Origin of the sequence: Streptomyces natalensis ATCC 27448, from assembly GCF_000935125.1 — a bacterium.
Classification (GTDB): Bacteria; Actinomycetota; Actinomycetes; order Streptomycetales; family Streptomycetaceae; genus Streptomyces; species Streptomyces natalensis.
Genome location: NZ_JRKI01000008.1, coordinates 1 through 230686 on the forward strand (window position 1 = coordinate 1; position 230686 = coordinate 230686).

Sequence of the window (230686 nt, forward strand, 5' to 3'; positions counted from 1 at the left end):
CCGCACCGTATGGTGCGGGGCCTTTCTGCATTATGGGGTTATGCGGGCGGGGGGAATTTAATGAGTCAGGTCTGTGGGGTGTCCAGACCTTTGCTGTGTACGGCTGCTGTGTGAGCCGTCGGCGGCCGAGAGCCAGCCTCTCAGAGGCGGCCCGCGGACTTGAGGGCGAGGTAGGCGTCCGCCAGGTCGGGGGCCAGGTGGGTGGGCGTGGAATCAATGACGGTGATGCCGTGGTGGCGGAGGCGGTCTGCGATGTGGCGCCGGGCGGCGCGGGTTTGTTCCGCGGCTGCGGACTCGTAGACGGCCTGAGGGGTGTGGCGGCCGGCGGCCATTTCTTCGATACGGGGGTCGGCGACGGCCGCGACGATGATTTCGTTGCGTTGGGTGAGGCTGGGGAGGACGGGCAGAAGGGCTTCCTCCACGGGGGCCGTGTCGAGGCCGGTGAAGAGCACGATGAGGGACCGGCGCGGGGTGCGGCGGTGGATGGTGGCGGCCAGGCCGCGCGCGTCCGCCTCGACGAGTTCGGACTCCAGGGGAGCCAGGGCGTCGGTCAGGGCGGGGAGCAGGTCGGCGGCGCTGTGGCCCTGCACGGAGGCTCGTATGCGGCGGTCGTAGGCGAGGAGGTCGACGCGGTCGCCGGCGCGTGTCGCCAGGGCGGCGAGCAGCAGGGCGGCGTCCATGGAGGCGTCGAGGCGGGGGATGTCGCCGACGCGGCCGGCGGAGGTGCGGCCGGTGTCCAGGACGAGGAGGATGCGGCGGTCGCGTTCGGGGCGCCAGGTGCGTACGGCGAGGGTTTGTTGGCGGGCGGTGGCGCGCCAGTCGATGGAGCGGGTGTCGTCTCCGGGGGCGTAGTCGCGGAGGCTGTCGAATTCGGTGCCTTCGCCGCGGGTCAGGATGCTGGTGCGGCCGTCGAGTTCGCGGAGCCGGGCCAGTTTGGCGGGGAGGTGCTTGCGGCTGGTGAAGGGCGGCAGCACGCGCAGGGTCCACGGCACGTGGTGGTGAGCTTGCCGGGCGGCCAGGCCGAGCGGGCCGTAGGAGCGGACGGTGACGCGGACCGCGTGGTGGTCACCTCGGCGGGTGGGGTGGAGCGGCGTGGTGAGGCGCCTGCGTTCGGCGGCGGGGATGTGGACGGTGTGACGGCTGGCCGCGATGTCGGTGCCGGGGTGGAAGGAGCTCGGGGGCCAGGCGTCGCGGACCTCGGCGCGCAGAGTGCGGCGGGTCGGGTTGGTGAGGGTGAGGTGTGTGTGGGCTTCGCCTGTTAGTCGAACTGTTGTGTCACCGGTTCGGGTGAAATGGAGCTTTCGCGCTGGCGCGGCGAGCGCGAGATCGCACAAAATTGCTATCAGCAAGGTGAGTTGGACGGTGAGGACACCGAGCCAGCTGGGGAGCACGAATCCGACGAAGAGAGCTCCGACGGCGGCGATGAGGGCGGTGCGTCCGGTGAGGGCCACGGCGTCGCCTCAGCGGGGAACGGGGAGGTGGGCGAGCACGGCGTTGATGACGGAGTCGGCGGTGACTCCCTCCATCTCCGCTTCGGGGCGGAGATGGATGCGGTGACGGAGTGTGGGGAGCGCAAGGGCCTTGACGTCGTCGGGGGTGACGTAGTCGCGGCCGGTGAGCCAGGCCCAGGCTCGGGAAGTGGCGAGCAAGGCGGTGGCTCCTCGGGGGGAAACACCGAGGGACAGTGAGGGGGATTCGCGGGTGGCACGGCAGATATCGACGATGTAGCCGGTGACTTCGGGGGCGACGGTGGTCTTGGCGACGGCGGCCCGGGCCGCCTCGAGGTCGGTGGCGGAGGCTACGGGGCGCAGGCCCGCGGCACGGAGGTCGCGGGGGCTGAAGCCGTCCACGTGGCGCGTGAGGATGTCTATTTCGTCCTGGCGGGCCGGGAGCGGGATGGTCAGTTTCAGCAGGAAGCGGTCGAGCTGCGCCTCGGGGAGAGGGTAAGTGCCCTCGTATTCCACGGGGTTCTGGGTGGCCGCTACGAGGAAGGGCTCCGGCAGGGGCCGGGGGGTGCCGTCGACGGTCACCTGACGCTCCTCCATTGCTTCGAGGAGGGAGGCCTGGGTTTTGGGAGGCGTGCGGTTGATCTCGTCGGCGAGAAGGAGGTTGGTGAATACGGGACCGGGCTGGAAGGAGAATTCGGCGCTGCGGGCGTCGTAGACCAGGGAGCCGGTGACATCACTCGGCATCAGGTCGGGGGTGAACTGGACGCGTTTGGTGTCGAGTTCGAGGGTGGCCGACAGGGCTCGTACGAGCAGGGTCTTGGCGACGCCGGGGACGCCTTCGAGGAGCACATGGCCGCGGCAGAGCAGCGCGACGACCAGACCGGTGACGGCGGGGTCCTGGCCGACGACGGCCTTGGCTATCTCGGTGCGGAGCGCTTCGAGGGAGGCTCGGGCGCTGTCAGCGGTCGGGGTGCTCACGGGGGGCGTGCCTCTCTTGGGAAACGATCGAGGTTTTGAGTGCGTCGAGTTGGTCGGCCAGCTGCACCAGCGCCTTGTCGTCCGCGGGAGTAGGGCCGAAGAGCAGGGAGTGCAGGTCGGATTCGGCTGCGGGCGGGCTGGTCAGGTGGGCGTGCACGGCGGGGAGAAGGATGTCGGGGGTGTGGGCGTGCGTGGGGGGCACGCCGATGAGCGGGGCGAGCCGGGTGCGGGTGGCGGCGCGCAGGACGGCGGAGGCGCGGTCGCGGGCGTGGGCCTGTTCGTACAGCCGGGCGTGGCCTTCGGTGGTCTCGGCGGCCGGCACGGTGACCGGCAGCCGTTCGGGCACCAGGGGACCGAGTCGGCGGGTGCGCCACAGGGCCGCGAAGGCGGCGGCGAAGGCGAGTTGGAGCAGCCCCCAGCTCCAGCCGGAGGGGAGGAGATCGAGGAAGCCGCGCTGGTCCGAATCCTGTGGGGTCGAGGGGTCGCTTGCGGAATCGCTCAGGGAGGGGAGGTACCAGACCAGATGTTCGTGGTCACCGAGGAGTTGAAGGGCCAGCGAGGCGTTGCCGCGCTCGGCGAGGTGGCGGTTGTAGAGGAAGTCGGGGGAGCCGAGAAGGACGGTGTCGCGGCCGGCGTGGGGGGCCGGCAGTCGCAGCAGAGTGGGCAGGCCGCGGCTGGGGTAGCAGCGGTCGGCGGTGCGGTCGGGGGACAGGAAACCGAGGCCGCCCAGGAGGGCTGTGCCCGCGCGGCGGGCGGCGGGCAGCGAACACGCCGGCCGAAGTACCGAGGAGCGTGCCGCGGACTCGGCCGTGACTCCAGGGGCGAAGGTGTCGAGGGCGGCGGTGCCGGGAGCGACCAGGACGACGCGGCCGGGGGTGTGGGCGGTCGCCATGTGCAGGCCGGTCAGCTGGGGTGCGGTCAGCAGGTCGGGCTCGGCGATCAGGAGCGTGGTGTTCGGCCCGGACGCGGCCGCGGCCTCCTCGGAGGTGGTCACGACCTGGGTGTCAACGCCGCGGGCGGCCAGGAGTTGGGCGAGGGCCCGGCTCCCGGTGCGGTCCGCCGAGCGGGGGTCGAGCCGGCCGTGCTGCTCGTTGGACTGGAGGGCGGCGAGCAGCACACCGGTCACGACGAGCAGAAGGAGCGCGAGCAGCAGCCCGCGGGACCGATGCCACACGCGGCGGGCGGTGACGGACGGGGCGACGGGGTCTGTGGTGGCCGTGCTCATCCGCGGCTCCTGGCCGGGGCGGTGGTGAGAGCGGGCTTGGCGTGTTGCAGGTCGCTGTCGAGGGCGGCCATGAGGGCGTACTCCCGCTCGGTTCCGGGGCGCCCGCCGTATGTGACGTCGTCAAAGGTACGGGCCGCGGCGCGCAGCCGGTCGGCATGCGAGGGGAGCAACCGGCCGACGATGGCCACGGCTTCGTCGGCGGTGCGGCCGGGGCCAGGCGTGAGCAGTGCCCGCTCTTCCAGGGCCAGGACCAGGGCGCGCATGCGTTCCTGGATCGCCCGGCTCCACAGGTTGTCGGCGGCGAGCAGGTCGGCGGCCGCACGGTGTTCGGCGGCGGTGCGCGGGGTGTCCGTGAAGAGGGTGCCGCCGGTGGTCGGGGTGCGGCGTATCGCGCCGAGCCGCAGTCGTAGCGCGACGATCAGCAGCACCACCGCCGCGGCGACGGTGACGAGCCCGAGCCAGCCGCCCGGTGTGGCGCCGGCGGCCGTGTGGAACAGCTCGTCGACGCGGTCCCAGAACCAGTTCAGCGCCTGTTGGAGGGGATTGGGGTCGTGCTGGTGGTACCGGGGATCGGACAGTTCGCGTTCCGCCGCCTCGCGGGCGGGCACGCGCGGTGTCCGCACCGGTATGTCGTCGTCGGAGCGCGCCATGAGCCGGCCGAGTGCGGCCGTATTCCCCCCTGTTGTCACCGCATCAGCTTCCCGGAGTGGTGTCGGTGGGTGTGTCGGATCCGGCCGGTCCCGTCGGTGCGTTGCCGTAGCCGGACAGGCCGGCGGCGCGGGCGAGTTCGAGGTCGAGGGCTTCGCGGCGGATGCGCTGGTCCATGTAGAGGAGTGCGGTCACGCCCGCGCTGATCGGGAAGGTGAGGGCGGAGCTGATGACGGCTCCGATGCCGATCACGATCAGGAAGGTCCAGCCGGTGGTGTCGCTGGTGCCGTTGGCCCAGTCCATCAGGCTCTCGCCGTCGACGATGAAGGCGATGAGGGTGGCCGGGATCTGGATGATCGACTCGATCAGGGCGACGATCAGGAAGGCGAGGAGCTGGATCCCCAGGACCCGCCACCAGGAGCCGCGTACCAGCTTGGCGGAGCGGCGCATGGAGGCGATGACCCCCTGCTTCTCCAGCATCAGCGCCGGGGAGGCGAGGCTGTAGCGGACCGCCAGCCAGATGCTGACGACGAAGCCGGCCAGGCCGCCGAGCACGATGAGGAGCAGGCCCGGTGCGAGGCTGCCGGAGGACGTCAGGATGATGCCGGGAGTCAGGCCGACCGCCACGATGGCGAAGAGCATCAGGGGGAACAGGAGCAGCAGGCCGAGCAGACGCGGGAGTTGGCCGCGGGCGTCCTGCCAGGCATCGGCGGTGGTGACCGGGCGGCCGAGGACGGCGCGGCTGGTGACCATGGTCAGCAGGCCCGTGGCGATGAGGGTGGCGAGCAGTCCGATCAGCGAGGTGACGGCGCTTCCGGCGAGGGCCTGGCCGGTATCGCGCAGGGCCTGGCGCAATGCCGGGCCGGAGCCGGTGTCCGGGGCGGGCCGGCGGCCGGGGAGCCACAGTCCGCTGACGACCGTGATGAGGGTCTGCGAAACGGCCGCGACGATCAGCGATATGCCGAGCACCGTGCGCCAGTGGGCGCGCATGGTGGAGGCCGCGCCGTCGAGGATTTCGCCGACGCCGAGCGGACGCAGCGGGATGACGCCGGGCTTGGCGGCCGGCGGGGCAGGGGACCAGCCGCCGCCCCATGCGGGGCCGCCGCTCCCCTGCGGGCCGTGCCAGCCGCCCTGTTGGGGGATGGCTCCGGCGCGGGAGCGGGCGCCGCCCTGTGCGGGGATTCCGGCGGGCGAGGACCACTGGCCGGCGGGCGGCTGCTGCTTGGACCAGTTCGGCGGGGTCGGCTGCTCGGCGGCGGGCTCGTCCGGGGCGGTCTGCGGGTCGGGCTGCTCCTGGGGGCCGCGGTCCGGCTCGTCGGAGGGGGCGGATCCGGGCGAGGCCCAGCCCGGAGAGTTGTTCATCTTCGCTCCTTCGTGCTGCCGGTCCGCCGCGGCGGCCGGGGTCCGGGATCCGCGGTGTCAGTCATCGTGTCATGGCGGACGGTTTTGTGTACCCGGGCCCTGAGCAGTGCGGGACCTTCTGTTCGGGGCGGTATCGACGGCAGACTGAACCAGTGGCCGATCACTACGAGGTGTCTGAGGCGGGCGCGCAAGCGCTCGGAATCCCGTCGTTGCGCTGGGCGGAGCCACCCGAGGGGCCGGTGGTGGTGCTCCTCGACCAGACCCGGCTGCCGGCGGAGGAGGCCGAGCTGGTCTGTACGGACGTACCGGCGCTGGTGCAGGCGATCCGGACGCTGGCGGTGCGCGGTGCGCCGCTGCTGGGCATCGCGGGTGCCTATGGGGTCGCTTTGGCGGCGGCGCGTGGGTTCGATGTGGACGAAGCGGTGGAGATACTGGCGCATGCCCGGCCGACCGCGGTCAATCTCGGGTACGGCGTGCGGCGGGCGGCCGCCGCTTACCGTGAGGCGGCTGGTCGCGGGGGCGGTCCGGAGGCCGCGGCGGCTGCGGCGCTGGCCGAGGCGCGGGCCGTCCATGCGGAGGACATCGAGGCCAGTGCGCGGATGGCGGATCACGGGCTGGCGCTCTTGGGAGAGCTGCTGCCGGGCGGTGGTCACCGGTTGCTTACGCACTGCAATACGGGGCACCTGGTGTCCGGGGGCGAGGGGACCGCCCTGGCCGTGGCGCGGGCCGCGCACCGGGCCGGTGAGCTGCGACGGCTGTGGGTGGACGAGACGCGGCCGCTGTTGCAGGGGGCGCGGCTGACGGCGTACGAGGCGGCGCGGGCGGGCATGGCGTACAGCGTGCTCGCGGACGGGGCGGCGGGATCGCTGTTCGCCGCGGGCGAGGTGGACGCGGTGCTGATCGGCGCGGACCGCATCGCGGCGGACGGGTCGGTAGCCAACAAGGTCGGCAGCTATCCGCTGGCGGTGCTGGCGCGCTATCACCACGTGCCGTTCGTGGTGGTGGCGCCGACCACCACGGTGGATTTCGAGACGGAAGAGGGTGCGGACATAGAGGTGGAGCAGCGGCCGGGCAGCGAGGTGACGGAGTTCTCGTTGCCGTACGGACAGGGGCCCGGGGAGGGTTCCGGGGTAGGCGTCGCGGTGGCGCCGGTGGGCGCGCAGGCCTACAACCCGGCGTTTGATGTGACTCCTCCCGAGCTGGTGACGGCGATCGTGACGGAGGCCGGAGTGGTCTCGCCGGTCACGCGGGAAGGGCTTGTGCGAGTGTGTTCCACATCACGATGGAGTAAGTCACGATCAGGTAATGGGATGATGGCCGAATGAAGGGACGCGTCCTGGTCGTCGACGACGACACCGCACTGGCAGAGATGCTCGGCATCGTGCTGCGTGGCGAAGGCTTTGAACCGTCGTTCGTGTCGGACGGTGACAAGGCCCTGGCCGCCTTCCGCGAGACCAAGCCCGATCTTGTGCTGCTCGACCTGATGCTGCCCGGACGGGACGGTATCGAGGTCTGCCGGCTGATCCGGGCCGAGTCCGGGGTACCGATCGTGATGCTGACCGCCAAGAGCGACACCGTGGATGTGGTGGTCGGGCTCGAGTCGGGCGCGGACGACTACATCGTCAAGCCGTTCAAGCCCAAGGAGCTGGTGGCCCGGATCCGGGCGCGGCTGCGGCGCTCGGAGGAGCCGGCGCCCGAGCAGCTGGCGATCGGTGACCTGGTCATCGATGTGGCGGGGCACTCCGTGAAGCGGGGCGGGCAGTCGATCGCGCTGACCCCGCTGGAGTTCGATCTGCTGGTGGCGCTGGCGCGCAAGCCGTGGCAGGTGTTCACCCGCGAGGTGCTGCTCGAGCAGGTCTGGGGCTATCGGCACGCCGCCGACACCCGGCTGGTCAATGTCCACGTGCAGCGGCTGCGTTCCAAGGTCGAGCGGGATCCGGAGCGTCCGGAGATCGTGGTGACCGTGCGCGGTGTCGGCTACAAGGCCGGGCCGAGCTGAGATGATCCGGGACGGTGCGGCCCCGGAGGCACAGCGGGGGCGTTCCGTCGGCCCGGTGGGCGAAATGTCCTTTTCGGGTAAGTTGGTCGCTCGGCTGTTGCGCGGCGGCCAACTGCTGCCCGACGGGGCCGTGAGCGGTCCGGTCCACCCCCTGCTGCGGCTCTTCAGCCGCTGGGTGCGACGGCCGCTGCTGCCCGCCCTGCGGCTGTGGCGGCGCAACATCCAGCTGCGGGTCGTGGCCACCACCCTGCTGATGTCGCTCGCCGTGGTCCTGCTGCTCGGTGTGGTGGTCGTCGGCCAGGTCCGTAACGGTCTGCTCACCGCCAAGGCGCAGGCCGCGCAGAGCCAGGCGGTCGGCGGCTTCAGCGTCGCCCAGAAGATGGCCGACGGTGCCGACGACACCCGGCCCGACGATGCCGCCCGCACCGGAAACCGCGGCTCCCAGGACTCCGCGACCTGGCTGACCGGCCTGGTCGAGCAGCTTGCCAGTGGCGGCCAGGGCGTCTTCTCCGTGGTGGCGCTCAGCTCCGATTCCGACGAGCCGTTCGGCGATTCCAGCCCCGGCACCCGCGGCCCCCGCGCCTCCGGGGACGTCGACCCCGAGCGCAGCGTGCCCGCCGAGCTGCGGCGCAAGCTGGACGCCAAGTCCGGGACGTTCCGCCAGTACACCCAGATCAAGCGCATCGGCTCGGACGACGGTGTGGCGGCGCTGATCATCGGCAAGCGCCTCAACGACATCAACGGCAACCAGTACCAGCTCTACTACCTCTTCCCGTTCAGCCAGGAAGAGGAGTCCCTGAAGCTGGTGACGGGCACGCTGGCGACCGCCGGGGTGTTCGTCGTGATCCTGCTCGGCGCCATTGCCTGGCTGGTCGTGCGGCAGGTCGTCACGCCCGTACGGATGGCCGCGGGGATCTCCGAGCGGCTGGCCGCCGGGCTCCTCCAGGAGCGGATGAAGGTCACCGGCGAGGACGACATCGCCCGCCTCGGCGAGTCCTTCAACAAAATGGCGCAGAACCTCCAGATCAAGATCCAGCAGCTGGAGGAGCTGTCCCGGATGCAGCGCCGGTTCGTCTCGGACGTCTCGCACGAGCTGCGGACACCGCTGACGACCGTACGGATGGCCGCCGATGTCATCCATGACGCCCGCGACGAGTTCGACCCCGCCACCGCGCGCTCCGCGGAGCTGCTGCGAGGTCAGCTCGACCGGTTCGAGTCGCTGCTCGCTGAGCTGCTGGAGATCAGCCGGTTCGATGCGGGCGCGGCCGCGCTGGAGGCCGAGCCGATAGACCTGCGCGATGTCGTCAGTCGCGTCATCGAGGGCGCCGAGCCGCTCGCCGAGGCCAAGGGCACCCGCCTCGTGGTGCGCGGCGCCGAGCGGCCGGTGATCGCCGAGGCGGACCCCCGCCGGGTGGAGCGGGTGCTGCGCAACCTCGTGGTCAACGCCGTCGAGCACGGTGAGGGCCGGGACGTCGTGGTGCGGCTGGCCTCCGGGGGAGGCCCGTCGGGTGGCGCCGTGGCCGTCGCGGTGCGCGATTACGGCGTCGGCCTCAAGCCCGGTGAGGCGACCCGGGTCTTCAACCGCTTCTGGCGCGCGGACCCGGCGCGGGCCCGTACGACCGGCGGCACGGGCCTGGGCCTGTCCATCGCCGTCGAGGACGCCCGGCTGCACGGCGGCTGGCTCCAGGCGTGGGGCGAGCCGGGCGGCGGCTCGCAGTTCCGGCTGACGCTGCCGCGTACGGCCGGTGAGACGCTGCGCGGCTCCCCGATACCGCTCGAACCGGAGGACTCGCGGCGCAACCGCGGCCTGGCCGGGGCAGGAAAGGCGCGGACCGGCGCGGGCCGGGCGGCGTCCGCGATCCCGGCGCAGCCGCGTGCCGCGGTCCGTCCCGCGGCCGATCCGGCGGCGCTCCCCGGCGCCGGCGGCGCCCGCGTGGTACCGGCGTCCGGGGGCGTACGGAACGACGGAACGGCGCACGGCAAGGGTGCGCACACGGAGGGGCCGCACCGTGGCGGTGCGGCGGTCGACGACAGGGCCGCCGATGAGGCGGCCCAGCGGGAAGCCGGGCGGGGCGCGGAGCAGGAAGGCGGGCTGCGTGGACACTGAGCGCGAAGGCGAGGGCCAGGCCGGGCACACCTCCCGCACGCGCCTCCGCAGGGGGGTGCGGCGGGCGCGCACGGCCGGGCTGCTGGGCTGCGCCGGCGTACTGCTCGCCGGGTGTGCGTCCATGCCGGACAGCGGCGATGTCAAGGCGGTCGACCAGTCGCCGCGGGCCGAGGGCGACTCGCAGGTACGGGTCTACGGCGTCCCGCCGCAGGACGGCGCGCAGCCGACGAACATCGTCCGCAGCTTCCTCGACGCCACGACCAGCGACGAGGTGGATTTCCGCACCGCCAGCCAGTATCTGGCCAAATCGGCCCGGCAGACCTGGCAGCCGTTCCGGGTCACCAATGTGCTCCAGGAGCGACCCAAGCCCGAGCCGGAGATCCAGCGCAACCGCGAGGACGCGAACGGCTACACCGTCACGCTGTCCGGCAGCCAGGTGGCCAAGGTGGATGCCAATCACGCCTACACCCCCGAGGAGCGCACCTACCGCCGGACGATTCACCTGATCAAGGAGAACGGGCAGTGGCGTATCGACCGCCTGCCCAACGGACTGGTGCTCGGGCAGTCCGACTTCCAGCGGATCTACCGTTCCGTCAACAAGTACTACTTCGCGTCCTACCAGTCGGAGTCGTCGGAGCCGAAGGCGAGCCGTAACGTCCTGGTCGCCGACCCGGTCTATCTGCGCCAGCGGATAGAGCCGATCGCCGCCAGTGTGGAGGCGCTGCTGAACGGGCCCACCGACTGGCTCGGCCAGGTGACCGCCTCGGAGTTCCCGCACGGCACCCGGCTCGCCTCGCGCGATCTGTCGCTGGACGATTCCAATGCGCTGCGGGTCAAGCTGACCAAGCAGGCGGTCAACACCGACGCCGCCCAGTGCAAGCGGATGGCGGCCCAACTCTTCTTCACCGTCCAGGACATGACCCGGGCCTCGAAGATCAGCGAGGTGGACCTGGAGGACGCCAAGGGCAACTCCCTGTGCTCGCTGACCCAGGAGCAGGCCGAACGCGACTTCTCGCCGGTGCGACAGGCCGGGCACTCCGCCCAGGAATACTTCCTCGACGCCGACCACAAGGTCGTCTCCATGTCCGACGACGCCACCGAACCGTCCCCGGTGCGCGGCCCGTTCGGCACCGGCAAGACGGCGCTGCGCTCGGTCGCCGTCTCGCGCGATGAGACGACCGCGGCCGGGGTGTCGAGCGACGGCCGGTCGCTGTACGTGGCCGGCCTGGAGGACGGCGTGCAGCGCGGCGGCCCGCTGCTGACCTCCGCGGGCTCCGCCAAGGCCCCGGACGAGGGGCTGACCGCGCCGAGCTGGGACGGCCTGGGCGATCTGTGGATCGCCGACCGCAGCGCGCACAGCTCGCGGCTGCTGCGGCTGCGCGAGGGGAAGGGCGCCCCCGAAGAGGTCGCGGTGCCCGGTCTGGGCAAGCGGCGGATCAAGGCGATCCGGGTGGCCGCGGACGGGATCCGGATCGCGATGCTGGTGGAGGACAACGGACGTACGACGCTCCAGCTGGGCCGGGTCGAGCGCGGCGGTTCCTCGACGCATCCGACGCTCTCGGTGGAGGAACTGCGGCCGATCGCTCCGCAGTTGGAGGATGTCGTGGCAGCTTCCTGGGCGGGCGGCAGCCGGCTGGTGGTCGTCGGGCGGGAGTCCGGCGGGGTGCAGCAGATGCAGTTCATGGAGACCGACGGTTCGGCGTCCAATGCGGAGACGCTGCCCGGGGTCAACGGCGTCAAGGCGGTGGCGGCCTCGGAGGACGAGACCCGGCCGCTGATCGCCGACGCCACCGAGGGCATTGTGCGGCTGCCTCCGGATGCGAACTGGAAAACGGTGGCGAAGGACGGGACGGCGCCGGTCTATCCGGGGTGACGGCGGCCCCGGCCCGACGGTGGGCGGCCCGCCGAGGTTGTCCACACGCGGGTTGTCCACAGGAGTGGTGGCCGGGCTCCGGCGGCGGGACCCTGGAGTCATGCAAGGGGTGTGGCGGGAGCTTGCCGGTCTGGTGCTGCCGGTCGACTGCGCGGGGTGTGGCCGGCCGCGTACGGAGCTGTGCGCGCAGTGTCGCCGGGCGCTGGTGCGCGAGGGGCGCGGCGCGCTGCGGGTGACGCCGCGGCCCGGGCCGGAGGGGCTGCCGCCGGTGTGGGCGGGTGCGCCGTACGCCGACGAGGTGCGGGCCGTTCTGCTGGCGCACAAGGAGCGCGGTGCGCTGCGGCTGGCGCGGCCGCTGGGGGCGGCGCTGGCCGGGGCGGTGCGGCGGGTGCGGGGCGGTGGGGCGCCGGTGCTGGTGCCGGTGCCGTCGGCCCGAAGAGCGGTGGCCGGCCGGGGCCATGATCCGGTCCGCAGAATTGCGCGGGCGGCCGCCGCCGACCTGCGGCGCGGCGGTGCGGGGGCGCGGGTGCTCACGGTGTTGCGGCAGTGTCGTCCGGTGGCCGACCAGGCGGGGCTGAGCGCCCCGCAGCGGCTGGCGAACATGGCAGGTGCACTGGAGGTGCGGGGCGGCGCCGGGAGGCTGCTGGCGGGGGCGCCAGTGGTGCTGGTGGACGATCTGGTGACGACGGGGGCCACGCTCGCCGAGGCCTCGCGGGCCGTCGCCGCGGCGGGTGGCCGGGTGGCCGGGGCGGCGGTGGTCGCGGCGCCCCGCAGCGCGTTCGAAATCAAGTGGAACTGAGCGAGGAAGTTCATCGTTGCAGGTAATGAGGGGCAACAATCACCCGAATGGAGCTGGTGGTCGCAAAGGGGTGCCGACAGCCGTCCAGGAGAGCTATGTTCGGTTGTGAGGACTTGGCAGACGCTTTGCCTCGGATGTCGTGATGGGTGCGTCTAGGGGCATTTGCGGCCACCCTGAAAACGTTGGAGTGGAGATCGTGTCCTTTGGGGAGGAGGAGGTGAAAGTCGCCAAGTCCGAGGCTTCGGCATCCACCGGAGCCTGGTGCAAGAAGGAGACGCTCCGCCTGCGTAGCGGAGCGATCCGGGAACGGAGTTCTGCGTGGACATCGTCGTCAAGGGCCGCAAGACCGAGGTGCCCGAGCGGTTCCGCAAGCACGTGGCCGAGAAGCTGAAGCTGGACAAACTCCAGAAGCTCGACGCCAAGGTGATCAGCCTGGACGTCGAGGTGTCCAAGGAGCCCAACCCGCGGCAGGCCGACCGTTCCGACCGGGTGGAGATCACCCTCCGCTCCCGTGGCCCGGTGGTCCGGGCCGAGGCGGCCGCAGCGGATGCGTATGCGGCGCTGGACCTGGCCACCGCCAAGCTGGAGGCCCGACTGCGCAAGCAGCACGACAAGCGCTTCTCCCGCCGCGGTAACGGGCGCATCCCGGCGAGTGATGTCGCTGCCATCGTCCCTGACGCCGCGCGTCTGAACACCAATGGCGAGCTCGCCACCGAGCGCGAGCCGCTGGTGCCGACCACGAAGATGGGGTCGGTCGACGTCCAGGGCGAAGGCCCTCTGGTCGTCCGCGAGAAGACTCACTCGGCAGCACCGATGACGCTCACCCAGGCGCTCTACGAGATGGAGTTGGTCGGACACGACTTCTATCTCTTCGTCGACGCCGAGACCAAGCAGCCGAGTGTCGTCTACCGGCGCCATGCATACGACTACGGCGTCATCCACTTGAACCCCGATTCGTTCGGGGAGGAAGAGCCGGGCGGCGCAGGGGGCGCGCTCGGCGGCTGATACCCATCCACTGTGTGCCCCCGGCGTGCGCCGGGGGCACCATCGTGCCTGAAGAAAGCAGGAGTTGAAGCCGTATAGTGTTTGTGCCAGCCAGGGAGCATGTGGACACGAAACGGCTACGTGCCGGGGAGACGTCGTATGGCATTGATCGGGCTGGCCGCACGGGGCTGTTGTCAACCAGCCTTATTTCCAAGCTCTGGCCCTTCGGCCGAGTAGTTGACGGGGAGGAACGATGGGGGACAGTTTCGGGCCCGTGAGTGACGGCGCGGAGGGCGAGGGAAGCGGCAGCGGAAACGGTGCCGCCCCGGGGACTGCCGCGAGCGCGCCGCGCAAGGAGCCGATCCGGGTCCTGGTGGTGGACGACCACGCGCTTTTCCGTCGCGGCCTGGAGATCGTGCTGGCCCAGGAGGAGGACATCCAGGTCGTCGGCGAGGCCGGGGACGGTGCGGAGGCGGTCGACAAGGCCGCGGATCTGCTGCCGGACATCGTGCTGATGGACGTCCGGATGCCCAAACGGGGCGGTATCGAGGCCTGCACCGCCATCAAGGAGGTCGCCCCCAGCGCGAAGATCATCATGCTGACGATCAGCGACGAAGAGGCCGATCTCTACGACGCGATCAAGGCCGGCGCCACCGGCTACCTCCTCAAGGAAATCTCCACCGACGAGGTGGCCACCGCAATCCGCGCGGTCGCGGACGGCCAGTCCCAGATCAGCCCGTCGATGGCGTCCAAGCTCCTGACGGAGTTCAAGTCGATGATCCAGCGCACCGACGAGCGCCGACTGGTGCCCGCGCCCCGGCTCACCGACCGCGAGCTGGAGGTCCTCAAACTGGTCGCCACCGGCATGAACAATCGCGATATCGCCAAAGAACTCTTCATTTCCGAAAACACCGTGAAAAACCACGTACGCAACATCCTGGAGAAGCTCCAGTTGCACTCCCGGATGGAAGCCGTGGTCTATGCGATGCGGGAGAAGATTCTCGAGATCCGCTGAGCCGCATCGGCCGGTCGGCCGTACGGATCAGTCGGACTTCTCACTCATGTGAGTGAGTTCTGCGCGGAGCGCGGCGGCCAGTTCGGCGTCGTCGCAGCGTTCCAGGCGCACGGCGTCGCAGCCCGCCCAGGTGGCGGCCTCACGGAGCGCCTGTGCCATGGGGCGGACGGCCTTGGGGCCCTGCATCGAGACCTGGCGGGCGATGAGGGTGGTGCCCTCGCGGGCCGGGTCGGCGCGGCCCAGCAGGCGGCCCCCGGACAGCAGCGGCATCGCGAAATAGCCGTGTACCCGCCGGGGGCGGGGGACGTAGGCCTCCAGGCGATGGGTGAAGCCGAAGATCCGCTCCGTACGGGCGCGGTCCCAGATCAGGGAGTCGAACGGCGAGAGCAGGGTCGTGCGGTGCCGGCCGCGGGGCGGGGCGGCCAGGGCGGCGGGATCGGCCCAGGCCGGTCTGCCCCAGCCCTCGACCTCGACGGGGACCAGCCCCGAGCCCTCGATGACGGCATCGACCTGGTCGCCCTTGAGGCGGTGGTAGTCGGCGAGATCCGCGCGGGTGGCCACTCCCAGCGCGGCCCCGGCCTGGGCCACCAGGCGGCGCAGGCACTCGGCGTCGTCCAGATCGTCGTGCAGCAGGGCGTCGGGGACGGCGCGCTCGGCCAGGTCGTACACCCGCTTCCAGCCGCGGCGCTCGGTACAGACCACCCGGCCGGTGTCCAGCAGCCACTCCACCGCGATCTTGGTCTCGGACCAGTCCCACCACTCCCCGCCCTTGCGGCCGCCGCCCAGCTCGGAGGTGGTCAGCGGGCCGTCGGCCGTCAGCCGCGCCAGGACGGCGGCGCAGGAGCGGTCGGAGTCCTCCATGGTGTGCCAGCGGTAGCCCTTGGCGCGGTAGGCCCGGCGGCGGAAGGCGAAGTGCGGCCACTCCTCGATGGGCAGGATGCAGGCGGCGTGCGACCAGTACTCGAAGCTGTGGGTGCCGCTCCAGTAGGCGCTCTCGACGGCTTCGCGGCCGACCGGGCCGAGGCGGGCGTACGGCACCAGCTCGTGCGAGCGGGCCAGCACCGAGATCGTGTCCAGCTGCACCGCGCCCAGCTGCCGCAGCACCCCGCGCACCCCCGCTCGTCGGTCAGGGGCGCCCACCAGCCCCTGGGCCCGCAGCGCCAGGCGCCGGGCCTCGTCCCGGGAGAGGGTCGTCACGGGCGGGGGCAGCGGCCGGGTGCGCGGGCTGGTGGTCATGCGGGAAAGCGTAGGGGCGGCCACTGACAATGCCCGGGCCGCCGGCCGCACCCGGCAGAGGGCCTCAGTCCGTCCGCCCGCCACCGTACGGAAGGTACGGCGTGGCCTCCGCGGCCGGGTCCGCCGGCTCGGGAGCCCGCGGCAGGTCGGAGGGGAGGAGGGAGCCGATCCACACGTCGCGTCGGGTGCCCTCGTGGATCAGCTTGGCGCGCAGGGTGCCCTCCATCTGGAAGCCGACCTTGCGGGCCACCGCCCGGGAGCCTTCGTTGCCCGCCTCTGCCAGCCACTCCAGCCGCTCCACCCCCAGGTCGGCGAACGCCCAGCGCACCACCTCGCGGGCCGCCTCGGCGGTGTATCCCCGGCCCCGGTGCTCCTTGGCCGTCCAGTAGCCGAGCTCCGCCTGGCGCTCGGGGGCGTGCAGCAGGGAGATCCGCACCAGCCCCATGGAACCGACCAGGGAGCCGTCGGTCCGGGAGACCACGGCGAAGGCATAGGCGGCATCGGTGCGCCAGCCCTCGGGGGCGGTGGTGGCGACGTACTGTTCGGCGTCTCCGAGGCCGTAGGGTGAGGGGACGCTCGTCCAGCGTGGTATGTCCGGTTCCTGGCAGGCCGCGAAGACTGCGGGGGCGTCGGACGGTTCGAAGGGACGCAGGACGAGGCGTTCGGTGGTGAGGACGACGGGCTCCATGAGGCGAGTCTGCGGTGCGGAGAATACGGGCGCGAACGGATTTCGCGTGATTCCCGGCACCTTCTCGTCCGCTCATGCGTTCACCGGAAGAGGGCATATCTGCCGTCGCTGCGGCTAACCTCCCGGCCTGACAGAGTCCTCCCTTACGATGGCCGTTGCGGCGGGGCCTGCCCCATTGGAAACATGCCGCGCCCGCGCACCCGACCGTGCCAGGCCCGACCGGCAAGGAGACCAGCCCAAGTGTCCGTCTTCAACAAGCTCATGCGTGCAGGCGAAGGAAAGATCCTGCGCAAACTGCACCGCATCGCGGGCCAGGTCAACTCCATCGAAGAGGACTTCGCGGCCCTGTCCGACGCCGAGCTGCGGGCGCTCACGGACGAGTACAAGGAGCGCTACGCGGACGGCGAGAGCCTGGACGATCTGCTGCCCGAGGCGTTCGCCACGGTCCGCGAGGCCGCCAAGCGCGTGCTCGGCCAGCGCCACTACGACGTCCAGCTGATGGGTGGCGCAGCCCTTCACCTCGGATTCGTCGCCGAGATGAAGACCGGTGAGGGCAAGACCCTCGTCGGTACGCTCCCGACGTATCTCAACGCGCTGTCCGGCAAGGGCGTCCACCTGATCACGGTGAACGACTATCTGGCCGAGCGCGACTCCGAGATGATGGGCCGGGTCCATAAGTTCCTGGGACTGACGGTCGGTTGCATCCTCGCCGACATGACGCCCGCCCAGCGCCGCGAGCAGTACAACTGCGACATCACGTACGGCACGAACAACGAGTTCGGCTTCGACTACCTGCGCGACAACATGGCCTGGTCGCAGGACGAACTCGTACAGCGCGGCCACAACTTCGCGGTCGTCGACGAGGTCGACTCGATCCTCGTCGACGAGGCCCGTACGCCGCTGATCATCTCCGGCCCGGCGGATTCGGCCACCAAGTGGTACGGCGACTTCGCCAAGTTGGTCACGCGCCTGAAGAAGGGCGAGGCCGCCAATCCGCAGCGCGGCATCGAGGAGACCGGCGACTACGACGTCGACGAGAAGAAGCGCACCGTCGGCATCCATGAGTCCGGTGTCAGCAAGGTCGAGGACTGGCTGGGCATCGACAACCTCTACGAGTCGGTGAACACCCCGCTCGTCGGGTACCTCAACAACGCGATCAAGGCCAAGGAGCTGTTCAAGAACGACAAGGACTACGTCGTCATCGACGGCGAAGTCATGATCGTCGACGAGCACACCGGCCGTATCCTCGCCGGTCGCCGCTACAACGAGGGCATGCACCAGGCCATCGAGGCGAAGGAGGGGGTGGAGATCAAGGACGAGAACCAGACGCTCGCCACGATCACCCTCCAGAACTTCTTCCGCCTCTACGACAAGCTCTCCGGCATGACCGGTACGGCCATGACCGAGGCCGCCGAGTTCCACCAGATCTACAAGCTCGGCGTCGTCCCGATCCCGACGAACCGCCCGATGGTCCGGCTGGACCAGGCCGACCTGATCTACCGCACCGAGCCCGCCAAGTTCGACGCGGTGGTCGAGGACATCGTCGAGAAGCACGGCAAGGGCCAGCCGATCCTGGTCGGCACGACCTCGGTGGAGAAGTCCGAGTACCTCTCCCAGCAGCTCAACAAGCGCGGGGTGCCGCACGAGGTCCTCAACGCCAAGCAGCACGACCGGGAGGCCTCGATCGTCGCCCAGGCCGGCCGCAAGGGCTCGGTCACGGTCGCCACGAACATGGCCGGCCGCGGTACGGACATCAAGCTGGGCGGCAACCCCGACGATCTCGCCGAGGCGGAGCTGCGGCAGATGGGCCTGGACCCGGTCGAGCACGTCGAGGAGTGGGCGGCCGCGCTGCCCGCCGCCCTGGAGCGGGCCGAGGCCGCGGTCAAGGCGGAGTTCGAGGAGGTCAAGGAGCTCGGCGGGCTCTACGTCCTGGGCACCGAGCGGCACGAGTCGCGCCGTATCGACAACCAGCTGCGCGGCCGCTCCGGCCGTCAGGGCGACCCGGGCGAGTCCCGTTTCTACCTCTCCCTGGGCGACGACCTGATGCGGCTGTTCAAGGCCCAGATGGTCGAGCGGGTCATGGCGATGGCCAACGTCCCCGACGACGTCCCGATCGAGAACAAGATGGTGACCCGGGCGATCGCCTCCGCCCAGTCGCAGGTCGAGCAGCAGAACTTCGAGACGCGCAAGAACGTCCTGAAGTACGACGAGGTGCTCAACCGCCAGCGCGAGGTCATCTACGGCGAGCGGCGCCGCGTCCTGGAGGGCGAGGATCTCCAGGACCAGATCAAGCACTTCATGGACGACACCATCGACGCCTACATCCAGGCGGAGACGGTCGAGGGCTTCGCCGAGGAATGGGACCTGGACCGGCTGTGGGGCGCGTTCAAGCAGCTCTACCCGGTCAAGGTGACCATCGAGGAGCTGGAGGAGGAGGCCGGCGACCGCGCCGGCATCACCGCCGAGTTCATCGCCGACGCCGTCAAGGACGACGTCCACGAGCAGTACGCCGCCCGTGAGGAGCAGCTCGGCTCGGAGATCATGCGCGAGCTGGAGCGCCGGGTCGTGCTGTCCGTGCTGGACCGCAAGTGGCGTGAGCACCTCTACGAGATGGACTACCTCCAGGAGGGCATCGGCCTGCGGGCGATGGCCCAGAAGGACCCGCTGGTCGAGTACCAGCGCGAGGGCTTCGACATGTTCACCGCGATGATGGAGGGCATCAAGGAGGAGTCCGTCGGCTATCTGTTCAACCTGGAGGTCCAGGTGGAGCAGCAGGTCGAGGAGGTCCCGGTGCAGGAGACCTCCGAGCAGCCCAGCCTGGAGAAGGCGCAGGACGTCGTCCCGGCCGGTGCGGGCCGTCCCGAGATCCACGCCAAGGGCCTGGAGGCCCCGCAGCGTCCGGACCGGCTGCACTTCACCGCGCCCAAGGTGGACGGCGACGGCAGCGTCATCGAGGGCGACTTCGTCAGCGACGACGAGGGCCCGGCCCGCTCGGAGGCCGACGGGCTGACGCGGGCGGAGCGCCGGAAGGCGCAGAAGGGCGGCGGGCGACGCCGCAAGAAGTAGGCACGTCGAACGGGGCGCCCCGGCCATGAGGCCGGGGCGCTTTCGTGTGCCCGGCCGACGACACGGCCTAGGGGTGCGGTGCGGGGACCCATGGCCGGGGCATCGGGCCGATGTCGAGGGTGGCGCAGCGCCAGCGGGTGTCGGCGCCGCGTTCGAGGCGGAAGGCGAGGGCGCGCAGGCGGTCGCCGGAGGAGATACGGGCGAAGGCCTCGATGACGCCGTCGCGGGGGCGGCACAGACCGCATTCGCGGAGGGTGGGGACGGCGGCGGTGCGGCCCGGTGCGGGGCGGGGACGCAGGGGCGCCTGCGGGGCGAGCTCGACCAGCTGGTCGTAGGCCGTGGGCAGGGCGTGCCCCAGCAGGGCATGCACGGGGATCTGGCCGCTGAGCGCGAGCAGCAGCTGTCGGGCGAACCAGAGGTGCGGCCGCCGCTCGTGCGCCTGGCGCCGGGCCCCGGCGGTCGGCAGCCGCTCGGCGGCGGCCGCGGCTGCCGCCGAGCGGGCGCCCGGACCACCGGCGGCATCCGCCGTGCGGCCGGCGGACGGCCCGGCCGGGGCCGTACGGCCCGGAGTGGTGCGGGTGGCCGTCGACGGTCCGGCGGGCCGTGTGCGCCCCCGGCCGGGCCCCGCGCCGGGACCGCGGCCGGCGCCCCTGGGGCGGCGGGGGGAGGGGGTGCGGCTTGCGGGGGCCGGGGTGATGGGGGCGGATTCGGCGGCGGGGCCGGTGGCGGCGGCCGGGGTGGTGGGGGCGGCTTCGGGGCTGGTGCGGGGGCGTGGGGTGCGGGCGGCAGCGGTGTCGTCGCGGACCTCATCGGGCGCGCCGGCAGACGTCTTGCCGGACATCCCCAGGGACGTCTCCCCGGGCGTCCCTTCAAGAGCCCCCTCGGGAGTCGCGTAGTGCTCGGCCGCTGTGGCCGCGTCGGAGGGTCGGGTCGGATGGCTGTCCGTCATGAGCATGTCCCCCTTGTGCCGGGTTGGTCGATTACCGGGCGGTAGCTTCGGTGGATCTTCTCGGCGGGGCCGGGCGGGCGGCAAGGCGGGCCGGGGCCGCGCGGCGGGGCGTGCAGAGTTCACCCTTCCGTGGTGGGGGCGTGCGAAATCGCGGGTGGGAGGGGGCGGGACGAGGTTCCGCGGCCAGGGTGGGGAGGGCGTGCGGGAGCCCTGATGGGGGACTCTCGCCCGTATGCTGGCTGAGCATTCTTCAGAGTCGAGCGAAATGAGCGGAAGCGGCTGCCATGCGCGTCTATGTCCCCCTGACACTTTCCGGTCTCGCCGAGGCGCACAAAAGCGGTGAGCTGGGCGCGGGGCCCGTCGACGCGTACGCCGTCACGCCCGCGCTGCGCGAGTGGTACGTCTCGGACGACATCGAGGAGCTGGAGTATGCGGCGCTGAACCGCGCGGCCCAGGCCTCGCTGCGGCAGCTCGCGGGCAATCCGCAGGTGGCGCGGCGGCGGGTCGTGGTGGCGGTGGATGTGCCCGAAGGGGTGGCGGTGGCGGATCCGGACCGGGCGCTGGACGAGTCGGCGCTGGGTCAGGTGCGGCTGGCCGGGCCGGTGCCGCTCACGACGGCGGCCGCGGTGCATGTGGATGCGGACGATGCGGAGCCGGATGTCGCGGCGGCCGCGGCGGCGCTGGGTGCAGCGGACCAGGGCGACGACGATGCGCAGTTCACGGTGGACGGTGCGCAGGACCACGATCTGATGTGGTTCGGGGTGCAGGAGATTCCGCACCTGCTGGCGTAGCGCGGCCGGGGCCCCGCCGGTCCGCCCCGCGGCGTTGTCAGTGGGTGCGGGTACGTTTTCTGCATGGGGAAGGACGCGGGGACGTACACGACGGGGACGCATATGGCCATGGACGGGACGCGGCGCGCGGCGCACATCGTGTGGGACTGGAACGGCACGTTGTTCCACGACACCGATGCGGTGATAGGGGCCACCAATTCCGCATTCGCGGAGCTCGGGCTGGCGCCCATCACGCTGGAGCAGTACCGCGAGCTGTACTGCGTGCCGGTTCCGAAGTTCTACGAGCGGCTGATGGGGCGGATGCCGACGGAGGCCGAGTGGCTGGTGATGGATGCGACCTTTCACCGGCATTACACCGAGCACCGGGTGCGGTGCGGGCTGGCCGAAGGGGCGGATCTGCTGCTGGCGGAGTGGCAGGCGGCCGGGCACAGCCAGTCGATCCTCAGCATGTTCGGGCACGACGAGCTGATACCCCTGGTGCGCGGCTTCGGGATCGAGGCGCGTTTCGTACGGGTGGACGGCAGGACCGGGCCGTCCGGCGGCGGCAAGAGCGAGCACATGGTGCGGCATCTTGCGGCGCTGCGGGATGTGGAGCCGGGGCGTACGGTCGTGATCGGTGACGCGCTCGATGATGCGGTGGCCGCGCGGGAATCCGGGGCGCATGCGGTGCTCTACACCGGCGGCTCGCACAGCCGGGCCAGCCTGGAGGGCGCCGGAGCGCCGGTGGTGGACACCCTCGCCGAGGCGGTGGCGGCCGCGTCGGAGCTGGCGCGGGGCGGCGCGGCCGGGTGACCGGCGGCACGGACCAGGCGGCACCGACCGGGAGCGCCGGCCGGGAGTGTGGAAGGACCCGTCGGAGCGTGGAATGACCCGTCGGCGTGCAGCCGGACCGCCTCGTACCATCGCACATCCGGGCGGGCCGGACGTTGTCCGGATGGGCTAAGTTCATAGTGGGGTTTTGTACGGAGAAGGCCCATGACGGCACCCCTGCCGAGAGCGATAGCCTTGCAGCGTGATCAGCGCGATAACCCGCGGGGGCATCGAGGCCCCCGCCGTGCGCCCGGGACACCACCGTGACCGGGCGGTCGCTGGTCTTTGCGGCTACATCCCCGTGTCGACTGTGTCACCACTCGTCGAACACGGCACGGCCCTCCCTCACCGCGGCATAGCGTCGACGTCGACAGGACACCCCGTGTCGTGGCGGCGTTGTGCGGCATCCACCACGTTCTTCCACAACGTCACGCAACGGCGCGCGACAGGAGCCAGAGGACATGCAGACCAAGCTGGACGAAGCCAAGACCGAGCTGCTCGCCAGGGCCGCCCGGGTCGCTGAAAACAGTCCGGCCGGGGGACGCCTCCCGGTACGCGGACTCGACCCGGAGACCCTCACGGGATATCTCCAGCGCTACTACCTGCACACCGCCCCCGAGGACCTCACCGACCGCGACCCGGTCGACGTCTTCGGCGCCGCGCTCTCCCACTACCGTCTCGCCGAGACGCGCCCCCAGGGCACCGCGAACGTCCGGGTGCACACCCCGACCGTCGAGGAGAACGGCTGGACGTGCAGCCACTCCGTCGTCGAGGTGGTCACCGACGACATGCCCTTCCTGGTCGACTCGGTCACCAATGAGCTCTCGCGCCAGGGCCGCGGCATCCATGTCGTCATCCACCCCCAGGTCACCGTCCGCCGCGACGTCGCGGGCAAGCTGATCGAGGTCCTCGACTGCAACGGCGAGCCGCACCCCAACGGCAACGGCAAGGCCGCCGCGCTGCCGCACGATGCGGTGACCGAGTCCTGGATCCACGTCGAGATCGACCGCGAGACCGACCGCGACGACCTCAAGCAGATCACCGCCGATCTGCTGCGGGTGCTGTCCGATGTCCGCGAGGCCGTCGAGGACTGGGACAAGATGCGTGCCGGCGCGCTGCGCATGGCCGAGGAGCTGCCCGGCGAGCCGCTCGCCGACGATCTGCGCGACGAGGAGATCGCCGAGGCCCGCGAGCTGCTGCGCTGGCTGTCCGACGACCACTTCACCTTCATCGGCTACCGCGAGTACGAGCTGGCCTCCGCGCCCGGTGAGGGCGGCGTCGAGGAGGATGTGCTGACCGCCGTGCCCGGTACGGGCCTGGGCGTTCTGCGCTCCGACCCGCCGCACCGCGAGAGCGACGCCGGCCACCCCGTCTCGCCGTCCTTCAACCGGCTGCCCGCCGACGCCCGCGCCAAGGCCCGCGAGCACAAGCTGCTGATCCTGACCAAGGCCAACAGCCGCGCCACCGTGCACCGCCCCTCGTACCTGGACTACGTCGGCGTCAAGAAGTTCGACAAGGACGGGAACGTCGTCGGTGAGCGGCGCTTCCTGGGCCTGTTCTCGTCGGCTGCCTACACCGAGTCCGTCCGCCGGGTCCCGGTCATCCGCCGCAAGGTCACCGAGGTCCTGGAGGGCGCCGGCTTCACCCCGGACAGCCACGACGGCCGCGACCTGCTCCAGATCCTGGAGACCTACCCGCGCGACGAGCTGTTCCAGACCCCGGTCGACCAGCTCCGGGCCATCGCCACCAGCGTCCTCTACCTGCAAGAGCGCCGCCGGCTGCGCCTGTACCTGCGCCAGGACGAGTACGGCCGCTACTACTCCGCGCTGGTCTACCTCTCGCGCGACCGCTACACCACCGGCGTCCGGCTGCGGCTGATCGACATCCTCAAGGAGGAGCTCGGCGGCACCAGCGTCGACTTCACGGCCTGGAACACCGAATCGGTGCTCTCCCGGCTGCACTTCGTGATCCGGGTGGAGCCGGGCGCCTCCCTGCCCGACCTCACCGACGCGGATGTGGACCGTATCGAAGGCCGCCTGGTGGAGGCCGCCCGCTCCTGGGCCGACGGCTTCGCCGAGGCGCTGACCGCCGAATGCGGTGAGGAGCGCGCCGCCGAGCTGCTGCGCCGCTACAGCCAGGCCTTCCCGGAGGGCTACAAGGCCGACAACTCCCCGCGCAGCGCGGTCGCCGACCTCCAGCACCTGGAGAAGCTCACCGGCGAGGTGGGCAACGACTTCTCCGTCAGCCTCTACGAGCCGGTCGGTGCGGGCCCCGGTGAGCGACGCTTCAAGATCTACCGCACCGGCGAGCCGGTCTCGCTGTCGCGGGTGCTGCCGGGCCTGAACCGCCTGGGCGTCGAGGTCATCGACGAGCGCCCGCACGAGCTGCGCCGCGCCGACGGCACCGTCGCGTGGATCTACGACTTCGGTCTGCGGCTGCCCGAGCACGTCTCCGGCGACGACGCCCGTGAGCGCTTCCAGGAAGCCTTCACCGCGGTGTGGACGGGCGCCGCCGAGAGCGACAACTTCAACAAGCTGGTGCTCCAGGCCGGCCTCAACTGGCGCCAGGCGATGGTGCTGCGCGCCTACGCCAAGTACCTGCGGCAGGCCGGCGCCACCTTCAGCCAGACGTACATGGAGGACACCCTCTCCAACAACGTCCACACCACCCGGCTGCTGGTCTCGCTCTTCGAGGCGCGGATGGCCCCGGAGCGCCAGCGGGCCGGCACGGAGCTGACCGATGCGCTGCTGGAGGAGCTGGAGGCCGCGCTCGACCTGGTCGCCTCCCTGGACGAGGACCGCATCCTGCGCTCCTTCCTCACCGTCATCAAGGCGACCCTGCGCACCAACCACTACCAGCGCGACAGCCACGGCAATGCGCACGCCTACCTGTCCATGAAGCTCGACCCGCAGGCGATCCCCGATCTGCCGGCGCCCCGCCCGGCGTACGAGATCTGGGTGTACTCGCCCCGCGTGGAGGGCGTCCACCTGCGCTTCGGCAAGGTCGCCCGCGGTGGTCTGCGCTGGTCGGACCGCCGGGAGGACTTCCGTACGGAGATCCTCGGCCTGGTCAAGGCGCAGATGGTCAAGAACACCGTCATCGTGCCGGTCGGTGCCAAGGGCGGCTTCGTCGGCAAGCAGCTGCCGGACCCGTCGGCGGACCGCGACGCCTGGCTGGTCGAGGGCATCGCCTGCTACAAGACCTTCATCTCCGGTCTGCTCGACATCACCGACAACCTGGTCGGCGGCGAGGTCGTGCCGCCGAAGAACGTCGTGCGCCACGACGAGGACGACACCTACCTGGTGGTCGCGGCCGACAAGGGCACCGCGACGTTCTCGGACATCGCCAACGAGGTCGCCGAGTCGTACGGCTTCTGGCTGGGTGACGCCTTCGCCTCCGGCGGCAGCGCCGGCTACGACCACAAGGGCATGGGCATCACCGCCCGCGGCGCCTGGGAGTCGGTCAAGCGCCACTTCCGCGAGCTGGGCCACGACACCCAGACCCAGGACTTCACCGCGGTCGGCGTCGGCGACATGTCCGGTGACGTCTTCGGCAACGGCATGCTGCTCAGCGAGCACATCCGGCTGGTGGCCGCGTTCGACCACCGGCACATCTTCCTCGACCCCAACCCGGACGCGGCGACCTCGTACGCCGAGCGCCGCCGCCTCTTCGAGCTGCCGCGCTCCTCCTGGGCGGACTACAACACCGAGCTGCTCTCCCCGGGCGGCGGCATCCACCCCCGGTCGGCCAAGTCCATCCCGGTCAACGCGCAGGTGCGGGCCGCGCTCGGCATCGAGTCCGGCGTGAAGAAGATGACGCCGGCCGATCTGATGCAGGCCATCCTCAAGGCCCCGGTCGATCTGCTGTGGAACGGCGGCATCGGCACCTATGTGAAGTCCTCGGTGGAGACCCACACCGATGTCGGCGACAAGTCCAACGACGCCATCCGCGTCAACGGCGAGGACCTGCGGGTCAAGGTCGTCGGCGAGGGCGGCAACCTGGGCCTGACCCAGCTGGGCCGGATCGAGTTCGCCATGGCCGGCGGCAAGATCAACACCGATGCGATCGACAACAGCGCCGGTGTGGACACCTCCGACCACGAGGTGAACATCAAGATCCTGCTGAACGCCGTGGTCGCCAACGGCGATATGACGGTCAAGCAGCGCAACAAGCTGCTCGCCGAGATGACCGACGAGGTCGGCGCGCTGGTGCTGCGCAACAACTACGCGCAGAACACCGCCCTCGCACTGGCCCAGGCCCAGTCCTCCAGCATGCTGCACGCCCAGCAGCGCTTCATGCGCCGCCTGGTGCGCGACGGCGATCTCGACCGGGCGCTGGAGTTCCTGCCCACCGACCGGCAGATCCGCGAGCGGCTCACCGCCGGGCGCGGTCTGACGCAGCCCGAGACCGCGGTGCTGCTGGCGTACACCAAGATCACGGTGGCCGATGCCCTGATCCAGACGCCGCTGCCGGACGACCCCTACCTCCAGCGGCTGCTGCACGCCTACTTCCCCTCGGCGCTCTACGACCGCTTCGCCGAGCAGGTCGACGGGCATGCGCTGCGCCGGGAGATCGTGACGACGGTGATGGTCAACGACACCGTCAACACCGGCGGTACGAGCTTCCTGCACCGTATGCGCGAGGAGACCGGCGCCTCGCTCGAAGAGGTCGTACGGGCGCACACCGCGGCCCGCGCGATCTTCCGGCTGGGCCATGTCTGGGACGACGTCGAGGCGCTCGACACCGTCGTCGCGGCCGATGTGCAGACCCGCATCCGGCTGCACTCGCGGCGGCTGGTCGAGCGCGGCACCCGCTGGCTGCTCAACAACCGGCCGCAGCCGCTGGAGCTGTCGGGCACCATCGACTTCTTCGGCGACCGGGTCGCCCAGGTCTGGGCGGAGCTGCCCAAGCTGCTCCAGGGCAGCGACGCCGAATGGCACCAGAGGATCCTGGAGGAGCTGACCGGCAGCGGGGTGCCCGAGGCGCTCGCCGTCCAGGTGGCCGGCTTCTCCTCGGTCTTCCCGGCGCTGGACATCGTCGCCATCGCGGACCGCAGCGGCAAGGAGCCGCTGGAGGTCGCGGAGGTCTACTACGACCTGGGCGACCGGCTGCGGATCAACCAGCTCCTGGACCGCATCCTGGAGCTGCCGCGGGCCGACCGCTGGCAGTCGATGGCCCGCGCCTCCATCCGCGAGGACCTGTTCGCCGCGCATGCGGCGCTGACCAGCGACGTCCTGGCGGCCGGCAACGGCTCCGGCACGCCCGAGCAGCGCTTCAAGGCATGGGAGGAAGCCAACGGCGCCATCCTGGGCCGCGCCCGCGCCACGCTGGAGGAGATCCACGGGTCGGAGGGCTTCGACCTGGCCAACCTGTCGGTCGCCATGCGGACGATGCGCACGCTGCTGCGCACGCACAGCTGAGGCCCGGCAACGGGAACGGGGACGGCCCCGGAGCGCACTGCTCCGGGGCCGTCCCCGTTCCCGTACGGCGCCGCCCGCCCGGGGTGCCTAGCGGTGTTCCTCGTACGCGGTGACGACCTCCTCGGTGGGGCCGTCCATGATCAGCTCGCCCCGCTCCAGCCACAGCACGCGATCGCAGGTGTCGCGGATGGACTTGTTGTTGTGGCTGACCAGGAAGACCGTGCCGGCCTCCTTGCGCAGCTCGCGGATGCGTTCCTCGGAGCGCTTCTGGAAGGCGCGGTCGCCGGTGGCCAGCGCCTCGTCGATCATCAGCACGTCGTGGTCCTTGGCCGCCGCGATGGAGAAGCGCAGGCGGGCGGCCATACCGGAGGAGTACGTCCGCATCGGCAGGGAGATGAAGTCGCCCTTCTCGTTGATGCCGGAGAAGTCGACGATGCCGTCGCGGCGTTCGCGGACCTCCTCCCGGCTCATGCCCATCGCCAGGCCGCCGAGCAGGACGTTCTTCTCACCGGTCAGGTCGTTCATCAGCGCGGCATTGACGCCCAGAAGCGAGGGCTGGCCCTGGGTGTAGACATGGCCGCGCTCGGCGGGCAGCAGGCCGGCGACCGCCTTGAGCAGCGTCGACTTGCCCGAACCGTTGGACCCGATCAGGCCGATCGACTCGCCGCGGTAGGCGGTGAAGGAGACGCCCTTGACGGCGTGCACCTCGCGTACGCCCGTCGACGGCTTGCGGCGGACGATGCGGTTGAGGGCCGCGGTGGCGCTGCCCTTGCCCGCGCCCGTGCCGTACACCCGGTAGACGATGTGCAGATCGTCCGCGATCACGGTCGGGATACGGTCCTCGGCGGCCCGGGTCTGCCGCAGGTCATCGGTCTGCTCAGCCACGTCCGTACCGCTCCTCTGCCTTCCAGAAGTACACGAAGCCCGCGACGCCGGCCACCAGCGCCCACCCGGCTGCGAACGCCCAGACGTGCGGCGGCAGTTGCTTGTGGGTGAAGCTGTCGATCAGCGCGAAGCGCATCAGGTCGATGTAGACCGCGGCCGGGTTGCCGTTGAGCAGGACCACCACGATCTGCGGGAGGTGCTTGCCCACCAGGATCCGGCTGATGCTGAACATCACGCCGGAGGCGTACATCCAGGTGCGCATGATGAACGGCATCAGCTGCGCCAGGTCCGGGGTGCGGGAGCCGAGGCGCGCCATGACCAACGACATGCCCATGTTGAAGAGGAACTGCAACGCCAGTGCCGGGAAGGCCAGCAGCCACGACCAGGTCGGCGTCTGCCCGAAGCACAGCAGGATGACCACCAGCGCGCCCATGGAGTACAGCAGTTGCTGGAGCTGCGCCAGGCAGATCGAGATGGGCAGGCAGGCGCGCGGGAAGTGCAGCGCGCGCACCAGGCCGAGGTTGCCGGAGATCGCCCGGGTGCCGGTCAGGACCGAGTTCTGGGTGAAGGTGAAGATGAAGACACCGGTCACCAGGAACGGGATGTAGTCGGGGATGCTCTTCTTCGTGTCGAGCAGCACACCGAAGATCAAGTAGTAGACGGCCGCGTTGAGCAGCGGGGTCAGTACCTGCCAGATCTGGCCGAGTTTGGCGGTGGTGTACTGCGCGACAACCCGGGCCGTGGCGAACGACGTGATGAAGTGCCGACGCTGCCACAGCCGGCCGATGTACGCGGGCAGCGAGGGCCGGGCGCCGCTCACCTTGAGGCCATGGGTCTCGGCCAGGGCGCGCAGCGTGGGATCGGGCGCGAGGCGCCCGGCACTCACCGGGGCCGGGGCCGGGTCCGTGGTCGGGGGAGCGAGAGTCTGGGGCATGGGGGCCGCTTTCGTTGCGTCCAGGGCGGCGGAACGGGAGCCGGACGACGGAACGGGTCCGTATCGTCGCGACGCTGCCGAGACTAAAGGGAGCTCACGTCGAAACGCAACCGTAGCGTCGTGACGCTATGCTCAAGCCATGGCAAAGAACGGGGCACGCGAGGGCGGTACGACGGGGTCGGGTGCGGCGCGCCGCACCCCGGCGGGAGCCGCCGTACTGCGGGAGGACAAGACGGCGGCGATCCGCGCCGCGGTCTTCGAGGAACTGGCGGCGGTCGGGTTCGCCCGAATGAGTATCGAGGGCATCGCGCGGCGCGCGGGCGTGGGCAAAACCGCGGTCTACCGGCGGTGGCGTTCCAAGCTGCATCTCGTGCTGGACGTGGTCTCGGCGGTGGCCGTCGCCGGACTGCCGTCGCCGGACACCGGGTCGCTGCGCGGCGACGTACGGCTGCTGCTGGAGGTCGCGGCCCGTGCGCTGCGGCATCCGATGGCCTCGCAGATCATCCCGGACCTGCTGGCCGAGGCCGCCCGCAGCCCGGAGCTGGCCGAGGCGCTCAGGACAGCACTGCACGAAAGCCAGCAGAGCATGGCCGCCGCGATGGTGGAGCGGGCCGTCGAACGCGGGGAGATCCCGGCGGGCGTCGACGGCAAACTGGCGCTGGACCTGCTGACCGGGCCGCTGTACTGGCGGCTGGTGGTGGTCCGCGACGATCTGCCCGCGGGTTATCTGGACGCACTGGCGCAGTCGGTCGCGGCGGCGCTCGGCGCGGAGTGAGGGACCGGCACCCACGGATACGGGCCCGCCCCCGGTCGCATTCCGACCGGGGGCGGGCCCGTAAGGCGTTCAGCTGCCGCCGTCAGCCCGCCAGTTCGACACCGGAGGCATCGTCGGCGTCCGTGCCCGGCACCCGGTCGTCCCCGGCCTTGCGCGGTGCGGGCAGCTTGACCAGGCCCGCCGCGGCGGCCGCGGCACGCGGGCGGGGGGCCACGGTCCGCTCCTCCAGCGGCTGCGGCGCGGGCGCGGCCTCCTGACCGAGGAAGACCTGGCGCACCACGCGCTCGGCGGCGTGCCCGTCGTCCCACTGGCAGAAGCGGGCACGGAACGCGGCGCGCAGCCCGGTGGCCTTCTCGTCGTCCCAGCGCCCGCTGCGGAACGCCTCGATCAGCTCGTCCTCGGTGGTGGCGATCACGCCCGGGGTGTCGCCCGGCTTGCCCGAGAGCAGGTCGAAGGTGACGCCGCGGGAGCGGACGTAGGTGTCCCAGTCGTCGGCGTAGTTGATGATCGGCCGGTCGAGGTTGGCGAAGTCGAACATGATCGACGAGTAGTCCGTGACCAGTGCGTCGGCGGCCAGGCACAGCTCCTCGACGACCGGGTGCCCGGAGACGTCGATCAGCGCGCCGCGCTCCTGGAGCTTCTGGAGGCCCGGGTCCTGGTCGTAGAAGTAGTGGGTGCGCACCAGCAGCACGACGTTCTCGCCCAGCTCGCGGGAGATCTTCTCCAGGTCGAGGCGGGGGACGTAGCCGACCTGGTAGTCGCGCATGGTCGGCGCGTAGAGGACGGCGGTCTTGTCGGGGGCGATGCCCAGCCGCTCGCGGATCTCCAGTACGTCGTCGGCGGTGGCCCGGTAGTAGATGTCGTTACGGGGGTAACCGGCGTCCAGCGAGGTGAAGTTGCAGGGGTAGACGCGCTCCCACTGCTCGGTGGTGTGCTGGTTGGAGGAGAGCGAGAAGTCCCAGCGGTCGGCGCGGGCGAGCAGCTTGCGGAAGCTCATGCCCTTGGCGGCGGCGGGGTAGCGCTTCTGGTCGGTGCCCATCGACTTCAGCGGAGTGCCGTGGTGGGTCTGGACGTGGATCTGACCCTCCCGCTTGACCACGCCGTCGGCGAAGTTGACGTTGTTGACCAGGTACTTGGCGCGCGCCACGACCTCCCAGTAGCGCGGCGAGTTCAGCACCACATGGTCGATACCGGCCGGGACCTGGTCGGCCATGTTCTCCTTGACCACCCATACGCCGTGCACCTGCGGCGCCAGCTCCTTGGCCTTCTCGTAGATCGCGAGGGGGTTGCAGGCGGGCGTGCGGTTCCAGTACGCGGAGTAGACCGCGAGGTTCTCGTCCAGCGGCTGCCGCAGCAGCGCCTGGTAACGCAGGTCCATGGCCTTCTTCTTGGCCTGCTTGACCCGCTTGCCCGCGTGCTTGCGGACCGTGCGCTGCACCTTGCCGGCGACCTTGAGGCCGGCCAGCGCCGGGTAGGCGTCCTTGGCGAGCAGCGCGTACTTGCCGCCGGTGACGCCCGCGGGACGCACGAAACCGGACGGTACGCGCATGCGGTAGTCGCGGGCGGCGCGGTGGAAGAACTCCGCGGTGGCGTTCTGCGGCAGCCGGCCCGGCTTGTCCAGGATGGTCAGATAGTGGTCGATCATCTTGCGGAACATCTGCGGGCGCCAGCGCGAGAGCTCCGGGTGCGCGTCGAGATAGGCGAAGACCCGGCCGTACTGGTCGAAGACATCGAAGTGCTTACGGCTGGTGGTGCGCAGGATGTTGCCGCCCTGACGGCGCTGGCGGTAGTGCAGGCAGACCCGGTCGAGAACGGCGATCCGCTGCGCGGTGATCAGCGTGCAGAACGTCCAGGGCGCGTCCTCGTAATAGCCCACCGGGAATTCGAAGCCGTGTTCCTCGATGAAGTCGCGGCGGTACGCCTTGTTCCAGACGATCTGGAGGAGATCAAGGATTTGCGGGCGCTCGGCGAGGGAGAACGCGGGGGCGCCGGATTCGTCGAGGAGTTCGGCGAGCGCATTGCGCCGGGCCGAGCCGTCCCAGTAGGTCCGCGCGTAATCGAAGATCAGGATCTCGGGGTCCTCGGTGGCGGCCAGCCGCTCGGCCAGCGCGCTGAGCGCGCCCGGCACGAGGGTGTCGTCGCTGTCCAGGAAGAGCACGTAGTCGCCGGTGACCTTCTCCAGACCGGCGTTACGGGCCAGGCCCAGACCGACGTTCTCCGGCAGGTGCAGGACCTGTACGCGGTCGTCGTCGGCGGCGTACTCGTCCAGGATCGCGCCACTGGCATCGGGGGAGCAGTCATCGACCGCGATCACTTCGAAGTCCGTGAAATCCTGCGCCAGCACCGAGTCCAGGCATTCGCGCAGAAACCCCTGGACTCTGAAGCAGGGGACGATGACGCTGAAGCGGGGTGCGGCGTCGCGGACCATCTCCGACATGCGGTACTACTCCTCGTGACGATCTGTGCACAGAACGCAAAAAAGCCCGAAAGGGCGGCTCCCATTGTCCGTCATCCGACTCGCGTTCACCCAAAAAGGTTGGTCTTCGTAACCTGAAAGTTCTGTGGAGCGCGTCACGGCCGGGTAAAAGCGGAGACTTTTCGGACGGGCGGGACCCGGGAGGCAACCAAATACTGGATTTGGCCCTCTACCTTCAAATGGGCCGCAGAGGAGATTCCGATTGGCCGAGCGTCGCACCTCACTCGTGACCCGCCGCCGGCTGCTCCGTGCGACCGGCGGTGGCGCGCTGGCGGCCCTGGCCGGCGCCGGGTTCTGGGCACGGCTCGCCCCCGGGGAGCCGTTCACCCGTACGGAAGAGCTCGCCGGGTCCGGGCCGCCCCTGGCGGACGCCCGGAACCAGTCGTTTCTGCACGTCGTGGCGCATGCGGACGATGCCCTCTACTTCATGAACCCGAACCTGGAACAGGGCATCCGCAGCGGCGCCCGCTCGGTGACCGTCTGCCTGACCGGCGGCGAGTCCGACGGGCGCAACGCCGCCCCGGGCACCCCCGACCCCGTCCCGCGCAACCGGGCCGACTTCGCCCGCGCCCGCACCAACGGCCTGCGCGCCGCGCACGCCCTGATGGCCACCGGGGACGCGCGCAGCCCCTGGGACCTGGAGGCGCTGTCCCTCCTGCCCGGCTTCCAGGCGGAGCTGCACACGCTGCGCGCGGCCCCGCACAACCAGCTGGTCTTCCTGGAACTGGTCGAGGCCCGTACGGTCTCGGCGCCCCGCGCCACCAGCCTGCGCGGCCTGTGGCTCGGCGTCGCGGACACCCTCCCCACCCTGCGCCCCGCCCGCACCCCCGTACCGGCCGTCCACCGCTACACCCGCGACCAGCTCATCGCCACCCTGGTGGCGCTCCTCGAACGGGTGCGGCCCACCGTGGTGCGCACCCTGGACCCCGATGCCGCGCACTGCTCCCCGGACCGGCAGTCCGCCGCGGACCCCCGGCTCGCCGGAGCGCGCTACTACGACCACCAGGACCACACCGCCTCCGCCTACTTCGCCCTGGCGGCGCTGGCCGCCTACAGGGGGAGCGAGCGCGGCCGCCCGCCGGTCCTGGAGAGCTACCTGGGTTACGAACTCGGTGTACTGCCCAACAACCTCGACAACCGCACGGCCCGCCGCAAGGGCCGGGTGCTGGCCGTCTACGGCTGGGCCGACGGCCGCCGCTGCGGCGATCCGGCGGGCTGCGGCGACCGCAAGGTGGGCGGCAGGGCCTACAGCGGCGGCTCCCGGAACTGGACCCGCAGCACCCGGCTGCGCGCGCCCGGCTCCAACGCCTGGATCCGGCCGACGGCCGACGGCCGGCTCGCCGCCTTCGCGGTCCTGGGCGGCCGCGCCTACTGCTGGACCGAGACCCGCCCGGGCGGCGGCCGCTTCACCGGCCCCCAGCCGCTCGGCGGCGACCTGCGCGACCTGCTGGACAGCCAGATCCATGCTGTACGGCTCCCCCGCGGCGGCCTCCGGCTGTTCGCCGTCCGCACGGTCCTGCCGGACGCTGGCCGGGCCCACCGCCGCGAGCTGATGACGGCCGTCCAGACCGGCACCGCCCCCACCGGCGAGCCCCTCTTCGCCCGGTGGCAGCCGCTGGGCTCCCCGGACCACGACCCCGTCCGCTCGCTGGAGACCGGCTTCCCGGCGGCGGTGGCCACCCCGGACGGCGCGGTCCATGTCTTCGTACGGACCTGGGACGGGGGCCTCGCCCACCGCAGCGCCCCGCACGGGGGGCGGTGGACGGCGTGGCGGCGGCTGGAGGGCCAGGCGGGGCGGCTGAAGTCGGCGCCGGACCTGGTCGACGGCATCGATGCCTGTGTGGACTCCGAGGGCCGGATCCATGTGGTCGCGCCGAGCGGCCGGACCGTACACCACTGGGTGTCCCGCGAGCCCGGACGGCCGCCGCGCCCGGCCGCGGCCACCGGGCTGCCGGAGGCGGCCGGGCCGGTGAGCCTGGTGCCCCTGGAGGACGGCGCGGTGCGCGCGCTCTTCCGCCGGGCGGGCACCGCCCAGGTGCTGATCGCCGAGCGGCAGGGGCGGATCGGCAGCTGGCGGGTGGCGGCGCAGTGCGCGCCGGTGGGCGGCTACGGACGGGTGGCCGCGGCGCCGGCCGGTTCCGGCGACGGGATGGTGCTGGCGGTACGGGACGATGCGGGGCACGTCCGGGTGGCCGGCGTGCAGGGCGCCCCGGGGCCCTGGTGGACGGGACGGGTGCCGCATTCGGCGGCGGCCGGGGCCGCGCCGGACGCGGCGGGCCGGGCGGTGGTGGTGGCGCTGGGCAACGACGGCCGGCTGTATACGGTCCGGCAGCGGGCGGCGGGTGCGGACGCGCCGTTCGGGGCCTGGCGGCCGGCGGGGCCACCGCCGCCGGCTCAGGCCGGTTCGCGGGGGCGGGACCGTGCGCTCTGACGGGCGCGGCGGCCCGGGAGCAGAATCCGCCGGGAAACCAGGAAGGTGAACGGGATCCCCACCACGGCGGCCGCCAGCGGCGCCACCTTGCTGTTGACCCCGCACCAGCTCACCAGCACCACCAGCCCCACGCTCTGGACCACATAGGCGGTGACCTGGGTCAGCGGGAAGAGCAGGAACTTCTTCCAGGTCGGCCGGGTGCGGTAGGTGACGTAGGTGTTCAGGAAGAACGAGCAGGTCATCGCGGTCAGGAAGCCGAGGGTGAAGGCCGCGAAGTACGGCAGGACGCGGTGCAGCGGCAGATAACAGGCGTAGAAGGTCGCGGTGTTGACCCCGCCGACGACGGTGAAGCGGAGGAGCTGGCCCCGGTCGGGGAGCGACGGCAGCAGGCGCCTGGCGCGTGGTGGCATCAGCCGGCCCGGGAAGGGGCGGCGGGGATGGTGGCCTCCGTGGCCGGCCCGTTGGCCTCTTTGGCCGCTCCGCCGCCCTCCTTGGCCGTCCGGACGGCGTCCCTGACGGGCCGGACGGCTTCCTTGACCAGGAAGTGCGGCCGCCGCTTGGCCTCGTAGTAGATCCGCCCGATGTACTCGCCGATCAGCCCGAGCATCACCATCTGGAGTCCGCCCAGGCCCACGATGATGGCCACCAGCGTCACATAGCCCGGCGCCGTGATGCCTCCTACGGCGGCGGAGCCGATCACCCACAGGGTGTAGAGCGCGGCGAGCGAGGCCAGGCTCAGCCCGGCGTAGATGGCCGCGCGCAGCGGGCGGCAGTTGAACGAGATCATGCCGTCGATGCCGTAGTTGACCAGGGTGCGCAGCCGCCATTTGGTCTGCCCGGCCTCCCGGGCGGCGTTGCGGTAGTCGAAGGTGACGGTGTCGAAGCCGATCCACGAGAACAGGCCCTTGGAGAAGCGGTTGTACTCCGGCAGCGAGACCAGCGCGTCGACGGCGGTGCGCGACAGCAGCCGGAAGTCGCCCACACCGTCGGTGAGTTCGACGTCTACCCAGGTGTTGACGGCCCGGTAGTAGAGGCGGCTGAGCGCGGTCCGCAGCCGCCCGTCGCCGTCCCGGCTGCGGCGGGCGATGACCTGGTCGTGGCCGAGGTGGTAGAGGTCGAGCATCTTCTCGATCAGCTCGGGCGGATGCTGGAGGTCCGCGTCCATGATGATCACCGCGTCGCCGGTGGCCTCCCGGAGGCCGGCCAGTATGGCGGGCTCCTTGCCGAAGTTCCGGCTGAAGGAGAGATACCGGGTGGTGGCGGGGTGCCGCTGGGCGAGGCCGCGCAGCCGGGGCAGGGTGCCGTCGGCGCTGCCGTCGTCCACGTAGCACAGCTCGTAGTCGACGGCGAGCCCGTCGAGAACCGAGCGGACCCGGGCATCGAAGCGGCTTATGACGTCCTCTTCGTTGTAGCAGGGGACGACGAGGGAGAGCTTCATGGTCGTGCCTTTTCGCCGGTGTCCGCCGAGGGTCAGGGGACGGCGCGGTCGCCGTCCCCTGCGGGGTAATTCTGGCAAATCTGGTTGATTGTCATGGTTTGGGAGGGTGTGGCGAACGAGCGGTTCCGGCGTCCGCGGAGGCGGGCGGCCGTCGCCACGGCGACCAGGGCCAGCGCACCGGCGCCGCTCGCGGCCAGCCCCGGCAGCAGGCCCGGAGGGGTATAGGCGCAGGACAGCCGGGAGGCGCCGGGGTGCAGCGGGACGGCCAGCAGACCGGCGTACGAGCCTGCGGCGCGCGAGGGCCCCCCGTCCACCGAACAGCCCCATCCGGGCACCGCCGGAAGGGCGATCAGCGCACTGCCGGAGCTGTGGGGCGGCAGCGCGGCAACCAGTTCATGGCCGCCGGTGTTCCATTTGACGAGGCCGTTCGCGCGCAGGGCGGCCACCGCGTCGGACAGCGAGTGAGGGGGGAGACAGCCGATGGGGTGCTCGGGGATATGTTGCGGACCGTCCGGGGTGAACCGGACCGGCACGGCGCCGTCGGCGGGCACGGTGCCCAGGATGCGCACGGGGTTCTCGGTGATGCCGTCGCGCCGCCCGATCGCCCGGGTCCACCGGCCCAGGGCACTGACATGCCCGGCGAACTGCGGGGCGTACCAGACGGCGGTGCCGCCCGGGGTGCAGCGGGCGGTGAAGGTGGTGCCGGGGGCCTCGCCGTCGGCCGCTTCGCCGGGGGGCTTGCGGGCGGGCAGCGTCCAGCCGGTGGCGTCGCGCAGCGGGGCGGTGCCCGTGGCGGGGGACAGGGCGGGGACCTCGTAGACCCGGGCGCCCAGCGCCCGCTCCTGGCGGGCGAAGACGGTCCCGTCCGGGGGCGTCCGGGGCCCGTCGGGGGCGGCGGTGCGGTGCGCGCCGCGTCCGCCGCGGCGCAGATCGCGGCGTACGGACACCAGCGGGCCCGGCCGGGCGTTCTGTGCCGTGAAGCCGCCGTCGTGGTGCGGCGCAAGGTAGCTGCCGACGCCCATGAGGGCGCGCCCCACCGGGTCCTCCAGGCTGAGGGTGTGCCGCCCCTTGATGTACCAGCCGGCGCCCAGGCGGTGCAGCGCACGGGCGGTCGCGGCCGGCACATAGCTGCTGTAGTACGAGCCGCCCTGACCGCCGATCAACAGCGGGTCGTTGTTGGCGAATTCATGCGGCCCCGGGTCGGTGCGCAAGCGCGGCCAGTCGTCGCGGGCCGCGAGCCCGTCCCGGGTGGCCAGCGCCCGCTGGCTGAGGGTGGCCTTCGGACGGAACCACGCGATCGTGTCCCGCAGTGCGATGAGGGAGTACGCCGAGTACGCCGAGCCGAGCAGCACGGCGCAGGTCAGCGCGGCGGTGGCGGCCGACCGTACGGCCGCCCTGGCGGCGCGGCGGCGGGCCGCAGTCAGCACGATCAGCGCGGCCAGGACGATCCCGCCGCCCGCCAGCAGAATCCAGGTGGCGCCGCCCACCGCGGGCCGGTCCCGGCACAGCCAGGCCAGCAGCGCCACCAGCCCGGCGCCCGCGGCCAGTTCACGGGACCGTGGCCGGTGCGCCAGCGCCAGCCAGGCCATCATCACCACCACCCCGCTCAGGACGAACGCCGCACGGAACGGACTCCCGTTGGGCAGCGCGAACCCGTGCCACAGCAGAATCGTCGGCTCCCAGACGAACGACGCGGCCACCGCCACCGCCAGGACGTACCACCCCACCCGCACCCGCACCGGCAGAGCGCGTACGAACGGGAAGGCGGCCACGAGCAGCAGCCCCGGCATCCCGGCGAAGATGTGCGGCAGCTCCTCCGCGTCCCGCCCGCCCGGCAGCAGCTGCGCCAACTGGTCGAGCAGCGGCGGCGGTCCGGGGTAGGTCCAGGCGGGCGCGGTCTGCGCGGCCCGGCTCGCCTCGAAGGTGACGGTCAGCACGGGCGCCGCCAGCGCGAGCGCGGTGACCGTCATCGAGGCGGCCCGCCCCAGCACCCGCAGCCGCTCCCCGGTCGGCATCCCCTCGGCCGTCACCACCCGCACCAGCAGCACCAATGCCGTGGCCAGGCTCGCCATCGCCGCCGTATAGAAATTCCCCGCCCAGGCGAGCGCGAAGAGTGCCGTGCCCGCCACCCACCGGCGACGGTGCAGACACCAGTCCGCGGCGATACCGGTCATCGGCAGCGAAACCAGGCCCCACATCCACATCGGATCGGCGAACCCGTCGTGCAGCACCCAGGCGCACAGTCCGTAGCCCACGGAGAGCAGCGCCCGCAGCCTCCCGGGGCCCGGCGCGAGCCGCCCCAGGAAGACGGTCATCAGCGCCGCGCCGAGCCCGATGCTCAGCAGGGTCACCAAGAAGACCGGGAACTCCACCAGAGGGCGCGGGAAAAGCCCCACCAGCCACGAGAAGGGGTTCATCAGATAGGTGAGGAAGTCGGCCAGGAAGGGGACGCCGTAGCCGCTGCTCCAGTTGAAGAACAGATCGCCGCTGGTGGTGCCGTGCAGCAGATCCCACAGCCGGGCGTGGAACGGGATGAACTGGTTGCCCAGGTCATTGACGGCACGCGAGCGCGTCCCGAAGGGATAGCTGCCGTGGGCCGCCAGCGCCAGGCAGTACGCCCCCATGGACAGCAGCGCCGCGAGCGCGGGTGCGGCGCTGCGTTTGATGATCGCTCTCACCGTGCCGCGATCCCCCAGCTCCAAGAACAAGATCAAGACAGGCGAACTCACCCTAAAGGATCGATAACGGATGATGAAGGTATATCTCTCGCCCATACGGTGCGCTGCGCCGGAGCGCGGGGTAGCTTCCCCTGATTCCCCCGGGATCCCAGAGGCCCCGGGGGCCCGGGACGACGAACGGAGGGCGGATGGCCGTACCGACCGTCACCGTGGTCGTCCCCGTCCACAACACCCGGCGCTACCTCGGCCGCAGCCTGGGCTCCGTATTCGCCCAGACCCTGGCCCAGGACCGCATCGAGGTGATCGCGGTCGACGACGGCTCCACCGACGGCAGCGGCGCCTGGCTGGCCGAGGCGGCCCGCGGCCACCCCAATCTGACCGTCGTGAGCGGGCTCCCGTCGGGCGGCGCCGGGCGGCCCCGCAACATCGGCCTGGCCCGCGCCACCGGCGACTATGTCTTCTTCCTCGACTCCGACGACCGCCTCGGCCCCGAAGCGCTCGCCCGCCTCACCCATATGGCCCACACCTGCCGCTCCGACATCGTCTACGGCCGCATCGTCGGCGCCGACGGCCGCGCGGCCCCCGTCGACCTGCGCCTCACCAGCCCCCGCGTCTCCCTCTTCGACTCACCGGTCTACTGGAGCCTGGCCGCCTACAAACTCTTCCGCCGCTCCTTCCTCGACCGCCACCGCCTCCGCTTCGTCGAAGGCCGCCTCCTGGCCGAGGACCTCCCCTTCGGCATCGCCGCCCTGCTGCACGCCGAGGTCGTCTCCGTCCTGGCCGACTACGACTGTTACTACCTCCACGGCCGCGACGACGACAGCAACGCCACCCGCCAGGACATCGACTGGCCCGAATACCTCGCCTATATCGCCACCGTGCTCGCCGAGGTCGCCGCCGCCGTCCCGCCCGGCCCCGACCGCGACAAGCTGATGACCCGTCACTTCCACGGCGAGATACTCATGCCGTTCGCCGCCCCCTACCTCGCCCGCGACCGGGCCGGCCGCCGCGCCATGGCCGACGCCGCCCGCCCCCTCGTCGCCCGCTACCTGACCGACCGCATCATGGCCGCGCTGCCGCCCGGCCTCCGACTGCGCGCCCACTGCCTGCGCGCCGGACTCGACGACGAACTGACCGCCGTCGTCCGCGCCGATACGCAGCACAGCCCCGGCCCGCCCCATGTGGACCCCGACGGCCGCGTCTACGCCGCCTACCCCCACTTCCGCGACCCCGACCACCCCCTCCCCGACGCCTGCTACGACCTGAGCACCCGCCTCGCCCTGCGCCAGCGCCTGACCGGCCACCACTGGCGCGAAGGCCTCCTCCATCTCCACGGCACCGCCGAACTGCCGGGCCTGGCCGCCCACCGCGTCGACCTCGTCCTGCGCGGCCGCGGCGGCGAACACCGCCTCCCCGCCCGGCACCACGGCGGCATCTGGCACGCCACCCTCGACCCCGCGACCGCCCTCGACGGCGCCCCGCTGACCGACGGCATCTGGGGCCTGAAGATCGCGCTCACCGCCTACGGCGCGGCCGGCGCGTCCGGATCGGCACTGCGCCGTGCCGCCTGGCTGTGCCCGGAGACCGAGGACCCCGCGGCCCTCGCCCCCCGCCTGCTCGCCCGCGGCCCCGCGGAGCCCGCCGTCGGCGCCCTCTTCCTGTCCCACCCCCACGGCCATCTCCACCTCGACCTCGACACCCGCGGCGCCCGCCGGCCCCTCGGTGCCGACGTCCACGGCAAGGCCACCCGCACCACCCTCACCGCCCACCTCACCCTCCCCGGCTGCCCCGTGGACGCCGAGCTCCAGCTGATCCTCTGCGACGAGCGCGGCGTGATCGCCCTGCCCACGAAGGTGCAGCGCCGGTCCCACGACCGCTTCACCCTGCGCGCCCGCCTGCGCGGCGGACCGCCCGGCCACCGCCGCGCGGCCGTCCGGCTCACCGTGGGGACGCTGCGGCTCCGGCTGCCGGTGGCGGAGGGCGAAGCAGGCGGGGCGCTCACGGTGACGATCCCGCGGAGCCTGCTCCCGTACAGAGGCCCTCTATGACCAGGCCCTCTATGACCAGGCCGCCTATGACCAGGCCCCTATGACCAGGGCTCCCCATGGCCAGGCCCCCATCACTGAGGCCCCAACGGCCGGCCAAGGCCCCTCATGGCAAAGGACGGACGGATCTCCGCGATCCGTCCGTCCTTGCCGGTGGCTCGGGACAGGGCCCGAGCGGGCGCCTCAGCGCTGCCCGCGCAGCCCCCACCCCGCCCACGCCGACGCGATCATCTCGCGGACGTCATGGCGGGCCTTCCAGCCCAGTTCCTGGGTGATGCGGTCCGCCGCGGCGACGACCCGGGCCGGATCGCCGGGGCGGCGCGGGGTGACCTCGGCCGTCACGCCCTCGTGCCCGGTGACCGTGCAGATCAGATCGATCATCTCGCGGACCGAAACGCCCTCGCCCCGGCCGATGTTGAGGGTGAGATCGCGCACCGGTCCGGGCTCGGCGAGCCGGCGGGCGGCGGCCACATGGGCATCGGCGAGATCGGCGACATGGATGTAGTCGCGGATGCAGGTGCCGTCGGGGGTGTCGTAGTCATCGCCGAAGATCCGCGGAGCGGCGCCCTCGGTGAGCTTTTCGAAGACCATGGGGACGATGTTGAAGACCCCGGTGTCGGCCAGTTCCGGCGTGGCCGCGCCCGCGACATTGAAGTACCGCAGACAGGCGGTGCTGATGCCGTGCGCCTTGCCGACCGAACGGGCCATCCACTCACCGACCAGCTTGGTCTCGCCGTACGGGTTGATCGGCGCGCAGGGGGTGTCCTCGGTGACCAGGTCGACGTCCGGCATGCCGTAGACGGCGGCCGAGGAGGAGAAGACGAACCGGCCGACCCCGGCGGAGGCCATCGCCTCCAGGAGGATCTGGAGACCGTGGACGTTCTCGCGGTAGTAGTGCAGCGGCATCTCCACCGACTCGCCGACCTGCTTCTTGGCGGCCAGGTGGACCACATCGGTGATCTCGTGCGCCGCGAAGGTGCGGTCCAGCAGCGCCCGGTCGAGGGTGGAGCCGACGACCAGGGGGACGTCCTCGGGGATCCGGTCGGCGATGCCCGTCGTCAGATTGTCGAGCACCACGACCGGCTCGCCCGCCTGGCGCAGGGCCCGTACGACATGGGAGCCGATGTAACCGGCACCACCCGTGATCAAATAAGACATACGCCAATCCTAGGTCGGGGGACACAACGGGAGGGGAAGCGGCCGGACCGGCGCGGCTCAGCGGCCGAATCTGCGCGCCGCGATCCGCCATACGCTGCGCAGACCGGCCGCGACCCGCAGCGAGAGCGCGCCCCCGGTGGTCGCATACGGCTGGGCCAGCAGCAGGCCGTGGCGGCGGCTGGGCAGGACGCGTCGGCGCAGTCCGGGGCCCATCGCGCGCAGGGAGGCGCGGAAGCCGTCGCCGTCCTCGCAGCGGACCTCGGCCATCAGGTCCCAGGGCTCGGGGTCGGCCGAGCGGGCCGAGCCCCGTTCGATCAGGGTCGCCAGGTCCAGGACCACCTCGGCGGTCCAGCAGGTCTCGGATCCGGCGGTGGGCGGGGCCGGGGTGAGCGCCGCGGTGTGGACGGGGCCGCGCCGGTCGTCCCGGCGGCGGCGCAGCTCTATGTCGATGCTGACCGGGCCCGCCGCGGACAGCCGCCCGTACATGTCGTGCACCCGCAGCCGCAGGGTGCTGCGCGGCCCGATGGCCGGTTCGGCGTCGATGGTCACCGGCAGGCGGTGCATCGGCTTGGTGCCCAGCGCGTCCAGCCCGACCTGGGGCAGGTCGGGCGCCCAGACGGCCTGCCCGTCGGCCTCGGCGTACGGGGGCAGCAGCCGCCCCGGACGGGCCGCGAGCTGGGTGAGACGCTCCAGGTCGCGGGGGGAGGGGGAGGCCAGGACGACCCGGGCCAGCCAGCGGGCCGGGGCGCGGGCGGCGCGCAGACCGGCCTCGTCGAAACCGGCCAGATAGTCACGGGTCAGCCGCCACCATTCGGTGCGGTAGTCGCCGCCGCGGGTGTGCAGCTCGCGGACGTACATCCGCAGGTCGTGATCGAGGAACTTGGTCTCCGCGGCATGCGCGAGGGCCTTGTGCCCGGCGTCCTGGAAGATCTGCACGCTGGCGCGGTGCGCATCGATACGCGCCTGCCAGTTGGCCACGTCATCGCGCGCCAGGGAGATCGACTGCCGGGCCGCGGAACGGCGGACGTGCCAGACGTAGACGGGGTCCGGGATGGTGGCGATCCGCGGGGCGGCGGCCAGGACGCGGGCGGTGAAGACGAAGTCCTCGTAGGTGTAGCGGCCCTCGGGGAAGGCGATGCCGTGCGCGGTGAGGAACGCCGTGGCATAGAGCTTGTTGACGCACAGGGTGTCGCGGACCAGCTGGGGGCTGTCCTCGGCCGGGTGGTGCAGCGCCGCCTCGCGGTAGAGGCCGGGCTGCCAGGGGACGTCCCGCCCGGCGGGCAGCTCGCGGCGGACACAGGCGCCCGCCACCACCGGGGCGTCATGGTGCAGTGCGGCGGTCAGCAGGGACCGCGCGGCGTCCGGCGGCAGGACGTCGTCGCTGTCCAGGAACATCACGAAGCGGCCGGTGGCGGCGCGCAGCCCGTCGTTGCGCGGGCTGCCGCAGCCTCCGCTGTTCTCGGTGCGGTGGATCACCCGCAGCCGGTCGTCGCCATGTGCGAGGGCGTCCAGCGCCTCGCCCGTCCCGTCGGTGGAGGCGTCGTCCACCGCGATCACCTCGAGGACGGCGTCGCCCTGGGCGAGCGCGGAGCGCACCGCGTCGCGGACGTGCGCGGCATCGTTGAAGGCGATGACGACGATGCTGACCTGTTCGTTTGGCGTGATGGTGGGCCCAGGCCGTGGCTCACGGGCTTCTTTCACAGTCACTCAATCTACATTTCGTGTCGACAGCATCTCTGGGGGCACGAGCGGGATCTGGTCCGTTTGTCTGATGGAACAGAGGCGGTTTCCCGTCGCAGGGTTGCACCCTTCGCCGCGGTTTTCCGCGTTCTTGCCGTCTTCTTACTGGCCGGTTACGGGTCGGAAAGGCCGGGCTCGGGCGTGCAGGGCCGTAAGGGCGCCTGCACAACCTGTAACGACGCGAAGGCCGTGCGATGCCGATCCGAACGCCACCACCTTGCCGCCGCCGTCTTTGCCCTTCCGGCCGTCCCCGGCGGCTCACGCCATGAGCAGATCGGCCACCCGGCCCGCCGCGCCGCCGTCGTCCCGGTGGCAGAGGGCCTCGCGGAAGGCCGTATACGACTCCGCGCCGGCCCGGGCGATGGCCGTCAGATCGCCGAGCGCATCGATCAGCTCCCCGGTGGTGCCGAGCAGCGGGCCGGGGACCCGGGCCTCGAAATCGAGGGTGAAACCCCGCAGCGTGTCGCGGTAGTGCGGCAGGTCGGGGGTCAGAAAGAGCATCGGACGGCCGGTGCTGGCGAAGTCCACGGCCAGCGAGGAGTAGTCGGTGACCAGCACATCGGCGGCCAGCAGGAGCTCGGTGGCGTCGGGGTGGTCCGAGACGTCGAGGGCGAAGGGGGCGGTGGGGGCGGTGGGGCTCCCTTGGGGGAAGGCCGGCAGCCGGTCGGCCACCAGCGGGTGGCTGCGGACCAGGAGGACATGGTCGTCGGACAGGGCGGCGTGGGCCATCCTCAGGTCGAGCGGCAGATGCAGACGGTGGTGGGCCGCGTCATAGGCCAGATGGTCGCGCGGGGTCGGCGCATAGAGCACCACTTTCTTACCGTCCGGGACGCCCAGCCGGGTGCGTACCGCGGCGGCCCTGCTCTCCCGGTCGGCGGCCAGCAGCGCATCGATGCGCGGCAGCCCGGTCTCGACGGGTTCACCGGCGAAGCCGAGCGACGCGGGCAGGACGGCGCTGCTGTGGGCATTGGGCGACAGCAGCACGCTCCACTGGCGGCCCAGCCGCGGCCGGGGCGCCAGATGGGACAGCCCCGCACAGAGCGTGCCCGCCAGTCCCGCCCCGATCTGCTTGAGCGGGGTGCCGTGCCAGGTCTGGACGACCGTCTGGCCCTCGCGCCGCAGAAACCACGACGGCAGATGGGTGTTGGTGACGATCCAGCGGCTGTGGGCCAGGGCACCGTGCCAGGCGGCGCTGCCGACGACCACGGCGCGGGCGGTGTCCGGCACCGTGGCCTGGCCGTCGCGGACCGCCCACAGATGTGTCACCTCCACGCCCCGGCGCACCAGCTCCTCGTGCACCGCACGCGGCGAGTCCCCGTACGCCCGGCCGCCGAAGCTGCTGTAGAGCACCGCGTCGCGCAGCGGACGGCCCCGGTGGAGGGGATAGTGCAGTTCGCGCAGCACCCGGCGGCGGTAGGGGCCGCGGTCGGGGGCGGGCAGCGCCGGGCCCGCCGTCACCAGCGCCTCGTCATGGCGGTGCCGGTCGAGGGTGAGCGGTTTGCCGCCGGCCGTACGGGAGGTGGGCAGGCCCTCGAAGACGGCGGGCGCGAAGCGGACCGGGGCGTCCAGCGGTGATCCGGGCGCGCCCCGCTCCCGCAGATGCAGCGTCCAGCGGCCCTCGCGCAGCGGCCGCGCCCCCGCCAGGGACGGCAGCGCGCCCAGCGGCAGCGCACAGTGGAAACGGCCGCCGTCGTGGGTGGCGGGGAACGCCGCCTCGGCCGCGTGCGCGGTGTGCCGCAGGACGACCTCGGTGGCGCGCGGCGCGGCATCCGGCAGCCGCCCCGCCACCAGCAAGGTCCCGTCGCCCCGCCAGATGACCCGGTCCGCATACGGCTGCGGGGTGCGGTCGTGCAGCACCAGCTCCCCGGCGGCGGTGGCCGCGACGACCAGCTCCCGGCCGTGCGCCAGGGGATGACCCACCGGGGGCAGCTCCGGCGGGCAGCCGACCGGGACCGTGGCGCCGTCCGGCAGCACCAGCTCCGGCGTCCAGGTCTCGGTGTGCCGGGGCGCAATCGCCCGCGGCGCCGCCGCATCCGGCTCGGGGCGCGCGGCGGCCAGCTTGTCGAGCCGGATACGGACGGTGAGCGGCGCCCCGGACGGCGGGGCATCCGCGCGCTCCCCGGACGCCGGCCCGTCGGCCGGTTGGTCCGGTTTCACGTGAAACATCGTGACCGCGCCCGTCCGCCGATGGGTCAGCCGCAGCGCGGCCGGTCGCGGGCCGGGCGCCATGACCGTCAGATCAAGCGCATCGGCCGCCGCCAGGCGCTGCCCCGCCAGCCGGTACGCCCGGCGTTCGACCGCCAGCCGCAGCCGCCCCTGCACATACCGCGGCACGATCCACACGCCCTCGTCGCCCGTCTCATACGCCAGCGGCGACGCCCCCGAGCCGGTGTCCCCCGCCTCCAGCGCCGCGGCCCGCACCACCCCAGCCGACGCGACGATCACCCCGACCGTCCACTCCCCCTCCTCCCAGCGCCCGCCCCTGCGCAGCCGCGCCGGATCGAGCGTGACCTCGAAACCCGCCCAGTCGTAACAGTGCCGCTCCTGACCGGACGCGGCGGTCGCCTGCGGCATCGCCACCGGCCGCATGGGCAGCGCGATCCGCCGGCGCCCCTGCGCCAGCACCGCGGTGCGCAGATAACCGCGGCGGGTCGCCGCGTCCAGATTGCGGAGATAGGCCCAGCCCCGCAGCACCAGTGCCCCGTCCCGCCACACCGCCTCCAGCACCCGCGTCCGTACGGGGAGATCCGTACGGTCCAGCCGCGACACGCCCGGCGGCAGCTCCAGCGGGGGAGTGAACGGCAGCACCGCACGCTTGCGCAGCGGCGGCCCGGTCACCTCGAACCCGGCCGGATTGCGCTCCTCATACGCCAGCAGCGCCAGCAGGTCCGCCGGCCGCCCGGCGCGCACGAGATACCAGCGCATCCGCAGCTCGACCGGGAGCGCGGGAAACAGCAGGGGGTCGACCCCGGCGAGGAAGTCGCGGGCGCACTCCAGGAATGCGCTGCGGGACTCGGGCGCGGCCGAGGGCAGCGCCGCCACCAGGTCGAGCAGCCCGTCGGCCAGCGCCCACCGGTCGTACTCCTGCCGGAAGGCATGACGCTCCGGATGCGCCGGATCGGCCAGGAAGCGGCGGATGCCGGCCACCGCCGCGAACCGCTCCCGTACGGCCGCCGCACCGGGCCGCCGGTAGCGCGCGGCGCCCTCCGGCAGACGCCGGTGGACGACGTGGGTGTGCAGCGCGTCCACCGCCTCCGCCAGGAAATGCGCGGGCAGGGTCACCGCCGCGTCCTCGCACCACTCCCCTTCGGGGAAGGCGAAGCCGTGCCGGTCCCAGAAGGAACGGCGGAAGACCTTGTTGCGGGCGAAATGGTCGGACAGCAGGGTGCGGTCCTCGGTGACGTGCGTACGCAGCGCGGTCCCGCGGACGGCCGGGGGGCACGGGGACCACAGGTGGCCGCCCGCGCCGGGCCGGTGGACGTCGCCGGTCGCCATATCGGCGCAGGACCGGTCCAGCAGGCCGGTCAGGTCCTGGTACGCACGCGGCAGCAGCACATCGTCCGCGTCGAGGAACGCCAGATACCCGGTGTGCGGCAGGGCGAGCCGGGCACCGGCGTTGCGCGCCGCCCCGACGCCGGCGCCCCCGTGGGCGGCCGGTGGGCGGACGATACGGAACCGCGGGTCCCGCTCGGCGTATCCCCGCACCACCTCGGCGGCCGCACCGGCCTCGCCGTCGTCCCCGGCCCCCTCCACCAGCACCACGTCCAGTGCGGTCAGCGTCTGCGCCGCCACCGACGCCAGGCACTCCTCCACATTCCGCGCCGGTACCTCGCCGCATGGGACCGGGACGACCACGGTGAGCCGGGGCTTCATACGCGCGGACCTGCCTTTCCGAACACATTCCGATCAGGCGCATCACGGGATTGCGGCGTTCAACTCGCCCGTCGGCGGCGCGGTCACCGGATCTGCGCTGAAAGGGTGAGACAGCCCGGCGCCGCACCGGGGCGGCGTGCCGCACCGCCCGGCTCCCTCTCGATGCCGTAGACCTGGGCAGCGCCAGGGCGCCCACGCGCCGTGTCCCCAGGGAAAGGTGACCGCGACCCGATGCCCGGCCGAACCGACAGCTCCGCCCCCGCCAGCCGGCCCGAGGCCCCCGCCCCGCGGCCGCGCGGTGCCCGCCCCGCCCGCAGCACCGGCACCGCCCCGCACGCCTCCACCGCCCTCGTCCCGGACGGCGAACGCGCCGACGCGGAACGGCCCGCGCCCTCCCGGCCCCGCTACCGGCGGCAGCTGCGGCGGATCGGCCCCGGCCGGGTGCTGGAGATCGGCTGCGGCGACGGCGTCACCCTCGCCGACTGCGCGCCCGGCAGCGTCGGCATCGACCACGACCCGCGCTCCGTCCAGAGGTGCCGGGACCGCGGCCTGACCGCCTACACCGCCGACGCCTTCCTCGCCGGCCCGCATGCCCGGCCCGGCGGCTTCGATGCGCTGCTGTGCGCCCATGTCCTCGAACATCTCGACGACGAGCAGGTCGAGGGCCTGCTGCGGGCCTATCTGCCGTACGTCCGGCCGGGCGGCGGCGTGGTGCTGATCACCCCGCAGGAGGCCGGCCACCGCGCCGAGGCGGCCCCGCTCCGTTTCACCGACTTCCCGCTGCTGCGCGCCTTCGCCGAGTCGGCGGGCCTGGCGGTGCGGCGGACCTACTCCGCCCCGCTGCCCCGGGCGGCCGGCAAGCTGCTGCGGCGCAATGTGTTCGTGCTGGTGGCGCAGGTGCCGCGGTAGGCGGAGCGGGTGGGAGGCAGAGGGGACAAAGGCGTACGGGCCGGGTGTGCGCTCCGGACCGTACGCCTTACGCGGGTGGGGTCAGCGCCCCGCGCGGGCCTTGCGGCGGGCGGAGACGATCGCCCGGGTGACGATCGGCGGCAGCACGTCCAGCGCCACCTTGCGCAGCACGCTGCGCCCCGCGCGCGGCACCGGCCGGCCCGCCGGGCGGCTCGCGGGCGCTTTCGGCCCCGCTGCGGGCCGCTGTGCCGGGCGCGCCGGCTTGGGCACGGTGGCCTTCGCCTTGTGCCGGGACACCGGCTGCGCCGGCTCCTTCGCGCTCTTGGCGCTCAGCCGGATCAGCGGGGCGTCATTGATGTACTGCACCTCGTGCCACACGTCCTTGCGTGACTGCAACCACTCCAGCAGCGCCTTCTGCAGCGGCTCGGGATCGCCCCAGGTCCCGTAGAACTTGGTGCCGGTGATGCAGATGGGGCGCAGTCCTTCGCCGGTCACGGCCTGCCAGGTGGCGGCGGCCACCCCCGGGCAGTGCTCGGCACGGTAGTCGTCCAGGACCACCACGCCGTCCTCGGTGAGCAGCTCGCGCACCGACAGGATGTCGCCGTGCACATGCTCGTACAGATGCGAGGCGTCGATATGGGCGAACCGCACCGAATCGTCCGCGACATGATCGCGCACGACGGAGCTGAGGCCCTGCACGATGCTGGGCAGCTCGTCGTGGAACGAGAGGTAGTTGGCCTCGAAGGCGCGACGCGTCAAGGTCGCGTAAGACTTGTTCATCTCCTGGGAGTTGGAGGCGTCCTCGGCGGGGGAATCGAAGAGATCGCAGACCGTGAAGCGCTCGTCGGAGCGCATCCGGGCGCCCATGAAGATGGCGCTCTTGCCCATGTACGCACCCAGCTCGAGCAGGTCGCCCGCGACCGACCGGTCCTGCTGGTGAGCCAGGAACCAGTCGAACATCAGCTGGTCGGCGGTGAAGAACCAGCCCTTCACGTCGGACAGCCGGGTGGGGCAGGGGAGTTGTTCGGCACTCTGGTCTGCGATGGGGGCAGTCATGTGCGGTCCGTCTCCAGACGGTCGGGAATCGATGGCGATATGCCGACACGTATGCGGATGGGCACGTGGGGGGACGTGTCAGCAGTTGTGCGTCTGCGGTGATGCCTCTGCTGTCGATCGATGTGTGTGCTGTTGTAGATGCGGCCGGAGCCGGGGCCGGTTCCGCGGGGGCCCGCCCGCGCAGGGGCCGGGGTAAACGGCCCGGCGGCCGAACCGCCGGAACGCGTCTACGCAGTGTCCACGACAAGACCTTGCCGCACCATGCGTTTCGCGGCACTGGCGTCATCTGCCGCCGTCGACCGTCATCGTAGGGGGAGAGAGGTGAACGGAAGGTGGCGTGGGTCACGTCCCTGAAACCCGCCCCCCGCGGCCCGCGCCGGCCGCGCCCGTGGCCCTGCGCCGCCCTACTTCACCGCCCCGGCCATGACCCCGGAGACGAACTGCCGCTGGAAGGCGAAGAAGACGATCAGCGGCACCACCATCGACACGAACGCGCCCGGCGCCAGCACATCGATGTTGTTGCCGAACTGCCGGACCTCCTGCTGGAGCGCGACGGTGATCGGCGGATGGCCGCTGTCCGCGAAGATCAGCGCGATCAGCATGTCGTTCCACACCCACAGGAACTGGAAGATCCCCAGCGAGGCGATCGCCGGTCCGCCCAGCGGCATCACCACCCGGGTGAAAAGCCGCAGCTCACCGGCCCCGTCCAGGCGCGCCGCCTCCAGCAGCTCACGCGGAATCTCCGCGAAGAAGTTCCGCAGCAGGAACACCGCGAACGGCAGCCCGAAGGTCGTATGGAAGAGGATCACCCCGGCCGTGGTCTCGAACAGCCCCACCGCACCGAAGAGTTGGGCCACCGGGATCAGCGCCACCTGGACGGGCACGACCAGCAGGCCGACGACGACCATGAACCAGCCGTCCCGCCCGGGAAAATCCATCCACGCGAAGGCGTAACCGGCCAGCGACCCGATCACCACCACCAGCACCGTCGCCGGCACCGTGATCGCCGCGGTTGTCAGCAGCGACCCCATCACCTTCTCGTTCTCCAGCAGCCTGCTGTAGTTGTCGAAGGTGATCTGTGCCGGTTTGGTGAAGACCTGCCACCAGCCCGACTCCGCGATCTGCTGTGGACTGCGGAGCGAGGACAACAGGAGCCCCACCGTCGGCATCAGCCAGAACAGTCCCACCAGCACCAGAAAGATCCGCAGCGCCCCGCCGCCGGTCCGGGCGGCGATACGGGCGGTGAGGGCGGGGGCATGACGGGGCGCACCGTCCACGGTCGTCATCGGCGACGCTCCTTTTGGATGCGCCGGAGATTCACGTACATCACCGGCAGCACGAGCAGCAGCAGGAATACGGCGATCGCACTGCCCAGGCCCTCGTTGACATCCGTACCGAACGAGGACTGGAAGAGCTGAAGGGCGAGCACATTGGCGGACCGGAGGCTGGAGCCCGGCGCGATGATGTAGACCAGATCGAAGATCTTCAGCACGTTGATCATCAGCGTGACCAGCACCACCACCAGCACGGGCGCCAGCAGCGGCACCGTGATCCGGCGGAAGACCTGCCATTCGCCGGCGCCGTCCACCCGCGCCGCCTCCAGCAGCTCGCGCGGCACCGCCGCCAGCCCCGCGGCGATCAGCACCATCGCGAAACCGGCCCACATCCATACGTACGAGCCGATGATGGCCGGGGTGACCAGGGCCGGGCCCAGCCAGTCCACGCCGTTGTAGGGCGCGGCGAAGTTCGCCGCGGGCAGCCGCAACCGGGCGCCGTCGGCCTGGTCCGCGGGCAGCGCATAGGTCCCGTCGGCCGCTGTCGTCGCCGAGGCGACCACCTGGCCGCCCTTGACCGCCTGGACCGTCAGACCCGCCAGAGCCTTCTCGTTGCCGTCGATGACATTCGGCCGGCCCCCGCCGCCACGGGTGAAATCCAGCCAGACGGTACCGGTGATCTTGCCCGGCCGCGGCCTCGCCACCGCCGCCCGTTCGGCATCCCGCACATCGTCCTGCCGTACGGCGACCAGCGGCAGATTCGCCGCCGACGCCCCGCCCCGCGCCCGTACGGCCGACCTGGTGGTGAACGAGCCGCCCCCGGAGGGCCGCAGATCGGCGTTCGGCCGCGGTGTGGCACCCGGGAACGGCGCGGGCTCGGCGAAGGTGTCATGCACACCGACCCACACCGCATCGGCCACCCCGCGCTGCGGATCCTGGTCGTAGACCAGCCGGAAGATGATCCCCGCCGCCAGCATGGAGATCGCCATCGGCATGAAGACGACCAGCTTGAACGCGGTACCCCAGCGCACCCGCTCCGTCAGCACCGCGAAGATCAGCCCGAGCGCCGTCGACACGGCCGGTGCGACCACGACCCAGATGACGTTGTTCTTCAGCGCGGTACGGATCGCGTCGTCCGAGAACATCGCCCCGTAATTGCCCAGCCCCACAAAGCCGTTGCCGGACGCATCGAACAGACTGCGGTAGACGGAGAACGCGATGGGATAGACGACCAGCGCCCCGAGCAGCACCAGGGCCGGCAGCAGAAAGACGGCCGCGACCCAGCGGCGGGTGCCCATGACGCTCCTGCGCTTGCGGACGCCGCCGGCGGCGGTGGCGGTGGCGGGTAAGGCGCTCATGGTGACGGTCCCCCCTCGGCCGTGCCCGGTCAGTTACCGCCGTGGCGCCGGAACGATTTCGCGGCGTCCTTCTCCAGCTGCGCCTGCGTCCCCGCGATGTCCTTGGGGTTCTTCAGGAAGTCCTGGAGGTCCTTCCACTCGCCCTGGCCCGGCTTGCCGCCGAAGGAGGCCGGCGCCTGGTCGGACATGTCGAAGCGGAAGTCGTCACCGGCCGCGATCAGCGCCTTGGCGATCTTGCGCATCACGCCGTCCGCGTACGCCGCCTGGTCCAGCTCCTTGTTGGGCGAGACGAACCCGCCCGCCTGCGCCCAGATCTTGGCCGCATCCGTCGAGGCCAGGAACGTCAGCAACGCCTGAGCGGCCTTGTTGCCCTTGAGCGCCACCGCCACATCCCCGCCGGTCACCACCGGGGACCGGGCGCCCACCGCCGGGAACGGGAAGACCTTGGCGTCGGTGCCGATCTTGGCCTTGGTCTGCGCGATATTCGCCGCGGCGAAGTCGGCCGAGGAGACCATCGCGGCCTTCGGGGCATCGCCGCCGCCGAAGGTCTGCGTCACCGACGTCGGGAAATCGGTCTGGAGGGCACCCGAGGTGCCGCCCGCCAGCAGATCCTTACGGCCGAAGAGCTGCCCCAGCGTCGTCAGCGCCTGCTTGACCGAGGGATCGGTCCACTTGATCTGATGCCGCGCCAACTGGTCGTACTTCTCGGGACCGGCCTGCGAGAGATAGACGTTCTCGAACCAGTCGGTCAGCGTCCAGCCGTCCGAACCGCCCACCGACACCGGCTGCACACCCGATTCGGCCACCGTCTGCGCGGCCTTGAGGAAGCCCTTCCAGTCCTTGGGCTCGCCGACCCCGGCATTCCCGAACGCCTTGGCGTTGTACCAGACCAGCGATTTGTTGCTGGCCTTGAAATAGACGCCGTACGGCGTCCCGTTGTGGGCGCCCAGATCCCGCCAGCCCTTGGTGTAGTTCTTCGCGAGCTGCGCCCTGGCGTCGGCGCCCAGCGGCTTGAGCCAGCCCTTCTCGGCGAACTCGTTGAGCACGCCGACCTGTTGGAGCATCGCCACATCCGGCGGACCGCCGCCCGCGACCTTGGAACCGATGAAACCGGCCATGTCATCGCCGCTCGGCACGAAGTCGACCGTGGCCCCGGTGCGCCGTTCGAACTCGTCCAGCACTTTGCCGAAGTTCTCCCGCTCGGGCCCCGTCCAGACCGCGGTGACCTGGAGTTTCTGTCCCTTGAGCCGGGGGAGGTGCACGGTCGGTGCAGTGCTGGTGCCCTTGCCCTCGCCGCCGTTCCCGTCCTTGCCCCCGCCGCCGCAGCCCGCCAGTGCCAGCGCCAGCGCGGCCGTCGCCACCACGGTGCCCCGGACCCGGCCGGCCCGCCCGGCCGTACGGTCGAATCGTCTACGCATCCCCGTAGCCCCTTATCCCCTGCGCCCTGTCCCTGCGCCCGCCGTGCCTGCGGTGCGTGGCCTGCGGTGCGTGCGGTGGTGCCGGCCGTGCGATGTGCGACAGGTCTACGCCGAGATCCCCGGTGCCGCAATACCGCATTCGGCCTCAACTGCCCTTTTGTGATGGGGCTGTTACGGGGGGTGCGGGGGAGAAGGCGGCGGGTCCGGGCCCCGGCGGGCCGACGCCCGCCGGAGCTCACACCACGCGCCTCATACGACGCACATCACGCGCCTCACACCAGCGGCGGCGGGGCGGCCGCCCCCAGGGACTGCGCCGCCCGGTCCAGGGCGCTGGCCAGCAGGGCCAGGTCCGTCGGACCGTTGCCCAGCTCGCGCAGGGGGCGGCGGGCCGGCGGATCGCCCATCCGCTGCCACTCCAGCGGGACGACCGTCGGCCGCAGGGTGGACGTCCGGGGTATCCGGCCGGTCACCCGGCCCGCCTGGAACGGCGTCGAGGAGCCGTCCTGCGCCCGGTCCAGCCGCCCGCGGCCCGGCGGCACCGGCGCGGACGGATCGGCGGCGGCGCCCAGCCGGATACGCAGCCGGGCGCGCTCGGCGGTCGCGGTCCCGGCCGTACGGTCCGGATGCCCGGAGGCCGCGACGAGATGGACACCCAGCGCCGCGCCGTCGCGGGCGACCGCCTCCAGCGCCCGCACCACCGAGCCCGCGGCCGGCCGGCCGGGGCTGCCCAGCGCGGGGGCCACCAGCGCATCGAAGTCGTCGACCAGGACGAACAGCCGCGGCATCGGCGCCGCCTGCTCCTCCGCCGCGGGCCCCTCGCCGCGCGCCCGCAGCCGCAGGGTGCCGGTGCCCGTCAGGTCCGCCGCCCCGCCGCTTTCCGTGTCCCGGCCGCGGTGACGGAGGGCGTAAAGGTCCTGCGGTGTGTCACCGTCCTCGGCCGGGCGGCGCGGGGAGATGATCCGCGGCGCCGGCAGATGCCTGGCGCGCCATTCGGCGAACGGCGTCCCGTCCAGTATTTCCGCGCGCCGCTTGAGCTCCGAGGACAACGCCTGGGCGAACTCCCGCATCCGGACCGGGTCCGAGGCCGCCAGATAGGTCGTGACATGCGGCAGGTCCGTGCACATCCGCAGCCCCTCGCCGCGCTCGCTGCCGCCGCCGTCCACCAGGACCAGCGACAGCAGATCGGGGCGGTCCGCGGCGGCGAGGGCGGCGGCCAGGGAACGCATCAGCTCGGTCTTGCCGCTGGCCGCCGCGCCCTCCAGGAGGAGGTGGGTGGCATCGGCGGCGAGGTCCGCGGCCAGCGGGCCGTGCGGGCCGGCGCCGAGCACCGCGGGGGCGCTGGGCCGGTCGGTGTCCAGCGCGGCGGCCCAGCGCGCCATCAGGGAGGCGGGCGTGGCGCGGGCCAAACCCAGCTCGTCGAGCAGCCGCGCGGCCTCGGGCAGCGGGACGGCCGCGCGGTGGACCTGCCCGCGGGCGGCGGTGGCCAAGTCGTCCTCGCGCAGCGGGGCCAGGGCGCGGGCGACTCGCTCGGCCCAGGCGGCGGAGACGGCGTCCACCGCGCAGACGGCGCCGTTCGGCCCGGAGCCGGGCTGGACGACGCGCAGCGCCGTGGCCACATCGCCGCTGAGCACCGCCACCGCGCCGCACTCGCCGAAGGCGGGCGAGGCCCGGCGGGCGGCCTCGTACGTCGCGGCCAGCGGGAAGGCGGGACAGGCGGCGGGCGTCTCGGCCAGGCACAGCAGATGGATCCCGGCCGCCGGGCCGCCCGCCGCGAGCCGCGCCGCGCTCTCCCGCAGCTCGGACGAGCCGAGGTCGCCGTCCACGATCACCAGGGTGAACGGGCCCTCGTGGCGGGCCGCGGCGGCGGCCACCTCGGCGCGCTCGGCGCTGGCCCAGTTGGGGCCCAGCGGGCCGTCGTCCAGGCGGCGCAGCAGCTCGGCCGTACGGGCGGCGGCCTGTTCCCTGTCGTAGGCGAGCAGCAGCCGGCAGTCCTGGCCATGGGCCGGGCGGACGTGCGGCAGCCAGCCGAGCCAGGACCAGTCCGCGACCCGTTCTTCGGTGTTGCGCCCCCGGTCCGTGGAGATCAGCACGATGTCGAGGGCGGAGGGGGCGTGCAGGGCGGCCAGCTGGGCGACGGCGGCGCGGGCCAGCCCGACCAGTCGCTCGCGCGGTCCGGCCAGCCCCAGGGAGCCGGCCCGGCGCAGGTCGACGGTGACCGGTACGGCGATCCTGCCGTCCCGGCCGGCCGTCCCCAGCCGTACGGTCAGCGCATCGGGGTGGTCCTGGCCGCGCTCCCAGAGGCGGGGGCCGGGGCCGAGCGCCGTCAAGAGGACCGCGGCGGCATCCGGCCAGCGCTCCTGCGCTCCGGCCGCCGCCGCGGCGTCCGGTCCGTACGTCTCGTCCGCCCCGCCGCCGGCCGTCTCCACCTGCCCCGCCCCTGCCTCCTCCGGCGGCTCCGCGGCATACCGCCCCCCGGCCAGCCGCCGGGCCCAGGCGCCGAGGCCGATCTTGCGGGCCGTCCTGGCGGCGTCGGCGGGCGCGAGGCGGTACTGGCCGGCGTGGGTGCCGCCCTGAGAAGGCGCGAGGTCGCGGCTGTCGTGGACGGCGGCCGACGGCGGGGGCTCGGGAGCCGTACCGCGCAGCGGGGTGTCCCGGCGGACCGGCCCGCTGTGCGGTGCGCGGGCGGGAGGCACCGACGCGGGGGAGGGGACGGCGGACCGGGCGCCGGGAATGGACGCCTCCCGGGGCGCGGCATCGCCGGCGAACCGGGCGCCCGCCGCCGCGTCCCGGTCCCACTCCCGGCTTCTCCCCCACTCCCGGCTTCGCTCTAGCGGGGGGACCCCCACGGCCGGGGGGACTCCCGTCGCCGAGCCCGGGGTGACCCGCAGATGCCCCTCGCCGTCGGGGGCGGCGGGCAGCGCCGGGTCCGGGGCGTCGCCCGGGGGCTGGAGGCACAGGGCGGATTCGCCGATCCGCAGGAGGGCGCCGGGGCGCAGCGCGGCGGGCGCCTCGCCCAGGTCCGTGCCGTCGACCGCGGTGCCGTTGGTGGAGCGCAGATCGGCGACGTACACCGCGCCGTCCGGCTCGACGGTCACCGCGCAGTGCAGCCGGGAGACGTCCGGGTCGTCCAGGGGGACGTCGGCGTCGGCGGAGCGGCCGATGCGGATCTGGCCGCCGTGCAGCAGATGGACGCCGCCGGCATCGGGGCCCGAGACGATGCGCAGCCGGGCGGGGCCGTGCGGCAGGCCGTGGGCGGGGGCGGGCCCGGGGCCCTGGAGGGTGAGCACCGCACCGTCGATCAGCGGGGGCTCGCCGATCGCGGCGCGCTGCGGGTCGAGCCGGTCGCTGCCGGCGTAGAGGACCACGGGGCCGCTGCCGGCCTCCGCGCCGGGACCGGCCACGGAGGCCGCGAGGGAACCCGCCACGGCCGCCAGGGCCGTCCCGGCGGGGGCCGTCACGAGCACGTCGCAGGCCCGTGCGGGGTGGCCGCTGCGCGGCCCGAGGACGGTCAGCCGGATCTGCATCGCCGTCAACGGTCCCTTCTGCCGGGGATCCGGCGGGGGCACCGCTCACCCCCCACCGCGCCCGAGCGTCGGCACGTACAAGTCCCAAGCGCGCTTCGCGACGGAGAGCGCGCGCCCCCACCACAATGCGTGCTGGGGGCATCCTCGCACCTGCCACTGACAACACGCCCGTCGACCGCCTCTCGATGATCTTGATTGGTCTTCTAAGGGCGAAAAAGTGCCGGCTTGCGCGCAGGGAACGGCCGGAATCCGACCGGCGCGATCAGCCGCCGGGGGTGGCCGAGGGCGCGCGGGGGCGCGCTCCGCGCCGATCGGCCGGGCGCCGGCGGCAACCATCGGCCCGCGGCGCGCGTCTTCCCCACAAGCCCCGTCCGGCGCGGAGCCGGAGGGCCGACCCGACGGCCTACAGTGGGTCGGAGGTCCCCGAGCCGGGCCATGATCGCCCGCAGGGGCTTCCGATCCGGCGGACGGGGCACACGTTCGACCACAGATCCACCACGACAGGGAGCGCATGACGTGCGGCCGGTAGGCAGCAAGTACCTGCTCGAGGAGCCGCTGGGACGCGGCGCCACGGGCACCGTCTGGCGTGCCCGCCAGCGGGAGGCGGCGGGCGCCGAGGCCGCCGTGGCCGGTGAACCCGGCGAGACCGTCGCGATCAAGGTCCTCAAGGAGGAGCTGGCGAACGACGCGGACGTGGTGATGCGCTTCCTGCGCGAACGCTCCGTCCTGCTGCGGCTCACCCACCCCAACATCGTCCGCACCCGCGACCTGGTCGTGGAGGGCGATCTGCTCGCCCTGGTGATGGACCTGGTCGACGGCCCCGACCTGCACCGCTATCTGCGCGACAGCGGCCCCTTCAGCCCGATGGCCGCCGCCCTGCTCACCGCGCAGATCGCCGACGCCCTGGCGGCCAGCCACGCCGACGGCGTCGTCCACCGGGACCTCAAGCCCGCCAACGTCCTGCTCGCCGGCTCCGACGGCAGCGGCGAGATGCACCCGATGCTGACCGACTTCGGCATCGCCCGCCTCGCCGACTCCCCGGGCCTGACCCGCACCCACGAATTCGTCGGCACCCCCGCGTATGTGGCGCCGGAGTCCGCCGAGGGCCGCCCGCAGACCTCGGCGGTGGACATCTACGGCGCCGGCATCCTGCTGTACGAGCTGGTCACCGGCCGTCCGCCGTTCGCCGGCGCGACCGCCCTGGAGGTGTTGCACCGCCACCTGAGCGAGGAGCCGCGCCGCCCCGGCTCGGTGCCCGAGCCCCTGTGGACGGTGATAGAGCGCTGTCTGCGCAAGCGCCCGGAGGAGCGCCCGAGCGCCGAGAACCTCGCCCGTGCGCTGCGCACCGTCGCGGACGGTGTCGGGGTGCACGCCACCGCGGCCCAGGCCGAGGCCGCGCTCGGCGTCGCCGCGCTGCTCGCCCCGGACCCGACGCCCGCCACGGTCCCCGGGACGGGCACCGGCGGCGCGCCCGGCACCGGCGACGCCGACCCCACCCAGGTCCTGCCTTCGAACGCCGGCTCGTACGACCCGGCGCCGGCCACCAGCGTGCTGCCCTCCACCGGGATGCCGGGCGGACCGGGCTACGGCCAGGGGGGCGCCGACCCGACGCGGGCGATGCCCCCGATGCCGCCGGGCCCGCCCCAGGAGCCGGAGGGCCCGCACCCCTGGGAGTCCCAGCTGCGCGCCGCCCGCGACCGCAACGAACAGACCCAGGTGCAGTACCTGGACCCCAACGAGGACCCGCTGCGCCGCCGCCCCCAGCGCCGCCCCGCGCCGCAGCAGCAGCCCCCGTACCGCCAGCAGCCGCCGTACGCCGAGCAGCAGCGCCCGGCCCCGCAGCGCCGCCGGGAGCCCCCGCCGCAGCGCTACGAGCCGCAGCGTCCGCCCGCGCCGGAGCCGCCGCCCCGCCGCGAGCCGCGGCAGCGCAGCGCCAACCCGATGAAGATCCCGGGCCTGGGCTGCCTCAAGGGCTGCCTGTTCGTTGTGATCATCCTGTTCGTGGCGAGCTGGCTGGTCTGGGAGCTGACCCCGCTCCAGGAGTGGATCGGCACCACCAAGGGCTTCTTCGCCCAGATAGGGGACATCTTCACCAGCGTGAAGCACTTCATCGACGGGCTGAGCGGCAGCAAGCCGTGACCGACGGCCGGGTCCCACCCGGGGCCCGGCCGTCCGCCGTCGTGTTGATTTGTCGACTTCTGATGGGCGATTTCGCGCACAGAAGTGAAGGTTGTGGCCGTCGGGGGCAATGAACCCTCTGGCGCCCGCGTAGCTTTGACGCCAACCTCAGCCCCCGCAGGACGCTCGGGGGCCCGACACGTCGGAGCAGTTTTGGGACGGAAGATCGGCAGCCGGTACACCGCGCACCAGATCCTGGGGCGCGGCAGTGCCGGGACGGTATGGCTGGGCGAGGGTCCCGAAGGGGCCGTGGCCATCAAGCTGTTGCGCGAGGACCTCGCCTCCGACCAGGAGCTCGTCGGCCGCTTCGTACAGGAGCGGACGGCGCTGCTGAGCCTGGAGCACCCGCATGTCGTCGGCGTCCGCGACCTCGTCGTCGACGGCAACGACCTGGCGCTGGTCATGGACCTCGTACGGGGCACGGACCTGCGCACCCGTCTGGAGCGCGAGCGCCGGCTGGCCCCGGAGGCCGCCGTCGCCATCGTCGCCGACGTCGCCGACGGGCTCGCCGCCGCGCACGCCGCGCGCATCGTGCACCGCGACGTCAAGCCCGAGAACGTCCTGCTGGACATGCAGGGCGCGCTCGGCCCCGGTGGCGCGCACCCCGCGCTGCTCACCGACTTCGGCATCGCCCGCCTGGTGGACTCGCCGCGCCACACCCGCGCCACCAAGGTCATCGGCACCCCCGACTACCTCGCCCCCGAGATCATCGAGGGCCTCCCGCCGCGCGCCTCCGTGGACGTCTACGCCCTGGCGACCGTCCTGTACGAGCTGCTCGCCGGCTTCACCCCCTTCGGCGGCGGCCACCCCGGCGCCGTCCTGCGCCGCCATGTCACCGAGAGCGTCGCCCCGCTGCCGGGCATCCCCGACGAGCTGTGGCAGCTGCTGCTCCAGTGCCTGGCCAAGGCGCCAGCCTCCCGGCTGCGCGCTCCCGAGCTCGCCGCCCGGCTGCGCGAAATGCTGCCCTCCCTGGCCGGCATCCCGCCCCTGGACATCGACGAGCCCGACGGCGACGCGCCCGAGGACGACACGGAGGGCGCCGCCGCCCCCGGGTCCCGCGACTACCCGCCCGCCGCCCAGGCGGACGACACCCCGCCGCGCGGCGCCATCCCGCTGGTCCAGGGCGCGAAGCCGGACTCCAACCGGGATACGCACACCAGCATGCGGGTCCCCGGGCCGGACGAGCTCGCGGGCGGTGCGCACGGCACCGCGCGCACGCCCAGGGCCGCCGGTGAGCGGCGGGCGGGCTCGGCCCGGCACCGCGCCGCCGCGGAGGCGGTGCGCCGCCGCCGGATGAAGCTCGGCGCGGTCGGCGCCGCGCTCCTCGTCGCGGTCGGGCTCGGCTGCTGGCTGACCGCAGGCGACGGCGACCCGGACGACGCCCGGCCCGGCATCCACCGCACGCAGGCCCCGTGAGCTGCGCCGCGTGGGTCCGGCGGCCCCGGCCGGGACACACTGTCGGCGGTAGCCGTTAGGCTGGGTGCGTGGCAGTCGTCGATGTATCCGAAGAGCTGAAGTCCCTCTCCTCGACCATGGGGTCGATCGAGGCCGTCCTGGACCTCGACAAGATGAGGGCCGATGTCGCCGTGCTCGAGGAGCAGGCCGCGGCGCCGGCCCTGTGGGACGACGTGGAGAACGCCCAGAAGATCACCAGCCGGCTGTCCTACCTCCAGGGCCAGCTGCGCAAGGCCGAGGAGCTGCGCGGCCGGGTCGACGACCTTGAGGTGCTCTTCGAGCTCGCCGAGGCCGAGGGCGACGAGGACGCCCGCAGCGAGGCCGAGACGGAGCTCGAATCCGTCCGCAAGGCGGTGGACGAGCTCGAGGTCCGCACGCTGCTGTCGGGCGAGTACGACGCCCGTGAGGCGCTGGTCAACATCCGCGCCGAGGCCGGTGGCGTGGACGCCGCCGACTTTGCCGAGAAGCTCCAGCGGATGTATCTGCGCTGGGCCGAGCGCCACGGCTACAAGACCGAGCTGTACGAAACCTCGTACGCCGAAGAGGCCGGCATCAAGTCGACCACCTTCGCCGTCAAGATCCCGTACGCCTACGGCACCCTCTCCGTCGAGCAGGGCACCCACCGCCTGGTGCGGATCTCGCCGTTCGACAACCAGGGCCGCCGCCAGACCTCGTTCGCCGGTGTCGAGGTGCTGCCCGTCGTCGAGCAGACCGACCACATCGAGATCGACGAGTCCGAGCTGCGCGTGGACGTCTACCGCTCCTCGGGCCCCGGCGGCCAGGGCGTCAACACCACCGACTCCGCGGTGCGGCTGACGCACATCCCCACCGGCATCGTCGTCTCCTGTCAGAACGAGCGCTCGCAGATCCAGAACAAGGCGACCGCCATGAACGTCCTCCAGGCCAAGCTCCTCGAGCGCCGCCGCCAGGAGGAGCAGGCCAAGATGGACGCGCTCAAGGGCGACGGCGGCAACTCCTGGGGCAACCAGATGCGTTCGTACGTCCTGCACCCGTACCAGATGGTCAAGGACCTGCGCACCGAGTTCGAGGTCGGCAACCCCACCGCGGTGCTGGACGGCGACATCGACGGCTTCCTGGAGGCCGGGATCCGCTGGCGCAAGCAGCAGGAGAAGTAGCCGTCCGCGGGCCGCTGACTCCGGAACAACTGTCTCCTTCGGGGAGGCAGTTGTTTTGCGTGGAGGGGCTTTGGTCACAGTCGTATGTCCATGTACCACCCAACACCCAGCAATTCGGGCATCGCGTCTTTATTCGACCTTGACGATGTTGGCCGAACTGGGAAGGCTGGGCGGCGGCATGCGTATGTCTGGGGCGCGTGTATGAACGGGGAGATGAGGGGCCCGGCCGCTACGTGCGGGCCCGTGACTCGCGTACCCCCACCGGCTCGTCGCCCCGTACAGCGGTGCTCCAATGACGAGTTCAGCTACTGGGGGTAGCAGTACATGACGAAGAAGACGCGGCTGCGCGTAGCGCGCATTGCAGCCGGTGCGGTGATCGCGGCGGGTGCGTCGCTCACCGCCGCCGGTGCCGCCTCGGCGGCCGAGGTCGGCCAGAAGCAGAGTGCCGGCGACAACTGCAGCCCGCTCGACCCGCTGCACCTGTTCTGTGACGACAGCAGCGGTGGCGCCTCCACCGGCGGTGACTCCTCCGGTGGCGACACCGGCGGTGACAACGGCGGCGACGACTCCACCGGCGGTCTGATCACCGGCGGCACGACCGACGGTGGCACCACCGACGGCGGTACGACCGACGGTGGGACCACCACTGACGGTGGCACCACCGACGGCGGCACCACGGACGGTGGCACCACGGACGGCGGCACCACCACCAACGGTGGCACCGACGGCGGTCACAGCACCGGTGGCGGCAACAACGGCGGCACCGACGGCGGTCACAGCAACGGTGGCAGCACCGGCGGCCACAGCACCGGCGGCGGCAACGGTGGCAGCACCGGCGGTCACACCAGCGGTGGCAGCACCACCGGTGGCGGCAGCGCCACGGGCGGCGGCAGCACCACGGGCGGTGGCAGCACCACCGGTGGCGACAGCACCGGCACCGGCACCGACAACGAGGGCTCCCACCCGATCGAGCAGCCGGGCAAGGGCAAGGAGGGCATGTCCGACACCCCCGGTCAGGCCAAGCAGCAGCCGAAGGGCGGCGAGCTTGCCGAGACCGGTTCCTCCGGCACCACCTTCCTGCTGATCGGCGCGGCGACCATGATCGCGGGCGGTGTGGGCTTCCGCATCCTGCCCCGTCTGATCAACAAGAACGGTGGCGGCGCGGCCGCGGCCTGACGCTGACACGCAGTGAACGAAGGGCCCGGGGTGGCAGCACCCCGGGCCCTTCGGCGTTTCTGTGACTCAGCTCCTGTAACTCATCGGTACGCGCACGACCAGTTACCATAAGTGACGGAGCTCCACCCCTCGGGAGTGCCCCCTGGCTCCCTGGCCGCCCGCGCACCGACCCGGCGCATCCCGGCCCCCGCCGGAGCCGGACGGCTCAGACGGCCTGGTGGAGCAGCACCGCGACCGCGACCAGAGCGATCAGCAGGGCCACCAGCGCCACGGGGCTGAGCTGGCCGAATATGCCCTCTTGCTGCTGAAGCCGTTGCCTGCTGGCCCGGCACACAGAGCAGCGGCCCTCGCTCACAGGGGCCGCGCAGTTGGCGCACACCAATCGGTCGTACGTCATGCGACCTCCCTCTTCACTGCGCCAACGCACCGGAAGGCGCATTGGTTCCCCTACCACTGTGCCAGCTTCCCGGCCGAACGGCGCGCCCCGCGCACCTGTGCTCCATTTGCCCGCCTCGATGCCCTGACAGCCCGCCCGGATGACGGGAATGTCCGGCTACATGCCGTGAATAAATGCACCAACCGCCTCCGGCGACTGCGCTGCCGCGCGAGGTTCGCGTATGGTCACGCACACCGACGGGAGCCGCAACACGGCAACCCGTGCCCCTACCCAGGTCGACCGTGGTGCATCAGTGATCCGATTCGACAACGTCTCCAAGACCTACCCGAAGCAGAATCGCCCCGCCCTCAGGGATGTCTCCCTGGAGATCGAACGCGGCGAGTTCGTCTTCCTGGTGGGTTCCTCGGGCTCCGGTAAGTCCACCTTCCTGCGGCTGCTCCTCCGTGAGGAGCGCGCCAGTCATGGCGCCGTGCACGTACTGGGCAAGGACCTCGCGAAGCTGTCCAACTGGAAGGTCCCGCAGATGCGGCGCCAGGTGGGCACCGTCTTCCAGGACTTCCGGCTGCTCCCCAACAAGACGGTGGGGCAGAATGTCGCCTTCGCCCTCGAGGTCATCGGCAAACCGCGCGGACAGATCCGCAAGACGGTCCCCGAGGTCCTCGAACTCGTCGGCCTCGGTGGCAAAGAGGACCGTATGCCCGGCGAACTCTCCGGTGGTGAGCAGCAGCGCGTCGCCATCGCGCGGGCCTTCGTCAACCGCCCGATGCTTCTCATCGCGGACGAGCCCACCGGTAACCTCGACCCGCAGACATCGGTCGGCATCATGAAGCTGCTGGACCGGATCAACCGGACCGGTACGACCGTGGTCATGGCCACCCACGACCAGCAGATCGTCGACCAGATGCGCAAGCGCGTCATGGAACTCGAAAAGGGTCGGCTCGTCCGCGACCAGTCGCGGGGCGTGTACGGCTACCAGCACTAAGCGTGTACGGCCACCAGCACTGAAAGGACGCCATGCGCGCCCAGTTCGTCCTGTCGGAGATCGGCGTCGGTCTCCGCCGAAACCTCACGATGACCTTCGCGGTCATCGTCTCCGTAGCCCTCTCCCTGGGTCTGTTCGGCGCCTCGCTGCTGATGCGCGACCAGGTCAGCACCATGAAGGGCTATTGGTACGACAAGGTCAACGTCTCCATCTTCTTCTGCAACAAGAACGACGCCGACACAGGTGCCAACTGCGCCAAGGGTGCGGCCACAGAGCAGCAGAAGAACGACATCCTGGCCGAGCTGCACCGTCTGCCGATCGTCCAGAACGTGCAGCACGAGACCAGCGACCAGGCGTACAAGCACTACAAGGAGCAGTTCGGCGACACGCCCGTCGCCGGGCTGGTGACCCCCGACCAGCTGCCGGAGTCCTTCCGGGTCAAGCTCAAGGACCCCACGAAGTACGACGTGATCAAGTCGGCGTTCTCCGAGCGGCCCGGCGTCCAGGAGGTACAGGACCAACGTGACACCGTTGAGCCGCTGTTCAACCTCCTTAACGGCATGAACATCGCCGCGCTGTGCGTGATGGGGCTGATGCTGATCGTTGCCCTGATGCTGATCGTCAACACCGTCCGGGTGTCGGCGTTCAGCAGGCGGCGCGAGACCGGGATCATGCGCCTGGTGGGCGCGTCCAGCTTCTACATCCAGATGCCGTTCATCCTGGAGGCCGCCATCGCGGGCCTGCTGGGCGCCGCGTTCGCCTGTGTGCTGATCGTGGGCGGCAAGGCCATCCTCATCAACAACTGGCTGGCCCAGAAGATCCAGGTGATCAACTTCATCGGCTGGGACTCGGTGGCGCAGGTGCTGCCGCTGGTCCTGCTGATCGGCCTGCTGATGCCGGCCCTCGCCGCGTTCTTCGCCTTGCGCAAGTACCTCAAGGTGTGAACTTTGCCAAGGGGCGCCGTACGGTCAACTCGCCGTACGGCGCCCTTTTGTCCCCTAGACTCACCGCCATGTCGGGCCCGTGTTCCTACGACCGGCCCCGCCGCATTCGCCGCGGGGCGGCCCTGACGTTGATCTTCGCCACCGTCCTCGCCACCGGTGTGGCGACCGGTACTTGGGGCGAACGGGCCGAAGGCGCCGTCGAGGCGTCCGCCCCCCGCCCGGCCGCCGCGGCCGCCCCCAAGGGCGGCACCGCCGACCGCGCGGCCGTCGAACGCGCCGCGGCCCAGGCCATGGCGGACGGCAAATCCGGCTCCCAGGCCGCCGCCGATGTCGTCAGCCGCAGCGGCGACCGCTGGTCGACGATCTACACGCCCGGCGAGTTCAAGGACTTCCAGCAGCAGTTGGACGGCTCGTACGTCGGCGTCGGCCTGTGGGTACGGCAGGCCGGCGGCGGCCGCATCCAGGTGTCGCGGGTGGCGCCCGGCAGTCCCGCCGCACGGGCCGGTATCGCCATCGGCGACCGGCTGCGCGCGATCAACGGCCGCACCACCCGGGGCAGACCGGTCACCCAGATCGTCTCCCGGCTGCGCGGCGACGACCGCCGTCCCGCCGAGGGCGTCGGCACCCCGGTGGAGCTCGCCCTCGCGCACGGCTCCCACCGGTGGACCGTGACCCTGCGCCGCGTCCTGCTGAGGACCCAGAACGTCACCGTCGACCGGCTCGCCGGCCGCCACGGCCCCACCCGCATCAAGGTCGCCGCGTTCACCCAGGGCACCGGCGAAGCCGTCCGCCGGGCGGTGCGCCAGGCCGCCCCGCGCTCGGGCCTGCTGCTCGATCTGCGGGGCAATACCGGCGGCCTGGTCACCGAGTCCGTCGCCGCCGCCTCCGCCTTCCTGGACGGCGGTCTGGTCGCCACCTACGACGTCCGCGGCAGCCAGCGCGCCCTGTATGCCGAGCCGGGCGGCAACACCCGCATCCCCCTCGTCGTCCTCGTCGACGGCGGCACGATGAGCGCCGGCGAACTGCTGGCCGGCGCCCTCCAGGACCGTGGCCGGGCGATCGTCGTCGGTTCCCCGACCTTCGGCAAGGGCTCGGTCCAGATGCCCAGCCGCCTGGCCGACGGCTCGGTCGCCGAGCTCACCGTCGGCCACTACCGCACCCCCGCAGGCCGGGCCGTCGACGGCCGGGGCATCACCCCCGACCTGGTCGCCGGGCGGGGCGCGGAAAAACGGGCCCGCACAGTATTGAGTGGCCTCGGCACCGGCATGTAGTGCGAAAATGGCCTGACTATGGCTAAGCAAAAGGGCAAGGGCAAAGACAAGGACCCCGGGCACAAGCTCGTGGCGCAGCACAAGAAGGCGCGGCACGACTACCACATTCTGGACACCTATGAGTGTGGTCTGGTGCTCACCGGCACCGAGGTGAAGTCGCTGCGGCAGGGCCGCGCCTCGCTGGTCGACGGATTCGTCCAGATCGACCGCAATGAGGCATGGCTGCACAATGTCCACATCCCCGAATACGCCCAGGGGACGTGGACCAACCACAGCGCCCGCCGCAAGCGGAAGCTGCTGCTGCACCGTCTTGAGATCGACAAGCTGGAATCCAAGACGCAGGAGACCGGGCACACCATCGTGCCGCTGGCGCTCTACTTCAAGGGCGGCCGCGCCAAGGTCGAGATCGCCCTGGCGAAGGGCAAGAAGGAATACGACAAGCGGCAGACCCTCCGGGAACAGCAGGACCGTCGCGAGGCGGACCGTGCGATGTCCGCGGCGCGGCGCCGTCAGCGGGCCTGACCGGGCTGGACCCTGCGGCCGGTCCGCCGGCCGCCCGGTGGCGGGGCTGTCGGGGTGCCGGGGAATACGCTGGCGACGTCGTGCGTTGTTCACGTACGATGGCTCAGCACCCCACGGAGGGTGCAGGCGCCCTGGTGTGGGTGCCGCTTTGATAAATCAACATGGGGATGATCGGTTTCGACAGCGGATGTCGAAGCAGGGGAAGCGAGTCGAGGAAGCGGCAATGATCTCGTTAACCATATGTCGCAACCAATAATCGCCAACACCAAGCGCGATTCCTTCGCCCTCGCTGCCTAAGTAGCGACTTGCGAAGTGTCAGCCCGGGGATGTTCCCGACCCGGATCCTGGCATCAGCTAGGGGACTAAACTTCTAGACCCGGTCACGGGGTGTAGAAGGAAATCAAACAGTGACTGGGCCCGTCGGAGACTTGTTCGCGTGATCTCCGGGGCCGAGAAAATCGCAGCGAACTGCACTCGGAGAAGCCCTGATTCCGCACCGTTGGACGCGGGTTCGATTCCCGCCATCTCCACTCATCCCATGTAAGCCGGTGCCCCGCGAGATCCTCGCGGGGCACCGGCTTTTTTGTGCCTCCGCGGCCGTTCCCTGGCTTGTTCCCTGGCTTGTTCCCCGGCAGCCCTGGCCGTGCCTGGGGGCACAGCCGCCCGGGCCGGGGGTCATCCCTGGGTATGAGAACCGTGGGTTGATGTGCCCGGCTTTCGCCGCCATCACACTGAGTCACATGAGCGAGCAACGAGATCACAGCGCCTCATCCGGCATTAGGTGTCTGCCCCGAGGGGCGGGTGGCGAGCAGAGCAAGGGCGAAGGCGAGGGCGGCGGCCGTGGCGGGCACCGCATAGGCGAGACCGAGGTCGAGAGCGAAGAGACCGTCGGGGACGGCGGGATGCCGGGGCGGCGCGGAGGCGGACAGGCGGTCCACGGCGTAACCGCCCGCGGCCGAGCCCGTGGCGATCCCGGCCTGGAGGGCGGTCACGGACAAGGTCATCCCCTCGTTCAGCTGGGCCGCCGGGGTGCGGGACTGGATCAGGCCCATACCGGTGACCATGGTCGGCGCGGTGGCCATCCCCGCCAGGAGCAGGGCGCAGGTCAGCGCCGTCAGGCTGCCCGTCCGGGCGGCGAGCAGGGGGAGCAGCATCAGGGCGGCCATGGTGCCGACGCAGCGGCGGAAGCGGCGGATCTGATGCGCGGGCCCGGTGGTCGGCGGAAGCAGGCCGTAGAGCAGGCCCGCCGCGCAGGAGCCGGCGGCCTGGAGGGCGAGCATTGCGCCGGCGGCGGACCGAGCGCCGTGGTCGTCGGCGTAGGCAAGGGTGACGACCTCCAGGGATCCGAAGATCGCGCCCGTGGAGAGGAAGGTGAGGAGGAGGGGCGGCAGCCCCGGTAGCCGTAGGGGAGTACGGGAGCGGGCCCGCGAGCCGGGGTGTCCGGCGGTGCGGGTGGCGATGGGGGGTTCGGTGCGGCGCTGGGCGGTGAAGAGGAGGACCCCCGTCAGGAAGCAGGCCGCCGCCACCAGGGTGCCGGCTTCCGGGAAGAGGGCGGTGCACAGGAAGGTGGCGAGGACGGGGCCGAGCATGAAGCAGAGTTCGTCCGCGGCCTGTTCGAAGGAGTTGGCGGTGTGGCGGGCGGCCGGGTCGTCACGGAAGAGATGGGCCCAGCGGGCGCGGGACATCCCGCCGGTGTTGGGGGTGGTGGCGGTGGCGGCGTAGGAGGCGAAGAGGGTCCAGGTGGGGGCGTGACAGTGGATGCAGAGGAGGAGGGAGAGCGAGCCGAGGACGGCGAAGACGGTGGCCGGGACGGCGATACGGGCCTGGCCGTGGCGGTCGATCAGCCGGGCGGTCAGCGGGCCGACCAGTGCCGTGGCCGCCAGGCCGGTTGCGGTGACGGCTCCGGCCAGCGCATAGGAGCCGCGGGTCGCGGAGATCATCAGAACCGCGCTGACGCTGAGCATGCCCATGGGGAGGCGGGCCAGCAGATTGGCGGTGGTGAAGGCGCGGGTGCCGGGGACGGAGAAGAGCCGGCGATAGGGGGCGAGGAGACGAACGCCCGGCGGACGGATGCGGCGCGCGGGACGTACCGGCCGGACGCGCCGGGTGGACGGGACCGGGGCGGCCGGGACCGGGGTGGCCGGGCGTACCGGGGGTGCGGTGACGGGGCGGGAGGCGAGGAAGAGGATCATGCCTCTACGGTCGCCGGGCGGGACGAGGAGCGTCCAACACCTGGGGAAAGGGCATTAACGCACCTGCGTTGTGAGTGGGTGCGGTGGGGGTCATGGGCGCGGTGGAAGCCAAGCTGTGCGCTCCGCGCCGTGTGCTCCGTGTCGTGAGGGGTGGGTGCCGTGGGGAGGATGGCGCGATGGCGTATGACATAGAGCCTCGGCTGCTGCGGGTGTTTGTTGCCGTGGCCGAGGAGATGCACTTCACGCGGGCCGCTGCCCGGCTGTATCTCGCCCAGCAGGCGTTGAGCCGTGATGTGCGGCGTCTGGAGCGGGAGTTGGGTGCCGATCTGTTCGTGCGGACCACCCGGCAGGTGGCGCTGACGGTGGAGGGGGAGCGGCTGCTTCCCTACGCACGAGGGGTGTTGAGCGCGCAGGACGAGCTGGCCGCCGCCTTCCGGCGGGACGCCGAACGGCCGCTGCTGGTGGATGTCGGGGCGCCGGTCGGGACCGCGTACCGGGTGCTGGAGGAGGCGCGGGCGCGGGTGCCGGAGAGCTGTGAGCTGGTTGCCCGCTTCCACAGTGGGCTGACCGGGGCGGCGGGGGAGCTGGCGGCCGGGCGGCTGGATGTGTCGTTCGGACGGTTCGCGGGGCTGCCGCCGGGCGTACGGGCCGGGCTCGGGCATCAGCCCGTACGGCTGGAGCCGATGGCGGTGCTCCTTCCCGAGGGTCATCCGCTGGCCGCACGGTCCGCCGTACCGCTGGCGGAGCTGGCCGGCGAGACGCTCTACGCGGGCGCCGGCAACGCACAGACCGCCGAGTGGACGGATCTGGCGGCGCGGCTCTTCGGCGGGCGGGGCATTGCGATGGCGGAGCCGTTCCCCGAGATCGAGGGGTCGGAGGAATTTGTGCGAGTGGTACGGAAACGGGGGTGGTCGGTGCTGGCGAGCGTGGAGTTCATCGAGGTGCCGGGGATGGTGTTGCGGCCGGTCGTTGATCCGGTTCCGCTGTCGCCCGTATCGATGGTGTGGCGAAAGGGGCTGCGCCATCCCGGACTGGAGGCGCTGCGGGCGGCGGCGCGGGAACTCGGTGAGGGGGGAGCGTGGTTGGCGGTGCCGGGAGGCGACCGGCTGTCGGCGGACGACCCGCTGCCCGGGGAGGGCGTCCTTTCGGAGGGGCGGTGGTGGCTGCCGGAGGAGGATGCCGCGGTGATGGGGGTGGGGGTGCGTAGGGCTGGGGGCCGATGGGGGCCCGACGCATCCTGATTCAGACGGATTCGGCCTGATTTGGCCGCCGATCCGGCCGAATCTTCGACCAGTTGGGTGGTCGGATTCCCGCCCGCACACCGTCACCACCTCGCCGTCGCCCCGCCACCACCTCGCCGTCGTGCAGCCATAACCTCACCGTCGTCCCGTAATCGCCCCGGGTTCGTCGGCCGGTCTCTCGGGACACGGTGGGCACAGGCAACCCCGGGAGCGTGAAACCCTTCCTTCATTGCAGGGAATCGTGTCCAGACTGAATCAGGGGGAGTTGTGCGGCGACGCTCACTTCTCGCGGCGACCACGGCCGCGCTCGCTTTGACCGTCACCCTCGGGTTGGGTGTGGTCGGCTGTGGTTCCGCCCGGATGGCGGCCCTGCACGCCAACTGCACGACGAAGAACCTGCGCTGGAAGCTGACCGTGCTGAAGAAGCTGCCGCGCAGCACGCATCGTGAGGCCCGGCTGTCCGTGGTGAACAGGGGGGCGCGGCCCTGCGTCTTCCACGGCTTCCCGGCCTTCGCCGTGCATGTCGGCAAGGGCCCGGAATCCGACGGGAAGGGCCAGGGTCCGGCCCTGCCGATCGACCTGCGGCGTGGCGGCACGGTGATGACCAGCCTGCGTTACCGGGACTCGTACCAGGGGCGGCCGTCCGCGCTGTGCCAGGTCAGCAATGTGGAGGCGGTCGTTGCCGCGCCGCGCGACACCTTCGATCGGGCCATACCGGTCCGGGACGAGAAGGGTAAGCGCTCGCGGATGGACGTCTGTGGCACGACGATCTGGATGAGCCCGCCGAAGCAGGTGGCCGAATAGGCCCCTGTCGGCCGGGCCCGCCCTCCCTCACCATCGCTCGCCCCGCCCCGTGAGTGCAAGGTTTCGCCGGTGTCACCGGGCGGCATCGGGCGGAAACCCGCCGTCCCTAGCTTCGAGGTGAAGGTGTCACGGAGCGTTGGGAGACGGGATGACGGGCGACGGCGTCACGAGTACGAGGGGCGGGGAGCAGCCCGACGGCGGGGCCGGCGGAAGCCGGGTGCGGCGCGGGCGGCGATGGATCGACCGGTGGGATCCGGAGGACGAGGAATTCTGGGCGCAGACCGGGGAGCGGGTGGCGCGGCGGAATCTGGCCGCCTCCGTTTTCTCCGAGCACATCGGCTTCTCCATTTGGAGCCTGTGGTCGGTGATGGTGCTGTTCATGGGGCCGGAATACGGGGTGGATCCGGCCAAGAAGTTCTTTCTGGTGGCGATGCCGACCGTGGTGGGTGGTGTGCTGCGGGTTCCGTACACCTTTGCGGTGGCGCGGTTCGGGGGCCGTAACTGGACGGTGTTCAGCGCGCTGCTGCTGCTGGTTCCGACGACCGCGGCGGCGATCGTGATGACGCCGGGGACCTCGTACGGCACCTTCCTGGTGGTGGCGGCGCTTGCGGGGGTCGGCGGGGGGAATTTCGCCTCGTCGATGACGAATATCAACTCCTTCTATCCGTTGCGGAAGAAGGGGTGGGCGCTGGGGCTGAATGCCGGCGGCGGAAATATCGGGGTCCCGGTGATCCAGCTGCTGGGCCTGCTGGTGATCAGTACGGCGGGCGCCGCGCAGCCGCGGATCGTGCTGGCCGTGTACATCCCGCTGATCGTGGCGGCGGCGGTGCTGGCGGCGCTGTCCATGGACAACCTGGGGCCGGTGACCAACGACACCGGCGCGGCCGTGGATGCCGCAAAGCAGCCGCACACCTGGGTGATGTCGCTGCTGTACATCGGCACTTTCGGATCGTTCATCGGCTACAGCTTCGCCTTCGGTCTCGTCCTGCAGATTCAGTTCGCGCGGACGCCTCTTCAGGCGGCATCGCTGACCTTCATCGGGCCGCTGCTGGGATCGTTGATCCGGCCGGTCGGCGGGCGGCTGGCGGACCGGTTCGGCGGCGCACGGATCACGCTCGGCAATTTCGTCGCCATGGGCGCGGCCACCGGCGTGGTGATTTATGCCTCCGCGATGCGGTCGCTGCCGGTATTCCTCATCGGATTCATCGCGCTGTTCGTGCTTACGGGAATCGGTAACGGGTCGACGTACAAAATGATTCCGGGCATTTTCCAGGCGCAGGCGGTACGGCACGGTCTTGTGGGGGAGGAGGCCGCGGCGTACGGACGGCGGCTGTCGGGGGCCGCGATGGGCCTGATCGGGGCGGTGGGAGCACTCGGCGGACTGGGCATCAACCTCGCCTTTCGCCAGGCGTTCGCGGCGACCGGATCCGGTACGCCCGCCTTCGTGGCGTTCCTGGTCTGTTACGCGGTGTGCGGCGCGGTGACGTGGGCCGTATACCTGCGGCCGGTGGCACGGGCACGCGCCGCTACGGAGGCGGAGACGGCGGAGGGGGCCCGTCGGCCGGTGTACGCCGAGGTCTGAGACGTCCGACCGGTCACCGGGGACACACCGGACCCACGGGTCACGGGTGTCCCCGGGTGAGCCGCGCGGGACGCACGTAACAGACGGGAAATACTGAGGGATCAGGTCTGTCATGTGGCGTTGGCACGCTTGTCGCCTTGGCACCCGTGCCGCCCGGGCCGCGGCGGCAGGCACAGCGGGAGTATGAGCACGACGCAGCACACCTTTGTGGGCGGTGCGGGACGGACGACCATGGACGATCGGCAGCAGGCGCAGGAGGACCGGGCCGTGCGGGCGCTGGACGGATTCACCGTCGGGGTGACCGCGGCCCGGCGGGCGGAGGAACTGGGCGCGTTGCTGGAGCGGCGCGGCGCGCAGGTCATGCACGCGCCCGCGCTGCGGATCGTCCCGCTGCCGGACGACACCGAACTGCTCGCCACGACGAAGGACCTGATCGCCCACGCGCCCGATGTGGTCGTCGCCACCACCGCCATCGGCTTTCGCGGCTGGATCGAGGCCGCCGAGGGCTGGGGTCTGGGCGAGGCCCTGCTGGCGCGGCTGGCCGGGGTGGAACTGCTGGCGCGCGGCCCGAAGGTACGCGGTGCCATCCGGGCCGCCGGACTCAACGAGAAGTGGTCACCGGCCTCCGAGTCGATGGCCGAGGTGCTCGACCGGCTGCTGGAGGAGGGCGTCTCGGGCCGCCGGGTCGCCATCCAGCTGCACGGGGAGCTGCTGCCGGGCTTCGTCGAGGCGCTGCGGGCCGATGGCGCCGAAGTCGTCGGCGTACCCGTCTACCGCTGGATGCCGCCGGAGGACATCGGCCCGGTCGACCGTCTCCTGGACGCCGTCATCGCGCGCGGCGTGGACGCGGTGACCTTCACCAGCGCGCCGGCCGCCGCCTCGCTGCTGCGCCGCGCCGAGGAGCGTGGCATCCAGGAGGAGGTGCTGGTGGCGCTGCGGCAGGAGGTGCTGGCGGTGTGCGTGGGGCCGGTCACCGCGCTGCCGCTCCAGGGCCGGGACGTCCCCACGTTCCAGCCCGAGCGGTTCCGGCTGGGGCCGCTGGTGCAGCTGCTGTGCCGGGAACTGCCGGGACGGGTACGGCCGTTGCCGGTCGCCGGGCACCGTATCGAGATCCGCGGCCACGCCGCCGTGGTCAACGGGGAACTGCGCCCGGTGCCGCCCGCCGGGATGGCGCTGCTGCGCGCGCTGGCCCGCCGCCCCGGCTGGGTGGTCTCCCGCGCGGATCTGCTGCGGGCGCTGCCCGGATCGGGCCGCGACGAGCATGCGGTGGAGACGGCGATGGCCCGGCTGCGGGTGGCGCTGGGCGCGCCCAAGCTGATCCAGACGGTCGTCAAGCGGGGGTACCGGCTGTCGCTCGATCCGCACGGGGAGTCGGACAAGTACGGCGGGGAGTAGGGGCCGCCGGGTGGCTCGCGGGCGAGCCCGAACCGCCCGTGCCGCCCGGGACGCCGCGCCCGTTCGGTGGCCGGTAGCGCCGTCCGCAGGGTTCCGGCCGTCGCGCCTGCCGGGCACTCTGGGGGCACACGCGGTGTTCCGCGTCCGGTCCGCGTTGTCTCTAGGGAGTGACAGGCACATGGCGGCGCCTTACGACCTGCGGTTCGACTGCGGGCGGATCTGCCTGGACCTGCTGGCCACGGCCGGTGCGCCGGCCGAACGGCTCACCGGTCCCGAGCCGCTGACGGCCTGGCTGACCGGCGCGGGAGTGCTGCCCGGCGGCGCCCCGCCGGACGGCGTCGACGGCCAGTGGGTCGCCCGTTTCCGGGAGTTGCGCGCACTGCTGCGCCGGGTCGTATGCGACGAGCTGCGCGGCGGGGCGGCGGACGCCGATCTGGCGCTGCTCAACGCCGCGGCCGCGGCCGCCGCGCCGCCCGCCGTCCATGCGGTGCGCGCCGCGGACGGCACCCTGGTGCGCACCTTCCTGGCGCCGCCGGACTGCGCGCAGCTGCTGGCCGCGGTGGCCCGGGATGCCGTCGGGCTGCTGACCGACGCCACGGCGCGCGGGCAGCTGCGGGAGTGCGCGGGGGAGGGCTGCTCGCTGGTCTATCTGGACGCCTCCCGCGGCCGGCGCCGCCGTTGGTGTTCGAGCGAGGTGTGCGGCAACCGGGAACGGGTGGCGCGCCACCGCCGCCGTACGGGCGCGCAGGGCGCCGCCCACGGCACCCGCCCCTGACCCCCGCCGGGCCCCGGCCATGCCCCCCGCACATTTTTTCCCGCCCTTTTCTCCCCGCCCCTGAGTAATCCCGCCCCTCTCGCCCGTATCCCTCCCCACAAGGCCGATTCATGGCATGGTCCCGGGCGCTTTCCGGTGATCCGCGCTATCGACCGGGGAGTTGGAGTGCGCAAGGATGCCGCCGTGGCAGACCGGACGACACCTGACGAGGAGCTCATGCGAGCCCTCTACGACGAGCATGCGGGTCCGCTTCTTGCCTTCGTCCTGCGGCTGGTGGCGGGCGACCGGCACCGCGCGGAGGACGTGGTGCAGGAGACGCTGGTGCGCGCCTGGCGCAACGCCGGGCAGTTGCAGCGCGCGACCGGCTCCATCCGGCCCTGGCTGGTGACCGTCGCCCGGCGGATCGTCATCGACGGTCACCGCAGCCGCCGGGCCCGTCCCCAGGAGGTCGATGCGACGCCGCTGGAGACCATGCCCGCGGCCGATGTGATCGACCGGGCGCTGCGCATGATGACGCTGTCCGAGGCGCTGGGCGATCTGAGCCCGGCCCACCGGGAGGCGCTTGTCGAGACGTACTTCAAGGAGCGTACGGTCAGCGAGGCGGCGGAGGTACTGCGCGTACCGGCGGGGACCGTGCGGTCCCGGGTCTTCTACGCGCTGCGCTCCCTGAAGCTGTCGCTTGAGGAACGAGGAGTGACGGAGTGACCCCGCCCACGCAGCCGGACCGGCACACCGACGTCGGCGCCTATGCGCTGGGCGTCCTGGACGCGGCCGACGCGGACCGGTTCGAGCGGCATCTGGCCGGCTGCGACCGGTGCGCGGCCGAACTCGAGGAGCTGATGGGGCTGTCCCCGCTGCTGGCCGAGTTCCGGCAGACCGCGCCCACGCCCGAGACGGTCACCGCCCGGCCGGGGCCCGGCGTCCTGAACGGGCTGCTCGACGAGGTGGCGGCCACCCGGCGCGGGCGGGCGCGGAGCCGGCTGTATCTCGTCGCGGCGGCCGCCGTACTGATCGTCGGGGGCCCGCTCGCCACCGCCGCGCTCACCGGCGGGGGACAGCAGGGCGCGCCTGCTCCGGCGCCGCTCGCCAGTGCCGTCCGCGCCCAGTACGCGGCGGGCGAGCAGGCCACCGCCGTCGATCCCGTCACCAAGGTCTCGGCCGGCGTCTCCCTGGCCGCCAAACCGTGGGGCACCCAGGTCGTCCTCCGGCTCGCCGGCGTCAAAGGGCCGCTGACCTGCGATCTTGTCGCCGTCGGCAAGGACGGTCGCCGTCAGACCGTCACCACCTGGGCGGTGCCCGAGGGCGGCTACGGCATCAAGGGCGCCACCGGCAAGTGGAACAGCGAACCGCTGTTCGCCACCGGCGGGGCGGCCTTCGACCGCGGCGACATCGACCACTTCGAGATCCGCACGCTCGACGGCAGGAAGCTGGCCGGTGTGAACGTCTGAGGAGGTCGGGCGCGGTCCCGGAAGCGTCGCAGGTGGTCCCCGGGCGGTCGCAGGGCGTCACCGGACTTCTGCCGACGTTAAGGTCTAGGTCAACATCCGACCGGACACGCCCGATTTTGTCCGTATGGCCAGGTGCGTACGGTGCCCCCTTCGCGTACGGTTGACGGCTGCCCTACGCACAGCAGAAGGGGGCCTGGGTGGCCGCGCAGAACGCCACGCACGCACCGGACCACGCACCGGACGCCGTCCGCGCCGCCGATTCGGTGCGCGACCGTGAGATCGCCGCCGAGCAGACGCATCTTGATTCCGTCTACCGGCGCCTCGAGGAGAAGATCCACGAGGCGGAGTTCCTGATGGACGACGCCGCCAAGCGCGGCCAGGTCGGCACGCCCGGCGCGCTCGCCGAACGCGACGCCCAGGTCTTCCAGGCCGGCGTCCATCTCCACCGCCTCAACTCCGAGTACGAGGACTTCCTCTTCGGCCGGATCGACATGCTCCTCGGCAAGGACGGCAAGAAGGGCCCGGACGGCGCCTACACCTCCGTCGAGCCCGCCGAGGGCACCATCGTCGACAACCGCGCCGCCATCGCCGAGACCCTGCACATCGGCCGGCTCGGCGTCCTGGACGCCGACTACGCGCCGCTGGTCATCGACTGGCGGGCGCCGGCCGCCGCGCCCTTCTACCGCGCCACCCCCGTCGCCCCCGGCCGGGTCGTCCGCCGCCGCGTCATCCGCTCCAAGGGCCGCAAGGTCCTGGGCGTCGAGGACGATCTGATGCGCCCGGAGGTCACCGCCACCCTGGACGGCGAGGAACTGCCGGCGGTCGGCGACGGCGCGCTGATGGCCGCGCTGGGCCGCGCCCGCAGTCACACCATGCGGGACATCGTCGCCTCCATCCAGGCCGAGCAGGACATGGTCATCCGGGCCCCCGCCGCCTCCGTCACCGAGGTCGAGGGCGGCCCCGGCACCGGCAAGACCGCGGTCGCCCTGCACCGCGCCGCCTACCTCCTCTACCAGGACCGGCGGCGCTACGCGGGCGGCATCCTGATCGTCTCCCCGACCCCGCTGCTGGTCGCCTACACCGAAGGCGTGCTGCCCTCGCTCGGCGAGGAGGGCCAGGTCGCCATCCGCGCGCTGGGCTCCCTGGTGGACGGCGCCGAGGCCACCGCCTACGACCCCCCGGCCGTCTCCCGCGTCAAGGGCTCCGCGCGCATGCAGAAGCTGCTGCGCAAGGCGGCCCGCGGGGCGCTGGAGCTGGGCACGGCCCCGGACCGGCTGCGCGTCGTCGCCTTCGGCGGCCGCCTCGAACTCGACGCGGACGCCCTGCACGGCATCCGCCAGTCGGCCCTCGGCGGCACCGCCCCGGTCAACCTGCTGCGCCCGCGCGCCCGTCGGCTGATCCTCGACGCCCTGTGGACGCAGTCCGGCGCCGCCCGCCGCTACACGGACCCCGAGTTGGCCGCCGAGGTCCGCCAGGGCTTCGACGAAGACATCGCCACCGAGCCGGAGTTCCAGGAGTTCCTCGACGCCTGGTGGCCCGAGCTCGCTCCGCGCACCGTGCTGGCCGCGATGGCCGACGAGCGGCTGCTGTCCCGCTGGGCCCGCCGCGTCCTCAACCCGCGCGAGGTGCGCCGGCTGGCCCGCTCCCTCCAGCGGCTGGACGACCGGGGCAACGGCCCGCTGTCGGTGCACGACGTGGCGCTGCTGGACGAACTCCAGCTGATCCTCGGCGCCCCGATGCGCCCGGTGCGCCCGCGCGAGGCCGATCCGCTGGACCAGCTGACCGGTCTGGAGGAGCTGACGACCTTCGCGGACCGCTCCTCCTCCGGCCGCGGCCGCCGCGAGCGCCTGGAGGAGGAGCGCACCGATTACGCCCATGTCATCGTCGACGAGGCACAGGACCTGACGCCGATGCAGTGGCGGATGGTGGGCCGCCGCGGCCGGCACGCCACCTGGACGGTGGTCGGCGATCCGGCGCAGTCCTCCTGGTCCGACCCGGACGAGGCCGCGCTCGCCCGCGACGAGGCGCTGGGCACCCGCCCGCGCCGCCGCTTCACCCTCACCGTCAACTACCGCAATCCGTCGGAGATCGCCGAACTGGCGGCCAAGGTGCTGGCGCTGGCGATGCCGGGGATGCGGTCGCCGGACGCGGTCCGCTCGACGGGCCTGACGCCCCGCTTCGCGGTGACCGCCGCGGACCGCGCGGCCGACGGGGAGCTGGCGCGGGCCACGGCCGCCGAGGCCGCCCGGCTGCTGGGCGAGGTGGACGGCACGGTCGGCGTCGTGGTGGCCATGAACCGCCGGGAGCAGGCCCGCCGCTGGCTGGCCGGGCTGGGGGACCGGGTGGTCGCCCTGGGCTCGCTGGAGGCCAAGGGGCTGGAGTACGACGCGACCCTGGTGGTCTCGCCTGCCGAGATCGCCGACGAGTCCCCGGCCGGGCTGCGGGTGCTCTATGTCGCCCTCACCCGTGCCACGCAGCAGCTGACGGTGCTCTCCACCGGGCGTGACGAACCGGATGCGGCGGGGGTGCCGGACCTGCTGCGCGACTGACCGGCCCACCCCGGACCCGTCCGTCCCAGGGGTCTGTCCGAGGGGTCTTTCCCCCGGTCGCCCGCGACGGGATCCGCTTCCGGGGAGGGTTTGTTAGCCTGGGTGAGGCACCGGCCCGATCCAAGCCCCCGGGCCCAACCATCGTCGCTGCGAGCGACCACTTGCCGCGAGGCGAGCATGGCGGGTCGGTGTCATCAAGCAGTCTGCGGGCGTCCCTCCTCCGGGAGGGGCGCCCGCGGTCGTTCGCGGGAGGGGGTTCCGCTCACGGGATCATCTCTCGTATGGTGGAAGAGTCTTTCCGAATTTTGTGGCTGGTTACCGTGTACCGGCTGGTAGGTGGGACGATCGGACAACGCGCTCCGGACGCGGACACCCCGGGTCACGGAGCCGCAGAGCGAGAAACAAGGGAAAGCAGAGGAAGTCGGCCATGGCAACGGCGCCTAGCGTCTCGTATTCGATGACGGTGCGACTGGAAGTTCCCGCGAGCGGCACCGCCGTCAGCCAGCTCACCACGGCCGTGGAGTCCTCCGGCGGGTCGGTCACCGGCCTCGATGTGACCGCATCCGGCCACGAAAAACTCCGGATCGACGTCACCATCGCCGCCACGTCCACCGCGCACGCCGACGAGATCGTCGGCAAGCTGCGCGAGATCGACGGCGTCTCGCTGGGCAAGGTCTCCGACCGTACGTTCCTGATGCACCTCGGCGGCAAGATCGAGATGACGTCGAAGCACCCCATCCGCAGCCGTGACGACCTGTCGATGATCTACACCCCCGGCGTGGCCCGGGTCTGCCAGGCGATCGCCGACAACCCCGAGGACGCCCGCCGCCTGACGATCAAGCGCAACAGCGTCGCGGTCGTCACCGACGGCTCCGCCGTCCTGGGCCTGGGCAACATCGGCCCCAAGGCCGCGCTGCCCGTCATGGAGGGCAAGGCGGCCCTCTTCAAGCGCTTCGCCGGCATCGACGCCTGGCCGCTGTGCCTGGACACCCAGGACACCGACGCGATCGTCGAGATCGTCAAGGCCATCGCCCCCGGCTTCGCCGGCATCAACCTCGAGGACATCTCCGCGCCCCGCTGCTTCGAGATCGAGGCCCGGCTGCGCGAGGCCCTGGACATCCCCGTCTTCCACGACGACCAGCACGGCACCGCCATCGTCGTCCTGGCCGCGCTCACCAACGCGCTGCGCGTCGTCGGCAAGAAGATCGAGGACGTACGGGTCGTGATGTCCGGCGCCGGCGCCGCGGGCACCGCCATCCTCAAGCTGCTGATCGCCGCCGGCGTCCAGCACGCCGTCGTCGCCGACATCCACGGTGTGGTCCACGCCGGCCGCGCGGACCTGGTCGACGCCGACCCGGATTCGCCGCTGCGCTGGATCGCCGACAACACCAACCCCGAGGGCGTCACGGGCACCCTCAAGGAGGCCGTCGTCGGCGCGGACGTCTTCATCGGCGTCTCGGCCCCCGACGTCCTCGACGGCGACGACGTGGCGAAGATGGCCGAGGGCGCGATCGTGTTCGCACTCGCCAACCCCGACCCGGAGGTCGACCCGGCCCTCGCCCGGCAGACCGCCGCCGTCGTGGCCACCGGCCGCTCCGACTTCCCCAACCAGATCAACAACGTGCTGGTCTTCCCCGGTGTCTTCCGCGGCCTGCTCGACGCGCAGTCCCGCACGGTCAACACCGACATGATGCTGGCCGCGGCCGGCGCGCTCGCCGATGTCGTCCTGGACGACGAGCTGAACGCGAACTACATCATCCCCAGCGTCTTCAACGACAAGGTCGCGGGCGCGGTGGCCGGTGCGGTGCGGGACGCGGCGCGGGCCGCCGCCCCCGATGTGACGGCCGACACGGCCCTGTGAGCGCCGGGCCGGTGTGACAGCCGCCACGGGCCCCATAGCACGGCGCGTCGCGGGTCACGCCCCCCGTAAGGCCCCCATAGGCTGGCGGTCAGCAAACGACCGCCGCCCTGTGGGGCCGGCCCGGAGCGGCGTGCTACGGAACGTCACCACGGTGTACCCGTGGGGCTTTCGCGTGACTCTCCAGGGTTCCGGATTGGCTTTAGTCCCGCAGGTAGGGGCAGGATGCGTCATCGGGCGCGAGGGTCTGGCAGCAGACCCGGGTCCGGGGACTGTCCGAGGGCCCTGGCAGCATCGGCTTCGCTGTGCCCGATAGCGGCTCCGCCGCGTGGCACGCCCATTGGCAAGAAGAACACGGGAGTACAAACATGAACCGCAGTGAGCTGGTGGCCGCTCTGGCCGATCGCGCCGAGGTGACCCGCAAGGACGCCGACGCCGTTCTGGCCGCCCTCGCCGAGGTGACCGGCGAGATCGTCGCCAAGGGCGACGAGAAGGTCACCATCCCCGGCTTCCTCACCTTTGAGCGCACCCACCGTGCCGCTCGCACCGCTCGCAACCCGCAGACCGGCGACCCGATCCAGATCCCGGCCGGTTACAGCGTCAAGGTCTCCGCGGGCTCCAAGCTCAAGGAAGCCGCGAAGGGCAAGTAGGCCCCTCAGCACGGCCTGAAGCCGACAAGGGCGGTCATCCCCCTGGGGTGGCCGCCCTTTCGGCTGCGTAATCGTTGTCATGGGCGCGCAGAGAGGGACGGCCGACAGGAGCGCCCGGCAGGCGGACAGGCGCGTTTGACGGGCCGACGGGTGGCGCCTGACGGGGCGACGGGCGGGCGCGTGACGGGCGGCGGGCCGTCAGGCCGGGGCGGCGGCGCGCTCGGTGGCGGTTCTACGGCCCCTGCGGCCCCTTCTGCGGCGTCGGCTCAGGCGACCTGGGCAAAGGGAAGTCCGCCAGGTCAACGTCCTCCAGAGAGGCGACCACGGCCGTCCGGGGGCCGGGCGCGATACCCGGCACGGTCGGTACGGCCAGCAGCCGGCAGCCCGCGGCCAGCGCGGCGGCCGCGCCGGTGGGCGTGTCCTCGACGGCGAGACAGTCCGCCGGATCGACGCCGAGGCGGGCGGCCGCGGCCAGATACGGGTCCGGGTGCGGTTTGCCGCGCGGCGCCTCGCCCGACGTCACCGACAGCGCGAAACGGTGCGCGCCCAGGGTGCGCAGCACCAGGTCGGCCACATGCCGCTCGGAGGCGGTGACCAGCGCGGCCGGTATCCCCAGAGCCCGCGCCCGGTCCAGCAGCCGCAGCGCGCCCGGCTGGACGGTGACCCCGGCCGCGACCCGGGCGGTGAAGTCCCGGTCCAGCCGCTCGGCGATCCGACCGGCCGCCAGGCCGATCCCGTGCTCGCGCACCAGCCGCTGTGCGGCATCGTCCACCGGCGCCCCGGCGAACTCCGCCAGCACCTCGTCCGTCACCGCCCGCCCCTGCTCCCGCAGCAACCCGGCCACCGTCGCCAGCCACTGGTGCTCGGTGTCGACGAGGGTCCCGTCCATGTCGCACAGCAGCGCGGCGGGCAGCGCGGGAACGGGGGAGGGGGCGGCGGAAGGGGGCATGGCGGGCTCGCAGTCCGGAGGGGGCGGGGGCGTGTCAGCGGGCACGGGGCGGGCGCGTCCCACGGGGGAGGCCGCACCGGCGAGTTGACGGCGCGTCAGTGTACGGGTCGGCCTTCAGCCGACGGGGCCGGGTGCCGGCGGCTGCCGCGTCGCACGTGCAACTCCCGGTGCGACACCGCGCGCCACCGAACGCACGGCGCGCGCCGAGGAGTTGCCGGTGCCGACGGCGGAACGGCCCCCTGAACGCCGCGAGGGCGGCCACCCGGTCCCGGGGGCCGCCCTCACGCTGCGCGGGCAGGGGCGCGGGCTCAGTGCCGCGGCGCCCCGTTGGGCAGCTCGACATGGCCGCCCAGCTCGACGAGCTTCTCCATGAAGTTCTCGTAGCCGCGGTTGATCAGGTCGATGCCGTGGACGCGGGACGTGCCCTGGGCCGCCAGCGCCGCGATCAGGTACGAGAAGCCGCCGCGCAGGTCGGGGATGACCAGGTCGGAGCCCTGGAGCTTGGTCGGGCCGCTGACGACCGCGGAGTGCAGGAAGTTGCGCTGGCCGAAGCGGCACGCGGAGCCGCCCAGGCATTCGCGGTAGAGCTGGATGTGCGCGCCCATCTGGTTGAGCGCCTCGGTGAAGCCCAGCCGGGACTCGTAGACCGTCTCGTGGACGATGGACAGGCCCGACGCCTGGGTCAGGGCGACGACCAGCGGCTGCTGCCAGTCGGTCTGGAAACCGGGGTGGACGTCGGTCTCCAGGGCGATGGCGTTGAGCGAGCCACCCGGGTGCCAGAAGCGGATGCCCTCGTCGTCGATCTCGAAGGCGCCGCCGACCCTGCGGAAGGTGTTCAGGAACGTCATCATGGAGCGCTGCTGCGCGCCGCGGACGTAGATGTTGCCCTCGGTGGCCAGTGCCGCGCTCGCCCAGGAGGCGGCCTCCAGGCGGTCCGGGAGGGCCCGGTGGGTGTAGCCGTTGAGCTTGTCGACACCGGTGATCCGGATCGTCCGGTCGGTGTCCATGGAGATGATCGCGCCCATCTTCTGGAGCACGCAGATCAGGTCCTCGATCTCCGGCTCCACGGCGGCGTTCGACAGCTCGGTGACACCCTCGGCCAGGACGGCCGTCAGCAGCACCTGCTCGGTCGAGCCGACCGACGGGTACGGCAGCCGGATCTTGGTGCCGCGCAGCCGCTGCGGGGCCTCCAGGTACTGCCCGTCGGCACGCTTTTCGATCTTCGCGCCGAACTGGCGCAGCACATCGAAGTGGAAGTCCACCGGACGGCCGCCGATGTCGCAGCCGCCCAGGCCCGGGATGAAGGCGTGGCCGAGGCGGTGCAGCAGCGGGCCGCAGAACAGGATCGGGATCCGCGAGGAACCGGCGTGTGCGTCGATGTCGGCGACATTGGCGCTCTCCACCCGCGACGGGTCCATGACCAGCTCGCCGGGCTCGTCACCGGGGCGGACCGTGACGCCGTGCAGCTGGAGCAGCCCGCGGACCACGCGTACGTCGCGGATGTCGGGCACATTGCGCAGCCGGCTCGGGCCGCTGCCCAGGAGGGCGGCGACCATGGCCTTCGGTACGAGGTTCTTCGCACCGCGGACCCGGATCTCGCCCTCGAGCGGGGTGCCGCCGTGGACAAGCAGTACGTCGTCAGTAGAGACGGTCATGGATCTCGCGTTCCTGGAGACGGGCAGGGGCCAAGCTGAAATGGTAAGGGCGTCGGAAGGGCGCTCCGTAGGGTTGTGCAGGCTTCCGTCATGTAATGGCTTTGTCACAGCACCCTCCGCTACGAGGCGCCTTTGATCTGTAATCGCCGTTTGCCGGGGAATATGCCGAATGTCGGGAATCGGCCGTGTGCTTTTCGTCTCGAAGGTCTCTCCTGCCCGACCTGCTCTCGTCCCATTCCCGCCCTCCTTTCTTGTCGCGTTCTTGGCTCGTTCTGGTCCCGTGCGCCGGTGCTGCCGCCGTACGCCCTGCCCTGCTCTTGCACGGTTCGGACCGTTGACTCCCCCCTCCGGCCCGAAGTGCGGGATCATGTGGCCATGACCGAGGTGTCCTCGCTCACAGGGCGGCTGCTCGTTGCCACACCCGCGCTCGCCGACCCCAACTTCGACCGCGCGGTGGTGCTGCTCCTCGACCACGACGAGGAGGGCTCCCTCGGCGTGGTCCTCAACCGCCCCACGCCGGTCGGCGTGGCCGACATCCTGGCGCCCTGGGCCGCGCTCGCCGGTGAGCCGGGGGTCGTCTTCCAGGGCGGGCCGGTGTCGCTGGACTCGGCGCTCGGGGTCGCGGTGGTGCCCGGGGGCGGCGGCGAGGGCGTCGTGCTGTCCGGGCCGGGCGCCGAAGCAGCGGCCGAGGGCGCGGCGGATTCGGACCAGGCGTCGCCCGGCGACGAGCCGCTGGGCTGGCGGCGGGTGCACGGCGCGATCGGCCTGGTCGATCTGGAGGCCCCGCCGGAGCTGCTCGCGGCGGTGCTCGGCAGCCTGCGGATCTTCGCCGGGTATGCGGGGTGGGGCCCCGGCCAGCTGGAGGACGAGCTGGTCGAGGGCGCCTGGTACGTCGTCGAGTCCGAACCGGGCGATGTCTCCTCACCCGATCCGGAGCAGCTGTGGCGCGCGGTGCTGCGGCGCCAGCGCAATGAACTGGCGATGGTCGCCACCTATCCGGACGATCCCTCGCTGAACTGACCCGGGCGGCCCCGGCCTGGGCGGGCCGGACGGACCGACGGACCCCGGCGGACCGGCCCGGCGGGCGGCCCGGACATGCCCAGCCGGTGCCCGCCCCTCCCGCTCATACCGCGCTGACCTGCGGATTCCTTTCCCGGCCGCGTTGTTACGGGTTCGTCATGGGGAATTGTCAGACCCCGTCGCTATGGTTCGGAAATGCAGGGGACGATGCGCGGGCGCGAGGCGCCGCCGCGCGGAGAAGAACGGGGGAGTGCCATGCACAGGCCGAGCGTGCCCGAGGATCTGGATCATCCGCGGCGGGTGTGGGCGCGCGCCGCGACGCTGGCGGTGGTCGCCGCGGCCATGGACGACTGGGACGACTTCTCCTGGGGACCGCAAGGGCTGGAGTGCTGGAACGGCGGCGGCTCCTACTGGTGGCGGCTGAAGCTGTACGACGACGGCCGTGCGCTGCTGTGCGGCCAGGACTCCGACGGCAGCTACACGCACGACGGAAACCGGCAGATCGACTTCCTGGCCGGCGGCCCCGAGTGGCTGCCCTGGGACCGGATGCGCGACGACGCCCAGGGCAATCTCTTCGGCTTCGTCTACTGGTGGCAGGACGGCGCCTGGGCCCGCGCGCCCTATCCGGAGTCGATGGGCGACGACGGTCTGGCCATGGCCCTGAGCTGGGCGGGCAGGGGTGAGGACGCGGTCGACCGGATCGTCGAGGACCTGGTGGCGGTCACCGAGACGGAGGTCGATCCCGCGGCGGCGGTGCGCGCGTTCATAGCGGCCGCCGAGGCCCGTACGGTCGGCGAGGCCGGTGTCACCGCGCTGCTGGGCGCGGTCTGCGACCGGGATTCGTGGTACGAGGTCCGCCCGGAGGCCGCGCTGGCGTTCGCGGTGAAGCTCGGCCTGACGGCCGAGGACCGCGGCGGGGTGCCGGTGGCGTCGTAGAGCCTGTGGCGCCTTAAGGGCCTGTCCGACGGGCCGACCTAAGGTCTGTCCGATGGGTCATGGCCGGGGCCGCGGCGGAGCGACGACCGGGGTACGGGCGGGCGCGGGGCGGGTGGCCGCCGGGCGAGGGCGTAGAGGCGTTCGGCCAGCGGGTGTGCGTCACGGGCGGGCAGCGCCAGACGGACGGGCACCGGCGGCGCGTTCTTCAGCCGCAGATAGCGGATCCCGGGGTGGGTGTGCCGCTGGGCCACCGGCTCCGGGGCCACTCCGACGCCGTGCCCCGCGGCCACCGCTTCCAGCCACTCGTCGAAGTTCCCGGCGGTGCAGGCCAGGCGGGGGCGGCGGCCGTCGGGCCACAGCTCGGGGCGGGTGGTGCCGGTGACGGTGTTGACCACCAGCGGTAGATCGGCCAGCTCGGCCCAGTCCAGCACCCGGCGGTGCGCCACGGCGCGTACGGCGGCCGCCTCCGGTGCCCGCAAGGCCGTACGCGACAGGGCGGCGACCCGCGGCTCCTGGAGGAGGAGCGTGCTGCGCAGCCCGGCGTCGGGCGGGATCTCGCCGCGCAGCACCGCGGCATCCGCCTCCCCGGTCTCCAGTCCGGCGAGCGGGGCATCCCGGCGCACCAGCCGCACGCCCGCGCCGGTCGCGGCCTCGAAGTCCGCGGTGAGCGCGGTGCACACGGCGGGCAGCAGCGAGGTGAAGCCCAGCCGCAGCACGGCCGGTCCGGTGGACGAGCGCAGCGCACCGGCCAGCCGGGGGAGCAGCGGGGCGAGGTCCGCGTAGAGGCGGCGGCCCGCGTCGGTGAGCTCCACGCGCCGGGTCGTCCGGTCGAGCAGGCGGGCGCCGAGGGTGCACTCCAGCGCGCGGACGGTCCGGGTCAGCGCGGGCTGTCCGGTCCGCAGCCGATCGGCGGCGTGGGTGAAGCTGCGCTCCTCGGCGACGGCGAGAAAGCCGCGCAGATGGCGCAGCTCGATGCCCCCGAGACCGTCCCAGGCGTCCGGAGCGCCGGAGTCGGTCACGTCGCCGTGCATGCCGCCCTGGCCGCCGACCTGGCCGCTGTCCCGGCCGCTGCTCCAGCTCTCGTCCGCGGCGCTGCCCATGCCCCCGCCCTCGCTCCCGTGATTCATGCCGCCCCAGCATAAATGCGCCCCGCCGGGCATTTCCCCGGCCATCCGGAGACTGCCTACGTTTCCCGGGTTCGGTTCACCCCGGGGCCGCGGCAGCCGCCACCGCCCCGGACGATCACGGGAGTTGACTGCGGTGCGCAAGGTGTGGCTGCTGACGCTGGGGGCCTTCGCCCTCGGCCTGGACGCGTATGTGATGGCCGGGCTGCTGCCGGCCATCGCCCATGACATCGGCACCCGGGTCTCGCTGGCGGGCCAGCTGGTCACGGCCTTCACCCTGGCCTACGCCCTCGCGGCCCCGCTGGTCGCCGGGCTGCTCTCCGGCGTACGGACCCGCGCGCTGCTCCTGGCCGCCCTGGCGGTCTTCACCCTCGGCAACGCCGTCACCGCCCTCGCCCCCTCACTGCCGGCGCTGCTGGCCGCCCGGGTGATCGCGGGCGCCGGGGCCGGGGTCTATTCGGCGCTGTCCACGGCGGCCGCTGCGGCGCTGGCCCCGGAAGGGCGGCGCGGCCGGGCGCTGGCCCTGGTGATGGGCGGGATGAGCGCGGGCACCGTTCTGGGCGTGCCGATCGGGGTGCTGCTGGCCGAGCACACCGGCTGGCGCACCACGCTGTGGCTGGTGACGGGCCTGGGCGCGGCCGCACTCGCCGGGCTCGCCACCCTGCTGCCGCCCGTTCCCGCCGCCCCCGCGGTGCCGCTGCGCACCCGGCTGGCGGCCGTCACGGACCGCGCCATTGCCCCCGTCGTCGCCGTCTCCTTCCTGGCCGCGGTCGCCAGCCTCGGGCTGTACACCTACCTCGCGCCGGTGCTGGCCGCCGCGGGCGGCGTCAGCGAGGTGACGCCGTATCTCTGGGCCTGGGGCCTGGGCGGCGTGCTGGGCAGCGTGCTGGCCGGGCCGCTGGTGGACCGTACGGGGCGGGTCCGGGCGCTGGTGGGCGCGGTCCTCGCGGTGATCGTCGCGGCCCAGGCGCTGCTGCCCGCGCTGGCCGGTGCCGCGCTGCCCGCTGCGGCGGCCGCACTGGTCGCCTGGGGCGCGGCGGGCTGGGCGCTCCAGGTGCCCCAGCAGCACCGGCTGCTGGAGCACAGCGCGCAGCGCGGCACCGTCGCCCTCGCCCTGAACAACTCCGCGCTCTATCTGGGCAGCGCCGTCGGCTCCGCGCTGGGCGGCCTGGCGCTCGCCGCGGACCTCGCCCCGTACGCGCTGCCGTGGGCGGCTGCCGGGGTGGCGGCCCTGGGACTCGTCCTCCATACGGCGACAGGCCGACGCTCCCGGCTCGCGGCGGGCGTGAGTACCCTTGGCAGTTATGAGCACTCTTGAGCCCGAGCGCGGGGCAGGTACGGGGACCCTCGTAGAGCCGACACCGCAGGTGTCGCACGGCGACGGCGACCACGAGCGCTTCGCCCACTACGTCCAGAAGGACAAGATCATGGCGAGCGCGCTCGACGGCACGCCCGTCGTCGCGCTGTGCGGCAAGGTCTGGGTACCGGGGCGCGACCCCAAGAAGTACCCGGTCTGCCCGATGTGCAAGGAGATCTTCGAGTCCATGGGCGCCGGCGGCGACAAGGACAAGGGCGGCAAGGACGGCGGCAAGAAGTAGCCGCCGCCCGCTCCCGCGGTGCGGTGAGACGGCTCCGGTGCGCGGATCGGCGCATACCGGAGCCGTCCGCGTACCCGCCGTGGCAGGTTCGGTGCCATGACCCACACGGCACATACGGATCTGATCCCGCGCCCGCGGCTCCTGAGCCCGGTGCCGCCCGGCCGGGGCCTCTTCCCTCTCGACCGCGACACGCTGCTCGACGCGCGGCCCGGCACCGAGGGCGTGGCCCACTGGATGCGGTCCACGATCGGCGCGGCCACCGGCCTGCCGCTCGCGCCGGGCGACAACGCCGACCACCGCATCGTGCTCGCCGTCGACCCGGCGCTGCCGCCCGAGGGCTATCGCCTCGTCGTGGACGGCTCCGCGATCCGCCTGGACGGCGGCAGCGCGGCCGGGGTCTTCTGGGGCGCGCAGACCTTCCGCCAGCTGCTCGGTCCCGAGGCATTCCGCAGGGCGCCGGTCGTACAGCGGGACGAGTGGCACCTGCCGATGGCCGTCATCGAGGACGAGCCCCGCTTCGCCTGGCGCGGCATGATGCTCGACGTCGCCCGGCACTTCCTGCCCAAGGACGGCGTCCTGCGCTACCTCGACCTGCTCGCCGCCCACAAGCTCAACGTCCTGCATCTGCACCTGACCGACGACCAGGGCTGGCGCATCGAGATCCGGCGCCACCCCGAGCTGACCGCGACCGGCGCCTGGCGCGAGCGCACCAGACTCGGCCACCGCGCCTCCCCCCTCTGGGACGCCCGCCCCCACGGCGGCTTCTACACCCAGGACGACATCCGCGAGATCGTCGCCTACGCCGCCGCCCGGCATATCACCGTCGTCCCCGAGATCGACATTCCCGGGCACTCGCAGGCCGCCATCGCGGCATACCCCGAACTCGGCAACACCGACGTCATCGACACCACCTCCGTGAAGGTCTGGGACACCTGGGGCATCAGTCCCAACGTACTGGCCCCCACTGACAACGCCCTGCGCTTCTACGAGCAGGTGCTGGAGGAGGTCCTCGGCCTCTTCCCCTCGCGCTTCGTCCACATCGGCGGCGACGAATGCCCCAAGGACCAGTGGCGCGCCTCGCCCGCCGCCCAGGCCCGTATCGCCGCACTGGGCCTGGCCGACGAGGACGCGCTGCACGGCTGGTTCATCCGGCACTTCGACCGCTGGCTCGCCGAGCGCGGCAGACGGCTGATCGGCTGGGACGAGATCCTCGAAGGCGGCCTCGCCGAGGGTGCCGCGGTCTCCTCCTGGCGCGGCTACGCGGGCGGGATCGCCGCCGCCCGCGCCGGCCACGACGTCGTCATGTGCCCCGAGCAGCACGTCTATCTGGACCACCGTCAGCACGCCGCCCCGGACGAACCGGTCCCGATCGGTTTCGTACGGACCCTGGAGGACGTCTACCGCTTCGAGCCCGTCCCGCCGGAGCTCACCGAGGAGCAGGCCGCGCACGTCCTGGGCACCCAGGCCAACGTCTGGACCGAGGTCATGGACAGTCAGCAGCGCCTCGACTACCAGGTCTTTCCCCGGCTCGCGGCGTTCGCCGAGGTCGCCTGGAGCCGGCTGCCCGCGCCCGCCGACCGCGACGCCGCGGACTTCGACCGCCGGATGAGCGCCCATTACGCCCGCCTGGACGCCCTCGGCGTCGACTACCGCCCGCCCGGCGGCCCGCACCCCTGGCAGCGCCGCCCCGGGGTGCTCGGACGCCCGCTCGACGGGGCGCCCCCAAACGTGTGAGCCCGCTGCGGAAGGGGGTCCCGCCGCGGCCGGAGACTGGGACGGTGGAGACCTCTCCGCACCGCCGTACGGGCGATGCGGGAGCACCCGGAGCGCACCGCCCGCCGCGGCCCGCGCACGACCCGCCACACCCCCCAACCGGCGGACGAATGCGGACCAGATCGCCGCAGGGCGGACGGAACGCCGCTTCGCGGACCCTGTCGCCGGGGGCCGGGGAAGATGTGCCAGAGTTGCCACGTCCGGGCCGTGAGCACGTACCGTACGGCGGAGCGGAACAGCCGGGACACCGGGGAAGGGGCAGCTGGCTTGACCACCCACGCACCGCAGGCGTCACAAACGGTGACATTGCCGGCCTCGCTCGACGAGGCGGTGGCGGCGCTCACCGCCATGCCCACCGCCGTTCCGGTCGCGGGGGGCACCGACCTCATGGCGGCCGTCAACGCCGGACTCCTCAGACCCGCGGCCCTGGTGGGCCTCGGCCGGATCAGCGAGATCCGCGGCTGGCAGTACCAGGACGGCCATGCGCTGCTCGGTGCCGGACTCACCCTCGCCCGCATGGGGCGCCCCGACTTCGCCGCGCTGATCCCGGGCCTGGCGGCCGCCGCCCGCGCCGCCGGACCCCCGCAGATCCGCAACGCCGGGACGCTCGGCGGCAATATCGTCACCTCCGCGCCCACCGGTGACACCCTGCCCGTGCTCGCCGCCCTGGAAGCGACCCTGATCATCGCCGGCCCCGGTGGCGCCCGCCGTGAGATTCCGGTCAGCCACCTCCTGGCGGGCCGCGAGATGCTGCACCCCGGTGAACTCGTCGGCTTCGTACGGGTGCCGCTGCTGCACGCCCCGCAGACCTTCCTCAAGGCCACCGGCCGCACCGGCCCCGGGCGGGCCACCGCCTCGGTTGCACTGGTCCTGGACCCGGCCCGGCGCAATGTGCGCTGCGCGGTGGGCGCGGTCGCCGCGATGCCGCTGCGCCCCCTGGAGGCCGAGCAGTGGGTGGCCTCGCTCATCGACTGGGACGGCGAACGCGGCCTGGTGCCCGAGGCGCTGACGGCCTTCGGCGACTACGTGGCCGCGGCATGCATCCCCGACCCGGTGCCGCCGCAGGACGGTTCGGAACCGGCCACCCTGCCACCCGCCGCACTGCATCTGCGCCGTACGGTGGCAGCCCTGGCCCGCCGCGCACTTGGGAGGGCGCTCTCGTGAGCGAGCGCAGCATGGGGGTCCCCCCGGCCGGAGGGTGGGGGAGAACAATCAGGAGGTGCGCGCCTCGCGAATGCGAGGGCGAGCGAAGCGAGGTCTCGGCATGAGCGACGAACAGCACACCCCGCAGCAGCCGCACCCCGACCACGGCTGGCAACCGCTCCCGCAGGGCGGCGAGTACGAGCAGGAGGCGACGGCCTTCGTCCAGCTCCCGGAGGGCTTCACCACCGGGGGCTACCGGGCCGTGCCCGGCTACAACCCGCCCGGCACCGAGCCGCTCGCCGCTCCCGGCCACGGCTACACCCCGCCGGAGTCCTTCACCCGGCACACCCCCGGGCCGTCGGCGCCCGCCGCGGGCACCGACCCCGCGTCGACCGGCCAGTGGACGATGCCGTTCGCGGACCCGGCGGCCGGATACGCCGACCCGTCCGCCGGATACCCGGCACACAACGGCCACTCGGGCCACTCCGGCCACCCCGGCCACCCCGGTCACCAGGAACACTCCGGCCACCCCGGTCGCCAGGAGCAGGCCGCGATCTATCAGGGCGGTGCGCCGGAGGGGGCTCCGTCCTGGGGCGGCGACCAGGTGGACTGGCCGGTCGCGGGCAGCCCGGAGGCTGCGGGCGGTGGTGCCGGGGCGTGGTCGGTGCCGGCGGCCGCGGACGACGTCCTGGAGGAGTCCGGCGAGTATCTGGTCGGCGAGGACGGCCTGACGGCCTACCAGGGACATCAGAGTCATCAGGGACATCAGGGCCACCCGGCGCACACGGGGCACCCGGGGCACGCGGCGCACCCGGGACAGCCCGGGCACCAGGAGCACGGCACACCCGCCGACTACCAGGGCGGCTACCAGGACACCTACGGCGGCGCCGGGGCACCGGGGGACGCCGCGGGGACCGGTCGCACCGGCCACTGGAACTTGGCGGCCGGCCTGAGCGCCACGACCGGCGCCACCGAGCACGGAGAGACCGCCGCGGCTTCCTTCGGCGCATCCGACGGCGATCCGTACGCGGCGGAGAGCGGCCCGGCGGGCGGCGGCGAAGCGGTGGACGGCGACCCGTACGGGAACGCCGCGGGCGGGGCACAGGCCCCGGAGGCCGGCGCGACCGGGCACTGGTCGCTGCCCGCCGACGCGCTGGCCCAGTGGCCGCCCGCCCAGCAGGAGGCCGCGCCCCGCCCCGAGGAGGCGGCGCCGAGCATAGGTGCCGGCCACGCACCGGGCGGCGAGCCGTGGGCGGTCCCGGTGGCCGAGGGGGAAGCACCGGAGCACTCCGGGGAGTTCGCCACCGGCCCCGCGCCCGCCCAGGAGGCCGCGGCGACGGCCGCCACGGGGGACGCACACGGCGCCTACGAACCGTACGAGACGTACGACCACCCCCGGGAGGCGGCCAGGACGGAGCGGCCCGCCGACGGGGACGAGCCCGCGGCCCCGCAGGCCGTGGCGGTCGCCGAACCACGCCCGGAGCCCGAGGACGGCCCGGCGGCCGCCCCGGCACCCGAGGAGGCCCCGCAAGCCCGGCAGACCCAGGACGCGCAGCAGGACGTCCACGGTGCGGCCCGACCGCAGGAGCCGGACGAGCCGGTCCAGGCACCGGACACCGCGGGCCCGGTGGCCCTCACGGGCGAGCCCGCCGTGATCGCCGTCACCGAGGACCCCGGCACCCCCGCCCAGGACGCCCCCGGCACGCTCCCTCACGACGAACACCCCGCCGCCTCCTACGTGCTGCGCGTGAACGGCACCGACCGCCCCGTCACGGACTCCTGGATCGGCGAGTCGCTGCTGTACGTCCTGCGCGAGCGGCTCGGCCTCGCCGGGGCCAAGGACGGCTGCTCCCAGGGCGAGTGCGGGGCCTGCTCCGTCCAGGTGGACGGGCGGCTGGTCGCCTCCTGCCTGGTGCCCGCGGCCACCGCGGCGGGCAGCGAGGTCCGTACGGTCGAGGGCCTGGCCCAGGACGGCGTGCCCTCCGACGTGCAGCGGGCGCTGGCCGCCTCCGGCGCCGTCCAGTGCGGCTTCTGCGTACCGGGCATGGCGATGACCGTGCACGACCTCCTGGAGGGCAACCACGCCCCCAGCGAGCTGGAGACCCGTAAGGCGCTGTGCGGCAACCTGTGCCGGTGCTCCGGCTACCGGGGCGTGCTGGACGCCGTCGCGGAGGTCGTACAGGCCCGTGCGGAGGCCGCCGAGGCCGCGCACGCCGCCGACGAGGCCCCGGCGGACGCGCACCAGGAGACGCCCCGCATCCCCCACCAGGCGGGCCCCTCGGAGCCCACCGGCCACACGGACGCCCCCGGCCACCACCCCCACCAGGGGCCGGGCACCGATTCGCAGACGGGAGGGGCTGCATGAGAGAGCGGAGCGAGCGAATCAGGGGATGGGTGCGCGCCGAGCGGGTGCGAGGCCGGGCGAAGCGAGGTGTCGGCATGAACGGCACGACAGACGGCGCCGTCACCGTGACCCCCGCAGCCGGCGTCCCCGTCCCGCCCGAGGAGCCGTCGCCGCACGGCCTGGGCGTCTCCCTGCCGCCCGCGGACGCGTCCGCCAAGACCGAGGGCACCTTCCCGTACGCCGCCGACCTGTGGGCCGAAGGGCTGCTGTGGGCCGCGGTGCTGCGCTCCCCGCACCCGCGGGCGCGCATCGTGTCCATCGACACCAAGCCCGCGGCGGAGATGGAGGGCGTGCGCGCCGTCGTCACCCACGGGGACGTGCCCGGTGACGCGGGGCACGGCCGGGGCGTCGCCGACCGCCCGGTCTTCGCCAAGGACGAGGTCCGCCACCACGGCGAGCCGATCGCCGCAGTGGCCGCCGACCACCCCGACACCGCACGGCTGGCCGCCGCCGCCATCGCCGTCGAGTACGAGGTCCTGGAGGCCGTCACCGACCCCCAGCTGGCCTTCGAGGCCGAGCCGCTGCACCCCGACGGCAACCTCATCCGGCACATCCCGCTCCGCTTCGGCGACCCGGAGGCGGTCGGTGAGGTGATGGTCGAGGGCTTCTACCGGATCGGCCGGCAGGACCCGGCGCCCATCGGGGCCGAGGCCGGACTCGCGGTGCCGCGCCCCGACGGCGGCGTGGAGATCTACACCGCCTCCACCGACCCGCACACCGACCGGGACCTGGCCGCCGCCTCCTTCGGCCTCGACCCCGAGCGCGTCAAGGTGGTCGTCACCGGCGTCCCCGGTGCCACCGCCGACCGCGAGGACCCCGGAATCCAGCTGTCGCTGGGCCTGCTGGCGCTGCGTACGGGCTGCCCGGTGAAGCTCGCCGCCACCCGGGAGGAATCCTTCCTCGCGCACGCCCACCGCCACCCCACGCTGCTGCGCTACCGCCACCACGCCGACGCCGAAGGCAAGCTGGTCAAGGTGGAGGCGCAGATCCTGATGGACGCCGGCGCCTACGCGGACACCTCCGGCGAGGCCCTGGCCGCCGCCGTCTCCTTCGCCTGCGGCCCCTACGTCGTCCCGCACGCCGTGGTCGAGGGCTGGGCGGTGCGCACCAACAACCCGCCGTCGGGCCATATGCGCGGCGAGGGCGCGATGCAGGTCTGCGCGGCGTACGAGGGCCAGATGGACAAGCTGGCCGCCCAGCTGGGCCTGGAGCCCGACGAGCTGCGGATGCGCAATGTGATGGCCACCGGCGACCTGCTGCCCACGGGCCAGACCGTCACCTGCCCGGCCCCGGTCGCCGAACTCCTGCGCGCCGTCAAGGAAGCGCCGCTGCCCGAGCTGCCCAAGGACACCCCCGAAGCGGAATGGCTGCTGCCGGGAGGGCCCGAGGGCGCGGGCGAACCGGGCGCGGTGCGCCGCGGCGTCGGCTACGCCCTGGGCATGGTGCACATGCTCGGCGCCGAGGGCACCGACGAGGTCTCCACCGCCACCGTCAAGGTCAGCGGCTCGGTCGCCACCGTCATCTGCGCCGCCGTCGAGACGGGTTCGGGCTTCTCCACCCTGGCCCGGCAGATCGTCCAGGAGACCCTCGGGGTCGAAGAGGTGCACGTCGCGGGCGTCGACACCGACCAGCCCCCGGCCGGACCGGCCTGCCACGGACGCCACACCTGGGTCTCCGGTGGCGCCGTCGAACGCGCCGCCAAGATGGTCCGCACCCAGCTCCTCCAGCCGCTGGCCCACAAGTTCGGGATGTCCACCGAGCTGCTGAGCATCACCGACGGCAAGATCACCTCGTACGACGGGGTACTCAGCACCACCGTCGCCGAGGCCCTGGACGGCAAGGAACTGTGGGCCACCGCCCAGTGCCGGCCGCATCCGACCGAGCCGCTGGACGAGGGCGGTCAGGGCGACGCCTTCGTCGGCCTCGCCTTCTGCGCCATCCGGTGCGTCGCCGACGTCGACATCGAACTGGGCACCATCCGGGTCGTGGAGATGACCGTGGCCCAGGACGTGGGCCGGGTGCTCAACCCGGTCCAGTTGCAGGCCCGTATCGAGGCCGGCGTCACCCAGGGCCTGGGCGCCGCCCTGATGGAGAACCTGCGCACCACCCGCGGGCAGGTCCGCCACCCGGACCTGACCGGCTATGCGCTGCCGACCGCGCTCGACGCCCCCGACATCCGCATCGTCAAACTCGTCGAGGAACGCGACGTGGTCGCCCCCTTCGGCGCCAAGCCCGTCAGCGCCGTCCCGGTCGTCACCTCCCCGGCCGCCGTCGCCTCCGCCGTCCGCGCCGCCACCGGCCGCCCCATCGGCCGCCTCCCGATCCGCCCCCAGGCGGCGGTGGCACAGACGGTCCAGCCGTAGGCGGGGGCGGGGCGGGCGTTGCCCCTGCCCCGCCGCCCACCCGCCCCTTTCGTTTTCCCCGCCGCCCACCCCCCTTCGGGGGGTGGGCGGGTGTATGAGCGCGGGTGCACGTACGGCGCGCCCCCGGGCGCGAAGGCCGGGCCGTGCGCGGAACCAAGGTTCGGGCCAGGACCGGAGCCGTACTGCGAAGTGGTCATGGAGCCCATGACTCATGGGACATCTGCGGCGCGGATGAGTACGAGAACGGGAACAGGGTGAGGAGGGGCGGAAATGATGGACGCGCAGGGAGGCGGCCCCCACACCCTGGAGGCCGCCTCCCTGCGCGTATGCGCGGTACGTATCGAGGCCGTGGCGGGATTCGAACCCACGTAACTCGCTTTGCAGGCGAGCCCCTGAACCACTCGGGCACACGGCCAAGTTGCGGTGCTGTGCCGACTTTAGGCCGTGTCTCAGGGGGTCCGGCAAGGGTGTCGGGCCCCCTGCCACGAAGGTGCAATGTGCGGCAATGCGGGGTTCATGAACGGGCGGTGGCCGGGGCTCCGGCGGGTCGGTGGTCAGGGGGCGGGGGCGGTGTCCCGTACGGCCACCAGGCCGTTGAAGACGCCGGCGTAGGCCGTGCCGTCCGGGCCGAGGGTGATCGGGGCCCAGTTGTTGTCGTAGAGCGGGCCGGTGCCGGTGAGGCGCTTGAAGCGGGTGTGGCCGGTGCGGAAGTCGACGGCGGTCAGGTACCAGGCGTCGATGCCCAGCCGATTGGGATCCTTTGTGTAGAAGTAGAGCAAGCCGTTGGCGGTCGAGAGCTTGGCGACGCTGGAGGGGGCGCGTTCCCCGCTCTGCCAGACGGTGTCGCAGCCGCTGCCGTCCGGCCGGATGTCGACCCTGGTGATGTCCCCGGGCACGGACCTGCCGAAGAGAAGCGACGTGACGTTCTCGTAGCCGTAGTTGTTCTCGACGACGAGGCTGTTGCCGTAGCCGATGAGGGAGTTGTCGGTGGTGGAGGCGCCGGCGCCGAAGACGGGGACCTTGCAGACCAGGCGGCCGGCGGCCGCTCCGGTGCGGCGGTAGACCAGGACGTTCATCCGGTCGTCGGCGTTGTCGGTGATCGCGACGTACGGGTGGGCGGCGTCGCCGAGGAGGGTGGGGGTGGTGCCGGAGCCCTGGTTGATGGATCCGGGTTTGCCGCCCGTACCGCGGTCGTACGTCCGGCGCCATCGGATGCGCGGGGTGCCGCCGGCGTCCGCGCGCAGGCTGTAGAGCGCGTGGTCGGAGACGAGGGAGACCCCGTCCCTCGCCGCCGAGAAGCTGTTCTGGATCTCCTCGCCGGGCAGCCGGATGGAGCGTACGGTGCCGGTGTCCGGGGCGATGGTGCCGATTCGGCCCTTACGGGTGACCCACCAGATCCGGCCGTGCCAGTCGGGCTGCACGGAGGTGACCGGATCGCAGGTGCCGCGCGGGTGGAGGTTGGTCCAGCCGACGCAGTCGTGCGGGACGTACGGGGTCAGGTCCCAGTCGTCGTCGACGCCGAAGTGCCAGCCGCCGTCGGGGGATTGGCGGTGCGACAGCCGCAGGACGTGCTGGCGCGAGTCGGCCAGGACGACCCGGTCCTGGTGGTCGAGGTAGAAGTAGGCGCCGCCCGAGGTGTCCTTGAAGATCTTGGAGAAGTCGAGGCGGGTGATCGCCTCGACGGTCGACGGGCGCTGCGGCAGCTTGTATTCGGCGAGGGTGGCCAGGCTCTTGGGGTCCAGCAGCTTGAGGCGAAAGCCCCGGAAGGTGCCGCAGACGGTCAGCAGGCGGCCCGCGCGGTCGAAGGTGACGGTCGCGCACTCGCCGCCGAGCGCCGCCATCCTCTCGCTGGTCACGGTGGGCCGCACGCCCAGCGGACCGGGGAAGGGATGGGTGTCGCTGCTCGCGCCGTCACCGTGCATACCGGCCCGGCCGTTGGGCGCCAGATACGGGTTCTGCGGCGGCGCCTGGCCGGCGGGCAGCGGGCGCGCGGTGGCCGGAGCGCCCTCGTAGTGCGGCACGAACCGGTGACCGGGGGCGGGCGGTATCGGCGCCGCCTGTGCGCCGGGGGAGAGCGCCAGGGACCCGGGCAGCGCGAGGGCCAGGACGGCGATCGCCGCGCCGACGTGCGTCCGGAGCCCTCCTCCTGCTCCTCTCCCGTGTGCCCGGAGGAGTCTCGGCCGCGCACGCCGCGGCCGCGCACGTCCCGTCTGCACACATCCTGTGTGCACAAGTCCCCTGACCGTCCGCGTAGTTGTCTGCATCCACAGTCTCCGCATCCGCGTTCCTTTACCGTCGGTAACGGCGGTGAGGGTAGGGCGGCCGCGATGCGGAGTCCATGGTTTCCGGGGCGCCGCCATGCAGCGTTCACACGGCTGTCGCGAGCGCAGGAACGCCTCACCGCCGCCCGGACAGCTCCGGGGCCCGGGGCCCCCGCGCCCGCCCCCCGACGTAGTCCCCGAGGCCGACCGCACCCCCGTCGTCGGACAGGGGTGCATCCGCGCTACGGCCCTTACGCTGGCCCGATGACCGCTGACGACCCCCACCCTGGCCACCACCCCGGCGACACCGACCTCGCCGCCCTCCCCGCCCCCACCCCCACGCACAGCACGGGCGCCGACGGCGTGCTCTCCCGCGCCTATCGCGCCCTGACCTGCGGCATCATCTCCGTCGTCTCGCTCGTGGCCTTCGAGGCGAGCGCTGTGAATACCGCGATGCCGGTCGCCGCGCGCGCCCTGGACGGCATCGCGCTCTACGCCTTCGCCTTCTCCGCCTTCTTCACGGCGAGCCTGTTCGCCATGGCGCTCGCGGGCGAATGGTGCGACCGGCGCGGGCCGCTGGCGCCGCTGTTCAGCGGGATCGCGGCGTTCGGGGTGGGGCTGCTGGTCGCGGGTGGCGCGGGGACCATGGGGATGTTCATCGCCGGCCGCGGGGTGCAGGGCGTCGGCGGCGGGCTGGTGGTGGTCTCGCTGTACGTAGTGGTCGGGCGCGCCTACCCCGAACGGCTGCGACCGGCGGTGATGGCGTCGTTCTCGGCGGCCTGGGTGGTGCCGGTGATCGTCGGCCCGCTGGTCTCCGGCACGGTCACCGAACACCTCGGCTGGCGCTGGGTCTTCCTCTCCATCCCCGTCCTGATACTGCTGCCGCTCGCGGTCATGCTCCCGGCGCTGCGCACACTGCCCCGTACGGACCCCGGGAACGATGGCGGCGCGCGGCACATCCTGGGCAGTCGGCGTTCGCTGCTCGCGCTGGCGGTGGCGGCCGGCGCCTGTCTGCTCCAGTACGCGGGCCAGCACCCGGACCGGACCGCGCTGCTGCCGGCCGCCGTGGGCGCCGTCCTGCTGGTGCCGGCCATAGTGCGCCTGCTGCCGCGCGGGACGTTCCGGTCGGCGCGCGGGCTGCCCTCCGTCGTCCTGATGCGCGGTCTGGCGGCCGGGGCGCTGGTGGCCGCGGAGAGCTTCATCCCGCTGATGCTGGTCACCCAGCGCGGCCTGTCCGCCACCCTGGCCGGGCTCTCCCTCACCGGCGGCGGCCTGACCTGGGCGCTCGGCTCGTACGTCCAGAGCCGCCCGCGCCTGGAGCCGTACCGGGAGCGGCTGATGGGCCTGGGCATGGCCTTCCTGGCCGCCGCCATCGGCCTGGTGCCGCTGGCGCTGCTCGACGGGATCCCCGTCTGGATCGTCGCGGCGGCCTGGACGCTCGGCGGCTTCGGCATGGGGCTCAACATCTCCAGCGGCGGCGTACTGCTGCTGGAGCTGTCCCGGCCGGAGGAGGCCGGCACGAATGCAGCTTCGCTGCAAATGGCCGATGCGCTGGGGAACGTGGCGTTCGTCGGGGCGAGTGGTGTGTTGTTCGTGGCCTGCGGGGGCGGGCGGATCGCGGCCAGTGGCTCCGCCGCCTCCGTCGGGGGCGTTCCCTCCGATGGGGGGCACCCGGCGGCGTTCGTCGCCGTCTTCGCGGCGATGGCCGTCGTCGCGGCCGTCGGTGTGGCGGTTGCCGGTCGCCTTCGGCCCCACGTTGTCGGCTGACCCGCCGCGGGGGGGTTCTCGCCGTTGCTCCCCCAGCTAACGCTGGGAGGTACCCCCAGCGGCGGGCGTTGCCGCTGGCGCGGGGCTGTTCGGCTGCGGGACCGGGCCTCCGGACTCCGTCCTGCGGCCCGGCCCCTCCCCGTTGGGGGTGGGAGAAAACCAGTGGGGGTGCACGTAAGCGGTCGGGTGCCGCGTGTGGATCGCATCACAGTTACGGGACATGAACGGCCCGCCCCCACCGGCCTTTTCACCCCCACTCACGGGAGGGGCCGCGCCGCAGGACGAAGTCCGGAGGCGTGGCACCGCACCCGTACCAACCCACGCCCGCCGCAGGCGCAACGGCGAACAACCCCCACGGCGGGACGGCCAACAACGTGGGGAGAGACCAGCCGCTAGGCTGGGCGGCCGATTCGCCGCCGACCACGCCCGACGGAGACCGTGACTACCACCACCAGCGCCACCAACAACCACCACCTGTCCCCGGCCTTCCCGGGACGGGCCCCCTGGGGTACCGCGAACAAGCTGCGCGCCTGGCAGCAGGCGGCCATGGACCGGTACATCCAGACCCAGCCCAGGGACTTCCTCGCCGTCGCGACGCCCGGCGCCGGTAAGACGACCTTTGCGCTCACCCTCGCGTCGTGGCTGCTGCACCACCACGTCGTGCAGCAGGTGACGGTCGTCGCACCGACCGAGCATCTCAAGAAGCAGTGGGCGGAGGCGGCGGCCCGGATCGGGATCAAGCTCGACCCGGAGTACAGCGCGGGTCCGCTCGGCCGCGAGTACCACGGCATCGCGATCACCTACGCGGGCGTCGGCGTCCGGCCGATGCTGCACCGCAACCGCATCGAGCAGCGCAAGACCCTGGTCATCCTGGACGAGATCCACCACGCCGGTGACTCGAAGTCGTGGGGCGAGGCGTGCCTGGAGGCGTTCGAGCCGGCCACCCGGCGGCTCGCGCTGACCGGTACGCCGTTCCGGTCCGACACCAACCCCATCCCGTTCGTGACGTACGAGGAGGGGAACGACGGGATCCGGCGATCCTCCGCCGACTACACCTACGGATATGGGAACGCGCTGGGGGACGGCGTCGTCCGGCCGGTGATCTTCCTCTCCTACAGCGGCAACATGCGCTGGCGGACCAAGGCGGGCGACGAGATCGCGGCCCGGCTCGGGGAGCCGATGACCAAGGACGCGGTCTCCCAGGCGTGGCGTACGGCCCTGGATCCGCGCGGCGACTGGATGCCGAATGTGCTGCGTGCGGCGGACCAGCGGCTGACCGAGGTCAGGAAGTCCATTCCGGACGCGGGCGCCCTGGTCATCGCCTCCGACCAGGAGCAGGCCCGCGCCTACGCCAAGCTGATCCGCGAGATCACCGGGCACGGCGCCACCCTCGTGCTGTCCGACGACTCCGGCGCCTCCCAGCGCATCGACGACTTCTCGCACTCCGACGACCGGTGGATGGTCGCGGTGCGCATGGTGTCCGAGGGCGTCGACGTACCGCGGCTGGCGGTCGGCGTGTATGCCACGACGATCTCCACCCCGCTGTTCTTCGCGCAGGCCGTGGGCCGTTTCGTACGGTCCAGGAGGCGCGGCGAGACCGCTTCGGTGTTCCTGCCGACCGTTCCGATGCTGCTCGGCTTCGCCAACGAGATGGAGGTCGAGCGCGATCATGTGCTCGACAAGCCGAAGAAGGACGGGGAGGAAGACCCCTACGCCGAGTCCGAGAAGGAAATGGACGAGGCGAACAAGGAGCAGGACGAGGACACCGGCGAGCAGGAGCAGTTCTCGTTCGAGGCGCTGGAGTCGGAGGCGGTCTTCGACCGGGTGCTCTACGACGGTGCGGAATTCGGCATGCAGGCGCATGCGGGCAGCGAGGAGGAGCAGGACTACCTCGGCATCCCCGGGCTGCTGGAGCCGGACCAGGTGCAGATGCTGCTCCAGAAGCGGCAGGCCCGGCAGATCGCGCACAGCCGGAAGAAGCCGGATGCGGAGGCGGATCTGCTGGAGATACCCGCCGAGCGGCGGCCGGTGGTCACGCACAAGGAGCTGCTGGAGCTCCGTAAGCAGCTGAACACGCTGGTCGGCGCGTATGTGCACCAGAGCGGTAAACCGCACGGGGTGATCCACACCGAGCTGCGGCGGGTGTGTGGCGGGCCGCCCAGCGCGGAGGCCACCGCCGGGCAGCTGAGCGAGCGGATCAAGAAGGTACGGGAGTGGGCCACCCGGATGCGCTGAGCGCCGTGGCCCGACGTCTCACGTAATGGGCGGTGCACCTTTCAGGATGCGCCGCCCTCCGTCATTCCCGGGATCTTTTGGGGCGTTCCGGGCTCCGTGGCCCGGATTCTGGACGGACTCTTCCGCTGACCGGACTTGCTCGCTACTGTCCCGCTCACGCACACGCCCCGTGGCAGCGCCGCCGCGGAGCGCAGCCGGGCCACATGGGGCCGGCGGCCTCTTGCGACGCTGCATCGGGACACGCAGCACCGCGGGTGAGGAGCGCCGCCAACCGAACCAGGAGGGGGCGTCGTGACCGCGGAGACCTCCCAGACGCTTGACCGGGGACTGCGTGTCCTCAAACTTCTCGCCGACACCGACCACGGGCTGACCGTCACCGAGCTGTCCAACAAGCTCGGCGTCAACCGCACCGTCGTCTACCGCCTGCTCGCCACGCTGGAGCAGCACGCCCTGGTGCGCCGGGACATCGGCGGCCGGGCCCGGGTCGGCCTCGGCGTGCTGCGCCTGGGCCGCCAGGTGCATCCGCTGGTCAGAGAGGCGGCGCTGCCCGCGCTGCGCGCGCTCGCCGAGGACATCGGGGCCACCGCCCATCTCACCCTCGTCGACGGCTCCGAAGCGCTGGCCGTCGCGGTGGTGGAGCCCACCTGGACGGACTACCACGTCGCCTACCGGGCCGGTTTCCGTCATCCGCTGGACCGCGGCGCGGCCGGCCGGGCCATCCTCAAGGCCCGCCAGGGCCTCATCCAGGACGGCGGACTGGCCCTGACGCACGGGGAGTTGGAGGCCGGCGCCAGCGGTGCGGCGGCACCGCTGGTCGGGGTGAGCGGCATCGAGGGCAGCGTGGGCGTGGTGATGCTCGCCGACACCGTCTCCGAACGGATCGGGCCGCGGGTGGTCGAGGCGGCCCGGGAGGTGTCGGAGGCGCTGCGGTGAGCCGCCCGGCCCGCGGTGACGTGTGTGAAGGCGTGGTGGCCGAGTCGTGACGCCCGGCGCCTCAAGGGGCTGTGGGGGCGGGGGTCATTTAGGCTGGCGGCGTGTCTCCACGCGCTCGCGCCCTGGCGGTCTGCTCCGCCCCCGTCCTCGGCCTCCTTCTGACCGCTGCCCTCGTGCCGCTGCCGTACTCCGTCGCCTATCCGGGGATGACGGCCAATGTGCTCGGTCAGGACAAGGGCAAGCCGGTGATCACCATCACCGGTGCCGGTACCCGTAAGACGACCGGGCAGCTGCGGATGACCTCGATCGTCGCCACCGGCCCGGCCGCCTCCGTGCGTCTGCCGGACATCGTGACGGCCTGGTTCCGTACGGACGAGGCGGCGATGCCGCGCGAGGCGGTCTACCCGGTGGGCAACAACACCGAGGAGATCGCGGAGCACAACGCCCAGCAGATGAAGCACTCGCAGGATTCGGCCACCGCCGCCGCCCTCCACCAGCTGGGCACATCGCCCAAGGACCTCAAGGTCGCGCTGAGCCTGGCGGATGTCGGCGGGCCCAGTGCCGGGCTGATGTTCGCGCTGGGCATCGTCGACAAGATGGCCGGTGACGGCAAGGGCGGCGATCTGACCGGCGGCCGGAAGATCGCGGGCACCGGCACCATCACCGCGGACGGCGCGGTCGGCGCGGTCGGCGGCGTCCCGCTCAAGACCCAGGCGGCGCAGCGCGACGGCGCCACCGTCTTCCTGGTCCCCCGGGCGGAGTGCACGGACGCCCGGGCCGAGCTGCCCCGGGGCATGCGGCTGATTCCCGTCACCAGCCTGGACGGCGCGGTGCGGGCCCTGAAGGCCCTCAACTCCGGCGGCAGCGTGCCGAGTTGCCCCGGCTAGCCGAAGGTGAGGGCCCGGGCGGTTACCGCCGTGCTCAGAGGGTGGCGATGGCTTCCTCGGACTGGGTGGAGAACGAGCCGTTCTCGTCCCAGTAGAAGACGGTGACCTTCACCTTGTCGCCCTTGACGAAGCCCTTGCCGGCCGGCGTGAGCTTCATCAGCACGGTGCGGGTCTCGAAGTCGCAGGTGAGCTTGGCCGCGTCGATGGCTCCCGCGGCGCTCTTCTTCCCGCCGGTGATCTTGGTGGCGTAGCCGGTCACCTGGAGGTTCACGCCGGTGTCGCAGGAGTACTTGATGTTCAGCTCCGGGCTCGACTTGTCGAGCGAGACCTTGTTGATGGCCAGCAGGTTGGCCTTGGCCGAGGCCGTGGGCGCGGCGGCCAGGACGCCGGTGCCGACCAGCGCGGCGACGGTGGCGGCGCCGGCGAGGCGGCGGCGGATGCGGGATGCCTTCATGGAGTTGTTCCTTCCCCCTGTGTGGTCACTGCTGCGGTGTGGTCACTGCCGCGGCGACTGCAACAGATGTTCGTTTTGGGCAGCATGAACCATACGTGATCTTGGGGGCATCCCGAACCCCTATCGCGCTATCCGCCGCCCTCCTTGATGAACCCCTCCCTGACCAGCCACGCCTTCGCGACCTCGTGCGGGTCCTGGCCGTCCACGTCCACCTTGCGGTTGAGTTCCTGGGCGACGGTGTTGTTCAGGGCCTTGGTGACCGGCGCCAACAGGGCGGCGATCTGCGGGTACTTCTTCATCGTCGCGGCGTTCATCTCGGGCGCGGCGTTGTAGTTCGGGAAGAAGTGCCTGTCGTCGGCGAGGACCTTCAGCCCCATCACACCGATCCGGCCGTCGGTGGTGAAGACCTCGCCGAAGGTGCACGACGTGCCCTGGGACGCCTCGGTGTAGACGACGCCGCCGGTCATCTTGCGGATATGGCTGGAGGGGATGGTCATGCCGTACGTCCTGGCCATGCCCGGCAGGCCGTCGTTGCGGGTGGCGAACTCGTTCTCCACGCACAGGGTGACCGCGCCGGGGTTCTTCTTGAGCAGCGCGGCGACGTCCGAAAGGGTCTTGACCGGGTACTTCTTGAGGTTGGCGGCGTTCAGGGCCAGCGCATAGGTGTTGTTCAGGCGGGACTGCGGCAGCCAGACGATGCCGTTCCTGCGGTCCGCGTCGCGCACCGCCACCCACTGCTCGTGGATGTCGGGGATCGGCTTGGTGTGGCCGAGGTGGGTGATCCAGCCGGTGCCGGTGTACTCGTACATCCCGTCCGCGGTGCCGGTGCGCACCGCCTCACGGGCGCCGATGGTGCCCTGGATGTTGGTCTTGTCGATGACGGTGGCGCCGGCCGCCTTGAAGACCAGGCCCATGATCTGGCCGAGGACGATGTTCTCGGTGAACTCCTTGGACGTCACGGTGAGTGTGGCGCCCTTGAGCGGCAGGCCCCGGCCGACCGCGCCGGGCCTGACGTTGTCGCTCATCGGGCTGCCGCTGACCAGCCCGCAGCCGCTCACGGCGGCCACGGCGAGCAGCAGTCCGGCCAGCGCGACGGCGGCGGTACGGGCGCGCGGGCCGGGGGCACCGCCCAGCGGTAGCTGGGGGAGGATGCGCCCCCCGGGCAGGTGGCGGCGGGTCGTTCGGCTCGGCGCCATCAGTTCGTCCCCTCCAGTCCGCGCGGCCGCAGCAGCAGTTCGGCCAGCGAGGCCAGCCATTCGACGAGCAGCGCCAGCGCCACGGTGAGCACCGAGCCCAGGATCAGCACGGGCATCCGCTGGGTGATGATGCCCGCCGAGATCAGATCGCCCAGGCCGCCACCGCCGCCGAAGGTCGCCAGCGTCGCGGTGCCGACGTTCAGGACCAGCGCGGTGCGCACGCCCGCCAGGATCAGGGGGACGGCCAGCGGCAGTTCCACCTTGCGCAGCACGCCCATCGGGGACATGCCGATACCGCGGGCCGCCTCCGTCAGCGTCGGATCGATACCGCGCAGCCCGGCGATGGTGTTGGCCAGCACCGGCAGCACCGCGTAGATGACCATGCCGACGATGGCCGAGCGCGCACCGATGCCCAGCCAGATGACCAGCAGCACCAGCAGACCCAGGGCGGGCACGGCCTGGCCGAGGTTGGCGACGGCCATGGCGAAGGGGGTCGCCCGGCGCAGCCTCGCCCGGGTCAGGGCGATGCCCAGCGGGATCGCGATGATCAGGACGAAGAAGGTGGAGACGGCGGTGAGCTGGATGTGCTGGCGCAGCGCCAGCCACACCTTGCCGTTGTCGACGGCCTGGTGGGCGATGGAGTCCAGCCGGGCGCCGCGGAACCACAGCCAGGTGGCGAGCAGCGCGGCCACCAGGAAGGCCGGCATGAAGGTCCACTTCTGCCAGCTGATCCGGCGGGCGCCGGCGGCCGGGGCGCGCAGCGGTGCCTCCCCGGAGGCCGTCTCCCGCTCCGCCATGTCGGCGTCGTCCAGATGGGCCAGGCCCTCCACCCCGTGCCCGTCCGGCGCCCGCCCTCCGCCCGGTCCCGCGCCGTCGCCGCTGCCGCGCGGGGTCATGCCGCGCCCCCCGCCCCGCCCTCGCCGGTGTCCAGCCCCTCCTGCGCCAGCAGGGTCTCGCGGTGCCGCTGTTCCTGGAGCTGGTGCTGATGCTCCAGGGCCTCCAGCCGGTCGGCCTCCAGCAGCTCATGGACGGTGTTCATCAGTGTCTCCATGTCGACCACGCCGGTGTACTCCCCGCGCCGCCCGGTGACCGCGACCCGCCCGGCGTTGTCGGTGAGCACCGCCTCCAGCGCATCGCGCAGCGTGGCGTCCCGGGTGACGGTGTCGGTCACCAGCGTTCCGGCCCGCGCCAGCGACTGCTTGGCGCGGGCGAGGTCGCCGCGGCGCAGCCATTTGTACGGACGGCGGTTGCGGTCGAGCAGCAGCAGTTCGTTGGTGGACCCGTTGCGCAGCAGGTCGAAGATGTCCTGGAGGGGGTCGTCGATACCGGCCGTCGGGAAGTCGACCACACCCACATCCCGTACGCGGCTGAGATTGAGCCGCTTGAGCGCCGCGCCCGCGCCGACGAAGCCGGAGACGAAATCGTCCGCCGGGTTGGTGAGGATGGCCTCGGGGGTGTCGAACTGGGCGATATGCGAGCGCTCGCGCAGGACCGCGATGCGGTCGCCGAGCTTGATGGCCTCGTCGAAGTCGTGGGTGACGAAGCAGATGGTCTTGTGCAGCTCGTGCTGGAGGCGGATCAGCTCGTCCTGGAGGTGGTCGCGGGTGATCGGGTCGACCGCGCCGAACGGCTCGTCCATCAGCAGCACGGGCGGATCGGCGGCCAGCGCGCGGGCGACGCCGACGCGCTGCTGCTGGCCGCCGGAGAGCTGGCGCGGATAACGGCCGTGGAACTCGCGCGGGTCCAGGCCCACCAGATCGAGCATCTCCTCGACCCGGGAGGCGACCCTGGCCCTGGACCAGCCGATCATCTTCGGTACGAGGGCGATGTTCTGCGCGACGGTCATATGGGGGAACAGCCCGGACGCCTGGATGGCGTAGCCGACCTTGCGCCGCAGTCTGACCGGGTCCATGTCGGTGACGTCCTCGTCGCCGATGCGGATCCGTCCGGACGTCGGCTCGATCAGCCGGTTGATCATCTTCAGGGTGGTGGACTTCCCGCATCCGGACGGCCCGACGAAGATCACGATCTCGCCGGCCTTGACCTCCATGTTGACGTTGTCCACCGCGGGGGCATGGCTCCCCGGATAGGTCTTCGTCAGGTTCTCCAGATGGATGCGGGCACCGGTCGTCCCGGCCGGTGGCGTGGTGGTGCTGGTCCCGGACGGCTCAGGCACGGATCCCCCTGGAGATGGTCAGACGTCCGATCAGGACGTACGCGGCGTCGAAGAGCAGGGCGAGGATGACGATCCCGACGGTGCCGGCGAGCACCTGGTTGAGCGAGTTGGCGCTGCCCAGCGAGGCGATCCCGCGGAAGATCTCGTTGCCCAGGCCGGGGCCGGAGGCGAAGGCGGCGATGGCGGCGATGCCCATCAGCATCTGGGTGGCGACCCGGATGCCGGTGAGGATCGGCGGCCAGGCCAGTGGGAGTTCGACCCGCAGCAGCCGGGCGGCGCGCGACATCCCGATGCCCTTGGCCGCGTCCACCAGCGCCGGGTCCACCCCGCGCAGCCCGACGATGGCGTTACGGACCACCGGCAGCAGCCCGTAGAGCGTCAGGGCGATGACCGTCGGGGGGACGCCGAGGCCCACGATCGGGATGAGCAGACCGATCAGGGCCAGCGAGGGAATGGTCAGGATGGTGGCGGTCGAGGTGGTGGCGAGCGAGCCCGCCCATTCGCTGCGGTAGGTGGCCACCCCGATCAGCATGCCCAGCAAGGTGGCCAGCACCATGCACTGGAAGACCACGCTGGCGTGCTGATACGTGTCCGCCAGCAGCTGGGTGTGCCGGGTGCCGACGTACTCCCAGAAGCTCACTCGGCGCTCCCCTCGGTCAGTCCCCCGATGCCTGCTTCACCAGGGGGATGATGCGCAGCGGAACCGGATTTTCCATGACGATTGCCGTAGAAGCGCGCACGATGCCATCAAAGCCGACAACCAGGTCGATCACACGCTGTAGATCCGCGTTGGAACGCGCAACCAGCCTGCAGAGCATGTCCCCATGTCCCGTCGTTGTATGCAGTTCCAGTACTTCGGGAACGGTCGCCAAGTGGGCGCGGATATCGCTTCCTTGGCCCTGTTTGATCTCCAGCGTGGCGAACGCGGTCACCGGATAGCCCAGCGCCGCCGGGTCCACCTCCGGGCCAAAACCCCTGATGACTCCGTTCGACTGAAGCCGGTCCAGCCGCGCCTGCACCGTCCCGCGTGCCACCCCCAGCCGCCGCGACGCCTCCAGCACCCCGATCCGCGGCTCCTTGGCCAGCAGTTCCAGCAGCGCTCCGTCCAAATGATCGATCGCCATCGCTCCCGCCTCCCTTTTCCGTGGTCATGATGTACAGATAGACCGGCGTACTCGCGGTATCGCTCTACATAATGCCCAGCACATGCGGAAACTATTGCGCACCTTGTGGATGAGAGGGACTCTGCCGCCATGGCAGACACCACGATGCACACCCAGCCCACCACCCCCGCCACGGCCCGGCAGGCCGACCCCTTCCCGGTCAAGGGGATGGACGCGGTCGTCTTCGCCGTCGGCAACGCCAAGCAGGCCGCCCACTACTACTCCACCGCCTTCGGCATGAAGCGCGTCGCCTACAGCGGACCGGAGAACGGCAGCCGCGAGACCGCCAGTTACGTCCTGGAATCCGGCGGCGCCCGATTCGTCTTCACCTCGGTCATCAAGCCCGCCACCGACTGGGGCCGCTTCCTCGCCGACCATGTCGCCGCACACGGTGACGGTGTCATCGACCTGTCCATCGAGGTCCCCGACGCCCGCGCCGCCTACGCCTACGCCATCGAGCACGGCGCCGACGGCCTGACCGAGCCCTACGAGACCAAGGACGAGCACGGCACGGTCGTCCGCGCCGTCATCGCCACCTACGGCCAGACCCGCCACACCCTGGTCGAACGCACCGGCTACGACGGCCCCTACCTGCCCGGATTCGTCGCCGCCGGCCCCATCGTCGAACCCGGCCCGCGCCGCTTCCAGGCCATCGACCACTGCGTCGGCAACGTCGAACTCGGCAAGATGGACGAGTGGGTCGCCTTCTACAACAACGTCATGGGCTTCACCAATATGAAGGAGTTCGTCGGCGACGACATCGCCACCGAATACTCCGCCCTGATGTCCAAGGTCGTCGCCGACGGCACCCGCAAGGTGAAGTTCCCGCTCAACGAGCCCGCCATCGCCAAGAAGAAGTCCCAGATCGACGAGTACCTGGAGTTCTACGGCGGCCCCGGCGTCCAGCACATCGCCCTGGCCACCAACGACATCGTCGCCACCGTACGGGCCATGCGGGCGGCCGGTGTGGAGTTCCTCGACACCCCGGACACCTACTACGACACCCTCGGCGACTGGGCCGGCGAGACCCGGGTGCCCGTCGAGACGCTGCGGGAGCTGAAGATCCTCGTGGACCGCGACGAGGACGGCTATCTGCTCCAGATCTTCACCAAGCCGGTCCAGGACCGTCCCACCGTCTTCTTCGAGATGATCGAGCGGCACGGCTCCATGGGCTTCGGCAAGGGCAACTTCAAGGCCCTCTTCGAGGCGATCGAGAGGGAGCAGGAGCGCCGCGGAAACCTCTGAGGCGCCCGCCCGTCACCCGACCTCCACCCCCAGAAGACAGCGCTGTGCGCTGGTCGCCCTGTGGGCCGTACGCGATCTTCCGCGTACGGCCCACCGGTGCGAGGCTGAGGTCATGGATCTCATCGGACAACTGCGCGCCGGGCTCCCCGAAGAAGCCGTCCTCACCGATCCCGAGGTCACCGGCTCCTACGCCCGCGACATGGCCAACTTCTGTGCGGCGGGCGCGCCCGCCGTGGTCGTGCTGCCGCGCACCGTCGAACAGGTCCAGCATGTGATGCGCACGGCGACCGCCCTGCGGGTGCCCGTCGTCCCCCAGGGGGCCCGTACGGGGGTGTCGGGCGCCGCCAACGCGGGCGACGGCTGCATCGTGCTGTCCCTGGTCAAGATGGACCGCATCCTGGAGATCAACCCCGTCGACCGGCTCGCGGTCGTCGAACCCGGCGTCATCAACGCCGCCCTCTCCCGCGCCGTCGCCGCACACGGCCTCTCCTACCCGCCGGATCCCTCCAGTTGGGAGATGTGCACCATCGGCGGCAACATCGGCACCGCCGCCGGCGGCCTGTGCTGCGTCAAATACGGCGTCACCGCGGAGTACGTCCTCGGGCTGGACGTCGTCCTCGCCGACGGCCGCCTGCTGACGACCGGCCGCCGCACCGCCAAGGGCGTGGCGGGCTACGACCTCACCCGCCTCTTCGTGGGCTCCGAGGGCAGCCTCGGCGTCGTCGTCCGCGCCACCCTGGCCCTGAGGCCCAGCCCGCCCCAACAGCTCGCCCTGGTCGCCGAGTTCGATTCCGTGACCGCGGCCGGCCGGGCCGTCTCCGAGATCATGGCCCGCGGCCACGTCCCCTCGCTGCTGGAGCTGATGGACCGCACCAGCATCCGCGCCGTCAACGACATGGCACAGATGGGCCTGCCCGAGACCACCGAAGTCCTCCTGCTCGCCGCCTTCGACACCCCCGACCCGTCCGCCGACCTCGCCGCCGTCGGCGCCCTGTGCGAGGAGGCCGGCGCCACCCAGGTCGTCCCCGCCGAGAACGCCGCCGAGTCCGACCTGCTGCTCCAGGCCCGCCGGATGACCTTCACCGCGCTGGAACGGATCAAGCCCGCCATGCTGATCGACGACGTCTGCGTCCCCCGCTCCCGGCTCGCCGACATGCTGGAGGGCACCACCGCCATCGCCGAGAAGTACGGCCTGACCATCGGCGTCTGCGCCCACGCGGGCGACGGCAACACCCACCCCCTGGTCTGCTTCGACCCGGCCGACGCCGACGAGGAGCGCCGCGCCCGCGAATCCTTCGACGAGATCATGGCCCTGGGCCTCTCCCTCGGCGGCACCATCACCGGCGAACACGGCGTGGGCGTCCTGAAGAAGGACTGGCTCGCCCGCGAACTGGGGCCGGTGGGCCTGGAGTTGCAGCGCGGCATCAAGGACGTCTTCGACCCGCTGGGCATCCTCAACCCGGGCAAGCTGTTCTGAGTCGGTCTGTTGGCCGCCGGCGCCCTGTCCGGCGCGGGCCCCCGCGACTTTCCTGTCGGGAAACTCTGACTGTAGACTTTCCTGCATGGAAACTCTGATTCCCGGGATAGTCCTCGTCGTGCTCTCCATTGCCACCGTGGTCTCGAACACCGACCGCCGCGCCAAGGTCGCCGAACGCAGGCTGCGGATGCTGGACCGCAAGATCGACCTGATGCTGGAGCACCTCGGCGTCGAGGACTCGACCGCCGAACTCGCCTTCAAGGAGATCGACGAGCTGCTGGCCCAGGACAAGAAGATCCACGCGATCAAGGCGTACCGCGATCTCACCGGCGCCGGACTGGCCGAGGCCAAGGAAGCCATCGACGGCCGGATGCGCTGACGGCCGCCCGGGCCGAGGATGGGGGAAAGGGTCCGCCGGGCCATCCCGCCCCCGCAGGGAGAGCGACGAGCCGATGGCAGCCACCGAAGCCACCCATGACGTCCTGGTGCTGGGCGCCGGTCCCACCGGCGAGAACGTCGCCGACCGGGCCCATGCCGCCGGACTGAGCGTGGCGATCATGGAGAGCGAACTGGTCGGCGGCGAATGCTCCTACTGGGCCTGCATGCCCAGCAAAGCCCTGCTGCGGCCGGTCACCGCCCGCTCCGAGGCCCGCCGGGTGCCGGGCCTGGCCGATGCGGCGGCCGGCCCGCTCGACGCCCCCGCCGTCCTCGGCCACCGCGACGCCTTCGCCTCGCACTGGAAGGACGACGGCCAGGTGCGCTGGCTGGAGACGGCCGGTATCGAACTCGTCCGCGGACACGCCCGGCTGGCCGGCCCGCACCAGGTCAGCGTCGGCGACCGGGTACTCCGGGCGCGGCATGCGGTCGCGGTGTGCACCGGCAGCCGCCCGGTGCTCCCCGCCATCCCCGGGCTGGCCGACGCCAGGCCCTGGACCAGCCGGGACGCGACCAGCGCGAAGACCGTGCCGGGCCGGCTGGTGGTGGTCGGCGGCGGTGTCGTCGGCGTGGAAATGGCCACCGCCTGGCGCGCCCTGGGCGCCTCGGTGACCCTCCTCGTACGCGGCGACGGACTGCTGCCCCGGATGGAGCCGTTCGCCGGACATCTGGTCGCCGAATCGCTCGCCGAGGCGGGCGTGTTCCTGCGGACCGGGGTCGAGGTGACCGAGGTCCGCCGCGAGGCCCCCGGCGGCCCGGTGACCGTCGTCCTGGACTCCACCGCATCCGGCGCGGACCGGGGCGCCACCGGCTCAGGCGACGAGATCGTCGCCGACGAACTGCTGATCGCCACCGGCCGCGCCCCGCGCACCGACGACGTCGGCCTGGAGACCGTCGGCCTCGCACCGGGCTCCTGGCTCCCGGTCGACGACAGCTGTCTGGTGACGGACGTCCCCGGCGGCTGGCTCTACGGCGTCGGCGACGTCAACCACCGGGCCCTCCTCACCCACCAAGGCAAATACCAGGCCCGTATCGCGGGCGCCGCCATCGCCGCCCGCGCCCGGAACGTCCCGATCCTCGACCACGGCCCCTGGGGCGCCCACGCCGCCACCGCCGACACCGCCGCCGTCCCCCAGGTCGTCTTCAGCGACCCCGAAGCCGCCTCGGTCGGCCTGACCGCCGCCGCAGCCGAACGCGCCGGCCGCCGCGTCCGCGTCATCGACCAGGACCTCGGCGCGGTCGCCGGCGCCGCCCTGTACGCCGACGGCTACCGCGGCCGCGCCCGCATGATCGTCGACCTGGACCGCGAGGTGCTGCTCGGCGTCACCTTCGTCGGCCCCGGCGTCGGCGAACTCCTGCACTCCGCGACGGTCGCGGTCGTGGGCGAGATCCCGATCGAGCGGCTGTGGCACGCGGTCCCGGCCTATCCGACGATCAGCGAGGTGTGGCTGCGGCTGCTGGAGAGCTACCGCGGCTGACTCCGCCACCCGCTACGCCCCCGCCTCGGGAAACTCCTGCGGCCCCCATGCCTCGTCCGGGCCCGTCCCCTCGCCGTGCGCCATCGCCAGCAGATCGCTCAGTCCTTTGTCGAGTCCGAGCCGGTCCTTCTCCGTACCGGGCGGCACCACCCGCAGCGTGCGCTCCAGCCACGCAGAGACCGCCGCGGCCGGCGCCTCCACCAGCGCGTCGCCGTCCGGCGAGGTCAGCGCCATGCACACCAGGCTGCGGCCGTCCGCCTTCGTCGGCCACACCCGCACGTCCCCCTCGCCGCACGGCCGGAACACGCCCTCGACGAGCAGTTCGCGGGCGAACGTCCAGTGGACGGGGGAGTCCGAACCGATGTGGAAGGTGACATGGACGGCATAAGGGTCATCGGTCCGGTACATCAGCCGGGCCGGCACCGGAATGCTGCGCTCCGGCGACAGGACCAGGCCCAGTTCGAGTTCTCGTTCCACCACGGTGTGCCGTTCGTCGTGCATGGTGTCCGCCTTTCTCCGTTCTTGTGCGGACACCCGGAACGGGGCCGCACGGGAAGAGAGCCGTCACCCGCCGGACCCTTACACGACTTCGCACAACTTTTTTCGCGGGCCTCTTCCAGGTGGTCGTGGCGGGCATCCGCACAGATGTCACCCGGGGTCTGATAGATGTGGACGCCGCGTTGCGGCAGACTGCACCCCACACCCACCAGGCCGAGTACAGATACGGGACTTCGGACATGAGCGCCCCTACCTCAGGATCCGCCGGCGGCAGCCCCACGCCAGGCTTCTACCCGGACCCGTCCATCCCCGGCTACATCCGGTACTGGAACGGTGCCGCATGGGTGCCGGGCACCAGCCGGCCCGCCCCCGCCGAGGGCGAGGCGATGCCCGCCCCGCCGCCCGGCGCGGTTTTGGCCCCCGCCCCCTCCGTGGAGGAGACCGGCCCGGTCTTCCTCGACGAGGACACCGGCGGCGCCGCGCCGGCCGTCCGCCAGGGCGGCGAGGTCGCGGGCGCGGCCGCCGCGAGCTGGGACGACCCGGCGCGGCTGCACGGCACCAGCCCGGAACCGGCCTCCGCCTGGCAGGCCGACGCCTCCCGCCAGAGCGGCTTCGGCGGAGTCTCCTGGGGCTCGCCCGACTCCGGCGCGCCCTCCGGTGCGGCCTCCTGGGGCGCGGCCCCCGGCGAGCAGCAGCCCGAGGGGGCCGCCGACGTCCCCGGTACGGCCTCCTCCGCCACCCCCGCGCCCCGTCACCCCGAGGCCCCCGCCGACGGAACGGTCGCCATCCGCGCCGTCAAGCCGGGCCGCGGGTCCGGCGATCAGGGCACCACCGCGATCCGCGCGGTCAAGCCCGGCCGCGCGGCCCCCGCCGACCAGGGCACCACCGCCTTCCGCGCGGTACGGCCGGACCAGGGCGGCGCCGGTGAGGCGGGCGCCCCGGCCAAGGGCAACGAGACCATGGCGTTCCGGCTGCCGCCGCGCGGCGCCGGCGGCCCGTCCGCCGCGCCCTCGAACGCCGCTCCGCAGGACCTGCCGTCCGTCGGCGGCCGGACGCCGGGCGTTCCGCAGCAGGGGGCCCCGCAGCAGGGCGCCCCGGCCGCGCAGCCGCCCGGCCCGCAGGGCATCCCCGGCCAGGGCCTGCCCCCGCAGGCCGGTCCCCAGGGCGGCCCGCAGGCCGCCGCCCCGCAGCCCGGTTTCCCGCTGCAGGGCGGCGCGGTGCCCGGCGCCGACGGCGTCATCCCCTGGAAGCCCCCGGCCGCCGATGTCTTCTTCGCCGCCGCGCAGGCGGCGGAGGGCCGCCCGGCCGAGCTCGGCCGCCGTCTCGGGGCCCGGCTGATCGACTCCGCCGTGGTGGGCGCGCTCACCGCCGCGGCCGCCGTCCCCCTGTGGGGCTCCGTCACCGACCACATCGACGCCAAGGTGGAGGCCGCCAAGCAGTCCGGCCGCGAGGTGACGGTCTATCTGCTCGACGGCACCACCACCCCGATCTTCGCCGTCATCCTCGCCGTCCTGCTCGTGGGCGGCGGTCTCTACGAGGTCCTGCCGACCCTCAAGTGGGGCCGCACCCTGGGCAAGAAGGTGTGCGGGCTGCGGTTGCTGGACATCGAGTCCCATGACACCCCGGGCGTCGCCGCGGTCATCAAGCGCTGGCTGTGCTACAGCGTGCTGGGGCTGGTGGCCGTCGGTGTCGTCAACGCCGTGTGGTGTGTGTTCGACAAGCCCTGGCGGCAGTGCTGGCACGACAAGCTGGCGCGCACGTTCGTGGCCGCCGACGCGACGGAGTCGGCCGACTGACGGTCCCTCATCTGCGGTGAACGCGGGGGCGTGTCCGGCGAACGGACGCGCCCCCGTGGCCCGTCCGAGGCCGATATGCCCCCGAACGGACGTCGCCGGATGCGGCGGCCCGCGCGAGGCGTTCGACTCGGGCCATGAGCAGCGATCAGCCTCCGGGCCCCGGCCCCGATGAACCGCCGGAGAACGATCCGTTCCGGAAGAAACCCCCGGAGCCGCAGGAACCGCCGGCCGGCGGCGGCCCCTCCGGCGGCGGTCCCCAGGGCGGACCGGGCCGGACCCCGTATTCCCAGACGCCTTATGCCGACAACCCTTACGGGGGCGAGTACGGCGCGGCCGATCCGCTGGCCGGGATGCCGCCGCTGGCCAACCGCGGCCGCCGCCTCGTCGCGCGGATCATCGACGCGATCATCATCGGCGTACCGGTCGGGGTGATCATGAACGTGATCGTCGGCTGGGCGAACTACACCAGCACCAGCAGCATCGAGACCAGCAAACAGGCCACCGTCTCGGGCGTGACGATGCTGGTGTATCTGATCTACGAGGGGCTGATGCTCACCAGCCGCGGCCAGACGGTCGGCAAGATGGCGATGAAGATCCGGGTCGCGATGCTCGCCAACGGTGCGGTGCCGGCCGGGCAGGCGGGCTGGATCCGGGCCGCGGTCTATACGCTGCCGGAGGTCGTGCCGTGCTGCGGCTTCATCTTCTGGCTGGTCAACGTCCTGTGGTGCACCTGGGACAAGCCGTATCAGCAGTGTCTGCACGACAAGGCCGCCAAGACCGTGGTGGTCTCGACGGCCTGAGTCCCCGCTTCCCCGGAAGACTCCGCGTCAGCCGGTGCGCTCGGCGGTCCGGGCCTCGACGGGCGCCGGTACGGCCCGCAGCGCAGCGGGCGCGGTGGTGCGTACGGCGGCGCGGCGGGCCGCCCGGGCGGCCCCCGGCATCGGGACCGTCATCGCCACCAGCAGTCCGAGGCCGAGCCCGGCCAGGGCGATGACCGCGACCCCGATCCCGGTCTGCGTCTGCGAGAGCAGCAGCATCGCGAGGGTGGAGAGAAAGACGGTGGCCGAACCGTAGGCGAGCTGGGTGGCGGTCGGACGAGGCATGGCGGAATCCGTCCTCGGAGGGTCGGCGGAGAGTGAGGTCAAAGGCGCGCCATCGCACGAGCCTACGAATCCTACTGCCCGTGCGGAACGGCAGGTAAGCGTGACCTAACCCACGGTTCCGGAGCACAGGGGGCGCACGGAGCCGTCCGAGGCGTGAAAGGGGTGTGCGAGGAGCGGAATCGGGCCTGTTGGGGAGGGGGCGCATGTCCGGAAGGCATATGCGACGGCGCCCGTGCGCGAGGGCCGGGGCCGGGCCGGAAGACGGGCACGGAACGTTCGATAGCCGTAACTCGCGGGCCGGATAACGTACTTCGCCCACAATGAGTACGTCAAGATCTGTCTTTTTCGCCGCGCTTCCGGTCGAATGCCGTCGAACAGTGACCAGTGACCGCTCGTACGGGAGGGCAGCGTCAAGTGAGAGGCCAGCGTCAAAGAAGAGGCAGACCAGGGGTGTTGAGACCGGCCGCCCTGGCCACGGCGATCGCCGCGATCGGGGCGGCCGCTTTGTCGCCGGGGGTGGCCAGCGCCGGCACCCAGGCACCCCGGCCCGCCGCCGGCAGCCATGACCCGGCCCCCGAGCGGGCCGTGAACCACAACCTCAAGGGCCCGTTCACCGACAAGCAGGCGGCCCGCCGCCGGGAGGCGCTCGATCGGGTCCTCTCGGGCCGGGCACGGCCGACCGAGCGCGGCGGCTCGCAGGTCGTCCAGCTCGCCCGGGGCCAGTACGTCGAAACGGCCCGGAAGAAGACCGACAAGATCTTCACCATCCTCGTCGACTTCGGGGACAAGGTCGACGACACCACGATGTACGACCCGGACGGCGACGGCCCCAAGCCCCCGGTCAAGAAGTACGGCGGCGACCCCGGCCCGGCGCACAACCGGATAGCCGAGCCGGACCGTACGAAGAACAACAGCACGGCCTGGCAGAAGGACTTCGACCGGCAGCACTACCAGGACCTCTACTTCTCGCACGCCAAGAAGAAGCAGTCGCTGGCCAAGTACTACGAGAAGCAGTCCTCGGGCCGCTACTCGGTCAACGGTGAGGTCTCCGACTGGGTCCGCGTCGACTCGAACGAGGCCCGCTACGGCTCCAACTACTGCGGCCAGACCAACTGCGCCAACGCCTGGGACCTGATCCGCGACGCCGTCAACCAGTGGACCAAGGACCAGAAGGCCAAGGGCCGCACCGACGCCCAGATCAAGGCCGATCTGGCGCAGTACGACCAGTGGGACCGCTACGACCACGACGGCGACGGCAACTTCAACGAGCCCGACGGCTATATCGACCACTTCCAGATCGTGCACGCCGGCGAGGACGAGTCCGCGGGCGGCGGCGTCCAGAAGACCAACGCCCTGTGGGCGCACCGCTGGTACGCCTATGGCACCGACGCCGGTAAGGCCGGCCCGGCGGGCAACAAGGCGGGCGGCACCCAGATCGGGGACACCGGCATCTGGGTCGGCGACTACACCATGCAGCCGGAGAACGGCGGCCTCGGCGTCTTCGCCCATGAATACGGCCACGACCTGGGCCTGCCGGACGAGTACGACACCACCGGCACCGGCGAATCCTCGGTGGACTTCTGGTCGCTGATGTCGGGCGGCTCCTGGCTGGGCACCGGCAAGAACACCATCGGCGATCTGCCCGGCGACATGAGCGCCTGGGACAAGCTCCAGCTGGGCTGGCTCGACTACGACAAGGCCAAGGCCGCCACCAAGTCGACCCATGTCCTGGGCGTCGCCGAACGCCAGACCCGGCACAAGCAGGCGGTGGTCGTCGATCTGCCCGCCAAGGCGGTGACGACCGACATCGTCCCGCCCGCCGACGGCGCGAAGCAGTGGTGGAGCGGGATGGGCAACGACCTGAAGAACACCCTGACCCGCTCCGTGGACCTCACCGGCAAGAAGACGGCGTCCCTGAACCTCAAGGGGTGGTGGGACATCGAGAAGGACTACGACTTCCTCTACGCCGAGGTCTCCACCGACGGCGGCGCCAACTGGACGTCCCTGGACGGCACCGCGAACGGCAAGGCGCTCCCGCGCGACGGCAGCGACAAACCCGCCCTGACCGGCACCGTCGCTGCCTACCAGGACCTCGTCTACCCGCTGGACGCCTACGCCGGCAAGAAGATCGACCTGCGCTTCCGCTACCAGACCGACGGCGGCTCCGCCCTCAAGGGCTTCGCGGCCGATGCGATCGGCGTGAGCGCCGACGGCAAGCAGCTGTTCCACGACGACGCCGAGGGCGGCGACAACGGCTGGACGAGCAAGGGCTTCTCGCGTATCGGCGCGTCCTTCACCAAGGACTATCCGCAGTACTACATCGTCGAGAACCGCCAGTACGTGTCGTACGACAAGACCCTCAAGGTCGGCCCGTACAACTTCGGCTGGACCACCGCCAAGCCGGGCTGGGTGGAGCACTTCCCGTACCAGAACGGCGTACTGATCTGGCTCTGGGACACCTCGCAGCCGGACAACAACGTCGGCAAGCACCCCGGCCACGGCCAGATCCTCCCCGTCGACGCGCACCCCAAGGCCGAGCGGTGGGCCGACGGCACGCTGATGCGCAACCGCTTCCAGTCCTACGACTCGACCTTCACCCGCTCCCGGACCGACGCCCTGACCCTCCACAGGGACGGCACGGAGACGAAGATCAAGTCGCAGCGCGGGGTGCGGGTCTTCGACGATCACAACGGCGTCTACTACGACGGCGACAACCCCACCGGCGGGGTGATCGTTCCTGACACCAACACCCGGATCAAGATCACCAGCGAGGGCGAGGACGGCTCCTGGGTGCGGCTTCGCGTGGGTCCCGCAGGTAAGTAAAAGATAAAGTTGCAGGTCAGAATGTGTCTCGGCCGTCGCCCCTAGCGGGCGGCGGCCGATTCGCGTTAGATGCGTCTTACGAGTTCCTTGTTGACGCGAAGTCTCACGGGGGAGATATGACGATGACCTGCGGCGGCTACATCAGGCTTCCTGGCGGAAGCGTGGTGGTCGCCCTCTCACTGCCCAGACCACCCCACGGCGCCAGCCTTGGGCCCTACGACTGCGGCTGCCGGGTCCGGGTCCTGGTCCACGCCGCCAACCGCCAGCGCGCCCTGACCAGGCTGCGCAACCACGGCCTGCGGGCCGTCTTCCTGCGCGGCAATTCCGAGCCGCCGACCCCGGACGAGATCACGGCCGTGCTCCACCACCCCGACGGCCTCGTCTGGCGCGAGGCCCCGTGCGACGACACCGAGTCCTGGCGCCCGATACGGGCCCTGCTGCGGGCCCCGGCCGCCGTGCCCGACACGGTCCCGGCCCCCGATACGGCCACGGCCGCCCCGGACCTGGTCCCGCTCCCGGTGTCGTTCCCCGGCCGGGCGGGCGCCTTCAGCCGCTCGGGGGTGTAAGCGCCCGGGGCGTGACGACGAGAAGACGGCTGAGCCGCCCCCAGGGGGCGGCTCAGCCGCCGGCCAGCACCGGCTTGCCGGTCAGCTCCGCGCCCGCCGCCCGCAGCTCCTCCAGCGCCCGCTCGGTGGTCCCGGGCGCCACGCCCGCGGTCAGATCCAGCAGGACATGGGTGCGCAGCCCCGCGCGCAGTGCGTCCAGCGCGGTGGCGCGGATGCAGTGGTCGGTGGCGATACCGACCACGTCCACCTCGGTGACCTGCCGCTCGTGCAGCCACTGCGCCAGCGGGACGCCGTTCTCGTCCACGCCCTCGAAACCGCTGTACGCCGCCGCGTACTCGCCCTTGTCGAAGACCGCGTCCACCGCGCCCGAGGCGACCGCCGGCGCGAAATTCGGGTGGAAGCTGCCGCCCTCGGTGCCCGCCACACAGTGCACCGGCCAGCTGTGCACGTAATCGGGGGAGGCGGAGAAATGGTCGCCGGGGTCGATGTGGTGGTCCCGGGTGGCCACGACATGGCGGTAGCAGCCGCCGGCCGCCTGGCCCACCAGATCCGTGATGGCCGCCGCGACCTCCGCACCCCCCGCCACCGCGAGGCTGCCGCCCTCACAGAAGTCGTTCTGCACATCGACGACGATCAATGCCCGGTGCATGGTGCGTGCCTTCCGGCTGGGAACGGGGGAGGGGCGCGGAGTGCTGGTGTGACCGAGGGTAGCCACTGGATGCCGATTGCGGGAGGGGTGCGGCCGGGGCCTGTCCGAAGGGCCGGCGTGGGCCCTCGTGAGCGCACCGGCCGGCCCGCCTCACGGCCTCACAAGTACTCGGTGGGCAGCACCGGCTCGCCGCGCGAGAGCTGGGTCGCCGAGAGCGGCAGCGCGGCGCGGGCCGCGATATGACGGCTGCGGGCCGCGTCCAGCGGTTCGCGCGCCACCACCTCGCCGCCGCGCACCAGCGGCACCAGCAGCTGCCGCCCGGCCAGTTCCTCGGGCACCGGCCCGGTCCCCACCACCTCGGCCTCGGCCACACCGTCCTCGTCCGGCCGCCGCGCCGCCCACTTGCGGCCGCCCACCGAGAGCTTGCCGCCCATCGACTTCTTCGCCACCGGCCGCAGCGGCGCACCGGGCGCCTCCCTGTCGGCGCGGGCGACCAGCTTGTAGACCATCGAGCAGGTCGGATGCCCGCTGCCGGTCACCAGCTGGGTGCCGACGCCGTACGCATCCACCGGGGCGGCGGCGAGCGAGGCGATGGCGTACTCGTCCAGGTCGCTGGTCACCACGATCTTGGTCTTCTCGGCGCCCAGCTCGTCCAGCTGCTGACGCACCCGGTGGGCTATCAGCAGCAGATCGCCGGAGTCGATGCGGACGGCGCCCAGGCCCGGCCCGGCCACCTCCACGGCGGTGCGCACCGCCTCGGTGACGTCGAAGGTGTCCACCAGGAGCGTGGTGCCGCCGCCCAGGGTGTCGACCTGGGCGGTGAAGGCGTCGCGCTCGGTGTCGTGCAGCAGGGTGAAGGCGTGGGCGCTGGTGCCCACGGTGGGGATGTTGTAGCGGAATCCGGCCGCCAGGTCGGAGGTGGTGTGGAAGCCGCCGACGTACGCGGCGCGGGCCGCGGCCACCGCCGACAGCTCGTGGGTGCGCCGGGCGCCCATCTCCATCAGCGGCCGGTCGCCGGCCGCCACCGCCATCCGCGAGGCCGCCGCGGCCACCGCCGAATCGTGGTTGAGGATCGAGAGGATCACCGTCTCCAGCAGGACCGCCTCGGCGAAGGTGCCCTCGACCCGCATGATCGGCGAGCCGGGGAAGTAGACCTCGCCCTCCGGATAGCCCCAGATGTCGCCGCGGAAGCGGTAGTCGGCCAGCCAGGCGAGCGTCGGCTCGTCCAGGATGCCGCGGGCCCGCAGGAAGCCGAGGATGGTCTCGTCGAACCGGAAGTTCTCCACCGCGTCCAGGACCCGCCCGGTGCCGGCGACCACGCCGTAGCGGCGGCCCTCGGGCAGCCGGCGGGTGAAGACCTCGAAGACGGAGCGCCGGTCCGCGGTGCCCGAGCGCAACGCGGCTTGCAGCATGGTGAGTTCGTACTGGTCGGTGAAGAGCGCAGTCGACGGCACGGCCACCGGCAGCCCCAGGTCTGCTGTGTTCATAACAGCGATGCTACCTCCGATACTCGTCACTTTGACGATTTCCGGTCGGGTGCACCGCCGACCCCCCGACGCGGCCCGCGCGAGGGGCGTTTGTGCGTCGCCCGCCCCCGGGTGGCAGCATGGGGCGTGTGAGTGTTCCAGTGGAGATCGAGCGTCCCGAGTCGAGCGAGGCACCGTTCGAGGTCCCCGAACCCGATGTTCCATGGGTAACGATCGTCCACAACGACCCCGTGAACCTCATGAGCTATGTCTCCTACGTCTTCCAGACGTACTTCGGTTACTCCAAGGACAAGGCCCATCAGCTGATGCTCGACGTCCACCACAAGGGCCGCGCGGTCGTCTCCAGCGGCAGCCGCGAGGAAATGGAGCGCGACGTGCAGGCCATGCACGGCTACGGCCTGTGGGCCACCCTTCAGCAGGACCGCTGATGGCCGGCCACTTCGAGCCCCTGCCCGAGGGGGGCGCCGCGGTCGCCCTCGACGAGGTCGAGATCTCCATCCTGCGCAGCCTCGCCGTCCAGCTCATGGAGCTGCTCGGTCCGGGTGACGAGGAAACGGGGGACGAGGCCGAGGCCAAGGACCCGCTCGCCGACCTCTTCAACGACGGCCCCAGCGAACCGCCCGCCGACCCGGTCCTGGCCCGCCTCTTCCCCGACGCCTACGGCGGCCCCGACCTCGTCCCGGACGACGACGTACGCGCCGCGTCCGCCGAATTCCGCCGCTACACCGAGAACGATCTGCGCGCCCGCAAGCGCCAGGACGCCCTCGCGCTGGTCCGTGCGCTGGACGCACTCAGCCCCGGTATCGACCAGGGCGCGGTGCTGCGCCTGACGTCCGACGAGTGTCGCCAGTGGGTCGGCGCCCTCAACGACCTGCGGCTCGCCATCGGCACCCGCCTGGAGGTCACCGACGAGGAGGACGGCGGCGAGCTGCTGCGGCTGCCGGACACCGACCCGCGCAAGCCGATGGTGATGGCGTATCTGTGGCTGGGCGGACTACAGGAGACGCTCGTCGAATCGCTGATGGGCTGAGTGAGCGGCGGGGCTTGAGGATTTCGCGCCGAGAGCCTGTCCGGGGAGCCGGACGGGCCCTTGTCGTCTCGCCGGGTCCTCGCGGGGAGATACCGGGGCGAACCGCCCGGAGTGTTCGCTCAGCGGAGGCTCAAATCCGGATAACGATCGCGTCACCGCACCGGTGTGTTCCGCCGCCATTTTCGCCCTTTGTCCTATTTTCCCTGTGGCCCGGCTCACGACGCCAGTAGTTGATCTCGTAAACACCGTGATAAATCTTCACGACCTGCCGTGTGTGACGCCACCCCTGTCACCGCGGGAGCGCTGAGCCGGCCGACCGTCGGCGTACAGGAACTCCATCCGGGGGGTCGGGACCCGACCCGGACAGACCGGGTCGGAATGGAGAAAGGCGCACCACTCATGACCTCAGTGCAGGTCGAAAAGCAACACGACGGCAACGAGGCCGCTGGAGACGCCTCCGAAGAGGGCTACCAGCGGGGTCTGGGAAACCGCCAGATCCAGATGATCGCCATTGGCGGTGCCATTGGTACCGGTCTGTTCCTGGGCGCGGGCAAGGCCATTTCCATGGCCGGTCCGAGCATTATTCTGGCCTATGCCCTCGTCGGCATGGTCATCTTCTTCATCATGCGGGCCCTGGGCGAACTGCTCATGTACCGGCCCGTTTCCGGCTCCTTCTCCGAGTACGGACGCGAATTCCTCGGCCCGTTCGTCGGCTTTGTGACCGGCTGGACCTACTGGCTCTTCTGGGTCGTCACCGGCATTACCGAAGTGACCGCCGCGGCCACCTACGTCCAGTACTGGAACAAGGACATACCGCAATGGGTCTCGGCACTCGTCTTCACCTGTGCGCTCTTCGGTATCAACCTGATTTCCGTCAAGATCTTCGGTGAGCTGGAATTCTGGTTCTCGATGGTCAAGGTCACCGCGATCATCGGCATGATCCTCATCGGCCTCGGCGTCATCACGCTCGGTTTCTCCAACGCCGGTGACACCGCGTCCTTCGCCAATCTCTGGTCCCACGGCGGCTTCTTCCCCAAGGGCATCGGCGGCACGCTGATGACGCTCCAGATCGTGATGTTCGCCTTCCTCGCCGTCGAACTCGTCGGCGTCACCGCGGGCGAGGCGACCAACCCGAAGAAGGTCCTGCCCAAGGCGATCAACACCGTGCCGTGGCGGATCGGCCTCTTCTACATCGGCGCGCTCATCATCATCCTGTCCGTCGTCAGCTGGACGGTCTTCAAGCCGGGCGTCAGCCCCTTCGTCGCCGCCTTCCAGCAGATCGGCCTGCCGGCCGGCGCGGGCATCGTCAACTTCGTCGTGCTGACCGCCGCGCTCTCCTCGGCGAACTCCGGTATGTACTCCACCGGCCGCATGCTGCGCGACCTCGCGCTCAACGGCCAGGGCCCGAAGTTCTTCACCCGGCTCAGCAAGAACGGCCTGCCCACCTGGGGCACCGGCGTCTCGGTCGGCATGATGCTGTTCGGCGTCTGGATCAACTACGTGGCGCCCGGAGAGGCGTTCAACTACGTCGTCTCCTTCGCCACCATCTCCGGTATGTGGGCCTGGATCGTCATCCTCCTCTCCCAGCTGCGCTACCGCGCCAAGGCCGACCGCGGCGAACTTCCGCAGTCGGAGTTCAAGGCGCCCGGCAGCCCCTACACCTCGGTCTTCGCGCTGGCCTTCATCGGCATGGTGATCGTGATGATGGGCCTCGACCCGGACGCCCGGATCTCGCTGTACGCGGCCCCGGTGTGGGCGGCCATCCTGGGCGTCGGCTACCTGGCCATCAAGCGTCGGGAATCGGCGGCCGCGGCCCTCGCCAAGCAGGACTGAGCCACCCCGGAGGCGGGCCGGGCCACCCCGAAAAGGGGCCGGGCCGCCCCATCCGTCCAGCATGTGGGCCCGTACGTACCACCCTTCGGTACGTACGGGCCCCTTGCTTATCCTTGGCGCCATGCTGACCCTCACCAAGGCCCTCTACGACCAGATCGTCGAGCACGCCCGCCAGGACCACCCCGACGAGGCCTGCGGCGTGGTCGCGGGACCGGCCGGCAGCGGCCGGGCCGAGCGGTTCATCCCGATGCTGAACGCCGCCCGCTCGCCCACCTTCTACGAGTTCGACTCCTCCGACCTGCTCAAGCTCTACCGCGAGATGGACGACCGGGACGAGGAACCGGTGATCATCTACCACTCGCACACCGCCACCGAGGGCTACCCCTCCCGTACGGACATCTCGTACGCCAACGAGCCCGGCGCCCACTATGTCCTGGTATCCACCGCCGACACCGACGACGCCGGTCCCTTCCAGTTCCGGTCCTTCCGGATCGTCGACGGCGTGGTCACCGAGGAAGACGTCGAGGTCGTGGCCGCATACGCCTGACCGCGCGAGGGGCGCCCAAAAGATCGCGTCCCACCTGGTGTACACCGCCCGTCCGCATCATGGGACGAGGTTCCGATCCCCGGACCGGGAATCGATACGATGACCGCATGGTTGACCACGACGTGAGCGAGAAGAGGCCGGGCATGCTGCTGCTCGCTCCGCTCGCCACGCGTCGCTCCGCATCTGCCCTGCTGGGCGCGTTCGGCTGCGGAGCCGCCCGCCTGCACGTCGACCTGTGCCGCCTGTCCAGCGCCATCTGTCCGCGCTGCGCCGCCGCCTGATCAGGTCCCCGAGCTCTCAGCTTCGTTCGAGCAGGGGAGACCCCGATCACCGATCCCGCGGCGCGCTCCGCTCCGCACCCCGCACCTCCGCGTCACCCGACGCCCCCGCCCGGCCCCCGCGCCGCAGACGGGACGCACCCGCCCCGCCTCACTCCCACAGGAGCACTCCCATGGCCATCGAGGTCCGAATCCCCACCATCCTGCGCACCTACACCGACGGCGAGAAGGCTGTCGAGGGCAGCGGCGCCACCCTCGCCGACCTCTTCACCGACCTGGAGACCCGGCACACCGGCATCCGCGAGCGCCTGGTCGAAGGCGAGCAGCTGCGCCGCTTCGTGAACGTCTACCTCAACGACGAGGACGTGCGTTTCCTGGAGGGCATCTCCACCAAGCTGGCCGACGGCGACAGCGTCACGATCCTCCCGGCCGTGGCCGGCGGAATGGCCTGAGCCGTGCGGTACGACTCCCCGCTGGCGGCGGTCGGGAACACCCCTCTCGTCCGCCTGCCGCGCCTTTCCCCCTCCGACGAGGTCCGCATCTGGGCCAAGCTGGAGGACCGCAACCCCACGGGCTCGGTCAAGGACCGGCCCGCGCTGCACATGATCGAACAGGCCGAGAAGGACGGCCGGCTCACCCCCGGCTGCACCATCCTTGAGCCCACCAGCGGCAACACCGGCATCTCGCTCGCCATGGCGGCCAAGCTCAAGGGCTACCGCATGGTGTGCGTCATGCCGGAGAACACCTCCTCCGAGCGCCGCGAACTGCTGGCCATGTGGGGCGCCGAGATCATCTCCTCGCCCGCGGCCGGCGGCTCCAACACCGCCGTACGCGTCGCCAAGGAACTGGCCGCCGAGCACCCCGACTGGGTGATGCTCTACCAGTACGGCAACCCCGACAACGCCGGCGCGCACTACGCCACCACCGGCCCCGAGATCCTCGCCGACCTGCCCTCCATCACGCACTTCGTCGCCGGCCTGGGCACCACCGGCACCCTGATGGGCGTCGGCCGCTATCTGCGCGAGCAGGTCCCCGGCGTCCAGATCGTCGCCGCCGAACCCCGCTACGACGACGTCGTCTACGGCCTGCGCAACCTCGACGAGGGCTTCATCCCCGAGCTCTACGACGAGTCCGTCCTGACCACCCGCTTCTCGGTCGGCTCCGAGGACGCGGTCCGCCGCACCCGCGAACTCCTCGCCGAGGAAGGCATCTTCGCGGGCATCTCCACCGGCGCCGCCCTGCACGCCGCGATCGGCGTCGGCCGGAAGGCGGTCAAGGCCGGGCAGCCCGCCGACATCGCCTTCGTGGTCGCCGACGGCGGCTGGAAGTACCTCTCGACGGGCGTCTACACCGCCGAGTCCACCGAGGCCGCCATCGCCACGCTGCACGGACAGCTCTGGGCGTAGCCACGTCCTTACGGGCCCCCGTCGCCACGGCCGAGCGCCGCGGCGGTGGGGGCCCGCGGCGTTCGGTGCCGTGCGCGGGTTCGAAGACCGGAGAAACCCAGACGTAAGCCCCCACCCGGACTGGTGATTCCGCCCACAGCTCGCCCCGCCCTGGGCGTCACGCGACCTTTTGCGCCTTACGCTCGGGGGCACCGCACAGCCCATCCACGAGCTGGCACAGACCGGCAACGACCCGCCGAGACACCCGCCCGGACCCTTCCCCGAGCCTTCACCACCTCCCCCGAGCTCTCGACCTCGCCGGGGGGCGCCACGGGCAGGGGAGACCCCTATCCGCAGCCCGCGCCCACGGAGGTTCACGCCCGCATGAAGCTCACCGTCGTCGGATGCTCGGGGTCGTTCCCCTCCACGGAATCGGCCTGTTCGAGCTACCTCCTGGAGGCCGACGGCTTCAGGCTGCTCATCGACATGGGCAACGGCGCCCTGGGCGAGATGCAGCGCCACATCGGTCTGTACGACCTGGACGCCATACTCCTGTCGCATCTGCACGCGGACCACTGCATCGACCTGTGCGGCTATTTCGTCGTGCGCTACTACCGCCCCGACGGCGGCCGTTGCGCACCGCTGCCGGTCTACGGCCCGGCCGGCACCGAACGCCGGCTCACCGTGGCGCACGCCGATCTGCCCTATGACGGGGCGATGAGCGAGGTCTTCGACTTCCGCACGCTCACGCCCGGCACGCAGACCATCGGGCCGTTCACCATCCGCACCGAACGCGTCCGCCACCCCGTCGAGGCGTTCGGCTTCCGCATCGAGCACGACGGCCGGTCGTTGACGTACTCCGGCGACACCGGTCCCTGCCAGGCGCTGGACACCCTCGCCGCGGGCACCGACCTCTTCCTGTGCGAGGCGTCCTTCACGCACGGCAAGGAGGACATCCCCGATCTGCACCTCAACGGCCGCGAGGCCGGCGAACATGCCCGCCGGGCCGGCGCCGGCCGGCTGGTGCTGACCCACATCCCGCCGTGGACCGACCCGGAGATCAACATCCGCGATGCGCAGAAGGTCTACGACGGCCCGGTCGAGGTCGCCGCGGCGGGCACGGCGTACGAGATCTGAGTGGCCGCCGCCGCACGGCGGACCGCGGACAGCGGCAGGGCCCCGGAACCGACTGCCGGTTCCGGGGCCCTGCTGCATGGGGCGGGGGTTACGCCTTGGTGAGGTCCTCGATCTCCTCCTCGGGCTCCCGGCCCGGGGTGGTGAGGTTGAACTTGGTGATCGCGAAGCGGAAGAGCACGTAGTAGACCGCCGCGAAGGCCAGCCCGATCGGGATGATCATCCAGGGCTTGGTGGCGAGGTTCCAGTTCAGCACGTAGTCGATGGCACCCGCGGAGAAGGTGAAGCCGTCGTGGACGCCCAGCGCCCAGGTCAGCGCCATCGAGGCGGCGGTGAGCACCGCGTGGATCGCGTACAGCACCGGGGCGATGAACATGAACGAGAACTCGATCGGCTCGGTGATACCGCAGACGAAGGAGGTCAGGGCCAGCGAGATCATCATGCCCAGGACCGCCTTGCGGCGCTCGGGGCGGGCGGTGTGCGCGATGGCCAGGGCTGCGGCCGGCAGACCGAACATCATGATCGGGAAGAAGCCGGACATGAACTGCCCGGCGCTCGGGTCGCCGGCGAAGAAGCGGCCGATGTCGCCGTGCGCGACCTTGCCGGCCGCGTCGGTGAAGTCACCGAGCTGGAACCACGAGACGACGTTGACGAACTGGTGCATACCGATCGGCAGCAGCGCGCGGTTGATCAGGCCGAACAGGCCGGCACCGGCCGAGCCCAGGCCGGTCATCCACTCGCCGAAGCCGGTGACGGCGTTGCCGACGGGCTCCCAGACCAGCAGGAAGAGCACGCCGACCGCGGTGCCGACGAAGGCCATGATGATCGGGACGAGCCGGCGGCCGTTGAAGAAGCCCAGCCAGTCCACCAGCTTCTTGCGGTGGTAGCGCTGCCACAGGGTCGCGGCCAGCAGACCCATGATGATGCCGCCGAGGACGCCGGGGTTGTTGACGACCGGCTCGACCCACTTGCCCTTCTCGATATGGCCCTCGGTGACCGGGAACGCCTTGAGGACATTGCTGTAGACCAGGAATCCGACCAGGGCGGCCAGCGCCGTCGAGCCGTCGGCCTTCTTCGCGAAGCCGATGGCCACACCTATGCAGAACAGCATCGGCAGGTTGTCGAAGACCGCGCCGCCGGCCGCCATGAAGACCTTGCTGACGTTCGTCCAGCCCAGGCCCTTGTCGCCGAAGACATCGGGCTGGCCGAGACGGTTGAGGATGCCCGCGGCGGGCAGGACGGCGATCGGCAGCTGGAGGCTGCGGCCGATCTTCTGCAGGCCCTGGAACAGGCCCGAGCCCCGCTTCTTTGCGGGGGCCGCCTTCGCGGCAGTGGCCGAACTCATCGGATTCCTCCTGGTGAGGCGGGCACTCGGGAGAGGGGGACGGCCCGCTTGGTCTACCCTTGATCGAACTTAGGTCCACACCTTTGGGCTACCTTGGGCTGCGCCTTGGTCTACACCACTGGTGGTTTAGACCATTCTTAGCACGCCGTTGCGGCACAAAGGAATCCGTCGTTCCAAGTGGTGTGGACCACATCGCGGGCACATGGCGACGGCCCCCGAGCCCAGGGACTCGGAGGCCGGTTACCGGCTTCGGCGGCCGCCGCCTATTTGATGTTGGCCTCTTCCATGGCATCCCCCACCTCGTCCGGTTCGCGTCCCGGCGTCTGGAGATCGAATGCCGTGATCGCGAAACGGAAGAGCACGTAATAGACGACCGCGAAACCCGCCCCGACCGGCAGGATCAGCCACGGCTTGGTCGCCAGCCCCCAGTTGATGACGTAGTCGATCAGCCCCGCCGAGAAACTGAAGCTGTCGTGCACGCCCAGCGCCCAGCACACCGCCATCGACACACCCGTCAGCACCGCATGGAACGCATACAGCAGCGGCGCGACGAACAGGAACGAATACTCGATCGGCTCGGTGATCCCGGTGACGAAGGACGTCAGCCCGACCGACAGCATCATCCCGGCGATCTCCTTGCGGCGGTGCGGCTTGGCGCAGTGCGCAATGGCCAGCGCCGCGGCCGGCAGCGCGAACATCATGATCGGGAAAAAGCCCGTGGTGAACTGCCCCGCGGTCGGATCGCCCGCCATGAACCGGTTGATGTCACCGTGGACGACCGTGCCGTTCGGCTCCGTGAAACTGCCGAACTGGAACCACAGGAACGTGTTCAGGAACTGGTGCAGCCCGATGACCAGCAGCGCACGGTTGGCGACACCGAAAAGCCCCGAGCCCAGCCAGCTCAGATCGGACAGCCATTGGCTGAAATCGGTCAGCGCATTGCCGACCGGCGGCCAGATCCACAGACAGACCACCGCAAAGGCCAGCCCGACGAAAGACATCACGATGGGGACGAGCCGCCGGCCGTTGAAGAAGCCCAGCCAGTCGACCAGCTTCACCCGGTGCAACCGCTGCCACAACCAGGCGGAGAGCAGGCCCAGCACAATCCCGCCGAACACCCCCGGATTCTGAAAGGTCGCCTGCGCGGCCGTCCCGCCCTTCTCGATACACACCCCGCCCCACGGCCCCGCCTGCGCAAACGTCTGCCCCGGAGCGCAGATCGACGGGAACTGGTGCAGCACCGCGAAATACACGAGAAAGCCCGCCACCGCAGCCAGCGCGGTCGAACCGTCCGCCTTCTTCGCCATCCCGATCGCGACCCCGATACAGAACAGCAGCGGCAGCCCCAGCCCCGAATCCAGCAGCGCACCACCCGCCCCCGCGAACACCTTGGCCACGTTGTTCCAGCCCAGGCCCTTGTCGCCGAAGACATCGGGCTGGCCGAGACGGTTGAGGATGCCCGCCGCGGGCAGCACGGCGATCGGCAGCTGAAGACTGCGGCCCATCTTCTGAAGACCCTGGAAGGCGGCCGAGGCACGGGACTTCACCGGCTTCTTCCGCGGCGCCGCGGCCGCTGCGTCCGAACCCATCTCCGTCCTCCCGTCCGCCCCCCGTCGGCCGTGCCGCATACTGATGGTGTAGACCACTTGGGAGCCTGGTCGGCACTGCCCGGCAGGCACCCCGGTGATCGCCATCCTTCGTCAGATGGCGCTCAACCGCCCACACAGTTGGGCTGAACGAGCACGGACGACCACAAACGCACACGAGCACAGACGCGCAAAGACACCATGTGCGTGTTTTACGGTGGGAAACCGCTCGGCGGAGCCGCCGGCGGCCGACACAACCAGGAGTGGACATGCCCAGCAAGGCTGAGAAGATCGTCGCCGGCCTCGGCGGTATCGAGAACATCGTCGAGGTCGAGGGCTGCATCACCCGCCTTCGCACCGAGGTCGAGGACGCCTCCCTCGTCGACGAGGCCGCGCTCAAGGCCGCCGGCGCACACGGCGTCGTCAAGATGGGCACCGCGATCCAGGTCGTCATCGGCACCGACGCCGACCCCATCGCCGCCGACATCGAAGACATGATGTGAGCTGAGCCCCCGGCCCACCGGGCCCCGCTCCCGTACGTCTCCCCGTACCGGAACGGGGCCCTCGCCTTTCCCGATAGGGTCTACGCCATGTCTCGCATCGACGGCCGCACCCCCGAACAGCTCCGCCCGGTCACCATCGAACGCGGCTGGAGCAAGCACGCCGAAGGCTCCGTGCTCATCTCCTTCGGCGACACCAAGGTCTTCTGCACCGCCTCCGTCACCGAAGGCGTCCCGCGCTGGCGCAAGGGCAGCGGCGAAGGCTGGGTCACCGCCGAATACGCGATGCTGCCCCGCTCCACCAACACCCGCGGCGACCGCGAATCCGTCCGCGGAAAAATCGGCGGTCGCACCCACGAAATCAGCCGCCTCATCGGACGCTCGCTGCGCGCCGTCATCGACTTCAAGGCCCTCGGCGAGAACACCATCGTCCTGGACTGCGACGTCCTCCAGGCCGACGGCGGCACCCGCACCGCCGCCATCACCGGTGCCTACGTCGCCCTCGCCGACGCCGTCTCCTGGGCCCAGCACAAGAAGCTCATCAAGCACGGCCGCCAGCCCCTGACCGGAACCGTCTCCGCCGTCTCCGTCGGCATCGTCGCCGGCGTCCCCCTCCTCGACCTGTGCTACGAGGAGGACGTCCGCGCCGACACCGACATGAACGTCGTCTGCACCGGCGACGGCCGCTTCGTCGAGGTCCAGGGCACCGCCGAGGCCGAACCCTTCGCCCGCGACGAACTCAACGCCCTCCTCGACCTTGCCGTCACCGGCTGCCACACCCTCGAAGCCGCCCAGCGGGAAGCGCTGGCGCGAGAGCTCTGAGACGCGCACGCCCGCCGGCCATGGCGCCCCGTCAACCACGGCGGGGCGCCATGCGTTTCTCGCCTTTCCCCCCTTGCCCGTTCATGGCGCTCCCGTCGCGGGCAACGGCTTCATGACCGGTCGTCACCGCTCGCACCCGCTCGCACCCGCTCGCACCCGCTCGTGACCCAAGGGAGAACGCCGCATGGCCGTCGCACAGAGCCCTCGCCGCATCCGCGTCCGCATCCGTACCCGTGTCCTCATCCGGGGCCCTCGCCTCTCTCGCCTCCGACGGCCCGTCGCCACCGCCCTCGCCGCGCTGAGCGCCGCCGCCCTCGCGATACCGGCGCTCTCCGCCTGTAGCACGGTCGACAAGGCCATGGACTGCGCCGACACGGCCACCGCCGTCGTCAACGCCGTCGACAAGCTCCAACAGGCCGCCGGGAACTCCCTGGACGACCCGAAGAAGGCCGAGCGGGCGCTCGACGACATCGACCGCAACCTCAAGAAGGTCCGCGACGCGACCGGCGACGCCGACCTCTCCGCCGCCATCGACAAGATGAACACCGGCATCCGAAACGCCCGCACGTCCCTCAAGAACGCCAAGGCCCCCGACCTGAAGCCCATCACCGACGCCGCCGACGCCATGACCAAAACCTGCACCCCGGGCTGACGCTCTCCGTCGCTCTCCGTCGCTCTCCGTCGCTTTCCGTCCGCCGGGCCGGCCCCCGTCGCGCAGTCCGGGGCCGACCCGTCTCGCGGTCGCGCGCCCGGGATAATCACCCCATGCAGCCTCGAACCGGCGGGCACCCCGCGCGCCCCACCCGTCTCATCCTCGCCACCCGCAACGCCGGCAAGATCACCGAGCTCCGGGCCATCCTGGAGGCGGCCGGCCTCGACGTCGAACTCGTCGGCGCCGACGCCTATCCCGACGTCCCCGACGTCAAGGAAACCGGCGTCACCTTCGCCGAGAACGCCCTCCTCAAGGCCCACGCCCTCGCCCAGGCCACCGGCCACCCGGCCGTCGCCGACGACTCAGGTCTCTGCGTCGACGTCCTCGGCGGCGCCCCCGGCATCTTCTCCGCCCGCTGGTCCGGCACCCACGGCAACGACCAGGCCAACCTCGACCTGCTCCTGGCCCAGCTCTCCGACGTCCCGGACGGCCACCGCGCCGCCCACTTCGCCTGCGCCGCCGCCCTCGCCCTCCCCGACGGCACCGAACGCGTCGTCGAGGGCACCCTCGACGGCACCCTCCGCCACACCCCCACCGGCACCGGCGGCTTCGGCTACGACCCCATCCTCCAGCCCTTGGGGGAGACGCGTACCTGCGCCGAACTGACCCCGGACGAGAAGAACGCCATCAGCCATCGGGGGAAGGCGTTCCGGGCGTTGGCGCCGGTGGTGCGGGAGTTGTTGGGCTGAGCTCGTGGGCGCTCCGTGCGTACGGAAACGGCCTGCGAGTCGAACCTTCGATTCGCAGGCCGTTTGTGTGCGGCGGAAGGGATTCGAACCCTCAAACCCTTAACGGGTCACTGGACCTAAACCAGCTGTGTCGCCTTTGCACCACCGCCGCGGGCTGCCTGTCATCGTACCGGGAATTGCCTTCCGCCTTCTGCCTCCCCTGCACCACGTGCTCGTGATCGCGTGACAGTTCGGGCACAGCAACCGCAGGTTCTCACGCCGGTTGTCGTGCCAGTCCCCGCTGATGTGGTCGACCTCTAGCGTCATGGGTTTGCCGAGCCACTCGGAAGCGACGCCACATCTGGCGCACTGCTCGGGTACACCGATTTCGCGGAGTGCGCGGCGTAGCAGCGAGGTCGTCGTCCTGTGATCGCTGTCAGTCCGGACGAGAATCGCCTCAGGTTGCTTGGCCGGAACCGTGCCCGGCTTGCCCCGCTGATGTGCTTGCCCCAGAAAGTGCGTTGTCGCGAGGTTCTGTTCGGCGACCCACCGACGCAAGATTGCGCGCTGCCCGCCGTTGTCTGGTCGTCCCAGCCGGCGAAGCACCCCTGCGATGGACGTCGACTCGGCGACTGCCGCACGCAACTCTTCGGGCGTGGGGGGAGGCTGCCTGCTGGTGCGGTGAAAGTGCGAGATGTCGATTGCGAAGTGAGCGAAGCGTTTCGCGAGGTACTGATCGAGCTTGGCGTAAGGCCGAGTGCCGAAGTAGGCGATGACTTCGTCGAGGCTGGAGCACTGCTCGGCCGCCCGTAACAGCTGTTCGCGGGTGTACTGAACGCCAACGCTCATGACGCGCCACCCCTGATACGCCCTTTGCTGCGGCCTCGGTAACTATCCGTTGTCGAGTGGCAGTTGGGGCAAAGCAGTCGCAGGTTCTCGACCCGGTTGTTCCGCCAGTTGCCGTCGATGTGGTCGACTTCAAAAGGTAACGGTTCCCCCAGCCAGACCGGTTCGATCCCGCACAAGGCGCAGCGTTCGTCCATGCCCAGCTCGCACATCGCCTTCTTCAGTCGACTGCCCGGGATGCGCCTGGCGCACGTTGACGTGTTGTCGATGAGGATCTCTTCGGCGGTCCGGCGGCGCTGGTTGTGTCTCGTGCGCTCCATTCGGGCCGCCGGAATGAAGTGCGAGGTGTCGATCCCGTACTTCCTGATGCGCCGGGCGATGTTGGTCTGGTGGCCACCCACGGAATCCAGCCCGAGTCGGCGTACGACGTCGTTCACGCTCGTGGACACGGCGACCACAGGCGCAAGAATCGCCTTCGTCCACTTGGCCCCCTCCCGCTCGAAGTGCGACGTATCCACCCCCAGCTTCCTCATCCGCTCCCTGACGTAGTCCCGCTTCGCGCCCCGCGGATCCACCCCCAACTTCCCCAACGCCTCAGACAAGGTCCGCGACGACGCTGCCGCGGCCTCCAGTCGTTCCCGCGTGTACGGACTGACCGGCATGCTTCCCCCATCCCGCACGTCAGGGCCCCTGCCCCGTGCGCTCTCTCGTTCCTCGAACTGAACAACGATCGAACGCCGGGGCGGTTACGGCCGGTTACGGCCGGTGACGACTCAGAAGCGGATCAGAAGCGGATCAGAACCGGGGTTCCTGGGTTTGGGCGGTGATGAGTTCGATGGCCTCTTCCTTGGTGGCCACCGAGGGCGGTGAGCCCTCCAGCGGCTGCTGGGCCGTTTCCTTCATGCAGGCGACGGTGATGACGCCCACCAGGGCGGCGGCCATCGTGTAGTAGGCGGGGACCATGACGTTCTTGTCGAAGACGTCCATGAGGGCGGTGATCACCAGCGGCGTGGTCCCGCCGAAGAGGGAGACGGCCAGGTTGTAGCCGATGGAGAGGGAGCCGTAGCGGACGTTGGTGGGGAAGAGGGCGGGCAGGGCGGCGGACATGGTGCCCAGGAGGCAGACCAGGGAAAGGCCCAGGAGGGCCATGCCGGCGATGACGGCGGCCATGCTGCCCTGCTTGACCAGGAGGAAGGCGGGGATGGCGGTGATGAAGAAGCCGAGCATGCCGGTCATCAGCAGCGGCTTGCGGCCGTAGCGGTCGTTCAGCTTGCCGACGGTGCTGATGACGAGCATCAGGACGACCATGGTGCCGAGCAGGATCAGCAGGCCGTGGGACTCCTTGTAGTGGAGGGTGTCCGTCAGATACGTCGGCATGTAGGAGAGCAGCATGTAGTCGGTGATGTTGTAGGCACCGACCAGGGCGATACAGAGGATGAGGGTGGGCCACTGCTGGGCGAAGATTTCCGCCAGCTTTTTCTTCGGGGCGTTTTCGGAGAGGTGGGAGAATTCCGCTTCGGTCTCCACGACGGAGGCGGTGGCGGAATGGGTCTGGGCGGCTTCCAGCTTCTGGAAGGCGGGGGTTTCGTCGAGCTTGATACGGAGATAGAGGCCGACCAGACCGAGCGGCCCGGCGATCAGGAAGGGCACCCGCCAGCCCCAGGCGGACATGGCGTCGGCACCCAGCGTGGTGTTGAGGAGCAGCACGATGCCGGCCGCGCCCGTGTAGCCGATGAGCGTGCCCATTTCCAGGAAGCTGCCGAAATAGCCGCGCTTCTTGTCGGGGGCGTATTCGGCGATGAAGGTGGAGGCCCCGCCGTATTCGCCGCCGGTGGAGAAGCCCTGGACCAGCCGGAAGAGGATGAGCAGGACGGGGGACCAGAAGCCGATCGCCGCGTACGAGGGGATCAGGCCGATGCAGAGGGTTCCCAGCGCCATCATGATCATGGTGAGGGCGAGGACTTTCTTGCGGCCGATACGGTCGCCGAGCGGGCCGAAGTAGGCGCCGCCGAGGGGCCGTACGAGAAAGGCCACGGCGAAGGTCGCAAAGGACGACAGCAGACTGGTGGTGCCGCTGCCGCCGGGGAAGAAGACCTGGCCGATGGTGACCGCGAGATAGCTGTAGATCCCGAAGTCGAACCATTCCATCGCGTTACCGAGGGCGGCCGCCTTCACGGCCCGCTTGACCACCTTTTCGTCGGTGACGGTGATGTCGGTGCGCCGCAGCTTGGGATTCCGGCGCCGGCTGATGACGCGGAAGAGGACGCGGTGACGGCGTAGGGCCTCCTTGTCCTCGAAGGGGTGCTCTTCTGCGGTGCTCCCGTTGGCCACGAGGCGGTCCTCTCGGTCGGTCGGCGCGCGCACGGCGCGGTGGGGTTACGACAGATACGACAGGTGCGCCTGCGCAGCGGAGCGCAAGCCCAAACCACTCTGGACGAAATCCGCGCTGTTCGCGATGTATGTCACGTATGGGGAGCAGTCGGTCCCCCGTCCGAGCCACGCACCCCGGGTGACCTGCAAAGAAGGCGCGTCGGCGCAAGGGATCGGGCCAGCTGTTACAGGACTGCTACACCGCCGCACGGCCCCCGCCGCGCCCGGGTCATCAGCTTGTGGGGGTGAAAGGGGAACGTGACGCGCCGGAAACCGCTCTTTTGTGGCGTGCAGAGCTTTTCGCCGGCCGGGTTCGCTTCGGGAGGGCGCGGCTCGAGTGTTCGCTGGTGGGGGTACGGGGTGTGGACCCCGGGAGGAGAACGTGATGACCGACCGCGAGGGGTCCCGCTGGGCCCGTGGGCGTACCGCCCTGGCGGCGTTTGTCGTGGTGACGGTGCTGGCGGCCGGCGGCGTGTGGTTCAGCCAGGCCGCCGACCGCGCCTCGGCGGTGGACGCGGCGCCGAAGACGGCGGCGGTGCAGGACGTCAAGGAGGACACCAAGGCGGCGGCCGACCTGCCGGGCGTACGGGACTGCGGTATCGGCGATCCGGCGGTCAAACCGCAGGTGATCACGCTGACCTGCGCGGATGCGGGCATGGTGGCGACCGCGATCACCTGGGACCGGTACGGCCCCAACGAGGCGCGCGGCACCGGTGTGGTGCAGGTGGAGAAGACGGCCGCGGGGGTGGGGACCGATTCCGGTTTCCCGGCGACGTTCCGGCTCTACGGTGTGAAGACGATCGGCGGGGCGCGGGCCTTCACCGGGCTCGAGGTGACGTACGAGGGCTCCACGCCGCTCGGTGACACGACGGAGATGTACAACCTCGCGTGATGGGCATTCGAGGCCGGATCGCCCTGGCCATTTCGGGTATGACGGCGCTGGCCGTGGTGGTGCTCGGGTTCGCCGTGCACCACATAGCGGATGCGGAGCGGGAGCGCTCGGCACGCGCGTATCAGGACGACCGGCTGAGCAGCGCGCTGATGCTCTACGAGCGGGACAGAATGCTGGCGCTGGGGGCGCAGCTGGACGATGCGACGCTGCCGGTTCCGTTGCGGGAGGCGGTGTTCAAGAACCGGTCGGGGACCTATGTCAGCGGCGGCGACGATCCGCGGGTGTGGGCGGCGACCGGGGTCGGTGACGGCGGCCGGGGCCGGCCGCAGCAGTCGTTGTCGGTGTCGGCGGCGTATCCCGACAACGATCCCGCGCAGGTGGCGCTGGACCGTGCGCTGTTGATCGCAGGGTGCGGCACGGTGACGCTGATGGCGGTGGTGTCGTGGTTCGTCTCGCAGCGGCTGTCGCGGCGGCTGCGGCTGAGTGCGGCGGCGGCGCGGCGGATCGCGGCCGGCGAACCGCCGGATGCGGATGCGCTGGCGAGCAAGGGCCGTGACGAGGTGGCCGAGCTGGGCCGCAGCGTGCACCACATGGCGACGTCGCTGGCCGCGCGGGTGCAGGCGGAGCGGGAGTTCACCGCGGATGTGGCGCATGAGCTGCGCACGCCGGTGGCCGGGCTGGTGGCGGCGGCGGACCTGCTGCCGCAGCCGCGGGCGGTGGAGATGGTCCAGGACCGGGCGCAGGCGATGCGGCGGCTGGTGGAGGATCTGCTGGAGGTCTCGCGGCTGGACGCGGGGGTGGAGCGGGCGGATCTGGACGCCTGTGAGCTGCCGTCGCTGGTGCGCGGGATCGTACGGCGGGCGGCGCGGCAGGGGGGGGTGGACGAGGTCTCGGTGACCGTCGAGGGCGAGCCGGTGATCGTGGAGACGGACCGGCGGCGGGTGGAGCGGGTGCTGGTCAACCTCCTGGCGAACGCGGCCAAGCACGGCAAACCGCCGATCGAGGTGGTGGTTCAGGGCACGCGGATCGTGGTGCGCGACCACGGGCCCGGCTATCCGGCGGAGCTGTGCGCGGAGGGGCCGCGGCGTTTCCGTACGGCGGCGCCGGAGCGCGGTACCGGGCACGGCCTGGGCCTGACGATCGCGGCGGGCCAGGCCGAGGTGCTCGGCGCCCGATTGGACTTCGGCACCGCCCCGACGGGCGGCGCCGAGGCCGTCCTGGAACTCCCGGACCGGCCGGCGATGCCGCTGCCGGGGGCGTAGGCGGGGGCGGGGCGGCGGGGACCCTTAGGGGGTTTTCGAACGGATCCCCTAGGGGTTCGGAGGGCCCCTTACGGGCCACAACGTGGCGCGGGCGAGCGGAGTTCCCACCGGGCGGTGCTCCCACCGGGCGGTGCTCCCACCGGGCGGTGCTCCCACCGGGTGGGGCCCGCCGCGGGCGGTGCCTGGGTCTACAGCCCCAGGTCCTTGATGATCTTGGCTACGTGGCCGGTGGCCTTGACGTTGTACAGGGCGCGCTCGACCTTGCCCTCCTCGTCCACGATCACCGTGGAGCGGATGACTCCGGTGACGACCTTGCCGTAGAGCTTCTTCTCGCCGAAGGCGCCGTAGGACGTAAGGACGCTCTTGTCGGGGTCGCCGAGCAGCGTGACCTTCAGGTCCTCCTTCTCGCGGAACTTCGCGAGCTTTTCCGGCTTGTCGGGGGAGATGCCGATGACGTCGTAGCCGTGGCCGGCCAGGAAGGCGAGGTTGTCGGTGAAGTCGCAGGCCTGCTTGGTGCAGCCGGGGGTCAGGGCGGCGGGGTAGAAGTAGACGATGACCTTGCGGCCCTTGTGGTCGGCGAGCGAGACCTGCTTGCCGTCGGCGTCGGGCAGGGAAAAGGCAGGTGCGGTGTCGCCGGGCTGAAGTCGCTCACTCATGGGGTCTCCTACGGATACGGCCTGCGGATACGCGTATGGCCCGACAGTAACGAGCCGGGCCGGGCGGCGGGTGCAGTGGGCGCCGCGGCCGTGCGAAACGGGGGTGCTGTGGGGCGCGTACGGGTGCGAGCTGACAGACTGTCCATCACAAATGGCGCGAGACGACGGAGGCAGCGCGGTGGCGGAGGCCAGGACCCCGGCGCAGATCGAGGCGGACATCGCCCGCAGGCGGCAGGAACTCGCCGTGACGCTCGACGAGATCGGGGTGCGGCTGCACCCGAAGACGATCATCGGCGAGGCGAAGGCGGCGACCGCGGCGGCGGTGGACCGTACGGCCGGGCGGGCGTATGTGGCCGCGCACCGTGCGGTGTCGGACGTACGGGCACAGCTGGTGTCCGAGGACGGGGCGCCGCGGCTGGAGCGCATCGTTCCGGTGGCCATGATCGGGGTGGCCGTGGTGGGGCTGGTGGCCCTGAGCGTGCGGCGCCGCCGTTCCTAGAAGGCCCGTGGTCCGCCGTCGGTGCGTGGTGCGCGGCGCGGGGCAGGTACGGTCATGCCGTGAGCCCGAATAACACCAAGGACACCCACGACAAGCTGCCGATCCGGATGCTGCACGACCGTGTGCTGGTCCGGACGGATATCCCCGAGGGCGAGCGGCGCTCGTCCGGCGGCATCGTCATTCCCGCGACCGCGGCGGTCGGCCGGCGCCTGGCCTGGGCCGAGGTGGTCGCGGTCGGGCAGAACGTGCGGACCGTCGAGGTGGGCGACCGGGTGCTCTACGACCCGGAGGACCGTGCCGAGGTCGAGGTGCGCGGTGTGGCCTATGTGCTGATGCGGGAGCGCGATCTGCATGCGGTGGCCGCGGAGCGGCTGGAGGGCGCGGACGACTCGACAGGGTTGTACCTCTAGCGAAGCGCGTACGTGAACGGCTGTCCCGGCGGGCGGTGACCGAGGTCACCGCCCGTTCCGTCCGTCCGGGACACCGGCCGTTGCTAGCCTCGAAAAAACCCGACGAGACGCGCCGTACCGGGTCAGGACAAGACGACGCACCCCTGTTGAAGCGGTTGAGCGTTGTCACGGAGGTGCCGTCATGGCATGGGTCCTGCTGGTCGTTGCCGGTCTGCTGGAGGTCGGCTGGTCGATCGGGATGAAGTTCACCGAAGGGTTCACCCGGCTGTGGCCCAGTGTGTTCACGGGCGCGGGCATCGTCGTCAGCATGCTGCTGCTGTCGTACGCCGCGCGGACCCTGCCGATCGGTACGGCCTACGGTGTCTGGGTCGGCATCGGGGCGGCCGGTGCGGCGGTGGTGGGGATGCTCGTCCTGGGTGAGCCGATGACCGCGGCGCGGATCTTCTTCATCTGTCTGCTGCTGGTGGCGGTGGTGGGGCTCAAGGCGACGTCGGGGCACTGACCGCGGCGGCCCGCGGGCGTCCACGGTGTCCGGTCGGCCCATCCGAGCCCGGGTCAGGCCCACGGCGTCGCGTCACGCCTCCCCACGGCGTCCCGTCATCCCACCCCATGACGTCCCGTCACCCGTCCCACCATCCCCGCCGTCCCGGATACGCCCCTGCTCCCTCCGGGCCCACCGTCGGGAATTCCTCCGTGGGCTCGGTGGCGGGCGGCGACTGGGGCGGGAAGGTGGGGGTGGGCGGCTGGACGGTCGGGGCGGTGGGGAAGCCGGTCGGGGGGCCGGTGGTGGGGGCCGGGGTCGTGGGGCCGGGGACCGGGGGGAGGGATACGCCCGGGGGCACGGGCGGCGGGCCGGAGGTCGTCGGGGCGGGCGGTGTGGCGGCGGCACCCGGCTCCAGCTGGAGGTCGAAATCGGTGACCGGGCGGCCCTCCAGGGCGGCCGCGGTGTAGTCGGCCCAGATCTGGGCGGGGAAGCCGCCGCCGTTGATGCGCGGCAGCCCCGCCGCCCCGTACAGCGGTTCCTGTGCGGCGCTCTTCGGATTCTGGCCCAGCACCGCGACCACGGTGGCCAGTTCGGGGGTGTAGCCGGCGAACCAGGCGGCCTTGTCCAGCTCCGCGGTGCCGGTCTTGCCGGCCGCCGGCCGTCCGGCGCCCTGGGCGGCGGTGCCGGTGCCGCCGTCGACGACGCTGCGCAGGATCGCGGTGGTGGTGTCGGCGGCGCTGCGGTCCAGGGCGGCGCGTTCGGGCCGGGCGGGCAGCGGGAGGTTCTCGCCGCTCTTGGAGACCTGGTCGACCAGGGTGTACGGGCGCTGTGTGCCGTGCTGGGCGAAGCCCGCGTAGACCTGCGCCATGTCCAGCACGCTGGGCGTGGCCGTGCCCAGCGAGATCGCGCCCTGGGAGGAGGCGAGGCTGGGGGTGCCGGGGGGAATGCCCAGGGCGACGGCGGTGTCGCGGACCTTGGCGGGGCCGACGTCGATGCCCATCTGCGCGTAGACCGCGTTGACGGATTTGTCGGTGGCCTCGCTGACGGTGACCGGGCCGTAGGAGCGGTCGTCCTCATTGGCCGGGGCGAAGCCGGTGGGGTGGCCGTTGCTGACCGTCATCCGTTTGTTGGTGCCGTCGTAGACGGTGTCGGGGGTGATGGGGACGCCGTCCTGGGTCGTGGCCTGGTTCTGGACGGCGGAGGCGAAGACGATCGGTTTGAAGGTGGAGCCGACCTGGTAGTCGTGGCGGGTGGCGCCGTTGACGTACTGCTTGGCGTAGTCGATGCCGCCGTACATCGCCACGACCCGTCCGGTGGCGGGGTCGATGGAGGCGCCGCCCGCCCGGACGTAGGTGTCGGCCTTGCGGGAGCGGTCGAGCTTGTCCATCAGACGGGTGTTGACCGCGTCGACGAAGGCGTCCTGGCGGTCCTTGGCGAAGGTGGTGGTGATGCGGTAGCCGCCGGTCCGCAGGGTGTCCTCGTCGAGGATCTTGTTGGTCCGCAGATAGTCCTTGACCGCCTCGACCAGGTAGCCGCGCTGCCCGGAGAGCCCGGCGGACGTCTTGACCGGCCCCGGCTCGGGGAACTTCATGGCGGCCCGCTCGGCCTGGCTGAGCCACTTCTTCTTCACCATGCCGTCCAGGACGTAGTTCCAGCGCGCCAGGGCCCGCCCCTTGTTCTCCGGATGGGCGGTGACGTCGTACAGGCCGGGGGCGTTGAGGAGGGTCGCGAGATAGGCGCCCTCGGCGGTGGTGAGGTGCTCGCTGTCCTTGCCGTAGTAGGCCTGGGCGGCGGCCTGGATGCCGTACGCATTGCGGCCGTAGTAGCTGGAGTTGAGATACCCCTCCAGGATCTGGTCCTTGGTCTCCTCGCGGTCCAGTTTGATGGCGATGAAGAATTCCTTGCCCTTACGGGTGAGGGTCTGTTCCTGGCCGAGGTAGTAGTTCTTGACGTACTGCTGGGTGATGGTCGAGCCGGACTGTGTGCCCTTGCCGGTCGCGGTGTTCCAGGCGGCGCGCAGCATCGCGGCGGGGTCGACGGCGGACTCGGAGTAGAAGTCGCGGTCCTCGGCGGCCAGTACGGCCCGCTGGGTGCGCCGGGGGATCTGGCTGAGCCGCACGTTCTCGCGGTTGACGTCGCCGTCGCGGGCCAGGAACGTGCCGTCGGAGTAGAGGTAGATATTGCTCTGGGCCTTGGCCGCGCTGTTGGCGGGCGGGATGTCGACGAGCAGATAGCCGGCGATCAGCCCGGCCACGACCACCAGCAGAAACAGCACGATGGCGGTCAGCACCATCCGCCACGTGGGGATCAGACGGCGCCAGCCGGTGCGCCGGGGCCGCCGTGCGCTGCCCCCGGCGGGGGTGGTGCCCTCCGGACCGTCGCTCATAACTGTGAAGACTCCTCGGCGGCCGCCGAAGGTTGTGCTGCGGCGGATCGATGTGCGGCGGATCGGCTGGCGGCGGATCGGTGTGTCGGGCGGCGAGGTGCAGGCGAAAACTGTCGCATCATCATCGTCCCCGGTCGCGAGGGGTGGTGCGCACCGGTGACCGCCGCCTCACCGGCCGAACGGCGCCCCGGGTCACCCGGACCGGTGAATAATCGATGGTGCGGTCCCCACCTGTGTCACTAGGCTCCGGTGCTTTGCCGTCGGATGACAAGGGTGGGGGAGCACGGAGGTGTGGTACACGGCCGTGGCGGCCGGCAGCTTCCGCCGTTACGCCACCTACCGGATCGCCACCGCGGCGGGCGTGTTCACCAACACCGTCTTCGGTTTCGTCATCGCCTACACCTACCTCGCCTTATGGGCCGAGCGCCCCCATCTGGGCGGCTACGACCGGGCGCAGGCGCTGACGTTCGTGTGGACCGCGCAGGCGCTGCTGGCCGCCTCGGCGCTGCTGTTCGGCGGCGGTCTCGACGAGCTCCAGACGCGGATCCGCAGCGGCGACATCGCGGTGGACCTCTACCGCCCCGCCGACCTCCAGCTGTGGTGGCTCGCCGCCGACCTGGGCCGGGCCGGCTTCCAGCTGATCGGCCGCGGAGTGGCTCCGATGGCGGTCGGCGCGCTCTTCTTCCCCCTCGACCTGCCCGCCGACCCGGCCACCTGGCTGCTGTTCCTGCTGTCGGTCGCCCTGGGGGTGGTGGTCAGCTTCGCGCTGCGCTATCTCGTCTCGCTGGCGTCCTTCTGGCTGCTCGACGGCGCGGGCCTGGCCCTGATCGCCGGGCTGGCCTGCATGTTCTTCTCCGGGATGGTGCTGCCGCTGCGGGCCTTCCCCGGCTCCCTCGGCGAGGTGGCCCAGCTGCTGCCCTGGGCGGCGATCCTCCAGGTGCCGACCGATGTGCTGATCGGCGCGCGGAGCGGTGCATCGCTGCTGCGGGGGCTGGCGTTCCAGGCGGCGTGGGGCGTGGCGCTGCTGGCACTGGGCCGGCTGGTGCAGGCGGCCGCCACCCGCAAGGTGGTGGTGCAGGGTGGCTAGCGAAGCCGTGCCGGAACGGAGTGGCCGGGCGGCGGAGGTGGCGCACGGGCTGCGCGCGTACGGCCTGATCGTGCGGATGTGGATCCGCTCCACCCTCGCCTACCGCACCTCCTTCGTGCTGATGGCCCTCGGCAACTTCGCCGCCAGCGCCCTGGACTTCGTCGCCATCGTGCTGATGTTCTCCCAGATCGACGCCCTCGGCGGCTTCACGCTGCCCGAGGTCGCCTTCCTCTACGGCACCGCCACCCTCTCGCTGGGCCTGGCCGACCTGCTGCTCGGCAGCATGGACCGGCTCGGATCGCGGGTGCGCGACGGCACCCTGGACACCCTGCTGCTGCGCCCCGTACCGGTTTTCGCGCAGGTCGCCGCGGACCGCTTCGCGCTGCGCCGGCTGGGCCGGATCGGGCAGGCGCTGCTGGTTCTGGGCTGGTCGGTGACCCGTCTCGACGTGGACTGGACGGCCGGCCGGGTACTGCTGGCGGTGGTCACGGCCCTGAGCGGCGCGGCCATCTTCGCGGCGGTGTTCACCGCCGGCGCGGCCTTCCAGTTCTGGGCACAGGACGCCGCCGAGGTCCAGAACTCCTTCACCTACGGCGGCACCACCATGCTCCAGTACCCGCCCACCGTCTTCGCCAAGGACCTGGTGCGCGGCGTCACCTTCCTCGTCCCGCTGGCCTTTGTGAACTGGCTGCCCGCGCTGCGGCTGATGGGCCGGCCCGATCCGCTGGGACTGCCGGGCTGGGCCGACTTCCTGGGGCCGGCGGTGGCGGCGCTGATGTGCGCGGGCGCGGGGCTGGCATGGCGCCACGGGCTGCGCGCGTACCGGAGCACAGGAAGCTGAGGCAACGAGATATGACGGCAGGTCAGCTCATCGAGGTCGACGGCCTCGAAAAGGTCTTCTCGGTACGCCGCAAGGCGGGCCGGCTGCGCCGCGTACGCCATGAGGTACGGGCCGTGGACGGCATCACCTTCCAGGTGCCGCGCGGCGAAATGGTCGGCTACATCGGCCCGAACGGCGCCGGGAAGTCCACCACCATCAAGATGCTGACGGGCATTCTGGTCCCCAGCGGCGGCCGGCTGCGCATCGCCGGAATCGACCCCGCCCGCGAACGGACCCGGCTGGCCCGGCGGATCGGCGTGGTCTTCGGCCAGCGCACCACCCTGTGGTGGGACCTGCCGCTGAAGGACTCCTACGAACTGGTCCGCCGCATGTACCGGGTCCCGGACGCCGTCTACCGCACCAACCTCGACCGCTGCACCGAACTCCTCGACCTCGGACCCCTCCTCGACGTCCCCGTACGCCAGCTCTCGCTCGGCCAGCGGATGCGCGGCGACATCGCGGCGGCGCTGCTGCACGATCCCGAGGTGCTGTATCTGGACGAGCCGACCATCGGGCTCGACGTCGTCAGCAAGGCGAAGGTCCGTTCCTTCCTGCGCGAGGTGAACGCCGAACGCGGCACCACGGTCCTGCTGACCACCCATGACCTCACCGACATCGAGCAGCTCTGCCGCCGGGTGATGGTCATCGACCACGGCCGTCTCGTCTACGACGGCTCGCTGGACGGACTGCGGGCGGCCGGGGAGGGGGAGCGGACGCTGGTGGTGGACCTGGAGCGGGAACTGCCGCCGATCCAGGACGTACCGGGCGCCCGCGTGGTCAAGGTCGAGGGCCCGCGCCAGTGGCTGGCCTTCCCCGCGGCCCAGAGCGCGGCGCCGCTGGTCACGGCCGTCGCGGAGCGCTATCCGTTGGTGGACCTGTCCCTCCGGGAACCGGAGATCGAGGGGGTCATCGCCCGGCTGTATCGCCCGTCCGCTGCGCTTGGCTCGCCTCCCACGTTGTCGGCTGACCCGCCGTAGGGGTTTTTCGCCCGTTCGCTGCGCTTGGCTTGGGCCCCACGTTGTCGGCCGTCCCGCCGTGGGTGGTTCTCGCCGTTGCGCCTGCGGCCCGTTCGCTGCGCTTTGCCTGGGCCGATGTTCTGGCTTTCCCGTCGTTGCGCCTGCGGCGGGCGTTGCCGCTGGCGCGGGGCTGTTCGGCTGCGGCACCGGCCCTACACGGCTCCGCCGCTACGGACCGGCACCTCCCCGTTGGGGGTGGAAAAGGACGGTGGGGGTGGACCACCGGCCTTCTTCCCCCCCCACTCACGGGAGGGGCCGCGCCGCAGGACGGAGTCCGGAGGCGTGGTACCGCACCCGTACAACCCACGCCCGCCGCAGGCGCAACGGCGACAAACCCCCACGGCGGGAAAGCCGACAACGTGGGGAGAAACCCCCACGGCGGGACGGCCGACAACGTGGGGCCCAAGCCAAGGGCAGCGGACGGGTTAAAGATCGGCCCGAACCGACGCCCGCTTCAGGTGGTCCAGGTTCAGTGCCTGCGCCATCGCCCGGAAGCCCTCGTCGCTCGGGTGGAGGTGGTCGCCGGAGTCGTAGAGGGGCCGCAGGCGGACGGGGTGGGCGGGGTCGCGCAGGGTGCGGTCCCAGTCGACGACCTCGTCGTAGACCGAGCCGGAGCGGATGATGCGGTTGACCTGTTCGCGTGCGTGGTTCATCCGCGTGGTGTAGCCGCGGTGGCCCCCGAACGGCGTCAGCGTGGAGCCGGTCACCCGCAGTCCGCGGGCGTGGGCCTCGTCGACGATGGCCCGCATGCCCGCGACGATCTTCTGCGGGTCGTACTGGTGCGGCACCTTGAACAGGTCGTTCAGCCCGATCTCGACCACCACCGCCTTGACCCCAGTGCGCGAGAGCGCGTCGCGGTCCATCCGGGACAGCACGCTCGGCCCGTTGTTGGGGGAGAAGCGGCTGCCGTCGACCAGCAGGCGGTTGCCGCTGATGCCCTGGTTGAGGACGCCGTAGCGGGGCGCGCCGGGCTCGTCCCGCAGCCGTTCGGCCAGGAAGTCCGTCCAGCGGTGGTTGGCGCCCGCGGTGGAGGTGATGCCGTCGGTGATGGAGTCCCCGATGGCCACGATCGTGCCCTGGGCCTCGGTGCCCCAGACGTCCACACCGGTCAGATAGCGCCAGTACGGGCTCTGCTCCGTATAGGCGGCGCCGGTGTCGTCCTGCGTACGGTCGCCGCGTGCCAGATAGGAGATCTGCCGGGCGTAGGGGTGGTAGGTGGCGGGGCCGGAGGGGGAGGGGGAGTAGGTGGTGACCAGGAGGTCGGCGTTGGCGGGGACCTTGAGCCGTACGGGGTCGCTGGTGACCGCGCCGCCGGCCGGGATCGTCACCGCGGCGTCGCCGCCGAAGGTCAGCTGCCGCATGGTGCCGGCCGCGGCCGTGGGGTTGCTGGGGGCGCTGGCCACCGCCAGCGAGGCGTGGCTGACCGACAGCGGCCGGGTGCCGAAGAGGTTGGAGAGCTGGATGCGGGCGCCGGAGCCGCCGACGCTGGTGTGCACGACGTTGCGTATCGACATCCCGGCGTAGCCGTCCAGGGCGCCGGGCTCGGCGGCCGCCGCGGCCGCCGACCAGGTGCCGACCCACTGCCCGGAGACCGCCGGGGCCGCCGGATTGCGCGGCTTGTGCGGGCCGCCGCCCAGACCGTTGTCGCCGCCGAAGCCGACGAATATGGCGGCAGAGATCAGCACGACGACTGCCGCCAGGCCGGCGAGCAGCGCGTAACCCACACTTTTGGTCATGCGGGAGAGGTCTCCTGGGGCAAGCGGAGCGCGGCGCTCCGGGCGGGCAAGGGCAGCGAGTGATCAGCGGCGCCGTTGCGGTCCGATCGTTTCTGCATGATCCCACGGACCTCCGGGGCACCGCCCGGCACCCTGGCGATGACCCTCGTGGTGTGGACGTGGGGAACTCGTGGTTCGTTCCATCAGTAGGTCACAGTGGGACATAGCAGGCCGGGCATGCGGGTGGACGGAGGGGCGGGGAACGGTGGGAACGGTGGAGCGGATGGAACGGACAAGGGCCGACGGGGCCGCGACGGGTGCGGCGGCGGTGGCGCGGCCGGCGGCGGATGCGGCGCCGGCCGGCCGGACGGCACCCCTGGGCGGCTTCGGTCACAGCCCCGCCGACGAGGACCGACGCCGCGGCGTACGGCGGATGAAAACGCTGGCCACCGGGCTGCTGCTGACCGTGGCGGTGATCTACGTCCTGGCGAAATGGGCGCAGTCCTCCGGGGCGGGCGGCTGGACCGGGTTCGTCGCGGCGGCGGCCGAGGCCGGGATGGTCGGCGCGCTGGCCGACTGGTTCGCGGTCACCGCCCTGTTCAAGCGGCCGATGGGCCTACCGATCCCGCACACCGCGATCATTCCCACCAAAAAGGATCAACTGGGGCAGAGTCTGGGTGATTTCGTCGGCGAGAACTTCCTCTCCGACGAGGTCGTCCGCCGCCGGCTGCGCGCCGTCGGCATCGGCAGCCGGCTCGGCGGCTGGCTCGCCGAGCCGAAGAACGCCGACCGGGTGACCGCCGAGCTGTCCACCGCGCTGCGCGGCGCGCTCACCGTCCTGCGCGACTCCGACGTCCAGGCCGTCGTCGGCGAGGCCATCACCCGCCGCGCGGACGCCCAGGAGATCGCCCCCGGCATCGGCACCCTGCTGGAGAAGGTCGTCGCCGAGGGCGGCCACACCCGGGTGGTGGACCTGGTCTGCGCCCGCGCCCACGACTGGCTGGTCGAGCACGGCGACTCCGTCATGGAGGCGGTCTCCGGCGGCGCGCCCGGATGGACCCCCCGCTTCGTCGACCGGCGGGTGGGCGACCGGGTCTACAAGGAGCTGCTGCGCTTCGTCACCGAGATGCGCGATATGCCCGGCCATCCCGCCCGCGGCGCCGTCGACCGCTTCCTGACCGACTTCGCCACCGATCTGCAAAGCGATCCGGAGACCCGCGCCAAGATCGAACGCCTCAAGTCCGAGGTGCTCGGCCGCGGCGAGGTACAGGACCTGATCGCCTCCGCCTGGGGCGCGGTGCGCGCCATGATCGTGGCCGCCGCCGAGGACGAGCGCAGCCAGCTGCGGCTGCGGGTGCGGGCCTCGCTGCTGTCCCTGGGCCAGCGGATGGCCGTGGACGCGCGCCTCCAGAACAAGGTCGACGGCTGGCTGGAGGGCGCGGCCGGCTATGTGGTGACGACCTATCAGGGCGAGATCACCTCCCTGATCACCGACACCGTCGCCGGCTGGGACGCGGCCCATACGTCGCGCAAGATCGAGGCCCACATCGGCCGCGACCTTCAGTTCATCCGCATCAACGGCACGGTGGTGGGGGCGTTGGCGGGCCTGGCCATTTATGTAGCTTCCCGCGTTGTCGGCTGACCCGCCGTTGGGGTTGTTCGCCGTTGCGCCTGCGGCGGGCGTGGGTGTTTCGGGTGCGGTGCCACGCCTCCGGACTCCGTCCTGCGGCGCGGCCCCTCCCGTGGGTGGGGGGAAGGGGCCGGTGGGGGCGAGCGCCGTCCGTCCGTTTCCGTAGGACTCGACGGAGAAGCGGCACCCGACCGCCCACGTGCACCCCCACTGGTTTTCTCCCACCCCCAACGGGGAGGGGCCGGGCCGCAGGACGAAGTTCGGAGGCCCGGTCCCGCTGCCGAACAGCCCCGCGCCAGCGGCAACCGCCCGCCGCAGGCGCCACGGCGAGAAGACACCGCGGCGCCGCAGACAAAAACGTGGGGAGAAACCTCACGGAGTGGTCGTCAGCTTCTTGCCCTCCTGCGACACCGCGAACCACAAACCCATCTTGCCCTGGCCATTGATGTCACCGGGCTGCTTGTCGCCGGTGAACCAGTAGACCGGCCAGCATTTGACGGCCAGTTGGCGGGTGCCGTCCGGGCGGGTGACGGTGGAGATCAGCTTGGGCGGGATGCCGCCGAGCTTGGAGCGGTCGGCGGGCTTGGCGGGCTTCCAGGTGTCCAGGCAGGCGCCGTTGCAGCCGAACTTCATCGGCCAGGCGCTGTCCTTGTTGAAGCGGTAGAGGGTGCGGCCCTGGCCGTCGACGAGGATCTTGCCGAGCGTGGGCTGGTCGAACACCGAGACATCGCCGGTCTGCTGGGCGCCGGCCTTCTTGCCGTCGGCGGCCAGCGCGTTCCAGGTCCCGCCGACGCCCTGGCCCTTGGTGTCGCCCGGCTTCTTGTCCTTGACGTAGCGGTAGGCGGGCCAGCCGCCGATGGTGAGCTGCTTGGTGCCGTCGGAGCGGGTGACCGAGCCCAGCGCGCTCTTGGCGATCCCGGCGGGGACGTCCGCACCGTCGGCGGGGACCGGTGGCCAGGTGGTGGCGCAGGAGCCGGAGCAGTTCGACTTGGGCGGCTTGGCGCTGTCGTTGTCGAAGCGGTAGAGGGTCATGCCCTTGGCGTCGGTGACGACGGGTCCGAGCTCGGGGGCCTCGTGCAGGGCGAGCGTGCCCGCGCTCGGCCACTGCTTCGCCTTGCCGGCCGCCGTGCCGTCGTCACCGCCCGCCTGGCCGCCGTAACCGCCGCCGCTTCCCGAGCCGGAGGAGCCGTAGCCGTAGTCGCTGGTGCCCTGGCCGGCGGGCTGGACGGTGTCGGTGCTGGGCGTGCTGCCCGCGCCCTGGTTGCTGTTGCTGCCGCAGCCGGCGGTGAGCGCCAGGGCGGCGAGCGCGGTGGCGGCGAGTCCGGCACGGCGTCGGGTGAGGTTCACGGTGTCTCCTTGATGGGTGGGGGTTTCGGGGAGCGGTGCGGTCCTCGGTGGGTGGCGGATCGGTTCGGTTCGGTTGCCTTCGTGGGGGGAAGTACGCGGGCCGGGGTCGCCGTGTTCAGGGCGGGCGAAAATTGCTCGCCCGCTGACAAAGGGCGTACGGCCGCGCTCAGTTGGCCTGCTGGACGCGCAGCGCCAGCGCCGGGCAGCGCCGTACCGCCAGCTGTGCCCGGCGCCGCATCCGGGCCGGCAGCGGCATGCTGGCGCGCTGCGGATAGCCGTCCGTGCCGAGCTTGATGATCCCCGGTACGACATCGGCGCACAGACCGTGGCCGCGGCACAGCGTCCAGTCGACCAGCAGGCGTTCCTGCGGCGGCAGCGGCTTGGGGTCGGGAGGGGCGGACGGGGCGGCCGGTGGCGGCCGGTGCCCGGTGACCGGCAGCGCTCCGGTCACCGGGCGGCCGCACCCGAACCCGCGGGCATGGCGCTCGAACTCCTCGGGGAAGGCGGCAAGAGCCGAGGCCACGAAGCGCGCGGTACCGTCCGGGTGGCTACAGGCGCCGCGCTTCTCCACGGCCCGCATACGGGCCCGCACGGCTTCCAGGGCGTCGTCCCCGCCGCCGCGTACGGCGCGGTCGAGCTGATCGGCGAGGGCCGGCAGGCCCAGCACACACGGCCCGCACTGTCCCGCCGACTCGGCGGCCATCCAGTGCGCCACCCGCACCGTCTCGCCCGCCGGGCAGGTGTCGTACGGCAGCGGCAGCACCGCCCCCGCGCCGAGCACCGCGCCGTGGGCCGCCAGCGCCGCCCGCGAGAGGGTCGCGGTCTGTGCGTCGGCCGGCGAGATGAACGTGCCGTGATAGCCGCCGATCAGCACGCCCTGCCCCTGGTCCAGCCCGCACAGGGCCAGTACCCGGGAGAGCGGGACCCCGTACGGGGCCTCGACGACCCGGTTTCCGGCGACCGTGAGCATCAGGGTGCCGGGCTCGGCGGGCAGGCCGACGGTGCGGTAGCCGAGCGCACCGAGGCGGGCAGCGACGGCGAGCTGGGCGTAGGTCTCGGTGTTGGACAGCAGGGTCGGCACACCATTCAGCCCGCGTTCGCTGGAGCGGATCTTCCGGCCGGAGGGCAGACCGGGCCCGCCGCCCAGGCCGCTGGTCATGGCCGACCCCTCGCCGGTGACGAACCGCTCGGTCAGCAGGGTGACCCGTAAGGCCGGCCCCACCGGCCCGCGTTCGTCGATGGCGCGCTGCACGGAGTCCGCGACATCCGGCCGGGTCACGCCGACCGCAATCTCCTGCGCGCCCAGGGCGTCGGCGGCCAGCAGCGCGCCGTCCAGCACCAGATGCGGGACGTGCAGCAGCAGCGCGGTGTCCTTGAGGCAACTGGGCTCGCCCTCGCTGCCGTTGACGACCACGGCCGCCTTCCCGTCGGAGCGCAGCATCCCTTCCAGGACGGCGCTCACCTTCCGGGCGAAGGGGAAGCCGGCGCCGCCGCGGCCGCGCAGATCGGTGTCCTCGGCCAGCGCCACCAGCTCCTGTGCGGTGAGCCGGGGCGCCCCGCCGTGCCGGGCCAGATGTGCCACCCGGTCCAGCCGCGGCGCCTCATCGAGCCCGGCCAGCAGTCGCGGCGGCCCCAGGGACGCCAGCGTGGGCACGGGATCGGGCGCCGGCACGACGGGCAGCGGACGAGTGGGGGCGGGGGCGGTCATGGGGTTCTCCTGGTTGTGCCGGTGGTGGTGCTGGTACCGGTGGTGTTGCGGTGGCTGCTGGTGCGGTGACGGGGAGCGGGCTCACGGCGTGCGTGCGCGCGTCGGCCCACGGCTCACGGCGTACGGGCTACGGCCTGCCGCTCACGACTCACGCCGCCCGCCGCGCATCCGCAGGGCGAGCCGTACGGCCACCGCGCCCACACACAGGGCGTAGCCGGCGACCGCCCAACCGGCAGCCGGACGGCCCGACTTGAGGCCGTGGACGAGGGCCAGCGCCCAGGCGGCGTAGGCGCTCATGTGCAGCGCCCGCCACCAGCGGGAGCCCGCGATGCCGGTGAACGCGCCGCGCACCGCGCCGGTCACCGCGACCGCGAGGAAGGTGTACGCGGCGAGCGAGCCCAGCCCGACCAGGAACGGCCGGGTGCCGTCGGTGAACGGCACCGCGGCGGACAGCGCGCCGGTGTGCCCCTCGGCGATCTTCACCCAGATGTGCAGGCCGAGGAAGCCCAGTCCGGCGACGGCGGTGCCGCGGTGCACGGCCTGGGCGAGCAGCCGGTGGCCGGTGTGCAGCACCATCCGGTCGGTGGCGGCCAGCCCCCACAGCACCGTGACGGACAGCGAGACCAGGGCGAGCACCCCGGCGCCGTAGTCCAGGAAGTGCACCAGGGTGTCCATTGCGCCGGAGTGCACGGTGACCGCGATGAACAGCAGCAGCGCGGCGGGAAGTGCCGGTCGCAGGACTGCCGTTGTGGCCGCCGTCGAGGAACCGTTGTCCAGCAAGGGGCCGTTGGCCGGCGGTCCGGTCCTGCGGGCGGTGCGCCGGGGGCGCGGGATGGTCGACGACGGCCGCGCACGGTGCGTATGACGGCCTGTCGGGTGCGGTCGGCCCGCTTCGCCGCGCGGGTTGTGCAGGCGGGGGATGGACATCTGACCTCCCGTTTGCGGGGCAGGGGTACGGGATGCGAATTTCCGGGAGAATCTCCCGTCCGCGGCATTGGAGGTATTACCGGTATGAAATCCGGGGCATTTGTGCCAGTGACCCCCGGTAACACTTTTGGGTGACCGCCGGTAACAGTAGACATTCCGTGACCGGGCGGATACGCAGGGCCGTAATCCGGATGTGCAAAAGCATCTACGAACGCCGTTGGGATTTCGTAAGGTTTAGCGCGCTGTGACAAATTCCTGCAGCGGCGTCGCGGTCACGCGTGCAAACTCCCGATGATGCCGACTCAGGCGTACGGGGGAGTTCAGCGCCAGTCCAAGCCGCATCCCCGCCAGGATAGAGGTAGCGATGTGTGATCTCCTGAACCGCATCTGGTCGCGGCCCCGAGGCGAGTGGAGCCGAGTGGTGAGAAGAGAAATCCCGGACTTCGCGGAGAAGGTCGTAGCCGAGCTGCAACGCGGATTTCCTGCATTGGCGTCACTTCTCGGGAATACCCCCGTAGAAGAGGCACAATGGGCACTTGAACAGGCCCTGCTGACAGTCCTCGGTTACCAAAAAGAGTCGCAGAGTAAACGTCCGGCCGTATCGTCCGTGGTCACGCCGATGCCCGTCGCGCGGGCCCGTCAGGACCTGTTCGATGTGCTCGCCGGGCAACGCGACGTACCGGACGAGGGGCTGGACGGCCTCGCCCGCGCGGCCGGCTGGCCGGTCCCCGACACCGTCCAGGCCGTCGTCCTCGCGACCCCCGCCGAAGCGCCCCAACTGGCCGCAGCACTGGGGCATGCGCTCATCGGCACCGTCGAGGGCGACACCTGCCTCATCGTCCCCGACCCGGCCACCCAGACCAGGGCCCGGCTGGAGGCGGCCCTCAAGGGCCGGGCGGCGGCCGTCGGGCACATCACCGGCGCCACCGACGCGGGCTCCTCGCTGCGCTGGGCCCGCTACCTCCTGACGCTGGCCCCCAGCCGGGTCGGCCCGGAGGCACGGGCCGCCTTCGTCGACGACCACCTCTCCGCACTGCTGCTCCTCCAGGACGAGTCCCTCGCCGACGCCCTGACCGCCCGTTGGCTCGGCCCACTGGACGAACTGACCCCCCGTCAAAGCGAGCGCCTGGAAGTCACCTTGCTCGCCTGGCTGGAGGGCGGCGGCGCCCCCGAGGCCGCCAAACTTCTCCATGTCCACCCGCAAACGGTCCGCTACCGCCTGCGCCAGATCGAAAAGCTCTTCGGCCCGGTCCTCCGCGACCCCCGCAGCCGCTTCGAACTCGAAATGGCCCTCCGCAGCCGCCGCCTGATGGCCCACGTCCGCTCCTACCGGGCCCGAGTCGGCCGCCGCGCCCGCACAGTGGCCTCCACCATCCGACCACTCGGCATGGCGAGGGAGGCGCGGGTGAATGGCCTATGAGGCCATTGACGCGGCTGACGGCCCTGATGCCTTTGAGGTCTTGGCCTCTGACGGGCTCCGGGTAATCGGTTCCACCGATCGACCGGACCGTCGATCCACCGGACCGTCGATCCGCTGATCCACTGATCCATTGGACCACCGATCCACCGGACCACCGGACCACCAATCCGCCGGTCCGCCGGCCTGCCGGTGCACCAATCCACCGGTTCGCCGATCCACCAACGGCTGCCGGGCCGTCCCGGATCCCGTACGGGGGACTGGTGCCACTACGGGGCGCCAGGTAATCGGTTCCACGGCTGACACGGCCCACACGGCTGACACGGCTGACACGGCCCACACGGCCGACACAGCGCGGCCCTGGGCGGGCGAACCCCGCGCCAGGGCCGAACGGTTGGGCCTCTGAGCCTACGGTTGGGCCTCGGCACCTACGGTTGGGACTCTGAACCTCACCCGTCATCAGCACCGGGCCGGCCCTGAGAACGCCGACCGCCGGGACCGGACCGGCCCCGGCTGCGACAATCGCCCCCATGATGTCCGCCACCGACCACCCGGAACTCTGGGCGTTCCTCTCCTCACTCCCCCGCGGCGAGATCCTCTCCGGCACGGTCACGGCGATCGAACGCTTCGGCGTGTTCGTCTCGCTGGACGACGGCCCCGACCACCCGGTCTTCCCCGGCGTCGGGTTCCTCACCATCCCCGAACTGTCCTGGCGCCGCATCGAGGCCCCCTCGGACGTCGTGCACGTCGGCCAGCGCATCTCCTGCGAGTTCCTCGGGTTCGACACGTGGAACGGCGAGGCCGGACTGTCCCTGCGAGCGAGGCAGCCGGACCCCTTCCAGCTGTTCGCGGACGCAAATCCGGTGGGCCGGACGCTGCGCGGACCGGTCACCGAACTGGTCCCGTTCGGCGTCTTCGTCCGGGTCGCCGACGGCATCGAGGGACTGATCCCGCTACCAGAGCTCACAGCCACGCCCGCGACGGCTACCGGGCATGCCGTCCAGGTCGGCGACGAACTCACGGTCACCCTCACCGAAATCGACCGCGAACGCCGCAGACTGACCCTCTCCCAGCGCCGGGCCGGCCCCGGCCACCGGTGACTCCTGCGCCCGGCTCCCGGCCCAGGTGATGGGGCGGTACCGCCCCGCGCATCCAACAGCCGGGCGGCCCCGAGCGGACGTGCGGAGCTACCCTTCACCGATGGTTCGCAGAAGCAGGAAGCCCCGCCGGCTCGTGGCCGGCGGGGAGACCTATTTCTGGTCGTTGGGGCATGAACACGAGGCCGAGGGGCCGGGCCGGTACCGGGGCTGCCGCGAGATTCTCGGTATTCGACGGGCCGGGGCGCGGGGGCGGCTGCGGGTCGTCTTTCGAGGAGGCGCCGGGCGGCTGGTGCCCGACGGCCTTCTTCACTCGGGAGCGGTGGGCACGGCACAGGGTGCGTGGCTGAATCTGCATGAGCCGGGGACCGTCAGAGCCCTGCTCGATGAGGCCGTGGCCCGAGGGTGGCGGCCGGACGGCCCTTCGGCGGAGCAGAGGGACGGCTGGGAGCTCTTCGATGCGGTGGCCGCCCGACGCGGGGTGATCCCGGCCGGGTGAGTCCCGGCCGGGTCGGTCCCTGGGGTGCGTGCCCGGTGTGAGCGTGCCGGCGCTAGCTCATGTGCACTTCTGCCCCCGGTTGATGCAGTCCACCGCCTTGTTCATCAGGTCGTCCGGCATGACGTCGATGAAGTCGCCGTGGTCGGTGACCGGTTTGTGGAGCTGTTCGGGGAAGCTGTCGACGGCGAAGCTGTCCCCCTGCGGTACGTCGTAGGTGAGGCGTTCCACCAGCTGGGGGATGGCCGTGAAGCCTTGGGGGCACTGGCCGTTGCGGTCGGAGAAGGCCACGTGGGTGCGGTGGTTGGCGCTGTCGGTGTTCTGGCCGTCCCAGCAGTTCTGGAAGGCGAAGGTGCGGACCACCTGCGAACCCTGCGGGCAGAGCGGGTATTTGTCCTTGAGCTGGCGGTTCTCGAAACCGGTGCAGCTCCAGGACGCGTTGGCGTTGGCCGTGCCGTTGGTGAAGGCCTTGGCGTCGCCGGTGATGATGCGCAGGCCGCGCGGCATCGCCCGTACGGCACCGGCCTGGCTCCCGCGGTACTGGAGGGTCACCGAGGCCGGGGTCAGGACCGAGCCGTTGTTGCCGTCGTGGCCGGCGCCGGGCTTGTGTTCCGAGGTGCCGTCCAGTTTGCGCAGCACCGGCCAGTAGTACGTGGACAGATCGCCGTTGGTGCAGGTGGTGTCGGAGGCGGCCAGGCTCTGGTCGTTGGAGAAGGCGTCGGTGGTCTTGTTGCCGACGTAGTCGTGGGTGTGGTGGGCGCCGTTGCTGACGCCGGGCGTGACGATGACGTTGTCGGAGTTGAAGTGGCCGTCCTCATTGCGGCCGCATTCGCTGGTGAAGGTGCCGGTCGAGGCGCCGCTGCCCTGGGGGGCGGCGAACGGCGGGTCGCCGGCGTTCGGCTGGACGGTGTTGATGTCGGCGAAGTCGTCGGGGGAGGGGCCGCCCTGCTGGCCCTGGCTCTGCCCTTGGTTCGGATCCTGGCTCTGGCCCGGGATTTGGCCTTGTCCTTGCTGGCTCGGGTCGCCTCCCTGGGGCGGGACCTGCGACGGGTTCTGGCCCCAGCCGTCGTTCGTGGACCTGGTGCCGTACTGGGTGCCGGACTGGCCGTCCGCGCTGAGCTTGTCGCCCGTGGGCTTGGTGGTGCAGCCGCTCATCGCCATCAGATACGTCGGCCGCTTGGCGTCCCGGGCGATGGCGCCGGCCATGGTCCCGATGGTCTTGCTGCGCTGCTGCTTCAGGCGGCCGAGGACGTCACCGCCCTGGCCGCCGGACATCTGCTCGTACGCGGTGGCCACCTGGCGGTCGAGGGCGGCCAGCCCCTTGGAGACCTGGAGGCGGGCGCTGCGCGGGACCTGGCGCAGCCGGTCGCCCACGTCGGGGCAGGAGATGGTGGTGGCGAGCGCGGTGTGCTGATGGCCGGCTTCCGTGTTCGGGTCGGAGTTACCGGCCAGTGCGGTGGTGGCGACCGCGGCCAGACCGCCGCCGGCCAGCAGGAGGGCGCCCGCGGCGACGAGCATTCTGGTCGTCAGGCGGGAGCGTTTGTGCGTTTGCTGGCGGGCTGCGGGTTGGTGCGTTTGCCGACGTGATCGTGGGGGTGTGGGGTGGTTTCGCCTCATGGGATCACTCGCTTTGTGAGGGGTGGTCGTGGGGTTGGCCTTGGGCGTGTCGGGGGATGGGCCGGTGCAAGCCGTTGGTCAGACGGCCCGTGGTCCCTGTCGCCCCCGGCGGTTCACAGTGGGCGGGCCCGGCGGCCCATCGCGCCCCGTCGGCTCAATAGGTGTGCAGCGTCGAGAAGTTGACGTCGCCGGTCTTCTCCAGAACCGTGATGTGGTCCAGGACCGTGGCATTGGCGCGGTTCGCCAGGGCGCGCACCACGGTGTTGCGGGTCTGGTCGCGGACCAGGGCGATCAGGCCGAAGACCTTGCCGTGCGAGCGGCGCAGCAGCTCCGCGAACAGCGGGGCGAAGTCGTCCTCCTGGGCGTTACTGATCTGCGCGAGCCAGCTCTGCTGCTCGGGCGAGGGCTGGTTGGGCAGGGGAATGCCCAGCATCTGCCCCGCCTGGTCGACGAGACGGTTCAACTCGGTGTGTCCGGCGACGAGATGCCGCCCCGCCGTGCGCACCGCGGGGGTCTTGCCGCGGTCCTGCGCCTGCCTGCCGGCCGGCATCTCCCACAGCCCGGCCAGCTTGACCTTGCGGAGGAAGTCCCGGTCCATCGCGGTCAGCGGTCCGTAACGGGTGGAGACCGTGCCGCCGCCGTCGTCGTCGTACGTGAGGGTGGTGGTCGCCGCCGCCGCGCTTTCGCCGAAGAGCTGCACCGGCAGCAGCAGCGCCGCGAGGGTGGCGATGAGGGCACAGACCACCAGGCCGGTGGCGATGGTCCGTCCTGAGAGCGCGAGACGTCCGGATCCCGTCCCGGGGAATCCGGGCACCGACACCGCGGAGTTGCGGACGAAGGACCGCACATGACCCTCCCGGTTCACCTCCGTGGTGGGCCCCCGGATGGGGCCCACCGGAATGCCACCGGACGCTAGGCGCCGTGCCGGACCCGTGGACCGAGGTCCTCACCCCTGGACAAATTACGGCCGGGGGCGGAGCGGCCCTGCTACGGTTTGGCGCTGCCGCGGTGTGACCGCACCGGCGCACCGGCGGGCCGGCAGGCGCGGCCCGGAACGGCCGTCATGGGGGACGGTCGTCATGGGAAACGGCCGTGAGGGGACCCGGCCTTCAGACGGCGTACCGACCCGCGGCCGCCGCCCTTCCCCGAGCTCTCAACCACGTTCGAGCAGGGGAGACCCCAATCGTTCCGCGCGGGACGGCTGCGGCTCGCGCTCGCCCCGTGCGTACAGGGCGTCGATCTCGGCCGCATACGCCCGTACGATCGCCGCCCGGCGCAGCTTGAGCGACGGCGTCATCAGCCCGGACTCCTGGCTGAACTCGCCCGGCAGAATGCGGAAGGCGCGGATCGACTCGCCGCGGGAGACCGCGCTGTTCGCGCGGGCCACCGCCCGCGCGACCTCGGCCCGTATCTCCTCCTCTTCCGCAGCCGTGTGGCGGCCACCGGGGGCCGCGGCGCCGACCTCAGGCGTCTCACGTTTCTCCCGCCCCGTATGCCACTCCCACCCTGCACACCACTCCCGCTCTGCGCGCCCCTCCCGCTCTTCCCGCCCGTCACGCCCCTCTCGTCCGCCTCCTATCTCTCGCTGCTCTCCACCCGCTCGCTCTCGCCGCTCTCCACCCGCTCGCCTTTCCCGCCGCTCCCGTCCCTCGCGCAGCCACCGCCAGTGCGCCAGCGCCTCCGGATCGAGGGTGATCAGCGCCGTGACGTACGGGCGGTCGTCGCCGACCACCACGCATTGGGAGATCAGCGGATGGGCGCGCAGGCGTTCCTCCAGGCCCTGCGGCGCGACGCTGTTGCCGCCGCTGGTGATGATGATGTCCTTCTTGCGGCCGGTGATGACCAGATAGCCGTCGTCGTCCAGCCGGCCGAGGTCGCCGGTGGGCAGCCAGCCGTCGTACAGGCCGGTGCCCGGGGAACCGTCCTCGTCCAGATAGCCGGCGAAGACCGCCGGACCGCGCACCCACACCTCGCCGTCCAGCGCCAGATGCACCGCGTTCCCCGGGAGCGGCATCCCCACCGTCCCGAAACGCACCCGCCCCGGCGGCTGCACGGTGATCGCCCCGGTGGTCTCCGTCAGGCCGTATCCGTCGTAAATCGTCAGTCCGGCGCCCGCGTAGAGCAGGCCCAGCTCCCGGCGCAGGGCGGAGCTGCCGGAGACCGCGAGGCACACCTTTCCCCCGAGCAGCGCGCGGAGGCGGGCGTACACCGGCCGTTCGTAGAGCGCGTGCCGGGTGCGCAGGAACGGGTCGGGGCCGCTCCCGGTGCCCTGCGCCTGCGCCGCCAGCGCCTCCGCGTAGCGCACCGCGACCGTCATCGCCGCATCGAACGTCCGCCGCCGCCCGGCCTGTTCGGCGGCCCGGCGGGCGCGGTCGCAGATCTTCTCGTAGAGGTACGGGACCGCGAACAGGACCGTAGGACGGAAGGAGGCCAGGGCCGCCAGCAGCGCGTCCGTGGACGGATCCGGCTGATGGCCCAGCAGGACGCCGCCGCGCAGACAGGCCACCTGGACCATCAGTCCGTAGACATGGGCGAAGGGCAGGAAGGCCAGCAGCGACGGGCGCTCCCCGGGGGCGGCGAGGAGGTTGCCCCAGCCCGCGTAGAGGGTGTCGCATTCCGCGGCGAGGCCGGCGTGGGTGATCACACAGCCGCGGGGGACGCCGGTGGTCCCCGAGGTGTGCACGATCGCGGCGGTGGAGCCGGGAGTGACCGCGCGGCGCAGCCGGTGCACATCGGCGTCGGTCAGGCGGGTGCCCTCCTCGGCCAGCCGCCGTACGCAGTCCCGGTCCAGCTGCCACAGCCGGCGCAGCGCGGTCGCCTCGTCGCAGGCCGCGGCGACGGTCATGGCCTGCGCCTCGTTCTCGACGACGACCGCGGTGACCTGTGCGCCGGAGAGGATGCAGCGCAGCTGCTCGACGGAGGCGCTCGGATAGACCGGTACGAGGTGGGCGCCGATCGTCCACAGGGCGTAGGCGAACAGCGTCCACTCGTAGCGGGTCCGGGACATCAGCGCGACCCGGGTGCCGGGCCGGATCCCGTCCGTCAGCAGTCCTCTGGCCACGGCCATGACCTCATCGCGGAATTCCGCCGCGGTCACCGGCTGCCAGGTCCCCTGGTTCTCGGTGTCGCGGCGGGCGAGCTGGGCGAAGTCCGGCTGGAAGGCGGCGGTGTCGAACACGGAGTCGGCAAGACCGCCGCTCCGCAACGGCGCCGCCAGGGCCGGAACGCTGATGTCGCGCACAGCACCTCCTGGGTGGTCCTTGAGTTGTGGGGGGTTGGGGGGTGAGGGGAGAGGGGAGAGGGGAGAGGGAGTTGGGGGTGTGAGGAGCGCGGCTGCCGACGGAGAGGGGCGGGGTTGCCGAAGCTCACAGGTCCCGTGCCCCGTGCCCCGTAACCACCCCTGGCCTGTGGAAAAGTCCCCGCTCCGCCCCGATCTGCCGCCCGATGCACCGCTTGGTCCGCCGCCCGATGCATCGCCGATCTGCGGCCCGATGCATGGCCGATCCGCCGCCCGTCCCGGCGGCAGGGAGGGCAAGTTACCCACCCCTCATCCGGCTGCCCAGAGGTACGGCTACTCTTGAGCGGAAGTCGACAAGGTCGATGCGCGAAAGGGGGAGCGGATGTACCGGATCGTCGATGCGTGGCGGCTGTACACCTCTGCGCTCTTCCTCCTCCTCGCCGGACTGCTGCTGGCCCAGACGGGGTTGACGTCCGCGCTGACCGCCGCCGCGGCCACCGCCGCGGTGCTGCTCCTGTGCAGCGCGTTCCTTCTCGCCGCGTGCGCCGCGCCCGTACCACCGGGCCGCATCCGTACGGCCATCCGCGACCGTGAGCGCCGTACGGCATTTCTGCCCCAGCGCGACCCCGACGCGGCCGGCCGGCCGCGTCCCCGAGCACCGGGCCGTCCCCTCCCGACGGCCGCGTAGACGCTCCCGGGCAGGCCACCTTCCCGCCGCGTCCACGCCGCTCGTCACGCCGAATTCCCCTCTTTTCCCGGCACGACGAGACCCGTGGAGGGCTCACCCATGTCCGTTTTCGGCATTCTCGGCGAGGGGCTGGCGCGTATCGCCGATGCCCTGGCACCGCTGTTCGGTACCGCGGCCACGGCCGCCGCCATCGTCCTGTTCACCCTCGCCGTACGCACCGCGCTGCATCCGCTCGCCCGCGCCGCGGCCCGTGGCGAGCAGGCGCGCGCCGCGCTCGCCCCGCAGCTCGCCGAGCTCCAGCGCAAGCACAAGGGCAAGCCGGAGCGGCTCCAGAAGGCGACGTCCGACCTGTATGCGAAGAACGGCGCCTCCCCGCTGGCCGGCTGTCTGCCCTCGCTGCTCCAGGTGCCCTTTTTCTTCCTGATGTACCACCTCTTCTCCACCGGGGGCGATGCGCTGCTCGGACATACGCTGCTGGGCGCGCCGCTCGGCGGGCACTGGAGCCAGGCGCTCGCGGACGGTGGGGTGTTCGGGGCGCAGGGGCTGGTCTACCTCGGGCTGTTCGCCCTGATCGGCGCGGTCGCCACCTGGAACTTCCGCCGGGCGCGGGCCGCCGCGGCCGCCGCACCGAAGCCGGCGGCGAACGGCGCGACGGCGCCGGGGCTGCCCGAGCTGGGCGGGATGACGAAGCTGCTGCCGCTGCTGTCGTTCGGCATGCTGATCACGGTGGCCGTGGTGCCGCTGGCCGCCGGGCTGTACACGGTCACGTCGACCACCTGGACGGCGTGCGAGCGGGCGTGGCTGCGGCGGGACCGTACGCGGTGTGGCGGGGCCGAGGCCGGGGGGACGTCGGGGTCCGGGGTTGCGGCCGGGTCCGCCCCCGGGGCGGCCGGGTCCTCCTCGGCGGCGGGCCGGTCGTCCCGGGAGGCGGTCCAGGCTTCCCCGGCTGCCCGGCTCTCCCCGGCGGCGTCGCCCACCCCGACGGCGCCGGAGCCCGCGTCCGTCGGGCGGCGCACCGCCCCCAAGACCCGCGCGGCACGCCAGCGAGCCGCCCGGGCCCGGGTCAACAGCCGGAGGTCGCACGGCGGCGGTACGGAGCAGGCGGGCGCGGGCGCCGGGGCCGGGAGGGCGGCGAGGCCCGCCAGGGCCGCCGACTAGCCGGGCCGCCGCCCCGCCACTGTTCGCGCCACCGTGCACCCCACCATTCCCACCGTCCCCGTTGCTACCGCCCAGTAAAGGTCCACTCCCTGAACGGGGTCTTGCGGACTGGACAGCCTTCTTGGAGGATCGGCCAAATCGCTCGATGGCCGTCCCCCATCGGCCGGCCCGGAAGACCCCTTTCGGGCCGACCCTTCGACCACGGGAGTTGTACCGATGAAGCTGCTGCGAGTCGGAACGGTGGGGGCGGAACGCCCGGCGCTGCTAGACGAGTCCGGGGTCCTGCGGGACCTGTCGGACCTGGTCACGGACATCAATGGGGCCCTGCTCGCGGACGACGAGGCGCTGGCGCGGATCCGCGCCGCCGCCGCGTCCGGCGAGCTGCCCGCACTCGACGCCTCCGGGTTGCGCATCGGCGCCCCGGTGGCCGGTATCGGCAAGGTCGTGTGCATCGGGCTGAACTACCACGATCACGCCCGCGAGACGGGGGCCGCGACCCCCGAGGAGCCGATCATCTTCATGAAGGCCCCGGACACCGTCGTCGGCCCGGACGACACGGTGCTCATCCCCCGGGGCAGCGAGAAGACCGACTGGGAGGTGGAGCTGGCAGTCGTCATCGGCCGTACCGCCCGCTATCTGGAGAGCGATGAGCAGGCGAGGGCGGTGGTCGCCGGATACGCGGTGGCGCACGACGTCTCCGAGCGCGCGTTCCAGATAGAGCGCGGCGGCCAGTGGGACAAGGGCAAGAACTGCGAGACGTTCAACCCGCTGGGCCCCTGGCTGGTGACCGCCGACGAGGTGCCCGATCCGCAGTCCCTCGGCATCCGGCTGTGGGTCAACGGCGAGCTCAAACAGGACGGCACCACCGCCGAGCAGATCTTCCCGGTGGCCGAAGTCGTCCGCTACGTCAGCCAGTTCATGACCCTGTACCCCGGCGACGTCATCAACACCGGAACCCCGGCGGGCGTAGCCATGGGACAGCCCGAACCCAAGCCGTATCTGCGGGCCGACGACGTCGTGGAACTGGAAATCGACGGCCTGGGGCGCCAGCGGCAACGGTTGGCGTCCGCCTAGTAGGTTTCTCCCCACGTTGTCGCTGCGCTTTGCCTGGGCCCCACGTTGTCGGCCGTCCCGCCGTGGGTGGTTCTCGCCGTTGCGCCTGCGGCGGGCGTGGGTTGTACGGGTGCGGTGCCACGCCTCCGGACTTCGTCCTGCGGCGCGGCCCCTCCCGTGAGTGGGGGGGGAAGAAGGCCGGTGGTCCGCCCCCACCGTCTTTTTCCACCCCCAACGGGGAGGTGCCGGTCCGTAGCGGCGGAGCCGTGTAGGTCCGGTGCCGCAGCCGAACAGCCCCGCGCCAGCGGCAACGCCCGCCGCAGGCGTCACGGCGGGAAAGCCCGAACGTCGGCTCAGGCAAAGCGCAGCGAACGGGCCGCAGGCGCAACGGCGAGGAACCCTCACGGCGGGAAAGCCGAAACCGTCGGCTCAGGCAAAGCGCAGCGGACGGGCGGGAAGGCCGACAACGTGGGGAGAAGCCCGCGACGGCGGGTCAGCCGACAACGTGGGGAGAAACCCGCAACGACGGGTCAGCCGACAACGTGGGGCCCAGGCGAAGCGCAGCGGACCGCGGCCTCCAACACCCGCAGCGTCTCCGCCGCTTCGAGGGCCGTGACCGGCGGGTCGCCGCCCTCGCGCAGGGCCCGGACGATCGCGGCGTAATAGGCGGGATAGTCACCGGGCAGCGTCGGTACGGGCTCGGCGCCGCCGCTCTGCGGGGACGCCCCGGCGCCCAGCCGGCCCCAGCGGGACTCCGGCTCCACGCCCCACGCCGCACCTTCGGTGCCCGGCCGGAGGCCCTCACGCAGCGCCGCCTCCTGCGGGTCCAGGCCGTGCTTGACGTAGCCCGCCCGGCTGCCGAGCACCCGGAAGCGCGGGCCCAGCATGGCGGTGGTGGCGCTCATCCACAGGTGGGAACGGACGCCGTTCGCATGGGTGAGGGCGATGAAGGTGTCGTCGTCGGCCTCCGCGCCCGGCCGGCGGATATCGGCCTCGGCGTATACGGAGACGACCGGGCCGAAGAGCGTCAGCGCCTGGTCGACGAGATGGCTGCCGAGGTCGTAGAGCAGTCCGCCGATCTCCAGCGGGTCACCGGACTCGCGCCAGCCGCCCTTGGGCTGCGGCCGCCAGCGCTCGAACCGGGACTCGAAGCGCTGGATCTCGCCGAGGGTGCCCTCTTCGATGAGCTTGCGGACCGTACGGAAGTCGTTGTCCCAGCGGCGGTTCTGGAAGACGGACAGCAGCAGACCGCGGTCGGCGGCCAGCGCGGCGAGCTCCTCGGCCTCGGCGGCGGTCGCGGCCAGCGGTTTGTCGACGACCACCGGGAGCCCGGCCTTCAGGGCGGCGGTGGCCAGCGGGACATGCGTTTTGTTCGGGCTCGCCAGGACGATCAGATCGAGGTCGTCGGCGCGGTCGAGGAGGGCCTCGGAGGTGTCGACCGTACGGACCCGGGGATGCTCGGCGCGGGCCTGCGCCTGGCGCTCGGGACTGCTGGTCGAGACGGTGTCGAGGTCCAGCCCGTCGGTGGCGGCGATCAGCGGCGCGTGAAAGACCGAGCCGGCCAGGCCGTAGCCGATGAGGCCGACACGGAGCGGGGGGTGACTGAGGACTCCACTCATGGATCCACTTAAACAACGCTGTTGCGAAAGTGCAAGCGCTGGGGACAATGGAGGGGTGACGAGTGGGGCGAGGAGCAGGGTGACGAGGAACGACGCGGCCGCCGGGACGCACGGGACGGCCGGCGAGTCCGGGGTGACCGGTGGAGGGCCCGGCGACACGTCCGGCAGCCCCGGCGCCAACCTCCCCGCGCTGCGCGGGCACAACGCCGCGCTGGTGCTGGGGCTGCTGCGGGCGGCGGGGGAGCGGGGCGTGAGCCGGCTGGAGCTGGCCGCGGCCACGGGCCTGACCCCCCAGGCCGTCAGCAAGATCACCGCACGGCTGCGGGCCGACGGGCTCGCCGGCGAGGCGGGCCGTCGCGCCTCGACCGGCGGCAAGCCCCCCACCGTCCTGCGGCTGGTCCCCGGCGCCCGGCATGCCATAGGTCTCCATCTGGAGCGCGATGAGCTCACCGCCGTCCTCGCCGACCTGGCCGGCGACCCGGTCGCGGTGCGCCGCGCCCCTCTGGCCTTCGAGGACGGCGCCGAACGGGTGCTGACCACCGTCGAACGGGAGGTCGCCGCGCTACGTGACGGGGCCGGCGGGCCGCCCGTCCTGGGGGTGGGGATCGCCTGCCCCGGCCCCCTGGACCACACCGCCGGGGTACTGCACCGGGTCACCGGCGCGCCCCAGTGGGACGGCTTCCCCCTACGGGACGCACTCGCCGACCGCCTCGGCCTGCCCGTCGTCCTCGACAAGGACACCAACGCGGCGGCCCTCGGCCTGGCACAGGGCATACGGGAACGGGGCATACGGGAACGGGGCATACCGGAGGAAGCCGGGGCCGAAAAAGGCACGGGGACGGAAGAAGGGCGCGTAGCGGACGACGGCCGCAGCCTCGGGTCGGGCGGCGGGTCGTTCGCGTATCTGCACCTGGGTACGGGCCTGGGCGCAGGGCTCGTGCTGGGCGGCGGACTCTACCGGGGGCGGCGCACCGGAGCCGGTGAATTCGGCCACCAAGTGGTGCAGTTGGACGGCCCCGAATGCGGCTGCGGCAAGCGGGGCTGCATCGAGGCGCTGTGCCTGGCAGCGGTGGCGCGCGGCGATCTGGCGGCGGCGGCGCGGTTGCTGGGGGTGGGCGCGGCCAACCTAGTGGAGCTGCTGGACATCGACCGGGTGCTGCTCGGCGGCCGCACCGTACTGGACCACCCGGAGGGGTTCACGGACGGTGTCACCCAGGTGCTCGCCGACCATGCCCGGATACGGGGCGGGTCCGCGGTCCCGGTGACGCTCGCCCCGGGGGGCGCGCGGACGGTCGCGGACGGCGCGGCACAGCTGGTGCTGGCACCGCTGTTCGGGCCCCGCCATCCGGCCCTTGCGGCGAGCCGCGAGGCCGTCGGGTAGCGGGGCGTACGTCGGCGGACGACCGGAAGCCCGCACAGCGGGCGTGCCTCCGCCCGTCCGCGGGTCTGCCTTTGCCCGCGAGCCGGGTCTGCCTCCGTCCGCTCGCTGGGCCTCCGTCCGGAGCGGGTCGGACCGCAGCGGGCGGAACCGGGGCGGAACCGGGGTGGGACCGGACTGGGAGGAACCGGGGTGGGACCGGACCGGACCGGGCGGGACCGGGGTGGGACCCGACGGCACCGGGCGGCAAGGACCCGGCCGACGACGGCGGCGATACCCGGAACACAACCGCGCTCCGCGGAACGTCAGCGGATAAGGCGGGATCCGTCGGCCGGTCGGGCGCATCCGCCGTCTCCCCGCGGGCGGCCCGGGCCGCCCCCGGGCAGGCTCGTCGGGGTGACCCGGCCGCGATCCGGGGCCGGCCCGCGACCCTGAGCAGCGGAGGACGACCGCCATGCATCCGCCCTGCGCACGCCACCACCACCGCGTGGGCCACCACCACCGCGTGGGCCACCACCACCGCGTGGGCCACCACCACCGCGTGGGCCGCGCCCACCCCGTACACCGCGCCCTCGCCCGCCGAGCGGCTTCCGCCGTGGCCGCCTCCGGACTCCTCGCCGTCGGCACCTTCGGTGTGACGGCCGGTGCAGCCGCCCCGGCCGCGGCGCACGGCCCCGTCCCCACCGTCTTCTGCGGCCGCCCGGACAGCCCGCACTTCCCCCTCGTCTCCCGGCTGTACGGCGGCCCGGCCGCCTACCAGGCGGGCGGTGGCTGGCGAACCTGGCGGGTGGAACTCCACAACACCACCGACGCTGCCTGCGCAGACGTCCACCCGGTCGTCGTCCTCACCGCCGCCCGCCACACCCTGCGCCCCGAGCGGATCCACCTGGAGTACCGGGACCCGGACGGCGGCGACTGGCGCCCGGTCCCCTTCGAGGCGACCGACCGCGACGAACAGATCGGGGTGTTCGCCAAGGAGGGCAAGCCGGGCAGGGAGAGCAAGCACGGCACGGCGAGCGAGCAGGGCAAGGGAGGCGAGGAGGGTGAGGAGCGCAAGGGGTCCCCGGACGGCTCCGGCGGCGGACTCGTCGTACCCGCCAACGGCACGATCACCGCCCCCGTCCGGCTACGGTTCGCCCCGGACACCGGCCCCGACCGCATCACCGCCGGGATCACCACCGTCCAGCGACGCGGCAACGACGGCGAGTGGGTCGGCCAGTCCAGCCCCTACCGGTTCACCGTCCAGCCGGGCCCCACCACACCCGAGGGCACCACTAAACCTGGCAGCCCCACCACACCCGAGGGCACCACCAAACCTGACAGCCCCACCCCACCCGAAGACCGCATCACCCCCGTCGCACCCACCACCCCCACCACCCCCACCACCCCGCCGGAACTCGCTGCCACCGGCCGCCGGGCACCCCCAGGGGCGCTCACCGCCGTGGCCACCGGCCTGCTCGCCGCCGGCGGACTCCTGTGCGCCGTCGCCCGCCGCATGCGCCGCTGAACCCCCGACAGCGCGCCCCTCGTCCACACGCAGTGCGAGGATCACGAGGTGGAATACGAGTACGGCCAGGAACCTGGCGCACCCATCCGGTCCGGCATCCCCGAGCACGGGCGCATCCCCAAGTACTACGCGGCCAAGGTCGAAATCGCCGCGCTGCTCCAGGAGTTGGGGGAGGGCGAACCGCTGCCCGCGGAACGCGATCTGGCGCAGCGCTTCGAGGTGTCCCGGGAGACGCTGCGCCAGGCCCTGCGCGAGCTGGTACTGGAGGGACGGCTGCGCCGCCTGGGGCGCGGCACGGTCGTCGCGGGCCCCAAGATGGAGCAGCCCCTCTCGCTCGCCAGTTACACCGAGGGCGTCCGCCGCCAGGGCCGCACCCCCGGCCGCCACCTCATCGGCCTCGACCGCTTCGCCTGCCCGGCGCCGCTCGCCGCCGATCTCGGGCTCCAGGTCGGCGACGCCGTCTGGCACATGGAGCGGGTGCTGCTCGCCGACGACGAACGGGTCGGCCTGGAGAGCACCTATGTCGCGGCCGCCCGAGTCCCCGATCTGGACACCGACTTCGCCCCGGACTCGTCCTTCTACGCCTACCTCCACGACCGGCTCGGCATCGGCTTCGGCGACGCCGACGAGCGGTTGGAGACCGTCCTCGCCACCCCGCGCGAGGCGCTCCTGATCGGCACCCCCGGCGCGCTGCCCATGCTGCTCATCCACCGGCTGTCCCGGGATACGCAGGGCCGCCCCCTGGAACGGGTGCGTTCTCTCTTCCGCGGCGACCGGTTCTCGTTCACGGCACACCTGGGGGCGCCGAATCCGGGAACGTCGCCGGATCCGGGAACGCCGGACTCCCGGGACGCCGCACCCGGGGACACCGGACTGAGTCGTACGACAGGAACGCAAACGACGACGTAACCCCTCAACCCGACCACCACCCCACGGAGCACCCCACCACCCCTTCGAATAACGAAAACATAACGGGTCTAGGCCAACCTTGAGCCCCTGTTCACCATCGCGTCGCCGACCCGACCGCTCCGGGCCACCCGCCGCCACGACCGTCTGGGGCATGCGAGTCATAGTTGTCGGAGCCGGGGTGCTGGGGACCATGCACGCCTGGCATGCCATCGAGCGGGGTCATGAGGTCCTGCACCTCGAGCGGGAGGCCGAGGCCCGCGGCGCCTCGGTGCGGAACTTCGGGCAGATCTGGGTCAGCGGCCGGGCCGGCGGCGAGGAGCTGGAGACCGCGCTGCGCGCCCGCGATCTGTGGGAGGGCATCGGCGCCCGGGTCCCCGAGCTCGGCTTCCGTGCCATCGGCTCGCTGACCATCGTCAAGAACGCGGCCGAAAAGGCCGTCGCCGAGGCCGCCACCTGCCGCCCCGACGCCGCCGCCCGCGGCTACCGGCTGCTGGACGCCCAGGAGGCCCGGGAGCTCAACCCGGCCCTGCGCGGGGAGTTCGCCGGTGCCCTGTGGTGCGAGCGGGATGCCGCCGTGGAACCGCGTATCGCCCAACGCGCCCTGAAGGAGCGGTTGTTGAAGTCCAGCAGGTACACCTACCTCGGTGGCAGGGAGGTCCGCGAGGTCGTCGGCGAACGCGCCGTACGCGACGACCACGGGGACACCCACCACGGCGATGTGGTCGTCCTGTGCACCGGGGCCTGGCTCGGCGGTCTGGTCCGCGAGCTGATCCCGGACCTGCCGGTGCGCCGCGTACGTCTCCAGATGATGCAGACCGACCCGCTCGGCGAACCGTTGACCACCTCCGTCGCCGACGCGGACAGTTTCCGCTACTACCCGGCCTACCGCAGCGATGCCCTCGATGCGCTCAACGCGGGCCAGGAGCAGGCGCCCACCGCGGCCGCACACAAGATGCAGCTGCTGATGGTGCAGCGCGCCGACGGCGGGCTGACCATCGGCGACACCCACGAGTACGCCACGCCGTTCGCCTTCGACACCGTCGAGGAGCCGTACGAGCATCTGACCGGCGTCGTCGAGTCGATCCTGGGGCGCCCGCTGCCCCGTATTCGCCACCGCTGGGCCGGGGTCTATGCCCAGTGCACCGACACCGCACGGGTGGTCCACCGCCAGCAGGTCCGCGACGGAGTCTGGCTGGTCACCGGCCCCGGCGGGCGCGGTATGACCTGCTCCCCGGCCATCGCCGAAACCACCGCGAACGAACTGGGATGGTGAGCCCGTTGACCTCCGACAGCCCAAAGAGCCCTGACGTCCCCGATAGCTCCGGTAGCCCCGGTAGCCCCGGCAGTACTGGTGGCCCCCACGGCCTCGACAACCCCCAGGGTCCTGACACCCCCCACACCCCCGCGCACGACATCCAGCTGGTCGTCCTGGACATGGCCGGCACCACCGTCGCCGACGACGGCCTGGTCGAGCTGGCCTTCGGAACCGCCGCCCGGCGCCTCGGCGTCGAGCCCGGCAGCGCCGACCACGCCGAGAAGCTGGCCCATGTCCGCGCCACCATGGGCGAATCCAAGATCTCCGTCTTCCGCCACCTCTTCGGCGACGAGGAGACGGCTCACCGCGCCAACGCGGCCTTCGAGGAGGCGTACGGCGAACTGGTCGATGCCGGCAGGATCGCCCCGGTCCCCGGCGCCCGCGAGGCGATCGAGGCGCTCCAGTCGGCCGGCCGCACCGTCGTGCTCACCACCGGCTTCGCCCGGGTCACCCAGGACGCCCTCCTCGACGCCCTCGGCTGGCGCGACCTCGTCACGCTGACGCTCTGCCCGGCCGACGCGGGCGGCCGCGGCCGGCCCTACCCCGACATGGTGCTGGCCGCCCTGCTGCGCACCGGCGCCGCCGACGACGTACGGCAGATCGCGGTGGCCGGGGACACCTCGTACGACATGCTCACCGGGCGCCGCGCGGGCGCCGGGATCGTGGCGGGGGTGCTCACCGGCGCACACGGTGCCGAGCGGCTGGCCGCGGCCGGCGCCACCCACGTCCTCGCCTCCGTCGCCGAACTCCCCGCCCTCGTAGGGGTGATCTGAGATGCCCGCCGCCCCGGAGGCCGGGATCCGCTTCGAGGAGGTTTCCGTCGCCTACGGGCGGCGCGGTGAGCACATCGCCCTGGACTCCTTCTCCCTGACCGTGGAGCCGGGCGAGGTGATGGCGCTGCTCGGCCCCTCCGGCTCCGGCAAGACCACCGCACTGCGGACCGTCGCCGGATTCGTCCGGCCGGTCTCCGGGCGGGTGATGCTCGGCGGCCGGGACGTCACCGGGCTGCCGCCGTACAAGCGCGGCATCGGCATGGTCGTCCAGCAGTACGCGCTCTTCCCGCACATGAAGGTCGCCGAGAACGTCGCGTTCGGACTCAGGGCGCAGAAGGTACCGCGCGCCGAGATTCCCGGACGGGTCGCCGAGGCCCTGGAGATGACCGGGATGGCCGCCTACGCCCACCGGCACCCCCGGGAGCTGTCCGGCGGCCAGCAGCAGCGCGTCGCCATTGCCCGCGCGCTGGCCATCCGCCCCGGCGTACTGCTCCTCGACGAACCGCTCTCCGCCCTCGACGCCCGGCTCCGCTCCGGCATGCTCACCGAACTCGCCAGGCTCCACCGCGAGTTGCCCCACGTCACCATCCTCTACGTCACCCACGACCAGGTGGAGGCGCTGACGCTGGCCGACCGGATCGCCGTGATGGACCAGGCCCGGCTGCGCGACTGCGGAACCCCGCAGCAGCTCTACCGCCGCCCGCGCACCGCATTCACCGCCTCCTTCGTCGGCACCGCGAATCTGCTGCCGGTCACGGTGTCCGGCGACGGCGTACGGTTCGCCGGCCGCACCCTGACCGTCCCGGTGGACGGGGTGGCCGAGGGCGCCACCGCCACCTTGTGCATACGCCCCCATCTCGTCGGCCTCGGCGAAAGCCCGGCCAAGGACGGCAACACCCTCCGCGGCACGATCACCGAGGTGCAGTGGCGCGGCGCAACCCACCGCCTCCAGGCGGATGTCGACGGCCACCGCGTCCTTGCCGATCTGCGCGAACTACGCCACACCCCAGCCCTCGGCGACGAGGTCACACTGCACTTCGCCCCGGAGGACGGCGTCCTGATCCCGGCGGGGATCGGCGCGGACGCAGGCGGCGCGGACGGAACGGGCGCCGACAAGGCGGGCCGCGACGTGGTGGCCGCCGGTGGCTCCAGGGACGGGGGCCGAGATGGTCGCCGTTAGGACGCCCGCGGTCCGGGAGTCGGTCGGGGGCCGGGCCCCCGGAGCGCCCCGGGCCGTTCTCTGGGCCCTCCCGCCTGTCGCCGCCCTGGCCCTCGTCTTCCTTTACCCCCTCGCCCTGGTGGCATGGCAGTCCCTCACCCCCGACGACGGCGGCCACTCCCTCACCCCCTACGCCACCGTCCTCGCCGAGACCTCGTTCCGCGAAGCCCTCGGCAACACCGTCCTGATAGCCCTCGGCGCGACCCTCGGCGCCCTGCTCCTCGGCCTGGCGCTCGCCCTGGTGATCGCCTTTGTGCCGTTCCCCGGCGGCAAGGCCCTCAGCCGTTTCATCGATCTCTTCCTCGCCTTCCCCTCCTTCCTGATCACCCTTGCGCTGCTGTTTCTCTACGGCACCGTCGGCGTGGCCAACGGCCTGTGGACGGACGCCACGGGAGCGGCCACCGGCCCGCTGAACTTTCTGCACACCCCGTGGGGCGTCCTGCTCGCCGAGGTCACCTACTTCACCCCGTTCGTGATGCGACCCCTGCTGGCCGCCTTCTCCCAGGTGGAGACGGGACAGCTGGAGGCTGCCGCATCCCTGGGCGCCCGGCCCTGGCGGATCGTCCGGACGGTGATCCTGCCCGAGGCGCTGCCCTCCCTGGCCGCCGGCGGCGCCCTGGTCCTGGTCCTGTGCCTCAACGAGTTCGGGATCGTCCTGTTCACCGGCGCCAAGGACGTCGTCACCCTGCCGATGCTCGTCTACACCAAGGCCATCCTCGACGGTGACTACACAGGCGCCTGCGTCGTCGCCGTCATCAATATCGCCCTGTCCGTGGCCCTCTACGCCCTCTACCGGACCGTGGCCTCCCGCGCGGCGGGCGCACGGCGTGGCAGGCGCAAGGGCCCCCGTACGGCCGCCGGTTCAGGAGGTGACCCGCGTCGTGCTGGTGCATAGCAAGGCCGCCCGCCGGGCCGTCCACAGTGTGTTCTTCCTCCTCTTCGTCCCCGTCTTTGCCCTCCCCCTCCTCGTCATCGTGGCCGCGTCCTTCGCCACCAACTGGAGCGGCGCCCTGCCCTCCGGCGCAACCCTGACGCACTATCAGGACATCGTGCGGGGCGACTCCCTGGACGCCCTGGTCACCAGTGTCCTGACCGCCCTCGCGGCCAGCACCGCCGCCCTCACCGCCGGAACCTGGGCCGCCCTGGCGGCCGAGAAACTCGGCCCCCGCACCCGGCGCGTCCTCGACGCCCTGTTCCTGCTCCCCGTCGCCGTCCCCTCGGTCGTGGTCGGCCTCTCCCTCCTCGTCGCCTTCTCCCGTCCCCCCTTCCTCCTCAACGGCACACCGCAGATCGTGATCACCGCCCATACGGTCCTGGTCACCGCGTTCGCCTACCAGTCCGTGACGGCCGCCCTCGCCCGCCTCGACCCGGCGTACGAACAGAGCGCCGCCGGCCTCGGCGCCCGCCCCGCCTATGTCCTGTGGCGGGTCAAACTCCCCCTGCTGCTGCCGTCCCTGACCGCGGCCATCGGCCTGTGCTTCGCCCTCTCGATGGGCGAACTCAGCGCCACGATGATGCTCTATCCCCCCGACTGGATGCCCCTTCCCGTCCAGATCTTCGCCGCCACCGACCGCGGCTCCCTCTTCGCGGGCGCCGCGCTGGCCGTCGTCCTCATGGCCACCACCCTCCTCGTCCTGCTCGCCGTCTCCCGCATTCGCACCAGAGCCACCTACCGCTAGGCCCCGCCCGTAAGTCCCGCCGGGAGCCCTCTCCGGCTGATCAGGCCCCGGCCGTTTCCGTTCCCTCCACCCTTTTGAACACCATGAACGTCTGAGGAGTTGCATCGACATGTCCCGCCCCCTCCGCAAGCCGCTCGCCGCCGGCCTCGGCGCCCTCACCCTCGCCGCCTCCCTCAGCGCCTGCGGCGCCTCCTCCGCCGACCCCGGCGCCAAGGAGATCACCGTCTACAGCGCCGACGGCCTCAAGAGCGAAAAGGGCGACGGCTTCTACGACAAGGTCTTCAAGGACTTCCGGAAGAAGACCGGTATCAAGGTCAACTACGTCGAGTCCGGCTCCGGCGCCGCCGTCCAGCGCCTGGCCCGCGAACGCGCCAACACCAAGGCTGACGTCGTCGTCACCCTGCCCCCGTTCATCCAGCAGGCCGACGGCAAGGGCCTCCTGGCCACCTACCGCCCCAAGGGCTCGGACCAGGTCGCGACCGCCGACAAGGACCCGAACGGCAAGTGGACCTCCGTCGTCAACAACTACTTCTGCTTCGTCTACAACACGAAGGAGCTGAAGAAGGCGCCCGCGACCTGGGCCGATCTGGCGGACGGCCGGTTCAGGGACAAGCTCCAGTACTCCACCCCCGGCGTCGCCGGTGACGGCACCGCCGTCCTCATCAAGGCCATGCACGACCTCGGCGGCCAGGGCCCCGCCATGAAGCTCCTGGGCAAGATCCAGGCCAACAACGTCGGCCCGTCCTCCTCGACCGGCCAGCTCGCCCCCAAGACCGACAAGGGCGAACTCCTCATCGCCAACGGCGACGTCCAGATGAACTACGCCAACATGAAGTCCATGCCCCACCAGGGCATCTTCTTCCCCGCCGGGAAGCCCGGCGGCAAGCCCTCCACCTTCGCCCTCCCGTACGCCGCCGGCCTGGTCAAGAACGCCCCGCACACCGCCAACGCCAAGAAGTTCCTGGACTATCTGCTCTCCGAGGACGTCCAGAAGGAGGTCTCCTCGGTCGGCGGCGGCTTCACGGCCCGCAAGGACATCAAGGCCACCGACGCCAACGCCACCGCCCTCGTGAAGATCATGAACGGCGTCGAGATCTTCCGGCCCGACTGGAACGATGTCGACAAGAACCTGGACACGTACGTCAACGCCTGGAAAACGGCCACCGGCAGCTGATCACCCCGCCACCCTCGGCTGACCCGCCAACTCCCCGCCGAGCAGGGGAGTTGGCTGTTCACTCCGCCCCCCGGCCCCCTCGGACGCGGCGTGCCAGGCCGGTGCCCGTATCGATGCGCTGCCCGGCGCCGACGCGCAGCGCCCGGACGGCCGCTCGACGGGATCACGCTGCGCACGGGCCGATCCCCGTTGCCCGTGACCTGCGAGGGCACGGCGGCGGCCACCTGACTTAGGGTGGGCACGTCGGTCCACACGTATCGATCTCCATGCATCGATCCTCATGCATCGATCCCCGCGTGTTGAGCCAGACGTATCGGGTTACACGGACGGCAGGAGTCGGACAGTGGCAGAGCGCAAGCCGATCGAGTCATGGCTCACCGATATGGACGGCGTCCTGATGCACGAGGGCGTTCCCATCCCGGGTGCGTCCGCCTTCATCAAGCGGCTGCGGGAATCGGGCAAGCCCTTTCTCGTCCTGACCAACAACTCCATCTACACCCCGCGCGATCTGCACGCCCGGCTGAGCCGGATCGGGCTGGACGTGCCCTGGGAGTCGATCTGGACCTCAGCGCTCGCCACCGCGAAGTTCCTGGACGAGCAGCGGCCCGGCGGCACCGCACATGTCATCGGGGAGGCGGGCCTGACCACCGCCCTGCACGACATCGGCTACGTCCTGACCGACCACGCCCCCGACTACGTCGTCCTCGGCGAGACCCGGACCTATTCCTTCGAGGCGCTGACCAAAGCCATCCGTCTGATCAATGACGGCGCCCGGTTCATCGCCACCAACCCCGACGAAACGGGCCCCTCGCCCCAGGGGCCGCTGCCCGCCACCGGGTCCGTGGCCGCGCTGATCACCAAGGCGACCGGCGTCGAACCGTACTTCGTCGGCAAGCCCAACCCGCTGATGATGCGGCACGGGCTGAACGTCATCGGCGCCCACTCCGAGACCTCCGCGATGATCGGGGACCGGATGGACACCGATGTGCTGGCCGGTCTGGAGGCCGGGATGGAGACCTTCCTGGTGCTCACCGGGCTGACCAGGCCCGAGGAGATCGACCGCCACCCCTTCCGCCCCTCCCGGGTCGTGGACTCCATCGCCGACCTGGTCGACCTGGTCTGACGACGAGCTCGCGCGCCTTCCCCGGGGAGGCGGGCCGGCCGCGTCCCCTCTCACTGGAACGGCGCAGCACCGGGGCGCACCGGATGCGCAGCGCGCCGTGCGGGCGGACCTTCGGAGTATCCGGAGGTTCACCATGGGTTCACCGCAACTGATTCTCTGTGCTGCCGTCGCGGCATGTGTGGTGACGGCGGCACCCGTGTACGCCGCCGAGGACCACGGCGCCGGGGCCGGTACGGCCTCGATCACCGCCGCCGCCCCCGCTCCCGCCCCGCTCCTCCCGGCCGAAAACCACCCCGCCGGCCCCGGCCACCGCTCCCGCCGGCCTCCCGCTTCCGAACAGAACCCAGCCAACCGCGAGCTGAGCAGCACCTCGGCCGTCGGCCTGGTTCTGGCCGGGGGCGCCCTCCTGGTGGTCGCGGGGCAGTTGCTACGGCTCCGGCTCCGGCTGCGTCGCGACCGGGACGGTGGGGGGAACGGGGAGGCACGCTGACCAGGCGGGTGGGTGGTCTGTGGGGATGCCGCTCTTGCGTTGATCGCGGCGGCGCTGGTCGGCGGCGTTGGTCGGGGGCAGTGGTCGGCTCCCACCGGGCCCGGTGCTGTACAGGTCGGCCGGGCAGCCCGGCGGCGTGCGCGAACTCGGGCTGACGTGGCCCGGACAGCGGGCCGCATCGACGCCCCGACACTGTGATCCACACGACTGAGGCCCCTCGCATGGCGAGGGGCCTCAGTCTTACGTGCGCCGCCAGGGACTCGAACCCCGGACCCGCTGATTAAGAGTCAGCTGCTCTAACCAACTGAGCTAGCGGCGCGCGCTGACGTGAAGAACTCTACACGAACTTCGGGAGTGCTCCGTACCCACGTCCGAACCGCCCACACGCACGACATGTGTGACTCCTGTCACGTTCGTGGCCGGGTCGCGGACCCTGCCCGGCCGAAGGTCCCGTCACTTCGCGACCTTCGGCCTCCGCGTCGGCCGAATCCCCCTGTGAAGATCGATTTGGTTGCCGCAGCTCACCGCGAACCGGCGCTTTTCCGCCAACATGCGCGCTCCACGGCCGGTTGAGAGGCTGAGGCCAACCGCCGAGGCAAGCGGTCGGAAGTCGCGGCGCGAGCGACACCGGAAGCCCTGACAAGCCAGGAGGGAACTGGCATGGCAACGACGGGAAGTGTCATAGGCCGCCACCGAGGCGACCGCGGAAGCGGTCCCCGCAACGGTCACGGACCGCGGCTTTCGAAGGCCCCCGCCACGCCCACTTCCGGCGCAATCGCCGCCACGGATTTCCCGGCGCCCGGCTCGTCCGGCATCCGGCCCGGCCGGCCTTCCGGCCCCGCCTCGCACCGTGGTCATCCACGGCTTCGACGGGCACCGCGCCCGGATGGCGTCCGTCACTCCCCCTCCACCTGTTGCAACCCCACCGCGCGTCCCAACGTCTGCTAGGACGCGCGCCCCGGAAACGGGTCTCCCGGGACTCGCCCCTCCACGGAAAGGTTGATCGTCGTGGTGTCGACAGCCAAGCGCACCCTTGAGATGCAGCTCCTCATAGGACCGCATGACGCGGTCTCGGTGTCGGGCCGGTTCAGCTACCGCAGTGACCGCCCCTATGAGATCGAGGTCGACTTCATAACCCGCGGCCGGTCGGTCGCCACCTGGCTGTTCGCCCGCGATCTGCTGCTGGGCGGCCTGCGCGACGAGACCGGAGAAGGAGATGTACGGGTGTGGCCGTTCCGGGAGCCGGGCGGGCAGCGCCGCATACATATCGAACTGTTCACCGACGACAGCGTCTGCGAGCTGTCGGTACGCGCAACGGAGCTGACCGCATGGCTGGAGCAGACGGTGGCGATCGTGCCGCCCGGCCGGGAACACGAATACCTGGACATGGACACCCATCTGGCCCGGCTCCTCGCGGGAAAGCACTGATGACGACTGTTACGACCACTACGTCCTCCACGACCACCACCGTGACCGACCGCGACCTCACCGCGACGGTCCACTCCGACGCGACGGTCCACCCCGACGCGACGGTCACGTCAGCCACGGCGGCAGCCGGCCTCGGCCTACCGCCCGCGCAGCGTTCCCCGCTACGCCACCCCGCGGACCCGGCCACCGACCCCGACGCCGACGGTCACGCGGACACCGCCTCCTCTCTTCCCCCGTGCGGTTCCGCGTCGCACGACGCCCGTGTGCACGGTTTCCTTCCCGAGCGCCCCCCGGTCCGTTCCATGATCGGAACCTGGACCCGGCTGGACGCCCTGGCCCGCGCCGCGGCCGTCGCCCCCGGCCGCGAGGCCGCCATCACCATCGTGGAACGGGCGCACCGCGCCGACGAGTTGGCAGCCCTGCGGCAACGTGTCTCCCGCCTCTCCCCGCGCAACGCGGAGGCCGCGGCGATGCGCATCGCGGTGATCGCGGTCTCCTGCGGCTGGAACGGCCTCGACCCGCAGGCACCGGCCGCCCGCCGGGTCGCCGACGAGGCGTTCCTCGACCTGTGGGCGGCCGTCGCCCACCGCATCGACCATGACCAGTTCGTCGCGCTGCCCACCCTCGCGCTCCGCAACTGGGCCCCCGAACGCAAACCGCGCAAGCACATCCCCATCGATCAACTGGCCCGTACGGAGCCCCTTGTCCCGATCGTCCGCTGGGCACCGGAGGGGCAGCCGCTCAGCCGCCTCGACCGCCTGATGCTGGCTGCGACCCGCCTGGAGGCCCATGGCATCTGGCTGTTCCGCCTCGCCGAGACCCTCGCCGGCCGCGCCCCCGACGACTCCTCCACCCAGACGGCCCTGCGCCGCCTGGTCCGCGTGCAGCACGCCCTGCGTGCCCAACTCCGTTCGGAGGCCGTGGAGCTGGCCGCCGCCCCGACGACGCCGCAGCAGCGCGCGGTCCTCGGTGCCCTCGCCGAACAGGGCGCCCTGGAGCCCCCCGTCCTCCAAGCGGCCGACGCGGTGCTGGGCGTCGGAGCCCGCCGACCGGGCGAAGGCAGCCGACGCCAGCATCTGCGCCGCCACCTCCCGGCAGCCCACCGCGCCTGGCTGAGCGCGATGGACCGCCACTGCGCCCCGGTCCGCACCCTCGCCCACCGCGGCGGCCCCGACGCCGCCACCTACCGCGAGGCCCAGGAATCCCTCATAGCGCTCCGCCGCACCTACACCTCCCTCCTCCACGCCGCCGCCCATCCCGCCCCGTCCCCCCTCCCCGCCGCCGCCTGACGCCCCGCCCCCTCCGAGCGCCCCACCCTGGCCCCGAACCAGACCCGCGGACCAGGTGGGGGTGGGGTGTCCACCACGGATACGAGACTGGGCACGGCCAGGGGACGCGAGGCACCGGGCGAGACGAGGCGGGGTATTGCCGCGGCTTCCGACGTACGAAGCGGCCGACTCCGAGCGGCGGCGGGTGCACCCTGCGAACCAGCCCCAGCAGGGCGCACTCCACCCTTCGAGGTACACCGCCCGGGCCCGCCTCAGCGCTGCCGCTGCTCCTGCACCCCGCCTGGCAGAACCGAGCCCCGGCCCGCCGTGCCCCCCGACCCCGGCACCCTCGCGGCCCGGCCGGACAGAGCTCAGGCCACAAAGCCCCGCCCGAGAAGGCCTCGGCGCCGAAAAACCTCGGCCCCCGCAGCGCCCCCGTACGGGGGACCGCAGCCGCTCCGGGAGAGAATGCGAGCGCGCTCAAGGCTCTACTCCGCCGCTCAACGCCCGACTCGACCCTCCGACTCGACCCCGCGACTCAACTCCCTGAGCTGAACTCCCTGGCCTGAACTCCGAAAGAAAATCCCCGTGATCGAAGCTTCGGTCGGCGCGTTACCCGGCTTGATACCGCTCTTTATTTCCGCCGTCCTCCTCCTGGGAATCCCCACGGCCCTCATAGCCGCGGCCAAGGAGAAACCCCTCGCCCTTTCGCTTCTCTTCGTCACCTCTCTCGCCGGTGTGCTGACGGTGACGCTGACTCCGGGCAGCGGCGGAGCCGGCCAACTCCGCGTATGTGACCTGGGCCTTCCCATGGACGCCTTCCTCGCTTCGGAATCCGCTCGGCTGAACTTCCTGCTGTTCGTCCCACTCTCCTTCCTCGCCGTTCTGCTCTTCCGGCGCCCGCTGACGGTGGCCGTGTGCGCCGTTGCGCTGAGTTGCACCATCGAACTCCTCCAGGCGTGGATCGCGTTGGGCCGCGCCTGCACCTACGACGACATCACCTCGAACTCCGCCGGAGGCATCGCCGGCGCGCTCTGTGCCACCGGGTTCCTGTGGATCAAGCAGCGTCGCACCCCCTTCACCCGCCGGGACATCACCTGGAGCACCGTCCTGGCCGTTATTGCGACCGCGACTCTCACGGGCGCCTTCCATTCCTCCATCGCCACCGTGGACGGCGACGCGAGAGTGCAGCGCTGGAGAGAGAAGTCCAGCCACACCGAGCGGCAAGAACAATGGATGAACGGGACCGTCGCCAAGCTTTACGGCAAGCATGTGCAGATCACCGGATCAGCAATCGAGGACCTGGGACGCGGTCGTTGGCGGCTGACGACGGAGACGGCGCAAGGAAACGTCGTCGCGCTATGGCCGGCTCGCACACTCGAGAGTGTGTGGTCGGAAGTCACCGAAGCCGACGAAGGCCGCCTGACCGAGCACGAAATGAAGGCGTCCGGAGAGCGATTCGTCCGCAGATGGTTCCCGGGTGAGACGGAGGGAGCCATCGTCACCTTCCGGGCTCTCTCCGGCAAACGAGGCGCCCACCTTCTGAGCTACCGCCGCCCCGCCCGTGGCGTCGGAACCGGGAGGCCCTGGCGGCTGGACATCACCATCGCGACATCCGGCCGGATCGTGGCCCTGAAGGCACAGCTGTAGGAGCCGTATCGTCGTCTGCCGCTCCGTTTCCTGTCTTGCCTTGCCTGTCATGCCTGTCATGACTGCCTGGGCTGCCGCGCCTGACTTCGTTTCACTGCTTGTCATTGGTCTGGACATGGCCAATCCCCCTTACTAGTCTTCGACTTGGTCTAGACCGCATCGGCTCATGGAACTCCCCCCCCACGTTCTTCAGGAGCGAAGCATGCGCAAACGGATCAGTGCTGCCGTGATCGGCCTCGGTGTCGTCGGTGTCTCCCTTCTCTCGACGGGCAGCGCCTCCAGTCACGGCTACAGCGACGCACCTCCCAGCCGGCAGGCGCTCTGCGCCAACGGGACGGTCAAGGACTGCGGTGCGATTCAGTACGAACCGCAGAGTGTCGAGGGGCCCAAGGGCTTCCCGGCCGCCGGGCCCGCCGATGGAAAGATCTGTTCCGGTGGGCACGACGACTTCGCCGAACTGGACGACCCCCGTGGCGGAAAGTGGCCCGGCACCAAGCTCACGCCGGGCCAGGGTTACACCTTCACCTGGCGCCTGACGGCACGTCATGCCACGACCGACTTCAAATACTTCATCACCAAGGACGGCTACGACCCCACCAAACCGCTCACCCGTGCCGACCTGGAATCCGAACCGTTCATGACGGTGCCGATGGGCGGTGCGCAGCCGGGGGAGACGGTGCAGCATCACGGCACCGTGCCCACCCAGAAGTCGGGCCGCCACATCATTCTGGGCGTCTGGGACATCGCCGACACGGGCAATGCGTTCTATGCCTGCTCGGACGTCGACCTCTCCTGAGCTCAACCCCAGCCCATTCGGTGCGTCGGGTCTCCCCGCCTTCCCCCGGGGAGGCCCGCCGGCCCATACCGCGGGCGTCGCGGGGTGGCCTGTCCGCGGCCCGGCCCTCGGCTCCACCCACCCCCGGTTCGTCCTTGATCATGCTTCCTGTCATGGCTCCCACTCCCCTCGCGTACCGCTCGCGCTCTCTGCGTTCCCACGCCTTCGCGCCCTCTTCGAACGTGAACAACGCTACGAAATCCGAGAATTGAGGACGTCAACCTGTGGCGTGAACCTCCAGCCGTCAGCCCGTAGACCCACGGTTTGACAGGACCCGGTGGATGCACCCGAGGCATGACGACACCACTCCACACCTGACGCTATGTCAGCTACCCTCCCGCGTCATGGCAGCCACCCGCGCCCACATCAACACCCACGTCCACCCTCACACCCACAAGACACCGGACATCCCCGCCCCGGCGACCATGGCGGGACTGGTCCGGGCGCAGTGGGGCGATCACCGTCCAGGCGTGAAGTCCGGCGAGGGCACGCTCACCCACCATGAGGTCGCCGCCGGGGCGGCGGCGCGGGCCGCATTGTTCGGGGAGCTGCTGCCGCGGGGCGCGGAGCCGCATATCGGGGTGCTGCTCGACAACGTGCCCGAATACCCGCTGTGGCTCGCTGCGGCGGCGCTCGCCGGTGCTGCCGTGGCGGGGATCAACCCCACCCGGCGCGGGCCCGAGCTGGCCCGCGACATCGCCCACACCGACTGCGCGCTGCTGATCACCGAACGCGCCCACCTGCCCCTGCTGGCCGGTCTGGACCTGACCGTCCCGCCCGAGCGCGTCCTCGTCGTGGACGACCCCGCCTACCGCGAGCTGCTCGGGCCCTACGCGCAGGCCCGTCCCGACGCGCTCACCGGCGCCGCCCCCACCCCCGCCTCCCGGATGCTGCTCTACTTCACCTCCGGCTCCACCGGCGCCCCCAAGGCCGCACTCTGCACCCAGGGACGGCTGGCCGCCGCCGGGCACTCACTGGTCCGGTATTTCGGGGTGCGGCGGGAGGACGTCCACTACCTCTGCATGCCGATGTTCCACGGGAACGCCGTGATCGCCGGCTGGGCCCCGGCGCTGGCCGGCGGTGCCGCCGTCGCGCTGCGCCGCCGGTTTTCGGCCTCCGGCTTCTTCCCGGATGTCCGCCGCTACAAGGCCACGTATTTCACCTATGTCGGCCGCGCCGTCCAGTACCTGCTCGCCACCCCACCCGCGCCTGACGACCGCGACAACCCGCTGCGCACGGGATTCGGCACCGAGGCGGGTGCGGTCGATGCCGAGCGGTTCGCCGAGCGGTTCGGGGCGCCCCTGATAGAGGGATACGGCTCCTCCGAGGGCGGCGCGGCGCTTCAGCGGACACCGGACACCCCGCCCGGTGCCATCGGACGGCCCGCCCCCGGGGACGATCTCGCCGTCGTCGACCCGGAGACCGGCGCCGAGCTGCCCCGCGCCCGCCTGGACGGCGACGGCCGGCTGATGAACGGCGACGAGGCCATAGGGGAGCTGGTCAACCGCGGCCGCAGCTCCTTCGAGGGCTACTGGCGCAACCCGGAGGCCACCGCCGCGCGGACCCGGGGCCGCCTGGAGGGCCGGGTCGGCACGGGCTGGTACTGGACCGGCGATCTGTTCTTCCGGGATACCGAGGGGTTCTTCCACTTCGCCGGCCGTACGGACGACCGGCTGCGGGTCGACAGCGAGAATCTCGCCGCGGCCATGATCGAGAACATCCTGGCCCGCTACGCACCAGCCACCGGCGTCGCCGTCTACGCCGTACCCGATCCCGTCGCCGGTGACCAGGTCATGGCGGCCCTGGCCCTACGGGACGGCGCGGTGTTCGACCCGGAGGACTTTGTGGCCTTTCTCGCCGCGCAGCCCGACCTCGGGACGAAGATGGCGCCCCGCTTCGTACGGATCCTGGCCGCGCTCCCGGTGACGGCTACCAACAAGGTGCGCCGGGTCGCCCTGCGGCGGGCCGGATTCCGCTGCCCCGAACCGATCTGGTGGACGCCGTCGGCGGCCGGGCCCCCGGAGGCGGCCGGGCCGTCCGCCCGCGCCGGGCGCTCGTATCGCCGCTTCACCGAGGAGGACCGGGCCGCGCTGCTGGGCGAGTACCGGGACCATGGCCGCGCGCACCTCTTGGACGGGTGAACCCGAAGAGGCCGCGGAACGCCGAAGTGGGCGCTCCCGGAGAACCGAGAACGCCCACTTCACAGGTGCGCCGCCAGGGACTCGAACCCCGGACCCGCTGATTAAGAGTCAGCTGCTCTAACCAACTGAGCTAGCGGCGCGCGCTGACGAAAGAAATACTACCTGGTCCGAAAGGGTGCTCATGACCACGCCCGGACCGGCCGCCCCGCGCTCCGCTCAGATCGCCAGCGAGAGCAGTACGGGAGCGGCCCTGCGGTTGAGGGTGTCGGCGGCCTGGCGCAAACGGTGGGCGTGCTCCAGGGGGGCATGGACAGGGCGAGGCAGCCGACCGTGGATCCGGCGGTGATCGGTACGGCCGCGCAGACCGTGCCGACGGCGTACTCCTGGAGGTCGAGCATCGGGACGGTGGGCGGCTGGCTGTCGAGCTTGTGGAAGAGGACCTTCTCGTTGGTGATCGTCCGGGAGGTGAGCCGGGCGGTCTTGTGGCGCGAGAGGTGGTCTTTCCGGCCATCGTGGTCGAGCTGTGCCAGCAGGCATTTGCCCACCGCGCTGGCGTGGGCGGTGCGGCGGAATTCGGCCCACTCGTTGACCTTGGGAGCCAGCGGTCCGTCGGCGTAGTGCGTGATCTTGACCTCGCCGTCGATATAGCGGCTGATGTAGACCGCCGCGCCCACCGAATCGCGCAGTTCGCCGAGGGTGACCTGCAACTTGTCGCGCAGGGCGTGATTCCGGGTGCCGCCGGAGCCCAACAGGAGCAGAGATTCACCCACGACGTACGCGCCGTCCGTGAGCTGATTGGCATAGCCCTCGCGTCGTAGCATCGACAGCATGTGGGCCAGGTGGCCTGTGGGCATGCCGGTTTCGCGGGCGATCTGCGCGTCGGTCACGCCGTCGGCGTGCCTGGAGATCGTTTCGAGCACGCGAAGGGCGTACTGCACCGAATGGAACGGCGCGGTCGGCTCGGGCTTCAGCGCCACGGTGTCCCCCTAGCAGGTTGGTACCGCTTGCGTCGTCAACTCTCGTCGGCGGTCACGGCGGTGCATTGCGCGGGCCGTTCCCGGTCAACGGGGCTCGTATCACGATAGCGGTCAACGGCCCTCGATGGAGGGGGTCTTGACCGAAAGACATCCCTGTTCACGGGCCTGTTCAGCGGAGAGTTTCCCTGGCATATGTCATAGGCACAGGAGGGGTGTGGCGGTGCGCCGGGTCGCCGTGCCGTGACGTGCCGGAGCCCGGCCCTTGTGAGAGGGCCGGGCTCCGCCGTATGCCCTATGGGGGCGCACTCAACGGCGCTTGGGCGTGCGCCGGGGGCGCATGGGTGGCAACGACGGGGGCGAGGGTCGCAGCAGTCGCATGAGCCCCCGCCGTCCCAGCCGACGCTTAGAGCACCGCGCTCAGGAACTCCCGCGTCCGCTCGTGCTCCGGGTCGGTGAAGATCTGCTCGGGCGGGCCGAATTCGATGACCCGGCCGGCGTCGAACATCATCACGCAGTCGGAGATGTCCCGGGCGAAGTTCATCTCGTGCGTGACGCAGAGCATGGTGATGTCCGTGGTGTGCGCGATGTCCCGCAGGACGTCCAGCACACCGGCCACCAGCTCCGGGTCGAGCGCCGAGGTCACCTCGTCCAGCAGCAGCACCTGCGGCCGCATCGCCAGCGCCCGTGCGATGGCGACGCGCTGCTGCTGGCCGCCGGAGAGCTGGGTGGGGTACTTGTCGAGGTGCTCGGTCAGGCCCACCAGGTCCAGCAGCTCGCGGGCGCGCTCCTCCGCCGCGTCCTTGTCCAGACCCAGGACGTGGACCGGCGCCTCGGTGATGTTGCGCAGCACCTTCATGTTGGGGAAGAGGTTGAACTGCTGGAAGACCATGCCGATGTTCTTGCGGATCTGACGGCTGTGCTTGTCGCTCGCCGGGACGAGCTTGTCGCCCTTCTTCTCGTGGGTGAGGTACTCACCGGCCAGCGTGATGGTGCCCTCGTCCGGCTTCAGCAGCGTCATCAGCAGCCGCAGGATCGTGGTCTTGCCGGAGCCGGAAGGGCCGATCAGCGTGACGTGCTTGCCGGAGTAGACGTTCATGTCCAGCGCGTCGAGGACGGTGTGCGAGCCGAAGCGCTTGGTGACCTTGTCGAAGCGGATCAGTTCGCTGCCGTCGACCGCCGGGTTGGTGCTGGCACCGGAGGCGGCGCCGGATGCAACGTCGTTGCCGCTCGCGGTGTTCTTGGGAGTGTTGGGAGTGCTGTCAGCGGACAAGGCGACGCTCCAGGGCTCGCAGGAGAAGAGAAGCGGGGTAGGCGATGAGGATGAAGGCGATACCGACGACGGTGTAGGCCTCGACCGTCTGGAAGGTCTGGGAGGAGAACTGCCGTGCCTGGCCCAGCATTTCCAGGACACCGATGGCGAAGAGCATCGGCGAGTCCTTCAGCATGGCGATGACGTAGTTGCCCAGTGCCGGAACGACCCGGCGGATCGCCTGCGGCAGGATCACCGCGATCCAGGTGCGGCTGCGCGGCAGGCTCAGCGCGGTCGCCGCCTCCCACTGCCCGACCGGTACGCCGTCGATGCCGGCACGGTAGACCTCGGCGGTGTACGTCGAGTAATGCAGGCCCAGTCCGAGCACGCCGGTGACCATGGCGGTCAGCGTGACGCCCCACTCGGGCATGACGTAGAAGAGGAAGAACAGCTGTACCAGCAGCGGGGTGTTGCGTACGAACTCGGTGAGCGCGGTCACCGGCCAGCGCACCACCTTCAGGGAGGAGCGCTGTGCAAGTGCCCATACGAGACCGAGCGCGAAGGCCATCAGGGAACCGAGCGCCAGTACTTCGAGGGTGACCACGACACCCCGCCAGAACAGCGGCATGAAGTCGCCGACCGCGGACCAGTCGAACTTCATCACGCCTCACCTTCCGTCGCGGCACCGGTCGTCGGGCCGGCGGCCGTACGGGCCACCGGGCCGATCGGGCTCGTCTGTTTGCCGATGCTCAACGTCGTCGTCAGGCCCGCCCGCTTCGGCGGCGCCTGGCCGATACCTGCCTTGGCGTGCCGCTCCACCACGCGCATCCCCCGGGTCAGCACGAACGCCAGGACGAAGTACATGACCAGGATGATCGTGTAGACGGGGGCGCTCCGGGTGGTCGCGTTGCGTACGAGCTGGGCGCCGAAGGCGATGTCGGGTACGCCCAGGAGTGACACCAGCGCGGTGCCCTTGAGCAGCTCGATCGCCAGGTTGTTGAACGGCGGGACCATCTCCGGCCAGGCCTGCGGCAGGATGACCTTCCGCAGCTGCTGGGCGGGCGAGAAGCTGAGCGCGATGGCCGCCTCGCGCTGGCCGGGGGAGACCGCCGCGATGGCGCCCCGCACGATCTCGGAGCCGTACGCCCCGTACGTCATGCCCAGCGCCAGGACCGCGGCCCACATCGGGACCAGCTGCCAGCCGAAGGCCAGCGGCAGCACGAAGAACACCCAGAACATGAAGATCAGTGCGGAGGTGCCCCGGAAGATCTCGAAGTAGGCCCCGGACAGGAACCGCACGATGCGCAGACGGTGGGTGCGCGCGATCCCGATCCCGAAGGCCACCACCACGCCGAGCGCCGCGCTGTAGACCGTCAACTGGACGGTGATCCAGACCCCGTTGAGGAGGAGTTTCCACAAACCCCAGCTGATATCGCTCATGGCCGGCACTTCTCCTTGGCGGTGATGCTCGTCATCTGCTCCTTGGTGAACCCGAAGGGCCGCATGAGGTCGAGGAGTTCGCCCGACCTCTTCATCTTGTGCAGCTCGCGGTTGAACGCATCGCGCAGATGCGTCTCCGGCGTGCGGAACGCGAAACCGCCGACGTCGATGTGCGGTTTGCCCTTCACGTACGGGGTGACCTCGCCGGTCGCCTCGGCCTGGGTGGTCTTCGACTCCTGCACGACATTGCGCACGGTCACGGCCGTCCCGGCGAAGACGTCCACCCGCCCCTGCTCGACGGCGAGCAGCCCCGCCAGCTGGTCCGGCAGTGTGGTGATGTTCTTGACGCCGGCCTCCTGGGCATAGCCGATCTCGGCGTAGCCGACGCCGGTCGCCATTTTCGCCTTGGCCCGGGCGATGTCCTTGTACGTGTGGAGCTTGAGCGGATTGCCCTTGCGGACGATGAACGCGTCGAGCATCTGGTACTCGGGATCGGCGAAGATGACCTTTGCGCAGCGCTCCGGATTGATGTACATCCCGGCGGCGACCACATCGAACTGCTGGGAGTTCAGCCCGACGATCAGCGAGCCGAAATCCGTGGGAAACGGCTCGACCTTCGGCACGCCGAGCCGTTTGAAGATCACCCGGGCGATGGTCGGCGCCGAGCCGGTCATCTTCCCGTCCTTGCCGATGTACCCGTACGGCTGCTCGCCCGCCAGGCCCAGCGTCACCGAGCCCTTCGCCCGCAGCCGCTCCAGCAGGTGCCCGCCGTCCTGTGCCTGGGCCGTCGAGACCCGGCTGCACGCACTGGTCGCTCCTATCGCACCCGTAGCGCCGAGCGCCGCTACCCCCGCGAGCAGCGAGCGGCGACGGATGCCGCCTGTTGATGGTTGTGTGATGTCTGAGGTCTTCTCCTGGTGTGGAGCCATGGGCGCGCGACTACCCGTAACCGTTCGAAGATATGCCGATCGTTTCCGGCCCTTGATGGAAACGAAAGCGATACCGACGGGCATGAGAAGAGCGGAGAGACTTGTTCCGTAAGCCGGTATTGCCCCCCTACGATCTGGGCATGACCGATCGCTTCATCGAAGTCTCCCTGGACAAGCGCGGCGTCAGCTGCACGGCCAAGTTGCTCGACGACCGCGCTCCGCTCACCTGTAACGCCGTCTGGGACGCGCTCCCGCTCGGCGGCGACGTCTACCACGCCAAGTACGCCCGGAACGAGATCTACGCCCTCGTCCCGCCGTTCGCCCCCCAGGAGCCGCCGCTGGAGAACCCGACGATCACCCCGATCCCCGGCGATCTGTGCTACTTCACCTTCAGCGACACCCAACTGGCCACAAAGTCCTACGGCTACGAACACGACGCCAAGCACCAGGGCCGCGCCACCGTCGTCGATCTCGCCCTCTTCTACGAGCGCAACAATCTGCTGATCAACGGCGACGCGGGCTGGGTCCCCGGCATCGTGTGGGGCACGATCGTCGACGGCCTGGACCGGATGGCGGACGCCTGCCAGGACCTGTGGCGGGCCGGCGCCCTGGGGGAGACCCTCAACTTCCGCCGCGCCTGAGGACCCTCCTCCGGGGCGGGTCCTCCGGGGCGGGTCCTACGGGGCGGGTCCTACGGGGCGGGCGGCGCGGGAATCTCCGCCGCGCCCGCCCCGTACAGCGCGTGCGCGGCGCGCAGCACCAGCGCATCCGCATGCCGCGCCCCCACCAGCTGGAGGCCGATCGGCAGCCCCGCGCCGTCCACTCCGCACGGCAGGCTCGCCGCGGGCTGCTGCGTCATGTTGAAGGGGTAGGTGAACGGCGTCCACCCCGTCCACCGCGTATGCCCCGACCCGGCCGGGACCTCGGCGCCGGCCTCGAAGGCGGTGATCGGTTCGGTCGGTGTCACCAGCAGGTCGTAGGCGCTGTGGAAACGCCCCATCGTCTGGCCGAGTGCCATCCGGGTGTCGACCGCCGCCAGATAGTCCAGCGCGCTGTAACGGGCGCCGCGCTCGCAGATCTCCTCCAGCCCCGGGTCGAGCAGCGCGCGCTGCGCCGCGTCCAGATGCTGTACGACCCGCGCCGCACCGCTGAACCACAGCGTGTGGAACGCCTCCACCGGGTCCGCGATGCCCGGGTCGATCTCCTCGACCACCGCGCCCAGCGCGGCCAGCTTCCCCACGGCCTCCCGGACCGCCGCCGCCACCTCGGCGGCCACCGGCACCGCCCAGCCCAGCGACGGGCTGAACGCCACCCGGAGCCCCGCCAGCGGCTCGTCCAGCGCCGCCCGGAAGGTTCCGGCGGCCGGCGCCAGCTGCGACCAGTCCCGCCAGTCCGGGCCGCAGATGACATCCAGCATCAGCGCCGCGTCCGCCGCATCGCGGGTCATCGGCCCGACGTGCGCCAGCGTCCCGAAGGGGCTCGCCGGATAGTGCGGGACCCGTCCGTAGGTGGCCTTGAAGGCGAAGATTCCGCAGAAGGACGCGGGGATCCGCACCGAGCCGCCGCCGTCCGTGCCCAGGCTCAGCGGGCCCGCGCCCAGCGCGACCGCCGCCGCGCTGCCGCCGCTGGAGCCGCCCGCGGTGCGCCGCGGGTCGTACGGATTGCCCGTCACCCCGTGCCGCGGACTGTCGGTGACACCCTTCCAGCCGAACTCCGGTGTGGTCGTCTTGCCGACGAAGACCGCACCGGACTCCCGCAGCCGGGCCACCGACGGCGCGTCCTCGTCGAAGGAGCCCTCCTCCCGGGCGGTGAGCGAGCCGCGCAGCGTCGGCGCGCCCCGCATCAGCAGGATGTCCTTCACGGTGACCGGCACCCCGTCGACCGGCCCCGCGGGCGTCCCCGACCGCCAGCGCTCCGCCGACTCCTTGGCCTCGGCCAGCGCCTCGTCCGCGGCGATCCGGGTGAAGCAGTTCGTCCGCGCCTGGGCGGCCTCGGCGCGCTCCAGGACGGCCAGGGTGGCCTCGACGGGGGAGAACTCGCCGGCCGCGTAACCGGCGGTGAGCCGGGTGGCGGTCAGATCCGCGAGCGAGGCGGTCGGGGTCGGGTCGGTCGTCATGCGTCCTCCGGGCATCGGCCGCCCCGGGCGGGGCGGCGGGAACGGGGCGGCACAAAGGGCCGGACGGCCCGCGCCGTCAGCCGACCGGTACGTACCCCAGCCGCTTGTCGACGAGATTGCGCAGCGGCCGGCCGGCCGACCACTGGTCGAAGTTGTCCTGGAACTGCTCGGCGAGCGCATCCCGCCAGCCCAGCGTGTCCCCGCTCATGTGCGGCGAGACGATCAGATGCGGGACGTCCCACAGGGGGCTGTCGGCGGTCAGCGGCTCCTGCTCGAAGACGTCCAGCGCGGCGGCCGCGATCCGCCAGCCGCGCAGCGCCGCGACCAGATCGTCCTCGACGACCAGGGGGCCGCGCCCGATGTTGATGAACCGGGCCCGCGGCGGCATCAGGGCGAACGCCTCCTTGCCGAACAGCCCGCGGGTCGCCTCCGTCAGGGGCGCCGCGCACACCACCCAATCGGCCTGGGGCAGCAGGCCGTTCAGCGCCTCACTCGGGTGGACGAGACCGAACTCGGGATCTTCCGGACGGGCCCGGCGGCCGACGAGATCGACCTTGACACCCAGTGCCAGCAGGGTGGTCCCGATGGCCCGGCCGATCGGGCCGGAGCCCACCACGACCGCCCGGCTGCCGGCCACCCGGAGCGTCTCGCGGTGCTGCCAGCGCCGCTGCCGCTGGAGCTCCCAACTTCCGTAGAAATCTTTGGCCATGGCGATCACCAGGCCGGCGACGTACTCGGCGATCGGCTGCTCGAAGACGCCCCGCGCATTGGTCACCAGGGTGTCGTCGGCGATCAGCGCCGGGCACAGCAGGCGGTCCACGCCGGCGCTCGCGGTGTGCACCCACGCCGGCCTCGGCCCCTTCTCGGGCCACGCCTCCCGGATGGCGTCGGAGGTGAAATCCCAGGCCAACAGCACATCGGCGGTAGGGAGTAGACCGGCCAGAGAGGTCTCGTCGGCAAAGATCACCCGGGCCCGGCCGGCCAGCCGGTCCAGCTTCGGGGGCGGGTCGGAACCCAGGACAAGGACGGTGCTTTCAGACATAGGTCAGAAACCGTTTCGAAACGTATGCGCGGTAGGAAAGACAGGGCGCCGGAAAGATGCCTGGGATGCGAGGATTGACCACGCTAAGAAGTCGTATCTACCGTGTCAAGAACGGCATCTGTCCCGGCGTCCCGGCATGGACCGGCTGCTTCACCTTCCCGGCCACTGGCCTGGCTCCCCTTACCCCTTCGTTTCTTCTAGGGGCCTTAAATGGACGTCTCCTTCCTTGGTGGTCCCCAGCCTCAGCTCGGCGTGGGCGTTGTCGCCCCTTTTGACTTCGCGCTCGACCGCGAGCTGTGGCGCTGGGTCCCCGACGATGTGTCTCTCCACCTCACCCGGACCCCCTTCGTGCCCGTCGAGGTCAGCCTCGATCTGGCCCGCCTGGTCAGCGAGCACGAAACCCTCCAGTCCGCCGTGCAGGCACTGTGCGCGGTCTCCCCGCAGGTCATCTCCTATGCCTGCACCTCCGGCAGTTTCGTCGCAGGCGTGGCGGGCGAGCGGGCCATGTGTGCCGCCATGGTCCAGGCGGGGGAAGTGCCCTGCCTGACCACCTCGGGAGCACTCCTGGAGGCGCTGCGCGAGATCGGCGCGCGGCGCATCGCAGTGGTGACCCCGTACACCAAATCGGTCACCGACTCCCTGGAGAGCTATATCGGCGAGGCGGGCATCACGGTCACCGGCCGCGCCTACCTCGGACTGACCCGGCACATCTGGAAGGTGCCCTACCGCGATGTCGTCGACATGGCCCGCGCGGCCGTGGTCGGTGCGGCCGATGCGCTCTTCATCAGCTGTACGAACCTGCCGACCTACGACGTGATCCCGCAGCTGGAGGCCGAGCTGCGGATGCCCGTGCTGTCCGCCAACCAGGTCACGATGTGGGCCGCGCTGCGCGCCATCGGCGTCTACGCCGTAGGCCCGTACCAGGCGCTGCTCGACCCGGTGGCGCGACGCGGTCCGGCCGCGATGACCGGGTCGGGGGCCGGCGTGCCGGAGAGCCGGCCCGGGCCGACGCCCGAGGCCGCGTTCGCCGGGCCGCCCGCGCCTGTTGACGGGGAGGTGGGTGACAGCATCGAGCCGCCGCCCTACCTGCCCGACGAACCCGGACCCCAGCCCCCGGTGTGAGGCCGGTCCGCCCTCCCCCCCCGCCCGCGCCGCCGAAGGCAACCGCCGCCGGCGGCGCCCACCCGCACCCACCGCTGTACACGAAAGAGAGCACTGCATGGCATCGGTCGGCTTCCTCTACCCCGGCTACTCCGCGGAGGACGACTACCCGCGGATCGAGGCGCTGCTGAGCGGCGGCGTCGGGCTGCCGCTCGTGCACACCGACATCGGCGAGGACGCCCATCGCGTCGACGCGCTGCTGGAGATGGGCTCCGCGGTCCGGCTCGCGGCCGGTGTCGACGCGCTCAAGGAGCGGGGCGCCGAGGCCGTCGTCTGGGCCTGTACGAGCGCCAGCTTCGTCTTCGGCTGGGAGGGCGCGCACGAACAGGTTCGCGAGCTGTCGGCCAGGGCCGGTCTGCCCGCCTCCAGTACGTCCTTCGCCTTCGCGCACGCCATCCGGGAGCTCGGCGCCCACCGCGTCGCGATCGCCGCCACCTACCCGGAGGACGTGGCCGAGCACTTCCGCGCCTTCCTGAAGTCCGCCGGGGCGGAGGTCGTCTCGACCCGCGGCAGCGGGATCATCACCGCCGCCGAGGTCGGCACCTGGGGCCGTACGGAGGTGCTGACGCTGGCCCGGGCCGGAGACCACCCGGACGCCGAGGCGGTCCTGCTGCCCGACACCGCCCTGCACACCGCGGCCTATCTGCCCGACCTCGAAGCCGAGCTCGGCAAACCGGTCCTCACCGCCAATCAGGTCACCGTCTGGGAAGGGCTGCGGCTGCTCGACCGGGAGATCGCCTGCCCGCGGCTGGGCACCCTCTTCGCGCGAACCGGGCGGGGGTAGCCGGAGCGCCGCCCGGGCGGCCCGCGGCGCCCGGCCCGGAATAATCGGAGAAGCGCTCCGGTTGACGCCCTCGCAGACCAGCGCGATGCGAGGAGGGCTCACAACCGTGAGAGAGCGAAGCATGGGGGTCCCCCCGGCCGGAGGCTGGGGGAGAACAATCGGGAGGTGCGTGCCTCGCGAATGCGAGGCCGAGCGAAGCGAGGTCTCGGCATGAGTGGTGAAGTGGAGCAGCCCCCGGGCGGCGACGACGGCATCCGGGGCACCGCCCGGGGCGGTGCCCCCGTCCCGTTGTCCGTCCTGGACCTGGTGACCGTCGGCGCCGGCCACACCGCCACCGGCGCCGTGCGCACCGCCGTCGACCTCGCCCGTACGGCCGAGCGGCGCGGCTTCCACCGCTACTGGGTCGCCGAGCACCACTCCATGCCCGGCGTCGCCTCGTCCTCCCCCGCCGTGCTGCTCGCCCACCTGGCCGCGCACACCTCCGCCATCCGGCTCGGCTCCGGCGGGGTGATGCTGCCCAACCACGCCCCGCTGGTCATCGCCGAGCAGTTCGGCACGCTGGAGGCGATGGCCCCGGGCCGGATCGACCTGGGCCTGGGCCGCGCGCCGGGCACCGACGGCGCCACCGCCGCGGCCCTCCGGCGCACCGAGCTCCACCAGGAGGGCGCCGAGGAATTCCCACAGCAGCTGCTCGAGTTGACCCGCTTCCTGGACGCCTCCTTCCCCGACGGCCACCCCTACGCCGGCATCCATGCCGTCCCCGGCCCGGTGCAGGCCACCGCGCCCGGCGGGGTGCAGTCCCCGCACCGCCCGCCCCTGTGGCTGCTCGGCTCCTCCGGCTTCAGCGCCCAGCTGGCCGGTGCCCTCGGCCTGCCGTTCGCCTTCGCGCACCACTTCTCCGCGGCCAACACCGTGCCCGCGCTCGACCTCTACCGCTCCTCCTTCCGTCCCTCCGAGGTGCTCTCCGAGCCGTACGCCCTGATAGGCGTCGCGGCGCTGGCCGCCGAGGACGAGCGGGAGGCCCGCCGCCAGGTGAGGACCGGCGCCCTGGCGATGCTCCGCCTGCGCACCGGCCGCCCCGGCCTGGTCCCCACCCCGAAGGAGGCCGCGGCGTACGACTTCACCGACCGCGAACGCGGCTTCGTCGACAGCTGGCTGGGCAATGTCGTCCACGGCACCCCCGATGCCGTCCGTCAGGGCCTCGACGACCTGGTACGGCGCACCGGCGCGGACGAGCTGATGATCACCGCCAATGTGCACGGCGGCGAGGCGCGGCTGAGGTCGTACGAGCTGATAGCCGATGCGTACGGGCTGCCGGACGGGCCCTGAGGCTTAGGGCCCTTCTGCCGATCTCCGTGGGAGAAGGGCCCTGGGCGGCGCCGGGCCGCTCAGCAGTCCGTGCGCCGTCCCGCGTCCAGCAGCGCCGCCACCCGGTCCGGGGCCACCGGCCGTGAGTAGAGCCAGCCCTGCCCCGTGTCGCAGCCGATGCGCCGCAGCCGCTCGGCCTGTTCGGCGCTCTCCACGCATTCGGCGGTGACGGTCAGGCCGAGGCGGTGGGCGAGCGCGACGAGCGCCTCGACGATCATTTCGTCGGCGGGGTTGGGGTGCTCCTGGGAGCGGAAGCCGTGGACGAAGGAGCCGTCCAGTTTGAGGACGGAGACCGGGAGGCGGCTGAGGTAGGCGAGGTTGGAGTAGCCGGTGCCGAAGTCGTCGATGGCGATCCGTACGCCCATGTCGCTCAGCGCCTGGAGGGCCTGGAGGGGGCGGCCGGCGGAGCCCATGACCGCCGATTCGGTCAGCTCCAGCTGGAGCAGGCGCGGCGGCAGGCCGGTCTCGGCCAGGATGCCGGCCACGTCCGCGACCAGGTCGGAGTCCCACACCTGACGTACGGCCACATTGACGCTGACGAACAGCGGCTGGCCGCCGGGGTGCGCCAGCTGCCAGGCCCGCGCCTGGTGGCAGGCCCGCTCCAGGACCCAGCGGCCCAGCTCGACGATGGCGCCGTTCTCCTCGGCCAGTGCGATGAACCGATTCGGCGAGAGGGTGCCGAACTGCGGATGCCGCCAGCGCACCAGTGCCTCGACGCCCTGCGCCCGGCCGTCACCCAGACCGACCAGCGGCTGGTACTCCAGGGTGAATTCGCCGCGGTCGACGGCCGGGCGCAGGGTACTGGAGAGCGCCTGCCGGGTCATCCGGTGGGCGTTGCGCTCGGGGTCGAAGAGGGTCCAGCGGGCCTTGCCGTCCTCCTTGGCCCAGAACAGCGTGGTGTCGGCGGCCTGCATCAGCCCGGTGGCGGTGGTGCCGGAGGCGGTCCGCTCGACGACGCCGATGCTCGCCGAGACCGACAGCCGCTGCCCGGCAAGGTCGAACGGCCGCTGGAGCGCATCGAGCACGCACTGGGCCAGCTCGGCCAGCTGGTCGGTGCCGGTGGAGTCCTCCACCAGGATCGCGAACTCGTCGCCGCCCAGCCTCGCCACCAGATGCCCGCCGTGGGCCGGCCCGCGGTCGCCGGCGGTCTCGGCGCAGCGCAGCAGCCGCTGGGCGACCGCGCTCAGCAGCCGGTCGCCGACGCGGTGCCCGAGGGTGTCGTTGACGGCCTTGAAGCCGTCCAGGTCCAGATAGCACAGTCCGATCCGCCCGGTGCCGGCCGGTTCGAAGGCGGCCGTCTCCAGGGCGCCGGAGAGCCGTTCGAAGAAGAGGGCGCGGTTGGGCAGGCGGGTCACCGGGTCGTGCATCTGGAGATGCCGCAGCCGGGCGAGCAGATCGTGGCGGTCGCTGATGTCGTCCACCGACAGCAGGACCCCGTCCTCACCCATCTGGGGTTCGACGGTCACCTCCACCCAGACGGAGTGCCCGTCGGGGTGTTTGAGGCGGCGGGTGCAGCGCAGCCGGTCGCTGCGGCCGCACAGCACCTCGCGGTAGGCGGTCCACACCCGGGGGTCGGCGCCGAGGTCGGTCAGGTCCGCGGCGGTGGCGGCGACCAGGTCGTCGGGGTCGGTGCCGACCAGTTCGCCGAAGGCGGGGTTGGCCGCGAGGACCAGACCGTCGCGGTTGAGCACGGCCATCGGCATCCGGGCGGCCTGGAAGGCGGCGCGGTAGTCGGCGAGGCCGGCGGCGTTGTCGTCGCAGCGGCCGAGGGGGCGGCGCCGGCCGCCGCCCGATGCTTTGGTCCTGCCGTCACGTTCCGTCACGGATTGCAGCGTCGCTCCGGGCGTGCGGCCCGTGCTGTCGGGGTGTCCGCTCACTGCTCGCTCCCGCATGGCGCTTGTCTCGTGATGGAGGGTGGATCCCGCGCTGGAAAGTGTGGCGATCATAGAGGCTGGTGCAACGGCCGATCCAGCGACGCAGCCGGGATCGTCGGCACGCATGACGGAACTTCAGCCATTTCTGCACGGCTGTGTTCGTGTCGCTTCCAAGGTTGGCCGTTTGTTACTTTCCGTCACACGAGGGCCGCGACGCGCCGGTCACCCGTCCGGGCCCCCGAACAGGACGAACGGCATGTAAACGCCACAGGGTGGGGGAGGTCTGCCGAATCCTTCCCGGGAGGTCGATGTGTCGCGCGACCGGACACCCGAGGGGGTGGAGCGCCGTCGACTGCGGCGCCTCGCCGCCGTCGCCACCTCGCTGAGCGCGCTGATCGCGACCTCCGTCGTCGCGGGCCCCGCCACCGCCTCCGACGCGGCCCTGTCCTGCGCACTGAACCGCACCGACGCCCACCACTCCGAGGGCCTCGACAGCTGGAACGGCGCCTACCCCCACCCCGCCGGCCACCTCGACGCCGTCATGATCTTCCTGTCCTTCCCGGACTCCCGCCCCCTAGCCCAGCCGGGCGAAATCTCCAAGGACTACTTCCCGGCCACCTCCCGCTTCTTCGACCGCGCCTCGTACGGCAGATTCCGGTTGCGTGCACACATCCACAAGAAGTGGGTGCAGATGCCGCACCGGTCCGGTGCGTACGGAATACAGCGCGACTGGGACTCCGGCCACCGTTCGGCCTATCTGCGCGATGCGGTCGCCGCCGCCGACGCCTCGGTCGACTTCAGCCGCTACGACCTGGTGTATTTCGTCGCCGACCCGGACGCCCCGGGCGTCGACTCGGACGCCACCAAGGTCGTCAATCTGGACGAGCCGATGCACGCCGACCACACCGACCTGCGCCGCTTCGTGACCGTCTTCGAACAGAGCCCGCCGGACCGCAACGTCCTCGCCCACGAGACCGGTCACGTCCTCGACCTGCCCGACCTCTACCACCGTCCGGGCGACGGCAAGGGCGACTGGGACACCTTTGTGGGGGACTGGGACCTCATGGGCAGCCAGTTCGGCCTGGCGCCCGACCCCTTCGCCTGGCACAAGTGGAAGCTCGGCTGGCTCGGCGACAACCAGGTCGACTGCGCCACGCTGGGCCGCTCCCCGACACTGCACTCCCTGCGTCCGCTGTCCGACCCCGCCGAACAGGGCGACGCCCGCCGGCCCCGCCTGCTGGTGGTCCGTACCGGCCCCGACAGCGCCCTCGCCATGGAAGGGCGCGACGCGACGGGCAACGACCGCTCCGTATGCAGCCAGGGCGTCCTCGTCTACCGCGTCCACAGCGATACGGCCTCCGGGGCGGGACCGGTGCGCGTCCTGGACGGCCATCCCGGCTCCTCGGCCTGCTGGGGCACCTCTGTCTACCCGCCGCTGGCGAATGCGCCGCTGGGCGTGGGGGAGGGGCTGACCGACCGGCAGGACGGCCTGCGGATCCAGGTCGAGGGGCGCGGCGCAGACGGGGAGTGGACGGTCAAACTGAGCCGCGCCGGCTGAGGGCATGGCGGCCCGGATACGCGGAGGCGTCCCGGATGCGGGGCGTCCCGGATACGTCGAAGGCCCCCACCGAGGTGGGGGCCTTCGACCGTCTGTGCGCCGCCAGGGACTCGAACCCCGGACCCGCTGATTAAGAGTCAGCTGCTCTAACCAACTGAGCTAGCGGCGCCTGCTGACGGAGGAAACAGTAGCACCCGGTCCGGGCAGGGCAAAAATCGGTTTGTCTGCACCCGCGACCGGCCCGTGATCACCCGGTGGTCAGCGCCGGAACGGGGCCCTGAAGTGCGGTTTCGTGCTCCTCGTCGGCGGCGCAGCGGGCGGCCCGGACACAGGCCCACAGCAGTACGTCGGGCCCCGGCAGCCAGGGGCTGCGCACGTCCGGGGCGACCAGCCACCGGGAGACGGCCGGCGTGAGGGCGTCGTCAGCCGCCGCCCGCTCGGCGGGGACGTGGCCGGGGTGCAGCGGCGGGACCGTCACCGCGTCCCCGGCGCCGTGGTACAGCAGCGGCGGTACGGCGTGCGCCCACTCCTCCCAGCCGAGCAGCGACGGCAGCCGGTGGGCGGTCCCGGGGGAGGCGAACAGCAGGATCCGGCCGCGGTGCGCCGCCACCGGCCCCGAACCGGGGCCCGCCGACCACAGCCGGTCGACCATCCGGCGTCCGAACAGCGCCGGGGCGTTGATCACGTCGAAGGCGGTCCCGCACGGCAGGACGCTGGGGGCGGTGGGGTGGGTCGCCCAGAGGGTCTGGACGGAGTGCGGATGAGGGCTGGCGGAGGCGAGCCAGTCGGCGCCGTCCAGGGTGACGTAAGCCGCTGTGGGGAACCGGAGGGTCCGGGGAGTGTCGGGCAGCCAGTCGCTCATGCCGAGCCTCCCCCGGTCTCCGACCGGGGTACCCGCACGCTTCGCTCGGCCTCGCATTCACGAGGCGCGCACCTCCTGATTGCCCGCTCGCTTCGCTCGCTCATGGGGACAGGTCTACCCATTCCCCACCCGGGGGTTATGCGGATTGCCGGAAACCGGGACGAGGCGGCGGGCGAGGCAGTATCTTGCCCGCTTTGCATATGCCAGGGGCCATGGGTGGTAGGCATGCGCCGTACCGAGACGCCTGTGACGGACGGTACGGAAGGGGATACGGGCACGGCGTAGCGGCCGGGAGCCGTGCCCGGCCCGCGGCGCGTTCAGTCGGCCTCGCCGAGATGCGTGCGGCCGTCTTGCAGCAGCCCGCGGCCGAACTCGATCATCTTCAGCGCATAGTCCTCGGACCACTCCGCCTGCTCGGCGAGCGTCGCCAGCGGCAGCCGGTCGAAACGCCGCGGATCCGCCAGCTGGGCGGCGGCGATCGCCTGGTATTCGGTGGCGCGGTCGGCCGCCACCCGGAACGCCAGCGCCAGCTCCGTGGAGCGGCGCAACAGCTCCTGCGGGTCGTCCATCGACTCCAGATCGAAGAAGTGCTCGGGGTCGGCGACGGCCTCGGGCGGCTCGAAGACCAGCGACGCGGGCCTCCTGCGCCGGGGTGCCGACGACGCAGCGCCGGATTCGGAAGCCGGACGCGGCTGGGACATGTACGTACCTCCAGATCGTGTGCCGCATTCCATTGTCCCGCCTCGCGCAAGGGGGCCATAGGGCCAGGGCACATACCGGGGGCGGAGCGTCGGTCATGGCCGCCACCGCACCCGGTGCTCCGCCAGATGTGCCAGCACGGCGTGATGGGCCTCCCAGCCGTCCGGGAACTTCACCGTGACGCCCAGCTGGACCGGCTCCGTGGAGGGGTGCTCGTCCAGCAGCTCGGCGACGCCTTCCCGGCAGACCACGATGCAGGCGTGCCGGTGGCGGGAGGCGAGCACGCACAACCGGCCGGTCTCCAGGTGGAAGGCGGTGGCATCGGGGCGGCCGGAGAGCGGGTGGAGAACGACCGTCACGTCGAACTCGCGGCCCTGGAGGCGGTTGGCGGTGTCCACCGTGACGCCCTGCACGCCCAGCTCGGCGAGCGCCGCGCGGACCGCCGCCGCCTGGTCGCGGTGGGCCGTGCCGACCGCGATCCGCCCGGCGGTCAGCGGCACCGCATCGGGCCCGTGCTCGCTGGTCGCGGCGCCCCCGCGGTCGAGCAGCCGGCGCGCCACGAGGGCCACCGCGCGTACCGCCTCCGGGTCCGTACGCGGCGTACGGCGGGCGGGCAGTTCGAGCAGGCCCCAGCCGGACTCGGCGGCCTCGTCCAGGACCCGGTCCACGCCCGAGCCGTCCCCGGCCACCCCGAAGGCCAGCCGGCGGTCCCCGTGGCCGGTACCGCTGCGGAAGGGCGTGTACGGGTAGAACGCGTCGGAGACCAGCGGCGCGGCGGAGGCCGGCAGGCGCCAGGAGACGGGCAGGCGGTGCTGTGGCAGGTCGGGGTTGTGCGCCAGCAGGGTGGCGACGGCGCTGGCGGACGGGTCGTAGGCCAGACCCGCCCATTGCTCGGCGCCCACTACGCTGAACGGGTCCAGCTGCCCGGGATCGCCCACGAACAGCGCCCGCTCGAAGAGCCCGGCGACGGCCAGCAGCGCGTCGGAGCGCATTTGGTACGCCTCGTCCACGATGGCGTGCTGCCAGGGCTCCTCGACCTTGGTGTAGGCCCACTTGGCGGCCGTGGAGACGACGATGGGCAGGCCCGTGAGGTCGGCCACCTTGGCGGAGGTGTGGACCGACGGGAGATCGGCCAGGGCCGGATCGACGGCCCCGGCCTCGCTGCTGTGCAGGCGGCCCACCGGCAGCTCGGGGTCCTTGTCGGCCAGCCGCAGGACGAGGTCATCGACCTGGGCGTTGGTCTGGGCCACGACCATCAACCGGCGCCCGGCGGAGGCCAGTTCGCGGGCGGCGCGGACCACCAGGGTGGACTTGCCGGCGCCGGGCGGGGAGTCGACCACCACCCCGCGCCGGGCGCCGTGCAGCGTGTCGTGCACGATCGCGTCCGTCGCGGCGGCGGCCGCGGCCGAGGGGTCGAAGGCGGCGTCCCCCGCGCTCTTGAGGAACAGGGAGATACCCCCGTCGGGCCGGGTCACAGGAAATCCTCCGGTGTCACGGGATCGGGGGCGTCGGCCGGTGTGCCGGCGGCCGCCGGCGGTCCGCCGTGCGTCCAGGGCGTGTCCTCCGGGTCGGGCAACTCCGGGCCGCCGCGCGGGGCGTGCTCGAACAGCGTCCAGGTCACCGCGTCGCCGTCCTCCGGGACGGAACCGGCCTCCGGCTCCTTGCCGCGCCCCATCCCGCCCGTCAGCCGCACCACCAGGGCGCCGCTCTCCCCGGTGGCATACCCGACGAACTCCGCGGGCTGGGTCCTGCCGTCGGGCAGCGGGCGGTGGAGGCGGATGCCCTCGGACAGCTGGGGACGGTCGCCGGTGCGCAGCGTGACCAGGGGGCGCGGCATCGGGCGCTTCCCCTCGGAGTAGGCCATTTCGACGTGGACGACCGTGCCGCACAGCGCCTCGCCCGCGAGCCGGCGGCCCGCCATCACCAGCGGGTCGTCCAGGGCCTCCTGGGCGTCGAGCTGGGCCTGCGCGGCCTCCCGGGAGGCCAGCTTCTGGGCGGCGGTGACGGCGTCGTCCCGCCGGGGCTGCGGCGGCTCCCCGGCGCGCACCCGGTCGCGGTGCGCCGTGTACGACCAGCGGTCGCGCTTCCAGCGGTCGGCGACCCGCGATCCCGGCGGCAGCGCGCGCAGCAGGTCCAGACCCCGCCAGACGGCGTCCCAGGTGGGCCGCAACTGGCCCTCTATCAGGGCGCGGACCTCTTCCTCGGCGCCGGCGCGCCCCGCGTCGTAACGGGCCATCGCGGGGGCGAGCAGCCGGTTGTCGAAGGCCGGGTCCGTGGCCGGGCCGGCCGGCGGGCACAGCAGCTGACCGTCCGCGTCCCGCCCCGTCTCGGCGCGCTCGGCCGCCTCCCGGCCCGATACGCCCGGCGGCGGGTCGATCCAGGCGAGCAGCGCCCCCAGATGCTGGTCCTCCAGCACGCTCTGCCCGGTGGCCCAATGGCGGCCCAGCAGCCCCGTCATGGCCAGCAGCAGACTGGCGCCCGGCACCCGGGCCCGCTCACCCAAATGAGTGAACCAGCGGCCCAGCAGCGGCACATGGGGCGGCGCGGGATACGGCGTCTCCGGCTCCTGCTCGGCCGTCCGCCGAAACCGCATCGAGCGCCCCAGCAGCCGCACGAAGTCGATTCCCGCGGCGCTCGGCACGATCAACTGCGGGGCGTCCGCACACAGTTCGACCTGCACCGGGACCCGCTTGCCGGTCTCCGGGTCGGTCTCCTTGCGCTCCTCCCACTCCACGGCGTCCGCGAAGCCGTCCACATACGGCAGCACTGACTCGGCCAGCTCCGCCAGGAACGCGAACCGCAGATCGCGGTCGCGCGGCTGCGGTACGGCCAGCAGCTGCGGCTTCTCGCGGTCCGTACCGACCAGCATCCCCAGCGGCGCGCCGGCCTCACCGGCGGTGGTCAACGGGACGAGCACCAGCGGCCGTTCGGACAGATGGCGGTGGCGCACCGTGGTCAGCGGGGCGGCGCGGCCCGCGGCCACCGCCTCCATCCGGGCCAGCGTCTCGATCAGTGACATGACCCCTCCTCGGCCCCTTGCCCGGCCCGGCCCGCCGCCCGCCCCGCCCCGGTGGCGGCCAGCGCCTCGGCGCGCAGCGCGGCCGCCCGGCGCAGGGCCGGCACGGCCGGATCGTCGGGCCCGTGCTCCGCTTCCGGCTCCCCGGGGGCGGCCGCCGCCAGCACCTCCCCGATGGTCCGCAGTCCGCCCAGCTCACCGCGCACCCCGCGCCCCAGCGCCTCCACCGCGCCCCGCTCACGGGAGCGCTGACGGCAGTGGAAGGCCAGCTCGCAGGAGGCCAGGCACTCCGGGGCGTAGGCCGCGCCGACCGTCTCGACGGCCGCGGACAGCTCCTCGGGCGGCCGCGTCGCCGTCTTTCCGTCGTCCGCGAGCCGCAGATCGAAGGTCGTCCCGGGAGGAAGGGCGGCGGCGATCTCCTCGACCCGGGTGAGCCGGGTCAGCTGCCGCCGGGTCGTGGCCAGCTGTTTGCGGACGTCGACGGCCGCGGCGGCGGGGAGGTTGGAGAAGTCCTTCGGGCACACCAGCAGCACCCGGTCGCGCACCCGCACCTCGCGCCCGGTGCGCGCGGTGACATGCCCGGCGACGGTCTCGAGCGCGAGAACGTACACCGCCGCCTGGCGGGCCGCCTCGCCCACCTTGGCGGCGTCCGCGGCGCCGTCGATCATGGGGAAGGACTTGATCTCCACGACCGTCCAGCTGCCGTCCGGATGCACCACCACCGCATCCGGCTCCACATAGACCGGCGCGCCGGCCACCTCGACGGCCAGCATCGGATGGTCCAGCAGCGAGAAGCCCCCGGCGGCGGTCGCCTCGCGCAGCGCCAGCGCCGTACGGGCCGCGCGGCCCTCGGGGCCGGCGGCGGACAGATCGGGGACGGCGACCTCCTCGGGCTCCGGCGGCGCGGTGTCCGTCCGCAGCCGGTCGTGCAGCAGCCGCATCAGGGCCGCGCCGCCGTCGGACTTGACCCGCGCCTCGAAGGAGATGCCCCGCATGATCGCGAACTGGGACTGACCGTAGGCCGCCGGCGAGCCGAGCGCCTGTGCCAGGGCCCCCTTGTCGATCCCCGCGCCGTCCAGCAGCGCCCGGCGCTTGCAGCCGGGGTTGGCGGCGAGCGCGGCGAGCGCACGGGCGTCGAGCGAACGGGGGCGGACGCCGGGACCACGCAGCTCGGTGAGCCTGCGGCGCAGGCTCGACGTCGGCGTCTGCTGCCCCGCCGGCGGAGCGGACGCCGCGGGTCGACTGTCGCGGGAAACGTTCACCCGCGAAAGTCTCGCATCCGGCACTGACATGCGGGGCAATCCCCCGAAGATCCATACGCGGGCGCCCGCCGTGGCCGTCCGGACAGCAACCCGCGACGGCTCCTGCCCCGGTCCGGCCCGGCGCACGCTGCGGTTGCGGTCCCGCCGTGGCCCCTCCGGACAGCAACCCACGACGGCTCCCGCCCCGGCCAGCCCCGGCGCACTCCCACCCCGGTTACGGACAAAACGACCCGTGCGCGATGATGTAAGCAGTTCCGCGGTCAACGCCGCCCGCGCCGAGAAAACGATCAACGACCCACCGAGAGATCGGCGAGAGGCGAGAGAACACGACCATGGCAGCGCGCATCTTCCTGGCCCGGCACGGACAGACCGAGTGGTCCCGCCTCGGCAAGCACACCGGCCGCACCGACATCCCCCTCCTGGACGAGGGCCGCCATGGCGCCAAACTCCTGGGCGAGCGGCTGCACCGCGCCCCCTGGGACGGCCTCCCCGACGTCGAGGTCCGCACCAGCCCGCTGATCCGCGCCAAGGAGACCTGCCAACTGGCCGGTTTCGGCGACCGGGCCCGGGACTGGGACGCGCTGATGGAGTTCGACTACGGCGCGTACGAGGGCCTGACCCCGGCCGAGATCAAGGCCACCCGCCCCGACTGGCTCATATGGCGCGACGGCGTCCCCGAGGGCGAGACCCTCGCCCAGGTGAGCGCACGCGCCGACGAGGTCGTCACCTGGGCCCGCTCGGCCGACCGCGACGTCCTCGTCTTCGCGCACGGCCACATCCTGCGCGCCCTCGGCGCCCGCTGGCTGGGCCTGGACACCTCCTTCGGCGCCCGCATCCGCCTGGAACCCACCTCCCTGTCCGTCCTGGGCTGGGCCTACGGCGAACCGGCCATCGAGCGGTGGAACGACACCGGGCACCTGGGCTGACGGCCGCCGGTCAGGAAACGGGCGCGGCCACCAGCTCCCGTATCGTCATCGGCTCGGCGAGCACCCGCTCCAGCACCTGCCGCACATGGCCGAAGTGCGGCGTGGTGAAGTGCTCGGCCAGGGCCTGCCGGTCCGTCCACTCCTCGACGATCACCATGCGGGCGGGATCGTTGGGGTCGGCGTAGGGCCGGTAGGCGAGGCAGCCGGGCTCCTCCAGGGACGGTTCGATCATGGCCTCCAGGGCGGTGCGAAGGCGGTCCTCCTGGCCGTCCGCGGCCAGGCATTCGGCGACAACGACGAGGGACATGCTGCGGTCTCCTTGGGTGAGGGATCGGGTAACGGGGTGTCGGTAGCGGGGATTTCGCCAACGGAGCGCCGCTAACGGAGCGCCGCTAACGGGGCGTCGGTAACCGGGCGCCGCTAACGGGACGTCGGTAACAGCGCGCCGCTAACGGAACACCGGTCACGGGCGGGCGGGCCCGCTGCCCGCCCCGGAGGCGGTGATCGCGCCCGCGATCTCCTCCAGGTCCGCCGGCGTCAGCGCGATACCGCCCGCCCCGGCCCAGCCGTCGACCTGCGCGGGCGTACGGGCACCGACGATCGTCCCGGTGATGCCGGGCCAGGCCAGCGCCCAGGCGATGGCCACCTCCGCGACGGTGGCGCCGTGCCGCTCGGCGACCGGCTCCAGGGCCCCGGCCACCTGGAGGTTGGCCGCCAGCCCCGTGGTGAAGTCCCGGTGGGCGGTGCGCCAGTCCTCCGCGGGCAGCGCCGCCACGCGCTGTGCGCTGAAGGCGCCGGTGAGCAGCCCGGACTGGAGCGGGGAGTAGACGATCACGCCGGTGTCGTGGGCGTGCGCCCAGGCGATCTCGTCGGCCGCCGAGCGGTTGAGCGCGGAGAACGGCGGCTGGATGACGTCCACATGGGCGATCTTCTCGGCCGCCGCGAGCTGCTCGGCCGAGTGGTTGGACAGGCCGATCGCGCGGACCTTGCCCTCGGCCTTCAGATCGGCCATGACCTGCCAGTACTCCTCCAGCGGCGTGGCGTTGGGGGATACCGGCCCGCTGCCGTCGCCCACGTACTCCAGGGACTCGCCGCTGTCCGGCCAGTGCACCTGGTAGAGGTCGATGTGCTCGGCCTTCAGCCGCCGCAGCGAGTCCTCGACCTCGCGGCGCACGCTGGCCGGCGCCATGATCCGGCGCGGCGCGGCCTGCGGATTTTCCGGATCCCACACCAGCCCGACCTTGGTGAACAGATACGGCCGTTCGGCCTCGGGCAGTCCGGCGACGGCCCTGCCGACCAGTTCCTCGGCGTGCCCGAGGCCGTAGACGGCGGCGGTGTCGATCCAGTTGACGCCGGCGGCGAGGGCGTGCCGGATCGCCGTCACGGACTCGGCGTCGTCGGTGGCGCCCCAGCCGAAGTGCCAGCCCGGTCCGGCGATCGCCCAGGAACCGAGGCCGACGCGGGTGATGCTCATGCCGGTGGTGCCGAGGGGGCGGGTGGGCAGCGAAGTGGCGGTCATGTCGTGGTGCTCCTTGGGAGAGGTGGGGCCGGGTGCCAGGGCGGCGCCCGGCCGGTGGCCTCAACTCTGGCCGCCCTCAGGGTCCTTACCCAGTGGCGGCCGGAGCCTGGGCACGGCATGACCAGGCACGACGGGCCGTGCGGCGCGATACTCGCCCCATGACGAAGCCACTGGACAGACGCGCAGAGCTGGGCGAGTTCCTCCGCTCCCGACGGGCCCGGCTACGGCCCGAGGAGCTGGGACTGCCGGACCACGGCAGCCGCCGGCGGGTCCCCGGCCTGCGCCGCGAGGAACTCGCCCTGCTGGCCGGCGTCAGCGTCGATCACTACATCCGCCTGGAACAGGGCCGCACCCTCCACTTCTCCGAAGCCGTCCTGGACGCCGTCGCCCGCGCCCTGCGCCTGGACCCCGTGGAGCGCGCGCACCTCTACCGGCTGGCCCGCCCCTGGCCGGGCGGGGACGCGGCGCCCGGGGCGAGGGAGCGGCAGCGCGTACGCCCGGGGCTGCAACGGCTGCTGGACTCGGCGTCCGACGTCCCCGCGTACATCGTCGGCCGCAACACCGACGTCCTGGCCTGGAACCGCCTCGCCGCCGCGCTGATCACCGATTTCGGGGCGCTGCCGCCACGTCAGCGCAACCTGGCCCGCCTGGTGTTCCTCGACGAGGGCATGCGCAACCTGTACGCCGACTGGCCCGGCAAGGCGAGCGATGTGGCGGCCTACCTGCGCCTCGATGCCGGACGCCATCCCGACGACCCGCAGACGGCGGAACTGATCGCCGAACTGACCGCCTCCGGGCCGGAGTTCGAAAAGCTGTGGGCCGAGCACCGGATCACGGACAAGACCCACGGGCGCTACGTCTACCGCCATCCCGTCGTCGGCACCCTCGACCTCGGCTTCGAAACCCTGCGGCTGCCCGACGATCCGGACCAGGCGCTGATCGCGCACACCGTGGAGAGCGGCTCCCCGTCCGAGACCGCGCTGCACCTGCTGGCGACGTGGGCGCAGGAGAGCCTGCCGGTGAGGTGAGCCCGCTGCTCAGTGCGCCGCGGCCACCGTCCCTGCGGACGCCGTGTGCCGCTCCAGGAAGTCGGCGACCGGGCCGATTCCACGGTGGGCGTGCAGCCGGCGGGCGGTGCGGTCGAGCATCGCGCGGATACGGGCGGAGCCGACCTGGTCCAGCAGAGCCAGCGCCCGGGTGCCGGCCGCGGCGGCCTCCTCCGGGGCGCCGCTGTCGGTCAGGTCGCCCGCCAGCTCGGCGGTGAACAGCGCGATGTTCCGGGTGAAATGAGGATCCTGGAGACTCACCGCCCGCCGCGCCTGCTCCGCCGCACGCTCCCCGTCGCCCAGCGCCGACCAGCACTGCGCCTCCAGGCCCGCGAGCTCCGCCTCGCCGTAAAAGGACATCCATTCCGGGTCGTTGTCCGCCGCGCCGCCCGCGAACAGCCGCTCGGCCCGGGTCAGCGCCTGCTCACAGCTGCTGCGGTCGCCCAGGACCGCCCAGCCGCCCGCCTCCCGCAGCGCCAGCAGCGACAGCAGCCGGGGTGAGCCCAGATGCTTGGCGGCCTGCTGAGCGGCCTGGGCGGCGCGCACCGCCTCGCGCGGGCGGTCGGCATCGCGGGCCAGGAAGGCGGTGTTGCAGAAGGCGTGCGCCTCCAGGGCCGCGTCCCCGCAGACCCGGGCGGTGGCCAGGGCCTCGGCGTAGTGCGAGCGGGCGTCGCCGAAACGGCCCGAGTCGTGTGCCAACCAGCCCACCGTGATGGCCAGTTCGCCCGCCCCGGAATGCAGCCGGTCGGCCACCGAACGGCGCTGGACACCGGAGTCCAGCAGGTCGTAGGCGGCCCGCAGCGGTGCGGCGGCGCGACGGTAGATGCCCTCGGCGCCGTGCCGGTCGTCCAGCAGCCGGATCCGGCGCACGGCCTCCTCGACGGCGGTGGCCTCGGCTGCACCGGCCCGCCCGCCCGGCGTCCGGGGGCGGGGTACGACGGCGGCTTCGGCGGGGTGCAGGGCGGCGATGCCCAGGGCGGCCGCCGGGCCGCCGGTGATGAACGCGCGACGCAGCACGTCGCTCTCCTCGCAGATCTGGATACAGGTATCGCGGTGGTCGGGATCGGGTGCCAGGGGCGCGGCGTTCACCGCCGTACGCGCCCCCCGTCCGCGTACCGTCTCGCGTGGCGCGAAACCCATGTCCGGCAGCGCCAGCCCGGGAAACATGTGCCGGAACACGCGCTCGTAGGCGTAGTTCGGGCAGCGGATCTCCCCGGACTCGACGCGGCCCACATAGCGGGCGTCGCACGAGACCTGCTCTCCGATCTCACGGGCGGACCGTCGGACCGCCGCCGCGAACTCACCCGGGGACAGCCGGCCGCGCAGCTGTCGGAAGGCGGTGTTCGGACGGGCGGGTACGGTGCGGGACGACGCTGGTCTTGCTGGTGGCGACGCCATGGCGGACCCTCTCCGTGGCCTTTCCGTGCCATCTTGTGGCGGTGCCGCGTCCTGGCGGTGCGGCGGGGACGACCGTACCGGCTACCAGGGGCGCAGTACCCAGCGTTTGTCCACAAACCACACATCTCGCCCGTGATCTGCCATGAAGTGCCATCCTTTGCAGCGTTACGCCGCCGTAGCTGTTGACACCCGAAACCGTTGAACTCGGTGTAAAGGCGCGGCGCGTGTCATGAGGAGGGGTTCTCCATGTGGGAGACCGGCGTGAGCAGGGGCGTGGGCGGATCCGGACCGGGCGCGCCGCAGGCCCCCGTAGAGCCCTGTGACCTCGTCACGGTGCCCGCCCGGCAGGGGCTGGAAGCCGTCGACATCCTGCGTCTGCGGGACGGCGTCGGCCCCGTCCTGCACGACGGTACCTGCGACACCCTCGGCTTCCTGGTGCCGCCGGGCACCGCGGACGGCTGGGACGTCCCGGGCAGCGCCTGCACCCAGACCTACGGGCGCGGGCTCGCGCTGGGGGAGTTGTGCGACGGCGACGCGCCGGAGCCCCCGGTGTCGGGCACCGGCTGGCTGGTGCCGCCGGAAGGCGCGTACGCCGATGCCACCGACCCGGTCGTCCTGCGGGCGGCGCTCGGCGAGGCGGCCCGCACCATCGAGGCCGTCGACCGCTGCCAGTGACCGCGGCGGCCGCGCGCCCTCAGCGCTGCGGGGCCGGCTCCGGCGGCGGGGGCTGCGCCCCGGGGTTCCGCCGACGGGCCGGTGCGGCGGCGACGGCCGCTTCGTAGACGGCCATCAGGGACGCGGCGCTGCGCTCGATGTCATAGCGCCGCACCACCGAGGGCACCGGCAGCCGCGGCGCCCCGCCGCGTCGCACCTCGCGCAGCGCGGTGGTCAGTTCGTAGGCGACGGGCCCGATCCGGCGGGCGCCCGGCGGATGGTCCGCGGGCAGTTCGTCGACGGCCGGACAGCTGCCGTACAGCACCGGCAGCCCCGCCGCGAGCGCCTCCAGGACGGCCGACCCGAACGCCTCGTCCTGGGACGGGGAGACGAACACATCGGCCGCCGCCAGCAGCCCGGGGATGTCGAGATCCTTCGCCGGCCCCTCCTCCGGCCCGCGGTCCAGCGCGCCCAGGAGATGGATCCGGTCGCCCGACCCGAACTGCCGCGCCGTCCTCCGCAGCATCGCGTGCTCCGGCCCCTCGCCCGCCAACAGCAGGTGGACACCGGAGAGTTGGGTGACCGCACGCACCAGGACGTCGAACCGCTTGGCCGGTACGAGCCGGCCCGCACCGCCGACCACGAAGGCGTCCAGCGGGATGCCGAGCCGGAAGCGGACGGCGGATCGGACCAGCGGATCGTGCCGGAACCGGTGCGCCTCGATGCCAGGGGGCACCACATGGATGCGCGCCTCCGGGACGCCCCAGCGGCGCAGCCGGGCGGCGACGGTGTCCGAGACGGCGACGGTCGCCGAGCCGAGCCGCTCGGTGGCCCGGTAGAGGATGCGCACCCCGGGTGTCGGCCGGTGGCCCTCGATGACCGCGTCGCCCAGCGAGTGCTCGGTGGCGACCACGGCCCGCACGCCCGCCAGCCGCGCGGCGATCCGGCCGTAGACGCAGGCGCGGTAGAGATGGGTGTGCACCAGGTCGTAGCCGCCGTCGCGGATGAGCCGGGTCAGCCGGGGCAGCACCCGCAGATCACGGCTACGGGTCATGCCCAGGTGGGTGACGGGGATGCCGTCGGCCCGGATGCCGTCGGCGAGGGGACCGGGACCGGCGAGCGTGACGACCTCGCAGCGCGCCGGCAGCCGCCGCAGCATCAGCCGCAGCTGCTGCGCGGCGCCGCCCACCTCCAGACCGGTGATGACATGCAGGACCTTCATCACATGCTGCTCCCCTGATAGCCGGACATGCTGCTCCCCTGATAGCCGGGCGGACGGAGGACGGCCGGGCCGACGGAAACCCCGCGGGAATTCGGTGCGCCGGTCAGCGCGCGGAGCCGGTCCGGACGAAGAGCGCGCCGAGCGGATGTCCCTCGCCGCGGATGGTGAACCGGAATAGGGGACGGACGCCACCGGACCGCAGCGCGGCCCCGGGGCCGAATACGGCGGAATCGCCTCCCGCGGTGTTGCGGTAAGGGGGCCACGGGGCGGCGCTCCGGCCGAAATCGCGAGGACGGGAATGGAGGGGGCCGGAATCGAGGGAGCGGGAATCGCGAGGGCGGGAATCGTGGGGCCCGGAATCGCGAGGGCGGGAATCGTGGGGCCCGGAATCGCGAGGACCGGAATTCATCACATCATGAGCCGGGTCGGCGGCACCCCGCAGCGCGGTGCGCGTCATTTGGCTGGTACGTACGGAGAGCGTGCCATTTCCGGCACCCGGGCCGGTGCCGTATCCCGGTGCATCCGCACTGGCGCCCGCATTCGGTGGAATCCGCAGCCGTTTCCGGCTCGCCGAAAGGGCGCGGCGATTTGCATTCGGCCGCCGAAATCCGTCCCGCCGCGTCACGCCGCACAGCGGGTACCGGGCACATCCGTACGCGACGACGACCGGGGTCCGACCGGCGCGGTCGCCGGTGAGGTGCACCGCCCGGTGGCGGCGGCCGGGGTGAGCGGATTCTCCGGGAGCCGGCGCAACCACCGCCGTGGGCCGCAGCGATGACGGCACGGCCGGCAATGCCAAAGCCGCCGGCGCGCATACCGTGGCGCGGCTGCTGCGGCCCGTCGACTTCCGCATCCCCATCCTCTCCCGAATCCCGTGGCCGGTACGGACTTCCCTGAGTCAAACAAGAGAGCACTCTGACAGAAAGCACGGGGGAAATCGGGGCAGGCACGCCGGGCGTCGGCCGGGCTCTGCCAATCAGCGGAATACCGTTACCGCGTCCGGTTGGCAGTAAAGGACCGGACGGGCGAACCTTTTCCCGGAAGGGCGAATGGCCGCATCCCCGACTCGGGATGCTCGTTGTGACCCATGCCCCATTCGCGAATGAAAGGAGAAAGGTGATGAAGCGATTCGTCAGGACCACCACCATGGCTGCGGTGAGCTGTGCCATGGTGCTGGGCAGTGCATCCGTCGCCACCGCCGGCGGTCACCACCACCACGGCCGCGGCGCGACCGCCGTCGGCTTTGCGAAGCACTCCCCGGGTGCGTTCAGCGGCAACGTCATCCAGTTCCCGATCGACATCCCGATCAATGTGTGCGGCAACAGCGTCGACGGTTTTGCGCTGATCAACCCGGCGTTCGGGAACATCTGCCTCAACAAGTGACCTGAGCGCCGGTCCGGAAGGGCATCGGGCCGGCGGGTCGTGGTGTGCTGCGGCGGGCCGCCCGGGGCAAGCGCCCCGGGGCGGGCCGCCGCTTCGCCGTACCCGGGGGCCGCGGCCGGTGGCGCGCCGCCCGCCGGATACTTGAGGCATGGCAAAGAGCAGGCGCGGGCGCGGCGGCCCGGAATCCGTCACCCGGACGGTGGACGGCGGACTCGCCGAGTTCCGTCCCGACCGGGACCGTCCGCGCGGCTGGACGCTGCTGATCGACGGGGCCCCGCAGTCGCATGTGGACCTCGACGACCCGGCGTACCTGGAGTTCTCCTACCAGCGCCGCCTCGGCCATGTCGCCGACCTCGCCGCGCCGCCCGGCAAACCGCTCCAGGCCGTCCATCTCGGCGGCGGCGCGCTGACCATGGCGCGCTATATCGCCGCCACCCGGCCCCGCTCCACCCAGCAAGTGCTGGAGATCGACGCCCCTCTCGTCCAACTGGTCCGCGAGCGGCTCCCGTTGGAGAGCGGCTGGCGTATCCGGGTGCGGGGCGCGGACGCCCGCGCGGGGCTGGCGAAGATCCCGGACGGCTGGGCGGACCTGATCATCGCGGACGTCTTCGGCGGGGCCCGTACGCCCGCGCATCTGACCAGCACGGAATTCGTGGCCGAGGTACGGCGGGCGCTGCAGCCCGGCGGCTGCTACGCGGCCAACCTCGCCGACGGCCCGCCGCTGCGCTTCCTGCGCGGTCAGATCGCCACCGTCCGTACGGCCTTCCCCGAACTGTGCCTGACCGCCGACCCGGCCGTCCTGCGCGGCAAACGCTTCGGCAACGCCGTACTCCTGGCCTCCGACCGCCCGCTCCCGCTCGCCGAACTGACCCGCCGCGCAGCGGGCGACCCGCACGCCGGCCGCGTCGAACACGGCCGCGCCCTCCTGGACTTCACCGGCGGCACACCCCCCGTCACCGACGCCACGGCAGTGGCCTCCCCGCCTCCACCGGCGGACACCTTCGCCTGACGGAACCGCGACCGCGGATCTCGCGGACCGCGGCCGGGGAATCCACGGTCCGCGACCGCGGAATGTCGTCGGTGGCAGGGGAATACCCCTCACCCCCGCCGCGTTGTGGCCCCGCAGGGGGGCCTCGCGTCCCTTAGGGGATCCGTTCGACCGCCCCCTAGGGATCCGTTCGACCGCCCCGTAAGGGCCAGGCACCCCAAAGGGCTACCTCCCCCTAAGGGTTACGCCCCCGGGGACACGCCCCAAGAGTTACGGGCCCGCCGGCCACCGCTCGCCCTACGTGGCCTGATAGGTCGTCTGCACCGCCGGCGGGTGTCCGTTCCAGGTGCAGATCACCGATGAGTGTGAGGCGCCGCCCGTGAATTCCACCCGGAGCCACTCGTCCTGTTTCCACACCTGCATTTCCCAGCCGGAGTTGGGCGTTGCCGATACCAGTTCCGCGGACTGGGCGCCCATGTCGAGGACGACCCGGCCGCCCGCCGTGGCGTAGCTCCTGATCCGGCCGTCGCTGGTGGGGGAGGAGCCGGCCGGCGGGGCGAGGGTGGGGTGGTGGGGCCGGTCGTCGCCGGTGGGGGGGGAGGGGGTGGCGGAGGGGGAGTGGGAGGGGGGGTCCGCCGGGGCGGAGGGCTTGGGGCGGTGGGTGGAGGAGGCGCGGGGTGTGGCCGCGCCGCCCGCGGTCAGGTGGTCGGAGAGCGGCAGTGCGCGGGGCGCGTCGTAGGCCGTACCCGAAAGCACCGTGTGCACGCCGAACCATGACAAGGTGACCGCGGCGCCCGTCGCCAGCGTCCAGGCCAGTGCGTGAACCAGTCCTCGTTGCATTTGGCTCATACTGCACCACCGCCGCGCCCCGTTGCAGCCCTCCCGTGACGGCCGGCATCCCCGGCGGGTGTCAACCTCGGGCGGGGGCAGTGGCCCGAATGGCGTACGGTGCCGCCCATGGCACGTGTGCTCGTCGTCGAGGACGATCAGTTCGTACGCTCGGCCCTCATCCGGCATCTGACCGACGCCTCCCACGCGGTACGCAGCGTCGGCACCGCCCTGGAGGCGCTGCGCGAGGTCGCGCAGGTCGGCTTCGACGTGGTCATTCTCGACCTGGGGCTGCCGGATCTGGACGGTTCCGAGGCGCTGAAGATGCTGCGCGGTATCACCGATGTGCCGGTCATCATCGCCACCGCCCGGGACGACGAGGCCGAAATCGTACGGTTGCTGAACGACGGCGCCGACGACTACCTCACCAAGCCGTTCTCCGTCGAACATCTCTCCGCCCGGATGGCGGCCGTGCTGCGCCGCTCCCGCGTGAGCGCCAACGGGTCGGAACCGCCCTCCCGGGTGATGCGGGTAGGCGGCCTGACCATCGACCCGCTGCGCCGCCAGGCCGAACTGGACGGGGTGGCGCTCGATCTGACCCGCCGCGAATTCGACCTGCTGGCCTTCCTCGCCGAGCGGCCGGGCGTGGTAGTGGCCCGTAAGGAACTGCTCGCCGAGGTCTGGCAGCAGGCGTACGGGGACGACCAGACCATCGACGTCCATCTCTCCTGGCTCCGCCGCAAATTGGGTGAAACCGCGGCCAAGCCCCGTTATCTGCACACCCTGCGGGGTGTGGGCGTGAAGCTGGAGCCCCCGCTGTGAGATGGGCGCTGGTCAAGGTGGCGCTGGCGGTCACCGTGATGGTCGTGGTGGCGTTCGCGATACCGCTCGGGCTCGTCGTCAAGGAGATGGCCAGCGACCGCGCGTTCTCCAACGCCGAGCGGCAGGCCGCCACCATCGGCCCGGTCCTCGCCATCACCACCGACCGCACCCAGCTCGAACGCGCCCTGGCCAGCGCGGAGACCGGCCCGGGCGGCCGGATCGGCCTCCACGTCCCGGCCGGCGGTGCCAACGCCCGCCCCCTGGAGATCGGCACCCGCCGGGCCGCCCCCCAGGACGTGGACGCCGCGGTCAGACTGGGCCGCGCCTCCATCTCGCCCGTTCCCGGCGGCTCCTCCCTCCTCCAGCCGACCGCCGTCGCCTCCGGTATCGCCGTCGTCGAGGTGTTCGTCCCGGACGATGCGCTCACCAACGGGGTCACCACCTCCTGGGTGGTGCTGGCCGGCGTCGGCCTGGCGCTGATCATCGGCTCGGTCGCCGTCGCCGACCGGCTCGGCACCAAGATGGTGCGCCCCGCCGAGCGGCTGGCGGGCGCCGCGCACGACCTGGGCAGGGGAAAGCTCGGGGTACGCGTCCCCGAGGACGGCCCGAAGGAGCTGCGCTCCGCGGCCAGCGCCTTCAACTCGATGGCCGACCAGGTCGTCCAGCTGCTCGCCAACGAACGCGAACTGGCCGCCGACCTCTCGCACCGGCTGCGCACCCCGCTCACCGTTCTGCGCCTGAACGCCGCCTCGCTGGGCGACACCTCGGCCGCCGAACAGACCCGGGCCGCCGTCGCACAGCTGGAGCGCGAGGTCGACCAGATCATCCGCACCGCCCGCGAGCAGAAGGCGCACACCCAGCAGGCCGCCGCGGCAGCCGGCTGCGACGCCGCCGAGGTGATCCGCGAGCGGATGGCCTTCTGGTCGGCACTGGCCGAGGACGAGGGCCGTACGGTGCGGATCGCGGGTGCCGACCGTCCCGTCCGCATCCCCGTCGCCCGCCCCGATCTGGCCGCCGCGCTGGACGCGATGCTCGGCAATGTCTTCCGGCACACCCCCGAGGGCACCGCTTTCGCGGTCGATGTGCACAACGCCGACGACGCGGTGATCGTGCTGGTCTCGGACGCGGGGCCGGGGATCGAGGACCCGGATGCGGCGCTGCGCCGCGGTTGGTCGGGCGGCGGTGGGTGGGGGCACCACCCAGCGGTAGCTGGGGGAGGGTCCACCGGGCTCGGGCTGGACATCGTGCGACGGCTGGCCGAATCCACCGGCGGTGATGTCCGTATCGGCCGCTCGGTGCTGGGCGGCACCGAGGTACGGGTCTGGCTGGCGCGGGAGGGCGGGCGGCGGGCCGAGCACGGGGTACGGCGCGGACACCGGCTGCGGCGCCGCCTGGGCGCCCGGGGGCGGCGCGCGCTCCGGGCCGGCCGGGGCCTTTGACCGTCCGGACTGCCGGGCCGACGGGGGCTCCTGACCGTCCGGGCCGCCGGGCCGACCAGGACACCTGGCCGTCCGGGCCGCCGGGCCGCCGGGCCGCCGGGGACTCCTGCCCGGGACGGACCACTTGGGCCGGCGGCGGCGCGTGGCCGACCGGGATGCCAGGGCCTCTTAACCGGTCCCTTCCGCTTCCTTAAGCGAGTCATAATTCCGCCAACGGCGGCCCCAATACCGGCAATTGTCCGTTTCCCGGCCGCTAGCGTGTGGGGCACACCCGGATGCACCCCCAGTGCACAACCGGCGCACCCCCGGCGCACCCCCCAGCGCACCCAGCCCCCCACGCGACGACAGGCAGGACCCCCATGACTCCCTCGGCACACCGCCGCCGCACCAGCCGCACCACCAAGCTGATCGTGACCGGCGCGGCCGCCGCCGTCGCGGCCGGCGGTGCCTTCGCCGTCGCAGGCTCCGCCATGGCCTCCAAGGCACCGCAGACCGGCGCCCGCTCCGCGAAGGCGGGCGCCGGCTTCGCCCCGTACGTCGACACCTCCCTCACCCCCGCCTACGACCTGGCGGGCACCGCCAAGAAGACCGGGGTGAAGACCTTCAACCTGGCCTTCGTCACTTCCGGCGGCGGCTGTACGCCCAAGTGGGGCGGCGCGGTTGAGCTCGGCAACGACCCGGTGGCCAAGCAGATACCCGCGCTGCGCACGGCCGGCGGCGACGTCCGGGTCTCCTTCGGCGGCGCCAACGGCTCCGAGCTGGGCCTGGCCTGCCAGTCCGCCGACGAGCTGGCCGCCGCGTACGGCAAGGTCATCGACCAGTTCAAGCTCACCAAGGTCGACTTCGACATCGAGGGCGGTGCGCTGCCCAACACCGCGGCCAACACCCGCCGCGCCCAGGCCGTCGCCCAGCTCCAGAAGAAGCACCCGGGCCTGGACGTCTCCTTCACCCTCCCGGTCATGCCGGAGGGCCTGACCCAGGACGGCGTGAACCTCGTCGCCAACGCCAAGAAGAACGGCGTCAGGATCAACGCCGTCAACATCATGGCGATGGACTACGGCGCCTCCTACAACGGCGACATGGGCACCTACGCCACCAAGGCCGCCACCGCCACCCAGGGCCAGCTCAAGAAGGCCCTCGGGCTGAGCGACGCGGCCGCCTGGAAGGCCGTCGCGGTCACCCCGATGATCGGCGTCAACGACGTCCAGCAGGAGGTCTTCAAGCTCGGCGACGCCGCCGCACTGGTGAAGTTCGCCCAGAGCAAGCACCTGGCCTGGCTGTCGATGTGGTCCGCCACCCGCGACAAGGCCTGCCCCGGAGGCGGCAACTCCGCCCAGCCGACGTGCAGTTCCATCGACCAGGAGCCGCTGGCCTTCACCAAGGCCCTCGGCGCCTACACCGGCTGACCCCCACCGGCGGTCCGCCCCCACGCATACGGACCGCCGCCCGCCAGGCAGGGCGCAGCGGACTTCGTCCCCCCACCCGCTGCGCCCTGCCGTCTTTATGCGTGCACGGCCCCCGCACCGCCCCGTACCGCCGCGCGGAAGGCGATCGGCGTCGTCCCCGCCCGGCGCTGGAAGAACTTGGTGAAGTTGGTGGCGTCGGCGAAGCCCAGGCGGTCGGCGATCCGGGCCGCGGACTGATCGCCGTGGGCCAGCAGGCGTTTGGCCTCCAGGAGGACCCGGCGGTCGATGAACTCCTTGGCGCCGACCCCCGCCCCGGCCCCGGTGGCGCGCGAGAGGGTACGGGGCGCATAGCCCAGCGACCGGGCGTAGTCGGCGACCCGGCGGGTACGGGTGAAGTCCCGCTCCACCGCGTCCCGGAAGCGCAGATAGGTCTCGCCGGCCTCGCAGCCGCCCGGCGCGGCCGTCTCCCCGCCCGGGTGCGCGGCCCGCAGCACCAAAACGGCCAGCAGATGCCGCAGCACTTCGAGGTGGATGTCCAGGGGGAGCCCGCCCAGCGCGCCGAATTCGTCGTGCAGGGCGCGCATCGCGGCGTCCAGGTGCCGCGCCGCCGCGCCATCGGGGTGCCGCACGGCGGGCCCGTACCAGTCCTCCACCCGGGCCGCGGCCGCCGTCGACGGATCCAGGAAGCCGGCCTCGAAGAGCACCAGCCGCCCCTCCGCGCCGCTCAGATCGCCGAAGTGCTGCACCTGCCCAGGGCGTGACCACAGCAGATCGCCCGGGGCGAGGACGTGCTCACGGAAGTCGACGCTGTGCACCAGCCGGCCGCGGTCCAGGAGCAGCAGGTGGTGGAAGCCGGGGCGGTGCGGCGTGGACAGCCGGCAGGCGTCCGCGCGCTCGCGCAGCGAGGCGAGGGTCAGCACCTCCACGCCTGCGGGGCGCCCGGCCGGAGCGGAGAACGCCACCTCCCGGATCTCCGGTACCGGCGCCTGCTCGGCCCCCGCCCCCTCCTGTCGCTTTTTGACCATCCCTGGTCCCTTCCCTACCCCGAAATGCCCCGATCCCGCCCCTAGCGTAGAAGACGTCGGCACAACCGCTGACGGAAAACGACAGTCCGCTCCGCGCACCCGGATGGATGCCGCCGGACGTAATCACAGCTGGGAGACCCCCATGTCCACCACGATCGCTCTCTTCGGGGCCAACGGCACCATCGGCAGCCGCATCCTGAACGAGGCCCTGCAGCGCGGTCACCAGGTCACCGCGGTCGTCCGCGACCCCGCCAAGATCAGCGCCAGCCACCCGAACCTGACCGTGACCACCGGCGACGTCCTCGACCCGGCGTCCGTTGCCGCCGTGGCCAAGGGCAAGGACGTCGTGGTCAGCGCGGTCGGCGGCGGGGGCGCCGAGGGCCACCGCGCCACCATCGAGCCCGCCGCGAAGTCCCTCGTCAGCGCGGTGCGCACGCTCGGCGACGAGGCCCCCCGGCTGATCACCGTCGGCGGCGCCGGCTCGCTGCGCACCCCCGACGGCACGCTGGTCTGGGACAAGGAGGGCATCCCCGGCTTCCTGCTGGAGATCATGCACGCCCACGGCGATGCGCTGGACTTCTACCGCACCGTCTCCGATGTGCGCTGGACGAACCTCAGCCCGGCCGCCCTCATCGAGCCCGGCGAGCGCACCGGCGCCTACCGCACCGCCACCGAGGACCTGGTCACCGCCGAGGACGGGAGCAGCCGGATCTCCGCCGAGGACTACGCCGTCGCCCTCGTGGACGAGATCGAGCGCCCCGCCCACATCGGCGAGCGGTTCACCGTCGGCTACTGAGCCCCCGGCGCCTACGGGCAAGAAACACTCAAGGCCCCCGATCAGAGATCGGGGGCCTTGACAGTGGGGTGAGTAACGGGACTTGAACCCGCGACATCCTGGACCACAACCAGGTGCTCTACCAGCTGAGCTATACCCACCATGACCGGTGCTGTGTGGTTCTTTTTCCCCACCGGCTGAGAAAAAGTGTACAGGGTCTTGAGGGGTGCTCGCTCCCGGGTTTCGCACACCCGGGAGCGAGCTGGGTCACTACGGTGCGGACTGCCCCTCGGCAGGCAGGACGTGCTTGGCCGCGATGCCCTTGGCGGTCTCGGAGTCCGGGCCGGGCTGGGGTACGAAGAGCGCCTCCCGGTAGTAGCGCAATTCCGCGATGGATTCGCGGATGTCGGCCAGCGCCCGGTGATTACCGCTCTTGTCCGGACTGTTGAAGTACACCTTCGGATACCAGCGCCGGGCCAGTTCCTTCACCGAGGAGACATCGACGATCCGGTAGTGCAGATAGTCCTCGAGCGTCGGCATGTCGCGCAGCAGAAAGCCCCGGTCGGTGCCGACGGAGTTCCCGCACAGCGGGGCCTTCCCCGGCTCCGGCACGTACTGCTTGATGTACTCCAGCACCTGCCGCTCGGCTTCTTCGAGCGTCGTACCGGAGTCCAGCTCGGCCAGCAGCCCGGAGGTGGTGTGCATGACGCGCACCACCTCCGGCATGGTGGTCAGTGCCTCGGCCGGGGGGCGGATCACCACATCCACCCCCTCGCCCAGCACATTCAGCTCCGAGTCGGTGACCAGGGCGGCCACCTCGATGAGCGCGTCGTTCGCCAGCGAGAGACCGGTCATCTCGCAGTCGATCCACACCATGCGATCGTTCATGCGTCTCACCCTACGGGGCGCTCCCGCTGGCTGGGCAGCACGGGGCGGCCCGCGCCGCGGGAGACGGGCGCCTCCGGGATCCGGGCGGCGTAGGCGTCCGAGGTCGGTTTCCCGGCCCCGTCCGGCTCCGCCGCGGCCAGCGCGGCCGCCGGTCCGTGCCCGGCCACCGTGGCGAACCGCTCGGCACCGCCGGGCACCGGCCCGGGCCGCTCCCCGCGCTCCGGCCGCTCGCCCCGCTCCGGCCGCAGCGACGGCTCGGGTCCCCCGTTCTGCGGCCGGCGGGCCCGGTAGGCCGCGCGGTAGGCCGCGGGCGAGGCGCCCAGCTGCCGCCGGAAGTGGCCGCGCAGGGCGACCGGCGAACGGAATCCGCAGCGCCCGGCGACCTCGTCCACCGAATAGTCGGAGGTCTCCAGCAGTCGCTGCGCCTGGAGCACCCGCTGGGTGATCAGCCACTGCAACGGCGCGCTCCCGGTCAGGGAACGGAACCGCCGGTCGAAGGTGCGCCGGCTCATATAGGCGCGCGCCGCCAGGGTCTCCACGTCGAACTGCTCGTGGAGGTGCTCCAGCGCCCAGGCGACGACCTCGGCCAGCGGGTCGGCGCCGATCTCCTCTGGTAAAGACCGGTCGAGGTAGCGCTGGTGCCCCATATCGGAGGCGGTGCGGCGCGGGGGTACGACCAGCCGGCGGGCCAGTGCGTTGGCCGCGTCCGCGCCGTGATCGCTGCGCACGATGTGCAGGCACAGATCGATACCGGCGGCCGTGCCCGCGGAGGTGAGCACATCGCCGTCGTCGACGAAGAGCTCGCGCGGATCGACATGGACGGACGGATAACGCTTGGCGAGCGTCGGCGCGTACATCCAATGGGTGGTCGCGGGGCGGCCGTCGAGCAGTCCGGCCGCGGCGAGGACGAACGCCCCCGTGCACAGCCCGACGATTCTGGCCCCCTCTTCATGCGCGCGGCGCAGCGCGTCGAGCGCGGCGGGCGGCGGGGCCTGGGTGATGGAACGCCAGGCCGGTACGACGACCGTCCCGGCACGGGAGATCGCCTCCAGCCCGTAGGGGGCGGACAGTTCGAGCCCCCCGGTCGTGCGCAAAGGCGCATCTTCGCCCGCGCACACAAGTAGCCGGTACCTCGGAACGCCGGCGTCTTGGCGGTCGATGCCGAAGACCGAGAGCGGAATGGAGCTCTCGAAAATGGGACCGCCGCTGAAGAGGAGCACCGCGACTATTTCGCGGCGTCGTCGTGCGGCGAGCTTGCGTGCGGCATCTGGTACGGCAGCGGAGTCCTGGCTCATGGCACTTAAGCCCCCCTCGGTCGTCTCGCCCTCTCGGTCCTGCACAGTTCCCCCGCCGTAGTTACCAAGATCGAATCTACTGTGCCCCGTGAGGATGGAGTGCCAAGTTCACCACCCGCTGGTATGTCGATATGGCAACTTGGCGCGAAGCATTCGATCACGAAGCGTTCCACTCGTCGGGCCTCCAGGGAAAGTGCGCGTCTCGGCTCTGCCCGTTCGCAGTAGGGCACAACCATGCCCGGCGGTCCTTTCCGCCCAGCTCACACCCAGGTTGGGGGGTGGTGGGGGGAGGGGTCGGATCCCGGCAAGAAGTTGGCTGAAAACGTGCGTGCGCAGACTTGCGGGAGCCCTATTCGACCGGCGTACGCCGGTCCTGATATCGGCCGCCCCCGCGCACTACCGTCCCCATTTGCCCCGTTCTGCACCGGTGCCGTCCGACCTCTCGCACCCGGACCCGGGCCGCGGCCCGTTCGGATTGCCGCAGCAGTGCGCGGCATACGCAGGTCACCGCCGCCAGCCCGGCGCCGGCGCCGGCCGCGCCGCCGACCGAGGCGCCGCTCGCGAGCAGGACGCACGGCACCAGGGCGCAGCTGAACGCGCCCCAGCGCACAAGATCTCTCACTGGGTCGGGTGATCTCTTGGACGGCGCGGGCATCGCGGGCTCCCTTCCGGCGGGCAGCTACTACAACGCCGCCGACGATCACGGGTCACCGCGAGGGGTACGTACGGGGGCAGGCCGGGGCATTGCCATCGGCGCCACGCTCCGGCATGCTCCGGGGAACGTTCGAGGCCCTTGACGCCCTCGGCGGGTGCCCCCTGCCCGCGCCGGAGTCTGGGCAGCGGAGGAGTGGCGCCGTACTCTTGGGGTATCGGGTTGGGAAGATGATTCCCAGTCGTATCGTTCCTCTTTGAACTATGGCTCGCGCACCGCGATCGAACCAGCTCAGTCAACTGCCGGATCAAGTCAATCGCCGTTCCCCGTTCGCCCCTCCGCAAGAGGACGTCCTCGCCGAGACACCAATGGCCGGTCACGAATATCCCGAACCCGCGGACCGCAAGCAGGTCGCCGATCCCATGGCGGACCTCGAAGCGGCGGAAGAGACCTCGCGCTCCTGCGACCCTGCGTTCCGGCACGGTGTCGTGGTCGGCTTCGACGGTTCCACGTCGAGCGAACGCGCGTTGGCGTATGCAATCGGTATGGCGCGGCGCTTCGGCTCCGGGCTGATCATCGTCCATGTGGCCAACCGGCTGCCGACGACCGTCTGGGCGGGCTGTGAGCCCCCGGTCTTCGTGGACGTGCCCGATCACCGCACCGAGGTGCTGGGGCTGGAGCTGGCCTGCGCCGACCATCTCACCGAGGTCCCCTGGATCCTCGTCGAGCGCGGCGGGGACATCTGCCACGAACTGGAGGAGGTCGGCCGGGAGTACGCGGCCGACGCCATCGTGGTCGGGTCCACGCACGGCATCGTCGGCCGGATCTTCGGCTCGGTGGCCGGGCGGCTGGCGCGGCGCGCGCAGCGGCCGGTCATCGTCATCCCCTGACCGCGTCCCTTGACCTTGACCGCCGACCGCTCCGTCCTGCGATCAGCTCTCCCCGGTTCGCACACAGTTGAGGGGGCGTCATGGGGATTGTGGGCAGTTGAGGCGCCGGCCGGGCCGCAGAAGTGGAATGCGCCCTTGGGAGGGGTAAAAGACCGTCACGTGTTTCGCGGCACGGACGTGCTGCCCACCGGGAGGTGACGGTCTCCGGGGTGGCGGCATCCCGCCGGCGTATGGGCGACGCCGGCAAGGGGAGGCGGCGGCGTTGTGCGTATGGTGGCACGCGCAACGACGCCGCCCCGCCTTTTGCCGGGGACTACTCCACCGTGACCGACTTGGCCAGGTTCCGCGGCTTGTCGATGTCGCGGCCCAGGGCCAACGCCGTGTGGTAGGCGAGGAGTTGGAGCGGGATGCCCATCAGGATCGGGTCCAGCTCGGGCTCGTTCTTCGGGACGACGATGGTGTGGTCGGCCTTGTCCTGCTCCTGGTGCGCGACGGCCAGGATGCGGCCGCTGCGGGCCTTGATCTCCTCCAGCGCGGCGCGGTTCTTCTCCAGCAGGTCGTCGTCCGGGACGATCGCGACGGTCGGCATGGCGGGCTCGATGAGCGCCAGCGGGCCGTGCTTGAGCTCGGAGGCCGGGTACGCCTCGGCGTGGATGTAGGAGACCTCCTTGAGCTTCAGGGAGGCCTCGCGCGCCACCGGGTAGCCGCGCACCCGGCCGATGAACATCATCGACTTGGCGTCCGCGTAGCGCGTCGCCAGCTTCTTGATCTGTTCCTCGCCCTTGAGGATCTCGTCGATCTGGCCGGGCAGCCGGCGCAGGCCCTCGATGATCCGCTTGCCGTCCGAGACGGACAGATCGCGGATGCGGCCCAGGTGCAGCGCGAGCAGCGCGAAGGAGACCACCATGTTGGTGAAGCACTTGGTGGACACCACGCAGACCTCGGGGCCGGCGTGGACGTAGATGCCGCCGTCGGTCTCGCGGGCGATCGCCGAACCGACGACGTTCACCAGGCCCAGCACCCGCGCGCCCTTGCGCTTGAGCTCCTGGACGGCCGCCAGCACGTCGTAGGTCTCACCGGACTGGGAGACCGCGACATAGAGCGTGTCGGGGTCCACGACGGGGTTGCGGTAGCGGAACTCGGAGGCCGGCTCGGCGTCCGAGGGGATACGGGCCAGCTCCTCGATCATCTGGGCGCCGATCTGGCCGGCGTGGTACGAGGTGCCGCAGCCGAGGATCTTCACCCGGCGGATGGTGCGGGCCTCGCGGGCGTCCAGGTTCAGCCCGCCCAGGTGCACGGTGGAGAAGCGGTCGTCGATCCGCCCGCGCAGCGCGCGGTCCACCGCGTCGGCCTGCTCGGAGATCTCCTTGTGCATGTACGTGTCGTGGCCGCCCAGGTCGTAGGACTCGGCCGCGTACTCGACGGTCTCGGGCGTCGCCGTCGTACGGGAGCCCTCGGTGGTGTAGGTGCGGTAGTCGTCGGCCTTGAGGGTGGCCATCTCGCCGTCGTCGAGGGTGACGACCTGGCGGGTGTGCGAGACCAGCGCGGCGACGTCGGAGGAGACGAACATCTCGTGCTCGCCGATGCCCAGGACGACCGGGGAGCCGTTGCGGGCGACCACGATCCGGTCGGCGAAGTCGGCGTGCAGGACGGCGATGCCGTACGTGCCCTCGATGTGCCGCAGCGCCTCGCGGACCTTCTCCTCCAGCTTCTCGGCCGTCGAGCGGCCGATGAGGTGGGCGAGGACCTCGGTGTCGGTCTCGGAGGCGAACTCCACGCCGTCGGCGGTCAGGCGGGCGCGCAGTTCGGCGGCGTTGTCGATGATGCCGTTGTGGACGACCGCGACCTTGCCCTCGGTGTCGAGGTGCGGGTGGGCGTTGTCGTCGGTCGGCGCGCCGTGGGTGGCCCAGCGGGTGTGGGCGATGCCGATGGTGCCGGCGAAGCGCTTGGGCAGCCGGGACTCCAGCTCACGGACCCGGCCCTTGGCCTTGGCGGTCCGCAGCCCCCCGGCCTTGCCGGTGCCGCTCGCGTGCAGGGCGATGCCCGCCGAGTCGTAGCCGCGGTACTCCAGCCGCTGGAGACCTTCCAGGAGCAGCGGAGCAACATCGCGCTTGCCGATATAACCGACGATCCCGCACATACTGCGACCTCCGAGTGAGTCGTGGTGACGGACGTACTTTGCGTTCTTGGTCTGTTCCGGTGTGCCCGGCGCCCTGCGGGGCGCGTCAGCCGTAGACGAGGCGGCGCAGCTGGCGTATCGAGAGGGCCGGCGGGGACACGGCGCGCTGGGGCAGCTCGTCGGAGATCCGCTCGAAGATCGCCTCGTTCCGCAGCCCCTGGGACTGCAGCTCGCGGTGTCTGCGGCGGACGAACCCCTCGGTGGTCTCGTCGAAGTACGCGAGCACGTCCAGGACCACCCGGGCGGCCTCGCCGCGCTGTAGCGGCGTGCTGCGCACCAGGTGGTCAACGAGGTCCTCGTGGGAGGGACGGCGATCGAGCACCCGTTGATACTGCTGAACCGCGCCGGGAATCGCAAGAAATCTGCCCGACATCGGGCAGATCCCTGGGATGGCGCTCGGAAACTGGTCTAAACCTTGACCGCGTACGACGCTCACGGTACGCATGGTCACCGTTCGGTCGCTCCATGCCATGCAGGACATGCCAGGCACACCGTGTCGATCACACCCCCCGTGCACAAGGTCGCGAAGGGACCGCCGATGAGACGACGCCGACTCTTCTTTTCGCTGCTGTTGCTCACGGTGGCGGGGCTGGGTACCTCCGCCGCCTCCGCCCGGCCGTCCGCCGCCGCGCCCGCGCCCCTCGACCGGGTCATCCCCGCACCGGCCTCCGTACGGCCCGGCGGCACCCCGTACACCCTCGACGCGCACACCCGCATCCGCGTCCCGGACGGCTCGGCCGAGGCCCGGCGGGTCGGCGCCTATCTGGCGGGCGTGCTGCGCCCGGCCACCGGATACCGCCTGCCGGTCACCACCAAGGACGGCCGCGACGGCATCGTGCTGCGGCTCGGCGGGCCCGGGACCAGGGCGCTGGGCGCGGAGGGCTACCGGCTCTCCTCCGGCGCCCGCGCGGTCACCATCAGCGCCGGCCGGCCCGCCGGGCTCTTCCACGGCGTCCAGACGCTGCGCCAGCTGCTCCCCGCGAGCCTGGGGAAGCGCACCGAGCAGCCCGGTCCGTGGCGTCTTGCCGGCGGCACCATCGCCGATGCGCCGCGCTACGCCTACCGCGGCGCGATGCTCGACGTCTCCCGGCACTTCTTCACCGTCGACCAGGTCAAGCGCTATATCGACCAGCTGGCGATGTACAAGATCAACAAGCTGCATCTGCATCTGTCCGACGACCAGGGCTGGCGGATCGCCCTGAAGTCCTGGCCCCGGCTGGCCACCTACGGCGGCTCCACCCAGGTGGGCGGTGGAGAGGGCGGCTACTACACCAAGGACGACTACCGCGAGATCGTCGACTACGCCGCGAGCCGCTATCTGACCGTCGTCCCCGAGATCGACATGCCCGGCCACACCAACGCCGCGCTCGCCTCCTACGCCGAGCTCAACTGCAACGGCCAGGCCCCGCCGCTCTACACCGGCACCAACGTCGGCTTCAGCTCGCTGTGCGTCCCGAAGAAGGTGACCTACGACTTCGTCGACGACGTCGTCCGCGAGATCGCGGCGCTCACCCCCGGCCGCTGTCTCCACATCGGCGGCGACGAGGCGCACTCCACCAGCCATGACGACTACGTGGCCTTCATGGACAAGGTGCAGCCGGTGGTCGCCAAATACGGCAAGACCGCGATCGGCTGGCACCAGCTGACCGGCGCCCACCCCGCGAAGGGCGCCATCGCCCAGTACTGGGGCTACGACGCCACCAGCGCGGCCGAGCGCAAGCAGGTCGCCCAGGCCGCCCGCAACGGCACCGGGCTGATCCTCTCGCCCGCCGACCGCGCCTACCTCGACATGAAGTACGACAAGGACACCCCGCTGGGGCTGCACTGGGCCGGCTATGTGGGCGTCCAGCGGTCCTACGACTGGAACCCGGGGAGGTATCTGGACGGCGCGCCCGGGAACGCGGTGGTGGGCGTCGAGGCGCCCTTGTGGACCGAGACCCTCTCCACCTCCGCGCACATCGAGTACATGGCCTTCCCCCGGCTCCCGGGCATCGCCGAACTGGGCTGGTCGCCGGCCGGCACCCACGACTGGCCGTCCTACCGCGAGCGGCTGGCTGCCCAGGGGCCCCGCTGGGACGCCCTGGGCATCCACTACTTCCGTTCGCCGGAGGTGCCCTGGCCCGCGCGGTGAGCGGGCCGGCCGGACGTCCTGCGACGTCCGGCCGGTACGGGTCCCGAGCCCGGTCCTAGACCCCCAGCTCCCGGGCGATCAGCATCCGCTGGACCTCGCTCGTGCCCTCGCCGATCTCCAGGATCTTGGCGTCGCGC

The 230686-nt window shown here is 71.8% G+C and carries 184 protein-coding genes, 6 tRNA genes, 1 other RNA gene, 5 pseudogenes and 1 riboswitch (1 of these 197 cut by a window edge); of the genes and pseudogenes, 113 read left to right on the forward strand and 83 right to left on the reverse strand.

Translation table 11 applies throughout. From position 1 onward, the window contains the following. Positions 1–140: 140 nt before the first annotated feature. Genes SNA_RS04945 through SNA_RS04965 form a run of 5 tightly spaced genes read right to left on the reverse strand, consistent with a single transcriptional unit; the run spans position 141 to position 5661 of the window. A complete protein-coding gene (locus SNA_RS04945; protein WP_030069685.1) occupies positions 141–1451 on the reverse strand; it encodes a DUF58 domain-containing protein in 1311 nt (436 codons plus the stop codon). A 9-nt stretch (positions 1452–1460) separates the two neighbouring features. Then, the gene (locus tag SNA_RS04950; RefSeq protein WP_030069682.1) at positions 1461–2426 is read right to left on the reverse strand and encodes an AAA family ATPase; all 966 of its coding nucleotides are present in this window, start codon (positions 2424–2426) and stop codon (positions 1461–1463) included. After that, entirely contained in the window at positions 2407–3651 is a 1245-nt protein-coding gene (locus SNA_RS04955; RefSeq protein ID WP_030069680.1) for a DUF4350 domain-containing protein, read from the reverse strand. The genes SNA_RS04950 and SNA_RS04955 overlap by 20 nt, the downstream gene beginning before the upstream one ends. Then, the gene (locus SNA_RS04960) at positions 3648–4340 is read right to left on the reverse strand and encodes a DUF4129 domain-containing protein (protein ID WP_037792633.1); all 693 of its coding nucleotides are present in this window, start codon (positions 4338–4340) and stop codon (positions 3648–3650) included. Before SNA_RS04960 ends, SNA_RS04955 begins: the two co-directional genes overlap by 4 nt. Positions 4341–4344: 4 nt before the next feature. Then, on the reverse strand, positions 4345–5661 hold the full coding sequence (locus SNA_RS04965) for a DUF7847 domain-containing protein (protein WP_030069676.1): 1317 nt from the start codon (positions 5659–5661) through the stop codon (positions 4345–4347). 152 nt (positions 5662–5813) lie between these two features. On the opposite strand from SNA_RS04965, the gene mtnA reads away from it, so the two are divergent. The 7 genes from mtnA to SNA_RS05000 all read left to right on the forward strand — a co-directional run bounded on the left by mtnA (position 5814) and on the right by SNA_RS05000 (position 14438). After that, positions 5814–6986 carry an S-methyl-5-thioribose-1-phosphate isomerase gene (gene mtnA / locus SNA_RS04970; RefSeq protein WP_044363470.1) on the forward strand — a complete coding sequence of 391 codons (1173 nt, stop codon included), beginning with the start codon at positions 5814–5816 and terminating at the stop codon, positions 6984–6986. Continuing rightward, positions 6983–7660 carry a two-component system response regulator MtrA gene (mtrA, locus tag SNA_RS04975; RefSeq protein WP_030069674.1) on the forward strand — a complete coding sequence of 226 codons (678 nt, stop codon included), beginning with the start codon at positions 6983–6985 and terminating at the stop codon, positions 7658–7660. Before mtnA ends, mtrA begins: the two co-directional genes overlap by 4 nt. A gap of 1 nt (position 7661) precedes the next feature. After that, the gene (gene mtrB, locus SNA_RS04980) at positions 7662–9767 is read left to right on the forward strand and encodes an MtrAB system histidine kinase MtrB (RefSeq protein ID WP_044363472.1); all 2106 of its coding nucleotides are present in this window, start codon (positions 7662–7664) and stop codon (positions 9765–9767) included. Then, positions 9757–11640 (forward strand): LpqB family beta-propeller domain-containing protein, encoded by a 1884-nt coding sequence (locus SNA_RS04985; RefSeq protein ID WP_044363475.1) that lies wholly within the window; start codon positions 9757–9759, stop codon positions 11638–11640. The genes mtrB and SNA_RS04985 overlap by 11 nt, the downstream gene beginning before the upstream one ends. A 100-nt stretch (positions 11641–11740) precedes the next feature. Next, positions 11741–12439, forward strand: coding sequence for a ComF family protein (locus SNA_RS04990; RefSeq protein WP_044363477.1), 699 nt, complete (start codon positions 11741–11743; stop codon positions 12437–12439). Between the two features lie 318 nt (positions 12440–12757). Further along, complete coding sequence (gene hpf / locus SNA_RS04995; RefSeq protein ID WP_030069670.1) at positions 12758–13444, forward strand: ribosome hibernation-promoting factor, HPF/YfiA family; 687 nt, start codon at positions 12758–12760, stop codon at positions 13442–13444. A gap of 232 nt (positions 13445–13676) precedes the next feature. Further along, positions 13677–14438: a response regulator gene (locus SNA_RS05000; RefSeq protein ID WP_030069668.1), complete on the forward strand. Its 762-nt coding sequence runs from the start codon at positions 13677–13679 to the stop codon at positions 14436–14438. 27 nt (positions 14439–14465) lie between these two features. Here the strand turns inward: SNA_RS05000 and SNA_RS05005 are convergent, their stop codons facing one another. After that, entirely contained in the window at positions 14466–15674 is a 1209-nt protein-coding gene (locus tag SNA_RS05005) for a winged helix-turn-helix domain-containing protein (protein ID WP_044363478.1), read from the reverse strand. A gap of 64 nt (positions 15675–15738) precedes the next feature. Beyond that, a complete protein-coding gene (locus SNA_RS05010; RefSeq protein ID WP_030069661.1) occupies positions 15739–16362 on the reverse strand; it encodes a GNAT family N-acetyltransferase in 624 nt (207 codons plus the stop codon). Positions 16363–16602: 240 nt separating this feature from the next. Here SNA_RS05010 and secA point away from each other — a divergent pair, with 240 nt between their 5' ends. Then, positions 16603–19428: a preprotein translocase subunit SecA gene (secA, locus tag SNA_RS05015; RefSeq protein ID WP_030069659.1), complete on the forward strand. Its 2826-nt coding sequence runs from the start codon at positions 16603–16605 to the stop codon at positions 19426–19428. 67 nt (positions 19429–19495) lie between these two features. Here secA and SNA_RS43615 read toward each other — a convergent pair whose 3' ends face one another. Beyond that, positions 19496–20377, reverse strand: coding sequence for an Rv3235 family protein (locus SNA_RS43615; protein ID WP_241779547.1), 882 nt, complete (start codon positions 20375–20377; stop codon positions 19496–19498). Positions 20378–20661: 284 nt separating this feature from the next. Between SNA_RS43615 and SNA_RS05025 the strand changes: the two genes are divergently transcribed. The 3 genes from SNA_RS05025 (at position 20662) to SNA_RS05035 (ending at position 27398) form a co-directional block, all read left to right on the forward strand. Next, positions 20662–21168, forward strand: coding sequence for a DUF6912 family protein (locus tag SNA_RS05025; protein WP_030069654.1), 507 nt, complete (start codon positions 20662–20664; stop codon positions 21166–21168). A 108-nt stretch (positions 21169–21276) separates the two neighbouring features. Continuing rightward, positions 21277–21960: an HAD family hydrolase gene (locus SNA_RS05030; RefSeq protein WP_030069652.1), complete on the forward strand. Its 684-nt coding sequence runs from the start codon at positions 21277–21279 to the stop codon at positions 21958–21960. Between the two features lie 479 nt (positions 21961–22439). Next, positions 22440–27398, forward strand: a complete 4959-nt coding sequence (locus SNA_RS05035; protein WP_044363481.1) for an NAD-glutamate dehydrogenase — start codon at positions 22440–22442, stop codon at positions 27396–27398. An 87-nt stretch (positions 27399–27485) separates the two neighbouring features. Here SNA_RS05035 and SNA_RS05040 read toward each other — a convergent pair whose 3' ends face one another. Together SNA_RS05040 and SNA_RS05045 are read right to left on the reverse strand one after the other, a co-directional pair. Then, positions 27486–28283, reverse strand: coding sequence for an ABC transporter ATP-binding protein (locus tag SNA_RS05040; protein WP_044363483.1), 798 nt, complete (start codon positions 28281–28283; stop codon positions 27486–27488). After that, complete coding sequence (locus SNA_RS05045) at positions 28276–29217, reverse strand: ABC transporter permease (protein ID WP_030073735.1); 942 nt, start codon at positions 29215–29217, stop codon at positions 28276–28278. Before SNA_RS05045 ends, SNA_RS05040 begins: the two co-directional genes overlap by 8 nt. Before the next feature lie 139 nt (positions 29218–29356). Here SNA_RS05045 and SNA_RS05050 point away from each other — a divergent pair, with 139 nt between their 5' ends. Further along, the gene (locus tag SNA_RS05050) at positions 29357–29992 is read left to right on the forward strand and encodes a TetR/AcrR family transcriptional regulator (RefSeq protein ID WP_044363484.1); all 636 of its coding nucleotides are present in this window, start codon (positions 29357–29359) and stop codon (positions 29990–29992) included. Between the two features lie 82 nt (positions 29993–30074). Here SNA_RS05050 and SNA_RS05055 read toward each other — a convergent pair whose 3' ends face one another. Then, positions 30075–32429: a bifunctional glycosyltransferase/CDP-glycerol:glycerophosphate glycerophosphotransferase gene (locus SNA_RS05055; protein ID WP_044363487.1), complete on the reverse strand. Its 2355-nt coding sequence runs from the start codon at positions 32427–32429 to the stop codon at positions 30075–30077. A 241-nt stretch (positions 32430–32670) separates the two neighbouring features. Between SNA_RS05055 and SNA_RS05060 the strand changes: the two genes are divergently transcribed. Further along, positions 32671–34899 carry a PIG-L family deacetylase gene (locus SNA_RS05060; protein WP_241779548.1) on the forward strand — a complete coding sequence of 743 codons (2229 nt, stop codon included), beginning with the start codon at positions 32671–32673 and terminating at the stop codon, positions 34897–34899. Here SNA_RS05060 and SNA_RS05065 read toward each other — a convergent pair. From SNA_RS05065 to SNA_RS44645, 3 genes are read right to left on the reverse strand one after another with little or no spacing between them, the layout of a single operon-like run. Then, positions 34863–35309 (reverse strand): GtrA family protein, encoded by a 447-nt coding sequence (locus SNA_RS05065; RefSeq protein ID WP_044363492.1) that lies wholly within the window; start codon positions 35307–35309, stop codon positions 34863–34865. The two genes, SNA_RS05060 and SNA_RS05065, sit on opposite strands and share 37 nt — an antisense overlap. Continuing rightward, on the reverse strand, positions 35309–36337 hold the full coding sequence (locus tag SNA_RS05070) for a glycosyltransferase family 2 protein (protein ID WP_078969693.1): 1029 nt from the start codon (positions 36335–36337) through the stop codon (positions 35309–35311). The genes SNA_RS05065 and SNA_RS05070 overlap by 1 nt, the downstream gene beginning before the upstream one ends. 32 nt (positions 36338–36369) lie before the next feature. Further along, positions 36370–39015: a YfhO family protein gene (locus tag SNA_RS44645; RefSeq protein ID WP_275041984.1), complete on the reverse strand. Its 2646-nt coding sequence runs from the start codon at positions 39013–39015 to the stop codon at positions 36370–36372. Between the two features lie 188 nt (positions 39016–39203). Between SNA_RS44645 and SNA_RS05080 the strand changes: the two genes are divergently transcribed. After that, positions 39204–41063, forward strand: coding sequence for a glycosyltransferase family 2 protein (locus SNA_RS05080; RefSeq protein WP_044363494.1), 1860 nt, complete (start codon positions 39204–39206; stop codon positions 41061–41063). A 180-nt stretch (positions 41064–41243) separates the two neighbouring features. Here the strand turns inward: SNA_RS05080 and galE are convergent, their stop codons facing one another. The 3 genes from galE to SNA_RS05095 form a co-directional block, all read right to left on the reverse strand. Next, positions 41244–42218 (reverse strand): UDP-glucose 4-epimerase GalE, encoded by a 975-nt coding sequence (gene galE, locus SNA_RS05085; protein WP_030069410.1) that lies wholly within the window; start codon positions 42216–42218, stop codon positions 41244–41246. A gap of 57 nt (positions 42219–42275) precedes the next feature. Then, positions 42276–43919 carry a glycosyltransferase family 2 protein gene (locus tag SNA_RS05090; protein ID WP_078969695.1) on the reverse strand — a complete coding sequence of 548 codons (1644 nt, stop codon included), beginning with the start codon at positions 43917–43919 and terminating at the stop codon, positions 42276–42278. Positions 43920–44216: 297 nt separating this feature from the next. Further along, on the reverse strand, positions 44217–47831 hold the full coding sequence (locus SNA_RS05095; RefSeq protein WP_044363496.1) for a bifunctional glycosyltransferase/CDP-glycerol:glycerophosphate glycerophosphotransferase: 3615 nt from the start codon (positions 47829–47831) through the stop codon (positions 44217–44219). 231 nt (positions 47832–48062) lie between these two features. Between SNA_RS05095 and SNA_RS05100 the strand changes: the two genes are divergently transcribed. Then, positions 48063–48740: a class I SAM-dependent methyltransferase gene (locus tag SNA_RS05100; RefSeq protein ID WP_030069403.1), complete on the forward strand. Its 678-nt coding sequence runs from the start codon at positions 48063–48065 to the stop codon at positions 48738–48740. A gap of 81 nt (positions 48741–48821) precedes the next feature. Here SNA_RS05100 and SNA_RS05105 read toward each other — a convergent pair whose 3' ends face one another. The 5 genes from SNA_RS05105 to SNA_RS05125 all read right to left on the reverse strand — a co-directional run bounded on the left by SNA_RS05105 (position 48822) and on the right by SNA_RS05125 (position 57370). Then, positions 48822–49796, reverse strand: a complete 975-nt coding sequence (locus SNA_RS05105; RefSeq protein WP_030069401.1) for a class I SAM-dependent methyltransferase — start codon at positions 49794–49796, stop codon at positions 48822–48824. 404 nt (positions 49797–50200) lie between these two features. Continuing rightward, positions 50201–51082 (reverse strand): carbohydrate ABC transporter permease, encoded by an 882-nt coding sequence (locus SNA_RS05110; RefSeq protein WP_030069399.1) that lies wholly within the window; start codon positions 51080–51082, stop codon positions 50201–50203. Then, positions 51079–52428, reverse strand: coding sequence for a carbohydrate ABC transporter permease (locus SNA_RS05115; RefSeq protein ID WP_037792465.1), 1350 nt, complete (start codon positions 52426–52428; stop codon positions 51079–51081). Before SNA_RS05115 ends, SNA_RS05110 begins: the two co-directional genes overlap by 4 nt. 29 nt (positions 52429–52457) lie before the next feature. After that, positions 52458–53846 (reverse strand): ABC transporter substrate-binding protein, encoded by a 1389-nt coding sequence (locus SNA_RS05120; protein ID WP_198534985.1) that lies wholly within the window; start codon positions 53844–53846, stop codon positions 52458–52460. A gap of 272 nt (positions 53847–54118) precedes the next feature. Beyond that, a complete protein-coding gene (locus SNA_RS05125; protein ID WP_044363500.1) occupies positions 54119–57370 on the reverse strand; it encodes an FtsK/SpoIIIE domain-containing protein in 3252 nt (1083 codons plus the stop codon). A 516-nt stretch (positions 57371–57886) separates the two neighbouring features. Here SNA_RS05125 and SNA_RS05130 point away from each other — a divergent pair. From SNA_RS05130 to SNA_RS05145, 4 genes are all read left to right on the forward strand, one after another. Further along, positions 57887–59509: a serine/threonine-protein kinase gene (locus SNA_RS05130; RefSeq protein ID WP_030069391.1), complete on the forward strand. Its 1623-nt coding sequence runs from the start codon at positions 57887–57889 to the stop codon at positions 59507–59509. 192 nt (positions 59510–59701) lie between these two features. Next, positions 59702–60964 (forward strand): serine/threonine-protein kinase, encoded by a 1263-nt coding sequence (locus SNA_RS05135; RefSeq protein ID WP_044363502.1) that lies wholly within the window; start codon positions 59702–59704, stop codon positions 60962–60964. A gap of 68 nt (positions 60965–61032) precedes the next feature. Beyond that, positions 61033–62139 carry a peptide chain release factor 2 gene (prfB, locus tag SNA_RS05140; RefSeq protein WP_030069390.1) on the forward strand — a complete coding sequence of 369 codons (1107 nt, stop codon included), beginning with the start codon at positions 61033–61035 and terminating at the stop codon, positions 62137–62139. A 324-nt stretch (positions 62140–62463) separates the two neighbouring features. Then, on the forward strand, positions 62464–63315 hold the full coding sequence (locus SNA_RS05145; RefSeq protein ID WP_044363505.1) for an LPXTG cell wall anchor domain-containing protein: 852 nt from the start codon (positions 62464–62466) through the stop codon (positions 63313–63315). Positions 63316–63520: 205 nt separating this feature from the next. Here SNA_RS05145 and SNA_RS05150 read toward each other — a convergent pair whose 3' ends face one another. Continuing rightward, entirely contained in the window at positions 63521–63712 is a 192-nt protein-coding gene (locus SNA_RS05150; RefSeq protein WP_030069386.1) for a hypothetical protein, read from the reverse strand. 292 nt (positions 63713–64004) lie between these two features. Here SNA_RS05150 and ftsE point away from each other — a divergent pair, with 292 nt between their 5' ends. The 5 genes from ftsE to ssrA all read left to right on the forward strand — a co-directional run bounded on the left by ftsE (position 64005) and on the right by ssrA (position 67964). Beyond that, positions 64005–64694, forward strand: coding sequence for a cell division ATP-binding protein FtsE (ftsE, locus tag SNA_RS05155; RefSeq protein ID WP_030069385.1), 690 nt, complete (start codon positions 64005–64007; stop codon positions 64692–64694). 32 nt (positions 64695–64726) lie between these two features. Further along, complete coding sequence (gene ftsX / locus SNA_RS05160) at positions 64727–65638, forward strand: permease-like cell division protein FtsX (protein WP_030069383.1); 912 nt, start codon at positions 64727–64729, stop codon at positions 65636–65638. Positions 65639–65706: 68 nt separating this feature from the next. Further along, entirely contained in the window at positions 65707–66909 is a 1203-nt protein-coding gene (locus SNA_RS05165) for a S41 family peptidase (protein WP_044363508.1), read from the forward strand. A gap of 18 nt (positions 66910–66927) precedes the next feature. Further along, positions 66928–67431: an SsrA-binding protein SmpB gene (smpB, locus tag SNA_RS05170; RefSeq protein WP_030069375.1), complete on the forward strand. Its 504-nt coding sequence runs from the start codon at positions 66928–66930 to the stop codon at positions 67429–67431. 163 nt (positions 67432–67594) lie between these two features. Further along, positions 67595–67964: a transfer-messenger RNA gene (ssrA, locus tag SNA_RS38815) on the forward strand. A gap of 234 nt (positions 67965–68198) precedes the next feature. Here the strand turns inward: ssrA and SNA_RS05175 are convergent. Beyond that, a complete protein-coding gene (locus tag SNA_RS05175) occupies positions 68199–69623 on the reverse strand; it encodes an MFS transporter (RefSeq protein ID WP_030069372.1) in 1425 nt (474 codons plus the stop codon). 176 nt (positions 69624–69799) lie between these two features. Between SNA_RS05175 and SNA_RS05180 the strand changes: the two genes are divergently transcribed. The 10 genes from SNA_RS05180 to SNA_RS05225 all read left to right on the forward strand — a co-directional run bounded on the left by SNA_RS05180 (position 69800) and on the right by SNA_RS05225 (position 81925). After that, positions 69800–70864, forward strand: coding sequence for a LysR family transcriptional regulator (locus SNA_RS05180; RefSeq protein ID WP_078969696.1), 1065 nt, complete (start codon positions 69800–69802; stop codon positions 70862–70864). 360 nt (positions 70865–71224) lie between these two features. Next, the gene (locus tag SNA_RS05185) at positions 71225–71668 is read left to right on the forward strand and encodes a DUF4232 domain-containing protein (RefSeq protein ID WP_078969717.1); all 444 of its coding nucleotides are present in this window, start codon (positions 71225–71227) and stop codon (positions 71666–71668) included. A gap of 148 nt (positions 71669–71816) precedes the next feature. Then, positions 71817–73250 (forward strand): nitrate/nitrite transporter, encoded by a 1434-nt coding sequence (locus SNA_RS05190; RefSeq protein ID WP_030069367.1) that lies wholly within the window; start codon positions 71817–71819, stop codon positions 73248–73250. A gap of 231 nt (positions 73251–73481) precedes the next feature. Then, complete coding sequence (locus SNA_RS05195; protein WP_030069365.1) at positions 73482–74645, forward strand: uroporphyrinogen-III synthase; 1164 nt, start codon at positions 73482–73484, stop codon at positions 74643–74645. Between the two features lie 178 nt (positions 74646–74823). After that, on the forward strand, positions 74824–75420 hold the full coding sequence (locus SNA_RS05200; RefSeq protein ID WP_044363514.1) for a CGNR zinc finger domain-containing protein: 597 nt from the start codon (positions 74824–74826) through the stop codon (positions 75418–75420). A 165-nt stretch (positions 75421–75585) separates the two neighbouring features. Next, the gene (locus SNA_RS05205; RefSeq protein WP_030069363.1) at positions 75586–76125 is read left to right on the forward strand and encodes a sigma-70 family RNA polymerase sigma factor; all 540 of its coding nucleotides are present in this window, start codon (positions 75586–75588) and stop codon (positions 76123–76125) included. Continuing rightward, positions 76122–76868, forward strand: a complete 747-nt coding sequence (locus SNA_RS05210) for an anti-sigma factor family protein (RefSeq protein WP_044363516.1) — start codon at positions 76122–76124, stop codon at positions 76866–76868. Before SNA_RS05205 ends, SNA_RS05210 begins: the two co-directional genes overlap by 4 nt. A 197-nt stretch (positions 76869–77065) precedes the next feature. Beyond that, a complete protein-coding gene (locus tag SNA_RS05215) occupies positions 77066–79417 on the forward strand; it encodes a HelD family protein (protein WP_044363519.1) in 2352 nt (783 codons plus the stop codon). 427 nt (positions 79418–79844) lie between these two features. Then, a complete protein-coding gene (locus SNA_RS05220; RefSeq protein ID WP_030069355.1) occupies positions 79845–81278 on the forward strand; it encodes an NAD-dependent malic enzyme in 1434 nt (477 codons plus the stop codon). A gap of 365 nt (positions 81279–81643) precedes the next feature. Beyond that, positions 81644–81925: an HU family DNA-binding protein gene (locus SNA_RS05225; RefSeq protein ID WP_030069353.1), complete on the forward strand. Its 282-nt coding sequence runs from the start codon at positions 81644–81646 to the stop codon at positions 81923–81925. Positions 81926–82157: 232 nt separating this feature from the next. On the opposite strand, the gene SNA_RS05230 is transcribed toward SNA_RS05225, so the two are convergent. Together SNA_RS05230 and murA are read right to left on the reverse strand one after the other, a co-directional pair. Beyond that, positions 82158–82874, reverse strand: coding sequence for an HAD family hydrolase (locus tag SNA_RS05230; RefSeq protein ID WP_044363521.1), 717 nt, complete (start codon positions 82872–82874; stop codon positions 82158–82160). Positions 82875–83182: 308 nt separating this feature from the next. Then, a complete protein-coding gene (gene murA / locus SNA_RS05235; RefSeq protein WP_044363522.1) occupies positions 83183–84529 on the reverse strand; it encodes a UDP-N-acetylglucosamine 1-carboxyvinyltransferase in 1347 nt (448 codons plus the stop codon). 375 nt (positions 84530–84904) lie between these two features. On the opposite strand from murA, the gene SNA_RS05240 reads away from it, so the two are divergent. Both SNA_RS05240 and SNA_RS05245 read left to right on the forward strand, forming a co-directional pair. Continuing rightward, positions 84905–85549 (forward strand): YqgE/AlgH family protein, encoded by a 645-nt coding sequence (locus SNA_RS05240; RefSeq protein ID WP_044363523.1) that lies wholly within the window; start codon positions 84905–84907, stop codon positions 85547–85549. A gap of 255 nt (positions 85550–85804) precedes the next feature. Next, positions 85805–86485 (forward strand): hypothetical protein, encoded by a 681-nt coding sequence (locus SNA_RS05245; protein ID WP_030069342.1) that lies wholly within the window; start codon positions 85805–85807, stop codon positions 86483–86485. 38 nt (positions 86486–86523) lie between these two features. Here SNA_RS05245 and SNA_RS05250 read toward each other — a convergent pair whose 3' ends face one another. Next, positions 86524–87612: a LysR family transcriptional regulator gene (locus SNA_RS05250; RefSeq protein ID WP_241779549.1), complete on the reverse strand. Its 1089-nt coding sequence runs from the start codon at positions 87610–87612 to the stop codon at positions 86524–86526. A 133-nt stretch (positions 87613–87745) separates the two neighbouring features. Between SNA_RS05250 and SNA_RS05255 the strand changes: the two genes are divergently transcribed. The 6 genes from SNA_RS05255 to SNA_RS05280 all read left to right on the forward strand — a co-directional run bounded on the left by SNA_RS05255 (position 87746) and on the right by SNA_RS05280 (position 96890). Next, complete coding sequence (locus SNA_RS05255; protein WP_044363524.1) at positions 87746–88927, forward strand: MFS transporter; 1182 nt, start codon at positions 87746–87748, stop codon at positions 88925–88927. Next, the gene (locus tag SNA_RS05260; protein ID WP_026169910.1) at positions 88914–89207 is read left to right on the forward strand and encodes a DUF3039 domain-containing protein; all 294 of its coding nucleotides are present in this window, start codon (positions 88914–88916) and stop codon (positions 89205–89207) included. The genes SNA_RS05255 and SNA_RS05260 overlap by 14 nt, the downstream gene beginning before the upstream one ends. A gap of 96 nt (positions 89208–89303) precedes the next feature. After that, positions 89304–90941, forward strand: coding sequence for a beta-N-acetylhexosaminidase (locus tag SNA_RS05265; RefSeq protein WP_078969697.1), 1638 nt, complete (start codon positions 89304–89306; stop codon positions 90939–90941). Positions 90942–91247: 306 nt separating this feature from the next. Continuing rightward, entirely contained in the window at positions 91248–92144 is an 897-nt protein-coding gene (locus SNA_RS05270; protein ID WP_030069334.1) for an FAD binding domain-containing protein, read from the forward strand. 100 nt (positions 92145–92244) lie between these two features. Beyond that, positions 92245–94488: a 2Fe-2S iron-sulfur cluster-binding protein gene (locus SNA_RS05275; protein WP_044363530.1), complete on the forward strand. Its 2244-nt coding sequence runs from the start codon at positions 92245–92247 to the stop codon at positions 94486–94488. A gap of 74 nt (positions 94489–94562) precedes the next feature. Next, positions 94563–96890, forward strand: coding sequence for a xanthine dehydrogenase family protein molybdopterin-binding subunit (locus SNA_RS05280; protein ID WP_044363532.1), 2328 nt, complete (start codon positions 94563–94565; stop codon positions 96888–96890). Between the two features lie 343 nt (positions 96891–97233). Here the strand turns inward: SNA_RS05280 and SNA_RS05285 are convergent. Then, a tRNA-Cys gene (locus tag SNA_RS05285) sits at positions 97234–97305 on the reverse strand. A 139-nt stretch (positions 97306–97444) separates the two neighbouring features. After that, a complete protein-coding gene (locus SNA_RS05290; protein ID WP_044363776.1) occupies positions 97445–99004 on the reverse strand; it encodes a hypothetical protein in 1560 nt (519 codons plus the stop codon). Between the two features lie 411 nt (positions 99005–99415). Between SNA_RS05290 and SNA_RS05295 the strand changes: the two genes are divergently transcribed. The 4 genes from SNA_RS05295 to SNA_RS05310 all read left to right on the forward strand — a co-directional run bounded on the left by SNA_RS05295 (position 99416) and on the right by SNA_RS05310 (position 104973). Then, positions 99416–100918, forward strand: coding sequence for an MFS transporter (locus SNA_RS05295; protein WP_044363534.1), 1503 nt, complete (start codon positions 99416–99418; stop codon positions 100916–100918). A 438-nt stretch (positions 100919–101356) separates the two neighbouring features. Continuing rightward, positions 101357–103153: a DEAD/DEAH box helicase gene (locus SNA_RS05300; RefSeq protein WP_030069283.1), complete on the forward strand. Its 1797-nt coding sequence runs from the start codon at positions 101357–101359 to the stop codon at positions 103151–103153. Positions 103154–103444: 291 nt separating this feature from the next. Beyond that, on the forward strand, positions 103445–104086 hold the full coding sequence (locus SNA_RS05305; protein WP_030069282.1) for an IclR family transcriptional regulator: 642 nt from the start codon (positions 103445–103447) through the stop codon (positions 104084–104086). Positions 104087–104187: 101 nt separating this feature from the next. Next, entirely contained in the window at positions 104188–104973 is a 786-nt protein-coding gene (locus SNA_RS05310) for a S16 family serine protease (RefSeq protein WP_030069281.1), read from the forward strand. A gap of 34 nt (positions 104974–105007) precedes the next feature. On the opposite strand, the gene SNA_RS05315 is transcribed toward SNA_RS05310, so the two are convergent. The 6 genes from SNA_RS05315 to SNA_RS05340 form a co-directional block, all read right to left on the reverse strand. Then, positions 105008–105427: a hypothetical protein gene (locus SNA_RS05315; protein ID WP_030069279.1), complete on the reverse strand. Its 420-nt coding sequence runs from the start codon at positions 105425–105427 to the stop codon at positions 105008–105010. A 128-nt stretch (positions 105428–105555) separates the two neighbouring features. Then, the gene (locus SNA_RS05320) at positions 105556–106623 is read right to left on the reverse strand and encodes a glycine betaine ABC transporter substrate-binding protein (RefSeq protein WP_078969698.1); all 1068 of its coding nucleotides are present in this window, start codon (positions 106621–106623) and stop codon (positions 105556–105558) included. Continuing rightward, the gene (locus tag SNA_RS05325) at positions 106623–107519 is read right to left on the reverse strand and encodes an ABC transporter permease (protein WP_030069275.1); all 897 of its coding nucleotides are present in this window, start codon (positions 107517–107519) and stop codon (positions 106623–106625) included. The genes SNA_RS05320 and SNA_RS05325 overlap by 1 nt, the downstream gene beginning before the upstream one ends. Beyond that, a complete protein-coding gene (locus SNA_RS05330) occupies positions 107516–108799 on the reverse strand; it encodes a betaine/proline/choline family ABC transporter ATP-binding protein (protein ID WP_030069274.1) in 1284 nt (427 codons plus the stop codon). The genes SNA_RS05325 and SNA_RS05330 overlap by 4 nt, the downstream gene beginning before the upstream one ends. Continuing rightward, positions 108792–109439, reverse strand: a complete 648-nt coding sequence (locus SNA_RS05335) for an ABC transporter permease (RefSeq protein WP_030069271.1) — start codon at positions 109437–109439, stop codon at positions 108792–108794. The genes SNA_RS05330 and SNA_RS05335 overlap by 8 nt, the downstream gene beginning before the upstream one ends. Positions 109440–109455: 16 nt before the next feature. Continuing rightward, the gene (locus SNA_RS05340) at positions 109456–109923 is read right to left on the reverse strand and encodes an Lrp/AsnC family transcriptional regulator (RefSeq protein ID WP_030069270.1); all 468 of its coding nucleotides are present in this window, start codon (positions 109921–109923) and stop codon (positions 109456–109458) included. Between the two features lie 129 nt (positions 109924–110052). Here SNA_RS05340 and hppD point away from each other — a divergent pair, with 129 nt between their 5' ends. The 4 genes from hppD to SNA_RS05360 all read left to right on the forward strand — a co-directional run bounded on the left by hppD (position 110053) and on the right by SNA_RS05360 (position 114597). Next, positions 110053–111207, forward strand: a complete 1155-nt coding sequence (hppD, locus tag SNA_RS05345) for a 4-hydroxyphenylpyruvate dioxygenase (protein ID WP_030069268.1) — start codon at positions 110053–110055, stop codon at positions 111205–111207. 112 nt (positions 111208–111319) lie between these two features. Further along, positions 111320–112684: an FAD-binding oxidoreductase gene (locus SNA_RS05350; RefSeq protein ID WP_044363537.1), complete on the forward strand. Its 1365-nt coding sequence runs from the start codon at positions 111320–111322 to the stop codon at positions 112682–112684. A gap of 85 nt (positions 112685–112769) precedes the next feature. Continuing rightward, positions 112770–113063 (forward strand): ribosomal protein L7/L12, encoded by a 294-nt coding sequence (locus SNA_RS05355; RefSeq protein ID WP_030069266.1) that lies wholly within the window; start codon positions 112770–112772, stop codon positions 113061–113063. A gap of 73 nt (positions 113064–113136) precedes the next feature. Continuing rightward, positions 113137–114597: a dihydrolipoyl dehydrogenase family protein gene (locus tag SNA_RS05360; RefSeq protein ID WP_044363539.1), complete on the forward strand. Its 1461-nt coding sequence runs from the start codon at positions 113137–113139 to the stop codon at positions 114595–114597. Positions 114598–114609: 12 nt separating this feature from the next. On the opposite strand, the gene SNA_RS05365 is transcribed toward SNA_RS05360, so the two are convergent. Continuing rightward, positions 114610–115098 (reverse strand): SsgA family sporulation/cell division regulator, encoded by a 489-nt coding sequence (locus tag SNA_RS05365; RefSeq protein ID WP_030069264.1) that lies wholly within the window; start codon positions 115096–115098, stop codon positions 114610–114612. A gap of 236 nt (positions 115099–115334) precedes the next feature. Here SNA_RS05365 and SNA_RS05370 point away from each other — a divergent pair, with 236 nt between their 5' ends. Next, positions 115335–116891 (forward strand): RDD family protein, encoded by a 1557-nt coding sequence (locus SNA_RS05370; protein WP_044363541.1) that lies wholly within the window; start codon positions 115335–115337, stop codon positions 116889–116891. Positions 116892–117025: 134 nt separating this feature from the next. Then, the gene (locus SNA_RS05375) at positions 117026–117691 is read left to right on the forward strand and encodes an RDD family protein (RefSeq protein ID WP_030069258.1); all 666 of its coding nucleotides are present in this window, start codon (positions 117026–117028) and stop codon (positions 117689–117691) included. Positions 117692–117718: 27 nt separating this feature from the next. Here SNA_RS05375 and SNA_RS05380 read toward each other — a convergent pair whose 3' ends face one another. Continuing rightward, complete coding sequence (locus SNA_RS05380) at positions 117719–117994, reverse strand: hypothetical protein (protein ID WP_030069256.1); 276 nt, start codon at positions 117992–117994, stop codon at positions 117719–117721. Between the two features lie 450 nt (positions 117995–118444). Here SNA_RS05380 and SNA_RS05385 point away from each other — a divergent pair, with 450 nt between their 5' ends. Both SNA_RS05385 and SNA_RS05390 read left to right on the forward strand, forming a co-directional pair. After that, positions 118445–120817 (forward strand): immune inhibitor A domain-containing protein, encoded by a 2373-nt coding sequence (locus tag SNA_RS05385; RefSeq protein WP_420823456.1) that lies wholly within the window; start codon positions 118445–118447, stop codon positions 120815–120817. A gap of 122 nt (positions 120818–120939) precedes the next feature. Then, positions 120940–121272: pseudogene (locus SNA_RS05390) on the forward strand (hypothetical protein); the annotation flags it as partial. A gap of 163 nt (positions 121273–121435) precedes the next feature. Here the strand turns inward: SNA_RS05390 and SNA_RS05395 are convergent. Both SNA_RS05395 and SNA_RS05400 read right to left on the reverse strand, forming a co-directional pair. Continuing rightward, on the reverse strand, positions 121436–122032 hold the full coding sequence (locus SNA_RS05395) for an isochorismatase family protein (RefSeq protein WP_044363543.1): 597 nt from the start codon (positions 122030–122032) through the stop codon (positions 121436–121438). A 158-nt stretch (positions 122033–122190) separates the two neighbouring features. Continuing rightward, positions 122191–123519, reverse strand: coding sequence for a nicotinate phosphoribosyltransferase (locus SNA_RS05400; protein WP_044363545.1), 1329 nt, complete (start codon positions 123517–123519; stop codon positions 122191–122193). Between the two features lie 119 nt (positions 123520–123638). Here SNA_RS05400 and clpS point away from each other — a divergent pair, with 119 nt between their 5' ends. The 8 genes from clpS to SNA_RS05435 all read left to right on the forward strand — a co-directional run bounded on the left by clpS (position 123639) and on the right by SNA_RS05435 (position 129729). Next, a complete protein-coding gene (gene clpS / locus SNA_RS05405; protein ID WP_030072305.1) occupies positions 123639–123947 on the forward strand; it encodes an ATP-dependent Clp protease adapter ClpS in 309 nt (102 codons plus the stop codon). After that, positions 123947–124549, forward strand: a complete 603-nt coding sequence (locus SNA_RS05410; protein WP_044363547.1) for a DUF2017 domain-containing protein — start codon at positions 123947–123949, stop codon at positions 124547–124549. Before clpS ends, SNA_RS05410 begins: the two co-directional genes overlap by 1 nt. A gap of 399 nt (positions 124550–124948) precedes the next feature. Then, the gene (locus SNA_RS05415; RefSeq protein WP_030072301.1) at positions 124949–126382 is read left to right on the forward strand and encodes an amino acid permease; all 1434 of its coding nucleotides are present in this window, start codon (positions 124949–124951) and stop codon (positions 126380–126382) included. A gap of 121 nt (positions 126383–126503) precedes the next feature. Continuing rightward, positions 126504–126929, forward strand: coding sequence for a M67 family metallopeptidase (locus SNA_RS05420; protein ID WP_030072299.1), 426 nt, complete (start codon positions 126504–126506; stop codon positions 126927–126929). Between the two features lie 107 nt (positions 126930–127036). Further along, positions 127037–127210, forward strand: a complete 174-nt coding sequence (locus SNA_RS39175; protein WP_107426016.1) for a putative leader peptide — start codon at positions 127037–127039, stop codon at positions 127208–127210. A gap of 170 nt (positions 127211–127380) precedes the next feature. Beyond that, the gene (locus SNA_RS05425) at positions 127381–127659 is read left to right on the forward strand and encodes a MoaD/ThiS family protein (protein WP_030072297.1); all 279 of its coding nucleotides are present in this window, start codon (positions 127381–127383) and stop codon (positions 127657–127659) included. 3 nt (positions 127660–127662) lie between these two features. Further along, complete coding sequence (locus tag SNA_RS05430; RefSeq protein WP_044363549.1) at positions 127663–128613, forward strand: PLP-dependent cysteine synthase family protein; 951 nt, start codon at positions 127663–127665, stop codon at positions 128611–128613. 363 nt (positions 128614–128976) lie between these two features. Continuing rightward, positions 128977–129729: an MBL fold metallo-hydrolase gene (locus SNA_RS05435; protein WP_030072292.1), complete on the forward strand. Its 753-nt coding sequence runs from the start codon at positions 128977–128979 to the stop codon at positions 129727–129729. A gap of 88 nt (positions 129730–129817) precedes the next feature. Here the strand turns inward: SNA_RS05435 and SNA_RS05440 are convergent, their stop codons facing one another. Beyond that, positions 129818–131071: a PTS transporter subunit EIIC gene (locus SNA_RS05440; RefSeq protein ID WP_030072290.1), complete on the reverse strand. Its 1254-nt coding sequence runs from the start codon at positions 131069–131071 to the stop codon at positions 129818–129820. A gap of 263 nt (positions 131072–131334) precedes the next feature. Further along, positions 131335–132660 (reverse strand): PTS transporter subunit EIIC, encoded by a 1326-nt coding sequence (locus SNA_RS05445; protein WP_030072288.1) that lies wholly within the window; start codon positions 132658–132660, stop codon positions 131335–131337. Between the two features lie 260 nt (positions 132661–132920). On the opposite strand from SNA_RS05445, the gene SNA_RS05450 reads away from it, so the two are divergent. From SNA_RS05450 to rdgB, 4 genes are all read left to right on the forward strand, one after another. Next, complete coding sequence (locus SNA_RS05450; RefSeq protein WP_078969701.1) at positions 132921–133160, forward strand: PTS sugar transporter subunit IIB; 240 nt, start codon at positions 132921–132923, stop codon at positions 133158–133160. 87 nt (positions 133161–133247) lie between these two features. After that, positions 133248–133979, forward strand: coding sequence for a ribonuclease PH (gene rph, locus SNA_RS05455; RefSeq protein WP_030072285.1), 732 nt, complete (start codon positions 133248–133250; stop codon positions 133977–133979). Between the two features lie 184 nt (positions 133980–134163). Continuing rightward, positions 134164–134631, forward strand: coding sequence for a hypothetical protein (locus SNA_RS05460; protein WP_241779550.1), 468 nt, complete (start codon positions 134164–134166; stop codon positions 134629–134631). Between the two features lie 113 nt (positions 134632–134744). Continuing rightward, complete coding sequence (gene rdgB, locus SNA_RS05465) at positions 134745–135380, forward strand: RdgB/HAM1 family non-canonical purine NTP pyrophosphatase (protein WP_044363552.1); 636 nt, start codon at positions 134745–134747, stop codon at positions 135378–135380. A gap of 68 nt (positions 135381–135448) precedes the next feature. On the opposite strand, the gene SNA_RS05470 is transcribed toward rdgB, so the two are convergent. The 4 genes and pseudogenes from SNA_RS05470 to SNA_RS05480 all read right to left on the reverse strand — a co-directional run bounded on the left by SNA_RS05470 (position 135449) and on the right by SNA_RS05480 (position 138536). Continuing rightward, positions 135449–135531: transfer RNA gene (locus tag SNA_RS05470), tRNA-Leu, on the reverse strand. A gap of 29 nt (positions 135532–135560) precedes the next feature. Further along, positions 135561–136208 (reverse strand): annotated as a pseudogene (locus tag SNA_RS39180) (HNH endonuclease); the annotation flags it as partial. Then, positions 136205–136867, reverse strand: a complete 663-nt coding sequence (locus SNA_RS05475) for an HNH endonuclease signature motif containing protein (RefSeq protein WP_030072277.1) — start codon at positions 136865–136867, stop codon at positions 136205–136207. The gene SNA_RS05475 and the pseudogene SNA_RS39180, both read right to left, overlap by 4 nt. 133 nt (positions 136868–137000) lie before the next feature. After that, positions 137001–138536, reverse strand: a complete 1536-nt coding sequence (locus SNA_RS05480; protein WP_030072276.1) for an MFS transporter — start codon at positions 138534–138536, stop codon at positions 137001–137003. A gap of 424 nt (positions 138537–138960) precedes the next feature. Here SNA_RS05480 and SNA_RS05485 point away from each other — a divergent pair, with 424 nt between their 5' ends. Beyond that, a complete protein-coding gene (locus SNA_RS05485; protein ID WP_030072275.1) occupies positions 138961–139467 on the forward strand; it encodes a hypothetical protein in 507 nt (168 codons plus the stop codon). Further along, complete coding sequence (locus tag SNA_RS05490) at positions 139467–140729, forward strand: sensor histidine kinase (RefSeq protein WP_044363555.1); 1263 nt, start codon at positions 139467–139469, stop codon at positions 140727–140729. Before SNA_RS05485 ends, SNA_RS05490 begins: the two co-directional genes overlap by 1 nt. Positions 140730–140917: 188 nt before the next feature. Here the strand turns inward: SNA_RS05490 and bcp are convergent, their stop codons facing one another. Further along, positions 140918–141385, reverse strand: coding sequence for a thioredoxin-dependent thiol peroxidase (gene bcp, locus SNA_RS05495; RefSeq protein WP_030072271.1), 468 nt, complete (start codon positions 141383–141385; stop codon positions 140918–140920). A 178-nt stretch (positions 141386–141563) separates the two neighbouring features. Between bcp and SNA_RS05500 the strand changes: the two genes are divergently transcribed. From SNA_RS05500 to SNA_RS05510, 3 genes are all read left to right on the forward strand, one after another. Further along, positions 141564–141884 carry a DUF3618 domain-containing protein gene (locus SNA_RS05500; protein ID WP_030072269.1) on the forward strand — a complete coding sequence of 107 codons (321 nt, stop codon included), beginning with the start codon at positions 141564–141566 and terminating at the stop codon, positions 141882–141884. 107 nt (positions 141885–141991) lie between these two features. Then, positions 141992–142294, forward strand: a complete 303-nt coding sequence (locus SNA_RS05505; protein ID WP_044363777.1) for a GroES family chaperonin — start codon at positions 141992–141994, stop codon at positions 142292–142294. A 75-nt stretch (positions 142295–142369) separates the two neighbouring features. Then, positions 142370–142436: riboswitch (guanidine-III (ykkC-III) riboswitch) on the forward strand. 39 nt (positions 142437–142475) lie between these two features. After that, positions 142476–142796: a DMT family transporter gene (locus tag SNA_RS05510; protein ID WP_030072265.1), complete on the forward strand. Its 321-nt coding sequence runs from the start codon at positions 142476–142478 to the stop codon at positions 142794–142796. 118 nt (positions 142797–142914) lie between these two features. On the opposite strand, the gene SNA_RS05515 is transcribed toward SNA_RS05510, so the two are convergent. Further along, on the reverse strand, positions 142915–145164 hold the full coding sequence (locus SNA_RS05515; protein ID WP_044363557.1) for a transglycosylase domain-containing protein: 2250 nt from the start codon (positions 145162–145164) through the stop codon (positions 142915–142917). 289 nt (positions 145165–145453) lie between these two features. On the opposite strand from SNA_RS05515, the gene SNA_RS05520 reads away from it, so the two are divergent. The 3 genes from SNA_RS05520 (at position 145454) to SNA_RS05530 (ending at position 148108) form a co-directional block, all read left to right on the forward strand. After that, positions 145454–146251, forward strand: a complete 798-nt coding sequence (locus tag SNA_RS05520) for an ABC transporter permease (protein WP_044363559.1) — start codon at positions 145454–145456, stop codon at positions 146249–146251. A gap of 76 nt (positions 146252–146327) precedes the next feature. Continuing rightward, the gene (locus SNA_RS05525; protein WP_078969721.1) at positions 146328–147092 is read left to right on the forward strand and encodes an ABC transporter permease; all 765 of its coding nucleotides are present in this window, start codon (positions 146328–146330) and stop codon (positions 147090–147092) included. 11 nt (positions 147093–147103) lie between these two features. Continuing rightward, positions 147104–148108, forward strand: coding sequence for an ABC transporter ATP-binding protein (locus SNA_RS05530; RefSeq protein WP_044363564.1), 1005 nt, complete (start codon positions 147104–147106; stop codon positions 148106–148108). A 464-nt stretch (positions 148109–148572) separates the two neighbouring features. Here the strand turns inward: SNA_RS05530 and SNA_RS05535 are convergent, their stop codons facing one another. Further along, positions 148573–149883 carry an SGNH/GDSL hydrolase family protein gene (locus tag SNA_RS05535; RefSeq protein ID WP_044363566.1) on the reverse strand — a complete coding sequence of 437 codons (1311 nt, stop codon included), beginning with the start codon at positions 149881–149883 and terminating at the stop codon, positions 148573–148575. Between the two features lie 262 nt (positions 149884–150145). On the opposite strand from SNA_RS05535, the gene SNA_RS05540 reads away from it, so the two are divergent. Beyond that, positions 150146–151504, forward strand: a complete 1359-nt coding sequence (locus SNA_RS05540; protein WP_044363568.1) for a DUF445 domain-containing protein — start codon at positions 150146–150148, stop codon at positions 151502–151504. Positions 151505–151864: 360 nt separating this feature from the next. Here the strand turns inward: SNA_RS05540 and SNA_RS05545 are convergent, their stop codons facing one another. The 3 genes from SNA_RS05545 to SNA_RS05555 all read right to left on the reverse strand — a co-directional run bounded on the left by SNA_RS05545 (position 151865) and on the right by SNA_RS05555 (position 155474). Next, the gene (locus SNA_RS05545) at positions 151865–152839 is read right to left on the reverse strand and encodes an SCO0930 family lipoprotein (protein ID WP_044363570.1); all 975 of its coding nucleotides are present in this window, start codon (positions 152837–152839) and stop codon (positions 151865–151867) included. A gap of 166 nt (positions 152840–153005) precedes the next feature. Beyond that, positions 153006–154547, reverse strand: coding sequence for an NADH-quinone oxidoreductase subunit NuoF family protein (locus SNA_RS05550; protein WP_044363572.1), 1542 nt, complete (start codon positions 154545–154547; stop codon positions 153006–153008). 141 nt (positions 154548–154688) lie between these two features. Continuing rightward, positions 154689–155474: a hypothetical protein gene (locus SNA_RS05555; protein ID WP_030062745.1), complete on the reverse strand. Its 786-nt coding sequence runs from the start codon at positions 155472–155474 to the stop codon at positions 154689–154691. Positions 155475–156093: 619 nt separating this feature from the next. On the opposite strand from SNA_RS05555, the gene SNA_RS05560 reads away from it, so the two are divergent. From SNA_RS05560 to SNA_RS05570, 3 genes are all read left to right on the forward strand, one after another. Beyond that, on the forward strand, positions 156094–156894 hold the full coding sequence (locus SNA_RS05560; RefSeq protein WP_078969722.1) for a PucR family transcriptional regulator: 801 nt from the start codon (positions 156094–156096) through the stop codon (positions 156892–156894). Between the two features lie 527 nt (positions 156895–157421). Further along, a complete protein-coding gene (locus SNA_RS05565; RefSeq protein ID WP_030062743.1) occupies positions 157422–157991 on the forward strand; it encodes a S1 RNA-binding domain-containing protein in 570 nt (189 codons plus the stop codon). Between the two features lie 100 nt (positions 157992–158091). Further along, positions 158092–158487, forward strand: a complete 396-nt coding sequence (locus tag SNA_RS05570) for a hypothetical protein (RefSeq protein WP_030062742.1) — start codon at positions 158092–158094, stop codon at positions 158485–158487. Between the two features lie 57 nt (positions 158488–158544). Here SNA_RS05570 and SNA_RS05575 read toward each other — a convergent pair whose 3' ends face one another. The 3 genes from SNA_RS05575 to SNA_RS05590 all read right to left on the reverse strand — a co-directional run bounded on the left by SNA_RS05575 (position 158545) and on the right by SNA_RS05590 (position 163342). Beyond that, positions 158545–160002, reverse strand: a complete 1458-nt coding sequence (locus SNA_RS05575; protein ID WP_030062741.1) for a DUF1996 domain-containing protein — start codon at positions 160000–160002, stop codon at positions 158545–158547. 253 nt (positions 160003–160255) lie between these two features. Then, positions 160256–160948, reverse strand: coding sequence for a DUF4142 domain-containing protein (locus tag SNA_RS05580; RefSeq protein WP_420823457.1), 693 nt, complete (start codon positions 160946–160948; stop codon positions 160256–160258). A gap of 306 nt (positions 160949–161254) precedes the next feature. Next, positions 161255–163342, reverse strand: a complete 2088-nt coding sequence (locus SNA_RS05590; protein WP_241779551.1) for an AMP-dependent synthetase/ligase — start codon at positions 163340–163342, stop codon at positions 161255–161257. 379 nt (positions 163343–163721) lie between these two features. On the opposite strand from SNA_RS05590, the gene SNA_RS05595 reads away from it, so the two are divergent. The 3 genes and pseudogenes from SNA_RS05595 to SNA_RS05605 all read left to right on the forward strand — a co-directional run bounded on the left by SNA_RS05595 (position 163722) and on the right by SNA_RS05605 (position 166259). After that, positions 163722–164027, forward strand: coding sequence for a DUF6412 domain-containing protein (locus tag SNA_RS05595; RefSeq protein WP_030074038.1), 306 nt, complete (start codon positions 163722–163724; stop codon positions 164025–164027). Between the two features lie 99 nt (positions 164028–164126). Beyond that, a pseudogene (locus SNA_RS05600) lies at positions 164127–164876 on the forward strand (YidC/Oxa1 family membrane protein insertase); the annotation flags it as partial. A 525-nt stretch (positions 164877–165401) separates the two neighbouring features. Continuing rightward, positions 165402–166259: a fumarylacetoacetate hydrolase family protein gene (locus SNA_RS05605; protein ID WP_030062806.1), complete on the forward strand. Its 858-nt coding sequence runs from the start codon at positions 165402–165404 to the stop codon at positions 166257–166259. Positions 166260–166768: 509 nt separating this feature from the next. Here the strand turns inward: SNA_RS05605 and SNA_RS05610 are convergent. Then, a complete protein-coding gene (locus SNA_RS05610; RefSeq protein WP_044363578.1) occupies positions 166769–167857 on the reverse strand; it encodes a Gfo/Idh/MocA family oxidoreductase in 1089 nt (362 codons plus the stop codon). On the opposite strand from SNA_RS05610, the gene SNA_RS05615 reads away from it, so the two are divergent. The 11 genes from SNA_RS05615 to SNA_RS05665 all read left to right on the forward strand — a co-directional run bounded on the left by SNA_RS05615 (position 167856) and on the right by SNA_RS05665 (position 179424). After that, complete coding sequence (locus SNA_RS05615) at positions 167856–169238, forward strand: ROK family transcriptional regulator (RefSeq protein WP_078969702.1); 1383 nt, start codon at positions 167856–167858, stop codon at positions 169236–169238. The genes SNA_RS05610 and SNA_RS05615 overlap by 2 nt on opposite strands. Positions 169239–169689: 451 nt before the next feature. Next, positions 169690–170742, forward strand: coding sequence for a hypothetical protein (locus SNA_RS38180; RefSeq protein WP_052808881.1), 1053 nt, complete (start codon positions 169690–169692; stop codon positions 170740–170742). A gap of 48 nt (positions 170743–170790) precedes the next feature. Continuing rightward, positions 170791–171651, forward strand: a complete 861-nt coding sequence (locus SNA_RS05625) for a GntR family transcriptional regulator (RefSeq protein ID WP_078969703.1) — start codon at positions 170791–170793, stop codon at positions 171649–171651. Between the two features lie 151 nt (positions 171652–171802). Then, entirely contained in the window at positions 171803–172924 is a 1122-nt protein-coding gene (locus tag SNA_RS05630; RefSeq protein ID WP_044363581.1) for a TIGR03364 family FAD-dependent oxidoreductase, read from the forward strand. A 5-nt stretch (positions 172925–172929) separates the two neighbouring features. After that, on the forward strand, positions 172930–173739 hold the full coding sequence (locus tag SNA_RS05635; RefSeq protein WP_420823458.1) for a phosphonatase-like hydrolase: 810 nt from the start codon (positions 172930–172932) through the stop codon (positions 173737–173739). A gap of 1 nt (position 173740) precedes the next feature. Then, on the forward strand, positions 173741–174919 hold the full coding sequence (locus SNA_RS05640; protein ID WP_078969705.1) for an ABC transporter ATP-binding protein: 1179 nt from the start codon (positions 173741–173743) through the stop codon (positions 174917–174919). Continuing rightward, on the forward strand, positions 174906–175853 hold the full coding sequence (locus SNA_RS05645; RefSeq protein WP_044363587.1) for a 2-aminoethylphosphonate ABC transporter permease subunit: 948 nt from the start codon (positions 174906–174908) through the stop codon (positions 175851–175853). Before SNA_RS05640 ends, SNA_RS05645 begins: the two co-directional genes overlap by 14 nt. Then, on the forward strand, positions 175840–176637 hold the full coding sequence (locus tag SNA_RS05650; protein ID WP_044363781.1) for an ABC transporter permease: 798 nt from the start codon (positions 175840–175842) through the stop codon (positions 176635–176637). The genes SNA_RS05645 and SNA_RS05650 overlap by 14 nt, the downstream gene beginning before the upstream one ends. A gap of 109 nt (positions 176638–176746) precedes the next feature. Continuing rightward, positions 176747–177811 (forward strand): 2-aminoethylphosphonate ABC transporter substrate-binding protein, encoded by a 1065-nt coding sequence (locus tag SNA_RS05655; protein ID WP_030071603.1) that lies wholly within the window; start codon positions 176747–176749, stop codon positions 177809–177811. Between the two features lie 343 nt (positions 177812–178154). Then, positions 178155–178934, forward strand: coding sequence for an HAD-IIA family hydrolase (locus SNA_RS05660; protein WP_030071602.1), 780 nt, complete (start codon positions 178155–178157; stop codon positions 178932–178934). Between the two features lie 133 nt (positions 178935–179067). After that, positions 179068–179424: a hypothetical protein gene (locus tag SNA_RS05665; RefSeq protein ID WP_030071600.1), complete on the forward strand. Its 357-nt coding sequence runs from the start codon at positions 179068–179070 to the stop codon at positions 179422–179424. A gap of 245 nt (positions 179425–179669) precedes the next feature. On the opposite strand, the gene SNA_RS05670 is transcribed toward SNA_RS05665, so the two are convergent. After that, positions 179670–179743, reverse strand: a tRNA-Lys gene (locus SNA_RS05670). Between the two features lie 689 nt (positions 179744–180432). Here SNA_RS05670 and SNA_RS05675 point away from each other — a divergent pair. From SNA_RS05675 to SNA_RS05695, 5 genes are all read left to right on the forward strand, one after another. After that, complete coding sequence (locus tag SNA_RS05675; RefSeq protein ID WP_030071598.1) at positions 180433–180852, forward strand: SsgA family sporulation/cell division regulator; 420 nt, start codon at positions 180433–180435, stop codon at positions 180850–180852. Next, the gene (locus SNA_RS05680) at positions 180852–182141 is read left to right on the forward strand and encodes a hypothetical protein (RefSeq protein ID WP_241779553.1); all 1290 of its coding nucleotides are present in this window, start codon (positions 180852–180854) and stop codon (positions 182139–182141) included. Before SNA_RS05675 ends, SNA_RS05680 begins: the two co-directional genes overlap by 1 nt. Positions 182142–182708: 567 nt before the next feature. After that, on the forward strand, positions 182709–183770 hold the full coding sequence (locus SNA_RS05685; protein WP_030073000.1) for a VanZ family protein: 1062 nt from the start codon (positions 182709–182711) through the stop codon (positions 183768–183770). A gap of 202 nt (positions 183771–183972) precedes the next feature. After that, positions 183973–184566 (forward strand): lytic polysaccharide monooxygenase auxiliary activity family 9 protein, encoded by a 594-nt coding sequence (locus SNA_RS05690; RefSeq protein WP_030072998.1) that lies wholly within the window; start codon positions 183973–183975, stop codon positions 184564–184566. A 464-nt stretch (positions 184567–185030) separates the two neighbouring features. Then, positions 185031–186746 (forward strand): AMP-binding protein, encoded by a 1716-nt coding sequence (locus SNA_RS05695; RefSeq protein WP_037794373.1) that lies wholly within the window; start codon positions 185031–185033, stop codon positions 186744–186746. Positions 186747–186812: 66 nt separating this feature from the next. On the opposite strand, the gene SNA_RS05700 is transcribed toward SNA_RS05695, so the two are convergent. The 6 genes and pseudogenes from SNA_RS05700 to ehuB all read right to left on the reverse strand — a co-directional run bounded on the left by SNA_RS05700 (position 186813) and on the right by ehuB (position 191341). Beyond that, a tRNA-Lys gene (locus SNA_RS05700) sits at positions 186813–186886 on the reverse strand. Between the two features lie 76 nt (positions 186887–186962). Continuing rightward, positions 186963–187723, reverse strand: a pseudogene (locus SNA_RS05705) (IclR family transcriptional regulator). Between the two features lie 403 nt (positions 187724–188126). Then, entirely contained in the window at positions 188127–188993 is an 867-nt protein-coding gene (gene ehuA, locus SNA_RS05710; protein WP_030072992.1) for an ectoine/hydroxyectoine ABC transporter ATP-binding protein EhuA, read from the reverse strand. Continuing rightward, positions 188983–189633, reverse strand: coding sequence for an ectoine/hydroxyectoine ABC transporter permease subunit EhuD (ehuD, locus tag SNA_RS05715; protein ID WP_030072990.1), 651 nt, complete (start codon positions 189631–189633; stop codon positions 188983–188985). Before ehuD ends, ehuA begins: the two co-directional genes overlap by 11 nt. Continuing rightward, complete coding sequence (ehuC, locus tag SNA_RS05720) at positions 189633–190412, reverse strand: ectoine/hydroxyectoine ABC transporter permease subunit EhuC (RefSeq protein ID WP_037794367.1); 780 nt, start codon at positions 190410–190412, stop codon at positions 189633–189635. The genes ehuD and ehuC overlap by 1 nt, the downstream gene beginning before the upstream one ends. After that, on the reverse strand, positions 190409–191341 hold the full coding sequence (gene ehuB, locus SNA_RS05725; RefSeq protein ID WP_078969707.1) for an ectoine/hydroxyectoine ABC transporter substrate-binding protein EhuB: 933 nt from the start codon (positions 191339–191341) through the stop codon (positions 190409–190411). The genes ehuC and ehuB overlap by 4 nt, the downstream gene beginning before the upstream one ends. A 140-nt stretch (positions 191342–191481) precedes the next feature. On the opposite strand from ehuB, the gene SNA_RS05730 reads away from it, so the two are divergent. Beyond that, the gene (locus SNA_RS05730; RefSeq protein WP_030072985.1) at positions 191482–191982 is read left to right on the forward strand and encodes a DUF3830 family protein; all 501 of its coding nucleotides are present in this window, start codon (positions 191482–191484) and stop codon (positions 191980–191982) included. 50 nt (positions 191983–192032) lie between these two features. On the opposite strand, the gene SNA_RS05735 is transcribed toward SNA_RS05730, so the two are convergent. Next, entirely contained in the window at positions 192033–193457 is a 1425-nt protein-coding gene (locus SNA_RS05735) for an amidase (protein ID WP_044363603.1), read from the reverse strand. A 76-nt stretch (positions 193458–193533) separates the two neighbouring features. Continuing rightward, positions 193534–194499, reverse strand: coding sequence for a D-2-hydroxyacid dehydrogenase (locus tag SNA_RS05740; protein WP_030072314.1), 966 nt, complete (start codon positions 194497–194499; stop codon positions 193534–193536). Positions 194500–194709: 210 nt separating this feature from the next. Here SNA_RS05740 and SNA_RS05745 point away from each other — a divergent pair, with 210 nt between their 5' ends. From SNA_RS05745 to SNA_RS05755, 3 genes are all read left to right on the forward strand, one after another. After that, positions 194710–195621, forward strand: coding sequence for a maleate cis-trans isomerase family protein (locus SNA_RS05745; protein ID WP_030072316.1), 912 nt, complete (start codon positions 194710–194712; stop codon positions 195619–195621). Between the two features lie 97 nt (positions 195622–195718). Further along, entirely contained in the window at positions 195719–196444 is a 726-nt protein-coding gene (locus SNA_RS05750) for a maleate cis-trans isomerase family protein (RefSeq protein ID WP_044363604.1), read from the forward strand. A 210-nt stretch (positions 196445–196654) separates the two neighbouring features. After that, positions 196655–197773, forward strand: coding sequence for an LLM class flavin-dependent oxidoreductase (locus SNA_RS05755; protein WP_030072318.1), 1119 nt, complete (start codon positions 196655–196657; stop codon positions 197771–197773). A 59-nt stretch (positions 197774–197832) separates the two neighbouring features. On the opposite strand, the gene SNA_RS05760 is transcribed toward SNA_RS05755, so the two are convergent. Then, entirely contained in the window at positions 197833–199635 is a 1803-nt protein-coding gene (locus SNA_RS05760; RefSeq protein ID WP_044363783.1) for a putative bifunctional diguanylate cyclase/phosphodiesterase, read from the reverse strand. A gap of 361 nt (positions 199636–199996) precedes the next feature. On the opposite strand from SNA_RS05760, the gene SNA_RS05765 reads away from it, so the two are divergent. Next, positions 199997–201244 carry a M6 family metalloprotease domain-containing protein gene (locus SNA_RS05765; protein ID WP_030072326.1) on the forward strand — a complete coding sequence of 416 codons (1248 nt, stop codon included), beginning with the start codon at positions 199997–199999 and terminating at the stop codon, positions 201242–201244. Between the two features lie 95 nt (positions 201245–201339). Here SNA_RS05765 and SNA_RS05770 read toward each other — a convergent pair. The 6 genes from SNA_RS05770 to SNA_RS05795 form a co-directional block, all read right to left on the reverse strand. Further along, positions 201340–201413 (reverse strand) — tRNA-Lys (locus SNA_RS05770). A 78-nt stretch (positions 201414–201491) separates the two neighbouring features. Further along, entirely contained in the window at positions 201492–202106 is a 615-nt protein-coding gene (locus SNA_RS05775; protein WP_104531916.1) for a bifunctional DNA primase/polymerase, read from the reverse strand. A gap of 317 nt (positions 202107–202423) precedes the next feature. Then, positions 202424–202807 carry a hypothetical protein gene (locus SNA_RS05780; RefSeq protein WP_044363606.1) on the reverse strand — a complete coding sequence of 128 codons (384 nt, stop codon included), beginning with the start codon at positions 202805–202807 and terminating at the stop codon, positions 202424–202426. A gap of 93 nt (positions 202808–202900) precedes the next feature. Further along, the gene (locus SNA_RS05785; protein ID WP_241779554.1) at positions 202901–204280 is read right to left on the reverse strand and encodes an AAA domain-containing protein; all 1380 of its coding nucleotides are present in this window, start codon (positions 204278–204280) and stop codon (positions 202901–202903) included. Further along, complete coding sequence (locus tag SNA_RS05790; protein ID WP_044363610.1) at positions 204277–205824, reverse strand: hypothetical protein; 1548 nt, start codon at positions 205822–205824, stop codon at positions 204277–204279. Before SNA_RS05790 ends, SNA_RS05785 begins: the two co-directional genes overlap by 4 nt. Beyond that, on the reverse strand, positions 205815–207113 hold the full coding sequence (locus tag SNA_RS05795) for a hypothetical protein (protein WP_420823459.1): 1299 nt from the start codon (positions 207111–207113) through the stop codon (positions 205815–205817). The genes SNA_RS05790 and SNA_RS05795 overlap by 10 nt, the downstream gene beginning before the upstream one ends. A gap of 302 nt (positions 207114–207415) precedes the next feature. Here SNA_RS05795 and SNA_RS05800 point away from each other — a divergent pair, with 302 nt between their 5' ends. Further along, positions 207416–208009, forward strand: coding sequence for a histidine phosphatase family protein (locus SNA_RS05800; RefSeq protein WP_030072337.1), 594 nt, complete (start codon positions 207416–207418; stop codon positions 208007–208009). A 10-nt stretch (positions 208010–208019) separates the two neighbouring features. Here the strand turns inward: SNA_RS05800 and SNA_RS05805 are convergent, their stop codons facing one another. Further along, positions 208020–208316 carry a putative quinol monooxygenase gene (locus SNA_RS05805; protein ID WP_044363612.1) on the reverse strand — a complete coding sequence of 99 codons (297 nt, stop codon included), beginning with the start codon at positions 208314–208316 and terminating at the stop codon, positions 208020–208022. Positions 208317–208472: 156 nt separating this feature from the next. Then, positions 208473–209528: an aldo/keto reductase gene (locus tag SNA_RS05810; RefSeq protein ID WP_030072341.1), complete on the reverse strand. Its 1056-nt coding sequence runs from the start codon at positions 209526–209528 to the stop codon at positions 208473–208475. Between the two features lie 158 nt (positions 209529–209686). Here SNA_RS05810 and SNA_RS05815 point away from each other — a divergent pair, with 158 nt between their 5' ends. Further along, on the forward strand, positions 209687–210556 hold the full coding sequence (locus SNA_RS05815; RefSeq protein ID WP_044363613.1) for a helix-turn-helix transcriptional regulator: 870 nt from the start codon (positions 209687–209689) through the stop codon (positions 210554–210556). 9 nt (positions 210557–210565) lie between these two features. On the opposite strand, the gene SNA_RS05820 is transcribed toward SNA_RS05815, so the two are convergent. Then, positions 210566–211972 (reverse strand): NsdA family TPR-like regulatory protein, encoded by a 1407-nt coding sequence (locus SNA_RS05820; protein ID WP_030072345.1) that lies wholly within the window; start codon positions 211970–211972, stop codon positions 210566–210568. A gap of 246 nt (positions 211973–212218) precedes the next feature. Here SNA_RS05820 and SNA_RS05825 point away from each other — a divergent pair, with 246 nt between their 5' ends. Next, positions 212219–212647 carry a hypothetical protein gene (locus SNA_RS05825; protein ID WP_044363614.1) on the forward strand — a complete coding sequence of 143 codons (429 nt, stop codon included), beginning with the start codon at positions 212219–212221 and terminating at the stop codon, positions 212645–212647. A 19-nt stretch (positions 212648–212666) separates the two neighbouring features. Here the strand turns inward: SNA_RS05825 and SNA_RS05830 are convergent, their stop codons facing one another. Next, on the reverse strand, positions 212667–213848 hold the full coding sequence (locus SNA_RS05830) for a glycosyltransferase (protein WP_044363615.1): 1182 nt from the start codon (positions 213846–213848) through the stop codon (positions 212667–212669). Between the two features lie 1119 nt (positions 213849–214967). On the opposite strand from SNA_RS05830, the gene SNA_RS05835 reads away from it, so the two are divergent. Continuing rightward, complete coding sequence (locus SNA_RS05835; RefSeq protein ID WP_030073941.1) at positions 214968–215231, forward strand: chaplin; 264 nt, start codon at positions 214968–214970, stop codon at positions 215229–215231. Positions 215232–215379: 148 nt separating this feature from the next. Beyond that, positions 215380–216240: a spermidine synthase gene (locus tag SNA_RS05840; RefSeq protein ID WP_044363618.1), complete on the forward strand. Its 861-nt coding sequence runs from the start codon at positions 215380–215382 to the stop codon at positions 216238–216240. A gap of 276 nt (positions 216241–216516) precedes the next feature. Here SNA_RS05840 and SNA_RS42120 read toward each other — a convergent pair whose 3' ends face one another. Beyond that, on the reverse strand, positions 216517–217068 hold the full coding sequence (locus tag SNA_RS42120) for a hypothetical protein (protein WP_198534986.1): 552 nt from the start codon (positions 217066–217068) through the stop codon (positions 216517–216519). A gap of 108 nt (positions 217069–217176) precedes the next feature. Between SNA_RS42120 and SNA_RS05850 the strand changes: the two genes are divergently transcribed. The 3 genes and pseudogenes from SNA_RS05850 to SNA_RS05860 form a co-directional block, all read left to right on the forward strand. Next, positions 217177–217869: a response regulator transcription factor gene (locus SNA_RS05850; protein WP_030067544.1), complete on the forward strand. Its 693-nt coding sequence runs from the start codon at positions 217177–217179 to the stop codon at positions 217867–217869. Continuing rightward, positions 217866–219308, forward strand: coding sequence for a sensor histidine kinase (locus SNA_RS05855; RefSeq protein WP_044363622.1), 1443 nt, complete (start codon positions 217866–217868; stop codon positions 219306–219308). The genes SNA_RS05850 and SNA_RS05855 overlap by 4 nt, the downstream gene beginning before the upstream one ends. 509 nt (positions 219309–219817) lie before the next feature. Continuing rightward, a pseudogene (locus SNA_RS05860) lies at positions 219818–220714 on the forward strand (chitinase); the annotation flags it as partial. A gap of 95 nt (positions 220715–220809) precedes the next feature. On the opposite strand, the gene SNA_RS05865 reads toward SNA_RS05860, so the two are convergent. Then, positions 220810–221739, reverse strand: a complete 930-nt coding sequence (locus SNA_RS05865; RefSeq protein ID WP_030067540.1) for a helix-turn-helix domain-containing protein — start codon at positions 221737–221739, stop codon at positions 220810–220812. A 142-nt stretch (positions 221740–221881) separates the two neighbouring features. Between SNA_RS05865 and SNA_RS05870 the strand changes: the two genes are divergently transcribed. Then, complete coding sequence (locus SNA_RS05870) at positions 221882–222535, forward strand: NAD(P)-dependent oxidoreductase (RefSeq protein WP_030067539.1); 654 nt, start codon at positions 221882–221884, stop codon at positions 222533–222535. 64 nt (positions 222536–222599) lie between these two features. Here the strand turns inward: SNA_RS05870 and SNA_RS05875 are convergent. From SNA_RS05875 to SNA_RS05885, 3 genes are all read right to left on the reverse strand, one after another. Then, positions 222600–222675: transfer RNA gene (locus SNA_RS05875), tRNA-His, on the reverse strand. Positions 222676–222784: 109 nt separating this feature from the next. Next, complete coding sequence (gene orn / locus SNA_RS05880; protein WP_030067538.1) at positions 222785–223402, reverse strand: oligoribonuclease; 618 nt, start codon at positions 223400–223402, stop codon at positions 222785–222787. Between the two features lie 5 nt (positions 223403–223407). Then, positions 223408–224697: a GlxA family transcriptional regulator gene (locus SNA_RS05885; RefSeq protein ID WP_044363626.1), complete on the reverse strand. Its 1290-nt coding sequence runs from the start codon at positions 224695–224697 to the stop codon at positions 223408–223410. Positions 224698–225717: 1020 nt separating this feature from the next. On the opposite strand from SNA_RS05885, the gene SNA_RS05895 reads away from it, so the two are divergent. After that, complete coding sequence (locus SNA_RS05895; RefSeq protein WP_030067536.1) at positions 225718–226239, forward strand: universal stress protein; 522 nt, start codon at positions 225718–225720, stop codon at positions 226237–226239. Between the two features lie 313 nt (positions 226240–226552). Here SNA_RS05895 and glmS read toward each other — a convergent pair whose 3' ends face one another. Both glmS and SNA_RS05905 read right to left on the reverse strand, forming a co-directional pair. Beyond that, positions 226553–228379 carry a glutamine--fructose-6-phosphate transaminase (isomerizing) gene (gene glmS / locus SNA_RS05900; protein WP_030067535.1) on the reverse strand — a complete coding sequence of 609 codons (1827 nt, stop codon included), beginning with the start codon at positions 228377–228379 and terminating at the stop codon, positions 226553–226555. Between the two features lie 85 nt (positions 228380–228464). Beyond that, on the reverse strand, positions 228465–228740 hold the full coding sequence (locus SNA_RS05905; protein ID WP_030067534.1) for a hypothetical protein: 276 nt from the start codon (positions 228738–228740) through the stop codon (positions 228465–228467). A 216-nt stretch (positions 228741–228956) separates the two neighbouring features. Here SNA_RS05905 and SNA_RS05910 point away from each other — a divergent pair, with 216 nt between their 5' ends. After that, complete coding sequence (locus tag SNA_RS05910) at positions 228957–230549, forward strand: beta-N-acetylhexosaminidase (protein WP_030067533.1); 1593 nt, start codon at positions 228957–228959, stop codon at positions 230547–230549. 55 nt (positions 230550–230604) lie between these two features. On the opposite strand, the gene SNA_RS05915 is transcribed toward SNA_RS05910, so the two are convergent. Then, positions 230605–230686, reverse strand: partial view of an acyl-CoA dehydrogenase family protein gene (locus SNA_RS05915; RefSeq protein WP_044363630.1) — the 3' portion only. 1076 nt of this gene lie beyond the right edge of the window; only the last 82 of its 1158 coding nucleotides appear in the window; its start codon lies beyond the right edge, outside the window; the stop codon is at positions 230605–230607.

What these genes read in the sequence shown, in the direction of transcription:
- SNA_RS04990 (WP_044363477.1), top strand. Translation starts at nt 11,741, where the DNA reads ATGCAAGGGGTGTGGCGGGAGCTTGCCGGTCTGGTGCTGCCGGTCGAC.
- hppD (WP_030069268.1), top strand. Translation starts at nt 110,053, where the DNA reads ATGGCAGACACCACGATGCACACCCAGCCCACCACCCCCGCCACGGCC.
- SNA_RS38180 (WP_052808881.1), top strand. Translation starts at nt 169,690, where the DNA reads ATGCATCCGCCCTGCGCACGCCACCACCACCGCGTGGGCCACCACCAC.
- SNA_RS05230 (WP_044363521.1), bottom strand. Translation starts at nt 82,874, where the DNA reads ATGCCCCCTTCCGCCGCCCCCTCCCCCGTTCCCGCGCTGCCCGCCGCG.
- SNA_RS43615 (WP_241779547.1), bottom strand. Translation starts at nt 20,377, where the DNA reads ATGACGGACAGCCATCCGACCCGACCCTCCGACGCGGCCACAGCGGCC.
- SNA_RS05005 (WP_044363478.1), bottom strand. Translation starts at nt 15,674, where the DNA reads ATGACCACCAGCCCGCGCACCCGGCCGCTGCCCCCGCCCGTGACGACC.
- SNA_RS05680 (WP_241779553.1), top strand. Translation starts at nt 180,852, where the DNA reads ATGACGACTGTTACGACCACTACGTCCTCCACGACCACCACCGTGACC.
- SNA_RS05000 (WP_030069668.1), top strand. Translation starts at nt 13,677, where the DNA reads ATGGGGGACAGTTTCGGGCCCGTGAGTGACGGCGCGGAGGGCGAGGGA.
- SNA_RS05025 (WP_030069654.1), top strand. Translation starts at nt 20,662, where the DNA reads ATGCGCGTCTATGTCCCCCTGACACTTTCCGGTCTCGCCGAGGCGCAC.
- SNA_RS05575 (WP_030062741.1), bottom strand. Translation starts at nt 160,002, where the DNA reads ATGCTCGTCGCCGCGGGCGCCCTCCTGCTGGCCGGCGGCGGTCTGGCC.
- glmS (WP_030067535.1), bottom strand. Translation starts at nt 228,379, where the DNA reads ATGTGCGGGATCGTCGGTTATATCGGCAAGCGCGATGTTGCTCCGCTG.
- SNA_RS05115 (WP_037792465.1), bottom strand. Translation starts at nt 52,428, where the DNA reads ATGAGCGCCTTACCCGCCACCGCCACCGCCGCCGGCGGCGTCCGCAAG.
- SNA_RS05190 (WP_030069367.1), top strand. Translation starts at nt 71,817, where the DNA reads ATGACGGGCGACGGCGTCACGAGTACGAGGGGCGGGGAGCAGCCCGAC.
- SNA_RS05735 (WP_044363603.1), bottom strand. Translation starts at nt 193,457, where the DNA reads ATGACGACCGACCCGACCCCGACCGCCTCGCTCGCGGATCTGACCGCC.
- SNA_RS05460 (WP_241779550.1), top strand. Translation starts at nt 134,164, where the DNA reads ATGGCCGTCGCACAGAGCCCTCGCCGCATCCGCGTCCGCATCCGTACC.
- SNA_RS05640 (WP_078969705.1), top strand. Translation starts at nt 173,741, where the DNA reads ATGCCCGCCGCCCCGGAGGCCGGGATCCGCTTCGAGGAGGTTTCCGTC.
- SNA_RS05630 (WP_044363581.1), top strand. Translation starts at nt 171,803, where the DNA reads ATGCGAGTCATAGTTGTCGGAGCCGGGGTGCTGGGGACCATGCACGCC.
- mtrB (WP_044363472.1), top strand. Translation starts at nt 7,662, where the DNA reads ATGATCCGGGACGGTGCGGCCCCGGAGGCACAGCGGGGGCGTTCCGTC.
- SNA_RS05295 (WP_044363534.1), top strand. Translation starts at nt 99,416, where the DNA reads ATGACCGCTGACGACCCCCACCCTGGCCACCACCCCGGCGACACCGAC.
- murA (WP_044363522.1), bottom strand. Translation starts at nt 84,529, where the DNA reads ATGACCGTCTCTACTGACGACGTACTGCTTGTCCACGGCGGCACCCCG.
- SNA_RS05615 (WP_078969702.1), top strand. Translation starts at nt 167,856, where the DNA reads ATGGATCCACTTAAACAACGCTGTTGCGAAAGTGCAAGCGCTGGGGAC.
- SNA_RS05445 (WP_030072288.1), bottom strand. Translation starts at nt 132,660, where the DNA reads ATGGGTTCGGACGCAGCGGCCGCGGCGCCGCGGAAGAAGCCGGTGAAG.
- SNA_RS05165 (WP_044363508.1), top strand. Translation starts at nt 65,707, where the DNA reads ATGTCGGGCCCGTGTTCCTACGACCGGCCCCGCCGCATTCGCCGCGGG.
- SNA_RS05885 (WP_044363626.1), bottom strand. Translation starts at nt 224,697, where the DNA reads ATGAGCCAGGACTCCGCTGCCGTACCAGATGCCGCACGCAAGCTCGCC.
- SNA_RS05380 (WP_030069256.1), bottom strand. Translation starts at nt 117,994, where the DNA reads ATGCCTCGTCCGACCGCCACCCAGCTCGCCTACGGTTCGGCCACCGTC.
- SNA_RS05780 (WP_044363606.1), bottom strand. Translation starts at nt 202,807, where the DNA reads ATGTCCCAGCCGCGTCCGGCTTCCGAATCCGGCGCTGCGTCGTCGGCA.
- SNA_RS05225 (WP_030069353.1), top strand. Translation starts at nt 81,644, where the DNA reads ATGAACCGCAGTGAGCTGGTGGCCGCTCTGGCCGATCGCGCCGAGGTG.
- ftsX (WP_030069383.1), top strand. Translation starts at nt 64,727, where the DNA reads ATGCGCGCCCAGTTCGTCCTGTCGGAGATCGGCGTCGGTCTCCGCCGA.
- SNA_RS05415 (WP_030072301.1), top strand. Translation starts at nt 124,949, where the DNA reads ATGACCTCAGTGCAGGTCGAAAAGCAACACGACGGCAACGAGGCCGCT.
- SNA_RS05570 (WP_030062742.1), top strand. Translation starts at nt 158,092, where the DNA reads ATGGTTCGCAGAAGCAGGAAGCCCCGCCGGCTCGTGGCCGGCGGGGAG.
- SNA_RS05830 (WP_044363615.1), bottom strand. Translation starts at nt 213,848, where the DNA reads ATGAAGGTCCTGCATGTCATCACCGGTCTGGAGGTGGGCGGCGCCGCG.
- SNA_RS05690 (WP_030072998.1), top strand. Translation starts at nt 183,973, where the DNA reads ATGCGCAAACGGATCAGTGCTGCCGTGATCGGCCTCGGTGTCGTCGGT.
- SNA_RS05240 (WP_044363523.1), top strand. Translation starts at nt 84,905, where the DNA reads ATGACCGAGGTGTCCTCGCTCACAGGGCGGCTGCTCGTTGCCACACCC.
- galE (WP_030069410.1), bottom strand. Translation starts at nt 42,218, where the DNA reads ATGTCTTATTTGATCACGGGTGGTGCCGGTTACATCGGCTCCCATGTC.
- SNA_RS04965 (WP_030069676.1), bottom strand. Translation starts at nt 5,661, where the DNA reads ATGAACAACTCTCCGGGCTGGGCCTCGCCCGGATCCGCCCCCTCCGAC.
- SNA_RS05045 (WP_030073735.1), bottom strand. Translation starts at nt 29,217, where the DNA reads ATGCCCCAGACTCTCGCTCCCCCGACCACGGACCCGGCCCCGGCCCCG.
- SNA_RS05315 (WP_030069279.1), bottom strand. Translation starts at nt 105,427, where the DNA reads ATGAAGGCATCCCGCATCCGCCGCCGCCTCGCCGGCGCCGCCACCGTC.
- SNA_RS42120 (WP_198534986.1), bottom strand. Translation starts at nt 217,068, where the DNA reads ATGAGCCAAATGCAACGAGGACTGGTTCACGCACTGGCCTGGACGCTG.
- SNA_RS05910 (WP_030067533.1), top strand. Translation starts at nt 228,957, where the DNA reads ATGAGACGACGCCGACTCTTCTTTTCGCTGCTGTTGCTCACGGTGGCG.
- ehuD (WP_030072990.1), bottom strand. Translation starts at nt 189,633, where the DNA reads ATGAAGTTCGACTGGTCCGCGGTCGGCGACTTCATGCCGCTGTTCTGG.
- SNA_RS05560 (WP_078969722.1), top strand. Translation starts at nt 156,094, where the DNA reads ATGCCCGTCGCGCGGGCCCGTCAGGACCTGTTCGATGTGCTCGCCGGG.
- SNA_RS05795 (WP_420823459.1), bottom strand. Translation starts at nt 207,113, where the DNA reads ATGTCAGTGCCGGATGCGAGACTTTCGCGGGTGAACGTTTCCCGCGAC.
- SNA_RS05350 (WP_044363537.1), top strand. Translation starts at nt 111,320, where the DNA reads ATGGATCTCATCGGACAACTGCGCGCCGGGCTCCCCGAAGAAGCCGTC.
- SNA_RS05065 (WP_044363492.1), bottom strand. Translation starts at nt 35,309, where the DNA reads ATGCCACCACGCGCCAGGCGCCTGCTGCCGTCGCTCCCCGACCGGGGC.
- SNA_RS05185 (WP_078969717.1), top strand. Translation starts at nt 71,225, where the DNA reads ATGGCGGCCCTGCACGCCAACTGCACGACGAAGAACCTGCGCTGGAAG.
- SNA_RS05550 (WP_044363572.1), bottom strand. Translation starts at nt 154,547, where the DNA reads ATGACCGCCCCCGCCCCCACTCGTCCGCTGCCCGTCGTGCCGGCGCCC.
- SNA_RS05125 (WP_044363500.1), bottom strand. Translation starts at nt 57,370, where the DNA reads ATGCAGATCCGGCTGACCGTCCTCGGGCCGCGCAGCGGCCACCCCGCA.
- SNA_RS05280 (WP_044363532.1), top strand. Translation starts at nt 94,563, where the DNA reads ATGAACGGCACGACAGACGGCGCCGTCACCGTGACCCCCGCAGCCGGC.
- SNA_RS05410 (WP_044363547.1), top strand. Translation starts at nt 123,947, where the DNA reads ATGGCCGGCCACTTCGAGCCCCTGCCCGAGGGGGGCGCCGCGGTCGCC.
- SNA_RS05180 (WP_078969696.1), top strand. Translation starts at nt 69,800, where the DNA reads ATGGCGTATGACATAGAGCCTCGGCTGCTGCGGGTGTTTGTTGCCGTG.
- SNA_RS05220 (WP_030069355.1), top strand. Translation starts at nt 79,845, where the DNA reads ATGGCAACGGCGCCTAGCGTCTCGTATTCGATGACGGTGCGACTGGAA.
- SNA_RS05145 (WP_044363505.1), top strand. Translation starts at nt 62,464, where the DNA reads ATGACGAAGAAGACGCGGCTGCGCGTAGCGCGCATTGCAGCCGGTGCG.
- SNA_RS05435 (WP_030072292.1), top strand. Translation starts at nt 128,977, where the DNA reads ATGAAGCTCACCGTCGTCGGATGCTCGGGGTCGTTCCCCTCCACGGAA.
- SNA_RS05485 (WP_030072275.1), top strand. Translation starts at nt 138,961, where the DNA reads ATGACCGACCGCGAGGGGTCCCGCTGGGCCCGTGGGCGTACCGCCCTG.
- SNA_RS05245 (WP_030069342.1), top strand. Translation starts at nt 85,805, where the DNA reads ATGCACAGGCCGAGCGTGCCCGAGGATCTGGATCATCCGCGGCGGGTG.
- SNA_RS05540 (WP_044363568.1), top strand. Translation starts at nt 150,146, where the DNA reads ATGGAACGGACAAGGGCCGACGGGGCCGCGACGGGTGCGGCGGCGGTG.
- SNA_RS05745 (WP_030072316.1), top strand. Translation starts at nt 194,710, where the DNA reads ATGGACGTCTCCTTCCTTGGTGGTCCCCAGCCTCAGCTCGGCGTGGGC.
- SNA_RS05755 (WP_030072318.1), top strand. Translation starts at nt 196,655, where the DNA reads ATGAGTGGTGAAGTGGAGCAGCCCCCGGGCGGCGACGACGGCATCCGG.
- SNA_RS05100 (WP_030069403.1), top strand. Translation starts at nt 48,063, where the DNA reads ATGCCCGGCCGAACCGACAGCTCCGCCCCCGCCAGCCGGCCCGAGGCC.
- SNA_RS05440 (WP_030072290.1), bottom strand. Translation starts at nt 131,071, where the DNA reads ATGAGTTCGGCCACTGCCGCGAAGGCGGCCCCCGCAAAGAAGCGGGGC.
- SNA_RS05525 (WP_078969721.1), top strand. Translation starts at nt 146,328, where the DNA reads ATGTGGATCCGCTCCACCCTCGCCTACCGCACCTCCTTCGTGCTGATG.
- SNA_RS05775 (WP_104531916.1), bottom strand. Translation starts at nt 202,106, where the DNA reads ATGAGCGACTGGCTGCCCGACACTCCCCGGACCCTCCGGTTCCCCACA.
- SNA_RS05340 (WP_030069270.1), bottom strand. Translation starts at nt 109,923, where the DNA reads ATGGCGATCGATCATTTGGACGGAGCGCTGCTGGAACTGCTGGCCAAG.
- SNA_RS05595 (WP_030074038.1), top strand. Translation starts at nt 163,722, where the DNA reads ATGTACCGGATCGTCGATGCGTGGCGGCTGTACACCTCTGCGCTCTTC.
- SNA_RS05175 (WP_030069372.1), bottom strand. Translation starts at nt 69,623, where the DNA reads ATGATCCTCTTCCTCGCCTCCCGCCCCGTCACCGCACCCCCGGTACGC.
- SNA_RS05275 (WP_044363530.1), top strand. Translation starts at nt 92,245, where the DNA reads ATGAGCGACGAACAGCACACCCCGCAGCAGCCGCACCCCGACCACGGC.
- SNA_RS05490 (WP_044363555.1), top strand. Translation starts at nt 139,467, where the DNA reads ATGGGCATTCGAGGCCGGATCGCCCTGGCCATTTCGGGTATGACGGCG.
- SNA_RS05260 (WP_026169910.1), top strand. Translation starts at nt 88,914, where the DNA reads ATGAGCACTCTTGAGCCCGAGCGCGGGGCAGGTACGGGGACCCTCGTA.
- SNA_RS05050 (WP_044363484.1), top strand. Translation starts at nt 29,357, where the DNA reads ATGGCAAAGAACGGGGCACGCGAGGGCGGTACGACGGGGTCGGGTGCG.
- SNA_RS05010 (WP_030069661.1), bottom strand. Translation starts at nt 16,362, where the DNA reads ATGGAGCCCGTCGTCCTCACCACCGAACGCCTCGTCCTGCGTCCCTTC.
- rdgB (WP_044363552.1), top strand. Translation starts at nt 134,745, where the DNA reads ATGCAGCCTCGAACCGGCGGGCACCCCGCGCGCCCCACCCGTCTCATC.
- SNA_RS05695 (WP_037794373.1), top strand. Translation starts at nt 185,031, where the DNA reads ATGGCGGGACTGGTCCGGGCGCAGTGGGGCGATCACCGTCCAGGCGTG.
- SNA_RS05805 (WP_044363612.1), bottom strand. Translation starts at nt 208,316, where the DNA reads ATGTCCCTCGTCGTTGTCGCCGAATGCCTGGCCGCGGACGGCCAGGAG.
- SNA_RS05420 (WP_030072299.1), top strand. Translation starts at nt 126,504, where the DNA reads ATGCTGACCCTCACCAAGGCCCTCTACGACCAGATCGTCGAGCACGCC.
- SNA_RS05655 (WP_030071603.1), top strand. Translation starts at nt 176,747, where the DNA reads ATGTCCCGCCCCCTCCGCAAGCCGCTCGCCGCCGGCCTCGGCGCCCTC.
- SNA_RS05080 (WP_044363494.1), top strand. Translation starts at nt 39,204, where the DNA reads ATGGCCGTACCGACCGTCACCGTGGTCGTCCCCGTCCACAACACCCGG.
- SNA_RS04955 (WP_030069680.1), bottom strand. Translation starts at nt 3,651, where the DNA reads ATGAGCACGGCCACCACAGACCCCGTCGCCCCGTCCGTCACCGCCCGC.
- SNA_RS05605 (WP_030062806.1), top strand. Translation starts at nt 165,402, where the DNA reads ATGAAGCTGCTGCGAGTCGGAACGGTGGGGGCGGAACGCCCGGCGCTG.
- SNA_RS05400 (WP_044363545.1), bottom strand. Translation starts at nt 123,519, where the DNA reads ATGAACACAGCAGACCTGGGGCTGCCGGTGGCCGTGCCGTCGACTGCG.
- SNA_RS05095 (WP_044363496.1), bottom strand. Translation starts at nt 47,831, where the DNA reads ATGAAGCCCCGGCTCACCGTGGTCGTCCCGGTCCCATGCGGCGAGGTA.
- SNA_RS05195 (WP_030069365.1), top strand. Translation starts at nt 73,482, where the DNA reads ATGGACGATCGGCAGCAGGCGCAGGAGGACCGGGCCGTGCGGGCGCTG.
- SNA_RS05355 (WP_030069266.1), top strand. Translation starts at nt 112,770, where the DNA reads ATGGAAACTCTGATTCCCGGGATAGTCCTCGTCGTGCTCTCCATTGCC.
- SNA_RS05370 (WP_044363541.1), top strand. Translation starts at nt 115,335, where the DNA reads ATGAGCGCCCCTACCTCAGGATCCGCCGGCGGCAGCCCCACGCCAGGC.
- SNA_RS05730 (WP_030072985.1), top strand. Translation starts at nt 191,482, where the DNA reads ATGACCGATCGCTTCATCGAAGTCTCCCTGGACAAGCGCGGCGTCAGC.
- SNA_RS05825 (WP_044363614.1), top strand. Translation starts at nt 212,219, where the DNA reads ATGTGGGAGACCGGCGTGAGCAGGGGCGTGGGCGGATCCGGACCGGGC.
- SNA_RS05395 (WP_044363543.1), bottom strand. Translation starts at nt 122,032, where the DNA reads ATGCACCGGGCATTGATCGTCGTCGATGTGCAGAACGACTTCTGTGAG.
- SNA_RS05475 (WP_030072277.1), bottom strand. Translation starts at nt 136,867, where the DNA reads ATGCCGGTCAGTCCGTACACGCGGGAACGACTGGAGGCCGCGGCAGCG.
- SNA_RS05360 (WP_044363539.1), top strand. Translation starts at nt 113,137, where the DNA reads ATGGCAGCCACCGAAGCCACCCATGACGTCCTGGTGCTGGGCGCCGGT.
- smpB (WP_030069375.1), top strand. Translation starts at nt 66,928, where the DNA reads ATGGCTAAGCAAAAGGGCAAGGGCAAAGACAAGGACCCCGGGCACAAG.
- SNA_RS05030 (WP_030069652.1), top strand. Translation starts at nt 21,277, where the DNA reads ATGGACGGGACGCGGCGCGCGGCGCACATCGTGTGGGACTGGAACGGC.
- mtrA (WP_030069674.1), top strand. Translation starts at nt 6,983, where the DNA reads ATGAAGGGACGCGTCCTGGTCGTCGACGACGACACCGCACTGGCAGAG.
- SNA_RS05645 (WP_044363587.1), top strand. Translation starts at nt 174,906, where the DNA reads ATGGTCGCCGTTAGGACGCCCGCGGTCCGGGAGTCGGTCGGGGGCCGG.
- SNA_RS05750 (WP_044363604.1), top strand. Translation starts at nt 195,719, where the DNA reads ATGGCATCGGTCGGCTTCCTCTACCCCGGCTACTCCGCGGAGGACGAC.
- SNA_RS39175 (WP_107426016.1), top strand. Translation starts at nt 127,037, where the DNA reads ATGGTTGACCACGACGTGAGCGAGAAGAGGCCGGGCATGCTGCTGCTC.
- SNA_RS05895 (WP_030067536.1), top strand. Translation starts at nt 225,718, where the DNA reads ATGGCCGGTCACGAATATCCCGAACCCGCGGACCGCAAGCAGGTCGCC.
- SNA_RS05375 (WP_030069258.1), top strand. Translation starts at nt 117,026, where the DNA reads ATGAGCAGCGATCAGCCTCCGGGCCCCGGCCCCGATGAACCGCCGGAG.
- SNA_RS05510 (WP_030072265.1), top strand. Translation starts at nt 142,476, where the DNA reads ATGGCATGGGTCCTGCTGGTCGTTGCCGGTCTGCTGGAGGTCGGCTGG.
- SNA_RS05320 (WP_078969698.1), bottom strand. Translation starts at nt 106,623, where the DNA reads ATGGCGCCGAGCCGAACGACCCGCCGCCACCTGCCCGGGGGGCGCATC.
- SNA_RS05035 (WP_044363481.1), top strand. Translation starts at nt 22,440, where the DNA reads ATGCAGACCAAGCTGGACGAAGCCAAGACCGAGCTGCTCGCCAGGGCC.
- SNA_RS05505 (WP_044363777.1), top strand. Translation starts at nt 141,992, where the DNA reads ATGCTGCACGACCGTGTGCTGGTCCGGACGGATATCCCCGAGGGCGAG.
- SNA_RS05870 (WP_030067539.1), top strand. Translation starts at nt 221,882, where the DNA reads ATGTCCACCACGATCGCTCTCTTCGGGGCCAACGGCACCATCGGCAGC.
- SNA_RS05120 (WP_198534985.1), bottom strand. Translation starts at nt 53,846, where the DNA reads ATGCGTAGACGATTCGACCGTACGGCCGGGCGGGCCGGCCGGGTCCGG.
- SNA_RS05820 (WP_030072345.1), bottom strand. Translation starts at nt 211,972, where the DNA reads ATGGCGTCGCCACCAGCAAGACCAGCGTCGTCCCGCACCGTACCCGCC.
- SNA_RS05565 (WP_030062743.1), top strand. Translation starts at nt 157,422, where the DNA reads ATGATGTCCGCCACCGACCACCCGGAACTCTGGGCGTTCCTCTCCTCA.
- SNA_RS05515 (WP_044363557.1), bottom strand. Translation starts at nt 145,164, where the DNA reads ATGAGCGACGGTCCGGAGGGCACCACCCCCGCCGGGGGCAGCGCACGG.
- ehuB (WP_078969707.1), bottom strand. Translation starts at nt 191,341, where the DNA reads ATGGCTCCACACCAGGAGAAGACCTCAGACATCACACAACCATCAACA.
- SNA_RS05265 (WP_078969697.1), top strand. Translation starts at nt 89,304, where the DNA reads ATGACCCACACGGCACATACGGATCTGATCCCGCGCCCGCGGCTCCTG.
- SNA_RS05070 (WP_078969693.1), bottom strand. Translation starts at nt 36,337, where the DNA reads ATGAAGCTCTCCCTCGTCGTCCCCTGCTACAACGAAGAGGACGTCATA.
- rph (WP_030072285.1), top strand. Translation starts at nt 133,248, where the DNA reads ATGTCTCGCATCGACGGCCGCACCCCCGAACAGCTCCGCCCGGTCACC.
- SNA_RS05840 (WP_044363618.1), top strand. Translation starts at nt 215,380, where the DNA reads ATGGCAAAGAGCAGGCGCGGGCGCGGCGGCCCGGAATCCGTCACCCGG.
- SNA_RS05105 (WP_030069401.1), bottom strand. Translation starts at nt 49,796, where the DNA reads ATGACTGCCCCCATCGCAGACCAGAGTGCCGAACAACTCCCCTGCCCC.
- SNA_RS05250 (WP_241779549.1), bottom strand. Translation starts at nt 87,612, where the DNA reads ATGAATCACGGGAGCGAGGGCGGGGGCATGGGCAGCGCCGCGGACGAG.
- SNA_RS05740 (WP_030072314.1), bottom strand. Translation starts at nt 194,499, where the DNA reads ATGTCTGAAAGCACCGTCCTTGTCCTGGGTTCCGACCCGCCCCCGAAG.
- SNA_RS05150 (WP_030069386.1), bottom strand. Translation starts at nt 63,712, where the DNA reads ATGACGTACGACCGATTGGTGTGCGCCAACTGCGCGGCCCCTGTGAGC.
- SNA_RS05665 (WP_030071600.1), top strand. Translation starts at nt 179,068, where the DNA reads ATGGGTTCACCGCAACTGATTCTCTGTGCTGCCGTCGCGGCATGTGTG.
- SNA_RS05200 (WP_044363514.1), top strand. Translation starts at nt 74,824, where the DNA reads ATGGCGGCGCCTTACGACCTGCGGTTCGACTGCGGGCGGATCTGCCTG.
- clpS (WP_030072305.1), top strand. Translation starts at nt 123,639, where the DNA reads ATGGGGCGTGTGAGTGTTCCAGTGGAGATCGAGCGTCCCGAGTCGAGC.
- SNA_RS05815 (WP_044363613.1), top strand. Translation starts at nt 209,687, where the DNA reads ATGACGAAGCCACTGGACAGACGCGCAGAGCTGGGCGAGTTCCTCCGC.
- SNA_RS05325 (WP_030069275.1), bottom strand. Translation starts at nt 107,519, where the DNA reads ATGACCCCGCGCGGCAGCGGCGACGGCGCGGGACCGGGCGGAGGGCGG.
- SNA_RS05425 (WP_030072297.1), top strand. Translation starts at nt 127,381, where the DNA reads ATGGCCATCGAGGTCCGAATCCCCACCATCCTGCGCACCTACACCGAC.
- SNA_RS05790 (WP_044363610.1), bottom strand. Translation starts at nt 205,824, where the DNA reads ATGTCACTGATCGAGACGCTGGCCCGGATGGAGGCGGTGGCCGCGGGC.
- orn (WP_030067538.1), bottom strand. Translation starts at nt 223,402, where the DNA reads ATGAACGATCGCATGGTGTGGATCGACTGCGAGATGACCGGTCTCTCG.
- bcp (WP_030072271.1), bottom strand. Translation starts at nt 141,385, where the DNA reads ATGAGTGAGCGACTTCAGCCCGGCGACACCGCACCTGCCTTTTCCCTG.
- SNA_RS05055 (WP_044363487.1), bottom strand. Translation starts at nt 32,429, where the DNA reads ATGTCGGAGATGGTCCGCGACGCCGCACCCCGCTTCAGCGTCATCGTC.
- SNA_RS05110 (WP_030069399.1), bottom strand. Translation starts at nt 51,082, where the DNA reads ATGACGACCGTGGACGGTGCGCCCCGTCATGCCCCCGCCCTCACCGCC.
- SNA_RS05535 (WP_044363566.1), bottom strand. Translation starts at nt 149,883, where the DNA reads ATGACCAAAAGTGTGGGTTACGCGCTGCTCGCCGGCCTGGCGGCAGTC.
- ehuC (WP_037794367.1), bottom strand. Translation starts at nt 190,412, where the DNA reads ATGAGCGATATCAGCTGGGGTTTGTGGAAACTCCTCCTCAACGGGGTC.
- SNA_RS05610 (WP_044363578.1), bottom strand. Translation starts at nt 167,857, where the DNA reads ATGAGTGGAGTCCTCAGTCACCCCCCGCTCCGTGTCGGCCTCATCGGC.
- SNA_RS05555 (WP_030062745.1), bottom strand. Translation starts at nt 155,474, where the DNA reads ATGTCCATCCCCCGCCTGCACAACCCGCGCGGCGAAGCGGGCCGACCG.
- SNA_RS05865 (WP_030067540.1), bottom strand. Translation starts at nt 221,739, where the DNA reads ATGGTCAAAAAGCGACAGGAGGGGGCGGGGGCCGAGCAGGCGCCGGTA.
- SNA_RS05365 (WP_030069264.1), bottom strand. Translation starts at nt 115,098, where the DNA reads ATGCACGACGAACGGCACACCGTGGTGGAACGAGAACTCGAACTGGGC.
- SNA_RS05835 (WP_030073941.1), top strand. Translation starts at nt 214,968, where the DNA reads ATGAAGCGATTCGTCAGGACCACCACCATGGCTGCGGTGAGCTGTGCC.
- SNA_RS05530 (WP_044363564.1), top strand. Translation starts at nt 147,104, where the DNA reads ATGACGGCAGGTCAGCTCATCGAGGTCGACGGCCTCGAAAAGGTCTTC.
- SNA_RS05800 (WP_030072337.1), top strand. Translation starts at nt 207,416, where the DNA reads ATGGCAGCGCGCATCTTCCTGGCCCGGCACGGACAGACCGAGTGGTCC.
- SNA_RS05850 (WP_030067544.1), top strand. Translation starts at nt 217,177, where the DNA reads ATGGCACGTGTGCTCGTCGTCGAGGACGATCAGTTCGTACGCTCGGCC.
- SNA_RS05810 (WP_030072341.1), bottom strand. Translation starts at nt 209,528, where the DNA reads ATGACCGCCACTTCGCTGCCCACCCGCCCCCTCGGCACCACCGGCATG.